The sequence below is a fragment of the Paenibacillus sp. RC334 genome, assembly GCF_030034735.1.
Lineage (GTDB): Bacteria > Bacillota > Bacilli > Paenibacillales > Paenibacillaceae > Paenibacillus > Paenibacillus terrae_A.
Window position 1 is genome coordinate 5,420,758 of record NZ_CP125370.1, and the last position, 230,686, is coordinate 5,651,443.

195 protein-coding genes, 5 pseudogenes and 2 riboswitches (2 of these 202 running past the window's edge) are annotated in these 230,686 nt (G+C 47.0%); of the genes and pseudogenes, 72 read left to right on the forward strand and 128 right to left on the reverse strand.

Annotation, left to right across the window (positions count from 1 at the left end; genetic code table 11):
• The 4 genes in view from QMK20_RS24885 to QMK20_RS24900 are tightly spaced (at most 52 nt apart) and all read right to left on the reverse strand, a layout consistent with a single transcriptional unit that may run on beyond the window.
• Positions 1–950 carry the beginning of a phage baseplate assembly protein V gene (locus QMK20_RS24885; protein ID WP_283653714.1) on the reverse strand. Its footprint begins 1,915 nt before the window's first position, so only the first 950 of its 2,865 coding nucleotides appear in the window; its start codon is at positions 948–950; its stop codon lies beyond the left edge, outside the window.
• 52 nt (positions 951–1,002) lie between these two features.
• Positions 1,003–1,464: a DUF4280 domain-containing protein gene (locus QMK20_RS24890; protein ID WP_349361885.1), complete on the reverse strand. Its 462-nt coding sequence runs from the start codon at positions 1,462–1,464 to the stop codon at positions 1,003–1,005.
• Positions 1,377–1,895, reverse strand: coding sequence for a hypothetical protein (locus QMK20_RS24895; protein WP_283653716.1), 519 nt, complete (start codon positions 1,893–1,895; stop codon positions 1,377–1,379). Before QMK20_RS24895 ends, QMK20_RS24890 begins: the two co-directional genes overlap by 88 nt.
• Positions 1,879–2,484, reverse strand: coding sequence for a hypothetical protein (locus QMK20_RS24900; protein ID WP_283653717.1), 606 nt, complete (start codon positions 2,482–2,484; stop codon positions 1,879–1,881). Before QMK20_RS24900 ends, QMK20_RS24895 begins: the two co-directional genes overlap by 17 nt.
• 662 nt (positions 2,485–3,146) lie before the next feature.
• Here QMK20_RS24900 and QMK20_RS24905 point away from each other — a divergent pair.
• From QMK20_RS24905 to QMK20_RS24920, 4 genes are all read left to right on the forward strand, one after another.
• Entirely contained in the window at positions 3,147–3,476 is a 330-nt protein-coding gene (locus tag QMK20_RS24905; RefSeq protein WP_283653718.1) for a DUF4181 domain-containing protein, read from the forward strand.
• A 134-nt stretch (positions 3,477–3,610) separates the two neighbouring features.
• On the forward strand, positions 3,611–3,886 hold the full coding sequence (locus QMK20_RS24910) for a hypothetical protein (RefSeq protein ID WP_404580060.1): 276 nt from the start codon (positions 3,611–3,613) through the stop codon (positions 3,884–3,886).
• 214 nt (positions 3,887–4,100) lie between these two features.
• On the forward strand, positions 4,101–4,511 hold the full coding sequence (locus tag QMK20_RS24915) for an IS3 family transposase (RefSeq protein ID WP_404580061.1): 411 nt from the start codon (positions 4,101–4,103) through the stop codon (positions 4,509–4,511).
• A 41-nt stretch (positions 4,512–4,552) separates the two neighbouring features.
• On the forward strand, positions 4,553–4,750 hold the full coding sequence (locus QMK20_RS24920; RefSeq protein ID WP_283653719.1) for an ATP-binding protein: 198 nt from the start codon (positions 4,553–4,555) through the stop codon (positions 4,748–4,750).
• 48 nt (positions 4,751–4,798) lie between these two features.
• Here the strand turns inward: QMK20_RS24920 and QMK20_RS24925 are convergent, their stop codons facing one another.
• On the reverse strand, positions 4,799–5,755 hold the full coding sequence (locus QMK20_RS24925) for a nucleoside hydrolase (RefSeq protein WP_283653720.1): 957 nt from the start codon (positions 5,753–5,755) through the stop codon (positions 4,799–4,801).
• Between the two features lie 208 nt (positions 5,756–5,963).
• On the opposite strand from QMK20_RS24925, the gene QMK20_RS24930 reads away from it, so the two are divergent.
• Positions 5,964–6,140, forward strand: coding sequence for an aspartyl-phosphate phosphatase Spo0E family protein (locus QMK20_RS24930; protein WP_082067086.1), 177 nt, complete (start codon positions 5,964–5,966; stop codon positions 6,138–6,140).
• A 140-nt stretch (positions 6,141–6,280) separates the two neighbouring features.
• Here the strand turns inward: QMK20_RS24930 and QMK20_RS24935 are convergent, their stop codons facing one another.
• From QMK20_RS24935 to QMK20_RS24945, 3 genes are read right to left on the reverse strand one after another with little or no spacing between them, the layout of a single operon-like run.
• The gene (locus QMK20_RS24935; protein WP_283653721.1) at positions 6,281–6,889 is read right to left on the reverse strand and encodes a pentapeptide repeat-containing protein; all 609 of its coding nucleotides are present in this window, start codon (positions 6,887–6,889) and stop codon (positions 6,281–6,283) included.
• A 36-nt stretch (positions 6,890–6,925) separates the two neighbouring features.
• Positions 6,926–7,435 (reverse strand): MarR family winged helix-turn-helix transcriptional regulator, encoded by a 510-nt coding sequence (locus QMK20_RS24940; protein WP_283653722.1) that lies wholly within the window; start codon positions 7,433–7,435, stop codon positions 6,926–6,928.
• The gene (locus QMK20_RS24945; protein WP_283653723.1) at positions 7,425–9,791 is read right to left on the reverse strand and encodes an ATP-dependent DNA helicase; all 2,367 of its coding nucleotides are present in this window, start codon (positions 9,789–9,791) and stop codon (positions 7,425–7,427) included. The genes QMK20_RS24940 and QMK20_RS24945 overlap by 11 nt, the downstream gene beginning before the upstream one ends.
• 167 nt (positions 9,792–9,958) lie before the next feature.
• On the opposite strand from QMK20_RS24945, the gene QMK20_RS24950 reads away from it, so the two are divergent.
• Both QMK20_RS24950 and QMK20_RS24955 read left to right on the forward strand, forming a co-directional pair.
• On the forward strand, positions 9,959–11,035 hold the full coding sequence (locus QMK20_RS24950; RefSeq protein WP_283653724.1) for a diguanylate cyclase: 1,077 nt from the start codon (positions 9,959–9,961) through the stop codon (positions 11,033–11,035).
• Positions 11,036–11,196: 161 nt separating this feature from the next.
• Positions 11,197–11,352 carry an aspartyl-phosphate phosphatase Spo0E family protein gene (locus QMK20_RS24955; RefSeq protein WP_283656341.1) on the forward strand — a complete coding sequence of 52 codons (156 nt, stop codon included), beginning with the start codon at positions 11,197–11,199 and terminating at the stop codon, positions 11,350–11,352.
• A 135-nt stretch (positions 11,353–11,487) separates the two neighbouring features.
• Here the strand turns inward: QMK20_RS24955 and cidR are convergent, their stop codons facing one another.
• Positions 11,488–12,387: a cidABC operon transcriptional activator CidR gene (gene cidR, locus QMK20_RS24960; RefSeq protein ID WP_044644329.1), complete on the reverse strand. Its 900-nt coding sequence runs from the start codon at positions 12,385–12,387 to the stop codon at positions 11,488–11,490.
• A 132-nt stretch (positions 12,388–12,519) separates the two neighbouring features.
• On the opposite strand from cidR, the gene QMK20_RS24965 reads away from it, so the two are divergent.
• A complete protein-coding gene (locus QMK20_RS24965; protein WP_283653725.1) occupies positions 12,520–12,891 on the forward strand; it encodes a CidA/LrgA family protein in 372 nt (123 codons plus the stop codon).
• A complete protein-coding gene (locus QMK20_RS24970; RefSeq protein ID WP_283653726.1) occupies positions 12,888–13,565 on the forward strand; it encodes a CidB/LrgB family autolysis modulator in 678 nt (225 codons plus the stop codon). The genes QMK20_RS24965 and QMK20_RS24970 overlap by 4 nt, the downstream gene beginning before the upstream one ends.
• Before the next feature lie 133 nt (positions 13,566–13,698).
• Here the strand turns inward: QMK20_RS24970 and QMK20_RS24975 are convergent, their stop codons facing one another.
• From QMK20_RS24975 to QMK20_RS24985, 3 genes are all read right to left on the reverse strand, one after another.
• Positions 13,699–15,402 (reverse strand): glycerol-3-phosphate dehydrogenase/oxidase, encoded by a 1,704-nt coding sequence (locus tag QMK20_RS24975; protein ID WP_283653727.1) that lies wholly within the window; start codon positions 15,400–15,402, stop codon positions 13,699–13,701.
• 178 nt (positions 15,403–15,580) lie between these two features.
• Complete coding sequence (locus QMK20_RS24980; protein WP_283653728.1) at positions 15,581–16,138, reverse strand: glycerol-3-phosphate responsive antiterminator; 558 nt, start codon at positions 16,136–16,138, stop codon at positions 15,581–15,583.
• A 204-nt stretch (positions 16,139–16,342) separates the two neighbouring features.
• Entirely contained in the window at positions 16,343–17,296 is a 954-nt protein-coding gene (locus QMK20_RS24985) for an alpha/beta hydrolase (protein WP_283653729.1), read from the reverse strand.
• Between the two features lie 260 nt (positions 17,297–17,556).
• On the opposite strand from QMK20_RS24985, the gene QMK20_RS24990 reads away from it, so the two are divergent.
• Positions 17,557–18,192, forward strand: coding sequence for an NAD(P)-dependent oxidoreductase (locus tag QMK20_RS24990; protein ID WP_283653730.1), 636 nt, complete (start codon positions 17,557–17,559; stop codon positions 18,190–18,192).
• Between the two features lie 144 nt (positions 18,193–18,336).
• On the opposite strand, the gene QMK20_RS24995 is transcribed toward QMK20_RS24990, so the two are convergent.
• From QMK20_RS24995 to kduI, 8 genes are all read right to left on the reverse strand, one after another.
• On the reverse strand, positions 18,337–19,506 hold the full coding sequence (locus tag QMK20_RS24995; protein WP_283653731.1) for a cation:proton antiporter: 1,170 nt from the start codon (positions 19,504–19,506) through the stop codon (positions 18,337–18,339).
• Positions 19,507–19,779: 273 nt separating this feature from the next.
• On the reverse strand, positions 19,780–20,373 hold the full coding sequence (locus QMK20_RS25000; protein ID WP_404519327.1) for a GNAT family N-acetyltransferase: 594 nt from the start codon (positions 20,371–20,373) through the stop codon (positions 19,780–19,782).
• Between the two features lie 43 nt (positions 20,374–20,416).
• On the reverse strand, positions 20,417–21,718 hold the full coding sequence (locus QMK20_RS25005; protein WP_481857806.1) for an MFS transporter: 1,302 nt from the start codon (positions 21,716–21,718) through the stop codon (positions 20,417–20,419).
• A 155-nt stretch (positions 21,719–21,873) separates the two neighbouring features.
• The gene (locus tag QMK20_RS25010) at positions 21,874–23,025 is read right to left on the reverse strand and encodes a winged helix-turn-helix domain-containing protein (protein ID WP_283653734.1); all 1,152 of its coding nucleotides are present in this window, start codon (positions 23,023–23,025) and stop codon (positions 21,874–21,876) included.
• Positions 23,006–24,244, reverse strand: coding sequence for a CynX/NimT family MFS transporter (locus QMK20_RS25015; protein WP_283653735.1), 1,239 nt, complete (start codon positions 24,242–24,244; stop codon positions 23,006–23,008). The genes QMK20_RS25010 and QMK20_RS25015 overlap by 20 nt, the downstream gene beginning before the upstream one ends.
• Before the next feature lie 253 nt (positions 24,245–24,497).
• Positions 24,498–25,274, reverse strand: a complete 777-nt coding sequence (kduD, locus tag QMK20_RS25020) for a 2-dehydro-3-deoxy-D-gluconate 5-dehydrogenase KduD (protein ID WP_283653736.1) — start codon at positions 25,272–25,274, stop codon at positions 24,498–24,500.
• Positions 25,275–25,324: 50 nt separating this feature from the next.
• Entirely contained in the window at positions 25,325–25,969 is a 645-nt protein-coding gene (locus QMK20_RS25025; RefSeq protein ID WP_283653737.1) for a bifunctional 2-keto-4-hydroxyglutarate aldolase/2-keto-3-deoxy-6-phosphogluconate aldolase, read from the reverse strand.
• A gap of 77 nt (positions 25,970–26,046) precedes the next feature.
• Positions 26,047–26,877: a 5-dehydro-4-deoxy-D-glucuronate isomerase gene (kduI, locus tag QMK20_RS25030; protein ID WP_283653738.1), complete on the reverse strand. Its 831-nt coding sequence runs from the start codon at positions 26,875–26,877 to the stop codon at positions 26,047–26,049.
• Between the two features lie 340 nt (positions 26,878–27,217).
• Here kduI and QMK20_RS25035 point away from each other — a divergent pair, with 340 nt between their 5' ends.
• The gene (locus QMK20_RS25035) at positions 27,218–28,174 is read left to right on the forward strand and encodes a sugar kinase (RefSeq protein ID WP_283653739.1); all 957 of its coding nucleotides are present in this window, start codon (positions 27,218–27,220) and stop codon (positions 28,172–28,174) included.
• Positions 28,175–28,362: 188 nt separating this feature from the next.
• On the opposite strand, the gene QMK20_RS25040 is transcribed toward QMK20_RS25035, so the two are convergent.
• Together QMK20_RS25040 and QMK20_RS25045 are read right to left on the reverse strand one after the other, a co-directional pair.
• Positions 28,363–29,376: a LacI family DNA-binding transcriptional regulator gene (locus QMK20_RS25040; protein ID WP_283653740.1), complete on the reverse strand. Its 1,014-nt coding sequence runs from the start codon at positions 29,374–29,376 to the stop codon at positions 28,363–28,365.
• 429 nt (positions 29,377–29,805) lie between these two features.
• A complete protein-coding gene (locus QMK20_RS25045) occupies positions 29,806–31,215 on the reverse strand; it encodes an MATE family efflux transporter (protein ID WP_283653741.1) in 1,410 nt (469 codons plus the stop codon).
• Between the two features lie 303 nt (positions 31,216–31,518).
• Here QMK20_RS25045 and QMK20_RS25050 point away from each other — a divergent pair, with 303 nt between their 5' ends.
• From QMK20_RS25050 to QMK20_RS25060, 3 genes are all read left to right on the forward strand, one after another.
• Positions 31,519–32,526, forward strand: coding sequence for an acrylyl-CoA reductase family protein (locus QMK20_RS25050; RefSeq protein WP_283653742.1), 1,008 nt, complete (start codon positions 31,519–31,521; stop codon positions 32,524–32,526).
• Positions 32,527–32,842: 316 nt separating this feature from the next.
• The gene (locus QMK20_RS25055) at positions 32,843–33,403 is read left to right on the forward strand and encodes an RNA polymerase sigma factor (protein WP_283653743.1); all 561 of its coding nucleotides are present in this window, start codon (positions 32,843–32,845) and stop codon (positions 33,401–33,403) included.
• Positions 33,363–35,057, forward strand: coding sequence for a DUF4179 domain-containing protein (locus QMK20_RS25060; protein ID WP_283653744.1), 1,695 nt, complete (start codon positions 33,363–33,365; stop codon positions 35,055–35,057). Before QMK20_RS25055 ends, QMK20_RS25060 begins: the two co-directional genes overlap by 41 nt.
• Before the next feature lie 108 nt (positions 35,058–35,165).
• On the opposite strand, the gene QMK20_RS25065 is transcribed toward QMK20_RS25060, so the two are convergent.
• The 3 genes from QMK20_RS25065 to QMK20_RS25075 are packed head-to-tail and all read right to left on the reverse strand — an operon-like array spanning position 35,166 to position 38,105.
• On the reverse strand, positions 35,166–35,990 hold the full coding sequence (locus tag QMK20_RS25065) for a carbohydrate ABC transporter permease (protein WP_283653745.1): 825 nt from the start codon (positions 35,988–35,990) through the stop codon (positions 35,166–35,168).
• Positions 35,990–36,856 carry a carbohydrate ABC transporter permease gene (locus QMK20_RS25070; protein WP_283653746.1) on the reverse strand — a complete coding sequence of 289 codons (867 nt, stop codon included), beginning with the start codon at positions 36,854–36,856 and terminating at the stop codon, positions 35,990–35,992. Before QMK20_RS25070 ends, QMK20_RS25065 begins: the two co-directional genes overlap by 1 nt.
• Positions 36,857–36,872: 16 nt before the next feature.
• On the reverse strand, positions 36,873–38,105 hold the full coding sequence (locus QMK20_RS25075) for an ABC transporter substrate-binding protein (RefSeq protein WP_283653747.1): 1,233 nt from the start codon (positions 38,103–38,105) through the stop codon (positions 36,873–36,875).
• Between the two features lie 166 nt (positions 38,106–38,271).
• Between QMK20_RS25075 and QMK20_RS25080 the strand changes: the two genes are divergently transcribed.
• Positions 38,272–39,276 (forward strand): cellulase family glycosylhydrolase, encoded by a 1,005-nt coding sequence (locus tag QMK20_RS25080; protein ID WP_283653748.1) that lies wholly within the window; start codon positions 38,272–38,274, stop codon positions 39,274–39,276.
• A 94-nt stretch (positions 39,277–39,370) separates the two neighbouring features.
• Here QMK20_RS25080 and QMK20_RS25085 read toward each other — a convergent pair whose 3' ends face one another.
• From QMK20_RS25085 to QMK20_RS25130, 10 genes are all read right to left on the reverse strand, one after another.
• On the reverse strand, positions 39,371–40,171 hold the full coding sequence (locus QMK20_RS25085) for an ABC transporter permease (protein ID WP_283653749.1): 801 nt from the start codon (positions 40,169–40,171) through the stop codon (positions 39,371–39,373).
• Positions 40,168–40,896, reverse strand: coding sequence for an ABC transporter ATP-binding protein (locus tag QMK20_RS25090; protein ID WP_283653750.1), 729 nt, complete (start codon positions 40,894–40,896; stop codon positions 40,168–40,170). Before QMK20_RS25090 ends, QMK20_RS25085 begins: the two co-directional genes overlap by 4 nt.
• Positions 40,897–41,157: 261 nt before the next feature.
• Positions 41,158–43,188, reverse strand: coding sequence for a ribosomal protection-like ABC-F family protein (gene abc-f, locus QMK20_RS25095; protein WP_283653751.1), 2,031 nt, complete (start codon positions 43,186–43,188; stop codon positions 41,158–41,160).
• A gap of 106 nt (positions 43,189–43,294) precedes the next feature.
• Positions 43,295–43,438: a hypothetical protein gene (locus QMK20_RS25100; RefSeq protein WP_170970742.1), complete on the reverse strand. Its 144-nt coding sequence runs from the start codon at positions 43,436–43,438 to the stop codon at positions 43,295–43,297.
• An 80-nt stretch (positions 43,439–43,518) separates the two neighbouring features.
• Positions 43,519–44,703 (reverse strand): MFS transporter, encoded by a 1,185-nt coding sequence (locus QMK20_RS25105; RefSeq protein ID WP_283653752.1) that lies wholly within the window; start codon positions 44,701–44,703, stop codon positions 43,519–43,521.
• 68 nt (positions 44,704–44,771) lie between these two features.
• Positions 44,772–44,871, reverse strand: a riboswitch (purine riboswitch).
• A 56-nt stretch (positions 44,872–44,927) separates the two neighbouring features.
• Positions 44,928–45,887 (reverse strand): acetylxylan esterase, encoded by a 960-nt coding sequence (locus tag QMK20_RS25110; RefSeq protein ID WP_283653753.1) that lies wholly within the window; start codon positions 45,885–45,887, stop codon positions 44,928–44,930.
• A gap of 12 nt (positions 45,888–45,899) precedes the next feature.
• The gene (locus QMK20_RS25115; RefSeq protein ID WP_283653754.1) at positions 45,900–46,949 is read right to left on the reverse strand and encodes a glycoside hydrolase family 130 protein; all 1,050 of its coding nucleotides are present in this window, start codon (positions 46,947–46,949) and stop codon (positions 45,900–45,902) included.
• A 59-nt stretch (positions 46,950–47,008) separates the two neighbouring features.
• Positions 47,009–47,842 (reverse strand): carbohydrate ABC transporter permease, encoded by an 834-nt coding sequence (locus QMK20_RS25120; protein WP_283653755.1) that lies wholly within the window; start codon positions 47,840–47,842, stop codon positions 47,009–47,011.
• A gap of 2 nt (positions 47,843–47,844) precedes the next feature.
• Complete coding sequence (locus QMK20_RS25125; protein ID WP_283653756.1) at positions 47,845–48,729, reverse strand: carbohydrate ABC transporter permease; 885 nt, start codon at positions 48,727–48,729, stop codon at positions 47,845–47,847.
• Positions 48,730–48,796: 67 nt separating this feature from the next.
• Positions 48,797–50,119, reverse strand: a complete 1,323-nt coding sequence (locus QMK20_RS25130; RefSeq protein WP_283653757.1) for an ABC transporter substrate-binding protein — start codon at positions 50,117–50,119, stop codon at positions 48,797–48,799.
• A 322-nt stretch (positions 50,120–50,441) separates the two neighbouring features.
• Between QMK20_RS25130 and QMK20_RS25135 the strand changes: the two genes are divergently transcribed.
• The 3 genes from QMK20_RS25135 to QMK20_RS25145 all read left to right on the forward strand — a co-directional run bounded on the left by QMK20_RS25135 (position 50,442) and on the right by QMK20_RS25145 (position 54,024).
• Positions 50,442–51,617 (forward strand): AGE family epimerase/isomerase, encoded by a 1,176-nt coding sequence (locus QMK20_RS25135; protein WP_283653758.1) that lies wholly within the window; start codon positions 50,442–50,444, stop codon positions 51,615–51,617.
• Positions 51,614–52,813 carry a glycoside hydrolase family 130 protein gene (locus QMK20_RS25140; RefSeq protein ID WP_283653759.1) on the forward strand — a complete coding sequence of 400 codons (1,200 nt, stop codon included), beginning with the start codon at positions 51,614–51,616 and terminating at the stop codon, positions 52,811–52,813. Before QMK20_RS25135 ends, QMK20_RS25140 begins: the two co-directional genes overlap by 4 nt.
• A gap of 197 nt (positions 52,814–53,010) precedes the next feature.
• Complete coding sequence (locus tag QMK20_RS25145) at positions 53,011–54,024, forward strand: substrate-binding domain-containing protein (protein ID WP_134912006.1); 1,014 nt, start codon at positions 53,011–53,013, stop codon at positions 54,022–54,024.
• A 127-nt stretch (positions 54,025–54,151) separates the two neighbouring features.
• Here QMK20_RS25145 and QMK20_RS25150 read toward each other — a convergent pair whose 3' ends face one another.
• The 3 genes from QMK20_RS25150 to QMK20_RS25160 form a co-directional block, all read right to left on the reverse strand.
• Positions 54,152–54,364, reverse strand: coding sequence for a cold-shock protein (locus tag QMK20_RS25150; RefSeq protein ID WP_014278674.1), 213 nt, complete (start codon positions 54,362–54,364; stop codon positions 54,152–54,154).
• A gap of 103 nt (positions 54,365–54,467) precedes the next feature.
• Positions 54,468–54,668: a cold-shock protein gene (locus QMK20_RS25155; RefSeq protein ID WP_044644292.1), complete on the reverse strand. Its 201-nt coding sequence runs from the start codon at positions 54,666–54,668 to the stop codon at positions 54,468–54,470.
• A 73-nt stretch (positions 54,669–54,741) separates the two neighbouring features.
• Entirely contained in the window at positions 54,742–55,257 is a 516-nt protein-coding gene (locus tag QMK20_RS25160; RefSeq protein ID WP_025683910.1) for a DUF2179 domain-containing protein, read from the reverse strand.
• A gap of 155 nt (positions 55,258–55,412) precedes the next feature.
• On the opposite strand from QMK20_RS25160, the gene QMK20_RS25165 reads away from it, so the two are divergent.
• A complete protein-coding gene (locus QMK20_RS25165) occupies positions 55,413–55,589 on the forward strand; it encodes a CsbD family protein (protein ID WP_283653760.1) in 177 nt (58 codons plus the stop codon).
• 271 nt (positions 55,590–55,860) lie between these two features.
• Positions 55,861–56,904: a stalk domain-containing protein gene (locus QMK20_RS25170; RefSeq protein WP_283653761.1), complete on the forward strand. Its 1,044-nt coding sequence runs from the start codon at positions 55,861–55,863 to the stop codon at positions 56,902–56,904.
• A gap of 315 nt (positions 56,905–57,219) precedes the next feature.
• Here the strand turns inward: QMK20_RS25170 and QMK20_RS25175 are convergent, their stop codons facing one another.
• The 4 genes from QMK20_RS25175 to QMK20_RS25190 all read right to left on the reverse strand — a co-directional run bounded on the left by QMK20_RS25175 (position 57,220) and on the right by QMK20_RS25190 (position 61,284).
• Positions 57,220–58,023: a copper amine oxidase N-terminal domain-containing protein gene (locus QMK20_RS25175; protein ID WP_283653762.1), complete on the reverse strand. Its 804-nt coding sequence runs from the start codon at positions 58,021–58,023 to the stop codon at positions 57,220–57,222.
• A gap of 195 nt (positions 58,024–58,218) precedes the next feature.
• Positions 58,219–59,400, reverse strand: coding sequence for an NAD(P)/FAD-dependent oxidoreductase (locus tag QMK20_RS25180; protein WP_283653763.1), 1,182 nt, complete (start codon positions 59,398–59,400; stop codon positions 58,219–58,221).
• A 27-nt stretch (positions 59,401–59,427) separates the two neighbouring features.
• Entirely contained in the window at positions 59,428–59,859 is a 432-nt protein-coding gene (locus tag QMK20_RS25185) for a DUF1641 domain-containing protein (protein WP_044644287.1), read from the reverse strand.
• Positions 59,860–60,474: 615 nt separating this feature from the next.
• On the reverse strand, positions 60,475–61,284 hold the full coding sequence (locus QMK20_RS25190) for an HNH endonuclease (RefSeq protein ID WP_283653764.1): 810 nt from the start codon (positions 61,282–61,284) through the stop codon (positions 60,475–60,477).
• Between the two features lie 260 nt (positions 61,285–61,544).
• Here QMK20_RS25190 and QMK20_RS25195 point away from each other — a divergent pair, with 260 nt between their 5' ends.
• Positions 61,545–63,038 carry an alpha-amylase gene (locus QMK20_RS25195; protein ID WP_283656342.1) on the forward strand — a complete coding sequence of 498 codons (1,494 nt, stop codon included), beginning with the start codon at positions 61,545–61,547 and terminating at the stop codon, positions 63,036–63,038.
• Positions 63,039–63,102: 64 nt separating this feature from the next.
• Here the strand turns inward: QMK20_RS25195 and gpmA are convergent, their stop codons facing one another.
• Complete coding sequence (gene gpmA, locus QMK20_RS25200; protein ID WP_283653765.1) at positions 63,103–63,852, reverse strand: 2,3-diphosphoglycerate-dependent phosphoglycerate mutase; 750 nt, start codon at positions 63,850–63,852, stop codon at positions 63,103–63,105.
• Between the two features lie 666 nt (positions 63,853–64,518).
• Between gpmA and QMK20_RS25205 the strand changes: the two genes are divergently transcribed.
• Positions 64,519–64,815, forward strand: coding sequence for a hypothetical protein (locus tag QMK20_RS25205; protein WP_283653766.1), 297 nt, complete (start codon positions 64,519–64,521; stop codon positions 64,813–64,815).
• Positions 64,816–65,630: 815 nt separating this feature from the next.
• Here the strand turns inward: QMK20_RS25205 and QMK20_RS25210 are convergent.
• From QMK20_RS25210 to QMK20_RS25235, 6 genes and pseudogenes are all read right to left on the reverse strand, one after another.
• Positions 65,631–65,882 (reverse strand): aspartyl-phosphate phosphatase Spo0E family protein, encoded by a 252-nt coding sequence (locus QMK20_RS25210; protein WP_283653767.1) that lies wholly within the window; start codon positions 65,880–65,882, stop codon positions 65,631–65,633.
• A gap of 217 nt (positions 65,883–66,099) precedes the next feature.
• Positions 66,100–66,840: pseudogene (locus QMK20_RS25215) on the reverse strand (transcriptional regulator); the annotation flags it as partial.
• 286 nt (positions 66,841–67,126) lie between these two features.
• Positions 67,127–67,867, reverse strand: coding sequence for a Bax inhibitor-1/YccA family protein (locus QMK20_RS25220; RefSeq protein ID WP_283653768.1), 741 nt, complete (start codon positions 67,865–67,867; stop codon positions 67,127–67,129).
• A gap of 146 nt (positions 67,868–68,013) precedes the next feature.
• Complete coding sequence (locus tag QMK20_RS25225; RefSeq protein WP_044644281.1) at positions 68,014–68,301, reverse strand: hypothetical protein; 288 nt, start codon at positions 68,299–68,301, stop codon at positions 68,014–68,016.
• A 236-nt stretch (positions 68,302–68,537) separates the two neighbouring features.
• On the reverse strand, positions 68,538–70,832 hold the full coding sequence (locus QMK20_RS25230) for a glycoside hydrolase family 2 protein (protein WP_283653769.1): 2,295 nt from the start codon (positions 70,830–70,832) through the stop codon (positions 68,538–68,540).
• Between the two features lie 212 nt (positions 70,833–71,044).
• Positions 71,045–72,109, reverse strand: a complete 1,065-nt coding sequence (locus QMK20_RS25235; protein WP_283653770.1) for a LacI family DNA-binding transcriptional regulator — start codon at positions 72,107–72,109, stop codon at positions 71,045–71,047.
• Between the two features lie 177 nt (positions 72,110–72,286).
• On the opposite strand from QMK20_RS25235, the gene pepT reads away from it, so the two are divergent.
• On the forward strand, positions 72,287–73,522 hold the full coding sequence (pepT, locus tag QMK20_RS25240; protein ID WP_283653771.1) for a peptidase T: 1,236 nt from the start codon (positions 72,287–72,289) through the stop codon (positions 73,520–73,522).
• Positions 73,523–73,720: 198 nt separating this feature from the next.
• On the forward strand, positions 73,721–74,557 hold the full coding sequence (locus QMK20_RS25245; protein WP_283653772.1) for a methyl-accepting chemotaxis protein: 837 nt from the start codon (positions 73,721–73,723) through the stop codon (positions 74,555–74,557).
• Positions 74,558–74,776: 219 nt separating this feature from the next.
• On the opposite strand, the gene QMK20_RS25250 is transcribed toward QMK20_RS25245, so the two are convergent.
• On the reverse strand, positions 74,777–75,652 hold the full coding sequence (locus tag QMK20_RS25250; RefSeq protein WP_283653773.1) for a DNA-binding protein: 876 nt from the start codon (positions 75,650–75,652) through the stop codon (positions 74,777–74,779).
• 432 nt (positions 75,653–76,084) lie between these two features.
• Here QMK20_RS25250 and hxlA point away from each other — a divergent pair, with 432 nt between their 5' ends.
• Positions 76,085–76,720, forward strand: coding sequence for a 3-hexulose-6-phosphate synthase (gene hxlA, locus QMK20_RS25255; protein ID WP_044644275.1), 636 nt, complete (start codon positions 76,085–76,087; stop codon positions 76,718–76,720).
• 5 nt (positions 76,721–76,725) lie between these two features.
• On the forward strand, positions 76,726–77,283 hold the full coding sequence (gene hxlB, locus QMK20_RS25260; protein ID WP_283653774.1) for a 6-phospho-3-hexuloisomerase: 558 nt from the start codon (positions 76,726–76,728) through the stop codon (positions 77,281–77,283).
• A 117-nt stretch (positions 77,284–77,400) separates the two neighbouring features.
• On the opposite strand, the gene QMK20_RS25265 is transcribed toward hxlB, so the two are convergent.
• The 6 genes from QMK20_RS25265 to QMK20_RS25290 all read right to left on the reverse strand — a co-directional run bounded on the left by QMK20_RS25265 (position 77,401) and on the right by QMK20_RS25290 (position 87,266).
• Positions 77,401–79,548 carry an endo-1,4-beta-xylanase gene (locus QMK20_RS25265; RefSeq protein WP_283658044.1) on the reverse strand — a complete coding sequence of 716 codons (2,148 nt, stop codon included), beginning with the start codon at positions 79,546–79,548 and terminating at the stop codon, positions 77,401–77,403.
• Between the two features lie 53 nt (positions 79,549–79,601).
• On the reverse strand, positions 79,602–80,525 hold the full coding sequence (locus tag QMK20_RS25270; RefSeq protein WP_283653776.1) for a carbohydrate ABC transporter permease: 924 nt from the start codon (positions 80,523–80,525) through the stop codon (positions 79,602–79,604).
• A gap of 513 nt (positions 80,526–81,038) precedes the next feature.
• Positions 81,039–82,013 carry an ABC transporter permease gene (locus QMK20_RS25275; RefSeq protein ID WP_283653777.1) on the reverse strand — a complete coding sequence of 325 codons (975 nt, stop codon included), beginning with the start codon at positions 82,011–82,013 and terminating at the stop codon, positions 81,039–81,041.
• A 14-nt stretch (positions 82,014–82,027) separates the two neighbouring features.
• A complete protein-coding gene (locus QMK20_RS25280) occupies positions 82,028–83,695 on the reverse strand; it encodes an ABC transporter substrate-binding protein (protein WP_283653778.1) in 1,668 nt (555 codons plus the stop codon).
• A 179-nt stretch (positions 83,696–83,874) separates the two neighbouring features.
• Entirely contained in the window at positions 83,875–85,638 is a 1,764-nt protein-coding gene (locus QMK20_RS25285; RefSeq protein WP_283653779.1) for a sensor histidine kinase, read from the reverse strand.
• Positions 85,635–87,266: a response regulator gene (locus QMK20_RS25290; protein WP_283653780.1), complete on the reverse strand. Its 1,632-nt coding sequence runs from the start codon at positions 87,264–87,266 to the stop codon at positions 85,635–85,637. The genes QMK20_RS25285 and QMK20_RS25290 overlap by 4 nt, the downstream gene beginning before the upstream one ends.
• A gap of 143 nt (positions 87,267–87,409) precedes the next feature.
• Here QMK20_RS25290 and uxuA point away from each other — a divergent pair, with 143 nt between their 5' ends.
• The 4 genes from uxuA (at position 87,410) to QMK20_RS25310 (ending at position 97,846) form a co-directional block, all read left to right on the forward strand.
• Positions 87,410–88,546, forward strand: a complete 1,137-nt coding sequence (gene uxuA, locus QMK20_RS25295) for a mannonate dehydratase (protein ID WP_283653781.1) — start codon at positions 87,410–87,412, stop codon at positions 88,544–88,546.
• Complete coding sequence (locus tag QMK20_RS25300; RefSeq protein ID WP_283653782.1) at positions 88,543–89,397, forward strand: SDR family oxidoreductase; 855 nt, start codon at positions 88,543–88,545, stop codon at positions 89,395–89,397. Before uxuA ends, QMK20_RS25300 begins: the two co-directional genes overlap by 4 nt.
• 303 nt (positions 89,398–89,700) lie before the next feature.
• A complete protein-coding gene (locus QMK20_RS25305) occupies positions 89,701–91,896 on the forward strand; it encodes a S8 family serine peptidase (RefSeq protein ID WP_283653783.1) in 2,196 nt (731 codons plus the stop codon).
• Complete coding sequence (locus QMK20_RS25310) at positions 91,850–97,846, forward strand: leucine-rich repeat protein (protein ID WP_283653784.1); 5,997 nt, start codon at positions 91,850–91,852, stop codon at positions 97,844–97,846. Before QMK20_RS25305 ends, QMK20_RS25310 begins: the two co-directional genes overlap by 47 nt.
• A gap of 133 nt (positions 97,847–97,979) precedes the next feature.
• Here QMK20_RS25310 and QMK20_RS25315 read toward each other — a convergent pair whose 3' ends face one another.
• Complete coding sequence (locus QMK20_RS25315) at positions 97,980–98,753, reverse strand: class I SAM-dependent methyltransferase (protein ID WP_283653785.1); 774 nt, start codon at positions 98,751–98,753, stop codon at positions 97,980–97,982.
• Between the two features lie 117 nt (positions 98,754–98,870).
• A complete protein-coding gene (locus tag QMK20_RS25320) occupies positions 98,871–99,212 on the reverse strand; it encodes a cupin domain-containing protein (RefSeq protein ID WP_283653786.1) in 342 nt (113 codons plus the stop codon).
• A gap of 255 nt (positions 99,213–99,467) precedes the next feature.
• On the opposite strand from QMK20_RS25320, the gene QMK20_RS25325 reads away from it, so the two are divergent.
• From QMK20_RS25325 to QMK20_RS25340, 4 genes are all read left to right on the forward strand, one after another.
• Positions 99,468–100,703 (forward strand): FprA family A-type flavoprotein, encoded by a 1,236-nt coding sequence (locus QMK20_RS25325; protein ID WP_283653787.1) that lies wholly within the window; start codon positions 99,468–99,470, stop codon positions 100,701–100,703.
• A 37-nt stretch (positions 100,704–100,740) separates the two neighbouring features.
• Positions 100,741–101,934, forward strand: coding sequence for an NAD(P)/FAD-dependent oxidoreductase (locus tag QMK20_RS25330; protein WP_283653788.1), 1,194 nt, complete (start codon positions 100,741–100,743; stop codon positions 101,932–101,934).
• A gap of 2 nt (positions 101,935–101,936) precedes the next feature.
• On the forward strand, positions 101,937–102,107 hold the full coding sequence (rd, locus tag QMK20_RS25335) for a rubredoxin (protein WP_283653789.1): 171 nt from the start codon (positions 101,937–101,939) through the stop codon (positions 102,105–102,107).
• Between the two features lie 61 nt (positions 102,108–102,168).
• A complete protein-coding gene (locus tag QMK20_RS25340) occupies positions 102,169–102,873 on the forward strand; it encodes a Crp/Fnr family transcriptional regulator (protein ID WP_044644423.1) in 705 nt (234 codons plus the stop codon).
• 134 nt (positions 102,874–103,007) lie between these two features.
• Here the strand turns inward: QMK20_RS25340 and QMK20_RS25345 are convergent, their stop codons facing one another.
• The 5 genes from QMK20_RS25345 to QMK20_RS25365 all read right to left on the reverse strand — a co-directional run bounded on the left by QMK20_RS25345 (position 103,008) and on the right by QMK20_RS25365 (position 108,799).
• A complete protein-coding gene (locus QMK20_RS25345; protein WP_283656343.1) occupies positions 103,008–104,732 on the reverse strand; it encodes a glycosyltransferase 87 family protein in 1,725 nt (574 codons plus the stop codon).
• A 274-nt stretch (positions 104,733–105,006) separates the two neighbouring features.
• Positions 105,007–105,720 (reverse strand): MBL fold metallo-hydrolase, encoded by a 714-nt coding sequence (locus tag QMK20_RS25350; protein WP_283653790.1) that lies wholly within the window; start codon positions 105,718–105,720, stop codon positions 105,007–105,009.
• A gap of 167 nt (positions 105,721–105,887) precedes the next feature.
• Positions 105,888–106,532, reverse strand: a complete 645-nt coding sequence (locus tag QMK20_RS25355; RefSeq protein WP_283653791.1) for an SDR family oxidoreductase — start codon at positions 106,530–106,532, stop codon at positions 105,888–105,890.
• Positions 106,533–106,641: 109 nt separating this feature from the next.
• Entirely contained in the window at positions 106,642–108,048 is a 1,407-nt protein-coding gene (locus tag QMK20_RS25360; RefSeq protein WP_283653792.1) for an alanine/glycine:cation symporter family protein, read from the reverse strand.
• Positions 108,049–108,226: 178 nt separating this feature from the next.
• The gene (locus tag QMK20_RS25365) at positions 108,227–108,799 is read right to left on the reverse strand and encodes a TetR/AcrR family transcriptional regulator (protein WP_283653793.1); all 573 of its coding nucleotides are present in this window, start codon (positions 108,797–108,799) and stop codon (positions 108,227–108,229) included.
• A gap of 282 nt (positions 108,800–109,081) precedes the next feature.
• Here QMK20_RS25365 and QMK20_RS25370 point away from each other — a divergent pair, with 282 nt between their 5' ends.
• The 5 genes from QMK20_RS25370 to QMK20_RS25390 all read left to right on the forward strand — a co-directional run bounded on the left by QMK20_RS25370 (position 109,082) and on the right by QMK20_RS25390 (position 113,711).
• Positions 109,082–109,822, forward strand: coding sequence for an ABC transporter ATP-binding protein (locus tag QMK20_RS25370; protein WP_283653794.1), 741 nt, complete (start codon positions 109,082–109,084; stop codon positions 109,820–109,822).
• A complete protein-coding gene (locus QMK20_RS25375) occupies positions 109,819–110,580 on the forward strand; it encodes an ABC transporter permease (protein WP_283653795.1) in 762 nt (253 codons plus the stop codon). Before QMK20_RS25370 ends, QMK20_RS25375 begins: the two co-directional genes overlap by 4 nt.
• Before the next feature lie 331 nt (positions 110,581–110,911).
• Positions 110,912–112,273 (forward strand): amidohydrolase family protein, encoded by a 1,362-nt coding sequence (locus QMK20_RS25380; protein WP_283653796.1) that lies wholly within the window; start codon positions 110,912–110,914, stop codon positions 112,271–112,273.
• Positions 112,274–112,422: 149 nt separating this feature from the next.
• On the forward strand, positions 112,423–112,719 hold the full coding sequence (locus tag QMK20_RS25385) for a hypothetical protein (RefSeq protein ID WP_283653797.1): 297 nt from the start codon (positions 112,423–112,425) through the stop codon (positions 112,717–112,719).
• An 89-nt stretch (positions 112,720–112,808) separates the two neighbouring features.
• Positions 112,809–113,711, forward strand: a complete 903-nt coding sequence (locus QMK20_RS25390; protein ID WP_283653798.1) for an AraC family transcriptional regulator — start codon at positions 112,809–112,811, stop codon at positions 113,709–113,711.
• Between the two features lie 187 nt (positions 113,712–113,898).
• On the opposite strand, the gene QMK20_RS25395 is transcribed toward QMK20_RS25390, so the two are convergent.
• Both QMK20_RS25395 and QMK20_RS25400 read right to left on the reverse strand, forming a co-directional pair.
• Entirely contained in the window at positions 113,899–114,405 is a 507-nt protein-coding gene (locus tag QMK20_RS25395; RefSeq protein ID WP_283653799.1) for a hypothetical protein, read from the reverse strand.
• A gap of 109 nt (positions 114,406–114,514) precedes the next feature.
• Positions 114,515–115,378, reverse strand: coding sequence for a hypothetical protein (locus tag QMK20_RS25400; protein WP_283653800.1), 864 nt, complete (start codon positions 115,376–115,378; stop codon positions 114,515–114,517).
• A 1,308-nt stretch (positions 115,379–116,686) separates the two neighbouring features.
• On the opposite strand from QMK20_RS25400, the gene QMK20_RS25405 reads away from it, so the two are divergent.
• A complete protein-coding gene (locus QMK20_RS25405) occupies positions 116,687–117,868 on the forward strand; it encodes a serine hydrolase domain-containing protein (RefSeq protein ID WP_283653801.1) in 1,182 nt (393 codons plus the stop codon).
• Here the strand turns inward: QMK20_RS25405 and QMK20_RS25410 are convergent.
• The 3 genes from QMK20_RS25410 to QMK20_RS25420 form a co-directional block, all read right to left on the reverse strand.
• Positions 117,854–118,297: an Lrp/AsnC family transcriptional regulator gene (locus tag QMK20_RS25410; protein ID WP_283653802.1), complete on the reverse strand. Its 444-nt coding sequence runs from the start codon at positions 118,295–118,297 to the stop codon at positions 117,854–117,856. The two genes, QMK20_RS25405 and QMK20_RS25410, sit on opposite strands and share 15 nt — an antisense overlap.
• Before the next feature lie 254 nt (positions 118,298–118,551).
• Positions 118,552–119,259: an SDR family oxidoreductase gene (locus QMK20_RS25415; RefSeq protein WP_283653803.1), complete on the reverse strand. Its 708-nt coding sequence runs from the start codon at positions 119,257–119,259 to the stop codon at positions 118,552–118,554.
• A 59-nt stretch (positions 119,260–119,318) separates the two neighbouring features.
• A complete protein-coding gene (locus tag QMK20_RS25420; protein ID WP_283653804.1) occupies positions 119,319–120,260 on the reverse strand; it encodes a helix-turn-helix domain-containing protein in 942 nt (313 codons plus the stop codon).
• A 217-nt stretch (positions 120,261–120,477) separates the two neighbouring features.
• Here QMK20_RS25420 and QMK20_RS25425 point away from each other — a divergent pair, with 217 nt between their 5' ends.
• The 3 genes from QMK20_RS25425 (at position 120,478) to QMK20_RS25435 (ending at position 128,671) form a co-directional block, all read left to right on the forward strand.
• Positions 120,478–122,673, forward strand: a complete 2,196-nt coding sequence (locus QMK20_RS25425) for a glycoside hydrolase family 52 protein (RefSeq protein ID WP_283653805.1) — start codon at positions 120,478–120,480, stop codon at positions 122,671–122,673.
• Between the two features lie 36 nt (positions 122,674–122,709).
• Positions 122,710–124,911 carry an alpha-glucuronidase family glycosyl hydrolase gene (locus QMK20_RS25430; protein WP_283653806.1) on the forward strand — a complete coding sequence of 734 codons (2,202 nt, stop codon included), beginning with the start codon at positions 122,710–122,712 and terminating at the stop codon, positions 124,909–124,911.
• 334 nt (positions 124,912–125,245) lie between these two features.
• A complete protein-coding gene (locus QMK20_RS25435; RefSeq protein WP_283653807.1) occupies positions 125,246–128,671 on the forward strand; it encodes a family 14 glycosylhydrolase in 3,426 nt (1,141 codons plus the stop codon).
• A 181-nt stretch (positions 128,672–128,852) separates the two neighbouring features.
• On the opposite strand, the gene QMK20_RS25440 is transcribed toward QMK20_RS25435, so the two are convergent.
• From QMK20_RS25440 to QMK20_RS25455, 4 genes and pseudogenes are all read right to left on the reverse strand, one after another.
• The gene (locus QMK20_RS25440; protein WP_283653808.1) at positions 128,853–128,966 is read right to left on the reverse strand and encodes a putative holin-like toxin; all 114 of its coding nucleotides are present in this window, start codon (positions 128,964–128,966) and stop codon (positions 128,853–128,855) included.
• Between the two features lie 536 nt (positions 128,967–129,502).
• On the reverse strand, positions 129,503–130,807 hold the full coding sequence (locus tag QMK20_RS25445; RefSeq protein ID WP_283653809.1) for an ABC transporter substrate-binding protein: 1,305 nt from the start codon (positions 130,805–130,807) through the stop codon (positions 129,503–129,505).
• 106 nt (positions 130,808–130,913) lie between these two features.
• Positions 130,914–132,574 (reverse strand): annotated as a pseudogene (locus QMK20_RS25450) (response regulator).
• A pseudogene (locus tag QMK20_RS25455) lies at positions 132,567–134,361 on the reverse strand (cache domain-containing sensor histidine kinase). The pseudogenes QMK20_RS25450 and QMK20_RS25455 overlap by 8 nt, the downstream one beginning before the upstream one ends.
• Positions 134,362–134,551: 190 nt before the next feature.
• On the opposite strand from QMK20_RS25455, the gene QMK20_RS25460 reads away from it, so the two are divergent.
• Together QMK20_RS25460 and QMK20_RS25465 are read left to right on the forward strand one after the other, a co-directional pair.
• The gene (locus tag QMK20_RS25460; RefSeq protein WP_082067081.1) at positions 134,552–135,448 is read left to right on the forward strand and encodes a carbohydrate ABC transporter permease; all 897 of its coding nucleotides are present in this window, start codon (positions 134,552–134,554) and stop codon (positions 135,446–135,448) included.
• Positions 135,448–136,278: a carbohydrate ABC transporter permease gene (locus QMK20_RS25465; protein ID WP_192511029.1), complete on the forward strand. Its 831-nt coding sequence runs from the start codon at positions 135,448–135,450 to the stop codon at positions 136,276–136,278. Before QMK20_RS25460 ends, QMK20_RS25465 begins: the two co-directional genes overlap by 1 nt.
• Positions 136,279–136,413: 135 nt before the next feature.
• On the opposite strand, the gene QMK20_RS25470 is transcribed toward QMK20_RS25465, so the two are convergent.
• The gene (locus QMK20_RS25470; RefSeq protein WP_283653810.1) at positions 136,414–138,252 is read right to left on the reverse strand and encodes a methyl-accepting chemotaxis protein; all 1,839 of its coding nucleotides are present in this window, start codon (positions 138,250–138,252) and stop codon (positions 136,414–136,416) included.
• A gap of 361 nt (positions 138,253–138,613) precedes the next feature.
• Here QMK20_RS25470 and QMK20_RS25475 point away from each other — a divergent pair, with 361 nt between their 5' ends.
• Positions 138,614–139,816: a GTP-binding protein gene (locus QMK20_RS25475; protein WP_283656344.1), complete on the forward strand. Its 1,203-nt coding sequence runs from the start codon at positions 138,614–138,616 to the stop codon at positions 139,814–139,816.
• A 61-nt stretch (positions 139,817–139,877) separates the two neighbouring features.
• Here the strand turns inward: QMK20_RS25475 and lepB are convergent, their stop codons facing one another.
• Positions 139,878–140,501: a signal peptidase I gene (gene lepB / locus QMK20_RS25480; protein ID WP_283653811.1), complete on the reverse strand. Its 624-nt coding sequence runs from the start codon at positions 140,499–140,501 to the stop codon at positions 139,878–139,880.
• Positions 140,502–140,829: 328 nt separating this feature from the next.
• On the opposite strand from lepB, the gene QMK20_RS25485 reads away from it, so the two are divergent.
• The 3 genes from QMK20_RS25485 to QMK20_RS25495 all read left to right on the forward strand — a co-directional run bounded on the left by QMK20_RS25485 (position 140,830) and on the right by QMK20_RS25495 (position 145,001).
• Positions 140,830–142,179, forward strand: coding sequence for a right-handed parallel beta-helix repeat-containing protein (locus QMK20_RS25485; protein WP_283653812.1), 1,350 nt, complete (start codon positions 140,830–140,832; stop codon positions 142,177–142,179).
• Between the two features lie 111 nt (positions 142,180–142,290).
• Positions 142,291–143,823, forward strand: coding sequence for an MFS transporter (locus QMK20_RS25490; RefSeq protein ID WP_283653813.1), 1,533 nt, complete (start codon positions 142,291–142,293; stop codon positions 143,821–143,823).
• 50 nt (positions 143,824–143,873) lie between these two features.
• Positions 143,874–145,001 carry a glycoside hydrolase family 88/105 protein gene (locus QMK20_RS25495; protein WP_283653814.1) on the forward strand — a complete coding sequence of 376 codons (1,128 nt, stop codon included), beginning with the start codon at positions 143,874–143,876 and terminating at the stop codon, positions 144,999–145,001.
• A 99-nt stretch (positions 145,002–145,100) separates the two neighbouring features.
• On the opposite strand, the gene QMK20_RS25500 is transcribed toward QMK20_RS25495, so the two are convergent.
• The 6 genes and pseudogenes from QMK20_RS25500 to QMK20_RS25525 all read right to left on the reverse strand — a co-directional run bounded on the left by QMK20_RS25500 (position 145,101) and on the right by QMK20_RS25525 (position 153,505).
• The gene (locus tag QMK20_RS25500) at positions 145,101–145,397 is read right to left on the reverse strand and encodes a type II toxin-antitoxin system RelE/ParE family toxin (protein WP_044644232.1); all 297 of its coding nucleotides are present in this window, start codon (positions 145,395–145,397) and stop codon (positions 145,101–145,103) included.
• Positions 145,398–145,781: an AbrB/MazE/SpoVT family DNA-binding domain-containing protein gene (locus QMK20_RS25505; RefSeq protein WP_044644231.1), complete on the reverse strand. Its 384-nt coding sequence runs from the start codon at positions 145,779–145,781 to the stop codon at positions 145,398–145,400.
• Positions 145,782–145,896: 115 nt separating this feature from the next.
• Complete coding sequence (locus QMK20_RS25510) at positions 145,897–146,853, reverse strand: polysaccharide deacetylase family protein (protein WP_283653815.1); 957 nt, start codon at positions 146,851–146,853, stop codon at positions 145,897–145,899.
• Positions 146,854–147,212: 359 nt separating this feature from the next.
• Positions 147,213–149,167 (reverse strand): annotated as a pseudogene (locus QMK20_RS25515) (acyltransferase family protein).
• Positions 149,168–149,440: 273 nt separating this feature from the next.
• Positions 149,441–150,790 (reverse strand): sodium-dependent transporter, encoded by a 1,350-nt coding sequence (locus tag QMK20_RS25520; RefSeq protein WP_283653816.1) that lies wholly within the window; start codon positions 150,788–150,790, stop codon positions 149,441–149,443.
• A gap of 162 nt (positions 150,791–150,952) precedes the next feature.
• Complete coding sequence (locus QMK20_RS25525) at positions 150,953–153,505, reverse strand: DUF2339 domain-containing protein (protein WP_283653817.1); 2,553 nt, start codon at positions 153,503–153,505, stop codon at positions 150,953–150,955.
• Between the two features lie 284 nt (positions 153,506–153,789).
• Here QMK20_RS25525 and QMK20_RS25530 point away from each other — a divergent pair, with 284 nt between their 5' ends.
• The gene (locus QMK20_RS25530; protein WP_283653818.1) at positions 153,790–154,248 is read left to right on the forward strand and encodes a DUF5301 domain-containing protein; all 459 of its coding nucleotides are present in this window, start codon (positions 153,790–153,792) and stop codon (positions 154,246–154,248) included.
• 68 nt (positions 154,249–154,316) lie between these two features.
• Here the strand turns inward: QMK20_RS25530 and QMK20_RS25535 are convergent, their stop codons facing one another.
• Together QMK20_RS25535 and QMK20_RS25540 are read right to left on the reverse strand one after the other, a co-directional pair.
• Positions 154,317–154,760, reverse strand: a complete 444-nt coding sequence (locus tag QMK20_RS25535; RefSeq protein ID WP_137060791.1) for a hypothetical protein — start codon at positions 154,758–154,760, stop codon at positions 154,317–154,319.
• Positions 154,761–155,317: 557 nt separating this feature from the next.
• The gene (locus tag QMK20_RS25540; protein WP_283653819.1) at positions 155,318–155,836 is read right to left on the reverse strand and encodes a hypothetical protein; all 519 of its coding nucleotides are present in this window, start codon (positions 155,834–155,836) and stop codon (positions 155,318–155,320) included.
• Positions 155,837–156,602: 766 nt separating this feature from the next.
• On the opposite strand from QMK20_RS25540, the gene QMK20_RS25545 reads away from it, so the two are divergent.
• Positions 156,603–156,824: a hypothetical protein gene (locus tag QMK20_RS25545; RefSeq protein ID WP_283653820.1), complete on the forward strand. Its 222-nt coding sequence runs from the start codon at positions 156,603–156,605 to the stop codon at positions 156,822–156,824.
• Positions 156,825–156,854: 30 nt separating this feature from the next.
• Here the strand turns inward: QMK20_RS25545 and QMK20_RS25550 are convergent, their stop codons facing one another.
• The 3 genes from QMK20_RS25550 to QMK20_RS25560 form a co-directional block, all read right to left on the reverse strand.
• Positions 156,855–157,586: a hypothetical protein gene (locus tag QMK20_RS25550; protein WP_283653821.1), complete on the reverse strand. Its 732-nt coding sequence runs from the start codon at positions 157,584–157,586 to the stop codon at positions 156,855–156,857.
• Between the two features lie 611 nt (positions 157,587–158,197).
• Entirely contained in the window at positions 158,198–158,377 is a 180-nt protein-coding gene (locus QMK20_RS25555) for an aspartyl-phosphate phosphatase Spo0E family protein (protein WP_044644219.1), read from the reverse strand.
• Between the two features lie 228 nt (positions 158,378–158,605).
• Positions 158,606–159,988, reverse strand: a complete 1,383-nt coding sequence (locus QMK20_RS25560) for a helix-turn-helix domain-containing protein (protein WP_283653822.1) — start codon at positions 159,986–159,988, stop codon at positions 158,606–158,608.
• Positions 159,989–160,167: 179 nt separating this feature from the next.
• Here QMK20_RS25560 and QMK20_RS25565 point away from each other — a divergent pair, with 179 nt between their 5' ends.
• The 3 genes from QMK20_RS25565 (at position 160,168) to serS (ending at position 162,681) form a co-directional block, all read left to right on the forward strand.
• Positions 160,168–160,599: an AbrB/MazE/SpoVT family DNA-binding domain-containing protein gene (locus tag QMK20_RS25565; RefSeq protein ID WP_283653823.1), complete on the forward strand. Its 432-nt coding sequence runs from the start codon at positions 160,168–160,170 to the stop codon at positions 160,597–160,599.
• A 35-nt stretch (positions 160,600–160,634) separates the two neighbouring features.
• Positions 160,635–161,081, forward strand: a complete 447-nt coding sequence (locus QMK20_RS25570; protein ID WP_283653824.1) for an AbrB/MazE/SpoVT family DNA-binding domain-containing protein — start codon at positions 160,635–160,637, stop codon at positions 161,079–161,081.
• Positions 161,082–161,379: 298 nt separating this feature from the next.
• A complete protein-coding gene (gene serS / locus QMK20_RS25575) occupies positions 161,380–162,681 on the forward strand; it encodes a serine--tRNA ligase (RefSeq protein WP_283653825.1) in 1,302 nt (433 codons plus the stop codon).
• A 101-nt stretch (positions 162,682–162,782) separates the two neighbouring features.
• Here the strand turns inward: serS and hmpA are convergent, their stop codons facing one another.
• Positions 162,783–164,012, reverse strand: coding sequence for an NO-inducible flavohemoprotein (gene hmpA, locus QMK20_RS25580; protein WP_283653826.1), 1,230 nt, complete (start codon positions 164,010–164,012; stop codon positions 162,783–162,785).
• A gap of 358 nt (positions 164,013–164,370) precedes the next feature.
• Here hmpA and QMK20_RS25585 point away from each other — a divergent pair, with 358 nt between their 5' ends.
• Positions 164,371–165,906 (forward strand): family 43 glycosylhydrolase, encoded by a 1,536-nt coding sequence (locus QMK20_RS25585; protein WP_283653827.1) that lies wholly within the window; start codon positions 164,371–164,373, stop codon positions 165,904–165,906.
• A 172-nt stretch (positions 165,907–166,078) separates the two neighbouring features.
• Here the strand turns inward: QMK20_RS25585 and QMK20_RS25590 are convergent, their stop codons facing one another.
• Positions 166,079–168,028: an oxidoreductase gene (locus QMK20_RS25590; protein WP_283653828.1), complete on the reverse strand. Its 1,950-nt coding sequence runs from the start codon at positions 168,026–168,028 to the stop codon at positions 166,079–166,081.
• Between the two features lie 55 nt (positions 168,029–168,083).
• Positions 168,084–169,340, reverse strand: coding sequence for an L-lactate MFS transporter (locus tag QMK20_RS25595; protein WP_283653829.1), 1,257 nt, complete (start codon positions 169,338–169,340; stop codon positions 168,084–168,086).
• A 216-nt stretch (positions 169,341–169,556) separates the two neighbouring features.
• Between QMK20_RS25595 and QMK20_RS25600 the strand changes: the two genes are divergently transcribed.
• The gene (locus QMK20_RS25600) at positions 169,557–170,093 is read left to right on the forward strand and encodes a PadR family transcriptional regulator (protein ID WP_044644212.1); all 537 of its coding nucleotides are present in this window, start codon (positions 169,557–169,559) and stop codon (positions 170,091–170,093) included.
• A 98-nt stretch (positions 170,094–170,191) separates the two neighbouring features.
• On the opposite strand, the gene QMK20_RS25605 is transcribed toward QMK20_RS25600, so the two are convergent.
• The 5 genes from QMK20_RS25605 to QMK20_RS25625 all read right to left on the reverse strand — a co-directional run bounded on the left by QMK20_RS25605 (position 170,192) and on the right by QMK20_RS25625 (position 174,644).
• Positions 170,192–170,902 carry a GntR family transcriptional regulator gene (locus tag QMK20_RS25605; RefSeq protein WP_283653830.1) on the reverse strand — a complete coding sequence of 237 codons (711 nt, stop codon included), beginning with the start codon at positions 170,900–170,902 and terminating at the stop codon, positions 170,192–170,194.
• Between the two features lie 202 nt (positions 170,903–171,104).
• On the reverse strand, positions 171,105–172,514 hold the full coding sequence (locus QMK20_RS25610) for a glycoside hydrolase family 1 protein (protein ID WP_283656345.1): 1,410 nt from the start codon (positions 172,512–172,514) through the stop codon (positions 171,105–171,107).
• Between the two features lie 73 nt (positions 172,515–172,587).
• On the reverse strand, positions 172,588–173,916 hold the full coding sequence (gene celB, locus QMK20_RS25615) for a PTS cellobiose transporter subunit IIC (protein ID WP_283653831.1): 1,329 nt from the start codon (positions 173,914–173,916) through the stop codon (positions 172,588–172,590).
• A gap of 85 nt (positions 173,917–174,001) precedes the next feature.
• Complete coding sequence (locus QMK20_RS25620; protein ID WP_283653832.1) at positions 174,002–174,334, reverse strand: PTS sugar transporter subunit IIA; 333 nt, start codon at positions 174,332–174,334, stop codon at positions 174,002–174,004.
• Positions 174,327–174,644, reverse strand: a complete 318-nt coding sequence (locus tag QMK20_RS25625; protein ID WP_044644206.1) for a PTS sugar transporter subunit IIB — start codon at positions 174,642–174,644, stop codon at positions 174,327–174,329. Before QMK20_RS25625 ends, QMK20_RS25620 begins: the two co-directional genes overlap by 8 nt.
• Before the next feature lie 343 nt (positions 174,645–174,987).
• Between QMK20_RS25625 and QMK20_RS25630 the strand changes: the two genes are divergently transcribed.
• Together QMK20_RS25630 and QMK20_RS25635 are read left to right on the forward strand one after the other, a co-directional pair.
• Positions 174,988–175,671: a hypothetical protein gene (locus QMK20_RS25630; RefSeq protein ID WP_283653833.1), complete on the forward strand. Its 684-nt coding sequence runs from the start codon at positions 174,988–174,990 to the stop codon at positions 175,669–175,671.
• A gap of 79 nt (positions 175,672–175,750) precedes the next feature.
• Positions 175,751–175,936 (forward strand): hypothetical protein, encoded by a 186-nt coding sequence (locus QMK20_RS25635; RefSeq protein ID WP_283653834.1) that lies wholly within the window; start codon positions 175,751–175,753, stop codon positions 175,934–175,936.
• 54 nt (positions 175,937–175,990) lie between these two features.
• Here the strand turns inward: QMK20_RS25635 and gtfA are convergent, their stop codons facing one another.
• From gtfA to QMK20_RS25655, 4 genes are all read right to left on the reverse strand, one after another.
• Positions 175,991–177,445 carry a sucrose phosphorylase gene (gene gtfA, locus QMK20_RS25640; protein ID WP_283653835.1) on the reverse strand — a complete coding sequence of 485 codons (1,455 nt, stop codon included), beginning with the start codon at positions 177,443–177,445 and terminating at the stop codon, positions 175,991–175,993.
• A gap of 38 nt (positions 177,446–177,483) precedes the next feature.
• Positions 177,484–178,266 (reverse strand): alpha/beta hydrolase family protein, encoded by a 783-nt coding sequence (locus QMK20_RS25645; protein WP_283653836.1) that lies wholly within the window; start codon positions 178,264–178,266, stop codon positions 177,484–177,486.
• 45 nt (positions 178,267–178,311) lie between these two features.
• On the reverse strand, positions 178,312–179,655 hold the full coding sequence (locus tag QMK20_RS25650; protein WP_283653837.1) for an MFS transporter: 1,344 nt from the start codon (positions 179,653–179,655) through the stop codon (positions 178,312–178,314).
• A 174-nt stretch (positions 179,656–179,829) separates the two neighbouring features.
• Positions 179,830–180,813, reverse strand: a complete 984-nt coding sequence (locus tag QMK20_RS25655) for a LacI family DNA-binding transcriptional regulator (RefSeq protein WP_283653838.1) — start codon at positions 180,811–180,813, stop codon at positions 179,830–179,832.
• A 317-nt stretch (positions 180,814–181,130) separates the two neighbouring features.
• Between QMK20_RS25655 and QMK20_RS25660 the strand changes: the two are divergent.
• Together QMK20_RS25660 and QMK20_RS25665 are read left to right on the forward strand one after the other, a co-directional pair.
• Positions 181,131–181,238: pseudogene (locus QMK20_RS25660) on the forward strand (sugar ABC transporter permease); the annotation flags it as partial.
• Between the two features lie 55 nt (positions 181,239–181,293).
• Complete coding sequence (locus QMK20_RS25665; RefSeq protein ID WP_283653839.1) at positions 181,294–182,376, forward strand: hypothetical protein; 1,083 nt, start codon at positions 181,294–181,296, stop codon at positions 182,374–182,376.
• A 91-nt stretch (positions 182,377–182,467) separates the two neighbouring features.
• Here QMK20_RS25665 and QMK20_RS25670 read toward each other — a convergent pair whose 3' ends face one another.
• Both QMK20_RS25670 and QMK20_RS25675 read right to left on the reverse strand, forming a co-directional pair.
• The gene (locus QMK20_RS25670; protein WP_283653840.1) at positions 182,468–183,010 is read right to left on the reverse strand and encodes a PilZ domain-containing protein; all 543 of its coding nucleotides are present in this window, start codon (positions 183,008–183,010) and stop codon (positions 182,468–182,470) included.
• A gap of 20 nt (positions 183,011–183,030) precedes the next feature.
• Positions 183,031–183,603 carry an HD-GYP domain-containing protein gene (locus tag QMK20_RS25675; protein ID WP_283653841.1) on the reverse strand — a complete coding sequence of 191 codons (573 nt, stop codon included), beginning with the start codon at positions 183,601–183,603 and terminating at the stop codon, positions 183,031–183,033.
• Between the two features lie 101 nt (positions 183,604–183,704).
• On the opposite strand from QMK20_RS25675, the gene QMK20_RS25680 reads away from it, so the two are divergent.
• The 3 genes from QMK20_RS25680 (at position 183,705) to QMK20_RS25690 (ending at position 187,824) form a co-directional block, all read left to right on the forward strand.
• Positions 183,705–184,667, forward strand: coding sequence for a tyrosine-type recombinase/integrase (locus QMK20_RS25680; protein ID WP_283653842.1), 963 nt, complete (start codon positions 183,705–183,707; stop codon positions 184,665–184,667).
• Positions 184,668–185,160: 493 nt separating this feature from the next.
• A complete protein-coding gene (locus tag QMK20_RS25685) occupies positions 185,161–186,141 on the forward strand; it encodes an alpha/beta hydrolase (protein WP_283653843.1) in 981 nt (326 codons plus the stop codon).
• Positions 186,142–186,441: 300 nt separating this feature from the next.
• Entirely contained in the window at positions 186,442–187,824 is a 1,383-nt protein-coding gene (locus QMK20_RS25690; RefSeq protein ID WP_283653844.1) for a transcriptional regulator, read from the forward strand.
• A 314-nt stretch (positions 187,825–188,138) separates the two neighbouring features.
• Here QMK20_RS25690 and QMK20_RS25695 read toward each other — a convergent pair whose 3' ends face one another.
• The 5 genes from QMK20_RS25695 to QMK20_RS25715 all read right to left on the reverse strand — a co-directional run bounded on the left by QMK20_RS25695 (position 188,139) and on the right by QMK20_RS25715 (position 191,303).
• Entirely contained in the window at positions 188,139–188,816 is a 678-nt protein-coding gene (locus QMK20_RS25695; RefSeq protein ID WP_283653845.1) for a cell surface protein, read from the reverse strand.
• Positions 188,817–189,104: 288 nt separating this feature from the next.
• A complete protein-coding gene (locus QMK20_RS25700; RefSeq protein ID WP_283653846.1) occupies positions 189,105–189,479 on the reverse strand; it encodes a hypothetical protein in 375 nt (124 codons plus the stop codon).
• Positions 189,436–189,984, reverse strand: coding sequence for a copper amine oxidase N-terminal domain-containing protein (locus QMK20_RS25705; protein WP_283653847.1), 549 nt, complete (start codon positions 189,982–189,984; stop codon positions 189,436–189,438). The genes QMK20_RS25700 and QMK20_RS25705 overlap by 44 nt, the downstream gene beginning before the upstream one ends.
• A gap of 219 nt (positions 189,985–190,203) precedes the next feature.
• The gene (locus QMK20_RS25710) at positions 190,204–190,881 is read right to left on the reverse strand and encodes a cell surface protein (protein ID WP_283653848.1); all 678 of its coding nucleotides are present in this window, start codon (positions 190,879–190,881) and stop codon (positions 190,204–190,206) included.
• A gap of 17 nt (positions 190,882–190,898) precedes the next feature.
• Positions 190,899–191,303, reverse strand: coding sequence for a matrixin family metalloprotease (locus QMK20_RS25715; RefSeq protein WP_283653849.1), 405 nt, complete (start codon positions 191,301–191,303; stop codon positions 190,899–190,901).
• Between the two features lie 905 nt (positions 191,304–192,208).
• On the opposite strand from QMK20_RS25715, the gene QMK20_RS25720 reads away from it, so the two are divergent.
• Positions 192,209–192,388 carry an aspartyl-phosphate phosphatase Spo0E family protein gene (locus QMK20_RS25720; protein ID WP_283656346.1) on the forward strand — a complete coding sequence of 60 codons (180 nt, stop codon included), beginning with the start codon at positions 192,209–192,211 and terminating at the stop codon, positions 192,386–192,388.
• Positions 192,389–192,941: 553 nt separating this feature from the next.
• On the opposite strand, the gene QMK20_RS25725 is transcribed toward QMK20_RS25720, so the two are convergent.
• Positions 192,942–193,535, reverse strand: coding sequence for a DUF4183 domain-containing protein (locus QMK20_RS25725; protein ID WP_283653850.1), 594 nt, complete (start codon positions 193,533–193,535; stop codon positions 192,942–192,944).
• A 485-nt stretch (positions 193,536–194,020) separates the two neighbouring features.
• Here QMK20_RS25725 and QMK20_RS25730 point away from each other — a divergent pair, with 485 nt between their 5' ends.
• From QMK20_RS25730 to QMK20_RS25740, 3 genes are all read left to right on the forward strand, one after another.
• Positions 194,021–194,434, forward strand: a complete 414-nt coding sequence (locus QMK20_RS25730; protein ID WP_283653851.1) for a DUF4183 domain-containing protein — start codon at positions 194,021–194,023, stop codon at positions 194,432–194,434.
• A gap of 122 nt (positions 194,435–194,556) precedes the next feature.
• Positions 194,557–194,841, forward strand: a complete 285-nt coding sequence (locus tag QMK20_RS25735; RefSeq protein ID WP_283653852.1) for a DUF4183 domain-containing protein — start codon at positions 194,557–194,559, stop codon at positions 194,839–194,841.
• Positions 194,842–194,874: 33 nt separating this feature from the next.
• The gene (locus QMK20_RS25740; RefSeq protein ID WP_283653853.1) at positions 194,875–196,083 is read left to right on the forward strand and encodes a hypothetical protein; all 1,209 of its coding nucleotides are present in this window, start codon (positions 194,875–194,877) and stop codon (positions 196,081–196,083) included.
• Positions 196,084–196,277: 194 nt separating this feature from the next.
• On the opposite strand, the gene QMK20_RS25745 is transcribed toward QMK20_RS25740, so the two are convergent.
• Entirely contained in the window at positions 196,278–196,844 is a 567-nt protein-coding gene (locus QMK20_RS25745) for a hypothetical protein (protein ID WP_283653854.1), read from the reverse strand.
• A gap of 13 nt (positions 196,845–196,857) precedes the next feature.
• Complete coding sequence (locus tag QMK20_RS25750; RefSeq protein ID WP_283653855.1) at positions 196,858–198,444, reverse strand: DUF4153 domain-containing protein; 1,587 nt, start codon at positions 198,442–198,444, stop codon at positions 196,858–196,860.
• Between the two features lie 146 nt (positions 198,445–198,590).
• Between QMK20_RS25750 and QMK20_RS25755 the strand changes: the two genes are divergently transcribed.
• Positions 198,591–200,330 carry an ABC transporter substrate-binding protein gene (locus QMK20_RS25755; RefSeq protein ID WP_283653856.1) on the forward strand — a complete coding sequence of 580 codons (1,740 nt, stop codon included), beginning with the start codon at positions 198,591–198,593 and terminating at the stop codon, positions 200,328–200,330.
• Between the two features lie 206 nt (positions 200,331–200,536).
• On the opposite strand, the gene QMK20_RS25760 is transcribed toward QMK20_RS25755, so the two are convergent.
• On the reverse strand, positions 200,537–201,937 hold the full coding sequence (locus QMK20_RS25760) for a transcriptional regulator (RefSeq protein ID WP_349362248.1): 1,401 nt from the start codon (positions 201,935–201,937) through the stop codon (positions 200,537–200,539).
• 534 nt (positions 201,938–202,471) lie between these two features.
• Between QMK20_RS25760 and QMK20_RS25765 the strand changes: the two genes are divergently transcribed.
• Positions 202,472–202,717, forward strand: coding sequence for a DUF6953 family protein (locus tag QMK20_RS25765; protein WP_283656347.1), 246 nt, complete (start codon positions 202,472–202,474; stop codon positions 202,715–202,717).
• Between the two features lie 42 nt (positions 202,718–202,759).
• On the opposite strand, the gene QMK20_RS25770 is transcribed toward QMK20_RS25765, so the two are convergent.
• Entirely contained in the window at positions 202,760–203,725 is a 966-nt protein-coding gene (locus tag QMK20_RS25770; RefSeq protein ID WP_283653858.1) for a helix-turn-helix transcriptional regulator, read from the reverse strand.
• A gap of 112 nt (positions 203,726–203,837) precedes the next feature.
• Between QMK20_RS25770 and QMK20_RS25775 the strand changes: the two genes are divergently transcribed.
• Positions 203,838–204,785, forward strand: a complete 948-nt coding sequence (locus QMK20_RS25775; RefSeq protein WP_283656348.1) for a Gfo/Idh/MocA family protein — start codon at positions 203,838–203,840, stop codon at positions 204,783–204,785.
• Between the two features lie 61 nt (positions 204,786–204,846).
• Here the strand turns inward: QMK20_RS25775 and QMK20_RS25780 are convergent, their stop codons facing one another.
• The 4 genes from QMK20_RS25780 to QMK20_RS25795 all read right to left on the reverse strand — a co-directional run bounded on the left by QMK20_RS25780 (position 204,847) and on the right by QMK20_RS25795 (position 213,587).
• Entirely contained in the window at positions 204,847–205,869 is a 1,023-nt protein-coding gene (locus QMK20_RS25780) for an asparaginase (protein ID WP_283653859.1), read from the reverse strand.
• A gap of 286 nt (positions 205,870–206,155) precedes the next feature.
• Positions 206,156–208,771, reverse strand: a complete 2,616-nt coding sequence (locus tag QMK20_RS25785; RefSeq protein WP_283653860.1) for an S-layer homology domain-containing protein — start codon at positions 208,769–208,771, stop codon at positions 206,156–206,158.
• A gap of 543 nt (positions 208,772–209,314) precedes the next feature.
• Positions 209,315–210,427 (reverse strand): response regulator, encoded by a 1,113-nt coding sequence (locus tag QMK20_RS25790; RefSeq protein WP_283653861.1) that lies wholly within the window; start codon positions 210,425–210,427, stop codon positions 209,315–209,317.
• Positions 210,420–213,587 carry an ATP-binding protein gene (locus QMK20_RS25795; protein WP_481857784.1) on the reverse strand — a complete coding sequence of 1,056 codons (3,168 nt, stop codon included), beginning with the start codon at positions 213,585–213,587 and terminating at the stop codon, positions 210,420–210,422. The genes QMK20_RS25790 and QMK20_RS25795 overlap by 8 nt, the downstream gene beginning before the upstream one ends.
• Before the next feature lie 53 nt (positions 213,588–213,640).
• Here QMK20_RS25795 and QMK20_RS25800 point away from each other — a divergent pair, with 53 nt between their 5' ends.
• Together QMK20_RS25800 and QMK20_RS25805 are read left to right on the forward strand one after the other, a co-directional pair.
• Complete coding sequence (locus tag QMK20_RS25800; RefSeq protein WP_283653862.1) at positions 213,641–213,952, forward strand: hypothetical protein; 312 nt, start codon at positions 213,641–213,643, stop codon at positions 213,950–213,952.
• Between the two features lie 206 nt (positions 213,953–214,158).
• Positions 214,159–214,542, forward strand: a complete 384-nt coding sequence (locus tag QMK20_RS25805) for a hypothetical protein (RefSeq protein WP_283653863.1) — start codon at positions 214,159–214,161, stop codon at positions 214,540–214,542.
• A 124-nt stretch (positions 214,543–214,666) separates the two neighbouring features.
• Here QMK20_RS25805 and QMK20_RS25810 read toward each other — a convergent pair whose 3' ends face one another.
• From QMK20_RS25810 to QMK20_RS25880, 15 genes are all read right to left on the reverse strand, one after another.
• Positions 214,667–215,503: an Rpn family recombination-promoting nuclease/putative transposase gene (locus QMK20_RS25810; protein WP_481857682.1), complete on the reverse strand. Its 837-nt coding sequence runs from the start codon at positions 215,501–215,503 to the stop codon at positions 214,667–214,669.
• 432 nt (positions 215,504–215,935) lie between these two features.
• On the reverse strand, positions 215,936–216,703 hold the full coding sequence (locus QMK20_RS25815; protein ID WP_283653865.1) for an amino acid ABC transporter ATP-binding protein: 768 nt from the start codon (positions 216,701–216,703) through the stop codon (positions 215,936–215,938).
• An 87-nt stretch (positions 216,704–216,790) separates the two neighbouring features.
• Complete coding sequence (locus QMK20_RS25820; protein ID WP_283653866.1) at positions 216,791–217,423, reverse strand: amino acid ABC transporter permease; 633 nt, start codon at positions 217,421–217,423, stop codon at positions 216,791–216,793.
• Between the two features lie 30 nt (positions 217,424–217,453).
• Positions 217,454–218,263 (reverse strand): transporter substrate-binding domain-containing protein, encoded by an 810-nt coding sequence (locus QMK20_RS25825; protein ID WP_283653867.1) that lies wholly within the window; start codon positions 218,261–218,263, stop codon positions 217,454–217,456.
• Positions 218,264–218,403: 140 nt separating this feature from the next.
• Positions 218,404–219,213, reverse strand: a complete 810-nt coding sequence (gene nikE, locus QMK20_RS25830; RefSeq protein ID WP_283653868.1) for a nickel import ATP-binding protein NikE — start codon at positions 219,211–219,213, stop codon at positions 218,404–218,406.
• Positions 219,214–219,250: 37 nt separating this feature from the next.
• Positions 219,251–220,081 (reverse strand): nickel import ATP-binding protein NikD, encoded by an 831-nt coding sequence (gene nikD, locus QMK20_RS25835; RefSeq protein ID WP_283653869.1) that lies wholly within the window; start codon positions 220,079–220,081, stop codon positions 219,251–219,253.
• Between the two features lie 19 nt (positions 220,082–220,100).
• Positions 220,101–220,931 (reverse strand): nickel ABC transporter permease subunit NikC, encoded by an 831-nt coding sequence (gene nikC, locus QMK20_RS25840; protein ID WP_283656350.1) that lies wholly within the window; start codon positions 220,929–220,931, stop codon positions 220,101–220,103.
• Positions 220,931–221,875 (reverse strand): nickel ABC transporter permease subunit NikB, encoded by a 945-nt coding sequence (nikB, locus tag QMK20_RS25845; RefSeq protein WP_283653870.1) that lies wholly within the window; start codon positions 221,873–221,875, stop codon positions 220,931–220,933. The genes nikC (QMK20_RS25840) and nikB (QMK20_RS25845) overlap by 1 nt, the downstream gene beginning before the upstream one ends.
• A gap of 46 nt (positions 221,876–221,921) precedes the next feature.
• On the reverse strand, positions 221,922–223,547 hold the full coding sequence (gene nikA, locus QMK20_RS25850) for a nickel ABC transporter substrate-binding protein (protein WP_283653871.1): 1,626 nt from the start codon (positions 223,545–223,547) through the stop codon (positions 221,922–221,924).
• A gap of 141 nt (positions 223,548–223,688) precedes the next feature.
• Positions 223,689–224,468: an ABC transporter ATP-binding protein gene (locus tag QMK20_RS25855; RefSeq protein ID WP_283653872.1), complete on the reverse strand. Its 780-nt coding sequence runs from the start codon at positions 224,466–224,468 to the stop codon at positions 223,689–223,691.
• On the reverse strand, positions 224,465–225,427 hold the full coding sequence (locus QMK20_RS25860; RefSeq protein ID WP_283653873.1) for an ATP-binding cassette domain-containing protein: 963 nt from the start codon (positions 225,425–225,427) through the stop codon (positions 224,465–224,467). Before QMK20_RS25860 ends, QMK20_RS25855 begins: the two co-directional genes overlap by 4 nt.
• A complete protein-coding gene (nikC, locus tag QMK20_RS25865) occupies positions 225,424–226,239 on the reverse strand; it encodes a nickel transporter permease (RefSeq protein WP_283653874.1) in 816 nt (271 codons plus the stop codon). Before nikC (QMK20_RS25865) ends, QMK20_RS25860 begins: the two co-directional genes overlap by 4 nt.
• A gap of 15 nt (positions 226,240–226,254) precedes the next feature.
• Positions 226,255–227,184, reverse strand: coding sequence for a nickel ABC transporter permease (gene nikB, locus QMK20_RS25870; protein WP_283653875.1), 930 nt, complete (start codon positions 227,182–227,184; stop codon positions 226,255–226,257).
• A 15-nt stretch (positions 227,185–227,199) separates the two neighbouring features.
• Positions 227,200–228,783, reverse strand: a complete 1,584-nt coding sequence (locus QMK20_RS25875; protein ID WP_283653876.1) for an ABC transporter substrate-binding protein — start codon at positions 228,781–228,783, stop codon at positions 227,200–227,202.
• A 207-nt stretch (positions 228,784–228,990) separates the two neighbouring features.
• Positions 228,991–229,188: riboswitch (cobalamin riboswitch) on the reverse strand.
• Between the two features lie 706 nt (positions 229,189–229,894).
• A protein-coding gene (locus tag QMK20_RS25880) for a nucleobase:cation symporter-2 family protein (RefSeq protein ID WP_283653877.1) crosses the window boundary here: on the reverse strand, positions 229,895–230,686 show its 3' portion. It continues 516 nt past the right edge of the window; only the last 792 of its 1,308 coding nucleotides appear in the window; its start codon lies off the right edge, out of view; the stop codon is at positions 229,895–229,897.

Below are 230,686 nucleotides of genomic sequence, written 5' to 3' on the forward strand. Positions count from 1 at the left end.
AAGGTGGGGTAAGAAAACCAGCAACCCCCAGCTTTGGACTGCAAAGAATCCACGGACAAGTGAAGTTTAACCGACTCTCCTTCACCATCTAAATCAATGACTTTCCCTTCAATGGAGGTACCTTGTATGTGTTGATTATATATAACCTCCCTCGGAATGCCTGTTCCCGGAACGAGAAAGTAGTCATATGTCATAAGACCTTGCTTCATCTCTGCATGAATCTGATCGATAACCCAATGCTTTCGTTGAAACACGACGACATCTCCAAGTTCAAAACGTTTCGTATCCTCCACTTCAGCATATGTATACTGGGGACATGACTTTGTTTTTTGGAGGGAAAAGTTAATGCTTCGCAGTTCACCTTTCACCTGATCTTTCGATGTGCCCAACCATAGTCTCGGGAACACGGATGTAATCTCGGCAATCAGTCCAGTTTGCAGATGAGAGGCCATTCTTTTTAAAAACTCCCAATCACTCTCCCCATACTGAATCGAAAAGCCGTCCAGCTTTTTATCGCTGTCAGTCAGGTCAATAAAATCCCCGTGTGGATAAGCATCTATGAGTTCGCGGAACAATTGGTAATACGTCAAGCTACTGTTTTGAAACGAACGGTTTTTCCGTTGTTGATCCATCAAATATGTAAAAGAGGCAGCCTCTATGTACATGTGATATACGCCTTTTTTGAATCCAATGCTAATATTGGTGACTATTCCTTTAAAAATACTAACCATCCCTCGATCTTCATCCGTCTCATATACCTCCAGCACATCCTTATCATGTGCTAAACCGTCATACTTAGCATGATCCTCATCCGGTATGAGAGCAGTGATGTACACCTTGCCGTGCTCATTCACCTTCTGTGTCAATTCAAAGTCCAGCAGCCGGACAATATCATACGGTGCATTTACCCTAATATTTCCATACGTCAGCACAGTTCCTGCCAGTCCCATCTTACTCCCCCCATTTGTCTTAACATGTGATGTCACTTCTTACAATCAGTAGCTATTCCTGCCCGTCTGTCGTGAATGAAATTTTTCCACACCACATGCATAAGTTCGTGGAGCAGCTCATAAGAGCCGGAGATTGATCTACGTATACATCCTTCTTTCCATTCAACCAAGGCATAGATACGCTCGGTTTGCAGGGCTGCGGAATGATTTTTCCGCAATTACCTTTGTTTGCAGAAGAAACTGCAGGATTATGCATACTGCGGCACATTCCGAATGAAGGGATATGAGTCTGTGGGTGAAAATCTTGAATATTCCCCTGTAATTTATCACCAATGCTAATCCCCCTGTTAGCTGAAACACTAAACCTTCCTGTATGACTTCCATAGTTACACTGTATCTGTGCCCCATCCACTACATAGCTCTCACTCATTCTTGGACTCTCCTTTGTATAGATGGCCCCTCTGTATCGACCTTTTGTAATTTCAAGCCTGCCAAATTGAACTTTAAAATACATTCAGCCACATCAAGATCCACAATGATATGATGATTGGCATTCTGAATCCTGAATATCTTATGATTCTCCACTGCATATTCATCTAAAATGATTTTCCTCAGTGTACCGTCCCTATGATATTCACTAAGTGGTGATAAACACATAAGGCTAGGCGGATTAGCCAGCCAATACCTCGTTTGCTGCATTCGCTGCATATCGGCAAAAACAACCAGCTTCCAGCTTAATCCGGCTTGATATACATCAAATATTTCCTTTAGCTGCTCTGAAACTATGGATACCGGATGCTCAATAAAATCGATATAGTCTGCATCACCCGAAACATAAAATTGTAAAATGGAATCCTCCGCGCTGGCTGCCCACTCCAAGAGCTGCCTACGATTCATCTCTTCGGAATGCATATACTCTGTAATACGGTTATCCTGATGAATCATGTAATATTCCATATGCTGCTGAATACACCGCCTCACTGATTCCTTTATACTCCCCTATTCTTACTTCCAAATCATCTTCGCACCTCAAAGCCCTGAATTCCGGTAGTTGTATAGCCTGTGGAATAGCATCCTTAGCTAATTGCAAAATGTATTTATGATATTCCACTGCAGCCTGAAGTGCAAAGCGCTCAACATCAGGCTGAATAACCTTATTCATATAGGGTTTTCGGAGCTGATTCAATTCATCCTCCAGTTCTCCCAGATAGCTAAATGCCCATCCTGCATCATAGGTTCCATGACAAGGTTGAGGATCAAAGAACCAATTTTTATCATAGGCTTCGATGACATAGTTATAGTTTCGATCCATCAGATACGTGCGCCTCATTGAATAGGTAATGTATCCAATCCTTGTCTTGGCCACTTCTGTAGAATTGGCTTGCAGGCAGATCAATTGAAAGGATTGAATAAAAGATAAGATGAGCTCGTCTTTTCTTTGCTCATACAAAGACATTACTTGGTGTAATTTCTGATTCAGCACATCTTCTGCATAGGTCTTTTGAAAGTGTTCTAGTGCTTCCAGTCTATTCATAATCCCACCTCTGAACCTATTATATAGAATATTTACATGATATTACTGGTCCTATTATCCTATTTAATTACACTTTTTTCATATGATAAGATTGCAAACGAATGTATAAAAAACCAAAAAAATCATTTAATAATTTCATAAATATGTATTCGTATACCCTATACCTCTCAAAAAACCTCCTCACTAGACCTACGAAATGAAGGTTTGCGCAAGCGAATAGGTAAATGGAAGTAGAAAGCCCGGTCTACAATGAAATAATCATGTATAGGGGCAGTACCAGCGAACGTGACACCACCCGCAAAGTATTTACCATCAATTTCCACATGTTTGCACTTCATGACAGCTACGTGGTTCAAATTGCGCCTTGGAAACCACGTTGAACCAGAATAACGAGTGCAAAGCAGAACTATGGTTCCGATACCAACAAAAACCGGAACTTTTCACTGGTTTACTTTACGGGCTGTGACAGCTTCGCTGGTACTACCCCATAAATGCTAATTTTTTGTATCGTTTGATAAAGATTCGTTCAAGCTGCGACGTGACCTTGAGATACAAAAAAGAAAGCCTTGAACCGGAAAATATTGGATCATATGTTTATTGATGCATGAAAAATTTGGATTGGTGTAGTATAGTTGAACAAATGGAAAAAGAAGGTGATACCAATGAGTTTTGCTCTTGTATTATTTATTGCAGCTGTGATTCAATTTGTTCTGGATAAAATTATCAGCAAAACAAATGAGAAGATATCAGACACGGATGGTTTTATCCCATACAGGTGGTTCATTGTGATTGGGGGTATTGTGGTAATTTTGTCAGTTCTTTTTGTTAAAGAACCTTATAAATATGTTTGGATTGGCGTATTACTTATTCTAGTGTTCGGTGTTCGATCTATCTTCCAATGGAAATATATTCGAAGTTCACAAAAACATATTATTTCACTATTGATGATGGCCATATCTGTAGTTGGTACAATTGTTTACGTTTTAATTTAACAAAAAAACCGCACAATTAGTGGTAATATCCCCTTTAAGTAGACACTCATAAAAAAACCTTGTGTTAACATGAGGAAACGAGTGAACTTGGAGGGGATTTTTTTGGCAAAAAGGGACAGGTATTTCAAGCATATCTGGCTGGAGCGGAGAGTTATAAAGTAGCCGCAGAGAGGTTGGGGATTAAGCACTGCACCCAGCTCAAAGTATGGGTAAGAAAGTATCGAAATGGAGAGCCACTCGATACACGCAAGGGCTCCTCAAGCCCTATGAAAGGACGTCCCCCCCGTAAGGCGTTTGCCAGTATCAAAGAAGAACGGGATTACTTGAAAGCTCAGGTGGACTACTTAAAAAAGCGATATCCAAATCTGGTAACGGAGCGAAGCTTAGACTACAAGATCACTACGAAGTGATTGAAGAACTGCGTGACCTCCATGGCATTACGCGCCTACTAGAACATTGCAGGGCTATCCAGGGCCAATTACTACAAGTGGCGAAATACACACGCGCAACGAGCTGAAGCCCATACGCGGGACCATGAAATCAAGGAGCATATGGTAGCCATCCACTTAGCACACCGATATTACTTATATCTCGGATGGCACCCATTTTTATTACCTGTCCGCGATCCAGGATCTCTTTAACAATGAGATTGTCGCTTGGCAAATCTCCGACCGTAACGATGTGAAACTGGTCCTGGATACGGTGGAGCAGTGGACACGAAAAAGAGACGTCTTGGAAGCCGTACTCCATTCGGACCAAGGCTTCCAATATACGTCTCAGGCGTACAACACACGATTAGAGGCATTCAGCGTCAAAGGCAGCCACTCTCGCAAAGCAACCTGCCTGGATAACGCATGCATCGAATCCTTTTTTTCGCATCTCAAGACAGAGAAGTTGTACCTTCACCAGTGTAAATCAGAAGCAGAGATCCATCAAGCCGTAGAGGAATATATCTACTTTTATAACTACCAACGGTTTCAAGCTAAACTCAAACAGCGCGCACCGATTGAATATCGGCACGCGCTGGCTGCATAGCTTTTTTCATCTGTCTACTTGACAGGGGTATGACCAGGCGAATGCTGATCAATTTGGTAGACAACGCGGTGAAGTTTACAAACGCGGGGGAAGTCACTCTGTCTGCTGCTACCCAATTGTATGATCATTCCGGCATTTGCTTAAAGCAGAGGCTGAATTCTACTCATACATGGCCTAAAAGGGCACAAAAACCCGTGACGGATATCGTCACGGGTTTTCATGTCATGGATGTTTGCTAATAGGTAGTAATTGTCTCTCTAAACTTACGTATATGTGCAGGGCTGGGCCTAATAACGCTTGGGAGCAGCCAGCTTGGCCAAATCCGCCATGTACGTAAAAAAGGCTTCCGGATCCGTGTCATATACCAGATTAACAGGGCGGCCTTCCGCCTGTTCCACGGTTCTGCCCTGACTTGGACCATCTGCGATGACGCTGCAATGTACCGTTTTTTTCTTTACAATATCCGGACGTCCCACCGATGCGGTGGTCAGCACATCCCACAGATAGTAGGTTGAGTTCGTCTCGCTATAGACGAGCGGCGGACACCCTGCGTAGCAGTTGCCCAGGAAATCCACGCCTTCATAGCGGCGCTCGGCAGCCCAACGATTGCGTACGGCTGGCGTTAATGGCACTTTGCTTGTGCTTTCCAGTGCCACCAGATCAATGGTAATGCCGCTTTGCCATACCCGATATGCTGCTTCCGGATCCCAGAACACATTCCATTCTGCTGTGCCGTCATGCTCAGGCTCCTCTACATTACCTTTTTCAAAGGTACCGCCCATCCATACCAGCTTGTCAATTTTCGCTTCAATATCCGGTGCCTCATCCAGCGCGCGTGCCAGATCGGTCAGCGGTCCAGTGAACAGGAGCAGTGTTTTGCCTTCGGCTCCACGTACCTTTTCGATCAGATGCTGATGAGCCGGCAGAGCTGAAAGCGGCGCTTCCATTTGTCCCGATTCATTCAGCACTGGCAATGCATCTACATAAAAGGAATGTAAACGCCAAGCGGCAGGAAATGGATTTTTACCGCGTGAATTAGATTTAGCGACTTCCACAGGCCCTTTATTTCGGCCAAAACGATCAATAATTTTACGGCTGGCATCCGTCGCAGGCTCCAGGTAACCATCTGCTGGAATAACCGATACTCCGGTCAAATGAACTTGCTCCATCTGAAGCAGCATAAACAGGGATACCAGATCATCCACTCCACCATCATGATTAAAATAAACGTTTGTCTGACTCATCTGTCTCTTCCTTCCTTATATCCCCGCGTAACAGGCATGTTCTCATCGGCAATCATCTTTAATTATGCCTGATCACTTCGCTAGAGTAAATGTGCTATACTACTTTACATCAATAAAAAAATGACCTATATTTACCATTAATGTATAATTCAAATTTTATGCAATTACTTTTATAATCTAATGAGCAGCAGGGAAGAAGGTGCAGCCTATGGTATCCAATCTGAATGCAGCCGGGGATGGTTTGCTTGCCATCATTGAAGAATTGCGCAGCGAGCTTATTACAAAGGCACAGCATGAAGCCTTTACCGACCCTTCCATTGTAGAGCTAAGTCAACGTCTGGATCATTATGTAGTCCTTGCCCAACAAAGAAAAAAGAAAAGCTAATGCCTCTTTGGTCCCCACCATACAATCCTCCCCCTCTCGGGTCAGTTCAACATATAAAGCACCCATTTCCCTGTCCAGTCCCGGCCCTGATCCTCAGGTTCTGCCGCTGGAGCAGGAATTTTTTTGTTTACTCCGTGCTTTTACCCTTCCACCTTCGCTCCATAGGATCGGGCCACGGCTACCGCCTGCTGGATATCGAGCTTCGCTCCGGTGATATCCAAATCTTTAAAATTCACGCCATCCATCTTCGCACCCCGCAGATCCGTTCCTTGAAGCTGCGCCCGGTGCAGCCTTACTCGGGTAAGATCCGCTTCCCGCAAATCTGCCTTTTCCAGATTACATTCGGTTAAGTCAGCTTCCTTGAATCGTATTTTTCGCAAATCCTGTTTTCTTAAATCTGCATGACGCAAGTTCGTGTATGACCAATCTCCGCCTGTAATCGTGATACCATCCATATTCGCCCCCGCGAAATCTGAGCCTACCAGCTTGCAGTTATCAAACCGGGCCACAAACAGATTGGCACTGGTAAATAGACAATTCGTAAAGGCAGACTCCTTGTAATGAGAGGCATTCAGGATGGCTCCGGTAAAATCACAGTCCACAAAAGTACAGTCTTCAACAAGAGATTCATTCATCTCCACCCCCCGAAAGCGACAGCGGATAAACTCACAATTTCTCCACTCGCCTTCCCGGGCATCCATCGAACCAAAATCACGCGCTTCATAGACCTCATCTGTATAAAAAAACATGTTCTCCCCCTATTCCTTATCCCTCATATCAGGAACTCAGCATTTCGGCAAAGACCGTTCAAAACCCCTTTTCATTTTACCGAGCAAGCCCTTCATCATCTCATGATCCTCTGTCGTAAACTCGGACATACATGCACGGATCAGCTTCATATAGTAAGGCACGACCGTTACCAGTAGCTCCCGTCCTGCCTCCTTTAGTCCGACCGTGACCATTCGTCCATCGCTCTCGTGAGCCACCCGTTCAATCATTCCATCCCGCTCCAGACCGTCGATTAGCCCCGTCATGGTTCCCCGCGTCACATCTGCCTTTTCTGACAGCTCTGATGGTGTCATCCGGTGCAGCGTATGGCAATGCAACAGGCTAAGGACGATGATTCGGCCCTGAGAGACTCCCAGCTTGGTAAGATCGGTATCTATTTCTCTGAAAATACCGTTAGCCAAGCGCGCAAAAGTCACAAAAGTCTCCATATTGTCCACTTCTGCTTCCTCTTGTCCAAAACTACGTAGTACCCCGCGTATAGAGTCATTATGAAAATTAAAATTCATGGCCTGTCCATTCCTTCCCTGATCCCGCTTGTTCCGTCAAACGATAGCTTCTCCATTCCTCCGGCAGCAAAGAAGCATACGGCTCCTTGGCAAACCGGTCATCTATCAGCACCAGCAAGCCTTCGTCATGCTCTGTGCGGATAAGCCTGCCCCCTGCCTGAAGAACCTTGTTCATCCCCGGATACACATACGCATAGTTGAATCCATTCCGTCCCTGTTCCGAAAAATAATCTCGCAGCACATCCCGCTCTGCGCCAATTTGCGGCAACCCGACACCAACAACTACGACTCCGTTCAAACGATCACCCGGCAAATCAACGCCTTCCGCAAACACGCCTCCCAGTACGGCAAAGCCAAGCAGGGTACGCTCTTGCCCCGGCTGAAAAGCCTCCAGAAAGTGATCCCGCTCCGGTTCGGTCATCCCTGGACTTTGTACCAGCGTTTCCACGGACACGCCCCGGGTCATAAATTCCTCATATACCTCTCGCAGATACGGATAGGAAGGGAAAAACACGAGCATATTCCCTTTACGTTCCTCAGCCAATCCCGCCAGCATATCTGCAATGGCCCCTTTCGAGCGCTCACGATCCCGATAGCGGATAGAGAGTGGTAACAGGCGTACATCCCATTGCTCCTGATGAAAAGGAGAAGGAACCTGCAACGTGTAATCTTCTTCCCTTGCTCCCAGCATGTCCCGGTAATACGCAAGCGGCGTCAACGTCGCAGAAAAATAAATCGCAGAGCGATAGCCCTTCACAGCCTGTCCCAGCAAATGCGAAGGATCCAGGCAGAACAGCTTGACCCGCACTTCACTGCGTCCCGCCTCAATATAAGTGACGTAGCGTTCATCGTACAAAGCTGCAATCCGCAGCATGTTTTGAGCGGCAAAATACGTATCCAACAGCAATGTATAGGCCGCTCCCGAGCTGCTCGTACTACCGACGCCCGTTAACAGTTCATGTTCGGCTGCCTCTACAAAAGGTGCCAATAGATCCAGCACCTCATGCGGTGCCACCGTATTTACTGCTTTTCCTGTATCCGCGTATAGCTTGCGCAATGCAATCATGTGCGCGTTAACTGCACTAGCCGACCCCGCAATCTCCGGGCTTAGCAGCTTGAATTCTTTTTTCAATTCCAAAAAAGACGATTTCAAAATTTCCGCCGAAAACATATCCCGGCCGCGTTCCACCAGATTATGCGCCTCATCCACCAGCACAACACCTTTTCGCTTGTGCTCCTCCAGCAGTCTTTTCAAGGAAATACGCGGATCAAAAACATAATTATAGTCACTGATTATACCCTCCGAGGCATATGCCACGTCCAGCGAAAATTCAAACGGACATACCCTATGCTTGCGCGCATAATACTCAATCACCGCCCGGGTCATCAACGTCTCGTTCGCCAAAATATCGGACACCGCACCGTTGATCCGGTCGTAATATCCCTCGCACATGCTGCATGCTCCGGCATCGCAATCATTTTCATCCTTGAAGCAGATTTTATCCTTCGCCGTCAAGGTTACTACATGCATATGCAGCCCTTGGGCCTGCATTTTGGCATACGCTTCTTCCGCTGCTGCGCGGGTTGTGGTACGGGCCGTCACATAATATACCCGGCTCACCAGCCCTTCACCGATGGCCTTGATTGCAGGAAACAGGGTAGATACCGTTTTACCGATACCCGTAGGCGCTTTAGCAAACAGATTGACCCCTTCTGCAATCGTCTTGTACACCGAACCCGCCAGAGGCCGCTGGCCTGAACGATACGTGTCAAAGGGAAAGGCCAGTGTTGCAATACTGGCATCCCGCTTCTCTGCATGTGCTCTCAGCAGGAATGCATACGGCGCATAACCCTCGACCATCCTCAGCGCAAAGGTCTCCAGCTCTGCAAAGGATAACTCCCGTCTGAAGCGCCGAATTTCTCCGCTGTATGCCTGTACATAAGTAAGCTGGGCCTGCATGGAATTGCGCTGCTCTTCGCGGGCAATCATATAGGCGTACAGAAACGCTTGCGCCCAATGCACAGGTTGACCGTCCCCCGGAATATCTTCGAGAGGAATGGAAACCGACTTGATTTCATCAACTGTCCATATGCCGTCCAGCTCAATCAGTCCATCACAGCGGCCCTCAACGATAAATAGAGCACCCTCATATAGAATTTCTGTACGCAAATGTACCTCTTTGCGGTCATGCTCCTTATAACTTTTTTGGATAAGCTGGTGTACGCGTGTTCCTTCCAGCATGCTGCTGTTCGAGCGGAAACCACCGTGAATGCTGCCGCTCCGATGCACATATTCCACAAGGGGTCGCACCGATATGTTAATTGGTTCCTTCATACGATCACCCGTTCCGATCATAGTCCTTTCACTTTATCACGAAGATAAAGGAAACGTAAGGGTCATAAGCATCGTTTATGGTCGATTGGTATTCACTCACACTTATTTTTTACCGAAATATAGAAGTGAGGCTTATTACTTTATTCTCAGCATTGTCAAACTCACATTACAGCATAAAGGATAGGGTTATGTTAAAAGAATTAATTAACAACTTCGGATTATTAACGAGCTTCTTATTCTTTGGAAATTTGCTTTCACGAAAATACGAACGTTACCTGGAAAAACATGTATTCCTTTATCGGGTAATGAACGGTTTAATGCTGGGACTGTTTGGTATTCTTTTAATGATGACTGGTTTATGGATCCGCGGGCATTTTGTGGTCGATCTGCGCCAATTGGCTATTATCATATCTGTTTATATGGGAGGACCAATATCCGGTCTGTTGACCACCCTGATCATAAGCCTGTACCGTATTTATATCACCGGTGGTTGGACAGATGTTTCTCTGACTGCTACTGTCAATTGCTTCATGACACTGGGCATTTCACTTACCTTCATTCGAGAAAAAAGCCTAACGCTCCGCAAATGGATGTCAGCCGTGCTTGGAGCTGCTGTTGTGTCGCTGTTATCTACTTTCTATGTGGTTAATCCTCCTGATAATGAAACTATTATAATAGTCACAACCGTTAAGTTGCTTGGCGGCCTGTTCACTTATTTTATGGTGTCCCATATCAAAAAAACAGAACGGGCCATTCATCTACTCGAAGACGCTGCGAATCGGGACCATTTAACCGGATTATACAGTCCGCGTGCTTTCGATGCGCTATTTGAAGAGGTCTTTCATACTTCCAAGGCTACTAAACAACCCTTTGGACTCCTGATGCTGGATATTGACCACTTTAAAAATATTAATGATACGTATGGCCATTTGAACGGTGACACCGTCTTAAACCAATTGGGAATTTTGTTAAACCGGGAGTCTACAAGGAAGACATACCCCTCCCGTAAAGGCGGAGAAGAATTTGCCATTCTGATTGGAGATTGCGACAGCCGGAAAGCAGCAAGCTTTGCCGAAAAGATTCGAAAGGCTGTGGAAAACGGTCCCTTTCAACTAAATGACGGAACGATCGTTTCTCTGACGGTATCTATCGGAGCAGGCAGCTTCCCTACCATTGCAGCGGATAAATTATTGGAGAAGGTGGACGACGCTCTATATGAAGCCAAACGCTCAGGACGCAATCGGGTAGAAATAGCAAAACGATAATTATAAGTCGCTAAATGTCTGGAAAGCTGGATTATTGTTAATAAAAAGTGGTAAAATGGAAATAAGATTTGTATTAGAAAATCTTCTGCCGTTAGAGGAGACATGCCTTACAATCGACATGGGGGGTGGGCTTTTTGGACCTCGAACAATTGGAAAAACTTATGGAAAAAGAACGCTGCGAACTAAATCGTATGGCAACCTTACATGGATTAAGGGATGAACGTGTATTGGTCAAATCCTCTCGACTTGACCGAATTATGGACAAGTATCTCCACACCAAGCGAGCGATAAATGGCGACAATCAGGCACATCCATAGAAGAAAGCTACACCGCTGCCCTTACGGGCAGCTTTTTTTGTACATAGCCTCGTGTTCCGCTGCCGTACCTGTACGTGTTAACTTTCCGGTAGGATACCCTCATCTTACTTATTTCTTCCCTTACTTCCTCGCTTACTACTTTCTTCGGTACTCCGTCCGCAGTAGTTCCTGCGTAAACGTAATCCATTCTCTCGCGGCAAAGGACAGATACCGATCCTTTCGCCAGATCATCCCTAGATGCCAGGGAATGACGGGATCAACGAGTGGAATAACACGCAATCGTTCAGAATCAAGTTCACGGCAAATCGCTTCCGGCAGTAGCGCTATCCCCAAGTTCGCAGCAACCATTTCGCTGATCAGGTCCCACTGTGAGCTTTCATAGACGACGCGCGGCTGGAAGCCAGCCCGGACACACTCTGCAATAATACGGTCATGCAGTGTAAAATCCTCGCGGAACAGTACAAACGATTCCTCCGCCAGCGCTGCCAGCGGTACCTCTGTACGCTCTGCCAGTACATGCGTAGGGTGAACCAGCAAGTTCAGCTTTTCCTCCACGAACAGAAACGTCTCGAATATATCCCCACTTGCTGGCAGCACAATTACACCAATATCCAGTGCGCCCGCGCCTACGTCCTGTTCTACTTTTTTTGCCCCATCCTCAAATAGCTGAATGGTCACATCGGGATATGCCTTGTGAAATTCCCCAATGACGCGTGGAAAAAAGCTCGATCCGACCATGGGAGGCAGACCGATACGGATGTGCCCTTTTTTCAGGTTCATCAAATCACTCAGCTCGGACGACAAGCTCTGGAAGGACTTCACAATCGCTTGCGCCTGAAGCTCAATCACCTTGCCCGCGTCCGTCAGCTCGATTCTTTTGCCGATCCGGTCAAACAAAGCGACACCCAATTCATCCTCCAGGCTTTTAATCGTCTTGCTGATCGTCGGCTGTGTAATAAACATGCTCTGGGCCGCCTTCGTAAAGCTGCGCAAGCGCGCGACCTCCAAAAAATACTGCAAATGTCGGATATCCATCCCATCACCTTCTTCCATAGACAAACGGAATACATCGTATTCTTTATATGCATTTTACTCATGAAAGCTTGTGATGTAAAATTTCATTACAGTTTGAAAAATAACGGAACTCATAGATAGGAGCCATTATATATGAAAAGCTTCATACGCGGTGTCCTCCAGATCGCCGTCCTGATGGCCTTTTCGCTCATCCTGAACGCGGTGGTCTCCTGGCTTCACCTGCCTGTACCCGGTAGCATTATCGGCATGCTGATTCTCTTTATTCTGCTGCAAACAGGCGTGATCCGCCTAAGCTGGATTGAGATCGGCGCAAACTGGCTGCTGGCCGAACTGCTATTATTCTTTATTCCCTCCGCTGTCGGCGTTATGAATTATTGGCCGATGCTGGAGCACGATGGTATGAGCATTATACTGGTCGTACTGCTTGGTACCTTTCTCGTGATGGCCTGCACGGGCATGATCGCCAGTCTGCTCGGCAAACGAAAGGAGCACAAATCATCATGATCGGTCTTCTATGTATTGTATTGACGCTCGCTATTTACTGGATGGCCAAACGCATGTACCGCACGCTCCCCAAGGTGTATATGTCTCCACTACTCATTACACCGATCATTATTATTTTAATTTTGACGCTTTCGGGTATAAATTACCGTTCCTATAACTCGGGTGCCCATTTGCTCTCCATGCTGCTCCAACCAGCCACGATTGCATTTGCCGTCCCTTTGTACCGATATTTCCCTGTGCTGAAAAAACATGCGACCCAAATCGTGCTTAGCGTGCTGTCCGGTTCAGTCGTAGCCGTAGTATCCTCCATGGTACTCGCCAAATGGATGCATCTGGATTCCTCGCTGATGAGCAGCCTGATTCCTCGCTCCATTACGACACCGATTGCCATGAATGTTTCACAAACGATTGGCGGTAATCCGACAGTCACGGCTGTGTTCGTTATTTTAACCGGATTGAGCGGTCTCATTATCGGTCCGATGATCGTGAAGCTGTTCCATATCGAAAATGAAGTTTCGCGCGGTGTACTGCTCGGTACCGGGGCTCATGGTACAGGTACCTCCAAAGCGTTCGAGTTCAGTTCGCTGACGGGCACTATTTCCAGCATCTCTATGGTGCTCGCCGCCCTCTTTACCTTGGCGGCTGCTCCGTTCCTGTTCCACTTGATGCTGTAAGCTCAGTAACACACGAGATATTGAATGGATACTGCCCCTGATATACAAAACGAAGAAGCTCCGTTCCACTAGCTGTAGTGGGACGGAGCTTCTTCGTCTATTCGGAAGTAAGAGTCACTTATCTCCCGTACCATCAGATCGCTTTAACAGCGCCGGGTTTCTTCTCAGCCTCAACAGGCGTCACGGCTTCGTGCAAATAAGTATCCAGCTCTGCCGCATGTTGTCGCTCTTGCGCGGCGCTCCAGCCTGCATGCTCAGACATCAGCGCAATGACGGGCTGCTTCCAGCGCTTCACCCCGTCAATCTCAAAAAACAACGCTCCGGTGCGGCGTATGAAAAAATCAGACGGTGTCACCGTCATTTCCTGCTCCATGGCATACAGGAGCGGGACACGCACTTCCACAGGCAGCGCCGCTTCCGTCTCGCTGGCCTCCTTCATGCTGCGTGCCGCTATGGCAAACAACCGCTCCGCATTGGAGCCATATCGAGTGGCCCATGCTCTGGCGGTTTCTGGCGGCAATCCGAGCGCAGCACCTGCTGCCGCTTGCCCGCTCACGAAGGCATCCCAACCGGCGGAGCCGCCTACGTTACCGCCCGAGATCGGGATGTGCCTGGTACGACATGCCCGGAAGGTCTGCCCGTGTAAGCGCCCCAGCTCCCGTACCACACGGTCTACAACCAGTTCGGACATTTTCCGGTAGCCTGTCAGCTTGCCACCCGCAATCGTGATCAGGCCCGAGCGGGATTCCCAAATTTCATCCTTGCGCGAAATTTCCGAAGGGCTTTTGCCATCCTCGTAAATGAGCGGCCGTACACCTGCCCAGCTCGATTCCACATCCTTGACGGTCAGCTTCACCTCAGGAAACATGCCGTTGATCGCTTGAAGCACATATGTCCGGTCTTTGGCGGTCATTCGGGGATGAGCTGTATCCCCTTCATATACCGTGTCGGTCGTACCTGCGTACGTTTTCCCGTCACGGGGAATAGCGAATACCATCCGTCCATCCGGTGTATCAAAATAAACGGCCTGTCTGAGCGGGAATCGCTTGGCATCGAACACCAGATGGACACCTTTGGTCAAGCGAAGTACCTTGCCTTCTTTGGACCGATCCATCTCCCGCAGCGTATCCACCCACGGTCCGGCGGCGTTAACAACCAGCGAAGCCCGGATTTCATGAGACTGCCCCGTTACCCGATCCGTTACGCTCGCGCCGCTGATTTGTCCGTCATCATACAGCAGCTTGTCGGCCTTGGCGTAGTTTACAGCCAAAGCTCCTCGTGCCACAGCCTCCTTCATGACCTCAATCGTCAGACGAGCATCGTCCGTACGGTACTCCACATAGCTGCCGCTCCCCTTGAGTCCTTCCCGCTTCAACAAAGGCTCCCGCTCCAGCGTAGCCCGAATATCCAGCATTCGGCGGCGTTCACTATGCTTAACCCCGGCGAGAAAATCATATACCAGCAGTCCGACAGAAGTGGTAAATGCGTTAAACGTGCCTCCCTTGTGAAACGGAAGCAGCATACGCTCCGGCGTGGTCACATGCGGGCCATTTTCGAATACAATTGCCCGCTCCTTCCCGACCTCGGCTACCATTTTAACCTCAAACTGCTTCAAATATCGAAGGCCGCCATGCACCAGCTTTGTGGATCGACTGGACGTACCTGCCGCAAAATCCTGCATCTCGACCAGCGCTGTCTTCAAGCCGCGGTCAGCGGCATCCAGCGCAATCCCTGCCCCTGTAATCCCGCCGCCAATAATTAAAATATCAAAATGCTCACGCCCCATACGCTCCAAAACAGCCGTTCTCTCCTGCGCAGCAAATGCAAGCTCTCCCATTTTCTATCCCTCCATCTCTATAATCATCCACCGACCCAGTCATCAAAAGATACAAAAAAAGACCACGAACATCGCTGCGGCGTATGCCGAGCGGTTCATGGTCTCTCCAAATCTCCTGACGAGTATTAACTTATCTATATCCTAGCACACACCGTACTCTGTGAAAAGGGGTTATTAGCTATTGCCTATAATGCTCAAAAAGCTGTTTATTGGATGTTGTAACTGCTGTAGCTCCAGCAGCGAGCGCTGCTTCCACATCCTCAGGGGTACGAATCAGTCCTCCCGCCAAGATGGGAATACCCGTGCGTTCACTGACCTCTGTAATCATGGGCGGAACAACGCCGGGCAGTACCTCGATGTAATCGGGTCGCGTTTTTTCCACCAGTGCGTAGCTTTTTTCCAGCGCAATCGTATCTAGCATGAATACCCGTTGTACAGCGAGAATACCTTTCTTTTTGGCGGTCGCAATCACACCGGATCGGGTCGAAATAATACCGAACGGCTTAATCTCCTGACACAAATATTCAGTGGCATATTCATCATTCTTTAGGCCCTGCACCAGATCGGCATGAAGAAGCATCCGCTTGTTGTGGCTCCGCGCCAACTGGTACAGGCTGCGTAGCTGTGCTACGTGCGTATCCAGAAAAACCGCATACTCATAGGAGCTGTCCAAAATATCCTCCAGCTGTTTAATATGCTTAGCCGCAGGCAAAATGCGTTGTCCCTGAAATGGCATGGATATCCTCCTTATGCTGATTGTCGGTCAACTCTTTCAAATTTTATATTATCACTCTGTTCAACGAACGTGAAGCGGTTTCAGCTTAGGTATGTATAAAGGCTGCCCTCCCGGCCATAATTACCTCCCCCGGGAAGACAGCCCTCATTCTTGGCAAGCTGATAACACAACAGCCTGTTGGATTCTTGTATATTGCGCTAAACTTTAACCCTCAAAGCCTTGGCGCAGCCACGAGGTAGCCAGAGCAATCGCCCCGCGCTTGGCTGCGGTTTCCGATAACGGGTTCAGCATTACGAAGTCGTGAATGATGCCCTGAAAGCGGGCAGCGATCACATCCACCCCGGCCTCACGCAGCTTGTTCGCATAAGCTTCCCCTTCATCCCGCAGCACGTCAGCCTCGCCTGTGATGACCAATGCTGGCGGCAGCCCCTTGAGCTGTTCGGTCGTTGCCCGCAGCGGAGACGCCGTAATCTGTGCCCGTTCATTGGGGTCTGTCGTGTATTGATCCCAGAACCATTGCATCCCTTCACGGCTCAGGAAATACCCTGTGGCGAATTCATGATACGATTCCGTGTCAAAAGAAGCGTCTGTCACCGGGTAGAACAACAACTGCTGTCGGATAGCAGGAGCGCTTCGTTCCTTGGCAAGCAATGTTACGGCTGCGGTCATGTTACCGCCGACACTGTCTCCAGCTACCGTCAGCGTATCAGGCTTCAGCCCATGCTCGCGTCCATGCTGAGCCACCCACTGAACGACCGCGTAGATTTCCTCAATTGCCGTTGGATATTTTGCTTCAGGTGACAAGCTGTATTCCGGGAATACAACCGCTGCCTGCGCACCCACAGCCAGCTCACGGATCAGACGATCATGCGTGTGGGCATTACCGAATACCCATCCTGCCCCGTGGATGTATACAATAACCGGGAGGTCGCCTGTCACCTGTTGTGGACGAACAATCCGGACCTTGACCTCCCCGCTTGGCCCACCGGGAATGGACAGGTCTTCCAGGTCTGCGGCAGGCTTGTTTGCCGGACCCGCTTGGACCTCATTGACCGTTTCACGTCCCTTTGCAGGGCCCAAATCGTACAGAAACGGAGGCTTGGCGTTATCGTCTGCGAACTTCTGCGCTGCGGGTTCAAGCTGTATCTTTTTACTCATATCGGTTCACTCTTCCTTTCCTGTCTGTTGTTTTTATCTATCCAAAGTTGCTTATCCAGGCTCATTCAGCTTCACCTTATATACTTAAACGGTATCATTTCTTTTTAATCGGATGGCTTTAGGATGCCCAACAGAAGGACTTGACTTTCATTCCGAATTGTAACTATAATAGTTACATATCCAAGTTCGTGAATGAACAGGATGAACTTACGATCAAACTAATGAATCATACAGATCATATTTATAGGAGGCTATTTATTATGAAAATTGCAGTTATTGGTGCAGGCGGTAAAGCAGGAGGCAACATTGTTAAAGAGGCATTGGACAGAGGGCATGAAGTAACAGCGATCGTTCGCGACTCTGCCAAAGTCACAGACAGCCGTGCGACTGTGGTACAAAAAGACGTTTTCGATCTGAAAACAGACGACCTGAAAGACTTTGACGTTGTCGTTAACGCTTTTGCTGCTCCACGTGGTCAGGAGCATCTGCATGTAGATGCAGGTAACATTCTAATTGAAGCACTGCGTAATGTGTCCGGTACTCGCCTGATTGTTGTGGGCGGCGCAGGCAGCCTGTTCACAGATGAGTCCCAAACCTTGTTGGTAAAAGACACTCCTGATTTCCCGGATTTCGTATACCCAACGGCTAATAATCAAGGAAAGAATCTGGAAATTTTGCGTGGAACCAACGATCTGAACTGGACTTTCATTAGTCCTTCCGCTGAATTTGCTCTCGGCAAACGCACAGGTTCTTATCAAGTTGGCAAAGATGTGCTGCAAGTCAATTCCAAAGGCGCAAGCTATGTCAGCTATGAAGATTATGCGGTGGCTGTAATTGACGAAATCGAGAAACCACAGCATCTGAACCAACGTTTCACCGTGGTATCCGAGTCCTAATTCCTGCACCTAATCCGAACATATATGTATGAAAAAGACCCTTCGGTCATGTCCCATATGTCATGAAAGGTTCGGTTTTGTTACAAACCGAACCTTCCATGCACACCGTGGGAATATGAACCCGGAGGGTCTTTTAGGTATGACTTAGCTATGCTTCTTCTGCTCATGGCCGGGAGATTTCTTATCGCTAAAGCACAGCTTGAGAATCGGAGGTGCAGCCAAAGTCGTCAGAATGACAGCAATAATGACGGATGTAAAATATTGCTGTGCCAGCAGGCCCGTTTGCAGCCCAGTAGCTGCGATAATGAGCGCGACTTCACCGCGAGATATCATACCGGAGCCAATCGCGAGCGAAGAACGGTTATTAAAGCCTGTCAGACGTGCCCCGATTCCGCCACCGATCAGCTTCGTCACCATAGCAACCAGTGTCAATGCAACGACAAACCCGATCTGCTGCCCTACTCCCTCGAAGGAAACATTTAATCCAATGCTGACAAAAAACACAGGGACAAAGATGGAATAAGCGATGGGCTCCACTTTTTCTTCCACGACATGCTTAAAGCTCGTTTGCGAAATGGCAATCCCGGCAGCAAAGGCTCCGATAATGCCCGCCATACCCAACATATCTGCAAAATACGCAAACCCGAAGCAGATGATCAAAGCAGCGGTAATGGTGGCCTCTGTCACCTTGAGCGGAGCCAGTATTTTCATGATCCAGGGAACCACAAACCATCCTCCGAATATAGCGACGACAAAGAAAAGAAGCTTTTTGCCGACGAGAAGCCCCAGAGATGTTCCCCCTCCTACCCCGAATACACTCATCATCACTGCAAGCAACACCACGACAAGTACATCATCCAGCACCGCTGCACCCAAAATCGTCGAGCCTTCCCGGGTGTTAAGCTTGTTCATATCCTTTAGCACCTGCACCGTAATGCTGACGGAAGTGGCGCTCAGGACAACACCGAGAAACCATCCTTCATGCACCGAAAATCCGAAGGCTTCCCCAACTCCAAAACCGCAGATCAACGGAAGAATAATCCCCCCAACTGCTACGGCTACCGCTGGTTTCCAGTTACGCCGAAGCTGATCCAGATCCGTCTCCAGCCCGGCAATGAACATCAGCAGCAGCACTCCGATTTCAGACATATCATGAATAAGTGTGTTGTTCTGAACCCACCCCAATACCGCTGGACCGAGTACAATACCAGCAATCAGCTTCCCTAGCACTGAAGGCTGACCGAGCCTTACCGACAGATCACCAGCCACTTTAGTAAACAGCAGAATCAGCAAAAGATACAATATAAATTGCATGGCTCATATACCTCCTTTAATCATCAAATGGTAGACATCTAGTATTGATAAAATGCTAAAAATTTGCGCAAAATATGTGCTGACGTGCCCTGAACACAACAAAAAAGGAACCTGTAATTACAGATCCCCTTAAAAAAAGACAAAGAGGAGCCTTGGTGACAGGCTCCTCCGGTAATTCATTGTCATTTTATGTTGTCGTTCAGTAACCTACATAAGTTCGCGCATATATGCCTCTATTATACCTTTTCATTAAACAGCTGTAAACGTTTTGAATCAGTTCTCTGCTTTTTCTACATAGCGGACACGGTATTCAGAGGACAGCATACTCATCAGAATGGAGTCATGGTATTGATGATTATAAAATAAAGCATCCCGTTGCACGCCTTCACGTTGGAAGCCTATTTTTTCATAGCAACGGATGGCCCGTTCATTAAAATCATATACGTTCAGCTCAATTCGATGCAGATTACAGATACCAAATCCGTAATCCAGCATTAGCACAAGCGCCTCAGTGCCGTAGCCTTTCCCCTGATTCCCCTGTTCGTTAATGGCAATGCGGATGTTGGCACTGCGGTTCAGGCTGTCCATATCCTGAAGAGCAATGTCACCGATGATACGATCATCTTCCTGAAGGGCAATGAGTAGCAGCAGGCTGGAGGTATCCTGCCCTTTGGATTCAATATAACGCCCAATTTGATCCTTGGTAAAGCTACGCTGCGTACCCGTCATCCTCCTCACGTCCTGATCAAACAACGTATTATAGTACAGTTCGGTGTCCTCCACGTGAATCGGACGCAGATACACCCGCGATCCCTCCAGTAACCGTGCCACTGGTGTTGTGTGCAAAGATTTTTGAGTCATAATCATCCTCCTATTCTAAAAATGTTCAGTTACGAAATTTGGAAACCAACTACTGTGCAGGGTCTGCATTTTTGACAGCAGAATTGTTAAAATCAGCAGGTGACTCACGCCAAATGACGGATTGAAGCATGAGTCCGACTAAACCCAAAGCCCCAATCGTCACTCCAATCCAGACAAAGGTAGTGCCTGGTCCGGCCATACGAATCATTACACCCCCGATAAGCGGTGAGACGATCATGATCGCTCCGGTCACGGTACTTTGGATACCGAAGACGCGCCCCACCATATCGGCCGGTGTTCGGGCTTGCAATATGTAATTCTGGGTGATGATGTACAGGCCGTTTCCCACGCCTAGCATGGCCCCAATCATAAGCAGTACGGGTAATCCTGTCCCCGGTTGCGCCCAGCCTAAAGCAGCAATAGCTCCACCAACCAGCACATAACCTCCACCGAGGCCCCAGCCCGCGCTTATCCGGTTCAAACGGTTCAGCACTAGCATACAAGCGACGGCACCAGCGCCTATGGCTGAAACCAGCCAGCCAAGCAGCGATTCGTTACCCGGGGCGAGCACTCGCAGCAGTGTCGGAAACTGGTAGTCAATCATGAGAATGGCGATCATGCCGAAAAGTCCGAACACAAGCGTATGCAAAAGCATTCGGCTGCGCCATAGGAACGCCCAGCCCTCGCGCCATTGGCTGAAAAAACGGGATGCGCCGACGCGTTCCTTCCGATGCTCGGCTTCATCAGCCTCAGCCTCGCTTGGCGAATCCAGCTTTCCTTGTTTCACAGCAGTAGTCGCATGCTGCTCTACGCTGTCGAGGGCGGGGCCGATTCCGCGCAGCGGCCACAGCACCAAACCGGAGCACAGGCGCAGCAGCGCATTAAGGATAATGCACGCTTGAGGCGACATCACAACCAAGGTCATGGCTCCCAATAATGGCCCCGCCACTTTGGAAGCCTGATTGACCAGCCCATTCAGCGAGGTCGCCCGAAACAGGTCGTTGCTGGCGACTACAGTGCGGGTCAAGCCTTGCTGTGATGGCATTTGGAATACGCCAGCCGCCGCACGCAGACCCAGCAGAGGCAACAGCCACGCCGGCCCCGGAACAGCGAGAATCGCCAGCGTCAACAAGGCAATAACTGCATCGCAGACGATCATCAGCCGGGCCTTATGCACCCGGTCGGCTAACGTGCCTGAGATAGAGCCCAGCAGCAGACCCGGCAGCGCCATCACTACCGGAATCAGCGCAATCAGCATGGGGTTGGCTTCCCAGCGGTAAGCGACGAGCACCTGAATGGCGATGGCATCAAACCAATCGCCAAAGGAAGCAGCCGTGTGCGCCGCAAACATCCGCCGAAAACGGCCGTTGCGCCAAATGCTGGGCGTGGATTCTGATTCTTTTTTTCCTTCATTTCTATTCACCCTGCTCTCATTTTCTGCATTATTAGCAATAAGAACATTCTAGCGGGCCTATATCAGAGGAAAATCAGACAGCGAGAAACATGTCAGACCGCAGAAAGTGTTTGCTCCAACCAACGCCTTAGTGCCAAACGATGTATCGTTAAGCCATTGTCCCGATCAAGTCGTTCATATTGAGTAGCATATTTCTCTTCCAACGCAGGAAAGCCACCATAACGCTTCAAAAAGCCGCGGATTTGACAGACTGCCTTGATTTTAAGCAGCTCCTGTTTAGCCATATCAAGCGTGTTCAGCCCCTCATCCAATAGCCGCTCGGCCTCGTCCACTCCCCCGGTAAGCAGGAGCATGAATCCCTGCATCATCCGATAACGCCCCAGCTCCCGCAAATACGGAGCCTCAGATAGCATCCCTTCCAATCGAACGGATAGTACCTTAGCCTCCTCCATACGGTTGGCGGTCAGATGCATGTACATCTCCATCAGCGCAACAGGCATCACAAATTTGTCCAGCTCATCCCGCTCCATCACTGCAAAAGCCAGCGGAAGTCTCTCCAGTGCGCGTTCAGATTGTCCATTCTCCACATAAGCCTCCAGGATGTTGAGAATACGCAATTCCCGCTCCTGCTCGGCGGATAGTAATCCACTGGAAAGCGCCCGCTCACATAGAGCAAGCTTCTGATCCGTTACCCCTGCTGTACCTATATATAGCAGTAACATCCAGTACAGTCGATCTTTAGGAGCAAAGTCCTCCCGTTCCAAAAACCACAATATATCGGCCTGCACAAACCGGGTATACATCTGATAAAAAGGAGACAGTTCGAACCCCATCTGCTCCTGCTGAGCAGCCAGCGCCACGATGGAATTCCCCTGTCCCAGCAATTGGTATTTCCGTAACAGTCCGTGGACAGCGTCTTGTACCTCCTGATCGCGCAGGGACGGATGATTCTGTCGTTGCACGCCAGTAAGGGTCAAGCTGTAGCCATACCCCCGGACCGTATGAATACGAAGAGCATTCCATGGCTTGAGCTTTTTACGCAATCTGTAGATATGATCATCCACCGTGCGCTCCACCGGATATTCCAGCGGCCACACACGATCCAGCAGTTGTTCCCGGGTGAACACCTGATTCCGGTTATCGTATAGAAAGCGCAGTAGCGCAAACTCTTTAGCCAACAACATAACACGATCTGCACTACAGATTACACTATAACCGTCTGTATCAAATTGTAGCCTGATCATCCACCTCGCCTCCGACATATCGTTTCTTGGCTGCACCCAGCCCTGTAAACATGAGCAAAACGCTCAGACACAAGAGTAGAAGCAGCGGAATTGTCCAGCCTTGTGTTGCATCATGTAAATAACCGAACAGCGTCGGCCCTGTCGCTGCTAGCAAATAACCAAAGGATTGCGCCATACCAGACAGCTCTGCTGCCTGCTGCGGTGTCCGCGTCCGCAAATTAAAGAACATCATCACCAACGGGAAAGCAAAACCACCCGCTATACCGATACAAATGACCCAAATCACACTCCACTGTGTAGCCCCAAGCAGAAATCCACCCAGACCGATAAAATACAGCGCAGCCATAATCAGAACCAATACCCGCTGATCCTTTACCCGAGCTGCCCAAATAGGCACAATAAAAGTAAACGGCATTTGCGAAAACTGCAGCATGGACAGCATCCATCCCGCAGTCTCTGAATCCATTCCCTGTCCAACCATCATCTCGGGAAACCATGCGGCAGGGACGTAGAATAGGGCAGATTGCAGCCCCATAAACAGCGTCACCTTCCAAGCCAAAGACGATGTATACACATTCACGGTTCGGGCAGACACTGCCGCTTTATTGGCCGTTTTGCGCGCCTTAAGAAGCTGGGGCACCCAGAGTAAAATACCTACGACACCCACAATCCCCCATATTCCCAAAGCACCGCGCCAGCCCAAACCTCCGTTCAGAGCCAGCGGTATACTCAGACCGGATGCTGTTGCAGCGACTACATTCATGGATACTGAATATACGCCAGTCATCAGTCCGCTGTTGCGAGGAAACTCCTCTTTGATCAAACTGGGCAGCAAAACATTACACACGGCAATAGCCAGTCCCAGCATGGCTGTCCCAGCAAATAATGCGGTCACCCCCAGCGTTGAGCGCACCACAATACCTGCGGTCAACAACAGCAAGGCTGCAAAAATAATAAGAGGCGACCCGAAGCGGCGCGACAGTTTGGCTACAAAAGGCGACAACAGGGCAAAAGCCAGCAGCGGCAATGTCGTTAATAGGCCACTCAGTGTATTCGAAATATGCAAAGAATCCTTAATCAAACCGATAAGAGGTCCTACCGAGGTAATCGAGGCGCGCAGATTGGCACCTACCAAAATGATCCCTGCGGCAAGCACCCAAGGACCGGCATGCCACAAGGATTTGTATACCAAAGCTCGTTGGTGTTGCTGTGAACTCATCTCTCCATTCTCCAATCTATCTGTGTTATGCTCAAAGGCTCCAACCGAGTGTACGGCTGGAGCCTGAGCAATTTCTATCTCATTAAATTATAATGGCATTTATGCCATATGCATAGGACGGATAAGCGTAGCACTCCAAATCTTCAATTCAGCGTACAACCACAGCTACAGCCAAACAAACAAAAGCTGCCCGAAAGGATGCTTTCCTTTTGAGGCAGCTTTCGGTCTATGACTTAGATGCATCCAGTGCTGCTTAACGTACCAGCCAGCCGCCATCCACCGCCAAAATATGACCGTTCATGTAGTCGGAGCCCTGACTTGCGAGGAAAACAACAACTCCCATCAAATCGGACGGATCTCCCCAGCGCCCCGCAGGAATACGCGACAAAATTTCCTGATTGCGGCTCTCATCGGCACGGATTGGAGCTGTGTTCGCTGTAGCAATATAACCAGGGGCAATCGCATTAATCTGAACGTTATGAACCGCCAGCTCGTTGGCAAACGCCTTGGTCAAGCCAGCCACTGCGTGCTTACTTGCTGTATACGGCGGAACGAACTTTCCACCCTGAAAAGCAAGCATGGAAGCGACGTTGATAATTTTCCCGCTTTTTTGCTCAACCATCACCTTTGCTACTTCCTGACTCAGGTGATAGACAGCATTCAGGTTGATTTCCATCACCGCGTCCCAATCCTCATCTTTGTACTCCAGCAAAGGAGCACGACGAATCGTACCTGCGTTATTTACGAGAATATCGATTTTACCGAATGCCTTGACGGCTTCTTCTACAATCTTTGTAATAGATTCTCTTTGCGTCAGATCCGCCTCATGAAAGACAACCTTCACGCCGGTAGGTTCGAGCAGACGTCTTGTTTCTTCATAATCATCATTGTTGGCTACAATGAACAGATCCGCGCCCGCTTTAGCCAAAGCTACTGAATATCCCTGACCCAAGCCGCTGTTGCCACCCGTTACAATCGCTGTTTTGCCTTTCAGGCTGAAAAAATCCAATGAAAAAGTATCCAGACCCATACTTACGCCTCCATCATATTTTAGTTTAAAATATATACCTCTAATGAATCCTACAGCGCTGCACGAACTTCCTTATATTTAGCCACATAACGCGCAGCGTTCTCTGTGATCAGATCGTAGCGGCCATCCTTGGCCGGAGCCGTCAGGTTTCCCCCGATGCCAACCGCTACACTTCCGTTGCGCAGCCATGTTTCCATGTTATCCAGATCGACGCCGCCCGTTGGCATAATTTGCACATGAGGCATTGGCCCTTTGACTGCCTTGACAAAATCCGCACCCATAGCACTACCAGGGAACAGCTTCACGACATCACTGCCCAGCTTCATCGCTTCCTTAATTTCATTCAGCGTCATGCAACCGGGCATATAGGGAATCGCGTATAAATTGCACAGCTTCGCCGTTTCTTCTTCAAAAGAAGGACTCACTACGAACTCTGCTCCAGCCAAAATAGCAATTCTCGCTGTCAGCGGCTCTAGTACAGTTCCCGCACCAATCACTGCCCGGTCCTTAAATTCATCTCTCAATCTGCGAATCACCTGATCCGCATCCGGCGTGGTAAACGTAAGCTCAATATTGTCCAAACCGCCTTCAATACAGGCTTTGGACATTTGGTACGCTTCCTCCGCTGTGTTTCCCCGAATGACCGCGACAACCCCAACCGAAGTGATATGCTCCAAAACTTTCTTTTTTGTCATGTTCCTGATCCTTTCCACGAATGGGATGACTATGTTCCATTAGCCGCTTGCAAGTACCCCGCTCCAATATGCCGGATTTAACGCAACTCGCTCATGGCTACCTGATCCATGTCTTTGTACGTTTTATTTTCGCCAGCCATGCCCCAAATGAAGGTATAGCTGCCAGTAGCCGCACCACAGTGAATAGACCAAGGTGGCGAAATAACCGCTTCATCATTCTTCATCACCAGATGGCGCGTCTCGTTCGGCTCACCCATCAGGTGGAACATTCTGGCGTTCTCATCCAGCTCAAAATAGAAATAGACTTCCATACGACGGTCATGAACATGTGTTGGCATGGAGTTCCATACGCTTCCGTTTTCCAGTGTCGTCATCCCCATAACCAGCTGACAGCTCTGAATGCCTTCATCATGGATAAAGCGGCGCAAGGTGCGGTTGTTGGCTGTTTCCTGCGCGCCCAGACTTTCAGACGGCACATCGGCAAATGACTGCTTCGCTGTCGGATACGTGGTATGAGCCAGCGCCGACACAATGTAAAATTTTGCAGGTTTCGAGCTGGAATCGCTTTCAAAGATCAACTCCTTGCCCCCTCTGCCTACGTAGAGACAGTCTTTCGTGTTCAACTCGTAGGTTTCACCGTCTACCTTTACAGTACCGCTGCCGCCAACATTAAAAATGCCCAGTTCCCGGCGCTCCAAAAAGGTTTCCGCCTTGATTTGATCGCTGCCTTCCAGCGCAACGGATTTATTCACGGGATGAATGCCCCCGATAATGACACGATCTTCATGCGTATAAACCAGCTTAACTTCCTCAGGCACAAACAGTTCCTGTATCAAATAGTGCTGACGCAGTTCTTCAGTCGTAAAATGCTTGGCATGTTCGGGATGAGTTGAATAACGCATTTCCATAAAAACATTCCTCCTGTTTAGATAAAATTTTTTATCAATGGAATTGTTATAAAAGCGGTTTCTAACTCTACTTCTTAGCTAGAATTGTAATAATTATCTATGGGGGTGTCAACCCAATTCTTCACTATTCCTTGAAAAATCCTTAATATTCACGAACTTTTACACTCTTTTTACCGTTTGATAAACAAATTCATATTTTTTTATCTACATTATCCAAAAAGTTTTTAACAAATATATCAACTTCCTCATTGTGAAAAACCGATTTATGTGATAATTTCAATTTATTCAATTGGTGCATACGCTTACAGATTTAGTTTACTAAACAAAGGAGGAATTTAGAATGACCGCAACATTGGATGCTGTTACCTTCGGAGAACCGATGGCCATGTTTTATGCCAATGAAGCAGGCTCTCTGGATGAGGTGCGTTCGTTCACCAAAGCGCTGGCCGGAGCAGAGACGAATGTTTCGTCCGGTTTGGCACGTTTGGGACTACGAGCAGGGCTCGTGACCAAACTAGGCGAGGATGCATTCGGCAGGTTCATTGCCGGGGCGCTGCGTCAGGAGGGGATCGACACCCAGAACGTCATGTTTACCAAAGACCACTCTACCGGGATGCTGATTAAATCCAAAGTCACAAGCGGGGATCCGGAGGTCGAATATTTTCGCAGACACTCTGCCGCTTCCACATTAAGCATCGCCGATTTTAACGAGGCATACTTTGCCGGGGCACGCCACCTGCACTTTACAGGTATTTCTGTCGCCCTTTCTCCCGAATGTCGTGACTTCGCCCGACATGCGCGGCAGTTTATGAAAAAGGCAGGAAAAACCGTATCCTTCGATCCGAACCTCAGACCCAAGTTATGGCCTGATACGCAAACGATGGTGGAGGCTATTAACGAGGCATCTGAGGGTTGCGACTGGCTTCTGCCAGGCATTCATGAAGGTAAAATATTGACAGGCTACACCTCACCTGAGGATATCGCTTCCTTCTACCTTGACCGTGGTACTTCGCTGGTCATCATCAAGCTGGGGACAGAAGGAGCGTATTATAAATCCGCCGATGCAGAAGGATATGTGAAACGCTTCCGAGTGGAGCATGTCGTCGATACCGTTGGGGCGGGCGACGGCTTTGCCGCTGGCGTCATCAGCGCACTGCTGGAGGGCTTGCCCCTGGCCGAAGCGGTCAAACGCGGCAACGCCCTCGGCGCACTGGCTGTCATGTCAGCCGGAGACATGGACGGCTATCCTACGCGATCTGAGCTGGAGTCCTTTTTGCTCAGCGCCAGCACGAATTAGGCAGGTTTCTTACCCCTGCCTTTTCCTTCATCGCTGGTTCCACAAGCTCAACAAGGGTGAGTTAGGAAGCTTCGGAGATAACTCAAATAACCCGTATTCACTTATGCGCGGCCTGAGCAAGTATATGCAGGCTTATAACGCAGACAGGAATACGGGTTATTTCTTATGATGTGATATTAGAGGTTCACCTACAACGTTTTGACGGATTCACCCCGGTTTAAATCAGGCACAAAGCGGTAAATGATCGGAACCGATTCGCCGCCCTCCTCGATGCTGGACAACAGCGTCTTTGCAGCCTGCTTTCCCATATCCGCAATCGGCTGCGTAATGGTCGTAATCGGTGGATTGTAAATATGGGCAAACTCTGCATCGTCAATTCCGATAATGGACAGCTCGGCCGGAATGCGTTTACGTCGGGCATTCACATATTTCAGCACCTCTGCCAGCACGATATCGTTCCCGGCCAACAGCGCAGTCGGCGGCTCTGGCAACTGAAATAGCTCCTCCAGCGTCTGCTGGATATCCTCCTTCGGCACACTGCGCATGTACTCTTCCCGAAAGGGCAAGCCACGCTCTTCCAGCGCCTTTTTGTACCCGCTCAACCGCTCTACCCTTGGAGTAATCCGGTTCAGTCCCAGCGGCAGGGTAATCAGCGCGATCCGTTCATGCTTATGGGCCACCAGCTCCTGAATCGCCAGCTTGACCGCCATTTCGTTATCCAGCAACAGGCTGCGCGTGTTCACACCGTCTACCAGACGATCCAAAAACACCAACGGGTACTTTTCACGAATGAGCTGGTTGTAAATATCCGCATGCTTGCCTGTCGGGAAAATAATCAATCCGTCCACCTGACGAGCCTTGAGCATCTCAATATATTGGCTCTCCTTGTCCGGGTTTTCGTCGGCGTTACAGATGATAACCTGAATGCCAAAACGCTGCAATTCCTCCTCAATAGCCCGAATGGACTGGATCGACAGCGTGTAATCAATGTTGGCTACAATGACACCCACCATAAACGTCCGGTTCTGTTTTAAACTGCGGGCCAGCCCGTTGGGCTGATAATTTAATTCCCGAATGACCTCGGCAATCCGGTCTCTGGTCTGGTCGCTCATGTATTTATATCGTTTGTTCAGAAATTGCGAGACGGTGCTTTTAGACACTCCCGCCTTCTGGGCAACATCTTCAATCGTCGGTTTCTTCATGGATACGCTCCTTGTCCCTCATGTACTGCATGCACTGCATTAGTGCAACAAAAGTATATCTTTTTTTTAGTAAATTTACCATACTTCTATTTATGAATACCATGATTATATAATCTGAACTTAAAAGTTACCTATCGTGCCACTGCGCAGACGGATGGTGCTTCCCATCGCCACCGCCCCCGGATTTCTGGAATTAATCCTATGATCAGAGTAGAAATCCGGGGATGTAACGCTTCCGAAGCGAGCTTTCCTACGAAAGCTTTTAAAGCGACCGCTTCGCTTGTACAGCACCATTCCGCCTACTCCGTTTTCCATGTACCTTTTTTAAATCAGCTTATAAAACTACTATTTACTCTCCATGCAGCAAAAAAGAGGCAGTTCAAGATGCTCTCTTGAACTGCCTCTACATAATCATAAATGATCCTCGAATCAGTGTACCGGAATTGGGGTTGCTGGCTGATCTGGTGTATCGTGCTCCACCAGCGCATGCTTTTCCCACAAACGGCTTCTCCAGCGGGCATACATAATGAAGGCACGAGTCCATTCATCTGCGGCAATCGCCAACCACACACCAGCGAGTCCCATATCCAGCTTGAACACAAGCAGATAACCGAGTGGCAAGCTCATGCAGACCATGGAGATCAGTCCTATAAAGACCGGGAACTTGGCATCTCCAGCAGCACGCAACGAGTTAATAATAACAATATTCGTCGTCCGACCGGTTTCCAACAGAATGCTAAGTAAAATCACCTGCGCTCCCAAGCGAATAATCTCAGGGTTTTCGGTGAACAAGCTGAGCAATGGCACGCGGAAAAAGATAATAATCACATCAATAACAACGGTCACGAGGAGCGCCCATTTTACACTACTCATTACACGTTTGTAGGCTGTATCCTTCTGTCTGGCTCCGACCAGTCTTCCGACCACGATGGCCGTACCCATACCGACCGCCATACTGAACAAGTAGATATAGCTCGAAATGTTATTGGCATATTGACGGGTCGCCATCGCTTCTGCGCCCAGATAGGTCACGTACAGAGTGAAAATGAGCTGACACGACTGATACATGATGGACTCCAGCGCGGAGGGTACACCAATGCGCAAAATTTTAGCGATAAACTTTTTGGACAACTGAACGTAATATCTCCACTCGACACGCACCTCGGTTACGCGGTACATCAGCCAGAAGAAAATCAGGAGACACACAAAACGGCTTCCCACCGTAGAAATAGCTGCCCCCTCTACGCCGAGCGCAGGCATTCCCCAATGTCCGAAAATCAAAACATAGTTACCGACCACGTGGATCACGTTCATCAGCATGGATACATACATCGTTTCCTTGGTAAAACCATGTGTACGAATCGTCGCCGCCAGCGCGTTGATCAATGCCTGAAGGAAAATGGCACCCCCGACGATACTCATATAGGATTCTGCATAAACCAGAATATCTCCCTGGACGTTAAGCCATTGCAGCATATGAGTACCAAATACAAGAAAAATCACGCTAAGCAAAAGACCTACCATCAAATTCAAGGTAATGGCCGTACCCGTAACCTGGGCCGCTTCGACAAGCTTCTTAGAACCGATATATTGAGCTACGACGATAGCAGCGCCGTTGCCGATAACCTCCAGTACAAGGATGGCAATTGAAATAATTTGGTTGGACGCGCCTACACCCGACACGGCATTATCAGATACAGAACTGATCATGAACGTATCGACGCTGCCCATCAGCATAAACAGGAACAATTCGAGGAAAATGGGCCATGTCAAATGGAACAAATTCAGTTCCTTGGCTTCGGACAATACCGACCCTTTTTTTAGTGCTCTGGTTGTCATTCATTCACCTTTCTTCATAGAATTATTTAACGAACAAAGGGTATGTTAGCACAGTCTTTCTGAAAATACATCCCGTTTGTGTAAAATGATTTGCAAAACGCGTAAGAATTCATTTATCACCTTCTTCACAACTGATTATCGAACTTTATTGAAACGCAGAAGGGTAAAATAGAATATGGGCCTGTGAGCATTGCCGCTGACAGGCTGCGCGGATGGTTGTATACTGCTTATGCACGATTTGTGAAGTATACTAAAATGTTCCGCCATCAAAGGCTTATATTGCAATAAAGGAGGCTTTTACAAATGACTCAATCATTTCAAGCCCTTGTCGTTGATCAGACGCAGGACGGTGAAGTTCAAGCAGAGGTACGCTCTCTGGAAACTGGCAGTTTACCTGCTGGAGAAGTATTGATTCGTGTCGCTTATTCCAGCATCAATTATAAAGACGGGCTTGCCGCCCGCAAGGATGGCAATATTGTCAAAGCCTATCCGTTCGTGCCCGGCATAGATTGCTCGGGAACCGTCGTCTCTTCGGAGGATAGCCGTTTCAGCGAAGGACAAGCCGTTCTCGTTACCGGATACGGATTCGGTGTGTCTCAATTCGGGGGATTCAGCGAATATGCGCGTGTGCCTGCGGACTGGGTGGTTCCTCTTCCAGATGGACTTACGCCAAGAGAAGCCATGATTTATGGGACAGCCGGCTTTACCGCGGCCCTATCGTTGCATCGGCTGGAGCAAAACGGCGTTACGCCGGATCAGGGCAAGGTGCTCGTCACCGGAGCAACGGGGGGCGTAGGCGGAGCCGCGATTGCCCTGCTGGGCAATAGGGGCTACCATGTTGTAGCCAGTAGCGGCAAAGCCGAGGCGCACGACTACCTCAAGGCGCTCGGAGCGGCTGAGCTGATCTCCCGCGATGAGGTCTACGACGGCGCGGAGAGCATCCGCCCGCTGGGCAAGCAGCTCTGGCAAGCGGCTATTGATCCCGTAGGCGGAAAGCCGCTCGCTTCGCTGCTCAGCCAGATCGCCTACAACGGCTCCGTTGCCGTGAGCGGTCTGACGGCAGGCACCAAGCTGCCTACCACGGTGCTGCCGTTTATCTTGCGCGGTGTCAGCCTGCTGGGCATAGACTCCGTCTTCTGCCCTTATGAAACACGCGTAGCGATCTGGAAGCGGCTCGGCAGCGACTGGAAGCCGAAACAACTGGAGCAGCTTGTCGAGCGCGAAATCGGGCTGGCTGACCTTCCAAACGCGCTGGAGGACATCCTGGCGGCCCGCTCACAGGGCAGAACGCTCGTGCGGCTGGCTGACTAAGCGGAAGTATATCCGCACGCTGCCCGTCAATGTACTTCCGCGTAAAGGACTGTTCATTCCTTCGTGTCTAAAACTTCGGAAAATATAAGAAGCCTGTAAATCTGCAGTTTTTGAGATTCACAGGCTTCTTTTGCGTTTTACCATTACATCATTAATGGATGAGCAAGCAACCTGAAAATAATGGCACAAAAAAAACATGGTACATTTGAAGAAAAGCGAAATACATCGACGCAGACGTTTAATTTTCACAACAAATGAACCTTTTTGGAGCGGCAGTTGTTATACAGGTAACCTGCACAGGAAAGGAGGGCACATATTGGAGAGCAATCGAGATTTGTTTGATCTGTATCAACGGGATGTATACCGGACCTGCTACTATATGGTACATAATGCATCGGATGCAGAAGATTTAACTCAGGAAGTGTTTATCACTTTGTTTCGCAGCAATCGCGAACATATCGAACACCTAAAGGCCTGGATTATGAAAATTACAGTAAACCATTGTCTGAATTACCTTAAACGCCGAAACAGCTTGCATATGAAGGTGTCGGCTAATCCCTATTTATTCACCGGGACCGAAAGCAAGCCCGTAGACAGGCTGGTGGAGGACCGCGAATCCGCAGAGGAATGGGCTGTTTATATGAATCGTCTTCCGGCCAAAATCCGCGCTGTGCTAACACTCCGATATATGCATGATTTCACGCTGGCGGAAATATCCGAGTTGCTGACAATCCCGCTGGGAACCGTCAAATCAAGGACACACAAAGGGCTTCGGCTAATGGAGCGAATACTGAGGGATACAGGCGCACAGATTCCCGAGCTGGAAGGAGAGAACTATGAAAAAAGTAGAACAGGCATTGAAGCGCAAATTAAATGATGATTCGGGAGTTGCCTATCCTGACTTCGAGAAGATGTGGGATCGGATGGAACAGGCAGGACAGACTGCCTCCACTTTAACAAATGCTTACGATTCAGTCGAATCAGTTACTCCACGCCGAAACATAAATTGCCGCAAAATAGCTATCGCTGCTTCTCTGAGCGCACTTCTCATTGCTGTTCCCGTCTATGCCGCCATCCATTATAATTGGGACAATTTGCTACACGGAAGAAGCGGCATTCAGACGGCACTAAATCAAGACCTTGGGCAGCCACTAGAGCAGTCCATCACCAGAGATGGAGTGAAACTGACGCTGCATACGGCTATTGTGGATGAGAACCGGACCGTGATCCTGTACAGCTTGAATGTGGCAAAAAGTAAAGACAACGAGTTTTGGAATGTCAAAGGCATAACGCTTAAAAACGCCACGGGGAAAAACAGTGAAGGGGAGTATAACTTTCAACAATGGGACCCGAAAAATCAACGGTACAACGGGTACTTTGAAAGTGACTGGACACCGCAGCAGGACACAGAGAACATGCGGCTGACCGTAGAACATGTAGAGCTTGACAGCATACAGGAGTTGGATTTACCGCTTGATATCCAATCTCCCAAAATACAAACTTTCACACTGGATCGTGACGGTTTACAAGATATGAAGGTGCAGGTATTTGAACAAGGGAAGGATAAACTGTTGCTGTCCTCGGCGATTACCTTCGATTCGTCGATACCCAAGAGATGGGATAATCCGCAAATCATTGCCTACAAAGGCGGAGAGCCTGTGATGTCGCAGCCTGGAGGGGCTTTTGGCAAACCCGGAGATAACGGGGAGTATACAGCACAGCAATATTTTATCCGAGAACATGTACCGGAAGGGCAAATTACTTACAAGCTGCAATATGCCAAAACCGAGAAAAGTATAGATGAACCGATAAATTTTGATCTCCATCTTAGCAAAAAACAAATGGAGAGCGGAACCATTAAAACCGTCCTGAATATTCCTTTGGAGAAAGGAAATCCGAATTTCACAATGGAAGAGATGGTTGTCACACCTACGCAAATCCGTCTCACGATCAGAGGCAAGAAGAAATTCGCCGATATACCTTATCAAAAATACTTCCTTTCCGTAAACGGTAAAACGTTGGAGGGTAACAAATGGTCATCACCCAGTAGCACTCCTGATCTGACCACCCTCCGTTTTGAACGACCCTCCGATCTTGTGATTGCCAAGGATACACCGATTACGTTTACAGGGAAATATAAGGTTACGATCCATTCGGATGACAAAACGCCACAGCGTTTAAAGGATATTTCTGAACAAAAACAGACGCTAACTACACAAATCGGCGGTTATCCTGTGAAGTGGACCTACTACAAGCAAGGGGCGGACTTGTTCGTAGAAACTGAAAGCAAGGACGCTCGTTTTGGCGGGATCAACCAGACTCATATTGGCCTGGGTAAAGAACGGATTTTGGGTAAACCGATCTCGGCTAATTTTACAGGGGACGGCAATAACAAAGCGGTTGATGTCTATAAGAATTTCAAGGGAACCGAGGCTTCTATCTATATGTTCTTCTATACAACAGACGAACCAGAAGCAGAGATTACTGTACCCTTACAGCCTCTGACGACTCAAAGCGAAGCATCTAAATAGCAATACTATAAAAAAGGGTGTCCCATATACCTGTGTGAGCTGCGGTATATGGGACACCTTTATTTTTCCCAGTAAGCTGCGATGTGGTTGGAGTTATTCTATTCTCACTTACTTCACGGAGCCTTGCGTAACGCCGTTGATGATCCATTTTTGTGCAATAAAATAGACGATAATCATTGGCAGCAAGGCCATCAGGTACGAGGCAAAGGCCAGATTGAAGTCTGTATTAAACTGCCCCTGGAACACATACTGAACGAGCGGCAACGTATACTGCTCCGGATCGCTGATAATAATGAGCGGTAGCAGAAAGTCGTTATAGGTGGACAGGCAGGTGAGTATCCCAACGGTAGCACTAATTGGTGCCATCAACGGAAAAATAATTCGCCAGAACGTGCCCCATGTCGTCGCCCCGTCTACTGTAGCCGCCTCTTCCAGCGCCACCGGAATGGAACGGATATAGCCGACATAGACGAACACATTAAACGCCAGCCCGTACACCGTATGCAGCATAATCAGACCAAACAGATTGGTCATATGAAGTCCCGAGGCCAATTTAACAATCGGCAGCATGATGATCGGGAACGGAATGAACATGGCGCTCACAAAGTAAAAATATAATCCTTTAAAAAAGCGCCGCTGCATATTACGCGAAATTGCATAAGCGACCATGGAATTGGTCAACAGCGTCAGCACTACCGTTGATGTCGTGACCATCACACTATTTTGAAAAGCGCTGAAAAAGTTGGTCATTTCCACCGCACGACTAAAATTTTCCCAATGCAGCTCGGTCGGAAAAGCAAAGGCAGAATGCGCCATCTGCTCAGGATTTTTAAGCGCAATCGTCACCGTCATATAGAGGGGAAACAGGATAAATATCGTTCCCAACGTCACCAGAAGCAGTGCAGGCCAGTTGGTATGTCTGCTCATTTTCATCAGTTATCCATCTCCCTTCTCTGGAGGAATCGTAGCTGCAAGATGGAAATCATCGCAATCACAATAAAATAAATGACAGAGTTAGCCGACTGATAAGCAAACTCCCCGCCTCTAAAGCCCCCTGTATAGATCAAGTGTGATATCGACTGTGTCGCCCGCCCCGGTCCACCGTTCGTCAAGGCCACGATTTGGTCGAACACCATGAGGGAATTTTTCATCGCCAATACCATATTGATCGTAAAAAACGGGGCAATCAGCGGAAACGTAATACTCCAGAATTCACGCCATTTGCCTGCACCGTCCAGATCGGATGCCTCGTACAGACTTGTCGGGATGGTTTGCAGCCCGGCCAGATAGAGAATCGTATTGAAGGCAATGCCCTGCCATGCGGCTACGATCACAACCCCCACCCAAGCCAACTGTTCGCTGCCCAAAATGTTGGTCGATAAAAAGGTAATGCCTAAATTTTGCCCCCAAATCGTAAACACGTTCGAAAACAAGTAATTGAATATGTACCCGACAATCAGCACGCTCAAAATATTAGGCAAAAAATAAATACCCCGGAAAAAGTTACGGAACCGTATTTTAGCATTCAGCCCCAGCGCAATTAGCAAACTAAGGACGTTAATCGCAATCGTGACCACAATGGCAAACTTGAAGGTAAACCAGTATGCGTTCCCCACATTATCGTCCTGAAACAGGTTGACATAGTTTTTGAACCCGACAAAGTGATATTGATGACCAAAGCCGTTCCAGTTCGTGAGCGAATAATAAAAGCCCTGCAAAGCAGGCAATGTCAAAAATATAAAAAACAACAGGACAGCCGGCATGGTCATCCAATAGAAAGCCGTTAGTCGCTTATTCATGTCTTATCCTCCTCCCCTATCGGCGGTTAGCTACCTTATTCCATTCACTGTCCAGCTTCGCCAAATAAGCGTCGATGTCTCCGTTTTGCAGGAAGGCCTGCACAATGGAGTTTAACTGTACGGCTTTCGGAATATAATGATCGGCAAAATCAATGACACGCCCGGATTTAAAATACGGCAGCAGCTCCGCTACACTCGGATCATCCTGCGTGACTCCCTTCACCGCTGAAAACAGCGTCTGCTCTGTAATGTACTGCTTGCTGTTCTCCGGCTTCAGCAGGAAGGCAATGAACTCCTCGGCCTCTTTTTTATGCGGAGTGCTCTCCGAAACGGCTAACAGTGTATCTATACCAGACACCAGCTTGACCGCCTGTTCATCGTTCCCTGTTGGTAACGGGAAGAACCCAAGCTCCACCTTCGGGTTCGCCTTGCGGATTTCAGATATCGCCCATGAGCCCTGGATGTACATAAACCCCTGTCCATTAGCAAAGGCACGGTTCCCGTCCGCATAGTTTTTGCCAAAATTATCGCCATGTCCATATTTCAGCAGCTCCAGCTGCTTTTCCGCAACCTTGCGGTACTTGTCCTGAAAGGTGACCTGATTTGCACGTCGTTGCAGGAAAAAATCAATGCCCACCAGATTCGGACCAAGTGCATTGAAGGGAAGGTTCGTCTGCCAATCATCTTTATATGTAAAATAGAACGGGATTTTGCCAGCAGCCTTGATCTTTTGTACCGTTAGGATCAGCTCATCCCACGTTTTGGGCACCTGTAATCCCATTTCCTTAAAAAGTGTTTTGTTGTACATCACACCATTCGCATTGGCAGCGTAAGGAATTCCGTACACCGGATCGGCCCCGGTCACATCCTTGAGCATTTTGAGGTAGATGGGGTCCACGGTATGCGGCAGATCCGTATTCGCCAATTCCGTAAAAATACCGCTCTGCGCCAAAATGGAATAGGTGTCGGTAGCCCCGAGCCCTACAATGTCAGGTACATCATTTTTAACCACTCGGGTCAATAACACCGTCTCTGCCTCTGGCGGATTCACCTGTGTCACTTCAATACCAGGATGCTCCTGATTGAATCGGGAGATCAGTTTATCGAAGGAACCCTTGGCCTCCGGCTTGTTCTGGAAAAATTCAATCTTCACTTTACCTGACGCATCATCCTTATTGCATGCGCTTACAATAATCGCCATTAGAAGTACCGAAGCTAGTATTGACAGCCTCTTGCCCCATTTCCACATACTCATACCTCCTTTTCCCCTATGTCAATCTATTGCGCGACCAGACAATTAATACCCGAACTCTATGTAAAAGAAACGATATGCCATTCCAACATCACAATTGGTGTAATATGTATCCATTTTCAACATAGGATTAACTTGACTATAGAGGAGGAGGCGTTGGTTTGTGAGAGATTGGCGGTTATATGGAAAAAAGGTACTGGTATTCGCTGTAGTGTTTCTGCTTTTTTCCGGCATGGGTTTGTTGAATGGAGGTACATCGTTTGCAGCCTCGGGGTTTTATGTAAGCGGAACCAGTCTGAAGGATGCGAACGGAAATACCTTTGTCATGCGTGGAGTGAATAACCCTCATATTTGGTTCGATACACAGGCCTATCAGGCATTGGATACCATTGCGGCGACGAAGTCCAACACCGTTCGCATTGTGTGGCAAACGAATGGATCAGCACAAAGACTGGAGGAAATTATCAACCGCGCCAAACAGCTCAAGCTGATCTCTGTCGTTGAACTGCACGATGTTACGGGCAGCAATGATGCCAATCGTTTGAACGATATGGCCCGTTATTTCGCTGATCCAGCGGTGAAAAAAGTACTGGCCGATAACCAAAAGTATGTCCTCGTGAATATCGCGAATGAATGGGGCGACCATAACCTGTCCGATGCCGCATGGCGGGACGCTTACAAAACGGCGATCACCACACTGCGCAACGCAGGCTTGCCGAATACGATTGTGATCGACGGCTCCGGTTGGGGACAATATGCTTCCCCGATTAAAGCCCATGGCATTGAGCTATTACAGCATGATCCCAACCATAATTTGCTGTTCTCCGTCCATATGTACGCCAACTACAATGATTCCAGCAAGATCGGCTCCGAGCTGCAAGCTATGAAAGATAAGGGGCTGGCTGTCATCGTGGGCGAATTTGGCTACAACTACAACAATGGCAACAACAATCTGGGTACCACCGTGAACCCTTATGAGGTCATGAAGCAATCCCAAGCCAAAGGCATCGGCTATCTGGCCTGGTCCTGGACGGGCAACAACAGCGAGAACGCATGGCTTGACCTTGTGAACAGCAGCGACTGGAAAACGCCGACGGCATGGGGCAATATCATATTGAACGATGCCAACGGTATCAAGAACACTTCGAAGACAGCTTCGGTGTACTGAGGTAGAGTCTCGGGAGGAATTAGTGTTAAATAAGATCCAACTGACCCTCAAGCGGTCGATTGGATCTTTTCCACTTTTATATGGAGAAATCCCCCTAATACAGATAATCATCGGTCACAAAACGGCGATATGCGCCCCAAGTAAAAAAAATAAGATATAGACTAACAACGGTGACAATTGCTCCATTCACGGACAAATTCCCCATTAAAGATCTATCTAATCCTATATGCTGCATATACGGAATAATCATAAACGTGATTACGTTGTATAAGTATGGGATATGAGAAACAAAAGAGGCCCATTTTAAGTACAACGAATCAAACAACAGAGAGCCCAGATTATATACCATACAAACACCGATGGCATACGTTACACTCTTGCTGTACATAGCGACGAAGCAGTAGAAGGAGCTTATTGCTACTAATGAGGCAAGCGCCCAACCATAGTATTCAAGCATCTGCAGTCCTTGAGATCCGGACAGCCCCGCATCACTTACATCATATGAAAGAGTCCATACTTCAACGATCACCTGCGAGGATACTGCAAATGCAATGAGAAGAAGCAAGATAGAAGCATTCAAAACCAGCAGCTTACTCCAGAAAATCTGACCGCGGGTAAATCGGCGCATAAATAACAAACGCAGTTGCCCGCTTCGAAATTCCTCAGTGTATACAGCAGCAGCTAAAGCAGCCACAGCTATATTGCATGCTAAAAACAAATTCTCACGCAGACCAGTAACGACAAAGTTTAAGGATAATACCTCTACAGGAACCTTCATCGTGCGCAAAAAATATACTCCTGTCGAACAGGCTAGCATCGGTGTACATAAAACCATGAGCCAGAACCACTTTCGTCTCCATAATCGCTCGAACTCGCTGTATATTAATAGCTTCATAGTCCCATTAATCCCATAAAAGCATCCTCCAGACGTTGGCCGTCCTCAACCAGTTGATCAGCGGGCCCCTTCCAAACTAGTGTCCCTTCTTTAATTACAATCAGTTCGTCACACATTTGCTGCAACTCATCCAGCAAGTGACTTGAAATAAAAAAGGCATAATTCGCTGAATCACGCAGACGAAGCACAATATCTCTCAGCTCTCGCATCCCCATAGGGTCAAGGCCGTTTGACGGTTCATCTAGCAATAGAAGCTCTGGAGCCCCCAGCATAGACTGCGCAATCCCGAGCCTTTGCTTCATACCCAGCGAATAGGTTTTCACCTTGTCATCCCCCCGTGTTTCCAGTCTTACCTTTGTAAGCAACTCTTCAATATGTATCTCCCGATCTGAGGGTGCAATCTCAGAGTGCAACCGTGACAAATTTCGTAAAACCTGCCTGCCTGTCATATAATCAAAAAAGACCGGAGATTCAATAATAGCACCCACCTTGGACAGCGCCTTTTCCCGATCCGTCTGTACATCATATGAAGCTATCTTTACAGAGCCGCTGGTTGGCTGCATCAGTCCGGTCATGATTCGCATCATTGTGGTTTTACCAGCTCCATTAGGTCCGATGAATCCATATATCTTTCCTTCCTGAAGCTTAAATGAAACACGATCTAACAAATTCCTTTTTCCCATTTTTTTCGTTACCTGACTGACCTCCAGTAAGGAGTCCGACATACTATTCCCTCCATTCACAAGCAAATCACAAAATAGTTCCGACGTGTACATTTGATATGTAAGATCTTTATTGACAACATAACTTCACTTAACAGTGACTCATATTAAGGTACAGATTGAAAAATATCACATGTTGCGTAATGTAAACAACTTTCTTTATGTAAAATAAAATGATGAGGGTAGCCCTTCAGTAAACGTTCTACCTCAGGGCTACCCTCTATATAAAATAAACCGTTTTCTATTTAGTAACTAGCCTGTCAACTACTCCAGTTCAATCCACTCGCCGAGCAGCGTGTCCAGCTCCGCTTGCAGTCGTTCACGCGCGTCCCACAGCTCCGCCATGCGCATCGTGTCGCTGCTTGTGCCAAGCTGCTCCAGCTCGGCATCCGCCGCCGCCAATTCCGCTTCCTTGGCGGCAATCGCCCGCTCCAGCCGCTCGCTGGATGCGGCGGGCGTGTCTAAACGACCTGCCGCACCCGGACGCGTGCGGCTCGCATCGTCTTCGGCAGGCGCTCCTGTCCGCGCAGCCGAAGACGTTCTGTTGCTGGCTGCACTGACAGATGCAGCCCCGCCCAAGCCAGAGCCGCCACCTGCAGCGGCTCTGCTTCCGGATGCCGTGCGTGCCCCGGCATCTCCTGTGCTCAGGAGGCGGGCGTGTTCCAGTTCCCGCTTCTTCGCCCGGTATTCATCGAAGCCGCCCAGATAAGAGGCCAGCTTTCCGTCCTCCAGCTCCCAGACGCGCCCAGCCAGCTTATTCACAAAATAACGGTCGTGCGAAATCGCCAGCACGGTTCCCGTGTAACTGTCCAGCGCTTCCTCCAGCGCCTCGCGTGAGTCGATGTCCAAATGGTTGGTCGGCTCATCCAGCACCAGCAAGTTCGGCTTTTTCATGGCCAGCAACGCCAGCCGCAAGCGGGACCATTCTCCACCGGACAGCATGCTAACAGGCTTAAACACATCTGCTCCGTAGAACAAATACTTCGCCAGCAGCCCTCGTGCCTCGCCTTCCTCCACACCCGCTTCTTCCTTGAAGTACACAAGCACGGTCGCACGACTGTCCCGCTCTCTTTCCTGCTGCGCCAAATATCCATACTCCACGCGTGCGCCCCATTGCACCATGCCTGCATCCGCACTCTCCTGACCGAGCAGCAGCTTGAGCAGCGTCGTTTTTCCCGAACCGTTATCTCCCAGCAGCGCCACCTTTTCACCAAACTCCAGACTGCCTGTAGCCCCTTTTAATATCTGGCGCTCCCCGTAGGCTTTGGCCATTTCTTCGAAATGCAGCACGCGTCGGCCCGAACGGTCCTCCAGTCTCAAATTAAACTCAGCCCCTTGCGGGTCCAGTACAGGCCGCTTCACCAGCTCCATGCGCTCTAATGCTTTACGGATCGAGTTCGCTTTTTTAAAAAACTTTTCGTTATCCCCATTGCGTCCCCACTCTTCAAAACGCCGAATGGCCTCTTTCATCTTCTTGATCCGCTTTTGCTGTTCCTTGTAGTCCTCGAATTGCAGCAGCAGCCGTTCTTCCTTCTCCTTGACGTAGCCACTGTAGTTTGCATAATACGTAAACGCCTCGCCATCCTCCAGCTCAATCATCTTGACGGCAACGCGATCCAGAAAATAACGATCATGTGATACAACAACACACGCGCCCGTATAGGCTTGTAAAAATTGCTCCAGCCATTCCAGACCTTTTAAATCCAAGTGGTTGGTCGGCTCATCCAGCAGCAACAGATCCGGTCGTCCAATCAACTGGGACGCGAGTGCAATTTTCGTTTTCTCCCCGCCGGACAACGAACCAAAGCTGCGCGTATACATGGCTTTGGGGATACGCAGCCCGTCGGCTACCTGATCGATATTCGCATCCATTTCATAGCCGCCGCTTCGCTCAAACCGTTCCTGCAAGGCGGCATACGATTGCAGCAGCTTCTCCAAACGATCTGCATCCGCAGCTACTACCGGATCGGACATTTCACGCTCCAGCTCGCTCATCTGATTGCGGCAATCCTTCAGCTCACGATAGGCGTAAGCCAGCGTTTCATACACGCTCAAGTGTTCAAACTCCGCCGGGATTTGCGGCAAATAGCCGATTTTCGTATCCTTGGCGATGACGAGCTGCCCTTCATCCGGGCGGGACAAACGTGCGATTAGGCGTAATAGGGTGGTTTTACCGCTTCCGTTGCGGCCGATGAGTCCCACCTTTTCCCCCGTATGAATATCAAACGATGCACCGTCCAGAATCAGATTGGCACCTTGGTATTTTTTCAACTGTTGACCGTTCACGATATACATGTTCAGGCTCTCCTTTATTTAGGAAGACCCTTACCCGCGCAACACAAAAAGAGCCGCAGGAGCTAGTAGCCCGCGACTCTTTGGATGATACAGCAATCCGTTCGAGTTAAGGTAGGCGTCTTCTCGCGATGTTTACAACCGTATGATTAAAATTGGACAGACTTCTCCCGTTGTACGGAAAAGTATGCATAATGCCAGCCATAGCAATCGGCAGCTGGCTAATACGGTTGTTCAGCATCTCGTGATTCACCTACCTCACCTCCTTCTTCATAATTGCGTGTAGTATAACATAGTTTCTCTCCTTATAAAAGAGGAGAATGCCGTATCGAGCTATAAAATGGATTGGTGCCCGTGCCCTCTGACGGCTTGCGATGCTCCGGTTCTCGTAATCGAAAATACGCCACATACAAAAGCAACAATCACAAAAGCCCCGCCTACCCATGCATTCGTGGCAACCGATTCACTATTCTCAATTACCGCACCGCCCAAGGCTGAACCGAGAGCAATCCCGATCTGGAGAGCAGAGAAATTGAAGCTTTGCTGAATACTTCCTGATTCGGGGGCATTTTCGATGAGATAGCTCTGCATCGGCGGGGACAAGGCCCAGCTCAATATTCCCCAGATGATCAGCAACGGCGCAAATACATACATCGAGTGAACCGAGAATGGCAGCAAGAACATCACGGCGATAAATACGCCCACAATGATCAAAATACTCTTCGCTGTGCCAAAACGATCCGCCAAAGAGCCGCCAATAAAACCGCCCCCAACAGCCGAAAGTCCAAATACAAAATAGGCGACACTAATCCACGATGCGTTCAAGCCCATCATATTCTCCATAAATGGAGTGAAATACGCATACAGTGTGTAATGACCCGCCAACGTTAGCGTAGTCACCAGATGCGCACTAATCACCTTCACATTTTTCAAGGATTTCAGTTGCTCGCGCATCGGCACGACATGTTCCGTCGGAATCCGCTCCATAAACAAGTTCATGACAAGCATAGCAACTACCGTCAATACAGCGATAATCAGGAACAGCACCCGCCAGCCAAACGCATTTCCAATCAGCACCCCGGCTGGAATACCTAGCACGATGGACGAGCTAACCCCCATGGAGATCACACCAAGAACCCGCGCCTGATAAGCCTTGGACACCACTTTGACGGCAATCGTCAGCGATAACGTCACAATCAGCGATCCACTTGCGGCGGTAACGATACGGGATATAAATAAGACTGCATAATTCGGACTCCAGAAGGCCAACAGGCTTCCCAGAATAAAAATAAACATCGACCATAAATACAGCCGTTTTCGTTCAATTCTGGCGGTCAGCGCCAATAATGTCGGCCCGGCGATAGCATAGACAAGTGCATAGATCATAATAAGCTGTCCAGCCGTGCTTACGGAGACATTCAAATCCTGCGCAATTTGGGGCAGGACGCCGCCGATAATTAACTCCACCAGTCCCACCGTAAAGGTCGCAATCGTTAAGATAACTACTTTAAAGTTCATTACATAAGCTCCTTTGCTGTCATGTAAATCCCTCGATATACGCAAAAAAATCCTGACCACAAGAAATGTACAAGACGTACACTTTTTGTAATCAGGATTTATCGGTTCCTGGTAGAGACCCTCAAACCATATTATTGAGGTTATACAAATGGGACATTCATTGATCACGCATCACGAAGGTTATAGACATTACTATAAAGGAGCCTAACCCGAAGTTCAACCCCCTAAAGCTGTAAAAATTCGCTCATGGCGTGATCCGACAGATATGGTAAGTATTCATGGCCGTATTCGTGATACAGGAGCATTTCCTTGTCCGACGCGATTTTATTGTACACCGCATATTGTGTGGAAGGTGGGCAGATCGTATCCGACAGCCCCGTCACAAATAGCACCCGACCACGAATACGATCTGCCAAATGTTGAATGTCGATGTAGCCTAATCGGTGAAATAACTCTTCCTCGCGCACATGATTCGGATCGAACCAGCGAAAATAATACACCAGCTCCTCATATGCAGACGTGGTGGCATCCAGCGCCCAAGCTCTTTTATAGTCCGACAGGAAAGGATATACCGGAACCGCTACACGTACACGTGGCTCCAATGCTGCGCAGGCAACCGTCAATGCTCCCCCTTGGGAGCAGCCGAATGCGCCGATTCGATTAGGGTCTACCTGCTCCATTGACATCAGAATGCGCACCGTCTGCACGGTATCCAAAAATACATTGCGGTAATAGAGCCGATCCGGGCTCGGGTCGTCGATCCCCCGGATGATATGTCCGCGAATCGTCGTTCCCTGAACCTGCAAGTTGTCCTCGGACAGCCCGCCTTGCCCCCGGCAATCCATGGCCAGCACGGTGAACCCGTGTGCGGCATAGCTCACTTTATCGAACCAATCGCCGCTGTCACAAGAATATCCGTGAAACATCGCTAAAGCAGGACCTCTTTCCGTACTATGCTTGGGTCGGACGAGCTTTCCATGAACCTTCGCTCCGCCTACCCCTATAAAATACAGATGAAAGCACTCCACCAGCGGAGAGACAAAATCGGCTGGCTCCAGCATATAATCCAGCGGCTGCCGCTCCAGCTCCTGTAGCGCCCGTTCCCAGTACGCATCAAAATCCGGCGGCTTCGGGCTACTGCCCATATACGACTGCAATTGCTGTAAAGACATGTCCTCCGGCATTCAGGTCCCCTCCTACATCCGGCCCAACTCATGGTCGTCTGCAACCACTTCATCCGTTGCGATGACATACTTCATCATGTCGGATACTGTCGTGTATGCGACACCTACATACGTGTCAGCGGCTCCATAATAGATCGCGATCCGTCCGGTGTCGGCATCATGCAGCGTAGCACACGGGAACACTACGTTTGGCACAAAGCCACGTTCCTCGTACCATTCCTCCGGGGTCAGCACGAAATTGGAGGAACGATATTTAACCTTAGATGGGTCATCCAGGTCAAGAACGGCTACCCCCATGCTGTATACCAGTCCATTGCACGTGCCCGTCACTCCGTGGTAGAACATGAGCCAGCCCTCGGTCGTCTCGATCGGAGCCGGTCCGCCGCCAATCTTCACTGATTGCCACCAGCCCTGTCCGCCCTTGCTCATCACATGACGGTGCTTGCCCCAATACACCAGATCTGGGCTTTCACTGAGAAAAATATCGCCGAACGGCGTATGACCGCTGTCGCTCGGACGGGATAGCAGCACATAGTTTCCGTTTAGCTTACGAGGTAACAGCACACCGTTTCGATTAAACGGCAGGAACGGATTTTCCAATCGTACAAAGTTTTTAAAATCCTTCGTTTGCGCTATCCCCAACGCCGCACCGTAAAAATCTGTACACCAGATGATATAATATGTGTCCTCCACTCGGACCAGACGCGGATCGTAAGCATAATTAGGCTGGTAATCGTCCCCTTCCTCATCGACCAAATGCAAGCGTTCCGTTTCGATGTCCCAAGCCAACCCGTCGTCACTCCAGCCCAGATGCAAATGCGGGCGTCCATTAATCGTTTCCGCCCGAAACACCCCCACAAACCGCCCCTCATACGGAGCTACTGCACTGTTGAAAATACGGGCAATGCCCGGCACCGGATTGCGTCCAATGACCGGATTCTCAGTATGTCTCCATACCGGAGCCTCACTGCCTTCAGGCTTATCCTGCCACGGCATTTCCGGCAGACTGTCTCCCACAATTCGTACGTTACCTACATCCAAATCCACATTCAATTTACTCATACATATGCTCTCCTCTCACCGAGACACTTGATTTTTTGATTTTCTATTAAACCGTTGTTCTATTTCACTGAGCCCTGCGCGAATCCGTTATAGATATATTTTTGTAATGACAAAAATGCAATAAGTGTCGGAATAATAGCAATGATTATACCCGCGCTGATCACTTCCCATTGCGAGCCATACGGCCCTTTAAACTTGAACAACGCCGTCGAAATGACCTGAAGGCTTGTTTTGGGCATATACAGAAACGGGGTGTAAAAATCGTTGTAAATATTAACCCCTTTGATAATAATGACCGTCACAATGGCGGGCTTGAGCAGGGGCAAAATAATGCGCCAGTAGATGGTCAGATAGGAGGCACCATCCAACATGGCCGATTCGTCCAGTGCCACCGCAATGGAATCCAGAAATTGCAGAAAAATATACACCGCAATAATATCGGTTCCCAAATACAGCAAAATAGCTGCCCAAGGCGTGTTAAACAGTTCCAGCTTGTTGATAATCTGGAATGTCGATACCTGTGTCGTTACCCCCGGAATGAGGGTTGCGAGCAAAAACGCACCCAGCATGAGACTTTTGCCTTTAAATTTAAAACGATTCAAAATATACGCGATCATAGAGCCAGTCAACGTCGCGCCGATGATCGAAATGATCAGAATAAAGGCCGTGTTCACAAATCCGGTCAGCATGTTGCCGTTCACAAAGGCTTTGGCGTAGTTCGCCCAATTCAGCCAGTTCACCGGGGGAGTCAGAGGACTGGTTGCCGAATATTCAGCCTTCGTCTTCAAGGAAGCAAATAAAATCACGACAATCGGCAGCAGTGCGACGAACGCACCCAGCAAAAGCGCGGCATACTTGATGCTGTTCGCCAGCGTTCTTTTCAGCATATACACGGTTAATCCTCCTCCCCCCGAATCAGCAAACGTTGCAGCAGCGTAACTACAATCACGATCAGCAGCAAAATAACCGCCATCGCCGAGGCCAGACCGACCTTGCTGTATTTGAACGCCACGTCAATCGTCTGAATGACGAACGTTTTACTGCCATTGGAGCCGCCAGTCATAATATACGGAATATCGAATGCACTGATCGCACCGCTAATCGCCAAGATGAGATTCAGCTGCAAAATCCGCTTGATACTCGGCAAAATAATGTACCGAAACTGATGCCAGCGGTTGGCCCCGTCCATATCAGACGCTTCATACAGATCACTTGATATGGAGGAAATCGCACCGAGAAACACAATAAAGTTAAAGCCCATGTATCTCCAGATCGACGTGCCAGCCAGTGAAATATTGATAATCTCCGGGTTGCCCAGCCACAGCTTGATATACGAACCCAGCCCCAGTGCCTGAAGTAGTGTATCCAGCGTGCCGTCCGGCTTGAAGAAGAACAGAAAAATAAAACCAATGGCCACCCCGTTCATCAGGGAAGGGAAAAATAAAATGCCCTTAAACACATTTTTAAACCAGGTTTGAAAGCTGAGAATGGTTGCAAAATAAAGGGCCAGCCCCATCTGTACAAACGTAGCGACAAAGTAATACAGACTGACCTTAAACACCGAAAAATACTCGGGGTCGGTAAAGATTTTGGTATAGTTTTCAAAGCCCACATATTCAAGACGCTTACTATAGCCGTTCCAGTCCGAAAAGCTGTATTTGAACATGTTGATCACTGGCAAGTACGCAAAAGTGACCAGCAGCGCCAGCGGAATAAATGAAAAGGCTGCAATAATCGCCATTCTTTGTTTGGAGTAGCTGAGATTCGAAAATTTAAACATGCTGCACCTCCTGGCTATCCGTCCATCGACTGCTACGTCGATCCTTTCTAATCGTCAGTTCAGATGACTATTTGGCTTCCTTCGCAGCCACTTCAGCACGCGCCTTCACCCATGCGTCGTTCAGATCCTTCATAATGGTGTCATACGATTCCGGGCGGTTACCGACCGCTGCCTCAATAATGCGTTTCTTGAAGTCCGGCTGCCACAAACCGATTTCTCCCTTTGTGTCGATTTTATTGACAATCCCTTCCTGTCCTTTTGGCGAAGGAGTGAGCGTTTCAAAGACAACTCCTTGATCTTCGTATTGCTTCAGAATGTTAGGCAATTCCGCACCCTTCAGCGGACTGATGCTGCCCGCCTGCTCTACAGCATAGTTGGACTTGTCAGTAAACCAGTCCACCCAGGCACGGGCCGCTGCTTTATTTTCACTGTTTACGTTAATGCCGAGGTTGTAATCACCTGCCAGCGGAACAAGCACCTTGGAGGCATTTGTCGGAAACGGCATAAAGCCGATATCATCCTTGTTGGTGGCTGTGCTTTTGATCTGGTCAATGGCCCAGGAGCCAAGTACCATCGTACCGATTTTGCCTTGAGCCAAATCCGCCTTGGAGGTCTCCCAATCCGTCGTGGTCGGGTCTTTTTCAATCAGACCATTTTTAGCGGCATCGTACATGATCTTATACAGCTCATAGTGAGGCTGACCCTTCGTGAAATTGTCGTCTGTACTCGGCTGTGTGACATTCACATATTCCTTCGTACCCGCCACTGTAGCCAAATCAGCTTCCCACTGGGTCAGTGCCCACCCGGAGGCATAGTTCGTAAACAGCGGCACTGCCTTGGTTTTGTCCTTAATCTGCTGTAGCGCTTTCAAAAATTGATCCGGGGTTTTAGGAAGTTGCGTGATCCCCGCATCCTTGAACACATTTTTGTTATAAATCACACCGGAATACGTCATTGCTACCGGAATACCGTAGACATTATTGTCCACCATACGTTCTTCAATGCCGGTATACTTGCTTTTCATCTCCTCATAAGTGCCCAGTGGTTCGAAAAATTCGGGTAGTTCTGCAATGGGAATGCTGGTAGGAATAAGCAAAACATCTCCGTAATCCCTGGTGCCCATCCGAATTTTAATTTGGCTCTCATAATCGGCTAATGCCTGAAAATTGACCTTCACCTTCGGATAAAGCTTGTTAAATTCCTTGGCGTAGTCCTGAAACACCGTATCCACAATGTCTGTCCGTTGTGTAATGACCGTGATTTCACCCTCCACATCCTTCGGATCAGAGCTGGCTGCTGGCGTATCTGATCCTTTTGGGGCACACCCTGCAAACAACCCCGCTAACAATAGCACCGATAGTAACGGCACCAAAACCTTGGACAACTTCATAAAACGACCCCTCCTGCTTTTTAAAATAAGGTTATCGTTAAACTAACAAAATCATTTTATTATGATAACGCTTACTATGTCAATTTTATTATTTTGTGAATATATAAGCAGAGCTATAAAAGTTTCATAATTTCAATACAATCCGGACAGTTCTTCCCACCCAGAGTAATAACGATAGCAGCACAGCTGCCCTGCAACATAACCATTAGCCTTGGGGTAACAGTTATGTTTCAGAAGAGTTGACAGCTTTGAAATACGTGATTATGATTTTGAATAAAGTTAACGATAACCTAATATAATTTACTAAGGAGGGTTTTGCCTCTTGGACACGTTGCTACATGAGATCAGACAGGAATGGAAGGATCATATACTCCCGTTCTGGCTAAGGTTGAAGGATGAAGCGCACGGTGGATTTTATGGTGAGGTGGATGTCGATCTGCACATCCATACGGAGGCGAACAAGGGTGGGATTGCTACTGCACGGTTACTCTGGTCATTCTCCGCGGCAGCCCGTGTGACCGGGGAACGCATCTATAAGGATGCCGCACGACACGCTTTCCTGTTTCTGCAAGAACACCTGATAGACCCGGTATATGGAGGAATGTACTGGATGGCAGATCATACGGGCCGTCCTGCCGACACAGGCAAGCACGTCTATGCACAGGCATTCGCCATTTATGCCTTGTCCGAATATGCGCGGGCAACGGGCGACCCCGATGCACTGCCACTAGCTAAGGAGCTGTTTCACCTGCTGGAGCAAAAAGGATATGATCGCACCCGCCAGGCATACAGTGAACAATTTGACCGTATGTGGAACACACAGCCTAATGAGCTGCTCAGCGAAAACGGGGTTACTGCGCATATCACCATGAATACACATATTCATGTTCTGGAAGCGTATACCCAATTACTGCGCGTATGGCCGGATAAAAGCGTGCGAGATGCACTGGCGAATGTACTGGACATTTTATACAGTCGTGTTTACGATGCTTCCGCCCGGCGGTTGGGGGTATTTTTCGACAGTGACTGGCGCTCTCTGCTCGACCTGACCTCGTACGGTCACGACATTGAAGCTAGTTGGCTGATTGAGGAAGCTATGAACGTACTGGGGCACCATCCCCCGGAATATGTAGACATGATGGTGGATATCGCCCATGCGGTAGCCGAACGTGCTATTCAGCCAGATGGTTCACTGATCAACGAACGGGAAGGCGATCAGGTAGACACCTCGCGCATATGGTGGGTACAGGCAGAAGGAATCGTCGGCTTTTACAATGCGTATCAACGAACACAGGACGAACGTTTCTTACAGATTGTACGGGATTTGTGGGCCTACACTCGGCAGTATATCGTAGATCCACGACCTGGAGGTGAATGGTTCTGGTCCGTTCAAGCGGATGGCAAGCCTGATCCAAAAGAAGTTGCTGGGCCTTGGAAATGCCCTTATCACAACAGCCGATTTTGCATCGAAATGCTGGAAAGGATGGGAACGAAATGATTCATACCCAATACAATAAGCTGCTTGCGCAACAAGAGGAACTGATTACACGCCCGAATGAGGTCAACACCACCTTTTACAATGGCATCTACGAACGCTACCGTTACCCTGTACTCACACGTCATCACGTCCCGCTGCACTGGCGGTTTGATTTGAACGAGCAGACGAACCCGTTTTTCATGGAGCGTCTGGGTGTGAATGCAGCGCTAAACCCTGGCGCGATCTATCATGAGGGCAAATATATTCTGGTTTCCCGCACCGAGGGGCTGGATCGGAAATCGTTTTTTGCCCTGGCCGAGAGCGATAACGGTATTGACCAGTTCCGGTTCATCGATGCTCCATTAATATGGGACGATATCGACCCGGACGAAACGAACATGTACGATATGCGTCTGGTGAAGCATGAGGATGGCTGGATCTACGGCATTTATTGCTCGGAGAAAAAGGACCCTGACGCACCAGCACACGACACCTCCAGCGCTGTCGCCCAGGCCGGACTGGTCCGCACCCGCGACCTTCGCACATGGACCCGTCTACCGAATATCTCCACCCGATCACCGCAACAGCGTAACGTTGTCCTGCACCCCGAATTCGTGAACGGCCAATACGCCTTTTACACGCGTCCGCAGGACGGTTTTATTTCCACCGGCTCGGGCGGCGGCATTGCCTTCGGTCTGTGCGAGGATATTACACAGCCTGTGATTGAGAGCGAAGCAGTGATTGACGAGCGCTGCTATCATACAGTGTACGAAGCCAAGAACGGACAAGGGCCCGCTCCGATCAAGACCAGCCGCGGCTGGATTCATATCGCTCATGGCGTACGCAATACCGCCGCTGGTTTGCGATATGTGCTGTACACCTTTGCCACCAGCCTGGAGGACCCTTCGCGCGTCATCGCCAAGCCCGGCGGGCATTTTATAGCCCCCTATGATGAAGAGCGTGTCGGGGATGTCTCGAACGTTATTTTTTGCAATGGAGCAGTGGTTAACGAGCAAAATGAAGTCTTTATTTACTACGCCTCCAGTGATACCCGTATCCACGTGGCAACAACGACCGTCGCCCGCTTGGAGGACTACACGTTCAACACACCGCCTGACCCACTGCGTTCACTCGGCAGCGCCGCTGTCCGACGTGAGCTGATTCAGCGGAATGAAGCGCTATTGCAGGCACGCCCTCATTCTTCGCAGCGGTCATAAGCCGCAAGCTTTATCCTGCCTGCGGAACCATGTATACTATCCAGAGAACAACTGTTATCCGCAGGCTAATGATTGTTCTCTGGGCAGCTACGCTGCTGCTCTTTATGTTTACAGGACAGCTATGCTGCTGATTTTTCTCGACAGGGCGGCTATGCTGCTGATGTTGATCTTTTTTAAATTGGAAGGCGGAACAGGAAATGAAGAGCAACGTAACGATGCGGGACATTGCAGAAAAGCTGGGGGTTAGCAGCGTGACCGTGTCGAAGGCGCTCAATGACAAGGATGGAGTTAGCGATGAGCTAAAGGAGCGCATCAAGACGCTTGCGGGCGAAATGGGCTACCGTTTCAATACCGCTGCCAAGTCCATGAAGGAGGGCCTCACCTATAACATTGGTGTTGTCATTCCCGAGCGTTTTACCGGCCCCGGCCAATCGTTTTATCTGCACATCTATCAGCAAATTTCGCGGGAACTCGAGCAATACGGCTACTACGGCATTCTTCACATCCTCCATCGCGAGGACGAAGAACAGCTTAATCTGCCACGTATCTATTACGATCGCAAGGTGGATGGCTTCATTCTTCTGGGACAAGTGAGTAAGCCATATATTGAGCTAGTGCAGTCCATGGACCTGCCCAAAATGTTTCTTGATTTTTATGATGAGCATGCCGATATTGACTCCGTAGTAACCGATAATTTTTACGGAGCCTACGAGCTGACCAACTATTTGATCGCCCAGGGACACCGGGACATCGCATATGTGGGTAATCTCTACTCCACCAGTAGCATTCAGGACCGTTTCCTCGGCTACTATAAATCCTTGCTGGAGCACAGGCTGCCCCTGCGTAACGAGTGGGTGCTCAGCGACCGGGACGACGAGGGCGTATACGTTGATATGGAGCTGCCTCAGCCACTGCCGACCGCCTTCGTATGCAACTGTGACCAGGTCGCGTACAACCTGGTGCAAAAGCTCATTGCTCTGGGATACCGTGTGCCTGAAGATTGCTCTGTGGTTGGCTTCGACAACGATGTATATGCCACCCTTATTGTTCCGCAGCTGACTACCGTTGGAGTGGACATTGAACAGATGGCACGTACTGCCATTGAATCGATGATGAAAAAAATAAGCCATCCCGGCAGTCGTTTTGGCCGGGTCCTTGTACAAGGTCACATCGTGTATCGCGATTCCGTGCAGCGCATGGAGAGGCCGTGATCGATGTATGCCTTGGACAATTGGCCCTATTCTCAAAGCTTCACAACCAAAAGCCGCTCAGCATGTCGCTGGAGCGGCTTTTGATGTTCATAGATTCTACACACGTGGTCAACATACTCGCCTTTACTCAGGAGCGTTGGGCCACAAAAGAGTTGCCCGTTCGATTGAGAATCGGGAGCATCCGCGTTTCCTGTCCCATGGAGGCTTGGCAGAACGGACAAACCGGTTCGCTCAAAAAGGTGAAATCCGTCCGCATCCAGCCGTTGCAACCCTCGTTGGTACACGACCAAATCGCCGTATCTTCCTCTGGGATAATCTCCGGAGCCTGGCGTCTGTACATCTACATTCCCCCCTCGGTTTTATGGGGTAATCCCCATTAGAAGGGAGCCCCGCCCAACGAAGCGGCAAAGAGGCTCCTCTGATCCAGCTCGTCCTGACCGTTTTTAGCTGGTCTTGGTGACATGCTCCGCCTGCGGCCCGCGCTGGCTTTCCACCACGTTAAATTCCACATGCTGGCCTTCGTCCAGCGTCTTGAAGCCTTCGCCGTCGATAGCGCTGTAGTGGACAAAAATATCCTGGCCCTCTGTCTCGATAAAGCCGAAGCCTTTATCTGCATTAAACCATTTGACTGTTCCTGTTGGCATATTGTTAAATCCCTCCTGTGCGGGTATTAATATGCTCCATCCTCTGAAAAATATGCGTATTTTTCCAAAATGTTTACTTACGGATCGCCTTGGTCCAGAAACCGCCATGAAACTGCTTCGGCTCCACTGTAATGACAAAGGCCTTGGGATCAATATCCAGAATGGATTGGTACAGCTTGTTCTGATTTTTTCGCTTAGCCAAAATTTCCATCACCAGTCGATCTCCATCCCGCCCGCTGCCCAGCCAGGCTGTAACACCGTACCCTTTGTCACGCAGCGCATTGGCGATACCTCCGTTGACCTCATTGCTGATCACCTTGACGGTTACGTAGCCGAGCGCTATTTTTTCCTCAATCCATGCTCCAATGAGAATACCAAGCGCATAGCCGATGGCGTAAACCGCGAGACTTGCCACCTGATCCAAATACTTAAGCACCATGTTCAGGCCCAGCACATAGATCGTAACTTCTACAGTACTTATGAGCGCAGCAACGTACTTCTGTCCTTTCAGCGTCAAAATCATACGCAGTGTATACGCAGACACGTAAATAATTTGAATAACAAAAATAAATAACAAAATTTTAAGCATACGCCCACTCCTCATTTCACGTTCTGATTTGGCCTGTATCCATCATTATACCCTTGTATGTCGCACAGCTTTCCGTTTCGCATCACCCTCGTTCGGGTAAAGACTAACTACAGCATGCTGAATGAATGTTCGATCATTATAAGGAGGGCTACAACATGAAGGATAACGGAATCAGCGATAAAATCAAAGGTAATGTTAACAAAGCCAAAGGTGAAATCAAGGATCAAATCGGGAATGCCACGGATAATAAATCCCTTCAAGCCGAAGGTAAGCTGGATAAGGCCAAAGGCCGTCTTCAGGAAACAGCAGGCAAGCTGAAGGACGGCAAATAATTCGTGCTTTGGATATAAGCTTTGACGCAATATTTTCCCATCAAGCCTCGCTGTCTTGTGCAGCGGGCTTATTTTGTTTGACTTGTTTTGTTTGACAACTTTTCAAAAAAACTTTTACGAAAACAGGGCAACTTTTACTGTTGCTGTTGCGTCTAACCAATATAAGCACATCTGCTAATATCCCTCCAAACGTGTTGGATTTTGTAGGCATTAATGTTACTCTAGTCTATGAACTAGGCTATAATTCTTAAATAAAGGGGTAGACCAACGAATGAAATCATTGAAATCTATGAAAAAGCCTGTCATCATCACTGCCGTATCCGCCTTGGCCATATCGGGGGCTCTTTTCAGCCAATCCACATATGCCGCGCAAGTGACTAAGCCGATCCAAGCAGTTTATAACAATATCAAAATCATCTACAACGGAACTGAGGTTCCTTATGATGCAAAAACAGAACCATTTATGCTGGATGGCGTGACTTATCTCCCGCTTCGTCTGGCAGGTACAGCTTTGGATAAAAAAGTAGATTGGGACGGTACCAACAAACGCGTAGTCATTGCTGACAAAGGCGTTCCGATTGATCAATCTACAGTTACAGCATTGAACAACCAGATTACGACGCTGACTCAGGAACTGAACACAGCGAAAGCAGCGAACACAACTAAAGACGCTACCATCGCTCAATTGCAAAAAGACAATCAGACGCTAAAAGATGACGCAAACAAAAGCAGCTCTAGCTCCTTGAAGGATCTTCAAAAGGAACTGAACGATGATCACAGTGATGCCTATAGCACTAATTCTGATATCTCGCTCAGTGGCGACAAAAACGATATTACGGTGACCATCGAAATGACAAAGACCAGATGGACAGACCTATCCGACAGCAGAAAAGAGAGCTACCTTGAAGACATCGTGGAAGATATTTTGAAAGAGTATAAAAATGCTGATATTGAGGGTACGGTTAGAAACTCCAGTAATAACGATAAATTGGCGAGCTTTACAACCAACAGCAAAGGCGATGTTACGATTAAAAAAATAGGTACATCTTTCGACGCAAGCACGATCCAACGTTCTTTGTTTGATAGATACAGCAACTACGCCGGGTACGGCTTTGATTTCAGCGTAAGAGGCGACAGCAGTAAAGCTACGGTGGATGTGTATGTAAATTCGGATGATTGGAATAAACTTTCGAACAATCAAAGAAGTACCCTGACAGATGGCATTATTGATCAGCTAAAAGATAGAGAATCCATTGACAGAGTGGAAGGGTACATCCGTAATAAAGGGAACAGTAGCCAAATCGCTACCTTCTAAGGATTGCTTGTTTGTTTACAGCATACGGGGAAAGATCTTTTATAATTAGCTAATTTCCCTGTACGTTATTTACGAGCGCGAGCAAAAAGAGACCGGATCCTTAAAGATCCGGTCTCTTTTTGCTTATATTCCCAGAGGTGACCCGCACAAATCACCATTCACTCTATTCAACAAGCCGTCCCACTGAAATAATACACTGCACTTTCTCACTCGATTTACCAAAGTCACGTTTTAACATCAGTTGTTCATTCGAACGAAAAAGCTATTTTCCCTGTCTCTTTTTTTCATAACTGCAACCTTCGATAGTCTGAACAATTATTGAATCAATCTGCCTACGGAAGTAATATATTTTATATAATCTTTATCCGCATCGGTTGTATCAATATTTTGGGTATAAATCAAATTACCATGGCTGGTGATTTTAACTTTATAATTCATATTGAATTTAGAATAAGGATTTACACTATAGGTCCCTTTGCTATAAACAATCATAGGATTAAAGTCGATTTGCCTGGAAGCAGGTGATAAGCCGCCCTCGTACATAGCATAAATATCCAGTATGCCTTTCTTGCGATCCCAATCAAAGGAAGTAAGATCAAATGCATTCGCGTCAATGACCTGAGCCAAGTCTTGTCCCTTAAAATTCATAAGAACTGGACTTTCCGTAAAGCTATCATGCCTTAGTTTCAATAAGCCCCGCTTGGAATCCCACTCCATCTTCGCATCTGTATCTTTCAACAGGACGGATACCGGCAAAAACATCGCATTGCTTTTCATGATGGGGACTGTGTCCATTGTCATGGGTTCGCCGTTAACCGATATTTCGGGTGATCCGATCGTTGCCGTTACATTACGGCCCAACAGATCAACAGAAGCGGTTTTGCTCGCTGCATTGTAAGTTACTTTACCACCCAATATATCCTTAGCCGCTTGGAGCGGTATAAGCAGTCTGCCCTTCTTATCCACAAAGGGTGATGCAGGGTAGGTGTATAAAACGTAATGATCATTGACCTTCAAGTGTATGTGCGTTTGTCCTTGAGCTTGCGCTGATGTCAAATTCGTGTTAGTAGCACCCAAACTCAATAAAATTATAAAGCAGATTAATAATCTAATTTCCATAATGCCCTCCTAGTTATTTTTTCGTAAGTAGTCTACTCCTACAAACATAGAATTTCAACCAAAATTTATAATATTTACCTCAATAAAGAATATTTATTTTTACACATAATGATGTATAGAAGGTTCAATTACATAACAAAAAGAGAGCGCCGTTCAGCGCTCTCTTCGAATAAAGCATATAAAATGTAAGGAATATTAATAGGCCAATGCAAAAAGTCCTTTGATGTGGGACAGGTAACGGATGTTACTGCCTTCCTTCATCAAAGTGGCTACAGCGCCTTTCAGTTGGGTGCCATTCGCACCAACCGTACCGATCGCGTCTGTTCTGCCCAAGCTGCCCAGCGTACCGGAGAACACTGGTGTGAAGCGTTCCATTTTCGCTCCGTTGAAGTAAGCAAAAATGTTGTAACCAACCGTTTCGCCCATTTGCCAAGCCAACTGTGCAGTTGGAGGGTATGGACGCTCGCCTTCATCTGGGAACACCACTGCGCTGTCGCCAGCGAGGAAGATGTCTTCATGGGAAGTGGATTGCAGTGCACCGTTCACGGTTGCGCGGCCACGGTTCACTTCGATACCGGATGCGCCAACCAGTGCGTTGCCTTGTACGCCGCCTGTCCAGATCAGGGTGTTCGTTTGGATCGAACGTCCGTCTTTGAGCAGAACTTCGTCGGCTTTCATTTCTGTAATTGGAACACCGGCTACGATTTGAACGCCACGTTTTTCAAGGCTTGTTACTGCACGATCAACCAGTGCTTGAGGGAAGCCTGCCAAAATAGATGGTCCAGCTTCTACGCAATACAGGTTAATATCTTCGTAGTTAATGCCTTTTTCACGACAAACCGCAGGCAGCTTGTCAGCATATTCGCCCACCAGCTCGACACCAGTCAGACCGCCACCACCGATAACGATTGTAGCGTCCGCTTTGTTGCCGGATTGCTTGTAAGCATCCAGACGAGCTTCTACGTGTGCGCGAATGCGATTCGCTTCTGCCACTGATTTCAGCGTGAAGCTGTGTTCTTGCAGCCCCGGAATACCGAAGTAAGCCGTTTCGCTGCCCAGGGAAATGACGAGAGCATCATAGCTCAACGTAGCGCCACTGGCCAGAGTTACTTTTTTATCATCCGGTTTGATTTCCGAAACCGTATCCACTTTCAGGATAATTTCTTTGTTACGCAGCAGTTTCTCCAAAGGAAGCGCAACAGCTTTCTCGGCAATTGTACCTGCCGCCAAACGGTGCAGCTCCGTAATAATTTGGTGAGACGCAAAGCGGTTTACCACTGTAATGGTTGCTTGGCTAGCGTCCAGATGCTGGCGTGCTGTCAGAGCGGCCAGCAAGCCGCCGTATCCGCCGCCCAAGATCAAAATTTGCTTCGACATGTCCATCCTCCGTTCTTGATCAGGTAATTATTTGCTCTCGCGTTGGCGCTCATTCAGAATATCCAGGAAAGCCTGGCTGAAACGCAGCGTTTTTTGTACATTTGGATCTTTAAGCATTTTGAGCAGGCCAAACAGACCTACACTGCCGTCTGTAGTTTGTACGCGGTCTCCTGCTTCAATGGCAGCAGAAGCCAAGCCTTTAGCCGACTCTGTAACAGGCTTCACAAACTCTCCCATGGAACTTTTCATATCGCCGATAAATACAGGGTCGGTTGCCAAACTACGGGCTACATCATAAGCGTCGGTCATCAAAGTAACCATCTCAGTCAACTTGGGCAGATTCTCAACCAGTACGGTCAGCGATTGCTGAACCTCCGGTTTCATCAATTGGTCCAATACATCCCGAGACTCTTTAGTAGCTTCTTGTGTTACAGCCACCTCTTGTTGGTTTTCAGACATGCGTGAACGTCCTCCTTTACTGTGAAAATAGAAGTCCATTCCTTTCTCGTAACCTGTATCCATAAACTCTAGCAATAAAACGTTCATTGAATTCACGCCCTTAAACATGCAAGAAGCACAGCTAAAACCGGCCTATACCCAATGGGGCAAGACTGATTCATCGCAAACGCCAATTGTATATGTTCAGACGGTATTCTGTTGTTACTGCTGCGGAATATCCCACGAAGCGCTCCTTCGTGACTACAACAGGCCGAAACGGAACCCTATACCTCTATATTACACTGTTTACAACACAATCGTCGAAGAAATTTTAAATTTGCACAAATTTCTACAAAATTTTTATTGTTATTTTAGATAAAAATTAGAATAAACTTAGATTTTGTCCAATTTTCCGCAAAAAAAGGGGTCATATCATAGCATGCAAGGGTAATAGAAAGAGTGAATCTCATATCGCGATCACATGAAAATCACCACAAAATATGTATACGGAGGTTTGATACGATGGCTAAAACATTTTCAGATAAGGCGGAACAACCGCATGGAAGGAATCCGGCTTTGAGGTCGAGCTGTACTCAAGACCGAGAAACCGACACCCTCAGAAGCGCCGCCCGGCTTTCATAGGGAGTCCTCAGGGGCATCGGAATCATCAGGAGATGGCAACGGCACACCAGATTCGATGAATTCATCGACATCACGGGCCGCCTTGAATTGATTGCATTCGTTGCAAGCACATACACAATTGACGGGCGTAGTGTGTCCCCCTTTGGCACGGGGCAGCAAATGATCAATGGTAGCACCATAACCCCCGCAGAAAAAGCAGGTATAGCGATCACGCTTGAGCACATATTGACGGAATTCCTTATTGCTGTAGAGTCTGCGGATGGTGTACGGATTAACAACCACTGCCATGCGCTCTCTGACCAGTGTAACCGCCAGATCAAATTCAATCTCCTGATGCCAACGTCTCCCCTGATCAGTTTTGCCCCTTAGCCGAATCATACCGTTACGGTTGAGCCGCAGAACCTTGGTATCCGCAGGCTTCAGCCTGCTGAGCAAATGTCGAACGCGCTGCCGATGACGCTCACGGGCTTTATCCGTGACTGGCTTCCTGCGTGGCGGCTGAGGCTGCACGTCAGGCTGTGCGGACGCCTCCATGCTTTGCACGACTGCCTCATCCCCAGCGCCATGCGATGCCAGGGAAGCCGTGAGGGGCTTTCTTCCCTCGCCGGAAGGAGCGGACGCAGACGCACGTTCTTGCGCCGCTAACCCCCGGCAGGAACGACAAGGACCACGCCGGGAATAAGGACCGGCCCGGCGACCGGTTCTGCGCTGAAATTCCGTTAAAGGCTTCAGCTCCTGACAATACGTACATTTTTTCATCAGCGGTTTACCCGCTTCGTTACTGATTGACTGCGATTCCGTCATGTCCGCCCCTCCTTTCCCCGTTGCTCACGTTTACCGAATACCTGAAACCCGAACCTTTGTTAAGTTAAATTCATTCTACCGTTTTCACGTTCCCTTTTCTAGCTATCGAATATATATACTCTCAAGGTATAACAAATTTTAATCATTTGGCATACGTTATACAGCGATCCCTGTTCTTCGTTCGGCAGCTTATTAACCGCCTGACGTTTAGCCCCCCTTGCTTGGTGGGTAACTTGTTATATATGAAGGAGGGACGCATGATGAAAAGGAACCATACGATGATGCAGTTTTTCGAGTGGAACGTCGAGGCTGACGGCTCCCACTGGAAGAAACTTGCCCGCCTGGCACCGGAATTGAAGGCCAAAGGAATTGACGCGATATGGATTCCACCTGTCACCAAGGGCCAATCCCCCGAGGATACGGGATACGGCGTCTATGACCTTTACGATCTGGGTGAGTTTGATCAAAAAGGTGCGGTGCGCACCAAATACGGTACAAGGGAAAATCTGCTGGAGGCTATTGCTGCCTGCGTTTGCCACGGTGTAGCCGTCTATGTCGATCTGGTCATGAACCATAAAGCTGGCGCGGATGAAACCGAAGTATTCAAGGTCGTCGAGGTCAACCCGGATAACCGCAATGAGGTCATTTCCGAGCCGTTCGATATCGAAGGCTGGACTAAATTTACGTTCCCCGGTCGTCAGGGTCAGTATTCCACATTTCAATGGAATTTTGAGCATTTTAACGGAACAGATTACGATGCAAGTCAGGACCGAACGGGAATTTATCGTATTTTAGGCAAAAACAAAAGCTGGAGCGAGCATGTAGATGATGAATTCGGTAATTATGATTATTTGATGTTCGCCAATATTGACTATAATCATCAGGAAGTGCGCAAGGAAATGATCCGCTGGGGCAAATGGCTGGTGGATACCCTGCAATGCAACGGGTTTCGGCTGGACGCAATCAAGCATATCAATCATGAATTTGTACGGGAGTTCGCGACGGAAATGATCAAAAAGCGCGGACAGGACTTTTATATGGTCGGCGAGTTTTGGAAACCCGATCTGGAATCATGTCAAAAATTTCTGGACACCATTGATTATAAAATCGACCTGTTTGACGTATCCCTCCACTACAAACTACATAGCGCTTCCTTGGGTGGAAAGGATTTCGATTTAAGCACCATTTTCGAGGATACGCTAGTCCAGACTCATCCCCTGAACTCCGTTACTTTTGTCGATAATCATGATTCCCAGCCCCATGAAGCTCTGGAATCGTGGGTAGAGGACTGGTTTAAGCCCAGCGCCTACGCGCTCATCTTGCTGCGCAAGGACGGTTACCCCTGCGTATTCTACGGCGATTACTATGGCATTCAAGGGCAAACGCCCGTGAAAGGCAAACAGGCCGAGCTGGATCCGCTCCTGTACGCCCGATATCATAAAGCCTATGGTGAGCAAAAGGATTATTTGGATGATCCCAATACGATTGGATGGGTTCGTCAGGGCGTGCCTGAACTGAAGGGCTCCGGCTGTGCCGTGGTAGTCACCAACGCCGACAACGGAGAGAAGCGTATGTTTGTGGGAAAACACCGCGCAGGAGAGCATTGGACCGATCTGACGGGCCGTCACGACCATATCGTACAGATTGAACAGGATGGCTACGGCGTATTCCCGGTTCGTGCTGGCAGTGTATCGGTGTGGGCGCTTCCCGCCGAGGATGACAGCCCGGAAGCAGACGACGACGTGGACGCTTAACTTATACCCAACCCAAAGAGGACAGGATGCGAGGATGCGCCCTGTCCTCTTTTTTTATCGAAAATCACTCCGTCACCTTGCTTTGGTTAGCCACAACCTGTTTTTTCGCCTCCACATGACTCGGATCACCAAGATAGAAGCGCCGAATGGGATCTATATGCTCGTCCAGCTCATATACCAGCGGAATGCCAGTCGGAATATTCAAATCCAGCAGTGCGGTTTCGTCCAAATTCTCCATGTACTTGATCAATGCCCGCAGGGTGTTGCCATGCGCGGAAATAATGACCCGTTCCTTTTTTTGCACCAAGGGCACAATCCGCTGCTTCCAAAACTCACCGACCCGATGCACGGTATCCTCCAAACTTTCCCCAAGCGGCAGCTCTTCCGGCTTAATGTTACGGTATCGTTCCTCCCTGTGAGGACTGCGTTCATCCTGTTCATCCAGCATGGGAGGCCGTACCGTCAGGCTGCGCCGCCAGATATGAACCTGCTCCTCGCCGTATTGGACGGCAGAATCCAGCTTGCTGAGTCCCTGAAGAGCACCATAATGGCGTTCGTTCAGTTTCCACGACTTCTGCACGGGTATCCACAAATGATCCAGCTCGTCCAAAATGTGATACAGCGTACGAATGGATCGTTTTAGCACCGAAGCGAACGCCAGATCAAACGTATACCCGGCCTCCTTGAGAATACGGCCCGCCTCTATAGCTTCATGGGTTCCCTGCTCGGTCAGGTCGACATCCGTCCAGCCTGTAAACAGATTTTGGCGGTTATATACGCTTTCTCCATGCCTCACCAGCACCACTTGATACATAGGCCCCACTCCTTTACTTACTGTCGTTATGTTTTACCTAACTTCTATGTATTTAACGTAAAATGCAGTTTTTAAACAGGTTCTTTTACTACTCGCAAAAATAGGAGGTTTCTCCATAGCCTGATCACACAAATTTGTGTGCTTTTTTTGGATAGTTTTTGTGGACAGGATTTTGCAAAATTCGATTCCAGTCGCTCCGAAGTGCAATATATAGACGAACTAGACCATCTCGATCTATATATTGTTCATTGGAAGTCGCTTATTTGATTTTTGCAAACTCCTCGGGAATGAAATACTTAAAAAATGGAACAGCAACTCAGAGTTAAAAACAAAAACAAACAACTTTGACCGATGACGAGAGCAGCTCGCAGCAGAACTTCTTTAAATCAGCTTCATCCAGAACCATTTCCCAGAGATCATCCGAGGCTTTACGGCACGTGCAGGCAGGCAAGGTACCAGTTAACCAGCGGAAACATGAACAGCCTGGTCAGAACCCTTGCGCGGTTCAATTCCGTAGCGTGCCTCATTAAGATATTGGAAGTTGATTAATCAAGGCTTTTCTATCCTTATCTTGGAAAGAGGGGATCACTTTTATTAACTCAATAAGGAAATTTATGACTGGTTTAGAGTAAAAACAAAATTTGAAAAAGAGAGTAGGTTTTGTATATGAAGAACATTAAAAAGGCTTCTTTGCTTTCGGTCTTGTCTTTAGCTGTTGCAATTCCATTAACTGCTTCTGCAGCAGCTACGACTGATGTGAATGCGCCAAAAGTGGGGGATCACGTCATTACTCCTCAGGCCACTAATAAGGTACTAGCTAAGTCTCTTGGGAATACTGACATGTCAGAGCGTTTCTACATTGATCCGGGATATGGATATGCTAGAGTGTTTGTGTCAAATGACGGGAGTGCCCCAATTAATATAACAGTAACTCAGGATCAGCTAGTGGTCCAGTTAAGATGAGTGGAAAAGTACAGCCGGGTAAAACATTTGATGAAATTAACGGAAGCGCTTGGTCTACTGGTAATTTCTATCTTAACCTTACTTCACCCGGAGGTATTATGAAGGGCGGATGTTTCATTGGGCATCCGATTCTGTACTGAATGTTTCCAGGCCATGAAAAACGGTGAGAACATGGGCAAGCGTACCGCTTGGGACAATTAGCATTGAGAAAGTGAGCAAACGCCAGCTTCTTGTGGTTTAATCGTTCATTTTCCGGTTTCTACCGATTTTTGCTCTTTGACGGTCATTTTCAGTAATCAGTAAAATGATCTTGTCATTCCTCTCTAGTAACTAAGTACAAATGCTTTTATGCAACAGCACAGCGTTTTGCATCCCGCTTACGGGAATAGGTCTTATTGCTGTTTCTTTTTCGGGTTTTAAATAAGCGCCTGTGTTCATTTGGTGCACATAAAGTATATAAAGCTTAATATAAAAGTCAGATATCGGTATTCTCATGCTGATAACCGTAATACATAGACAGATAAGTCGCTCAATGATGAGTGGCTTTTTTTATTGCCTTTTGAAAGGTTGAATAGGTTTTGAAGAAAGCAGCTCATACGCAGCCATGAGGTCATTCACTTCCTCCAAGGTCAATTTATTATTCTGTCCACTCTCTCCTAAATGATATATCCACCGACAACCATAGCCTTTTCTGAGTCTGTTCCATCAGATATCACACTTTGCAGTTAATAAAAAACAAATTTTATATTTTATTACATAGGAATGTATTTTTATTTTTTTCTCAAATAATTCATTTTATAGAATAATTATGAGCGTTATGTGGGATTGGGAAGAGGAATATTTTTGCATACAAAGGATGTGGCTTCTAAGGTTTCTGACTGAACATAGTGGTGATGTAACTTCTTAGTCTGATACATACGATTGTACTGATTAATTAGTTCGTCCAAAATCATAGCCTGCTCAAGTACGCAAGCATGTCCAAAACCATACTGTTCATAAAGATCATGCAATCGTTGACGTGCGCTTTCCAACTGTTGATTTATCGTTAAAGTTTCATCTATGTTCATGCCTTCAACCTCCTAATGAATTTCATTTTAGAGGATAATGAACAAATACAGCATGATCATTTTTTAGCCAAAAAGCTACAAAAAAAAGACCAGCCAAAGGCTGGCCTATGGTAATAAATCGATACTTGCTTAAAATGTCCCAATGTGTCCTTGAACTTGGATTGTGCTTGAGCTTGGGATTCCGATTGGAACTGGTAGTGCGAATACCAGTAAAAAGCTAATCGCTACAAATAGCAAAGCCGTCTTTTCGATCATTTCTTTCCCACATGTTGTACCGAACTAGTATTCCAGGTTCAGCATTTGCTCTGAAACGCTCAAACAAACCAACACAATTAGCAATAAGAAGTGCATGTTTAAGAGTAATGGCTTTTTCAAAAGCATCTATTAAACATTTGAAACCATATGAGTATCTGCCTCTATTCAGGTTGTACTTGGCTAACTTATACCAGAATCGTACATTTTCTTCGAGTATAACTTGCCGCTCTGCTAATGTACTCGTATAAGCTTGGTTTCGATAAGCTGCAATTTGGGGTTCAAAGTGCTGAAGAATATGATCAATGTCGATGTCGTATCGATTAGCTACTTCTATGACGTTTAAAAGTTCAGCAAAAATATGTTTTTCGCCTAATATGTGCTCAACGTAATCCGGTAGAACGCTAATATCTCCAGACATAAGCCTGTTTACGTAAGTATTAATTTTAGCCCATTGCTGAAATTGGTTTTTCCAATAAAGTGATTCATCGTCATTCTCTTTTACCCAACTTAGATCAGCATAACCTTGAATATGTTCTATTGCCTGTTTATGGTTTCCTTTCGCATCACAAGCATGTGCGCACATCAGTTCAGCGTAGGCTATGTATGCAAACAGTGGTCCAGAACGCAGTTTAGTTTTCGGCCTAGTTTCTTTTTTAGAGTTATGAGCCAAATTGTACTGAATCTGTCCTAATTTATACATTTGGCATGTTTGCAACAACGGAACAGCTGACAAAGTATCACAATATCTTACAGGGAGTGCATTCACATGAGAAAAACATTAGTAGTTACATTTATGCGGATGACATTTTTTAGTATTTTGAATCCGGTTTCTTTTCCTTCTTCAAATTCAACCATTGTTCCTTTCAATCACGGTGTTAACAGGTAACTGCAAAGGCCACTTGCATCAGCAGGTGGCCCTCAGCCGTCCTCTTCTCCTTATCCTGCACCTATCTGCACATGAAGTGAAACTATTCATGAATCGCAGACACTTAGTCTCTCTTACTGAATTTGGACAACAGCTCCAAAATCCGCACATACAGCCACACTAAAGTCACCAGCAATGCAAACGCGCCATACCACTCCATATATTTCGGTGCGCCTTGATCCGCTTGCTCCTCGATGAAATTAAAATCCAGCAGCAGATTCAAAGCCGCTATCACAACGATAAACAGACTGATACCGATACCAAGCCAGCCTGTCTCATGAATATACGGAACATTCATCCCGAAAAAGTTCAAAATAAAGTCGACCAGCGTCACCAGGAAAATCGCCAACGTACACAAGACAACGAAGGAGATAAAGCCCCGGGTAACCTTAATGATCCGCTGTGTATACATAAAGAGCATCAAAAACAAAATGCCCACCGTCAGCAAAATCGCATTCGCCACGATGCCGGGATAGTCATATTCCATAAAAGCTGAAATTCCGCCTAAAGCAAAACCGCTCAGAATCGCGTAAACAGGCGATAGAAACGGGGCCGATTTGGGAAAAAAGGATATAGCCAGCGCTACTCCGACCATGCCAAGTGAGCCTGCGGTGATCAAGGATAATACCTCTACTGTACCTTGGTAGGTCATATACCAGGTGATACTGCCCGCGATAATCAGCAGAACCAGCAGGAGCAGCGTTTTGTTAATCGTGCCCCCGATGGTCATGCGTTGTTCGCTAGCTTCTCTTTCATCTTCACGCACGAAGATGTCATCACGTAAAACCGGATTGCTAAAGCTCATAAAGGGGATGCTCCTTTTCGATGTGTATTTACTATGCCATATGTATATATCGGCACAACCTAAAAAAAGTTTCAGAAAATTTTCAAAGCAAAAAGCTCTAGCTCACCTTACGGCAAACTAGAGCTAGAGGAACAGATCGTTACAGCTTAAAAATCAGCTGTCGCAATCTGGATCGTACCCGTAGCTGCTCCAGCTGCGGTAGTCTGAAGAGCGGCTACCAGTAGTAAAGCAACAGCCAACGTGAGACTGTTAGTTGGAGGGATAACATAAGTGATCACGGGTGCGTTGACACGAGTAACGACAAGATTGATCGGAGCCGGACCGTTATTATTAACGGTAATTGTAGCATTCGCGCCACCGTTCAGGTTTTCAAAGTATGATTTACCAATATTAGCAGCGAGAGAATAGAATTGCTGAGGTAATAGAATCGCCATAGGATTCACCTCCCTTGCGCTTGATAGTGTATTCTATGCTTCCAATCTATGAACGCAACGTCAACTGACTCAGCAATAATACACAAATTAACAGACTCATAGATTAGAGTCCCTATACACAGGCCAAAAAAGGGTTGCCTTCTCAGATCCTTTGCAGAACCTGATCGACAACCCCTTCTTAAATAAACGAAGAAATAACCCACATCATATATCGTTAAATGTTCTTCATTTTAACTCTACTGCACATGAATACTCACTTCCTGCGGACTAAAACGAGATGGCGCGGAAACCTTCACGCGGATATTGCCAGCCTCACCCTTCGTACGAATCCAGAACGCAATACGCCCACCAATTAGCGATAGGCTGGACGGACCGATTAATTCACCCGCTCCCTCGACCTCCACGGAAACCGGATCAGCATAGAACGGCAAGACGTTGCCGTATTCATCCAGAGCATCCACTACAACTCGCGTGACATCCCAATCTCCCGCTTCCAGCACTGTATCGTCGGCAGCTACACGCAGCTCCGTGGGTACGGGATTACGGGAATAGCGTCTGCGAACGACCTCTTGACCGTCCACGTACCCGATGAACACGGCATCTTCCCACTTCATGCCCCAGTGGCCTGTCAGCTCGTCGATGACGACGGGAGGATGCGGAAGCGCCGGATACTTTTCCTGGTTTGGACGATAGACGCCCTTGCGCTCGTCACCATAAATGAATTCCACCTCATCACAATTGGTGAACACAACCAGCGGCACAACGCCCCCGATGTTCCGTTCGCCACGTGACCAGTAAGTGACTGGCTCCAAAATGACTTCCTGCTCGACCCGCTTCTGACTGCGATACACGTTCGCTGCGAATTTGGGCAGGCGGAACATATCCATGACACCGTGGTAGCAGATTTTATCGCCAGAACCAAAATCCGCGTGGGTATTGTAGTCAAAAGCGCACCAGCCAATCGCACCAGCAATACCTTCATCGGCATAGGAGGCGTTCTGGACCCGCGTATGGCGCAGCGCGTGCTCCATTACCCGTTCCTCCTGATCAAAACGTTTGGTCGGATACATATGCCCGTTATATTCCGTCACCAGATAAGGGACTGGGTGATCCAGCTTCGTGACGAGGGAAGGCTGACGCAAGCCTGTCGTTTCGCCATCTACGCCTTCTGTATCGTCGTACGTATCGAAATTGCGAATTTCCTTCGCCAAATATTTTTTATGCCCACCGTCATGAACAAAATCGTTCATCGTATACACATCTTCCAGCAGCTCGCTGCCTACAATATAGCGCACGCCGCCAGTCGCACGAGTCGGATCAAGCTTGCGTGCAAGCTCATTAGTACGTGCGTACAGCTCATGATCATCCTGCGATTCATTAATCCGCACGCCCCAGATCACAATAGACGGATGATTACGATCACAGATAATCATGTCCTCTACATCCTTTACCGCCTGTTCCTTCCACGCTTCGCCGCCGATATGCTGCCAGCCCGGAATTTCCTCAAAAACGAGCAACCCGATCTCATCGCAACGGTCCAGAAAATGACGGGACTGCGGGTAATGCGATGTCCGCACCATATTCAGGCCCAATTCCTCTTTGAGTACATCGGCATCACGGCGCTGCGCTCTTTTCGGCATGGCATAGCCGACATACGGGTAAGACTGATGGCGGTTCAAGCCGAGCAGCTTGATCTTTCGCCCGTTCAGGTAAAATCCATCCGGCTGGAATTCGGCTTCGCGGAAGCCAAAGCGCACATTCAGCCGATCCAGCTCTTCCCCGTCTCTTAGCAGCGTCAGCTCTGCTTCATACAGCTTGGGATCATCTATATCCCAAAGCTGCAGGCCGCCCAGCTCGTTCAGTTCCAGCGTCACCTCCGCTGCCGCCACTGCTGTCGGCCCGGTCTCCGCCTTCACGTTCGCTCCGTCCAGCAGTCGCAGGGCAACCGTCAAATCGTTCTCCTGATCACCAATCCCCTCCAGCTCCAAGACCACGCGTACCGCCTTGCTTGCCGCAAGCGGCTCCGGTGTTTGGAGGAATACCGTGCCGAGATGCACAGGCTCGACAACTCGCAGCTGCACCTCGCGGTAAATACCACCGTAGGTCAGATAGTCAATAACTGCCCCAAAAGGAGGGATGTCATCCCGTTCCGTGGAATCGACAATGACCGTTAGCACGTTGGAGCCGCCATATTCCGCAAGTCCGGTCAATTCAATACTGAACGGCGTGTAGCCACCTTTATGCTCCCCCGCTTTTACCCCATTCAGATATATCTCCGCATAAGTCATGACCCCTTCAAAATCGACGTACGCCCGTTTCCCCTTGGCATCCGTCGGAATGTCCAACTCCCTTTTATACGTGGAAACAAACTGAAACGCCTTGTCGTCAAAATAGTTATACGGCAGCTCTACATTGGTGTGTGGCAGCAGAATGGGCTCATACCGACTCGCATCAATTCCTGCGCTTATTTCGCTCTCAACATATTCAGGACGGTAAAACCACTGGTCATTCAACGGCAAAATGGTACGCATGGGCAGTCACCTCAACCTTTTATTTTCCAATCTGATACCATAGTAAAATATTCAAGTAAAAATAACGAGTAAAACTTAGTAAAATAAATATATTTTTAATGTAAGCATTTACAAAGTATTTGTCAATTCCGTTTTTTTCATCTGTCCATACAAAAAAACAGCCCCGGCATCCGGAGCTGTGAAGATCATGAAATACACAATGGAGCACATTTCTATATCGAAGCCGTAAACGGCGACGCACTGCTGTTACGAATCATCAGCTCGGTCGGAATGGTGACCTTGCGACCGACCTCATTTGGACCGTTGCGCACCGTATGCAGCAAGAGCTGAACGCCCGTTTCTCCCATCAATTCGGTATACGTCTTGACCGTCGTCAGCGACGGTGTCAAATATTCCGCTGTCGGAATATCATTGAAGCCGACGATTGAAATACGTTCAGGGACAGCAATTTGGTGCTGCTCCAGCGCCTTTAATACGCCAATCGCCACCGAATCGCTCGCAACAAAGAAGGCTGTAGGCAGGTTCCCTGGCCCCGCCAGAATGGCCGCTTCCATCGCACGAAAGCCGTCTGCCGCCGTTCCGCCGCACACATGAACGTCGTTCGACGAGCATAGCCCATGCTGCTCTTTATACCGCAAAAAGGTCTCATAGCGGGCATCCATCTCCGCCTGATCGGAATCATGGGCCTGCTCATCCTTACCCATGCCCACATAACCGATGTGGCGATGGCCCGCGTCCATCAAATAATCCAGCGCGTCCGCTGCAGCACGAGCGAGGTCAATGATGACATAGTCCGCCCCCGTACGCTCTACCGGGTGATCCAGAAAAACACAAGGAACAGGAAGCTCCAGCATACGCTCCACTTCCTTGCTGCTAAAGTGCCCGAGAACGATCAGCCCGTGCAGCTCTTCGGACAGTGTCTTTAGTGCGGACAGGTCTTCCCGCCGAAAAATGCGCTCCAATTGCGCTCCGCTCTGGCGGCATTCCTTTTCCACGCCGAATCGGATGGACAGATAATATGGGTCCTCCAGTTCCTGATACGCGCTAAACCAATGAACCATACCGAGCCGGATCGGCCCCTCGGCCTTTTTACGAGGCTGACGCCCGATACCGCCATTTTTACGTTTAACAGTCGTATATTTCATCCGTTCGGCAACTTCAAAAATTTTACGCCGCGTTTCCTCTGACACTGACAATGTTTCATCATAATTCAATACCCGAGAGACTGTTGATATGGAAACTTCCGCCTCCTGAGCAATATCTTTTAACGTAGGCATTGCATACTCCTTTGATGGTTTTACTCCATTTTTACGTTCTTTTACTGTTATCTTACTCGTCGTCTCTGTACAACACAAGCTGTCGTTTTAGAAGGTTAAGCCAAATTTTTCATATAACAAGTCCAATCATGATAAAATATGGTTCATATCAGAAATGACACCAAGGAGGATATACGTATGAAACAGGAACTGATTGAACGCCTGACCACTTATGTTCAGGTAGATACCCAAGCCGATGAAAGCAGCAATACTTGCCCAACCACGCCCGGACAGCTCACACTGGGCAACCTGCTGGTCAACGAACTGAAAGCCATTGGTATGGCGGACATAACTATGGACGAAAACGGTTATGTCATGGCAACCCTTCCTTCCAATACGGATAAAGAAGTTCCGGTTATCGGCTTTTTGGCCCATCTCGATACCGCTACCGAAATGACTGGCGCAGGGGTAAAGCCTCAATTGATTGAAAACTATGATGGGGGCGACATTACGCTGAATACGTCGCTGGGTGTGACACTCTCTCCGCGCGAGTTTCCCGAGCTGCCTCAATATAAAGGTCACACCCTGATCACAACGGACGGTACCACATTGCTTGGTGCAGATAACAAAGCCGGGATCGCAGAAATTATGACAGCCATACATTATCTGCTGGATCACCCGGAGATCCAGCACGGCAAGATTCGCGTCGCATTTACACCGGACGAGGAGATTGGAAGAGGACCGGAACGGTTTGATGTAGCTGCTTTTGGTGCTGAATATGCGTATACAGTCGATGGCGGGCCGCTCGGAGAACTGGAATATGAAAGCTTCAACGCCGCAGCCGCCCATATTACTATTCATGGCGTTAATGTCCATCCTGGTACAGCCAAAAACAAAATGATTAACGCCGTCAAAATTGCCATGGAGCTGAACGGACGATTGCCGGCGAATGAAGCTCCGGAATACACGGACGGATACGATGGCTTTTATCATTTGCTGGAATTTGAGGGTACGGTAGAACAAGCCAAACTGTACTATATCATCCGTGATTTTGATCGTGAAAGCTTTGAAAACCGGAAGGCTTACTTAACGAACGTGGTGAAAGAGCTGCAAGCCGCATATGGAGAAAACCGTATCGTTCTGGAGCTGAGAGATCAGTATTACAACATGAAGGAGAAAATCGAGCCCGTCAAGCACATCGTGGATGTTGCCCATGAAGCGATGACAAAGCTGGGCATTGATCCGATCATCAAGCCGATTCGCGGCGGTACAGATGGTTCACAGCTGTCCTATATGGGACTGCCTACACCGAATATTTTTACAGGTGGGGAGAACTACCACGGCAAATTCGAGTATGTCTCTGTGGACAACATGGTGCTTGCAACCAAGGTCATTGTCGAAATCGTACAATTATTCGAACAGCGCGGCGAGTGAACCGATTACAAGAAGCTTTTGCATCATCATAAAACGAAAGGGCACATCATTTCCTTGCTGGAAACGGTGTGCCTTTTTTCTGAAACTCTCATACTCGTTAAAATTTTCAGTACTTTTATTACTTTTATCATTCTAAAGACCGATAATAAATATATAACTATAAAAAATATATTTAGTAAAGAAAGGTAGGTAATCTATTTGAATACAGTAGATGCATTAATTGCATCCATTTCCTACATACAACAGATTATGCGTGAGAAGGTAACCCTTTGCCTCTTTGACCGTACTCATGTACTGGCTTATAGCGAGTCGGAGGGGATGGAGCTCGGCTTTGAAGTCGGCTCAGAGCTGCTCAAGGGCTACCAAAATTTTTCCATGCTTAAAAATGGGCGTGAGCCCAGCCTGACCCACGTTCCTGCTGAACTGCTGGGGTATCCTCTTGATATGGTCAGTATTCCTGTGTTTGACGAAAATGGCGAGGTCGTTGCAGCATTTGCTGCTTCCTATAATTTGACTAACAAGAATCAGTTGGATCAAATCGTCACTGAGAACCTTTCCATCACCGAGCATCTCATTGACATGGTGCAGCATGTAGCAGCGCATTCCGAGGAGCTACAGGCTACCAGTGAGCAGATTTTGAAGAATACCCAAATTGCCGTACAAAACTCGGGTAAAATCAATCAGGTCGCTGTATTCATCAAAGAAATCTCCGACCAAACCAACCTGCTTGGATTAAATGCTGCCATTGAAGCGGCACGTGTCGGAGAAGCAGGAGCAGGCTTTGGTATCGTCGCTCAAGAAGTGCGTAAGCTCTCGGTAGAATCCAAAAAAGCGACAGTTGACATTGAAGCGGCTCTCAAGGATGTACAAAACTCCGTTCGTCAGATGGAAGAGGAAATTGAGCAAATTGTTGCTTCTTCGCAGGAGCAAGCGACGCTCGTAAACTCTTTTACCGAAATAATGGAGCGTATGCAACAAGCGAGTGAAACGATGCAGCATCTGGCGAAGAACTTGACTTCCTATATCGTAAAATAACATAGTTTACACATGAGGAGTTTGCAAAATCCTGACATGAAAAAGGGAGCCACTTATCGCATCATTTCACATGCGTTAAAGTACGCTCCCTTTATTTACAAAATCCCTGCCGGGACTTATCAATCCAATCAAGTTTAAACAGTAACAGAGAACACCCCATGATTGGCAGGATTCACGGGGTCTAGCTCACCCAGTACAGTTCCCGCCGGAATCACAATACTAAGAAACACCAAGACCATAGTTACCGAGATTAAAGCCTTTTTCATTATGAAGCCCCCTTAATAAAATGGTTTGATATTGCTCTTGCTGTGACGATGTTGCCAAATCTCGATAAGCCTCAAACAGAGCGACCAGTGTCCTGAAATCGGCATCTGCTTCTACACTAACAGAGAATTGCAGAGAAGCAAGGACATAATTTAACGCAACCGTGTACTGCTCCTGTTTGAAATAATAAATGGCTAATTGGTTAACCAGCTTTAAATAATATACGCGGTTTCCTCTATCTTCATAACCTTCAAATATCTCAATATCATGGGCAAAGTCATTCAGCAGATCGTCAATATTCCAATTATTCAAATTAGCTGCTTCGGCAATACCGACCAATCCTGGAAGCAGTTCCTCATCATTGGCGTGAAGAAATTGAACATATTCGGGCAGAAGCTCCCGTTTTCCCGAAAGCAATTCAATCGTGTACAGGTTGGCCTTGGCGAGAAAACGAAATCTTTCCACTTCTTCATGGCCGCTCTCATCCAGCCCCATAAACCAACCCATTTCGCCGTACTTCATAATATATTCTCTGGCTTCTTGATACTTACCCTTATTCTGAAAATAAATAGATTTAGCCAAATAACTGTATGCATAATAAAATACCAATGGATGTTTGGTATTCAATATCTCGTGCTTGCCGTCCGCAGCATTTCTCAGTTGGATGTGATACAGGCTTTCAGCCAAAGCATGCAGATAGTCTGCAACCTTGTTCGCTTCATCCCAATCGTTATGTGTGTAGCTGATTCTAAACAACTCACAAGCCTTGTCGAGTTCGTGGCTGTCCGACAACAAATAAATAGCTTCCCTTTGATTCAGGACCTCTTCCACTAAAACCCGCCTCCCTATCCTGAAAATGACGTTTACCCATGTATTCTCATCAGGAGCATCCGCGTTGTCATTCCTCTAGCATACCAGTATATTACAAATATAGACAAAAGCTAACTTGAAGTCAATTCAATCATAGATATGCAGTTTCTTTTGCAACCTAACATAGTCATGTATGGTTTATAGCCGATGAATAAATGAATCCTGCTATAGAAATAATCCATAACAAAGATGTGAATCAGGCCCTCCAAAGGAGGTCAAAAAGAAGTCATAGTATCGTCAGGGTAACTACGTTACGAAATAGTGCGTACTTTTCAATCGGATACCGGGGGCTTACAATCAAACCTGTGCATGAAACCAAAGTATTCACAGCACTCAACAGAGCATGTACCTGTTCATCCAATACAAATTCACTAAAGGAGTGAAGTTAATAACATGGAACTTCAATTGGCTTTAGACTTAGTAGATATCCCGCAAGGCATTGCATTGGTAAAAGAAGTAGAATCGTATATTGATATCGTAGAAATCGGTACGCCGATTGTCATTAATGAAGGACTTCATGCGGTAAAAGCAATGAAAGAAGCATTCCCGAATCTGAAAGTGCTGGCTGACCTGAAAGTTATGGATGCAGGCGGTTACGAAGTGATGAAAGCTTCCGAAGCTGGCGCAGATATCGTTACGATTCTGGCTGTAGCTGAAGATGCAACGATCAAAGGTGCGGTAGAAGAAGCGAAAAAACAAGGCGGCAAAAAAATCCTGGTGGACATGATCGGTGTTAAAAACCTGGAGCAACGCGCGAAAGAAATCGACGCTCTCGGCGTAGACTACATCTGCGTGCATACAGGCTACGATCTGCAAGCTGAAGGACAAAGCCCGTTCGAAGCACTGCAAACGGTTAAAAAAGTCGTGAAAAACTCCAAAACAGCGGTTGCTGGCGGCATTAAGCTGAGCACACTGGCTGAGGTAGTTAAGGCTCAACCGGATCTGGTTATTGTGGGCGGCGGGATCACTGGCGAGGACGACAAAAAAGCCGTTGCTTCCCAAATGCAGCAGCTCATTAAACAAGGTTAATTCCAATGGAAACCTCTCAATATTTATCCGAGGTGCTCAAGGAGCTGCAATGGGTTCCACAGCTAGTCAGTGATGAGGAATCAGAGCAACTGATCCAGTCCATTGCCTCAGCGAATAAGGTGTTTGTCGCAGGCGCAGGCCGTTCCGGGTTCATGATCCGTTCGCTGGCGATGCGGCTGATGCATATGGGTGTTCAGGCTTATGTGGTCGGGGAAACGGTAACTCCCGGCTTGGGCGAAGGCGACTTGCTGATTATCGGTTCAGGCTCTGGTGAAACCAAAAGTCTGACCTCGATGGCAGAAAAGGCGAAAAAGCTGGGGGCTTCTCTGGCACTTCTGACCACTTCCCCTGGATCGACCATTGGCAAGCTGGCTGATATTATCGTCAAGCTTCCAGGCGCACCCAAGGACCCATCCAACAAGGATTACCAAACCATTCAGCCCATGGGTTCACTATTTGAGCAAACCTTGCTGCTGTATGGCGATGCATTGGTGCTCAAAACGATGGAGCTACGCAAGCTGACTTCTGAATCTATGTTTGGTCAACACGCCAATCTGGAGTAGAGTCGCTATACTTTTACGATAACCAGGCAGGCCGTCTTTTACATGTCACATGAACATACGAAGACGGCCTGTTTTTCTGCGCTATAAAGTCGGAAGGTCCATCGCTTTACTATGCTGCTATTCGTTTCTCCCCGCAGGCAAGGGTGGTACTTTGGACGGGTCAACAAGCGCCCAATAGGCATATTTGGCCTTTAACCGTTCGTCGAACAGCAGCGGCTTATCCAGCCGGGCAATCGGGAACATACTGAGCCACGTATTTCCATCATCCGTACCCCAAATCGTCACATTACTGATATGCTCCTGCTGCCTTGAAAACATATCGAACAACGCCCGATAGCGGTAAGCCTGCCGGATCAGCATGGCTTCAGGTATCGTTTCGTAGCGATCTGTATCATTAGAATACAGGCCCATATCCAGCTCCGTAATCTGATTATCCAGGCCGAGCGAAGCAAACTTTTCAATGGACTGCTCAATCTCGCCAACAGCAGGAAACTCCAGTCGGATATGTGATTGGTGACCTACGCCATCGATCGGTACACCTTTAGCGAGCAAATCACGCACTAAATTGTATAGAAAATCCCGTTTCTTCGGTTCATGCGTGTTGTAATCGTTAATGAACAGTCGGGCGTTCGGACCTGCCGCTTCCCTCGTGACACGGAATGCTTTGTCAATATAATCCGTGCCGGTAATCTGATACCACTTGCTGCGGCGCATACCGTCCGGCTGGTCGGGATCAATGACTTCATTCACCACATCCCAGTCGGTGATTGCATTTTTATAACGGGCTGCAACAGCACGAATATGCGTCTCCAGCCGATCCAGCAAAAGCTTTTTATTTTCCGCGGTCGGTGTCATCGGCTGTCCATTCTTATCCTTAAACATCCAGTCCCCGGTCTGGTTATGCCACACCAGTGTATGGAAACGGATAGCAATCCCATGCTGCTGTGCAAATTGCACAATCCGGTCTGCTTCTTCCCAATGGAACTGTCCTTCGGACGGCTGCAAGGAGATCGGCTTCATCGCATTTCCGGCGGCGACGCTGTTAAAATGCTTCTGCACCAGTTCCCCGTAAGCCCCTTCTGTCTGGAAAGCTTCAATAGCCGTACCGAGGCTGAACTGTCCCTGATACAATCCATGCAAAGAGGGAATGTCCTTCTCAATAGCCAGCGGCGGCACAAGCGACAGCTCGAAATCATCCATGTAAAAGGAAGCCTTACCTTCTGCCGTTTCAAAATACATAGAGACGGTATCTGCCTCATGCGCGAGAGTATACGTTCCGGACAAATGCGTCCATCCCCCAGTTGTGATAGCCGTGTTGCCTACCACAGTTTCATACGTACTTTCACCTTGATGATCGCGCTGCACGCTGAGCCGCACCTTGGCAGGCTGCTGCTCGCTCGGTGCCAGCTTTACCCAAGCGCTGACCATGTAACGGCTGCCTTTTTGCACCGTAGCAGTCACGTCCAGCTTTGGCCCGGCATATGTTTGTTGTCTGCCTGTCGTCAACAGACTGTACGATCCGGTTCGTGCATCGACATTCGACACCTGCACCGTCTCGGTACCCATACGGGATACCCAGCCTTGAGCCGTACCATCTTCGAAACCGGATACGATACCACTTGTCGGCTCCGTTGGCGTTTCTGATACCTGCCTGATTTCCACCTCATCCAGATAATAGGCCTGCGCGGGATTCGAGCTTTCCACATACAGCTTCAATGCATCCATCCCCCCGGTGAACGTATATGTTCCTTGAAGTTTGACCCACGATGTATCCATCGTCTCCTTCTGCGCAATCGTTTTCCATGTCGTAGCCCCGCCTGTCGGCTGCTGCTCCATCGTAAACTTAATCAAGCTCGGCGTCGTAGAATTGCCGTCCAGCTTCACATAGCCGCTAATCTCATATTCCACACCCGGCTGCAACAGCGACTTCACAGCCAACTCCGCACCGTTCCAAACCTCCGTGCGAGCGGTTACCTTCAGGCTGTGTACGCTGCCATATGCAGCTTCTGAGACGGATGCGATTTGGGTATAAGTCCCTCGAGGCTTCCAGCCCTCACCGTTGCCTTGCTCAAATCCATACGTCCCGATGGTCTTATTCACACTTCCAGTCGGCAGAACCGTATCCGCAACTGGCGGGGAATGTTCCACAGTTGGGGTCGCCTCCGCTACAGACGGGCCCCACCACCCCACTGGCAATAACAGCACCCCGACCAGCACCAGACCAAAAGATTTGTACAAAAATGACCTCAACACAATCCCTCCCATGCCCATATTTTCAAAATATAAGAAAGTGAGTTTCACACATTTCCGGTCCTTGCTTATCCCTTGACACCACCCAAAGTCATACCCTTCACAAAATATTTTTGCAAAAAAGGGTAAACTAAAATAATAGGCACAGACGCCACAATCGTCATCGTGGCACGAATGGAAGTAGGAGTGACCGACTTCGCCAGATTTTCCGAGCCTGCGAATTGGCTGGCATAATCCTGAGCGTTCACGGACGTGTTGGAATTTTGCAATATTTTCATCAGCTCATACTGGAGGGTGCTCCACTGCTCATACGACGAATTGTACAAAAATACATCGAACCAGGAGTTCCATTGCGCCACCGCCGTGAACAGCGACACCGTTGCCAGCACCGGGACACACAGCGGCAAAACGATACGCATAAAAGTCGCAAATTCGCCCGCCCCATCTATACGCGCCGACTCCAAAATCCCTTCCGGTAAGCCTTCAATAAAGGAGCGAATCACAATCACATTGAACACCCCGATCAGCCCAGGCACGATATACACCCAGAAGCTTCCAAGCATCCCCAGCTCACGAATCAGGAGAAAGTTTGGAATCAATCCACCGTTAAAATACATCGTCAAAATAAAAGCAATCGAGACAAATTTGCGCAGCACATACTCCGGCCGACTGATCGTATACGCCACCATCGCACAACAAAACACCGAGGTCACCGTACCCGTCACCGTACGCAGCACAGAAATTAACGTGGCATGAAAAATCGTCGCTTCCTTGAATATAAATTCGTAATTACTCCACGTAAATTCACGCGGCCACAAATAAATACCACCCCGAATCGAATCATTCGCTTCATTCAGCGAAACCGCCAGCGTATTCAAAAATGGATACAGCGTGAACACCATCAGACATAGCATAAATACAATATTGCACGCATCAAACATCCGATCCGATGGCGCCCGAAACCGCCCATGCAACGCTTTTCCTTTGCCCATAACTCCCTCTCCTTTCTAAAAAATAGCTTAAGCACTCTAGTTCGATTAATTGTTATTGGAGCTGTTGGTACTGTTATTTGGAACGGTTATATGAGTAGTTAGATGTGTGGCAATTTGAGTGGATTATTGCGGATTATTATCTCTATTAGAAGTTGTAATTCAGTTCGTCCATAAGGCCTTGGTAAGGTCCGCGAAGCGGCCTGTTAAAAATCCACTGACCTGCACCTGTAATATGCATGAACACGCACCTTCTGTTATCACCACCACTAGCTCAGTCCTAAAAACAAGCGATAGCGAAGCTGAGCCATCCATCATGACGCAGTTACCCAAGGGAGCGCGAGCACGCGCCTTCCCTCAAGTTCTCCCCCTGCCACCACTCTCAGTTCTTAAAAAAAGTGACTTTATGGCGGGTAGCAGCGGAGCGGGCAGAATTGTTCTGAAGAAGCGGCAGTGGTCGGAAGAACAATCTGCACGCGAAGCGACGATACACCCTCCCCATAACTCACTCTTTTCTCAGAACAACCTCTCCTCCCCTAACCGCTTCGCAATATGATTGGCGCTAAATAGTAAAATAAAGCTGACTACTGTTTTAAACATCCCGGCAGCAATCGAAAGCGAGAAGTTACCCATCTGAATACCATATTTCAGTACAAAAATATCCAGATTTTCCGAGTAATCCACGTTCATGCCGTTACCCAATAAATATTGCGGCTCAAAGCCCGATTCCAGCAGGTTGCCGATGTTCATAATGAGCAGGATGATGAACACAGGCTTTAATCCTGGCAAGGTCACATGCCAAATCCGCTGAAAACGCCCGGCTCCGTCCATCTCAGCCGCCTCATACTGTGACGGATCAATCATCGTCATCGCGGCCAAATAAATGATGGTGTTCCAGCCGACATTTTTCCATACTTCCGATGCACCGAGAATGCCCCAGAAATAGCTTCCCTCGCCCAGCCACAGGATAGGCTCCTTGATCAGCCCCAGCCACATCAGCACCTCATTGACAATGCCGCCATCCGCAGACAGCGCCGTACTGATAATGCTCGCCGCGACGACCCACGAAATAAAATGCGGCAAGTAGCTGACCGTCTGCACCACTCGCTTGAATACGATCTGACGAAGCTCATTCAGCAAAATTGCCAATATTATAGCAGTTACAAAGCCCAGCACCAGATTAATGAAGCTCATCGCCAGCGTATTGCGCATCACCCGCAGAAAGTGTTCATCCTGAAACAGAAAACGGAAATGCTTCAACCCAACCCACTGCTGATCGAGCAGCTTACGGGCAGGCTTAAAATCCTGAAAAGCAATCGTCCAGCCCCAGATAGGCAAATATTTGAAAATAAACAACCAGATTAAAAAAGGGATGGACATCCATACCAGTGCCCGCTGCTGGTTCAGCTTGTGCATAAATCCGCTAAAGCCAGTTCGCCGTGAGGGCGGCAAATGGCTCTGTGAGGTCGTGACAGGTGCCGTGTTGCCCATAGCTGCTTCCTCCTTTATTTTTTACCAGCAGTTTCGATTTTTTTGGCAACCTCCTTCGTAATCAGCTCCTCATACTCCTTCACATCCAGCTTGTTGAATTCAGTAGTGTACTCATTCCAAATCGCCTCAAACTGCCCCGGTGCAGACAGCACTAAACGTGGGAAATATTTGCGTTGCAGGTCGCCCTTCTTTTGCTGGAAGAGCTGCGCAGGTGAGCCTTGGGCAATCGGGATACTCCAAGCCGGATACCATGGGCGCTTGTCTGGGGCAGAAAACATTTGCGAGAAGGACTCTACACCATAGGCTTTTAGCAGCTTTTTATCTCCCTCCGTGTAGGACATACGCGCAACCTCAGGCTGCCGCCCCGGGCCAACCGAGTTACCATCAGGCAGGGAAGAACCGTTGCCATATCGCGGCCAATTGTATTCAAAATATTTGAACCCGAATGTCTCGCGGAACGCATCCTTACCAGTCTCAGTAATCTGCTTCTCAGTACGATAAAAGCGTCCCTTTTCATCTACCTCATAGGTCTCGCCCTTGATTCCCCAGTTGGATAACACCTGATTTTCATCTGTCAGCAGGTTGTCAAAAAATTGGATCATACGCACCGGGTCCTTGGCGCTAACCGTAATTCCAATGCCCCGGTTATTAATGAATGATGGAGGATCAAGATACTGATCCTTAATATTTTGATCGTACACAACGGGCAAAGCCACATATTCCAGATCGTCATTACCTGATTGCTTGGAAGCTTCCTGAAGATTACTCAACGCCTGCCCCGCCTGCCAGCGATAATCGAAGAAGCCAAGCACCTTGCCCGAAGTCAGCTTCGCCAAATATTGATCGTAATTGTCCACAAAGGACGATTTATCGAACAGGCTCTCTGTGTTGAGCTGATTCAGCTCTTTCAGATACCGTTTAGTGATGTCCTCATCTCCGTAATCCGTGGCCTGGTGCGATTGCATATCAATAATCGTGCCGCCATCGTTTGGATAGCCTGCCAGATGCATCGGCGCGTTCGTAAAAGCAAAAAATTTATCCTGCGTTGTTAACGCCAAGTATCCGGTCAATCCTTCGCCTGCATGCTTTTTCGCATAGTTGCGAATCAGAACCACATATTCGTCGAACGTTTTAATTTTTGGATATCCCGCTTCTTTCAACACCCTGCGTTGCACCCAAAAAGCTCCCTGCTCAATATTGGGCGCGGGCAAATAATCGCCTATCACCGCACTGAGCGGCAAAAAATAAATGTTCCCGTCCTCCGCCTTCATCAGGTTGTAATAAGGTCCGTATACGCGCTTGATATTCGGTCCATATCTGTCAATCAGGTCATTGAGGGGAATGAAAGCTCCGGCATCCAGCAGCTTATCAATCGTGCCCTCAGGTACAAGTGCGTCCGGGTAATCATTACTGGCAATGAACGTACCGATCTTCGTGTTGGCATCCCCCACCAAATGCTCCAGCTTCCAGTTTACCCCCGTCTGATCCTCCAATATTTTGCCGATCCGCGTCTCATTCGTGTTCATGTCCTTGCCCGAGTTAGCGTTAAAATACGTAAAGGTCACCTTTTCCTTGCTATCTCCCGGCGCAGGCTCCTTGCCCGAGCTTCCTGAGCAGGCAGCGATCATAGATGCCATCATGACCATAACTAGACTGATGATCCCGAACCTTTTGCTTGTCATGTCAGACTTCCCCTTTCAGCCTCTTTTGTCGGTTGTGTGTGAACATTGTACGGACATACCTCAAGCACTGGAAATTCCGCACACTCTAAATTGTAAGCACTTTCATTTTATAAAATGCCGTGAATTTCGTTCACCCACCAATCTAAAGGTGTTACTTAGGAAACTAAAGGAAGCAGGCCTCATTTCACATCTGCCGGAATCAAAATACGAATCTCTGTCCCCTCGCCGGGTGCGCTGCAAATATCAAGCTCAAAGCGGCTTCCGTAGTAAAGCTTCAGACGATAGATGACATTCTGCAGACCGATACGCTCGCCCATTTCCTCCTGTCTGTGCATGTAACCGTACAGCCGTTGTACCTGTTCCACAGACATGCCAACTCCATCATCTCGTACCGTTAGCATCAGCCGCTCCTCCCTGTGCTCAAAATGAATCTCGATGCGCCCCCCATGCTTCAGCGGCTCAATGCCATGAATGCTTGCATTTTCAACCAGCGTAAGCACAACCATTTTGGGAAGCAGATAGTCCAGGTCCTCGGGGCTCGCCTGCACTTCGTACTGTATCCGATCCCCAAATCGATATTGCTGGATTTCCAAAAAACAACGAATGAGTTCCAGTTCCTCCCGCAGCGTGACCCTGTCCTTGTTCCACACCAACGAATTGCGGAAAATTCGTGCCATGTTATGGATAATGCGGGCTGTCTCGTCTTCATGCTTCATCAGGCTTCGCATACGTATCGTCTCCAGCGCATTGAACAGAAAATGAGGGTTAATCTGGCTGTGAAGTGCATTCAACTGGGCATGCCTGCGTAGAATCTCCAAATTTTTTCGCTGAATATCCGCCACATAGACATCGTTAATCAGTCGCTTTATTTTCAGTGTCATCCGATTAAATTCACCTGTTAACTGCCCGATTTCATCTCGCGATTCTGTACCGGGGATCAGTTCAAAATGCTGATTTTTCACCTTTTTCATATGCTTCAGAATACGATGAATGCGCACGTTCAGCGAACGTGTAATCCAGATGATGATCAAGGTAGGCAGCAGCATATTCATGCAGGTTAACAGCAGCACAAAATTGCGGGATTTCTCCATTTCATACAGCACTTCATCGCCCGACACCGCAGTCACAATGCTCCAGCCATTGAGATTACTCGTCAGCACATAATTTGTCTTGAACTCTATAGTGTCCTTGGACTGCTGGAGGGTGCTATAGGCCACGACCTTATGATTGATATCAATCCTGGAATCGGTCGTATATTCGATTTCCCCCCGTTCGTTGAGCAGAAAGAGACTGCCCCGCAAATTCAGATTATGGAAAATCTCTTGAATGGACGACATTCGCAGCTCTATTTTCAGTATTTTCTCGCGGCCATTTTGGGAATAAAAATAGTTCATCCGCCGAATCAGGCTAAAGGGGTGCAGTTGTTCGCCCGTACCGTCGTCAGTACGTACAAATATAGGCTTGGACTGCCGTCCGGGCGGGATTTTGGCATACCAGGACAAGCTTTTAACCCGCTCATCTATAAAGCTGATTCCCCCGGAATCCAGTAGAGTCGGATTATCTGTGTAGATCGTCATTCCACCCACAGAATGGTATACAGGACTGTAAGTATTGTTTAACATACGACGTAAATAAGAATCATAGGCGGCAATATATTCAGCAGGATGGGGGTATGTTTGCTCCAATAGTTCGTTTAGCTGATGATCGGTATAAAAGATAGACGAGATCTCCATCGCATCTTCAAACTCACGGTAAAACTCAATTTTGATCTGCTCCAGCGCACGGGAAATATCCTGCATACGCTGTTCCTTCACATTTTGCGAGGTGACGTGGTAAAAAATCAGATTGGTCAGCACCACTGGCGCAAATACACAGAAAAAATACAGCAGCAGCATTTTATCCCGCAGGCGGACATGGTCAAGGGTTGAGCGCAGCATACTCATTCGCTGCCCCTTTGCGGCTCCACACGGGTATTCAGGCTACTGCGGTATTCGCTTGGCTTGGCCTGCACCAATTTCTCAAATTGGGTGACAAAATAATCCGGGCTACCAAAGCCCACACGCTCGGCAATTTCATAAATGCGCAAATCGGTCTGACGAAGCAACCGTTTAGCCTCCTGAACCCGCAATTGCAGCAGGAATTCGTTAAAGTACACCCCGTACGTTTTTCTGAACAATTGGCCCAGGTAGACCGGATTCATGTAAAAGCGGGCTGCTATACTTTTCAGGTTAATATTCTCTGCCGCATGCTGCTCAATGTAGGTGCGGATGTGCTGAATTCCTCCCTGTTGACGCTCCTTGCGCAACACCCCAATCATTCGGCTGCTTTCCTCGGCAAAAGCTGTAAATAGCCGCTGTAATTCACCCAGCGACAGGTTCATATCCTGCCAGCCCATCATAGGCTCTAATGTCTGAAGCGAGCGTTCATCACCCTGCATATTTTGAATGACCCGCACGATGCTGATTACGCATTGATGCAAGTTCATTTTCACACCCTCCGGGGCGTAATGTTGCTCACGAAAGCTGCAAAACAGATGATCTACGGTCGAATATAGCTCCTCCAACCGAATCTCCTCTATCTGCTCCGTCAAGCAATCCAGTACATCCTGATGGATCGTCCTATAGTGGAGCGTTGGCATTCCCTCCTCCTGATACAGGACAATGCCGCTGCGGTCATGAATGTATTTATGGAGCGCCGCTTCCTTGGCACGTTCATAGGACCGATGGATATCTTGCAATCGTTGAACAGGGCTTCCCACGTATATAAAGACTCGGTTCCCCATCTGATTTTTCAGTAACTCCAGCTCCTCCAGTTCTCGTTGTAGCGCTTTCATAAAAGCGTCTGCCCTGGATTCAAAGTACTTCAAAAAGAAGTCCGGCACTATGATGCCAATCCGATTACGGTGCTCATGGACATAGAGAGGATACTTACCGTCAATCAAACGATAAAGTGCCTGCTCTACAAGCTCTCTGAATTGGAAAAGCGACAGCGGAACAGCGTTGCCATCGGGACGCCACGGATGTTGATCATTCAGCTCGACGAGCACATAGTACATATATGCAGCTTCTCCAAGACGTAGCTGCTGTTCCCAAGCCGTCACCACGACGTCATCTTCCCCATTCATCATCAGTGTCTCCAACAGCTCACCTGTACGGCGACTCTGATAGAGCTGTGCATTCTGCTGCTCATGATGCAGCCTTTTACTCAGCCTGCGCAGTGTAGCCGAAAAGTCCTTCTCATCAATCGGCTTGAGCATAAAATCGTGAACCCCGTAGCGAAGTGCCTGCTGTGCATAAGCAAAATCGCTGTAGCCGCTCAAGATAATAAACGCAGGATGATCCGCCCCCCGTCCGAGTACACAACGGATCAGCTCCAATCCGTCCAGCACAGGCATACGAATATCGGTGATGACCAGATCAGGATGGACGCTGCCGATCAGTTCAAGTGCATCCTCACCGTTATCCGCCTCCCCAACGACCTCAAAGCCGCAGGCTTCCCAATCCATGAGTTGAAGCAGTCCTTTGCGAGTGAATATTTCATCATCCACTACAATGGCTCGATGCAGTTGCATAACCTACTTCCTCCTTTTGGTTTGTGCATCACTTTATTTTGGTTAACTATTCCAATTGTCTCTAGCAATATGGTAATGTGGAAACATCGGGAAATGGAAATTGCTGTTACACCTATCATATGACAAATGGGGCGGTGCAAAGCATGCGCATGGTATTTCGTTGGTTCGGTGAAGGAAACGATACGGTAACGCTGGAGCAAATCCGACAAATTCCGGGGGTAGAAGGGATCGTGTGGGCGCTACACGATATTCCAGCCGGAGAAGAATGGCCTTTGGAGCGTATTGTGGCATTTCGAGAGCAGGTTGTACAGGCGGGATTTCACAATGAGGTCGTTGAAAGTGTGAATGTGCATGAGGATATCAAGCTCGGACGATCGACGCGCGATCAGTATATCCGTAACTACATACGTACATTGGAAAAGCTCGGCCACAACGGCGTGAAGGTCGTCTGCTATAATTTTATGCCCATTTTTGACTGGCTGCGCACCGATTTGCAGAAGGAACTGGAGGACGGCTCGACGGCTCTCTTCTTCGAGAAGTCACGAATTGAAGGTCTTGATCCGTTCGAACTGGTACGCCGAATTAACGAAAATAGCTCGTTAACCATGCCCGGTTGGGAACCGGAGCGACTGGAGCATCTGACGGCTTTGTTTGAAGCGTACACCCACGTCACGGAGGAAGACCTGTGGCGGAATCTGGCTTACTTTCTGGAGGCCGTTATTCCCGCTGCCGAACGCAGCGGCATTCGGATGGCTATTCACCCCGATGATCCGCCATGGTCTGTATTCGGACTGCCACGCATCATCACAAGCCAGGCTCATTTGCGCAGGCTGCTGGCGCTGTACGACAGTCCCGCGAACGGGATTACCCTATGCTCTGGCTCGCTGGGAGCCAACCCCAAAAATGAAATCGTTTCTATGATTTATGAGTTCAAGGATCGTATTCCGTTTGCCCATATCCGCAATGTGCGTGTTTCCGCTAACGGAGATTTTATCGAAACATCTCACCGAACTCAGGATGGAACCGTCGATATTGCGGGCATTGTCCAGGCGTATCACGATGTTGGCTTTACGGGCTACGCCAGACCGGACCATGGTCGCCATTTGTGGGGAGAGCAATGCAGACCCGGATATGGACTGTATGACCGCGCACTTGGGATTATGTATTTATGGGGGCTGTGGGATGCATTGACATGTAACCAGGTCCGACACAATTCTCCTGTTTCCAGGACGGAAACCACGCTGACCGGATCAGTCCATACGAAGGAGTCGACCCTATGAGCACACTTTCTCTACACCCTTCACTGGCAGGCAAAACAGCAGTAGTTACAGGCGGTGCCGGAGTGCTATGCAGCGCGATGGCCCGCGAGCTGGCAAGGCAAGGCGTGAAGGTCGCTATTCTGAACCGAACGGAAGAAAAGGGCCTGCATGTAGTCCATGATATTCAGGCCGCAGGCGGAGAAGCGATGGCTGTGGCCTGTGACGTCACCGAAGCTGACAGCGTTCGGCGGGCCGAACAGGCGGTACGCAAGCAATTCGGCGCTTGTGATATTCTGGTCAACGGAGCCGGAGGGAATCATGCGAGCGCCAATACCACCCGCGAAACATTCCGGTTGGAGGACTTGACGCAGCCCGATATCACCACCTTTTTCGAGCTGAGCATACCCGGCTTTCGCCAGGTGCTGGACGTCAATTTTATCGGAACGCTCATTCCGACACAAATATTCGCACAGGGCATGACAGGACGTTCAGGAGCAGTCGTGCTGAACATTTCCTCTATGAGCGCTCCCAGCCCGATGACCAAAGTTCCGGCTTACAGCGCAGCCAAGGCTGCCATTAACAACTTCACACAATGGCTGGCTGTCCATCTGGCTGAAGCGGGTATTCGCGTCAACGCTATAGCACCGGGCTTTTTTCTCACAGAGCAAAACCGCAGTCTGCTAACCCGCGAGGACGGCTCCCTCACTGAACGTGCGGATAAAATCATCGCCCACACCCCCATGCGCCGCTTCGGCGTACCGGACGATCTGCTTGGCACCCTGCTGTGGCTCGTGGATGAACAGACATCCGGCTTTGTTACGGGCACAGTGATTCCGGTAGACGGCGGGTTTATGTCGTATTCCGGGGTATGAGCAGCACCCCAAAAGCCGCTTGAGCGCTTGAGCCAGGCGGCTATCGACACAGCTTTCCTTTCCTATCTTTTTCCCGATTACATAGACTCCGAGAATCGCTTGAAAACAACCTGCATCACACCTCCACAACACGATCGAATCCTTCAATACTCTAAATTTAAAAAATTCGATATTGACTATTTCTATCATTATTAAGTATATTGATAATGATAATCATTATCATTTTAGACGAATGATGATGCACATCAATGGATCCTAATGGATTTTTTTACTATACCAATATATTTTCAGGAGGGAACAAGATTGCTGAAGGTTTGGAAGAAAAAATGGATTGCAGGCTTTCTCATCGCCTTACTCGTAAGCAACACCCTGTTTGCCGCAGGATTAGGCTTCGCGGCGGCAGCTACAGATGAGAATAACGTTGTACCTACACTGGCTAGTACAGATCAGACAACCAGTGCAGTAGCAAACGCAGACCCTAGTGAACCTAGCTTTAAAGAAAAGCTAGAAAACGGGACCCTAAACAACAGCGGAATAGGCAAGAAATCCGTTGCAGAAGCAACCTATGAAGCATCAGAAGAAACCAACGTTACACAAGCCACTTACGAACCCTCAGGGAAAGTAACCGTGATTGTGGAATTACAAGGAGCTCCGCTCATTTCCAGTGCTTCCCCCAAAGCTTTCGGCAATCAGCTGAATGCTCTAAGAAGCAGCGAGCGTACCCTCACAACCCAGCATGAATCGGTAAAAAACCAGATTCGTGCACTCTCCATCAAAGACTCCTCTTCGTTAGGCGCTTTAGGCTTAAGTAAAGTCTTGGCCCCCAAACTAGAAGTCATTTACGATTATTACATGGTTATGAATGCGATTTCGGTAAAGGTAGACTACCAAGAGCTGAAAGAAATTCGAAAATTGCCTGGCGTGAAAAACGCATGGGTAGCCAACAAATATGAAAAAATCGTTCCTAAACAGTCTATGGAGACTTATATGGCCAATAGCTCCGCGATGATCGGTTCTCCTGAGGCTATTGCAGCAGGATATACAGGAAAAGGTACGACTGTAGCTGTCATCGACACCGGTCTGGATTGGAAGCATGAAGCATTTTCCACGCATATGCCTCCCGCATTGACCCTGAAACACACCCGCCAAAAGGTTAGCGACATTCTGAGCAGTGCCGATATGTCTGCAGGCAAAGTAAGCATAGATGATGTCTACATGGATGATAAAGTTCCTTTCGCCTATGACTACGCAGATAAAGACACCAATGTCATTCCTTCTGCCAGTTCTGATAACGCCCACGGTACCCATGTGGCAGGCACCATCGCCGCTAACGGCGATAAATTAAAAGGGATTGCTCCTGACGCCCAATTAATGATCATGAAGGTGTTCGATGATCTCAATGGATTCACCACGGATGCTGACATTATTGCCGCCTTGGATGATTCCGTTAAAATGGGCGCAGATGTCATCAATATGAGTCTTGGTTCCAATGCAGGCTTTTCCACAGCCGGGGAAGCAAGTAAGGATGACATGTACAGCAGGATTGCGAACGCTGGAATCAATCTTGTGGTAGCTGCTGGAAACAGTTACAGCGCCGCTTATCAAAATCAGTCCGGTTCCAACCTTCCCTATGCGAACGAGCCTGACAATTCAATTGTTTCTGCTCCTTCCACATACGATGCTGCTCTATCCGTAGCAAGTATGATTAATACCGCTACATCAGATGCCCCTTATATTCTGGCAGGGGATCGAAAGATTATATTCAACGACACCTCCACTGCCGCTGACCCCAAAATACAGGCACTAAACCGTACATATGATTATGTAGATGCCGGTTTTGGAACTGCGGAAGACATTAAAAAGGCGGGGGATTTAAAAGGTAAAATAGCCTTGATGTCCCGTGGCAACCAAATAGGCTTCCAGCAAAAGGTCGACGCTGCGTATTCTGCTGGTGCCGTTGCTACCGTTATTTATGATAATGAATCAGGCAGAGCCAACATGGATATCAGCTCCTACTACATTCCAGCCGTATCCATTACCAAGGATGACGGACTGTATCTGTTGGAATTGGCAAATAAACAACTGACGCTGGATGAAAAATTCAAGACAGACGCACCCAATGCGGATGCATATAAAATGTCGGAATTTTCTTCATGGGGCGTTTCGCCGGACTTAAAACTGAAACCGGAAATCACTGCACCCGGTGAAAATATCTACTCTACCGTTCCCGGCAATAAATATGAAAATATGAGCGGTACGTCTATGGCATCTCCTCATATCGCCGGAGCCGAAGTCTTGGTGAAAGAGTATGTTACCAGCAAACTGAATATTTCAGACCCTATTGAACGAGAAAAGCTGGTACATACCCTGCTGATGAGCACTGCCCATCCAGCCAAGGACGAGGATCAGCAATATTATTCTCCCCGTAAGCAAGGCGCGGGCTTGGGCCAATGTGAACGGAGCAGTCACTACCGGAGCCTATTTGACTGTACAGGGTAATGACAGACCCAAAGCTGAATTGGGCTACAACAAGGCAGGTGTCTACTCCTTTACCTTCGATATTCACAGCATCTCCGATCAGGCGTTGACCTATGACCTGAATACGGCCACTTTATCGGAGAAAATAGTGACGAAGGATGGCAAGAACCTCTTTTCACAGCACTCCACAGATTATGCTGGCAAAGGCATCCAAGTGCAATACAGCGGTGTAACGGACGGAAAAGTAACCGTACCTGCACGCGGCACAGCAACGGTTACCGTGAAAATTACGTTGTCGGATGCACTCAAAGCACAGTTCGATCAGGCTACTAAAAACGGAACCTTTATTGACGGGTTCGTTATGCTGAATGCGGAAAAAGGCGTGAACCTCTCCATGCCGTTCGTCGGCTTCTATGGAGATTGGGGACAACCTCGCATTTTCGATGGTACGGAATATGGCAAAGATGGATACTCTATTAAAGGCAGTTCCCCTTATAATTTGTACCCCGGTCAAGGGTATCTTCTGGGCCAAAACCAAGTAGCCATTGCGCTTGGTCAGGAGTGGGGTGTCATGCCGGAGAAATTCGCTATTTCGCCTATAAGTCTGGGCAATTCATACAGAATATTGGGAGTGGCAACAGGTCTTTTGCGTAATGCGGAAAGCCTGAAATATACCATTACAGACCGAGACGGGAATATTGTCAAGGAATTCGATTATTCGCAAGTGCCTAAATCGCTTTATTATGTAAGCTCCGGTGTCGTTAGCTGGGCGGAGGCTCTTCTGAACGATAAGCCTTCCTTTGACGGACTGGATCAAAATAATAACGAGGTACCGGAAGGAATATATGCCTTTAAGGTTACCGGGGTAGTCGCAGGTACAAACGGGCAGGGAACCGATTCCTGGACCTTTGATTTTGCCTATGACAAAACAGGCCCTACCTTAGCCGATTACAGCATTTATAAGGAAAACGGTAAGACGTTCTTAAAAATGATTATCAAGGATAACCACTATACCAGCGGATTACAATTAGCCACAGAAAATGGTGGTGCCCTGTCCAATCTGGTGGCTATCAAGGATGCCGATGAAAAGCTGGCGGACGGAACATCCGTCAATACGGTGACCATGGATATCACCGATCTGAAGGATAAGCTGACGAATAATGGCCTTCCTACCGACAAGATCCAAGTAGACATGTTTGACTATGCATTCAACAGCAGTAGCGCAAGTATTGTTCTTGAACCGATTGGAACGGAGGGCATCACGCTGGATAAGGAAGCCCTATCCTTAGTCGTCGGTACAACCGAGGATCTGACAGCGAATATTACGCCAGTTAACGCTACGTACAAAACGGTTACCTGGGCAAGCTCTGATCCGGCCATAACCACTGTAGATACAGAGGGAGCCGTTACAGGCGTAAGTGCGGGAACGGCCAGGATTACCGCCACAACTAATGGAAAGTCCGCTTCCAGCCAGGTTACGGTCACACCGATCGGAGGCCAGGGAATTGTGCTGAACCGGGCTGCGTTGAAGCTGACCGTTGGCTCGAACAAGCCCTTGAAAGCCACAACCAATCCCGAAGTGGTTTCTGGTCCGATCACCTGGACCAGCTCCAATGAGTCCGTTGCCAGTGTGGATCAGAATGGAATGGTGAAGGCAAAAGCGGCCGGAACGGCAACCATTACAGCAACAGCCTCGGGGAAATCCGCCACCAGCCGAATCATGGTAGAGGGAGCCTCCAGCTCCGAATTCACTATCGTGAGTGGAGTTTTGACGAGCTATAACGGCTCTGGCGGCCACATTGTCATTCCAGATCATGTGACGGAAATCGGCGAAGAAGCCTTTGCCTACCGTGAAGATATTTTGTCCGTGAAGATTCCGGACTCGGTGAAAAAAATCGGCAGGGCGGCATTTGCCTATAACAAGGAGCTTAAAGTTGTCACCTTATCGGAGGGACTGGAAGTGATCGGGGAAAGCAGCTTTTCCGATCTCGCCAAACTTGAACAAATTACGCTGCCAAGCACGTTGAAGGAAATCGGCGATAATGCCTTTGCCCGTGACACAGCTCTGAAAGCGATGCATCTGCCGGATGGTTTAACCCGAATTAATCAGGGCGCCTTCCGGGAAACCAGTAATCTCGTTTCCATTAATATTCCGGACAATGTAACGGAAATTGGCGACCATGCATTTTTCCTTACGACAAGCTTGAAAGAAATTAAGCTACCAAGCCATCTGACCTCGATTGGCCGTGCAGCCTTCTCTTCCTCGGCGATCAGATCCGTCGAAATACCGGACTCCGTCACTTCCATCGGGGACGAAGCCTTCTGGGGAAGTCGTATCGCTTCCGTCAAATTGGGCAGCGGGCTACTCACCATTGGGCAAAGGGGCTTTGCGGAAACGCTGATCTCTTCTGTTGTCATTCCGGACAGTGTAACCACCTTGGGCTACGCCGCATTTGCCGAAAATGCGAAGCTGGCCAATGTTTCCATCGGGAAGGGCGTAACCCAAATGGGACAGCAGGCATTTGACAGTACAGAAAGCTCAAGCCTGAAAAATATCGAAGTGTCTGTGGGCAATACAGCCTTCTCAAGTCAGGACGGGGTGCTTTTCAACAAGGACAAAACGACCTTGGTCCGCTATCCCGCTGGAGACGGCCGAGATGCCTATACGATTCCTGACACCGTGACCAAAATTGAAGACTTTGCCTTCCATGTTGCAGCCAATTTGAGCTCCATCACGCTTACGGATGGCCTGCAAAGCATTGGAAATCAGGCCTTTGATTCCAGCGTCAGCTTGCTTTCCCTGACGATTCCCAACAGCGTCAAAACGATCGGGAAAGCGGCATTTACCCACTCCGACAAGCTGGAAAAAGTGAATTTGGGAGATGGGGTAGAAGAGCTGGGTGCGTATGCATTCGCTTATAACTTCAAGCTGACCAGTATCGATCTTGGCAAGGGAGTCAAAAAAATTGGCGACTATGCCTTCCAATATAACAGCAGTCTGGTGGAAATCACCTTCCCGGATCAAGTGCAGTCTCTGGGCAGCAATGTACTGGGCAACTCCGAGCGGCTGTCCATTGTGAATATTGGAAAAGGCGTGACCTCCATCGGCGGTAATCCTTTTGCCAGCTCACTGATGATCAAGAGTGTCAATGTTGCGCAAGATAATGATTTTTATGCCAGTGAAGATGGTGTGCTGCTGGATAAAGCCAAAACCAATTTGATTTTATACCCTGCGGCTAAGCCGGATGCTTCTTATCAAATTCCGGCGACCGTAAAGGAAATCAGTAATTATGCTTTCCAAAGGGCACAGTTCCTTACAGACATCCAATTTCCTGAGGGATTGCTGACCATTGGTACTTCTGCCTTTAGCAGAACCAGCAATCTGAAATCTGTTAAACTGCCTGACAGCTTGACGGAAATCGGAAGCTTTGCTTTTTCCGATACAGGCATCGAATCACTTGTGTTGGGAAGCAACCTAACGAAAATTAACGACTGGGCTTTCGCTTTCTCCAATCATTTGAAGTCAGTCGCCATTTTGGACAGTAATACTACACTCGGAGGCTTTGCCTTTGTCGGCTCCCCCAACCTCAGAGTGGTGATTTTGGGCGAAGGCGTGTCCAACATCGGCTGGGGAGCGTTTAATGATACGACAGATCTTACCCTTTACGGTTGGCAGGGTTCTGCGGCAGAAGAGTACGCCGGAAGCAACTCCATTCCATTTAAGGTGTATACGCCATTATCCGTACATTTAAAAGCCAATCATGAAGCTTCAGAAGGCACCATTGCTTTGAGTGCTGAGGCTACTGGGGGGATCGGGAACAAATCGTACTCCTTCCGGGCGTGGAATGAAAGTACACAGCAGACTGTAACGCTCGACACTTATTCTGCAGGCAATGCCTACCAGTGGCCGACTCCACAGGCCGGCAAGTATATCGTTTATGCAGATGCGAAGGATGAAACCGGAGTAAGCAAAACCGGTACCCGGCAAATAGAGGTGCTGGCGTCGGGTGAAGTGATTATTTCGGCCATTCCGGCCACGATCAGTCCAACAACCCACAACTTTGACCTTGACCATCCAATGGATGTGACCACGGAAATTACCTGGAACGAAGCCCATAGCGTCACACAAGCGGTCTATGGAGTGAACCAAGGTCCTAGCCGAAGTGTCACAGAAGCTGTTTATGACAGGGACGCTCTGATCCAAGGTCATGATTATACCGTTAACGGAAATACTCTGACGCTGAAAAAAGGCTTCCTTTCCGGCTTAAATCTGAAAGAAGGCGACACCGTCAGTGTTGAGTTGCTCTTTGACTTTGGAGACAAAGCGGTATTGACCATTCGGGCCATCCAAAATCCTGTGGAGGTAGATGCAAGCATTAGCCCGAAAACAGCCAGCTTTGACAAAAAAGCGAGCAATCAGGCAGATGTAGAAACGACCATCACCTGGAACAGTGCATCGTCTATTACAGATATCAAGCTGGAAGGGGCATCCATTGGAGAAGCGGCTTACACCGTAAACCAGGATGTGCTCACGATTAAGAAAGAGTATCTGGCAACACAGCCGAAGGGCAACCTTCCGTTGGAAGTACAATTCGATAAGGGCAACGATGCTATATTGATGATTAACATTTCTGACACAAGCAGCAACAAAGATGACGACGACAGCACGGATACGGATTCTAGCCCTGATACTAGCACAGGCAGTGGTACTGCTATTAGCGGTGCTGGTAGCAGTTCCAGCGGCAGCTCCACAACCGGGACACCGAGCACAGCCTCGTCTGTCCGCGTGTTGGATGCCAAGGGTAATGCCATTGAATCATTTAGTACCAAGCTGAACACCAGCACAGGTGTAGCTACGATAACGATGGATTCTGACTTCCTGAACAATGCCTTCGCCACATCCCAAGCGGATGGCAAAGGAATGAAAACTGTAGAGGTCACCGTGGAATCCAATCAAGCGAAATCCTATGAGCTGACACTGCCAGCAAGCTTTGTAACCGCAGCGGATGCTTCCCGTGCCATTAAAATCAAAACGGGTATCGCGGTTGTAACCCTGCCAGGTAACATGCTTGGAACGGCTGGAGCAGCAGGTGCACAAAACATCACGCTCGAATTAAGCTCCGGCAGCAAAAACAAGCTGGATGCACAAGCGAAGTCCGACATGGGTACTCGCCCTGTCGTTGAACTGAACCTGAAAGCAAACGGCAAGCTATTGCCTTGGAGTAACAACAATGCAGCTGTAACTGTAGCTATTCCTTATACACCTACAGCAGCCGAGCTGAAAAATCCAGAGCATATAGTCATCCAATATGTAGATGCAGCAGGTCATGCAACTCCGGTGACTTCAGGAAAATATGATGCGGTAACTGGACAAGTCAGCTTCACCACTCATCATTTTAGCCAATTCGCTGTAGCCTATGTCGAAAAATCCTTCCAGGATTTGAGTCAATATGCTTGGGCCAAGAAACAAATTGAGGTGCTGTCTTCCAAAGGAGTCATCAATGGCACAACGGATACTAAATTCTCCCCTGCGGACAAGATCACACGGGCGGAATATCTGACACTATTGGTGAAAACACTGGGACTGACCACAAGCTTCGATAGCAACTTCGCCGATGTTAAGCAAGGAAGCTATTACTACGAAGCAGCAGGCATAGCCAAAAAACTGGGTATCGCAGGCGGCTCCGGTGACAACAAATTTAATCCCAATGCACCTATATCCAGACAGGATATGATGGTCTTGACGGACAAAGCCCTGCAAAAAGCAAATAAACTGGCGATTACATCTTCGACGGCTGCACTCGAATCCTTCAGTGATCGCGCAGACATCGCCAATTATGCTGCTGCAAGCTTGGCTGCGCTGGTGCAGGAAGGTCTCATTACAGGATCAGACGGCAAAATAGCTCCGAAAGCACCAACTACTCGTGCCGAGGCTGCCGTATTCCTGTACAGAATCTATAACCAAAATTAAAATCTTCAAAAATAAATTTAGTCTGACATAGCAGCACATTCACAAAAGGAGACGAATCCCTGATTGGGGTTTCGTCTCCTTTATTCCTATTTGCCCAAAAAAGCTTCATTATTCTCCTATTCGGGACTTCAGACTATCGCTCAGCGATTATACTGACCGCTTGCAGATGGTCGGCGTGCTTTACAAATTGTTTGCGCATACCCATAACTCTAGCTCGGGCAGCGCGGTTTCGCATAAGGTTAAAGGCAATTTTGCCAAATCTCAACCAGCCCTCATCCTGAATGATACGTGGCAGATGCAGTAAGTGCATGGGAACCGTATAGATTTTAACAACCTTAAAGCCTTCCTCTTTCAGCAGCTGTTCCCATTCCAGTACCGTCAACGGTGTCGCATTAACTCTCATGGCTACAGCTAAATCCTTGTAAATCTGCTTTCTGAGCTCAGGCTCAATATCATTTGAAGCTAAGCACATCTCATGAATAGCATACTTCCCGCCCGGTTTCAGAAGTCGTTTGGCTTCCGAAATAATCTGTGCTTTCTTGACCCTTGTCTGCATAGTCAGCATAGCTTCCCCATATACCACCGTCGCAGAGGCATCCGGCAACGGAACCTGTTCAGCATCGGCAATAATCACTTCCCGGTTTGCTCCACTTACATACGTTTTCACGATAGAAGCCGCCTTCTCATTCTGTTCAATCGCAATATAACGGCGGGGATTCAGTTGCAGTGTCATTTGGGCAGTTATGCCCAATCCGGGAGCAAACTCAATAACCTCATCTTTCCCGGTTACGTCAAGCCCTTCTATCATCCAGCGTGTCGTTTTCAACCCTCCGGGCCTGAGCACGCGCTTACCGAGACTTGCCAATATCCAGTGCCCTGGCACCTGTGTGTAATCTACTGTCTGCATCGGCCACAAACACCTCTTTTCAATAATTTGATAATGATATTCATTATCAATATATGCGTAAAAAAATTTAACACTTTTTATTTTTATAATTTATATAGCTACGGTGATGTACCCTCTTTATATATTTTGCGCATAGCTTTCACTTGGCGTTTTGATCAACACCACATGCAGGCTGGAATTCGCCTCCGCACCACCGCGATAGGAAAAGCGCTCATCTCCTGTAACATGGATCATATCCCCTTGGACAACTTCCGTTTCTTCACCATTCACAGTTACAGTACCGGTACCTTCAAGAACAAGCAAATAAACATTCGCTCCTGGATGATTATGTGTTGGCAGCTCAGCATTAGGAGTAAAGTTGAGAATAAAAATTACATTGTCGGCTTCCTTATGCACAATTCGTTTTGTAAACGCAGCTTCTTTATATTCCTGAAACTGAATGAGGTTTGATTTCTTCATGTAGGTTCACTCTCCTGTTTGAAATTGATTTGCCTATGATGGATTGGATACCTGGCATGTTCTCAGGTTTCAATCTATATGGTCTTATTGTATTTGATTATTACGCTCGCCTTGTGATTGCAATCACAAATATAAATTTAAGTAAAAAATACTTTTAAATATTCAAAAATTTGATTTCAATCCTCTTTTCCATCGACACATCCAACTAGAATCGAATGGTGTTAGACAAACAAAAACAAGCAGGAGGTTGTTCCTATGAAGCCCGGATTTCAACTGGCAAAGGATATTTATTGGGTAGGAAAAATTGATAATCGCGAGGTTCCCTTTCATCGTCTTCTACTATCTAAGGGTACAACCTATAATGCATATCTATTGAAAACTGGAAAACCAACCATTGTGGATACCGTGGATATGGCGTTTGGCAGGGAATTTGCCGAAGCTGTAACCGAATTGATTGATCCGCTGGACATTCAATATATTATCGTCAATCACACGGAACCAGATCATTCGGGCGGATTGGCAGCACTTGCTTCCAAAGCAACGAACGCTACGATTGTCTGCACTGAGATTGCTGTTCCGGAAATTCAACAAATGTACAAGCTTCAGCATCGCAACTTCCTGGTGATCAAGGACGGGGATCAACTGGATATTGGAGGCAAGACGCTGCTGTTCAAGGAAACACCTTACCTCCATACGGAAGAAACCATGATTACGTACTGCATAGAAGATAAAATCTTGTTCCCTTGTGATATTTTCAGTACACACGTGGCTGTAGAGCATCTATTTGCCGATGAGGCGGGTTTTGATATTACCGAGGACTTTATCGGATACTATCAGGCTATTATTCATCCGCATCGCAGATATGTGCGTACATTAATCGAAGCTGTTTCTGACCTGGATATTGAGATGATTGCTCCTTCCCACGGCTTCGCGATCCGACATGACATTGCCAAGTTTATTGATTTGTACGCCTCTATGAGTACCGAAACTAAGGATGATAAAAAAGTAGCGATTGTCTATGCCACTTTAAAAAATAATACTAAAAAAATGGCAAACATCCTGAAAGACTGCTTTTTGGAAAACCAAATCAGGGTGGAGCTATGGGATGTAGATAAGGCGGATGAAACGGAGATATTGAATAGTATTGCCTCAGCGGATGCTGTTTTCGTCGGTAGCTCTACCAAATATGCGGACATGACGGGCAAGCTGGAAGACCTGCTGCAAAAAATGCAAAAGATGAATCTGGAAGGTAAGCTTGCCGCTGCCTTTGGTTCCTACGGCTGGAGCGGGGAAGCCATTGAAGTCGTACAGGATTACTTAATCGGTACCAATATGAAGGTCCAAAGCACTTCTGATGTCATCAAGTCGACTGGTATGACGCATGTGGAATTCCCGGTACGCATTCGCTTCTCTCCTACAGAAGATGAAAAAGTAAAGAAAATTAAAAATGCCGCTGAATTTGTCTCAGATTTACTGCTTAGCGTCATTTGAACAAAGGCAGCGTATAGCGAAATAGGAGAGATGCTGAATGGGTAACCAACATTACGTTATTATCGGAGGCAGCGTTGCCGCCGTCAACGCGGCGAAAGCGATTAGAGATCATGATGAGCTAGCCGAAATTTCTATTTACGGGGAAGAAACATCCCTTCCGTATAACAGAGTCAAGCTTTCCAAGGGATTATTCACTGACTTGCACAGCGACAAAATCCTGATCAAAAAGGAAAAATGGTTTGCCAATCAACGAATTAATGTTTATTCCGGCATAAAGGTCACCGCGATACATGCAGAGGACTGCACCATTGAAACAGCAAACGGGCAAATCGTTGCTTATGACAAGTTACTGCTGTGTACAGGAGCCCACAACCGTAAGCTTTTACTGGACGGAGCTTCACTAAGGAATGTTCACAATATCCGTTTTCGACAAGATGCAGACAGACTTAAAACGGAATTGCAGAAAGGAGACCGGATATGTATCATCGGCGGTGGTATTCAGGGCATAGAAACCGCCTGGTCCTTCCAGCAAGCCGGGTATGCTGTAACCATTTTGGAAGCTTCGCACCGGCTTATGCCACGCCAGCTAGATGAGAAGGCCTCTTCTATTTTGACCCATCGGATTACTGAACGGGGCACGAAGGTAAGCCTTGGACAAGGCGTAAAGCGTATTACAGGCACAGATCATGTAGAAGGTGTAGAACTTCAGGACGGCTCTGTTATTCCCTGCGGGCATGTCGTGTATTCTATCGGAATTGTACCTAATACTGAACTCGCTCGCCAAATCGGTCTTGATATTGGACACGGCATTCTGGTGAATGCACAGATGGAAACCAGCTTCGCCAATATATATGCGGCAGGTGATGTAGCCGAGTTTCACAATAGAGTGGATGGATTATGGGAAAGTGCTATAGAGCAAGGAAAAGTAGCAGGAGCTAATATGACGGGTGCATCCGTCAGCTATCAGCGTCCCATCCCTGTAACTCTATCGAACAGCTATGAATCCCCTCTCTTTTCCATTGGCCTAGTAAATGAACAGGAATGCGACACCAGCCTGACCAGTGAAAATCAAGCTTCTTATACACGAATGTTCATACAAAACGACTCTATCTGCGGCGTGATCGGTTTTGGGGATGCCCTCACTTCACTTCCATACAAAACAGCCATCATTCAGGGACTCAAACCGGACGCGCCAGAGCTTACAAAAATTTTTGGTGACAAGGAGAGCTAAAGATGAAAAAATATGTATGTCAACCCTGTGGATACATTTATGATCCTGCTTTGGGGGACCCCGATGAAGACATTATGCCCGGTACAGCGTTTGAGGACCTTCCGGAAGACTGGGTTTGTCCAGTCTGCGGTGAGGATCAAAGCCATTTTTCCCCAATAGATGATACAGAATAACAAGAACGCACTATACTTTTTAGTTTCCGGTTTATGAATGGAGTGAATGAATGTGAATGAGATGTCCTGCCCCTGCCAGTGCGAAAAGGAGCCCTGTGCCCGCAAAGTGCCTATCTTTTCCTCTTTGTCCTGCGAAGATTTGTGTAAGGTCAGCTCCATGATCCGACACCGGAAATATCAGAAAGGCGAGGCCTTGATTATCGAGGAACAAGCATCCGATACGCTGTACATTATTAAAAGCGGGCATGTCAAGCTTCTGAAAATGACACCTCAGGGCAAAGAACAAATTCTGCACATTCTGACAACTGGCGATTTTTTTGGCGAGTTGAACATATTTAACAGCGATGAGCTGAGTAACTTTAGTGCGTATGCCTTAAAAGATACTGATATTTGTATGCTCACCAAGGATGATATGGAGCAGTTGATTCACAACAATCCCGATATCTCTTTGAAGCTTCTCAAAACCATTACTAAACGCTTGGCACATACCGAAAAGCTGGCTCAAAGCCTGGCTACCAAAGACCCGGAAATCCGTATCGCTTATATGATTCTTGAGCTTGGGCATAAATACGGAAAACCGGACGGCTCCTACATTAAAATAAATCTCCCCCTTTCACGCGAAGAAATGGCTAATTATGTGGGTGTCACACGCGAAACCATCAGTCGCAAATTCGCAAAATTTGAACAGCTGGGGATTATTCATATTAAGGGTACACGAGAGATTACCATTTGCGATGTACAGAAACTGAACGAATATATGGATTGAGGTACATCCAATGTTGTTCTGGCATGAAGAGCAACAAAAAAGCCGCTTCTTTGGCTTAATGGTTTATGGCTGGTATACCTGCCACTTCCATTTCGCCAAAGGGCGGTTTCCTTTTTTTCACCCTATATAATGGGCTATCTTTCAATCGTTGTGTTCACACCTTGGGGAGACGCTCCCCATACGTGCTTCCCAGAAGGAAGCTCCGGTGCAGCCGTGTCCTCGGCGGACTTGGCCTGAATCGTGGCGGACTTGGAGCAATCCCATACCACTTTGACCAGATATCCAAACAGCAGCACGTTCAACAACGAGGTCACACATAGAATAACTCCATAGCTGTCCTGAGAGTTCGAGCTATAGAAAATATCGAAGGTGTTCAGGAAAATCGTGAGACTGAATCCACCCGCAAGCCATAAAAATCTCCGGTCCCGCAAATACAGATACGCCAGCACTGCCAACGCCGCGGCCGGGAACAGATACCGTTCATGCATGCTGGAAGCGAAGGTGAACACACCCGCAATCTGCACCAGTGCAGCCGCGGCCACAAACTCTGGTTTGCCACTGCATGCATACATCCACCACGTAAACAAAGTCACCAACACAATGCCGATCATGCCCCATGTGTGGTAGCTGAACAGGAACAACGTCGTTGTGTCCTGCGTGTAGTTGCCACCAATCAGTGCGAAGAAATTATATGCGTTCACAGAAGCATACGGATACTCACCAACCGTTCCTTTGTATAAATCAAGCAGCCATAATGGCTCCTGCCCCCATGAAAATGGCAGCACGACCAGAATTGTCGTCACAACCGCTGCACCTACAGCCAGCAACCAAGGTTGTACTTTGCGTTGTCTCAGCAGCTCGAAGAACAGAATCGGGCCATAAATAATCCCCTGTGGCTTCATCAACACCGCTATCGTAAACAATACGGTGGACCATCCTACTCTGTTTTCCACCAACAACACAACCATACCCACAATCAGCAATGTAAAGAATGAATCTACTTGTCCCCAGAAGGTCGAATTGATAAATACCGCCGGGTTAAATACATAGAACAATGCCAGCCCGATGCTGATTCCAAAGCCGACTCGTTTGCTCGCCAACCGATACAGCATGTACGCTGTCGCGATATCGGCTAATATATTCGGAAGCCGTAGCAGCACGGACATATAGGGACTGAAAGCGTCCGTAGAGCCGATTTTACCGATCACATATAAAATATAAATATAGAACGGCGGATAATCACTTGATCCGTTCGTGTAAAATCCCGTTAAGCTGTCCGCTGCCGTTGTAGCCCAGTTACGGAATAGCATTAAATCCATGTGCCCCGAAATCCACGGCGCTATCGCCATTCTTAAAAAGAATCCCACGCCAAGCACGGTCCATAACATCAGCCCCCGGTTACGTTCCCCGATCTTCCATACACTGGCCCGAAAACGGTACACAATGAATACAAACGCACCGAAGAACAAAGCGGCAAAGATCGCCAGCGGAGTCGCATAAGCAGATGAAGACTGTCCGCCTCTTCCACCACTCATACCACCGCCGGGTCCGCCCATGCTCATACCAGGGCCGCCGTTACCGGACATACCGCCCGGACCTCGCTGTTGCCCGTCTCTGACAGCACCGTTGCCTCCGGAGGTAGATGTGTCATTCCCGGCCGTTGTACCTTTATCACCCGATGTCGATGTACCTTGGGTGGATGAATCGGCAGATTGGCCTGTCGTACCTTGACTCTTACCGTCAGAGCTGTCCATGGTATCCGTCGATGTCGAATTGGAGCGGGTATCCTGCCCTACATTTCCTGCTCCACGATTTCCAGCGCTCTGTCCGTTCGAGGGGCGTTGCCCCGGCGCTCCCATGCCTCTACCGGGTCCGCCGCCTCCTCCAAATCCGCCGGACGGGCCCTGTCTAATAGCAGCAGACTGGGATGCCGAGCTGCCAGAATAACTCCATAACGAAACCACACTAACCACAGCACACAATATGAGACTGAACAGAAGTATATATTTCAGGCGGTTCTCTTTCCGCACGTTCAAATCCGATGCACCTCTCTCTGTATCTATTTTCCTCATATTGTATCTGTCATAGCTGAGGGCATCGTGAGTTCTGGCTGAAAGTTGGCTGAATACAGAATCATTTCTTCACAAATTGCCGCTCCATCTCCTGAATGGCCCGTTCGATTGAGTCCTGTGGATGTTCAAGCAGGTTGCCATGTCCGACAGCCAGTAGAGATGGCTTGAATCGCGCCAGCTTTTTGGCGCTTTCCAGTGAAATTTCCCTGTTCCAGGTGGCCAGTGCGGGAAATGGAAACAGCGGCTTAAGCCTCCCTGACACCGCAACGCCGCCTCGGACCTGGAGGGCATCGCCTGCAATCAATGCACGGGTACGAGTGTCCAAAAATGCCATCGAGCCTGGCGTATGTCCCGGTGCGCTGATCGCCAGCAACGAACCCACATGATCCCCTTCTTGCAGCAGAACGTCAGGCTGTGTACGGATGTTTTTGGGCACACTGCCCCGAATCGGAGTATTCGGTTCACCCGTATCCAGCGATACATCGCCCTTTAACAGCCGCGCATCCCGTCTGGAAATGAATACTTGCACATCCGGATGCCGTGCCTTCAACCTATCCAGTGCACCCACATGATCCTCATGGGCATGAGTAAGTACAATTCGTAGGATTGGCTGCCCCATCCGCGCAACAGCCTTCTCGATACCATCTGCACTATAAGGAAGTCCGGCATCTATCAATGTTAGCCCCTCCTTTTCCTGCACCAAATAGCAGTTCACCGGGAACAGTCTCGGCAGAAACGTCAATTGAACTACATGCTGCACCTGAACAACACGCATCCATCTCATCTCCTCATCTCGTTTAAAACTAATTATATTAGTATTATAAATAATATCATTAGTTTTAAACAAATCTTTTCGCAGATATTCCGCAGCAAAAAGGCAGACCCGGAATAACATCCCTGGTCTGCCTCTCTCCAACTATGATGTGAATGCTCCTAAATCCATCAACCCTGCTGGACAGCCTCAGCAATGGGCGTGCTGCCTGACGCCAGATTAATCGCACGGTGATACGTCTGCCGTTCATCCAGTGCCGCTACCACTACTGCCGCTACATCCTCACGGGAAATGGTGCTAACGGAAGAATCATCTCCCGTAGCGACCTTTCCGATACCGGGATCATCTGTCAATCCACCCGGACGAAGGATCGTGTAATCCAGATTACTCGCTTCCAGCAAGCGATCTGCATAATGCTTTGCCACGTAATACGGCTTAATCGACTCAGGCCATTGCTCCCGATTCTCCGCATGCCTTGCGCTGACCATAATGAAGCGGTGAATGCCTGCCTGCTTGGCAGCTTCCATAGCCTTGACTGCTCCATCGAGGTCGATAAGCAGGGTTTTGTCCGCGCCTGTTTTGCCACCGGAACCTGCCGTGAATACGATAGCATCGCTACCCTTTACGGCTGCGGCAATGTCGTCAACCGTTCCTTCGAGATCAGCGATCACCGTTTCCGCACCCAAACGTTCAAGCGCTTCAGCCTGATCCTGATTGCGAATCAACGCCTTTACGCGATGCGAGTCATTTTCACCCAGCAGACGAACAAGATGTCTGCCTACTTTTCCATTTGCGCCAATCACCAGTACGTTCACAATATCCCTCCTGTATTCGCAGTCTCTCATCTACATTATACAGAAGTATTTTACCCGTATGGTTCAAGTCGCAATCAGATGGGTATGTCGAGTTTGTGATCAGGTTGTCTTACAGCTTGGCTTCCCGCTCCCAGCACTCCACTTGCTCCAGCCCCGGAATGCTATCTTTGTAGAACACAGGGTCGTGACCCGCCTTTTTCTGCCGTGAATAATCCTTTAAGGCTGCAAAAGCGACTCGGGATAAAAGGGCAATGGCAATCAGATTGACGACAACCATCATGCCCATAAATAAATCAGCCAAATCCCACACCAGTTGCACCTTGGCCACCGCTCCGAAAATCACCATGCCAATTACAGCAGCGCGATACAGCCATACCCAGATTTTCTTGGATTTCATAAACTCGATGTTCGTTTCACCGTAATAGTAGTTACCGATCAATGTGCTGAAAGCGAACAGGAATACCATGATGGCAAGAAAACCGGACGCCCACGGGCCGATGTGCACACTAAGAGCCGCCTGGGTCAGCTCAATACCACTAAGTCCCGGCTTCGTATACGCACCGGATAACAAAATAATCATTGCCGTGCTCGTACATATAATAAGCGTATCCGTCAGCACCCCGAATGCCTGGATCAAGCCTTGCTTGACCGGATGGCTGGTGTCTGCCGTAGCTGCCGCATTCGGTGCGCTCCCCATTCCTGCTTCATTGGAAAATAAACCACGCTTGATGCCGTGCATCAGAGCTGCCCCGATGGAGCCTCCCGCAACCTGCTCGAAACCGAACGCACTGCGTACAATCAGGGACAATATCTGCGGCAATTGCTGAATATTAATGATTACAATAAACAGCGCAATTCCGATATACAGCACTGCCAGTACAATGACGATATATTCGGACATTTTGGCAATCCGCTTGATCCCCCCAAAAATAATGACCGCAAACACAGCCGCCATCAGCAGACCTACAACCAGCCGACTCGTGCCGAAGGCATTTTCGAAAGCTAGCGTAATCGTGTTGGACTGCACCGCGTTAAAGACCAGACCAAAGCTCAGTGTAATCAGTATCGCAAAAACAATACCCATCCACCGCTTCTTCAATCCGATCTCCATGTAATACGCGGGGCCACCGCGGAATCCATCTTTGTCCTTCACTTTATATACTTGGGCTAATGTGCTTTCAACGAAGCTGGAGGCTGATCCGATAATCGCAATGATCCACATCCAGAACACCGCACCCGGCCCACCCAGCGCAATGGCAAGAGCAATCCCTGTAATGTTACCCGTACCTACACGCGCCGCCATGCTGATACAAAATGCCTGAAAAGGCGAAATGCTGTCCCTGGAGCCGCGCTTCGACTCTTTCAGAACGCGGAACATATCTCCGATCATTCGTACTTGCAGACCCTTAGTGCGGAACGTAAAAAATAGTCCCAATGCGATCAGCATGACAATTAACAACTTGGACCAGAAAAAGTCGTTAATTACACCGATCACATCCTGTAAAAGCTGTTGCATCCACAATCCCCCAATATCCCTTGATTCATTCCCGCTGTAGAACCGGTTCCATATTCGGCCGTTTAACAGTATTTTTTGAGTATAACAATTTTTAGCCACACAGAACAGATAATTATACATTTTATTTTATAGAAGCCATTAACAGGAAACCTCACAGAGTTTGAACCTCATGTTATACTCATTTCTGCTGCACACGCAAACCTGCCAAAAAAGTGTTCATCATGACTTCAATACTCCGATCCACTTCTACGGGCAAACCAAAGCCGCCCTTCTGTTCGAGCGAGGCAAAACCATGAAGCAGACTGCGGAACCCCCTCGCCGCATGAACACAATCCTCTTCCTTAAATCCGTAACCGCTGGACAGAACAGAAATAACAAGCTCCGCCACACGATCCGCAGCCTGCCTCACTTCGGGATTATTTCGATCAGTTGCATACAGCATCGCTTCATACAAACCAGGTCGTTCGCGGGCATATCGCATATAGGCTTTCCCCATAGCGGTCAATGCATCGTCACCCGCTCTGCCAACCGCCGCGCTCATCAAAGCTTCCTCCAACTGTCCCAGGCTGTGCAGAGCCAGCACTTGGCGCAGTCCGTTCAACCCGTCCACGTGGTTATACAAAGACGGGGGGCGAATGTGCAGCTTCTGCGCCAGCGTGGTGAGCGTGACATCGCCCATCCCCCGTTCATTGGCAATGTCCTCGGCAGCCTGTAGAATATCGTGCAGCTTCACTCCGTTTCTGGGTGACATCAGCATTTCTCCTTTAATCGAATTTCTAATTTCTATGTAAGGCATTGACGTGAGCATTTTGCATAAAGCGTCGGGAATCGAATGATGCAAAATGCTGACGTATAAAAATACAAAATGAGCCTGATTTCTATTTTAGCTAATCCTATTAGTTTACCTATTAGTTTATACAAAAAAGCTATGGTTTGAAAGCATATCAGCTTTTACTGATATAATGAACGAAGCAAGATCATAGAGCGGGTCTGACCACTTTTTCGATCCCATGTAAAGGAGATAGCTATATCTATGGATCCCAAGCCACTTCCAGCCATTGAATTTAAGCACATCACCAAATACTTCATCGGGTCTGAACAGCAACGTGCTGTCCTGAATGGAATTACGGCAAAAGTTTCTCCCGGCAAAATCACCACGCTGGTTGGCCCGTCCGGGTCTGGTAAAAGCACGCTGCTTTCACTGTGTAATCTTCTACTGACGCCGGATGAAGGGGAAATCAGCGTATTCGGCAAGCCCCTTTCCGAATGGGAAATCCCTGAACTGAGACGAAAGGTCGCACTGGTTTTTCAGGATGCCCCCATGCTGCAAGGAACCGTTCTGTATAATCTTCAGACCGTAGAACGGTTGCATGGCACGGTGCTGCATGATCCAGGCGACTTGTTAGAGCGTGTAGGGCTTACCCGCGATCTACTGGAGCAAAAGGCGCAGGAGCTATCCGGAGGTCAAAGACAGCGCTTGGCCTTGGCGCGAACGCTTGCGAACCGCCCGGATATTTTACTGCTGGATGAGATTACTTCCGCACTGGACCCGGCCTCGGTCAAAGAGGTAGAGGAACTGTTGCTTCAAATGAACAAAGAAGAGGGAACGACGATGATCTGGATTACGCATCATATGGAACAAGCCCGCAGAGTAGGCCATGAAACATGGCTGATGATCGACGGAAAGCTCGTGGAGCAAGCGGATACCGAGGCTTTTTTCGATGCACCACAGCACAATGAAACCCGCAGGTTCATAGCAGGAGAATGGGTATGACAATTGTTGCCCTGATTCTTTCTCTCGGTTTTGTGTTCATCGCCATCGTCATGTCCAAATCCTTCAAGCTTGGTCTGGATCGGGATATCATTATCGCCACGATCAGAGCATCGGTTCAGTTGCTGGCCATCGGCTATGTGCTGCATTTGATTTTCGGGATGCAGAGCTACGGATTTATCACATTGTTCATTCTGCTCATGATCACCGTAGCCTCCCAAAATGTGGCACGCAAAGGACGATTCATTCCCGGCCTTATGTGGAAATCATTCCTGACGCTGCTATGTGTAGAAATCGTTACACAGGCATTCCTGATTAGCCTGCATATCATTCCGGCGACAGCCCGGTATATGATTCCGATTAGCGGCATGATCATTGGCAGCTCCATGATTTTGTCCAGTCTGCTGGTGTCCCGGCTCAAGTCGGAGGTGCTGCTGCGCAAGCCTGAAATCATGCTCATCCTGGCACTAGGTGGCACACCGAGACAAGCCATTTTCCCTATACTCAAGGATTGCATACGCTCCAGTATGATTCCAACCATTGAGGGACAGAAAACGCTGGGGCTTGTCCAACTTCCCGGCATGATGACCGGGCAGATTATCGCAGGAGCCAATCCCATTGCCGCTGTCCGTTTGCAGTTGCTGATCGTATTTACCACCATGACCTCTGCTATTCTGACCAGCGTGCTGCTCAGCCTGTTCATTTATCCGGCATTATTTACCCGCCAGCAGCAGCTGCGTACAGAAGCATGGGAGCGCTAATCCCTATCCAACACAGCTTTATTTTGCAAAAGTCTATCTGCCAGATGATCGGTAGGTAGGCTTTTTGGTGTATATTCTTGTCCCTGCACGAAAAGATATACTGTGATTTTATATCATCAGGCTTACAATATACATATATAGGTTAAGCATTTTGCATAAATCCCAAGAGCGATTTCAAATCAGCAATATATAGATCGAAACGGTTTAGTTCGTCTATATATTGTACTTTCGAGCGTTGGGAATCGAATGATGCATCATGCTGAGGTTAAATGTCGATCTAAGAGAGGGCATAGAAATAAGTCATCTAACAACACACAAAGGAGATAAAAAGATGAACAATCGTTTATTAATCAAAAACGGCTGTGTACTCACGCTCGATAAGACAATGGGTGATTTTAAAAAAGCGGATATTCTTATCGAGGGAAAAAAAATTATCGCTGTTCAACCGGAGCTAGAAGCAGCCGATTGTGAAGTTGTTGACGCTACAAACATGATTGTTATGCCGGGATTCGTGGATACACATCGCCACACCTGGGAATCTGTCGTTCGTAATGTAGGTGCCGATTGGTCTCTCGAAAAGTACTTGGGGCGTATGTACTATGGGAATATTGGAGCTAAATTACGTCCGCAGGATGGATATGTAGCGAATCTGCTTGGCGCACTGGAAGCATTGGATGCAGGGGTTACCACACTACTGGATTGGTCGATGATTAATTCACCCGATCATACAGACGAGCTGATCCGGGGCTTGCAAGAATCGGAAACAAGAGCGGTCTTTGCCCACGGAGTTTCTGGTGATGGAGAATATTGGTCCAGAGAAAGCCGAATTCGACAATCCGATGACAGCAGACGGGTGAAAAAGCAGTATTTCTCATCAGATGACCAGTTGCTTACCATGGGGTTAGCCATAAGAGGACCAGAATTTAGCGCATGGGAAACAACAGTTGATGAGATTCGATTCGCTCGGGAGCTTGGTGTGCTGTGTACAATGCATTTAGGGTTCGGGACATGGGGTTCGGTGGATCGATCGATTGAAAAATTGCATAAGGCTGGACTGCTCGGATCGGATCTTAACTTTGCCCATGCCAATACACTCAGCTATGAGGAGTATAAGCTAATCGCAGATTCGGGCGCCTCCATTTCCGTTACTCCAGAAATCGAAATGATGATGGGACATGGCTATCCGGCTACAGGGCTATTTATGGAGAACGGAGGAAGACCCTCACTAGGAGTCGATGTTGTAGTATCAACCGGTGGAGACATGTTTGCACAAATGAAGTTCGCCTTGCAAGCAGAACGTTCCAGAATCAATGGAAAGATTTTATCCACAGGAGAAATGCCGGTGGAACTCACCATTTCAGCACGGGACATTATAGAATTCGCGACGATTGACGGTGCCCGAGCATTGGGACTGGATCATAAGATCGGTACGTTAACTCCGGGAAAAGAAGCCGATCTGATTATGATTCGAACCAACGATCTGAATATGTTTCCGGTAAATCATCCAATCGGTGCTGTTGTGCAATGTGCAAACACGAGCAACGTCGATTCAGTGTTTGTGGCTGGGAAAGCTGTCAAACGGAACGGAAAAATGCTGCATGTAGACATTCAACGTTTGCGCAAGTTAGCCAATGAGTCTAGAGATTATATTTTCTCACAATACGGGGTGCCTGAGGAAGCATGGCCAATCTGATTACTGTACTCTTTAACAAACTGACTATCCAGCCTATCTGTCGTTGTACAGGCGGGTAGGCTTTTTGTTCTAATGAAAGAATTGATTAGTCCCGATTCTTTTCTCAAGTCATCCTATTCATTGTATGGCATTATGGGAGGTTTGTACGAATGTTGATTACTAAGAATAAAACGGCGGCAGCTATTTTAAGGGTTATATTTTTTTCAATGATTTTCGGCTGGATTTATTATTATTCAGGATATCACCCGGCTGAAATCGCTAAATTAGTTAAAATCACAGACGATTGCTTGGTCATACAGAGGGATGCTTCTAACGGAGGTGAATATAAAGAATTATATATTTCCTCAAAGTCTGTGATCCCTCCTCTGGTTGTAGGCAAACAATATTTTTTCGTGTCTGATCAAAGATACTTCCAACATCCATATATCCGCTATGTAGAGGAGTAGTACAGAACAAGACAAAAGTGTGCATGCAACTCAAGTCAAATATTCCTGCATTCCGCCTGTTAAGATGGAATCGAAAGGAGGGAACCATCGTGTACGAATGGAACGAAATGGTCCAACTCATGATTGATTGGATTGATAATAATCTTACTTCAGCACCATCGTTGTTGAGAATGTCCAATCAGTTAGGCTACTCTCCTTATTACTGTACAAAACAGTTCCATTCTCTTACAGGAATGACGTTAAGGGATTATGTGTGGATGCGCCGGATTAGCCGTGCAGCCCTTGAACTCCGGGATGGCAATGTTCGCATCCTTGATGTTGCCATAAAGTATGGGTTTTCTTCACAAGAAGCTTTTACACGAGCATTTGTAAAAGCCTTTGAGGTAACTCCGGCTGTATACCAAAGAGAGCCTAGACCTATTCCGTTAGCGATTCGTGTTGAAGTGTTCTCTCCTTATCATTATCATTTGAAGGAGCGGGATCAGATGGTTAAGGAACATTTGCAAGAAGCCGAAATCAAAATTGAGCGTATACCAGCACACAAATTTATTGGAATCTGGGATACCTCTTCTCGAAACTACGGTGATTTCTGGAGAAACGGTCATAATTGTGATGAAATTTGTGGAACACTGGAAAGCATGTCTCATCTCAAGCTACCCGAACAATTGGGTCAAACCGCAGGCTGGTTCTATCAGGATGGTCAGAAGGGCTATCTCTATGGAATACCGGTTGCCGCTGATTACGCTGGAGAGATTCCAGCAGGAATGGAGTGCCGGAGCATTCCCGAATCAGATTATCTGGTGTTTTTTCACCCGCCCTTCAATTATTTAAAAAACAATGGAGAGGTTATGAGAATTGTGGAGGAGAAGGCTTGGAGCTTTGACCCTGCCAGCATGGGATATGAATGGGATGAGGAAACGAAGCAGGATTATCAGCGGCATTTCCCGGAAGGATACGGTTACGCAGTGTTACGTCCAGTGAAAAAAGTGTAGAGAAAAAGAATCCCAAGAAGCAGCTACGATGATGTAAATATAGCTTCTCCTGTTCATAAATTATCACTCACTTCCTCGCCTGTAGATATGAGTTCAACGCTTCTTTCCTTTTATATATTCGTTTTATAAATAAGGATAATAATAGGCGAAGGATAACTCCCTTCGCCTATTTTCTTCTATAAGATCCTTAACCATTAAAATTATCTTCTAAATTATCGTCCACCTTATCAGGCTCGTACTCGACTGTTTTATAGTCAGGTGATGAGGGAATCATATTGACCACGACATTCCTCATTTTCAACTTGTACGTTCCTTCCTCAAAGGCAATAATATACTTAATGGGAGGTAATTCCATGTCCTCATACTTCGTTATCGATGAAACGACAATCTTAGAAGGGTCTGCGTCATTTACAGAAATGATACGATAGTCTATCGGTGTTCCTTGAGCTTTTAGAAAATTAAGTCGTGCCCGGTCTGTTTTAAAACGATAATCATCAGACAGTGAAAGCATCTTATCATAATCACGACTCATCGAAGCGTCCATATATTCTGAAAATGTCGAAACAGCAGCCTCTTTGGGCTTATCGGGAAGTTTATGAGGCTCCTTATCCCCTCCAAAACCTGTAGCAATTACAGTCAAAATCCCTCCTAAGACAACCAAGCAAGCCAACTTCTTACGTAGTACAATCTTCAATTGAAAAAAACCTCCTTTATTGTAAATTTTACCACAAATGCTTCTTCAAATAAATAAGGTAGAGTTCAAATTTTGTGAACTCTACCTTATTTATTATTCCAGAATGGTCTTATTCATTTTCTAACACATTTCCTTCTAAATGAATAAGACCATTTCCCCTACTCTCGCGGGTGTCAGCAAATGCTAATCTACCACTGCCCGAAGGTACTTGAACATATTTATTGTAAGACCCCTCACCATTAACAGATGAACTGACTCCCAATTTAACAAGTGCGCCATCTTTATATGTGCCTACACCATAAATTACTCTTATAGCTTGTACATCCGAGTCTACGATTGACTGACTCCCATTAAATGTAACCTGATTTCTGTAGTTTCCAAAGAAATTTCCGATCTGACTTAAATTCATTCCATGATTCTCCGAATAATAAGTCAGATTTCTCACAGCTAGTTGAACATCACCTTGTAAAGCCTTAGAAGGCTCCACAAATACTCCCGTTTCTACTTTTCCATATGTTGAACTAGTAGGTGCAATATCATATACCAAGCCTTTAGGTTGTTTGACTATATAATTACCTCCCTCCTTTTCAATGTTATAGGGTGCTGCTGGTAATTCACCTATATCCCCATAAGTTAACTTAACGGAAACATTGATATTGTCTGGGTCAGAATTATCAGCCGATACAATTTTGTAATCAACTAGAGACTCATTTACTCCCAGACTGTTAATCTGTGGTTTTTTAAAATCGTTAAAATATTCATTCACAGCCTTTAATGCTTCTGGACTAAGTGAATCCTTATCAAAGCTATCTTGATTTGCCTCGATCTTAGAACCAACCTGTACATTATTATTTTCACTTACTGATAAAGGATTATTAGTAGGTATGTTATTTTCTAACGTTGGGGCAGCCGAGGCCGCGCTCCCAAAGCAAAAGGCCAATGACATAGTTATAATAGCAATTTTCTTCTTCATATTAATTCCCTCCGAAATAGATTTTATTTTACTCAATCCCTATTAAAATAAAACAATACATACTGCCTAGGTATAGAAATATATAGTGCCCCTACAGTTCTAACCCCTAAAAATACAGCCTATAAGGTAAATTGAATTAAAGAAAAAGAAATACCCAATAACATACATAAAATAGCGGAATTTTAAACTGTTTTCACCTCTATCTTCCCTTTCAAAAGATATTTTTTGTGTTAATAACAACTGATTTGATTGTCCCTCTCTAACCATCCCCTCTGTAAAGCTATTCTAATACTCATGCAGAATTATCCAAGAAGATATAATAAATGTATCACTTTTCAATGTTTTAGTAAAATTTGTCAATTTTATCACCTTTCTTTAGAAATCCTATATCCGCCAATGCTCATATCCATGCTCATTTCGTTTTGTTAGACTAGCCACAAAGTTGAAAGTAAAAGAACAATACTATAGAATTTTATAAAATAGGAAAAATAAGGTGGTTGGACTAGGATGCTTTATCAAATTAGGGGGAGAACAGTTCAAACCGATGTTAAAATTGAGGAATCTGTAGAAGCTCCCAATCCACAGATGCGCTGCGAGTAGTTTTACGAAAATACGGTAGATTGAGAAAGGGTTATGATATTTACACAGTGTCTGCCTTGGATGATTCCAGCAGTTGCCCTGAAATAGAGTCAATATCTGTATCTGCACTGGATCCCATATTGAGTGATGAGGGAGTCTTTCGGATTTCTGAGACTATTCGGAAGGGAACAGCTACAACTTCAGAGTACCAAAATTTCGCAATCTAATTCCGACTGCGGAAAATTACGACCAATTATTAAACAAAATATTCAAAGTCGGCTGAAAATCTAACCTATTTCAGAGATTCATTTCTATGCATAGAATGTATCCATAAATTAAAGGGGAATATAGATTGTTGCTCCATTCCGACTCCTTCTATTAAAAAAGATATGCCTATCTACAAAAGAACGAACCAGTCAGCAGAAAAATTACTCGGACGCCTTAGAGAACTCATTTAGGAACATCCCGATGCCAGACAATATGACTATGCCAAATGGCTTGGTGTGTCACAAGGACGTGTATCTCAACTTAAAAAGTTACTGTAAAATGCAGCATAACTTCTTGAAAACCCCATTCATTTAAATCCAAGGCCATCCTTTTAAAATAATTTTATTTTAACGTGAATACTCACTGAATACCTTTGTTACCTTATGTAAGGTCGTCTTCCTATCCTGTAAACTAAGTTCCATCAAGCGATAACCGCTGGATCATAGAGAGGATGAGATATTCATGAGTGTAGAAAATAGAGTTTTAGCGATACAAGATGGTCTGGACGGACGTGTGAATGCAGTCATAGATCAAACCCTTGCCGAGAAGCGCCTGGTTGGCGCAGTCGTCATGATATATATGGATGGTTCACCCGTGTATGTGCGAGCGGCCGGGCTGGCTGATCGAGAAGAAAATATTCCCATGCGCGAGGATGCTTTATTTCGGCTCTCTTCTGTATCCAAGCCGATTGTATCTACAGCGGCCTTGGTTTTGGCAGCCCAAGGACAGATTGGACTCGATGAATCCATTGAACGCTGGTTGCCGGACTTTCGCCCCCGCTTGATCAGCGGCGAGCAGCCATCCATTACGGTACGGCAATTGCTCACACATACTGCCGGGCTGACCTATGGCTTTTTAGAGGAAGAAGGCGGAGGCCCCTATCAACGTGCAGGCGTATCGGATGGCATGGATTTCTCAAATCTTACGCTTGAAGAGAACTTGCAACGTTTGGCTTCTGTGCCTCTGTTGTATACACCGGGTAAAGCATGGGGTTATTCCATTGCCACCGATGTACTCGGTGCAATCATTAGTCGCGTATGCGGCACAACCCTTGAGCAGGCTGTTAAAAAGCTCGTTACAGAACCTCTCGATATGCATGATACCCGTTTCTCGGTCGCTGATGCCGGACGACTTGCGGCTCCTTATGTTAACGATACAGCCGAACCCCGGCGGATGCGTGAGCTTGAGGTTGCGCAGGTGTTTGAAGGCACGGCGGGACTTCGTTTTCAGCCTGCACGCGCCTTTGATCCCACGGCTTTCCACTCTGGCGGCTCGGGTATGATTGGCAGCGCAAAAGACTTTATGCGACTGCTGGAAACACTGCGAAACGGCGGCAATCCGTTACTTCCAGAGGAATGGGTCCGTGAAATGGGCACCATCCAAACCGGGAACCTCCCCTTGGCAGGCTGGCCGGGACGGGGCTTCGGACTGGGATTCACCGTACTCCAAAATCCCGACGAAGGCGAAACAGCAGAATCCCCCGGAACGTGGCGTCTCGGAGGAGCTTACGGTCATTCATGGTTCGTTGATCCCACGCAAAGACTCAGCGTTGTTGCCTTTACCAATACAGCATTTGAAGGTATGTCGGGTCCGTTTACAACCGAGCTTTGCCAAGCCATTTACGGCAGCTCAAATAGGGTCTAATAAAGCGGGAGTTACATGTTTAAGCTCTACAGGCGAGGATAAGACGATTAACGTGGTAGAGTGACCGTGCTTTCCGCACTCATCCCCGAATTGCTCCAGCTTAAGCATGGATTCGACCATAACCTTAAGTAAATAATTTTGCTCACCGCTAATTCGATGACACTCAATGACTTCAGGCGCAGATTGGCAAAACTCAACAAATGAGTTGCATTGATTCGTGTGCACGAGCACATGAGCCATGATCGGCTTTCCGACTTTCTCATGTGAAACCATGGCACGATATCCAGTGATAATGCCTTTATCCTCCATGCGCCTTACTCTTTCCGTGACAGCGGGCTGGGAAAGTCCAACCTCCTTGCCCAGCTCGGTCATGGAGATGCGTGCCTGGTTTTGTAGACATAACAAAATTTTATGATCCACTTGGTCCATAGGTAATCTACTCCTTAAATACAAGGTTATATTGCATATATACTTTATTTTTTATCATCTATTCAGACAATGGCTTTGAATTATATCCAACAATCGAATATTACCATGTAAAACTATGACGGTAAAGAGAACTGCTATAGAGAAGGACTTGATACCCTATAGCCAAAGAAAACCGGCTAACACGATGCATACGTGTTAGTCCGGTTTTTGTTTAGAAAATAGGTTTCCTACCTGTTGATTGCGTGTGGCTTGGATTAGATCAGCGTGTAGCCGCCATCCGGGAACAGCACGCTTCCGGTGGTGAACTTGTTCGTCATCAGATACAGCACGGTATGCGCGATTTCCTCGTTATAACCCACCCGATGGAGCAAGGTTACTTCCTTATATTCCTCAAAAGCTTGCGCCCGCTGTTCGCCCTCGGGACCGTCTCTCCAGATAGTGCCGGGAGATACAACATTGACCCGTACCGGAGCCAATTCTACCGCCAAAGCTTTACCCAAGCTTTCGATTGCGCCGTTTGCCGCCCCGTATGTAGCGCCAAAGCCCATCGGCCGCTGGCTGAATGCTCCAGACATGAGGACGATGGAGCCTTCCCTGGAAATATGCGGAACCGCATGCTTGGCAGCGAAATATTGCGGCCAGAATTTCCCCTCAAACGGCGTCTTCGCCTTTTCCGTATCAATCGTGATCGGACCACGTGTGTAGCTCGCGCCTGGTGTAAACAGATGGTCGAATGCGCCGACCTTTTCAAAAAATGCCTGCACTTCCTCCTCCTTCTGATTATTCAGTTGGAAGGTTTCCACCAATTCGGCAGGGATAACTTTCTTCGCCTGCTCCAGTTTCTCCGCAGAACGTCCAGCGATCACGATACTCGCTCCCTGCTTTGCTGCTTCTATCGCTGTTGCCAGCCCTATACCTGCACTGCCGCCAATGACGACGACACGTTTATGATGTAAATTCATACAATTCTCAGCTCCTTTGTACGGATTATATCATAACTATTTTATTAGCATACATAATTTTATTCGGATGGGCTTTCCTGCACCGTGCTTTTGCGGTAGGATGTCGGCGACTGACCGGACCAGCGCTTGAATTGCCTGCTAAAATGCGCAATGTTCCCGTAGCCGAGCATATCGGTAATTTGCTGCACCGTCCATTGGGGATCTGCTAATAGTAACTTGGCCTCGTGCAGGACAAGGCCAGACAGATACACACGGGGAGATACACCGAAGACACTACGAAATACACGATTACAATGGGAAACGCTAATCCCTAATTCCGATGAAATGCCTTCAATCCCATCATGCTTTTCTACAGAGTCGATTTGTCCAAAATGCTGATTCACTCTGCCCTGAAGTCGGCTGGCAATCTGATAGGCAAGCTCAGCCTGCACGTATCCGCGCCCCGGCAGATGTGCCGCTTCACTGGACACCGCCTCCCACAACGTAGCGAACAGCTCAAATACGGCAGATTGTATCCGCATACGCTTCGCCACCGAATCTCCTGCTTTTTCGGCATCGGGCGTGGAGAGGTCGAGCAGCTTATCCAGCGCTGGTCCCATCTGCCTCGCTACCGCACCTTCGGCTGGAAACAGCACTTGCTCCAGACGACTCAGCAACGAAAGAAACAACTTGTCATCAATGTCGAAATGCATGCAAAAATACGTAAAGCCCTCCCCGCTGCTGTGGCTGGAGTGAAAGATTCCCGGTCGCAGCAGCACCAGATCCCCCTGCCGCTGTGTATAGCTGCGACCATTCACCACCATCACCTGCTCTCCTGCAAGCACGATATTAATTTCATATTGAGGATGCTCGTGTGGTGGGTAGTTCCAGTCCCTTCCGACACTTCGCGTATGAATGGCAAACAGATTGACCGTCGTTCGCACATCGGGAAAAAAGAATTCCTCTCCAGTAGCTGTAGGATCTGGATGGTCTGGGCGATTCGGTACACGTGGTGACGACATGCTTCCCCTCCTTGCGTACATAGGATTTTACTCCAGTATATCGTTTTCGGCGCGATTTGGATAAATTAATGCGCGATTTGACAATGGCTCCCCGGAGCGTAGCATGCTAGGCTCTATATGAGATCAAGTGAGTATAGCATATGGCGAATATATGAACATGCTGCAAAATACTTTTGTATATGAAAGTCACTCTTTATGTTGAAAGGGGTTTCATTATATGACGAAAAATATATTTTATAACACGCAACACTCACCTATCGGAGCCTTCTCCAGCTTTACGCTCGGGTTCAAAGGTAATCGGGGTGGACTCGGCCTGGAGCTGGGCAAGCCAGCAGATGAAAATGTATATATCGGGCTGCAATCCAGAGACGGTGAGGTATATGAGGCGCTTCCCTTTTTTACAGTCGCACAGGACGAAAGCGCCCGATACGATGTGGAGAAAAAGGATAAACGAACGGAGCCGCAGCTCGGTGCCTTTGCCGATCAAGACATTACCCGTGAGCTGAAAGCGGGCACGGATACATGGAGTGCTGGAGATTTAACGTTCCGGCTGTATTCTCCTGTCCGTCCGGTGCCGGAGCCGGGAAAAGCGGATGCGGATGAGCTGCGGGCAGCGCTGGTTCCGGCGGTATTTGCCGAGCTTACGGTCGATAATACGCAGGGAACGGCTGCGCGGAGAGCTTTTTTCGGCTATCAGGGCAGTGATCCGTACAGTGGCATACGCATTGTAGGAGAAGACCCACGCAGGGACGCTGTGGATTCTCCCCACTCGCAAAGACTCACGGGCGTTGGCCAAGGGCGCAGCACAGCTATTGTGACTAATAGCAGCGAAGCGATACCTGCAAGTGGATTTGCAATGGAGAACCTTCTCGGGGAAAGCATGGACGAGAATTTATCCTTTGGCCTGGGCGTGACGGGTGCGCTCCTCATGGACGTTCCCGCAGGCGAAAAGCGCACGTATTCCTTCGCCATATGCTTCTATCGCGGCGGTATCGTGACGACAGGCATCGAGGCGACGTATTACTATACTCGTCTATTCAAGGATATTGAAGACGTGGCGAGCTATGCTTTGGAGCATTTTACAGACCTGACCGCAGCCTGTATTCAGACTAATCGCTGGATGGAGTCGGTAAGCTTGAGCCCGGATCAGGAATTTATGCTCGCGCAGGCGATTCACAGCTATTACGGCAGCACCCAGTTGCTTAGTCAGCAAGCGGATGGAGAACCGATCTGGATTGTGAACGAAGGCGAGTATCGGATGATGAATACGCTCGATCTGACGGCGGATCAGCTCTACTATGAATTGATTTTGAACCCGTGGACGGTACGCAACGAGCTGGAGTGGTTCGTCAAACGGTACAGCTACCGGGATGAGGTACGGTTTCCGGCAGACGAACAAACCTATCCGGGCGGCATCACGTTTACGCATGATATGGGCGTGGCAAATGTGTTCTCCCGTCCGGGGTACTCCTGTTATGAGCTGGCAGGGATTGACGGTTGCTTCTCTTATATGAGCCACGAAGAGCTGGTGAACTGGCTATGCTGCGCCACAGTGTATATCGAACAGACACAGGACCAGGCGTTTACGACGCGTATGCTGCCTATCTTGCGTGAATGCTTTGATAGTATGCTACAGCGGGATCATCCAGACCCGGCACAACGAAACGGCTTAATGGGCTTGGATAGCTCCAGAACCCTTGGAGGCACAGAAATTACAACCTACGATAGTCTGGACGTATCGCTGGGCCAGTCCCGCAACAATATTTATTTGGGCAGCAAATGCTGGGCGGTATATGTTGCGCTGGAAAAGCTATTTGCCTCAGAAGGGCTTGCTTCCCTTTCACGGGAAGCAGGCTTACAGGCAGACAAATGCGCAGCAGCGATCACGGCGCAGATGACAGACAAGGGCTATATTCCTGCCGTCATTCAGGAGGGCAATGATTCACAGATTGTCCCTGCGATTGAGGGGCTGATCTTCCCTTACTTCACAGGCTGCGAAGAGGCACTTCAACTCAATGGGCGATTTGGCGGATATATCCAAGCGCTGCGACGCCATTTGGAAACGGTGCTGGCACCGGGAGTTTGCCTGTTCAAAGATGGAGGCTGGAAGCTGTCATCAACCAGTAACAACTCCTGGCTGAGTAAAATCTATCTGTCGCAGTTTATTGCCCGTGAGCTGCTGGAGCTGCCTTGGGAGGAAGCAGGGCAGGCCGCAGATGCTGCCCATGTCTCATGGCTCCTGCACCCTGAGGAATCCTATTGGTGCTGGAGCGACCAAATGCTCTCCGGTATTGCCCACGGCAGCAAATATTATCCGCGCGGAGTTACCGCTATTTTGTGGCTGTATGAAGGCAAGGGCAACCGTCTGGTTCTTCCCCGGCACATGAGTCTGGATCAGGAGCAGCATGCCTGACACTAACCTTCACCTGCCCAAAAGGAGGCCCCAAATATGAGCAAGCGCAGGGATATGCAAAAAGAGAGCGGCTATGACGCTTGGCTGCATTATCACCGCAATCGCAAGGTGGAGGATTTGCCCGCTTGGTGCAGAGTCATCGTGGTTCAAGAGGCAGATGAAGTGCTTCACACGGCTGCGAGTGAGCTTCAGCACGGATTGACCTCCATGTTCGGACAGCAGCCGAAGATTAGTACCGTTCCTGTGAATGCGCCATTCATTGTGCTAGGTACGTTCGGAGGGCACCCGTTGGCGGCAGAACGATTTAGCGCAGAAGAACAGGCAGATGTGAGCGCAGAAGGCTACCGAATTCGTGGGATAGGGATTCCGCACCCGGCACATTCAGCTTCGTATGACTACGATGATGATGACATAAAGAGAGCGTACGTCACGATCGCCGGGCAGACCACCAAAGGCGTATTATACGGGGTTTTTCATCTGCTGCGCTACCTGCAAGGAGGACTGGATGGTGAGCTGAAGCCCGTCACCGAATCCTTGCACGCCCCCCTTCTGGATGTGTTATCCAATCCGGCTAATCCCATCCGCATGATCAACCACTGGGATAACATGGACGGTAGTGTGGAACGCGGATATGCGGGAACATCCATTTTTTTCGAAAATAATGCCTTTACTACAAATATGGACCGCCTTCGAGACTATGCCCGTCTACTTGCCTCTGTTGGCATTCAGGCGCTGTCCATTAACAATGTGAATGTCCATCACGTAGAAACAGAGCTGATTACAGACACATTTCTACCAGATGTGGCCAAAGTGGCTGCGGTGTTTCGCGCCTATGGCATCCAAATCTATTTGAGCATTAATTATGCCAGCCCTATTCAGCTCGGCGGGTTAACCACCGCGGATCCTCTGGACCCTGGCGTAGCTGAATGGTGGCAGGCCAAAGCCCGGGAAGTTTACGCCGCCGTTCCTGATCTGGGCGGCTTCGTGGTAAAAGCCGATTCCGAGAATCGGCCCGGGCCGTTCAGCTACGGGCGTCATCACGCCAATGGAGCCAATATGCTGGCAGATGCGTTGCGGCCCTGCGGCGGACGGGTGATTTGGCGTTGCTTTGTCTATGACTGCAAGCAGGACTGGCGTGACCGCAAGACGGATCGGGCTCGCGCGGCCTTTGACCATTTTAAACCACTGGATGGGCTGTTTCGGGAAAATGTCATTTTACAGATTAAAAATGGTCCCATGGATTTTCAGGTGCGGGAGCCTGTCTCCCCCCTGTTTGGCGCGCTGGAAGCTACCCAGGTATTGCTGGAATTCCAGATTGCACAAGAATACACGGGACAGCAGCGGCATCTGTGTTACCTTGTTCCGCAATGGAAGGAGGTACTGGATTTTGACACCTACGCACAGGGAAAAGGCTCCACCATCAAGCGCATCGTGAACGGCGCTCTGCATAGCAAGAGCGATTCTGCTTCTCCTTCCTCCACCAAACACACCAACTATGGGATCGCAGCTGTATCCAATATTGGAGCGGACACCAATTGGACCGGACATCTGCTCGCCCAGTCCAATCTTTATGGCTACGGTCGGTTGGCATGGGACCCGGAGCTATCCGCAGACGAAATCACTGATGAGTGGGTTCGGCTGACGTTTGGCGGACAAGGAAAGAGTGACAGCGGTACAGATTTCATTCCTGCTATTAAGCAAATGCTGCTCGATTCATGGAATATCTACGAGTCCTACACCGCCCCGCTTGGGGTCGGCTGGATGGTCAGCCCCGGTCACCACTATGGGCCAGATGTAGACGGCTACGAATATTCGATGTGGGGCACCTATCATTTTGCTGATTGCCGTGGCATCGGGGTGGATCGCACGACCGCAACTGGAACGGGGTATGCAGGACAATATTTTTCTCCCCATGCCAATATCTACGAATCTACTGAAACCTGCCCGGATGAGCTGCTATTATTCTTTCATCATGTTCCTTATACGCACGCGCTCCACTCTGGTCAAACCGTCATTCAACACATTTATGATACACATTTTGATGGTGCAGAACGTGCGGTCGGCCTCAGAGACACATGGATTAGTCTGCGGGATCATCTGGATGAAGCGATCTATGAACAGGTACTGGAGCGGCTGGAGCATCAGGCTGAGCACGCCAGGGAATGGCGGGATCGGATCAATACGTATTTTTACCGAAAAAGCGGCATTGCTGACCAGAAGAATCGCCCTATTTATTAAGCCTGGATTTTGAAAAATCCTCAAGCAGTAATAACCCTTGCAATACTTTCATACAGGCTGGAACAAAGCTTCTATACGTCTAGGTTCTCTTTCCCCTATGCTGGCATTGGCTATCCGCACATTACTAAAAGGCATGCGTCTTACTCAGACCTATGCCTTATTTTTTTGCCTGAACTCATATTAAGGACACGGTTGCTAACTCAAAATGTCATATTTCTCCACCCCGAGTGTGCAATAAATTCTTCTTTTTGTGCAACCGCTTGCTTTATAATCATTTTGTAAACGTTTACAGAATGTTATCGAAATAGACTATGCTTTGGGGAGGATGATCGGTTTGACCTTGTATCGAAGTCTATGGAACAAAGGGTGCCTGATTCTGCTAAGCCTTGTGCTATCTCTGACCGCCTTCATTGGCTCACCCTCCAATACGGCAAGCGCTGCGGTTGCTGACGATTTTCAGGCTTCCGTCATGGGGCCGCTGGCGAAAATCAATGACTGGGGCGCATTCAAAAAGCAACTGCAAACGCTGAAAAGCAATGGCGTGTATGCCCTCACCACCGACGTCTGGTGGGGTTATGTGGAGAGTGCAGGAGATAACCAGTTCGATTGGAGCTACTACAAGACCTATGCAGATGCGGTTAAAGAAGTGGGCCTGAAGTGGGTTCCCATCATCTCTACGCATAAGTGCGGTGGAAATGTAGGTGACGACTGCAGCATCCCGCTGCCAAGCTGGCTGTCTAGCAAGGGCAGTGCAGATGAAATGCAGTTCAAGAACGAAAACAGCTATGTCAATAATGAAGCCCTTTCGCCGCTATGGAGCGGGGTCGGCAAGCAATATGATGAGTTGTATGCCTCGTTTGCTGAAAATTTTGCCGGGTACAAAAGCATCATTCCCAAAATTTATTTAAGCGGTGGCCCTTCCGGTGAATTGCGATACCCGTCCTACTATCCGGCGGCAGGATGGAGCTACCCGGCACGTGGCAAGTTCCAGGCCTATACCGAAACAGCCAAAAATGCATTCCGCACGGCCATGAATGAAAAGTATGGATCATTGGACAAGATTAATGCGGCTTGGGGTACCAAGCTAAGCAGCCTTAGCCAAATCAATCCGCCGACTGACGGGGACGGATTTTACACGAACGGCGGGTATACTTCCACCTATGGGAAGGATTTCTTGTCGTGGTACCAAAGCGTGCTTGAAAATCATCTGGGGTTCATCGGAGCAGCTGCCCACAAAAACTTCGATTCTGTGTTCGGTGTCCGTATCGGAGCCAAGATTTCCGGCCTGCACTGGCAGATGAACAACCCTGCCATGCCTCACAGCACGGAGCATGCAGGTGGATATTATGATTACAATCGTATTATTCAAAAGTTCAAGGATGCCGATCTGGATCTAACCTTTACTGCACTGGAGATGAACGACAGTGGCACAGCACCTAATTATTCCTTGCCGTCCACACTGGTAGATACCGTCTCCTCGATCGCGAATGCCAAGGGCGTTCGCCTGAATGGTGAAAATGCGCTCCCAACGGGTGGCAGCAGATTCCAGAAAATTGAAGAGAAAATCACAAAGTTTGGTTATCACGGCTTTACGCTATTGCGCATCAACAATCTCGTCAACAACGACGGCTCACCAACCGGTGAACTGGATGGATTCAAACAGTATATTATCAGCAAGGCCAAGCCAGGCGATAACGGCGGCGGTACAGGCAACCAAGTAACTGTATACTACAAAAAAGGCTTCAACTCGCCTTACATTCACTACCGCCCGGCTGGCGGAAGCTGGACGGCTGCACCTGGCGTGAAAATGCAGGATGCCGAAATTAGCGGCTATGCTAAAATCACTGTCGATATCGGCTCTGCCTCCCAATTAGAGGTTGCCTTTAATGATGGCAATAACAACTGGGACAGCAACAACACCAAAAACTACCTTTTCAGCACGGGGACTTCTACCTACACTCCAGGCGACAGCGGCAAAGCAGGAGCCGTCACATCAGGTGCTCCATCCGGTACCAATCCCGGAGAAGGCGGCGGTACAACCAACAAGGTAACTATATACTACAAAAAAGGCTTCAATTCGCCTTACATTCACTACCGCCCGGCAGGCGGGAATTGGACTGCCGTGCCTGGTGTGAAAATGCAGGATGCCGAGATTAGCGGCTATGCTAAAATTACTGTCGATATCGGTTCTGCCTCCCAATTGGAAGCCGCTTTTAATGACGGTAATAACAACTGGGATAGCAACAACACCAAAAACTACTTCTTCACCACAGGTACTTCTACCTACACGCCCGGCTCTAACGGAGCCGCAGGATCTATCCAAACGGGGTCGCCTTCGGGCGGCTCCACTCCCACCGAACCGAGTAATCCCCCCAATCCATCTCCCCTTGGTACAGACTGGAGCAAGCAGAGCATTTACTTTATCATGACAGACCGATTCAGCAACGGGGATACATCGAACGATAATTACGGTGGCTTCAATTCCAACAACAGCGACCAGCGCAAATGGCATGGCGGCGATTTTCAAGGCATTATCAACCAGCTCGACTACATTCAAAATATGGGCTTTACCGCCATCTGGATTACTCCGGTAACGATGCAAAAGAGCGAATTCGCTTACCACGGCTATCATACGTATGATTTTTATGCGGTAGATGGACATCTTGGAACAATGGACAAATTCAAAGAGCTGGTCCGTAAAGCACACGACAAAAATATGGCTGTTATGCTGGACGTAGTCCCCAATCACACGGGCGATTTTCAACCAGGGAACGGCTTCGCCAAGGCTCCTTTTGACAAAGCAGACTGGTATCATCACAACGGCGACATCACAGGGGCAGACTACAGCTCCAACAACCAATCGAAAATCGAAAACGGTGACGTGGCCGGATTGGATGACCTGAATCAGGACAACCCCGCAACAGCGAACGAGCTTAAAAACTGGATCAAATGGTTGTTGAACGAGTCAGGAGTCGACGGACTGCGGGTGGACACTGCCAAGCATGTACCCAAAGGCTTCTTAAAGGATTTTGACGAAGCAGCCAATACCTTCACCATCGGTGAGATTTTTAGTGGCGATCCCGCTTATGTGGGGGATTACACCCGATATCTCGATGCCGCACTGGATTTTCCAATGTATTATACGATCAAGGATGTGTTTGGACGCGATCAATCCATGACCAAAATCAAGGAACGCTACTCGGATGATCGTCACTATCGCGATACCCAGACCAACGGCGTATTTATCGACAATCATGATGTGAAACGTTTCCTCAACGAGGCCTCCGGCAAGCCTGGTGCCAGCTCTGACAAATGGCCGCAGCTCAAGGCCGCCTTGGGTTTTACTTTGACATCGCGCGGGATTCCAATTATCTATCAAGGCACCGAGCAAGGATTTAATGGCGGAGATGATCCTGCCAACCGGGAAAACGCCGTTTTTAACGCCAATCATGAGCTGTACCAGTACATTGCCAAGCTGAACCGTGTGCGCAACAGCCACCCTGCCCTGCAAAACGGCAATCAAAAGGAAAAATGGGCAGATGACTCCTTTTACAGCTTCCAGCGCTCTAAAAACGGCGACGAGGCCATCGTACTCATCAACAACTCGTGGAACAGCCAAACCCGCACGATCGGCAACTTTGACAACCTGTCCAACGGCACCCGTCTGACCAACCAATTAAGCAACGACTCCATTCAGATCAACAACGGTTCGATCACCGTGACTCTCGCTCCGAAGGAGATTAAAATTTTCACCAAATAACCGCCGCATTTGGTTACATCGATTATTCAAATGTGCTAAAATAAATGATAGAAGGATATACTAAAAAAGAGCAAGGATGCTGGTAACATCCCTACTCTTGGCAACAGCCGCTTTGAAGAGCGGTCGGCTGAACAGGGCTAGCTCTATTAGAAATAGACCGTTTTTCCTTGTCCAGGGCGGTCTATTCCTTTTTGTTTTGGTTCAACGCAATAACAATCGTAACGATTAATCCGATCAACGCTACTAATAGCGTGCCGAACATCATCATTAATGTCAGAGCATCTTTAACCTCCACAGGCATCACCTCCCTTCCGGGAGACTTAGCCGACCGCCACCTAAGCCATTCTGTTGTTAATAGAATTATAGCACGTAAAAACGTCCTTCGGCGACTGTATTTTACAGTTGACTCTACTAACCTCAGACGATCATTCATCATCTTCCTTCTCATACATACTCTACTTCTTCTCTAATGGATAACCTATAAAACAAAACAGGGCACCTGCAACGAAGCGTACACTTCGTTGCAGGTGCCCTGTTTATATATAAACAACGTGGGATTACTTAGGCCTCAGTAGCCACGTTGATATTGTTCAGGAACAGAAGAACGGAAAGAGATTCCCCAGCCGAGGTATCTCCGTATTTTGCGTTATGTAGCCATGATATATGTTGTATGTCGCAGATATATTGTACACAATCTATTATCCACAACTTAATAACTTTTTGCAAGTATATATTTAAATAATATTAGATATTTTTTTGTTCAGATAAGTTAAACTCAAAAACTATACAAAAAAAAGACGCCCTTACGGACGCCTTAGCGCGAAACCAGTTTTATTGTGCCGAGCCTAATTGCACCCATGCTTTTTCAATCTCAGCAACTGCCTGATCCTTGTTCATGTTGCCGCTGATATAAGCCTGCATCAGCTCACCAAATTTTTGATGGAACGTGTCCAGCGAGTAGTTGACAGACAGATCACCAGACTTCGACGTTTTCAAAATGCTTTCCATTTCCTTAGGCATTTCCAGATCAGGAAGCGGCGCATCCTTGATTGGAGGAATGACCTTGGCTACCTGAGAGAACCAGTTCTTACCGTATTCCGAAGTGTACAGCCAGTTGAAAAATTCAATCGTCTCCTTGGCTACTTCCGAATCCTTGTTAATACGCAGCGCTTGGTCAGCACCGGTAATAATGACCGATTGATCAGCCTTGTCACTTACCGGATAGCCCATAATGCCAATCTTGAGGTCAGGATTAATCTTCTTGATCGCTTCCTCATCCCATGCGCCTTTCCCCGTCATAAACGCAGCTTTACCGGATGCAAAATCACTCACTTCCGCATTACTGTCCCGTTCCAGCGGCTTATCCGTGCCATGCTTCACCGTCAAATCAATAAAGCTAAAGAAGTTGTTGTACAGCACCGGATAGTCCTTGATTTTCGCTTTGCCTGCAATAAAATCATTGACGAGCTGCTTCGGCTCTACACCTGCATCCTGCGCGGCGGCATCTACATAGTGCTGGAAGATGTGCTTCCATACCCACCACTCTTTATATGCATTTGCAAATGGTGTAATGCCCTTCGCCTCAAGCTTGGTGACTGCGTCCTGCATTTCTGCAATCGTCTTCGGCGGGGAGGTTACCCCAGCCTTGGTAAGCAAATCCTTGTTGTAAATCAGCGTAAACAGGTTCCCCTTCACCGGGAAGCCCAGCACTTTGCCGTCACTGGAGCTCATATTCGCTCGAACGGCATCCGTCATGGCTGCCGCCAGCGGCTCATTCGTCAGATCGGCGCTATAATCAGCATACGTGTCGATATCGCCTCCTGCCGTGGTCTGGAATACATCTGGTGTACTGCCTGAGGCAATTTTGGATTTGAGAATGGTGTTATAGTCCGCCTGCATAATTTCCAGATTGATCTTCACATTTGGCTTGACCTTCTTATACTCTTCGATATACGCGTTAAAAGCATCGGTATACTCCGGTGAGGCTGTGAACATATTTATTGTAACCGTTTTCAATTCTTCTTTGCCACCAGCATTCCCTTTCGCCGCATCTGAGTCGCCGCTGCTTCCGCATCCGCTCAACAAACCGACCGTCAAAAGCAAACTGCCGGATAACGCCATCATCTTCTTTAACATGGATACTCCCCCATTTATTCGTGATCAACGTCCATGCGCTCATTCTAAAAAATATAGTCCGATTTAAAAAGGCAGATTAGTGAAGCATTAAGGGTAAAAAAGTGGTTTATTGCAAGCTCACACGATACTCCGACGGTGACACCTGATAATAATTACGAAAAGCCTTGCTAAAATAATTCTTGTCCTTGTAGCCAAGCATATCGGAAATCTCTTGAATTTTCAGGCTGGAATCGCCTAGCAGCTCCTTCGCCTTGTCCATTCTGACCTTCTGCACATATTCGTGAATGCCGTAACCAAACTGCTGCTTGAACAGCTTCATCAAGTATTCCCGACTTAAAAAATACGTTTCGGCAAAAAATGAAATTTTGATATCTTCAAAGTAATATCGGTCAATATGCCGTTTGATCTCCGTAATATCAAAGGGCTGACTCCCCCTTGAGCATGCTGAACCCCGGCAATGTAAAGCTCCAGCATCCGATGCAGCCGCTGTCCATACTGGCCAAAGTCCGTAAAGTCCGCAGCAATATCGCCCTCAGCCACGCTTTTTCTCTGTTCCCCCGAAGCCCCCTCCGGCTCAGACACAGATGCAGATACATATATGAATGCACCCGGCTCCGTAGCCGCTTCTCTCAGTAAAAAATGAAACTCGCCCATCATCCGATCTGCATCCTGCAAACGAAAAGCAGAGCCAGATGCCAACTGCTTCAGCAGGTCGTTTAGCAGTACCTTCGCCCGATTCGCCTGGCCTGTCTGGGCATCCTTCTGGATCAACAGCAGCCGATCCGTCCACGACACTTCCTCTGGCATCATTTCCTGCCGGCGCACGGTATGGATGACCGATGTCCCTGTCAGCTTCAATACGTCCGTGCTGTGGATATGCGCCTTGGCATCCGTATAAGCAGCTGCCAGATCCAGTATGTCCGTACAAGGCTTACCCACCCCCGCAGCTACCACCATGCCAAACAATCCATGCAGATTCGTCACCGCCTTCTGTGTCACTTGTGCCAGCAGAAGAGGCATATGTTCTTCCTGCCCCGGAGACAATGTGCAAATCGAAACGACCTCGCGCTCCCGTCTCGGATGAGGAAAGCTAAAGCAGCTCAGTCGCTCATCCGAAGTCTGAGCCATGACGTTCGTCACGGCAAAATCCATCAGATCGGTCTCCCCATGAAAACGTGTCATGCGGACCTCGTCCCTGTTCAGCAACCGCAGCACAATCACCCCAAAGTGGTTCCCCGGCTGATCTGCACCGATCAAGGGGAGTAACGCCGCATTTGCCTGTCTCTTAAAGCTACCGTCCAGAATGGACAAATATAGTTTCTCCTTGAGCTTCGGCAGCGACATATTCAGCGTAATGTTCTGGCTAATGAATTTGCTTTCGCTTTGCTTGCGGCTTTCCAATATATCTACCGCTGTGCGCAGCGCCTGATTCAATTCCTGCCGATTGATCGGCTTGAGCAAATAATCTACCACTCGGGATTGAATGGCTTGCCGTGTAAATTCAAAATCGTCATAGCCGCTAATGACAATCGTCAGCAGATTAGGATACACCTTCTCGATGGCACGAAGAAATTCGATACCGTTCAGCTCCGGCATTTTCATATCCACCATGACCACATCTATTGGGTGCCGTTCCAGCAGCTCCAGTCCAAGTCTGCCATTCGTCGCCTCAAACACCTGCCCGATGCCGAGGTTGTTCCAGTCTCCGACAATGCGAATAGCTTCGCGCAGCGGCTCCTCATCGTCAATGATCAATACGTTATACATGACTACTTCCTCCCTGGGGGATGCGCATTTGGATTTCTGTTCCCGTTTCATCCGTATGTATGGATAGTCCCGCCTGATCTCCATACAACAGCTTCAATCGTGTATTCAGATTTTTTAAGCCGATATGCTCACTCTCCCGTTCCTCCCATTTCTCTTCGAACGAATCCAGCACCTGTCTAAGCTTATCCTCCGAGATCCCCGGGCCGTTGTCCCGGACTGTAATCGTGGCATCTGTAGAGCTGGATTCGGCTGAAATGACAATCAGAATATCGCTTGATACCTTTTCCAGCGCATGCTTGATCGAATTTTCTACCAACGTTTGTACGGACAACCTCGGGATTCGCAGCTCCATCAGCGTGTCCTCCCACTCCAGCTCGATTCGCAGTCTTGTCCCGAACCTTGCCTTTTGCAATCCCATATACCGTTCAATATGCTGGAGTTCTTCGCGGGCAACCACGATATCCTTGCCGTTGATGGAATACCGCAGGGTTTGGGCCAACGCATCGACCATATCCGCCATATCGAACATCTCACGCTTTAATGCCTGTGTGGATATGGCTTGTAGCGCATTGTACAGAAAATGGGGATTAATTTCAGCCTCCAGCGCCTTGAGTATAGCGTTTTTCTCGACCAGCTTCATTCGGTAGCGCTCATTAATTAATTCTTCGGTTCTTTGGACCATTTCGTTAAAATGCAGCGACAAATACGCAATCTCGTCATGGCCCTTCACAAGGGCAGTTGCCCCGAAGTCCCCGGTACTAAACCGCTTCATCTGGGTGGACAGCTTGTGTAAGGGACTAGTAATGGCATTCGAGGTCAGCGTTACCAAAATAATAGACACCCCTAAAAACAAAATCCCGATCACGTAGCTCCAATTTCGTGTCGTCGTAGCCGCTTCGTAAATTTGACGGTATGGGATCGGCTTGACGAGCCGCCAGCCTTCTTTTTTCCCGGCATCATACACGACCAGATACTCCTGGCTGCCGCTACTGTCCGACCATGTTACTCGTCCGCTCCCTCCCTGTCCAATCTGTGCCAGCACCCCCCGAGTCCCGCATTCGCTCGTATAACGGAAGGCTGTCCACGTAAAAGGGAATACGTTCAGGACTTAGCAGCATGAGATGGTCCCCTTTGCCGAGTGGAATGTTCTTCATGATATCGTCCACAGCGCTCGTATTGTAATAAAAGGACAACACCGCCTGCGGGTGACGAGATGCAATCGACCTCAGCACCCGATGGTACGCCATAAAGCTGGCCTGTGGTGCTACATACCCCATATCCGAGCGGGAACCCACAAAGGATTGAAACGATTCGTTGGCCGTGCTCGCCATCGCCTCCTTATACCAGGGCAGCTTGGGAATATCCGTGTTCATCCCTTGGCGCACCGTAATATTGTACGTCTCCCGGGTCACCACATAATATTGATGGCGATCTGCCACGTACAGATAAATAGCTTCCAGATCACTGCGGGAATAAAACATGCTGCGCAAGTAATTTTCAATGACCATTCGGGAAGCATAGTCCCGATTTTCATTCGCAATCGCGTTCATAATATCGTTATAACGAAGCTGCGGCAGGGCCAACTGCTGCATCCCCTCCAGATAATCCTCCAGGTTCTGATTAACCAGCAGCAGATTATTCGTTGTGCTGGCAATGCTATGATTCACCGATTCTCTTTCAATCATCTGATAGGAGATAATCGTCAGCGAGCCTACCACCAGAATGATCACCGAGGTAAAAAGCAAAATAAGCTTGTTCACCAATTTTTGCGTTATTCGTCTCCACATGGATCTGAGAACTGCACCTGCTCGTTCTGGTATCACGATAAAATCGCCCCTTTTGAAAGCGTACACATTTTTACCCTCAACTGTTTTCTTAAATCCATTGGTCCGGCCCCAGGGGCTATCCTATACTTTCATTATATCTCAAACGGCTTGGAACGAAAGATCGGAAAATGTTGAGAAAAAGAGGTGCGTTATGCTGAAAAAAAGGGGAAGCCGGGGCGATAAGGGCAGTAAATTGGAGTTTGGCTTGTTCACACTGCCCGTAATCCTGTGCATTACGATTGCATTTTATATTCCGTTTTTGATGACGATACGCTATTCCCTGACCAAGTGGAATGGAATATCCAAGCATCCGAAATTTGTAGGCCTGGATAATTTCAAACAAATCCTGCTCGGAGACGCCAACTTCGCCCATGCGGCCTGGTTTACGGTCAAATATGCGATTTTGTACATTGTGCTGGTTAACGTGCTGGCTATCTTGCTGGCACTCGTCCTCGACATGAAGCTGAAAAGCTCGGCTTGGCTGCGGGCGGCCTTTTTTATCCCTTATATCCTCAGTCTCGTGATTGTCGGATTTATCTGGAAGTTTATCTTTATGCAGGGCTTTGAGTCACTGGGAAACAGCACAGGCTGGGGCATCTTCCAGCTCAGTTGGCTGGGGCAAGAAGGGCTCGCGTTTATTTCCATTTTGGCGGTATCTATCTGGCAATCCATTGGCTTTTATATGGTCATTTACATTGCAGGCTTGCAGTCCGTACCGGAGGATCTGAAGGAAGCCGCTATTGTGGACGGAGCGGGGCCGATTCGGAGATTTTTCAGTATTACGCTGCCACTGCTGGCCCCTTCCATCACGATCTCGGTTTTCATGGCTCTGACCAACTCGATCAAGGTGTTCGACGTCATTCTATCCCTGACTGGCGGCGGGCCGGGAGGTACAACATACAGTATTGCGTATGATATTTATCGGGACACGTTCCAGAACAATCTGTACGGCTATGGAACAGCCAAAGCGTTATTATTATTCGTCGCAGTGCTGATCATTACGATCATCCAATTGTCTATTTTCAAACGCAGGGAGGTTGAAGCCTGATGCAACGCAGACGTATGGGACGTATTTTGCTGGAAGCGGGCATGATTGTATTATCGCTGTTATTTTTGTATCCGCTGTTTCTTGCCATTAACAATTCGTTCAAAAGCTTCGCTGAGGTCATGACCGACGTCATTGCGCTGCCCAAGCAGCTTTCGCTGGATAACTACGTATATGTATGGAAATTCATTAACTATCCACGCTTATTTCTGAATAACACGATCATTACCGTAGTCGGGCTAGCAGGTATCGTACTGGTATCCTCTATTGCCGCCTATAAGCTGGCACGGACCAAAAGCAAATGGAGTTCCGCAATCTACATGCTGTGCATTATGCCAATGTTAATCCCGTTTCAGTCCATTATGCTGACTGTCTTGCGACTCGCGAAAGACCTGCATCTGGCGGACAGTACCTGGGGACTTGGCCTGCTGTATTGGGGCTTCGGCGCACCGCTGGCGGTGTTTATCTACCACGGGTTTGTCAAAGGGATTCCCAACGAGATTGACGAAAGCGCCAAGATCGACGGAGCCTCAGGCTTCCGGCTTTTCTTTTCGGTGATTTTCCCCTTGCTAAAATCCGTCACCGCCACCATTGTGATCATCGACGTGATGTGGATTTGGAACGACTTTCTGCTGCCCCTGCTCATGGTTAACGGCTCACCCAGCACCAAAACGCTTACGCTGGCGGCCTATACCTTCGTCGGACAGTATACGTCAGACTGGCAGTATGCCATGACAGCAATGGTGATGGCTGTGCTGCCTTCCATCGTCGTATTTATTTTCCTGCAAAAATACATCGTCAAAGGTGTTGTCGCGGGAGCGGTCAAAGGCTGAGTACAAAGTGGCGATACCTGGCGAATTTAAAAAGCCGACGTATACGAGTATATGAAGCCAGATAGCCAAAAAGAGGACTTGCGTGTTGTTTGCGCAAGTCCTCTTGGTTTCAGTCTGGATGCCCGGAAGACTCTGTTATCTAACACTTCCCGCTAAGGAAGCGGGATGAATCGGTGTATCCGAAATTGAAATTCTATCCATAGATGTACGTCTGGTGGACGTGCCGCGCCCGCCATTCGTATCCTTTGGATGAGTCGAAGCCGAGGCCCTGTTCTCGTCTGCATCGTTTGTAATGCGGAAATGCTGTATTTCCGACATTAGCTGGGCAGCCATATGACGCAGCGAATCGGCAGAATCTGCGATGACCTTCATAGAAGCGAGCTGCTCCTCGCACACAGCCGCAGCCGACTCCGATTCCTCTGCAATCTCACTGGACAAGCCTACCAGCTTTTGCTCCGAGTCCAGCAGTTGCCCGGTAATGGCAGACAATTCTTCGGTCGCAGCCGACACCTCCTGCGTATGCTCAGCGACCGTTTGTACTGCTTCATGTACTTTGCTAAACGTCTGCCCGGTGCGATGAATCAGATCTGTTCCAGCCTCAACCTCGCTGGAGCCTTTCTGGATCGAGTCCACGGCCTGGTTCACTGTATCCGCCATGGCGTCCATAAAGACAGCAATCTGCTGGGATGCTTGACCTGTCTGTTCCGCCAGCTTCTTCACTTCACCCGCCACGACAGCAAAGCCCTTACCCGATTCCCCGGCTCTGGCCGCTTCAATGGAGGCGTTCAATGACAGCAAATTGGTTTGCTTGGCGATATCGCGAATGAACTGCGTTACACTTTGGATTCTCTTCGATTGCTCGCCCAAGTCCTGAATGACCTTGACCGAGTCCTTCATCGTATCCTGAATATGGCGCATCTGCATAACCGTTTCCTCCAGGTCTGCATTGCCGCGCTCTGTCTCGTGAATCGCCCGCTCGGACAGCTCTGCGGTAATGGATGCGGATTGGGCAATCTTTTGAACGCCTTCTGCGCTTTCCTTGACCGCCTGCTGGTTTTCACGATTTCGCTCAACCTGATTGCCCGCCGAATCATGGATTCCCTGTACCGTCTCCGCCATCTGCCGTGTACCTTCCGCCACCTGTCCGGAGCCATTGGACAGCTCACCCGAAGCCAGCGTAACTCCCTGTGCGTTTTGATAGATCACTTGCAGCAGCGAACGAAGCTGGCGTTTCATATCGTTAAAGCTCTGCGCCATTTCACCAATTTCATCTTTCTGCCGAATTTGAATATCCTCCTGTGTCAGATCCCCTTCTGCAATACGCCGCGCAGCTTGAGCCACCTGAACCACCGGACGGGCAATCATACGGGTGATTACATACGCCAATACGATCCCGATTACCAGTGCAAGCGCCATCGCAATGATAATCATCGTCTGTACATATTGAAGCTTCTCACCCTGCTCGACTTGGGATTGATTCAGTAGGTCCATCTGGTATTGCTCCATGACCTGTGACTGCTGCTCCAGTGCAAGTGCCATCGGCTTACATTTTTCCTCCACTAATCTCGTGTAGGTCGAGACATCCCCCTGCTGCTTATATGAGGTAATTTCCTTTACGATATCTGCATATTCAGCCTCCATCTGCTGGAGCTTTGCTGCCATTTGCTTGGGCTTGTCCAGTGCTGGCGTTGATTGCAGCTTCTTCATGGTCGTTGCAAAGGTTTCGCGTGCTTTCAGATAACTGTTCATTTCATCCTGATCGCCAGTCACCAGATACCCGCGAAAATACTTAGTCTGGCTCGCAGCATCATACTGCAATTCTTTAATAATCAAAATTTTATCGACTCTGTCATCAATCATGCTTTGATAAGATGTATGTAAAGACGAAGTAGCATACTCACCAATAACGCCCACAACCAATGTAAGCAATAATACGGCTGCAAAACTAATGGATAGTTTTTTACCAATCTTCATTCTAAAATATCTCCTTTGTATGGGACAATTTTCTTAGGTCTAATGAGTTATTATACGCCTATTTGTCATTTGAAGCAGTTAAATATAATTCGTAAGTTTCAATTATTGAAATACAACTTTTCAGGTATGATACGGCACCCAATAACATATAGATCACTTCCTTTTGTTCATTTTTTCTCCCCTTTCCTTACAGCCTCCCTTGACATTTCCCTTCATTAATGATTTACTGATTTTATTATTCGTAATTATTACGATTAAAAGAAACCGACAAGGATAGCATTGTAGCTTCCCTATCTGACATTGTAGCCACTACAACACAATCAGCATTTCATGAACACTTTCGAAGGGATGAGTGATTATGTTGGCAAACACTATGGAATTGGAAAAGAAAATACCGGTGACGGTACTTAGCGGGTACCTCGGTTCAGGCAAAACTACGCTGCTCAATCATGTGCTGAATAATCGGGATGGCTTGCGGGTAGCTGTCATTGTCAATGACATGAGCGAGGTGAACATTGATGCCGATCTCGTTCGGGACGGCGGAGGATTATCCCGCGTTAATGAGAAGCTGGTGGAAATGTCCAACGGCTGCATCTGCTGCACCCTGCGAGAAGACCTCTTAAAAGAGGTAGAGCGGCTGGCGCTGGATAAAAAGTTCGACTATATCCTTATTGAGTCCACAGGCATCGGCGAACCCATCCCGGTAGCCCAAACGTTCAGTTATGTAGATGAAGAAAACGACATCGACCTGACCAAGCTGACCCGGCTGGATACGATGGTTACTGTTGTGAATGCGCCGGAATTTTGGAAGGACTTCTACTCCAGAGATTCCCTCAAGGATCGCGGGCAGGAGGTTGCGGACGAAGATGCGCGCGGCATTGTTGATCTGCTGGTAGAGCAGGTGGAATTTTGTGATGTGCTGATTATTAACAAATGCGATCTGGTATCCCCCGAGGAGCTGGAGCGACTGGAAAAAGCGCTGCGCGGTATTCAACCGAACGCCAAAATCATTCGTTCCGAGTACGGTAAAGTGGACCCGAAGGAGATTTTGAACACGCATCGCTTCGACTTTGAAACAGCCAGCCAATCGGCAGGCTGGATCCAGGAGATGAACAAGGAAGAACACGTACCGGAGACAGAGGAATACGGTATTGCTTCGTTTGTGTACAAGCGCAAAATCCCGCTTCACCCGGAACGTTTGTTAAAATGGCTGGCCAAATGGCCTGCCGAGGTTGTCCGTTCCAAGGGATTGGTGTGGTTCGCTACGCAGAACCGTACCGCTTTTACATTCAGTCAGGCGGGCAGCTCCAAGCAATTTGCACGCGCAGGACTATGGGTATCTGTTTTGACCGAGGAAGAACGGCAATACTATCTCGGAGAAGATTTTGAGAAAACGCCAGACTGGGATGAAAAATACGGGGACCGGGTGACCAAGCTCGTATTTATCGGCATAGACATGAATCGGGAAGAAATCGAGCGTACGCTGGATGAGACGCTGCTGACTCCTGAAGAGATGGAGCAGGACTGGCGCAAGCTGCCTGACCCTTTTACCCAAAAAATATAACAGCTTCAGAGACACGCAAAGCGCCTAAAACGGGGAACAGCATTCCGTCTTAGGCGCTCTTCTATTCATCATGCTTTACCCACTGCGCGCTGCCCAGCGGCCAGAAAACCACATCCGCACGTCCAACAATATCTTTAATCGAAACAAAGCCAATCGCACGACTGTCTCTACTATTATTACGATGATCGCCCATGACAAAAATAGTACCTTCGGGAACCTTGGACTCGGTTATCGTTGCATTCGGAAAGTCCACATTGTTGTACAGCTCGCCCTTGGCATGTGCTTCTTGGACAGCTCCCTGAATGTATGACTCTTCCACCTTCTTACCATTCACGTAAAGATTGTCGCCTTGATATTTAATCGTGTCTCCTGCAACCCCAATAACACGCTTAATGAAGTCCCTTCCTTCCTTTCTCACATGGAATACAACGACCTCACTGGGCTTGGGATCACGAAAATCGTAAATCAGTTTATTCAAGACAACCCGTTCATTTGTTTTGAAATTCGGCTCCATGGATGCTCCCTCAACGACAGATGGCGCAAACAGCAACCCGTGCATAATGAACACGAGAACAACACCCACCGTAATCGCTTTAAGCCAATCCACGATCTCATTTTCAACTTGCGGCTGCTTGTCCGAAACTTTCCGTGTAGCTGGACTCGTCAAATGATTCCCGTTATCCATGCGTCAGACCCGCCTTTTCTCATAGATTCTATTCCTAATATGTGTATATTGTATAAGTGTAATCAATTTTTCCCAGCTTGGCAAAACCGTTTTTTAGTTGAAACAAAAGTGTGAACTTTTTTTCACAATCTTAAAATATCATCAAAAAACAGTTGATGCAAACGTTAACATATATTAAACTGAGCTTATACTTCTTAGAGCGTTTTAGACATATGCCAGTTAATCCGTCACCCAGGGAGGTGCCCTCGTTTCACATGAAAGACAGCATAAGTCGCTTTTATAGTGCTATCTTCTTTTAAAATAAAAGATGAAATAAGGAGGAATTTACATGTTTAAACGCAATGAACGTCCAAAAAACGGGTTTAACGCTCTGAGGCTCGGTGTTTCTTTTGTTTTCGCTTCTTCTTTTCTTATTGGAACCGCTTACGCAGATACGTCATCCAATGCTCCTTCTTCTTCCCTTTCAGAAGAGGCTGCCAGTGCAACGGATTCATCTGCTATCTCCACCACACTGGCGGCAGGCGACTTGTATGTAGCGCCAAATGGTAACGTGTCCAATCCAGGCACCATATCCAGTCCTACTACTCTTGAAGCGGCACTTGCACAAATTGCTCCTGGTAAAACCATTTACCTGCGCGGAGGCAACTACGCCTATTCCTCAACGATTACCGTTCAGCATGGAAATAATGGCAGCAATGGCTCCCTCAAAGGGTTGGTTGCTTACGGCAGTGAAAAGCCTGTACTTGATTTTTCGGGTCAAGCCTTTGGCTCCGCTAACCGTGGACTCCAGCTTTTCGGAGACTATTGGCTGGTAAAAGGCCTTGAAGTAAAGGGTGCCGGGGATAACGGTATCTATATCGGCGGCAGCAACAACCGGATTGAAAACGTGGAAACTCACCATAACCGGGACACCGGTCTTCAACTCGGACGCTATTCCACTACAGCCGCTAACAGTGAATGGCCTTCGAACAACCTAATCTTGAACTCCTACTCTCATGATAATGCTGATCCTGACAACGGTGAGGATGCCGACGGATTTGCCGCCAAGCTGACCGTAGGACCAGGGAATGTGTTCGATAACTGCCTGGCTGCTTACAACGTAGACGATGGCTGGGATTTGTACACCAAAACGGAAACGGGTCCTATCGGAGCGGTAACGATCTTGAACAGTGTCGCCCACCACAACGGACAGACTTCTGACGGAACGTCTACCGCTAACAGTGACGGCAATGGTTTTAAGCTGGGCGGGGACAAAATCAAGGTCAACCATATCGTGAAAAACAGCATTGCCTTTCAGAACAAAAAGCATGGCTTTACCTACAATAGCAACCCCGGCTCCATTACCCTGACTAATAATACCTCATGGAGCAATGGCGAAAGCAATTTTGCTTTTGACAAAGGGGAACACGTGTTCGTTAACAATCTTTCCTTTGAAGGAACAGCCAGTGACAAGACCAGTGGAACCGATCAGGACAATTCTAATGTCTGGTGGAAAAGCAAAAAAAGCACCAATGCCAAAGGTCTTCTCGCCAGCGCCGCTGACTTTGTCAGTCTCGTTCCTTCCGTTACTAGAAGTGCAGACGGTTCCATCCAGCTAGGTAACTTCCTCAAGCTGGCTTCAGGAAGCGATCTGATCGGCTCGGGCACTCCGAGCGGCAACAATATAGGGGCACGTTAAAAGCCCCACCCAATCAGGACGCCCTGGCCCATCTACCAACATAGACATACTGCATAATATAGCGACCGGTGATAGTCCTCATAACCAGACAAAATATGAGGTGAACAGATCATGGAACGAAAAATCACAATGAAACATACACTCGCCTATGGAAGCGGCAACATGCTGGGAAGCGGTGCACTTGCTATTAGTGGCGCATGGTTAATGTACTTTTATACAACCTTTTGCGGACTGTCTCCCGTTCAGGCCGCAGCCATTTTCTCCGTTGCCAGCATCATCGATGCAGTCAGCAATCCGATCATGGGCTTTATTAGCGACAACTTTCATCGAACCCGCCTGGGCCGTAAATTCGGCAGACGCCGTTTTTTCATTATGATGGGTATTCCACTGATGCTCGTGTATCCGTTGCTTTGGGTAGATGGGTTGGGTTTCTGGTATTACCTAAGTACGTACGTGCTGTTTGAACTGGTGTATACCTCTGTTATGGTGCCCTATGAAGCACTCGCCTCAGAGATGACCCGGGACTTCGGCGCGCGCTCCAGATTGACTGGATGGAAGGCCATGTTCGGTAAAATTGCCAATTTTGCCGCCGCTTTTATCCCTGGTCGCTTTATCGCTGAGTATGGCAAAGACTCTCCATTGCCCTTCTTTTATACCGGACTCGTGTTTGCAGGTATCTTGCTCATTGCGATGGCATTTTTGTACAAAAATTCTTGGGAACGGCCTACGGAGGAACTGCAAAAGGAACTGGAAGGTGAGGCTCCGCTTTCCTTTATAGATTCCATGAAAAAGCTGTTTATTGACATTTCCTCTACCTTCCGGGTGAAGACGTTCCGTCATCATCTGGGCATGTATCTGGGCGGCTTTTCAGCCGAGTGGCTGTTCACTTCTGCCTTTACGTACTTTATTGTGTTTTCCCTGTTCCAAAGCTCGGAGATGGTATCTAATCTGAATAGCTTTAACTCTGTCATTCAATTAATTTCCACCTATTTCTTCATCCAGTTCTGTGTGCGCAAAGGGTTCCGTATGCCTTTTATCGCCGCACTCGTCGTCGTTTGCTTTAGCGTAGCGGGTTATGGCCTGCTCTATATAACGGGAGCCTCCAATACGATGGTATGGCTATATGTCATCACACTGTTTATGGGTCTTGGTACAGGCGGGGTCTACTATATTCCCTGGAATCAATATACGTTCCTTGCTGATGTAGATGAGGCACTGACTGGTCGTCGCCGGGAAGGAATTTATGCAGGTATGATGACTTTCGCAGGTAAAATGGTTCGAGCCGTCGTCGTCTTCATACTTGGCTGGGTGTTACAGCATTTCGGATTCGTATCCGGGGCTGATAGTCAGCCGGTCGCAGCTCAGCATGCTATATTTTACGTGCTCGTCGTTGGAACCATCGTTTTGGCGATCATCGGTATGATCGCGTCTGTCGTGATGAAGCTGGATATCGACAGCCACAAGAAGCTGATTACCGAAATTGATCGTCTCAAAAACGGCGGCTCCATGAAGTCAGCCAAACCGGAAGCTCGAAAGGTATTCGAGGATCTGACAGGTTTTAATTACGATCGGTGCTGGGGCAACAATAATGTAGGTTTCAAGAACAAACCTGCTGACCCTAAATCACATACGCCTTCCATGTAAGCACAAACAACGATTACCAATCAAATATTTACCAAAGAGGTGACTGTATCATGGCAAATCCAACATCACAACCAACATCTCCATCCAAAAAAACAGAGCCTTGGTCTGTACGAATGAGCGACTCTGTACTTAAACGAAGTCCGGAATTTTATGAAAAATGGGAATATGACCACGGCGTCATTTACAAAGGCTTGGAAGCGGTCGGTGAACTGACAGGCGATCCCAAGTATATGGAATATGTGAAAAAACAAATGGATCATTTTGTTGACGAAAAAGGGGTTATTCAGCGCTATAAAGTGGATGAATACAATATTGACCACGTGAACAATGGCAAGCTGTTATTCCCGCTGTATCATGCCACAGGAGATGAACGTTATAAAAAGGCGGCTGCCCATCTGCGCAGTCAGTTGGAGAAGCACCCTCGTACGCATGAAGGCGCATTCTGGCATAAGCAAATTTATCCATATCAAATTTGGCTGGACGGCTTGTATATGGGTGCCCCGTTTTATGCGGAATTCATCCGCGAATTCGGAGATTCGTCTGAATTCAGCGATGTGACCCTGCAGTTCAAGCTCTGCTACAAGCATACACGTGATCCTGAAACGGGCTTGCTCTACCACGCTTGGGATGAAAAACGTGAACAGCCTTGGTGCAATCCGCAGTCAGGCTGTTCCAAGAACTTCTGGGGACGCTCCATCGGCTGGTTCGTCATGGCGCTCGTTGATGTGCTGGACTATATACCGGAAGATCACGCCGACCGTTCCGAACTGCTAAGTATGCTGACGGAAACACTGGAAGCCCTGCTGGAAGTACGCGATGAGGAAAGCGGAGTCTTTTATCAGGTGCTCAATCTGGGCCATCTGAAGGGGAACTATCTGGAAGCCTCCGCTTCCTGCATGATTCTCTATGCGATCGCCAAAGGCGTACGCAAAGGTTATCTGCCAGAGCATTATCGTCAAGAGGCAGAAATCATCCGTAAAGGTATTATTGATGAATTTATCACGATTACCGAAGAAGGACTCGTGAATCTGAATAAAACGGTGCAAGTAAGCGGTTTGGGCGGTAAAGATCGTCGGGACGGCACCTTCGCTTACTATATCAGCGAGCCGATTGTGACGAACGATCCCAAAGGTATCGGAGCCTTCATTCAGGCGATGGCTGAAGCGGAACGGCTCTAAAGCGGACGAAATGTAATCTTCTACAATAGAAAAGGACGGGGCCAATGGCCCTCGTCCTTTTCTTGTTATCTATCATTTTTTCTTTGAAATCTAAAGTTTTCAGCTTTTCAAGTAACGCTTGAGTTCTTCATAGAAATTTTCCCTGGAACCGGCCAATATGACTACAATGAGTTCGCCTTCCTCATTTTCTTCTAGCCGATACGCAATTTCATAATTGGTACCTTTATAAAATACATTGTAGCCAAGAGTTCCGCTTAGATCACCTGTTTTGTGCTCTCCAATGGAGGGATCAAGTCGTATGGCTGTAATAGCATCCAGGTAGGCTGACTTTAACGGTCTTTCAGAAAGCTTTTTAAAATATCGTTTTGCAGGACCTAAGTATGTGACTGGAAGCATTTAATCCTCCACCACATCGCCAAATAGTTCATCCGTATCATCATCGCCAGATTTAAAATTACGGGCAGCCTCTCCGGATTCAGCAATTAATGACTTTACAGCCCCGTGAAGCTCAGCCTGTCTTTCACGGAATTTTTGAAGCAGTTCCTGATCCTTGTACCCTTCCTTAATGAGATCAGCTAAGATAAGATCAGAAAAATTGTCATTCGCAGTATTTTCACGTACAGGACGAATAATGATGTTATTTCCTTTGATCCCGAATTCCACTTCATCCTTAATTCCAGCCTGTTCATACAGTTTTTGAGGTATTGTGACTTGGCGTTTTTGCGAGACACGCGCACGTTTCCATTCCACTCGTTCCACCGCCTCATTAGCTATTACCATAGTATACTCCCCCTTTTCCACCCATTCTATTCCGAGAAACAATTTTTCTTTGTTTCTTTACTTCTCTAATTATAGTATAAGTAGTTTTCGAAAAGGAAGCAGTCTAAACATATATTCACTTCATAATCTTAAATTCATATCCCTGTTTTTTCAAATATTCTATGATGACTGGTAAAGCCTTTGCAGTTTCTTCCTTGCCATAGGTATCATGCATTAAGATCACGGCTTTTTCTCGACCCTTTACAGACTTCATGAATTGGTTTATGAGTCCGGCCGCTTTTTTGTGTCGTCCCTCTGCATCTTTAGTTAATACATTCCAATCCACTTGGTGGTAATCCTTCTTAAGTAAAGCTGCATCTAATGCGGCCATACCTTTTGGATCTTTTTTCTTCCACGTCATGTGGCCTCCCGGGAATCGAATCATTCTTGTCGAGAAGTCCGGTCCCAGAATGCTTTTTAATACCTGATTGTTCTTTTCAATATCCTTCATAACGTTGTCCGTACTTACAGCCTTGTGGGGATATAGATACTTATAGTTATGTGAATACGTATGGTTTCCTATAGCGTGACCTTCTGCAACAATTCTTTTGATGATATTCTTCGTATGTTCATTATCATCGGCTTCCTTTCCTACGACAAAAAAGGTCGCCTTAACCTTCTGTTTTTTCAGAATATCTAATATTTCAGGTGTTACCGTCACGGATGGCCCATCATCAAAAGATAAATAAGCTACTTTTTTACCGTCGGCTCCATCAGGCTTCTGCCCCAGCATTTGTTGGTTTAAATATTTCTCAACAAAGGCACCATCTTCAATTCCGGCATCGTCTTTTTGTGAAGCAACTTTACCATTCGATTCGGCATTTGCTTTACCTTTTGATTTGTCATTGGATACGGCATCTGTTTTTTTTACTTGCTCCAGTGTTTGGGCTGGTGGTTTGCTATCTGAAACCTTTAGCACAATGAGCGTAATACAGCCGATCACGAATAATAAAATAGCAATGAATATGATTCTTCTTTTGTTCCTCTTCAAGCGATGCTCTCTTGTCCTGCTATGTGTGTAACTCTTTTCCATTAGCTTATGTACCCCCACCACAATTAATATTTCCCGAAATCAGGCATGTTCGTCTAGGTAACCTTACCATAAATAAGTAGAATGAAAATTGAAAAATTGTAGCCAAATAGCAAAGAGTTGTTACCCTTCAGGCTTCAAAAATCACAAGTGGAATTCCCTGAAAATTGTCATATTCCGTCGATCCTTGTCACACCAACGAAAACCCGCTTCACTACCCGATTTCTAAAATTAGAATAGTTATGACGAAAATATAAATAACAATTCATATTTAAGATAGAGGAAACCAACTGAAATAGCTCAATAAAACAAAAAGGAGCCGTGATATTTGCGCATCACAGCTACTTGACAACGATTGCTATTTAAGATTGCTTTGTCAAAACCTGAGCCAACAAAGATGCATAGGCTTTGGCGCCTTTGGGCTTCAAATGAACTCCGTCGGGTTCAAAATACGAGTTTTTGCCAGAGCTGGCTCCGTACCAGTCGATCATCGTAATCCGTTCATCCTGGGCTGCCGCTTCGGCAAGATGCCTGTTCACGATGCTCTCCCACGGACGTGGGACACGAGTATTCACGAGGATAATACGCTTCGCATCCTTCAGACTGCCGAGCAAATCGGTCAATTGGCCCTTGGTAAAGGCACCGTTTGTGCCCAGCTCAATAATGACTGTCTTCCCTAGCTGTCCGTTCTGCCTCAACTGCTCCAGCACGGCAGGCGCTTCCGCCATCTGCCGACCGATCCGTCCGTCTACAACCGCGTCTGGAAAAGCTTGCTGAATGTATGCCTGCACATCCAGCATGACAGAATCGCCAATTGCGGTCACACCTGCGCCAACATCTGCACTAGGCGTTGCCTGTTGCTGTTGGGTCGAAGTATCCGACTGAACCTTAGCCCCATCCGTAGTGCCAGCCTTAGTCTCCGCATTCTTTGGCGCTTGGGTTTGAGCTTGGACCTTAACTGCGTCCTGCACCTTGCTGCCCCCGGATACTTGTGGTTTGGCTTTCGGCTCCTTCGAAGCCACGGATACAGTTCCGTGAAGCGGCGGCACTGTCTTCCCGCTTAGAATCCCATCGTTCGCCGCTGCCTGCGTGATTACGCCAGTAGGCGTCACGTAGAGGTGAATGGTGCCCACAAAAACTCCTATAAAAAGCACAGATGCTGCGGTTGCAGGCATCCATCTCCAGCGTGCCTGTCTGCGAACCGCTGTACGGATGCCCGCGATCCAGTGGCGAAACCCTCCGTGCCGGATCGGCTCCTCGATATATTTATATGAGAGAGACGCAAGTAATATGGTTGCTAACAGTTGTAAAATGATTCGCAGCACATGCACACCCTCGGTATCCACCTGCGGTGTCGTCAGGGTGATAACCGGAACATGCCACAGATATAGCCCGTAGGAACGTGCGCCGATCCAGCGCAGCGGCTTGAGTCCAAGCAGCTTTCCGAGATGGCTCACCGGATGTGCTAACGCTGCGACCACAATAGCAGTGACCAAAGCTATGCCCAGCAAGCCCCCCGATACAAAGACGGGTCATATTCATTCGAGGCCCATGCCCAGTGACACAGCAGCAGCAAGCTTACAGCCCCAATACCATCCAGGAACAAGCGCGCCTTGGCAGACGCTTGCCCTTTCAGCTTGCCGCTCGGCCATACCAAAGCCAGCGCCGCACCGATCAGCAGGGCGAATCCGCGTGTATCCGTGCCATAATACACCCGGCTGGGATCAGTTCCGGGCACGTAAATTACTGCCATCAGCAGCGCGGAGATCAACGCCAGGCAAGTTACCCAGCCTGCGAGCACAATACGCTTGGGCATATATTTCAGCCCAAGCGCCAGCATTAACGGCCACAGGATATAGAATTGTTCCTCCACCGCCAGCGACCACAGATGTCCGAGCGGCGAAGGTGGTCCAAAGCTTTCAAAATACGATACCTGATGAAAAATAAACCACCAGTTACTCATATATACCAATGCAGCAGGTACATCTCCGCGCAAGGCCGTGAGCCGTGACGGATCGAAAAGCAACGAGCACAGGACAATGACGGCTACAACCGTCAGCATGGCAGGCAGCAGCCTTCTGGCCCGACGCAACCAGAAATCTTTCATTTTAAAACTATGATATGTATCCCACTGACTTACCAGAATATCCGTGATTAAATACCCCGATAACGTAAAAAAAACGCCTACACCCAACAAGCCTCCCGGCAACCAATCCGGATTCAGATGATACACAATGACTGCGATGACCGCCAGCGCTCTTAACCCGTCCAGTCCCGGCATATAACGACGTTGTGATGGCAACGGATTAGACTTCATTTCAGCCGCCATCCTTCATGCAAATTCAAGCTCCCTGTCTGTTTCAATGCTCTTCTGCCCTTTCCCTCTCCTGCACATCGTTTTGGTTCGATGCCCTGTAGCCTTTTCGTTCATTATATAAAACTTCATATTCGTAATGATTTCAATGAAGTTAAAATTAATGACAATGTTTTTATTATATCACTCCTTTCCACAGTTAGGTAACCACTGATAGATATACAAAAAAAGGCATCTCTTCCCTTGGGAAGAAAATGCCTTTTTGATGATTTTAGCTTAAAATTTGATGATGCCTGAGGTATGCAGGAATACCAGCAACATCAGGATCGGTGCAACATACCGAAGGGCAAACAGCCAGATTCGGAACCATGCAGGCTTGAGGTTCGCTTGCTCTGCTGCATTTTTCCAATAGTACCCTGCAAAGATAACGACCATCAGGCCACCGAGTGGCAAGAAGATGTTGGATGCCGTGAAATCTACAAAGTCAAAGAATGACTTGCCTCCGACCTTCAGTTCCGGCACCAGCCCCATAGACAATGCGGATGGAACACCCATCAACAGACACAGGATGGAAATAATGATAACTGAGCGGACACGACTCCAACGGAAACGTTCCATCACATAGGCGACAGGCACCTCCAACAGAGATACCATCGAGCCGATGGCTGCAACCGCCAGCAGTACAAAGAACAAACCGCCGAAAAACGAACCGAAAGGCATAGCGGAAAACGCTGCTGGCAATGCGATAAAGACCAAAGACGGTCCTTGAGCCGGGTTAATACCGAAAGAAAAGGTAGTTGGGAAAATGATCATACCTGCGATAAACGCATAGATCAAGTCGCCTCCTCCAATGGCCAACGCAGCCGTACCCAGCGATTGGCGGCGATCCACATACGCACCATACGTTACCATGATTCCCATCCCCAGAGATAGTGAGAAGAAGGCATGTCCCAAAGCAACCAATGCTGATTCTATAGTGAGCTTAGAAAAATCAGGGTTCAAAAAGAAAGCTACACCTGCGCCAGAACCTGGCAGCAACAGAGCATTCACCATCAAGACGAGCAATAGAATGACTTTGGCAGGAATGAGGATTTTATTGAATTTTTCAATCCCGTTGGATACACCCAAAATAACGACAACTGCACAAATGGCAAAAACAATCAACAGCCATGCCAGTGGTGCGTAGCCCGAAGAGAATGCGGCGAATTGTCCGGCAAAATCGTTATTGGAGAACAATTTTCCGGTGAATGCCTGTATAGCATAATGGAGCGTCCAGCCCCCTACGATACTGTAGAACGACAAAATGACAAACGGGATAATAACATACATGATGCTTAATTTACCCCAAATCGGATGACCGCCTACTTTGACCATAGCAGAAGCAGCACTACCCCGGCCAGCTCGACCAAGCGCCAGCTCAGCCAGCAATACAGGTAAACCTACAAGCAACAGACAGACGATAAACAGCATGAAAAATGCCGCCCCACCATACTGTCCAGTAATATATGGAAATTTCCAAATGTTGCCGAGTCCTGCCGCACTCCCGATCGCTGCCAATATGAATCCGGCCGACGAGAAGCGTTCATTTTTATCGTTCAGGCTGTTCTGCCCCTTGCTCAAACTCATTGTATCCCCCTCATTCTCTCTACTTCCGCATAAACATAAGCATGCGTACATAAATAATTTTTACTCATTATAGCGTAAGTAGGATGTAAGGACATACAATATTTTTCACTATTATCGAATTTATTTTCATATTGTCGGATATCTATATAATCCTACAAAAAACTACATTTTTCCTTCAACATCCTTCTTTATAATGGTCTCTCCCATGCGATTCGATACTTTTTGATAAATATACGAAATCGCCAATAATACCACACCAAAAGAGAAGTAAGCTACGATGGTGCTTCCTGTCGTTAACAGATGCAGGTCATACAGCAGCAGCTTGCCTGTCGATAACAAAGTCAATCCCAGACCAAATCTGCGAATGTAGACAACCCGTTTGCGGAAACCGTAGACAATATACAAAATGGCCAGCAACAGATACACCAAGCTGAATACAAGCCCGGCATCTCCCAGACGGAACTGAACCCCGAGGAATGCGGTAATCACACCCAGCAAATATACGCCCATGATAACGGGATACAGCTCCGTGCTTCGATAATGTCGGGTCATCAGTGCGTTCAGGAAATCCTTGCTGCTGAAAAATACCAGGACATTGAAGACAGCCAGCACCACCAGCGCCACATAATCGGCAGCCGTATTTTGCGCATAATTGTCATGCAAGGTTGGAATGGCCACGGTAACCAGCAGCCCCAACGCATAGCCGATGCCATACAACGCCAAGCTGTAGTATTTAATCACCTGATCATACAGCAGCTTCACTTTAGGTAAGGAGTAAGCCAAAACCAGCGATACACAGGTGTACAGCAGCGCTTTGTAAAAGGAATAGTGTGTGAATCCTTCGGGTACGATGATGTTATACCAATGCCCGGCTTCATACAGCAAATAACCATATACATTCACCAGCGTCACATATTTAAAACCCTGCATGATACGCATCTCGTACAGACGAATGTTTTTGAATGCATCTGGACGACCGAACTGAATCGCATAAAAGACGGTAACGATCAGCATCCCCAGCGTAATAAGCGTGTATTTGAGGCCAAAATAATCCTTCTCAAATCCCGACAGCAGATATATAGGGAAATCGACGAAAAAGAACGCCCCCAGACATAGTAATAGAATGCCCCAGCCAGCTCGCTCCAATTCCTTCAACCGATAACGGTTGCCATACAACGTCAGGAGAACGGCCTCGATTAGCCAGCCCATCGACAGCCATTTGACTCCAAACTGGAACGGAATCATTAGAATGGCGAAGGTCAAGGAGGTGGCATAAAACAATACCTTTGTCTGTTTCTCTTCCGGAATAAATCTGCTGACCCATTGCGCCAAGCCCCCATACACCAGGCAAAAGACGAGTGCCAGCAAGCCTTTGTAATCATCCAGGCCTGCATCGTCGAACAGAGAGTACAGAACGGTACAGCTTACGACTGTGTTCAGAGCCAGCAGGGAGAAATCCAGCCAGGATAGCTTTTCTTTTAATCGGAACGGCACCCAGAGCGTCATCCCGAGGTACATTGCAAATGTAATAACTGCATACAACATGCTTGCAGTCGTGCTATCCGACAACCATACCAGTACAATCATCAGGGGTGTATTCAGCAGAAAACTGATATATTGCACGACGACCCAGCGTTTGCGGAAGGATACAAGCAGAATCAGCAGGTTCAGCAGGAACAGGTAGCCCATGGCGATGTAAACCGAGTTCCCTTCCAGCCCGTTCGCCGCCATGTAGGAAAACAACGGGAGATATCCCCCTACCAATCCAAAAGAACAAATCGTTCGGGATTCATACCTTAACGACAACAGCACAGCGGTCACCGTCACCAGCACGGATAGGCCAATGCCTGTATACATTCCTATAATTTCGAGTAAAAAGTAGCTGTAAAAAATCGACCCGTACAGCACCGAAATACCGCCGCCCAATATCCCGAGCGCAAAGGTCTGCTTCTGTTTGCGGTACAACCACTCGCCGCCACCCAGCATCAGCGCTCCTAACAGAAAGAAGGCCACGCCCTTCATATTTCCTGTAAACCAGTTGGAATATGAATATTTAAAGGCAGCTCCTACACCTAAAATAATGAGCAAAATCCCCAGCTTGTTGATCCAGTTCAAGCCCAGCTTCATTTCGAACTGATTCTGCTTCATACGCTTCTGCATCGTTTCTTCGCTGATTTCTTCTTCTTGAAGCTGGTCCAGCCCGTTCGCCGTATGATGAAGCAGATTTTGCTCAGCCTCTTGGAAACGTCGGCGTTGCTCCATGATCCGCTCACGGATCTCCTCCGAGAACTTCCGCAATCTAGCCACGATCTCCTCCTGATCCTCTTTAAGCTCATGAGTGCTTTGCTGAATAAGCTGGTCTACACGATTTTTAGCCCCGTACTCAAAGGCAGTCAATCGGTTCGTCCCTTCTGCTGTTCTGGAAGCAAAATAGGTTTCCAGCTTTTCGTGCGAGATGCGGATCATATTTGCCTTCTCGCTCAGCATTTGCTCCGTCAGCGCCGTGCGCAGCTTTCCATTTTCCTGCTCGATCTGTTGTACCCGCTCTTCCAGGCGAAGGCAGCGGGCCTGAACATCCTCAAATTTCTTCCGTAGCACCTCATTCTCCAGAATGACATCCGAGGCTTCGTAGTCCGCAATTAACGTCTGGTATTCCTTAAGCAGCTTGCTCTGCTCTTGGCGGATCATATGTAAACGATCTTTCAAATCCTTCATGTTTCCCTCCATCGCTGCCCATTTTGGTAATCATTACATTTTACATGAAATTAAAAAAGCATTATAGAGACTATAGCCCATTTTGAGCTTGGCTAAGGCCTATCCCCCCCTTCGCAAAAACGAAACCCGGGTTATATGTTTGTCGGGGAAGACTACACGAAAAAAACGGCAACGGGCTTGAAGGAGTTGGAGACGAATCCAGTATGGAAGGGCCTAAAGGCTGTTATGGTAATTTTTTTATATTTATGGTATATTATGTACATATGATTCATAAGGAGGACTTTATGAAAATACAAAAAAAATACATTCTAAGTTCCATAATACTTCTAGTAGTAATAGTCGTTGCAGGAGCCATTTTTACATCTAAAACGACTATATCTTTTAAAGAAGCAGCTTTGGGACAAGTAAATTTAGGGGACATTGACACAATTGAAATTATTAAATCAGATGATAATTCTGCAAATGAAAAAAAAATAACCGTGTCAGACCCTAAATCAATTAATCAAATCATAAATGTATTTTCGCAATTACAGCTAAAAAAATCCAATTCAAGTACACCCTTGTCCGACTTGTACTGGATCACTATTAGATCAAAACAAGAAAGGAAACTTGGATTAACCATATTGGGAGGAAAAAATTTAGTAGTCTATCAATACAATTCGGCCGTTCCTAAAAATAGCGTTGTTTCATATGAGATTATTAGCGGGTATAATGGAAAATTAATGCAAAAATTTTTCGAATAAATTTTGGTTGGAGGAAAAGATAACCGCTTGTCTTAGATAAAGACAAGCGATTATCTTTTCTATGACTATTAAAGAAGCATCCATCCACCGCTGGTGGAATGCACTCGCGTCACTACACCTTTACCGGTAATGAATCTGATTCCCTGTGTTTCGTATTCAATAAATGGGAATTTAACTTCAATCAAATCATATCTCCCTTGATTGTCCTCCAAAAAGTCTTGGAGATACCCCATTTCCCAGTAACCATTAATAACCATACTTTTGAGAGCTTCTTTTTCACTAGGAATCATACCCACCAGGAGAGAAGCTATGCCTGCTGCCAAACTAGGTGCAGTGTATTTAAAAAACATAGCTCCAATAACAGACAGCGAAGTACTTAACGCAATGGCCAAAGCATTAGTATTTTGCTCTACAAGACCCTTATCATAAACATTTCGTTGTGCTCTTTGCATTTGTCTGACCTGATCCAAATTCAAAACGATACTAGCAGTGTATTCTTTTGTAAATGCCATAATAATTATCTCCTTTTAATTAAAGTTTTTTTGTCTAATCAGACTGGCTAGAGAAAGCTGCGCGCTTTTATTTGCTTCTCGTTATATAGGGAAAAAAAGAAGCATTTTTACAATTCATTCATACTTTTTTATTTAAAAGTTTCTATTCCAGTTGGTTTAACTGAATGTACTCTAAAAATTCAACGATAATCTGGGAAATGGCATCTTCTTGTGGCAAGTAAATAAATTTACTTACATGCAAAATATCGTTTTTTAAGAGATATCAATGAGCTGTAGCATAGCTTGGCTGTCCTTTTTCTGAACTATTTGTATTAATCTTAAAAGTCCACTGTCTGAGATAGTTCCTGGAGCATTTTTCTTCCATTTGCTCACCGCCTGTTGACTAATGTGTAATTGCTGAGCTACTTAAGATTCAGTTAAATCTTCAATATAAAGCTTATACATTGGTTGATACATCTTCCTAAGCCTGTTTTCTCAAACTACAACGTGAACCCTAAGAAAAAACGCAAAGAAGCTCCAGACCTGAGGCCCAGAGCTTTCTTTGTTTAGGTCAGTTATTATTTTGCGTCCGAAGGCAATGAACCGGCTACGCCCCAAATTTCCACATTAACTTTGTTTGTACCGCCCCGGAACTGAATTGTATATCGTCCAGAACGCAAACCGTCCGAAAATCCCGCATCAGTACTTCTCCAAACTGTTTCACTGTTTTTGCTGATTGTCTTGCCGTCAACATACACTTTACCAGAATCGTTGTGCTGTACAGTAAAATCAACCGGGGCATTAGCATAATTTCTAATGCGCAATTTAACATGCCCAAACCCCTTAGGAACCTCGAAGCTACCTGGTGCAGTTGCACTTCCCCCTACAGTAAAGTTAAAAGAATTCCCCACGCTCTGAGGAGTTATGACATGGTCACCAGTAGTTGTTGTACCAGTATCTCGGGTCACCTTAGTGGATGTATTCGCCGAAATCTTATCAGGATGAGGTACTGCTACATCATTTTGTGCTGCGTAAATGTTAGGTGTACCTACAACAAAAAGCAGTAAAGCAGCAATAATAATCGCTATTTTTTTCATGATATTCCCTTCTGGTCATATATTTACATTATAATGATAACATTCACATCTGTTTTACAGGCGTTTTATCACACTTCATAAAGGAGAGAGATACATGTATTCCCTAAGCGGTACCATTGCTTTAATATCAAGCATGTCTATGTTTTGACTTTTTATACTATTTAAGAGTCACCCATTCCGCAGGATTTAATGATGCTTTTTACTTATTTCCACTGATCTTAATTGTTCTTTGTATTTATTCTTATTGGAAGGATCATGATGAAAAAAGTAGGTCGTCCAGAGAAATAGAACAACGGGTATAGCTCAGATCTGAGCGGTTAGATTTTCACAGAAGAAGGGAAGAGTCGTCACAGATTTTAGGCTTTCTGCATGTCACTTAAAATTAGCTTTCTTATTTTTTGAAATGAGTGTAAATTTTAATGATTAGATTTTGTAGGTGAGCATGGTTTCACTAAAAGTTTGCAACACGGCTTCTTTTTTACCAGCTTTGGTCTCCCGTAATAGCAAGGTTCCATCTTTTTTCTTGCAGATGATCCTCTCTTGCGTTTCCTCATCTGTTGACTGACCATAAACTACTTCATTTTGACTGAAGTTTTTTTACAAACAATCCATCCTTCGTTTTGATTCTGTCAGGATGACTGGGAGGGGTAAGAGAAGTGATGAATATTGACAATCTCCAAAAGTTGATGTGCGCAACCTTTTGGATTATAATAATCATGTTTATATTTTTTGGATTTATTACATAAAATTATAAAGGGTGATGACAATGAATAGGGCCGCGACAGGAACTATATTTTGTTTTATATCTGCTATGTTGTATTCTTCTTATTATCTTTGTGCATCAATTATAGGAGCCGGAACGTTAAATCCTAATTATAATGTAACGTTTGATTCTCTAAAAGTTTTTGCCGTAATAGCTTTGATTATTGGAGTAGCTTACTTAGCTGTAAGTGAATATGAATATTTTAAAAAAAAGAAGAAGGACTAGTCCTTCTTCTTTTACATTATCAATTAATTACTATAGCTTTGTTTCTACTACAGTGATTACACCTTGTACTTTACCACCCGCAAGTTTAACAGGGGTTTTGATGGTAACATTACGGATGCGCTCTAATACCGTATCCACATAATTATAACCAACTAGGTCTCCTGTAACTACTTTATAAAAAGGGGTAAATTGTAGTTTCGCTTGATATCCAGGCTTAACAGTTAGAGAACTAGTATAAGTATAGGAGTCAGTAGTTGACCAGCCACCTCCTAGAACTGAAGTTACTGCGTCATTCCATTTAGTGGAAACGGTCATATTCGCACTCCACGTATAACTTTTTGACCAACCTACCGTTTGGGTTACTGTGGTAGTTTTGCTTTTATTTTTAATATAGTCAGTTACATCGCTTTTCATAGCTACTTGTAATTGACTAGGATAGTATAAGGACTGGATTAATTTACGCTTAGAAACAAAGTCAAGGCCAGTATCAGCCATTGGACTAATCCTATTTTCGCCATCATAAACTTGAGCTGTGACTGTCTGTGGCTGTTCTTGAGAAAGAAGTTTTTGATACTCATTTAACGAAATTTCTTCCAAACCACTATCTGTAGTTATGTAGGCTTTAACTACTTTGGGCTGTGAAGTAGCTGACTCACTAACAGCAATATTAGAATTAGTTACCTCAGCATTTGCAACAGATACAACAGGAACAGAAAATAGAGCTACTGATAGAGCAATCAACGCAAAACTTTTCTTTTTCAAAGAAATCCCTCCAAATAATATTATTTTATAGAAACTTCTTTTGCATAGAAACTCACAAAAAAAGCGACTAACAACGCTAATAAACATGTAAGTATGTAATCTTATGTAATCGAGCAAAAGTAAAGTGAAGAAAATTGCATATGAAATCACACCATAAAATATTTCAATATTATTATATTTTTTAATCAATGGTAATAATTACAATAATTATTGTATCACAAAACTTCTATTTTCCTACCACAAAATTCAAGAATTCCCTATAAATGAATCCCCCCTCCTAGATAGCTAACCTTACAAAGCTCTTAACAAGCTTGCATTGCCATTTCCTTTAGGCCAAAGGATAGGTTTTATGGGTCATTGGTTGGTTTTTGAAATTAATATGTGCATCGATTCTTACCCATACCTCAAGAAATTAATTACATTTTATGACATGGTAATGTATTTTTCTTTTAAAAAAGCCATTATATAGAATGATTATATTAGTTAGATGAGAGGAGGGATAGTTTTGCATAAACAGTATCTGTTTTATTTACTTGAACGAAACCAGGCGTCATGCTAAGGCAAGAAAAACAATGTAGGTGATGTGGCTTTGAAAGCATGAGGATGTTTGGTTATATCAGTTGGGTCAGCTTCTTGGTCTGAAACATACGGTTGTACTGATTAATCAGTTCATCCAAAAACATAGACTGTTCAAGCACACAGGCATGTCCGAAACCATACTGTTTGTACAGATCATGCAATCGTTGCCGGGCATCTTCCAACTGTTGATTTAACGTTTCATCTGTATTCATAGCGCATTCCCTCCTAATGAATCTCATTTTAGGTTGGAATGTGGAAATATGGATTGCTATTTTAGCAATCAAAAATCAACAAAATATAGCAAAAAAAGACCAGCAGCTAGGCTGGTCAATGGTAATGAAATAGTGCTCGGATCAAGCTCCACCAATGTGTTCTTAGGTTTAAATGTGCCCAGGATAGGATCTTTAGCCTGAACTGGTAGTACGAGTACCAGTACAAAGCTAATTGCTGTCAAGAACAAAACCATCTTTTTGATCATTTTCTTTCCACATTTTTTGAAGTTTTTTTCCTGCTTCAAAGACAGCATTCACACTAAAACGATCAAATAATCGTGCACAATTTGAGATAATCAGTTGATTATTAATTGTAAGAGCTTTTTCCCAAGCGACTAAAAGGCACTCGAAACCATATGAATATCTTCCTTTATTAAGGCTATACTTGGCCATCTTGTACCAAAACCGTGCATACTGCTGTGGCAAAAATTGTTGCTTAATATCAGCAGGGGATGGCTCCTGATACGCGGCAATTTGGGGTTCAAAGCGCTTGAGGATATGATCAACATTAATATTGTACTGATTAGCTGCTTCAATGACGTTTAAGAGTTCGTTGAAAATATATTTTTCGCCTGCCATATACTCTACGTAATCCGGCAAGACACTCACATCTCCCGACATCAGCTTGTTCACGTAAGTATTAATTTTCGCCCATTGCTGATATTGCCCCTTCCAATAAAGCGAATCGGGGTCCTGCTCCTTTACCCAACTTAGATCGGTATAGCCCTGAAGATGTTCTAGTGCATGTTTATGATCTCCTTTCGCATCGCAAGCATTAGCACACATTAGTTCGGAATAGGCTATGTAGGTAAAAAGCGGCTTACTTGGTTTTTTCTGCGACTCTTTTCCTTTACGCTTGGAGTTGTGAACCAAATCATATTGAACCTGTCCTAATTGTCCCATTTGCTTTGCATACTTATATACCTTGTCCCACTGACTCAATGCTCTGTACACATTCGCTAAATCTTTCAGCGCATCCAGTTGGTCGGCTTCATGCAAACGATGGACAAACGATTCGAATTTGGCGGCGGCGTCCATATTGCGATTTTGATCCTTTCCGATCGCAATGGTGAACAAGCGATAGTGGCAGATCGCAAGTCGTTCCGAATGCTGCTGTTTTTCGCCCTCGGCGATGTTCTCGTATAGGTAAGCCGCTGCTTCCCGATAATCTTGTTCATAACAATCCTCTGCTAATGCAAAGAGATAAGGAAGATAGCCCAGATCATCCAGCAGCACACTTACTACTTTTTGCAAACAGTCTACGCGCTGAAACTGCACACAGCGGTACAAGAACGGGCTAATTCTTCTCCAGTTCAGCGGTGCATCTATCACACTTTCTTCAATATATCTTTCATAGAAATGGTCTGTTGGTAAATTCATTCCTAACGTAATGCGATCCAATTGGTGCACCGAAATGGTACGATTGCCCGTTATAATACCGCTTACTGTGCCCGGATTCATGCCAGCAATGTGTCCAAACTCGGTCATGCTCAAGCCTGCTTGTTTTAGGTATCTTTCTAATTCTGCTCTAATCTTGGGTGTGATTTCCATAAATAAACCACCCTTTCAGCGTGAACTTTAATATGATACACATTTTTTTAAAAAATATATTTTGGAAACTTATAATATGATGAAAGTTTCGACTACTCCTGATAATACCACATTTTGGAATAAGAATAAATGCTTCTATTTTATTGCTTTTTATCTTGGTAATAGGAGGTCTTTTGGCAATGCCTCATGTAAAAATGACAAAAAACTTAGACCCTACAGGGCGCTTAGTCATTCCCAAGGAAATCCTGTATACATGCGATATTTTTCACGGTCATTCTATTGAATTTTTTGCAGATGAAAAGACGGGTACGCTATTACTACAAAGATACTACGGGCAGTCTTGTCATTTTTGTCTCTCTACTGAAGAATTAAGTGGTTTCAAAGGCTCTCTCATATGTAAAAATTGCAACTATATGCTCAAGACCGTATCTATGCGTGTACAAGTCTTTCAGCCCAAAGAGATCATGGCCCAACTTCTTTTAGATCTATATGAAAGCCATCCACATGCTACACAACAGCAATATGCTGGCATGTTGGGTATCTCAGAAGCTCGCATAAGCCAGCTCATACAACAAGTGTTCGATCAGGCAAGTGCCCAACTGGAGGAATGAGCTTTGCCAAGACAGATGAAGAAGGAGGATATCATATGAAGAATACAGGTATGACTCGCTCTTTAGATCAGTTAGGCCGAATCGTTATTCCTAAAGAAATGCGGATGTCTATGGGTATCGATGTTGGCGATCCTTTAGAATTTTATATGGATATTGAAACCGGTTTTTTGAGTATGCGAAAGTATATCGGGGTCGCCTGTAACCTATGTAATGCTGTCGAAGATCTGACCTATTTTAGAAATTCACTTTTATGTAAAACCTGTATACAAGAGCTAAAAGGCAATATAGGCGTTAGTCGCACTCCTGTTCCGATGGTTAAGAAACCTGCGTACAAAGGAAAGAGAGTCAACCAATCATCACAACGATTAGTCGAGCGTCTAAGAAAAATGGTACATGAACATCCCCATGCCAAGCAGGGCGAATATGCACAATGGCTTGGCGTGTCACAAGGCCGTATATCGCAGCTTAAAAAGCTGTTGTAGCTTGATTAACCTGCCAAAAATCCGTATACTAACAAAAAAGCAAACGACATTACGCCCGTGAAGAGCATCCAACTCGGAGGCGTTTACGCCAAGGAACATACATGAGTGTACAAGATGAACATGTATTCCTAAGTAAACCGGACACCCGCCCGTTATAGCGGAGCAAAGTGGATTGGAGAGTCATGACATCTGTCATGCTGTTCGGTCAATTTGGGTGGCACCGCGAGATCAGAGCGCTCCTCGTCCCATGTGGATGAGGGCGCTTTTTGTATTTTTATCCGAAAAGGAGTGCGGTGTCATGTTGGATATCAAGTGGATCAGAGAACATCAGGAACAGGTTCAGGCAGCAGCAAATGGAAAAGGAATACAGGTCTCGGTTGCAGAGCTGCTCACCCTGGATAACCGGAGAAAGCAGTTGCTTCAGGAAGTGGAGCAACTCCGTCAAACGCGGAATCAATGTAGTCAGGATATTGGTGCATTGATTCATGCCGGGAAGAGCGATCAGGCGGAAGAAACCAAGCGGCGGGTCAAAGAAATTAACGGACAGTTAGACCGTCTGGAAGCTCCACAGCGGGAAGTGGAGGAGCAGTTTCAACAGCTCATGCTTCTGGTTCCTAATATCGTTTCGCCAGATACACCACGGGGCAGATCGGATGAGGATAATGTAGAACTGGAGCGGATCGGTACGGTTCCCGATTTGGGATTCGAGCCACGCGATCATATGGCGCTCGGTCAGCTTCACAGCCTGATCGACGTTACTCGTGGCGTCAAAACAGCCGGAACCCGGAACTACTACCTGACAGGAGCCGGAGTCACGTTGCACCGGGCAGTACAGCAACTTGCAGTGGACCTGCTGACCGAACGGGGCTTCCAGCTGCTGGACGTTCCGCTGATGGTACGCGCCGAGGCGATGCACAGCACTGGCTTCTTCCCGCTCGGGGTGGATCAGACGTACCGTATCGCAGGAGAGGATCAATGGCTCGTCGGTACCTCGGAGGTCCCGCTTGTCTCGTATTACAGCGGTGAAATCGTGGACGTTACGGACCCCATCCGGTTGGCAGCCGTGTCGATATGCTTTCGTAATGAGGTCGGCTCGGCCGGAAGAGATGTACACGGACTGTATCGTGTTCACCAGTTCGCCAAGGTCGAGCAGGTGGTGATCTGCGAAGCCAGTCTGGATGCTTCGGAGCAGATGTTTCAGGAGATTACGCGCAATGCGGAAGACCTGCTTCAACAACTGGAGCTGCCTTATCGCAAAATGGCCGTCTGTACAGGCGATATGGCGCAAAAAACTTACAAGCAGGTGGATATTGAGACATGGATGCCCAGCCGACAGGCTTACGGCGAGACGCATTCGTCGTCCCAATTGCTTGATTTTCAGGCGCGGCGTTCCAACATCCGCTACCGGGATGCGAACGGCAAGCTGCAATATGCCTACACGCTCAACAATACGGCAGTTGCTTCACCCCGTATTTTGATTCCACTGCTGGAGAATCACCAGCAAGAGGACGGCTCGATCCGTATTCCGGAGGCTTTACGCCAGTATATGCCGCAGCAAGCAGCGTTTCTGCGACCTCCCGGTCAGGACGAAACAGTCTGAGGATTAACAGCATTTAAGTAACACGAACAGCATTAATATAAACTCCAAACGTGATGATCAACAAAAGACGAAGGAAGCTATCCTTCGTCTTTTTAAACGTCTTACTTCGCTTCTGCTTCCCACGCACTGGCAGGGCCAAAAAATTCATAGTGGATATCCGAAGCAGGAATATTCCATTCCTTCAACAGACCATACACCGATTGCATGAACGCTTCAGGACCGCAAAAGTAATACTGTGCGTTACGTTCCGGTAGCACAGATTGCAACCAGGCCAGATCTAAACGGCCTTCCTTGTGAAAAGCCTGCGCCAGCCGATCCTGCTCCGTTGGTCTGCTGTAACACCACCGGACTGCGGCCTGTGCATGTGTGGCGACCAGCTTTTCCACCTCATTACGCAGAGCATGGTTATCCCCATTGACTGCTGCATGGACAAAGGTGACGGGGCGATCCGGGGCAGACTTCACCAAGGAAGCCAGCATACTGACCATCGGGGTTAGCCCGACCCCACCGCTGATCAGCACGACAGGTCTGCGATCTGTCCGATCCAGCGTAAAATCGCCAGCTGGTGCAGATACCTGTAGTACATCGCCCGCCTGCACCTGCTCATGCAGATACACGGATACTTTACCTGCCGGACGGAACTCTACGGCATCCTCGCGCTTTACGGATATCCGGTAGTGAGGTTGTCCCGGTGCATCCGAAAGACTGTATTGACGAATGTGGGTATTATGTTCACCCGGAATATTCACCTGTAGGCTGATATATTGCCCAGGCTCGAATGCAGGCAGCTCCTGTCCATCCTGCGCCACCAGATAAAAGGACGTAATTTGATCGCTTTCCTTGACCTTATTCTGCACAACAAAGCTCTTAAAGTCTGGCCAGCCTCCCTGCTGCTGTTCCGCCTCCTTGTACATTTCAGCTTCCACGTCTATAAATACATTAGCGATCACACCATAGGCCTCGGCCCATGCGGCGATGATCTCGTCTGTAGCCGCTTCACCCAGCACATCCTTGATCGCGGCAAGCAGATATTTTCCGACGATGGGATAATGCTCTGGTTGAATTCCCAAACTGCGATGCTTGTGTGCAATCTGACGCACCACCGGAAGGATTTCCTCCAGACGGTCAATGTGCTGTGCAGCCGCATATACCGCATTGGCAAGCGCCCCCTGTTGACGTCCTTGCTTCTGATTCGCGTGATTGAATATATTGAGAAGCTCAGGATGAGCCTCAAACATCATCTGGTAAAAGCGTTTGGTGATTGTAGTTCCGTGTACTTCTAAAACAGGTACGGTCGATTTGATCGTTGCAATGGTTTGCTCGCTCAGCATCCTAGCATCCCTCTTCTCTTTAAAATAAGGTGAACAAAAGGCAAAAGGCGCTTCCGTAACATGCCACCCTTTGTACACCACCTAAGTACAGCCAAGTATACCGACGAGAAATCGTTGCCTGTGTGATTGCAGTCACTTTAAATTTGAAATAATTTGTGAACATGTCAATGACAAAACGCACAATCGTAAACGTTTCAGAATATAAGCAATGACCTTTCCCCTTTACGGCAGTTTCACCATTCTAAAAACTTCAATTTATTCCACTTGTAAACGCTTCCAATTAAGATAAAATCGAAGATGAGGTGCCGGACAAGCTGTTCTGGTCATCCTATCCGCATTAAGGGAGGCAGATGATATCGTGAAGTTAATCAATAGCAAATGGCTGGGCGCATGGATATGCATCATACTTGCAGTGGTCGGTACAGGGCTTCAACCGAATGCAGTGCATGCCGATACGACAGGTGTGACCCATGCAACCTATGGAGTCGAAGCGCTGAATGGTTTGGATACCATTCATGCTGATGCAGCACTATCGCTGAACGCAGCAGCAAGCACAGCTATTACAAACGGAACGGATTGGAAGGATACCGCAGGTAATCCGATTCAGGCCAACAGCGGCAATATTCTAAAGGTAGGCTCCACTTATTATTGGTACGGCGAGCATGCCGAGAACTGGAAATTTGAAAAAGTGAACGTATATACCTCAACCGACCTGAAAAATTGGTCCTTCCGCAGCACTATTCTCAGCAAGGATTCCGCCCCTGAGCTGAATTCCAGCAAAATCGAGCGTCCCAAGGTCATTTATAACCAAGCAACCGGAAAATACGTGCTATGGGCGCATTATGAAAATGGCACCGATTATTCGCTGGGCCGCGTAGCTGTCGCTACCAGCGATACACCAGACGGGACTTTTGCCTACCAAGGCAGCTTCCGCCCACTGAATTATGAATCCCGCGATATGACCGTATTCACGGATACCGACGGTAGCGGCTACCTCGTTACCGCTTCCCGCAAAAATGGCGGCGCCAACGATACGATGGCGATCTTCAAGCTGACCGACGATTATACGGGCGTGCAATCGTTTGTGGGTTGGATTTTCGAGAATGGCTACCGTGAAGCCCCTGCTGTTGTGAAAAAGAACAACACCTACTACCTGTTTACCTCGCAGGCATCCGGCTGGTATCCGAATCAGGGTGCTTATGCAACCGCCAGCTCCATGACGGGAAGCTGGTCTGCGCTTTCACCCTTCGGTGACCCCGCAGCCTACGGCTCGCAGATTCACTCCATCGCCACCATTACAGGCAACGCAGGAACAAGCTACATCTATATGGGCGACCGTTGGAATCCACTCAATCTGAGCGACCACAAGTTTATATGGCTACCGCTGACCCTGAATGACTCCAGCAAAACGGCAACGCTGAACTGGTACAGCAGTTGGGATCTGGATGCCGCGGCAGGCAACGTGATTCTGCCTTCGCTTGTGAATCACGCGCAAGGCAAAACGGCGACTGCTAACTCAGCCGCATCCGGCTCTCCGGCTTCGCTGGCGAATGACGGTAATGCCCAAACCTCATGGAAGGCTGCATCTGCATCCTGGCCCGCTTGGTGGCAGGTTGATCTTGGCAGCACGAAGACGATCAGCGAAGTGGATATTTCCTGGTTTATGTACAAAGGATCTGAAGCGTATTACAAATATAAAATTGAATACAGCGCGGATGGAGTTAACTATTCCACCATTGACCGCACTGGTAATACTGCGTATGGATTTACCAGTGACAAGGTTAACTTCCAGGCACGCTATGTACGAATTAATCTCGTCAATGCGGTGTTATTTAATAACCCGAACAACTGGTACACCCCGACGGTGCATGAAGTAAGGTTGCTTGGTAATTAACCGTTCGCATCTGGAATATTGCTTAAACCTAAAAAAATATCGCACAACTCTTGCGCAATGTTGTACTCATTTGCAGGAGTTGTGCGATTGTTGTTGAACCGCTATGTTCGAATGCCTCTCTTAAACTTCCAGAAGCGTCCCAGGCCAGGTGGTGATAGTGAGTCGCAGATCATTAGATATCAAGCGCTGCATGATATCCTTGATATATTGCAGTCGTGATCGTAGATGCCTTCACACAATCTCCGATTTGTGAAACATAAGGTGCACAATCTATTAACTCATCTACTACGTTTCTTCTAGCTCGTTGTCCAAGCGCACAAATGACTGAAGTGCCTGGAACAAGATGTTCTTCACCATTGGGATCAGCGCAAACAACACCTTCTTGTGTAACACATAGCCCTTTAAATCCTAAATGAACTTGAATGTTATTTTTTTCGATTTCTTTTAGCATAATGGGACGATGTCTAATATTAGCATCCGGAGCCAGCTCTGCTCTCATCTCTACCAGATGAACAGTCTTACCTTCCTGGGCAAAGTGAATGGCTGCTTCACAGCCTGCCAGACCTCCTCCCAATACGACTACGCTATCGCTGACCCTGTCCTTCTCCAGGTAGTAGTCATTCACAATGACTACGTTATCACCATTCAATCCAGGAATCGGAGGAACAAGCGGTGCGGAACCAACCGCTATAATTAACGCATCCACATTTTCTTTCTCCGCATAATCTTTAGTAACAGGTGTATTCAAACGAATCTCAACGCCAGCGTCTTTCGCCAGTTTTCCGAGAGTAACACCTAACTCATACATCTCATATTTAAAAGGAATCGCCTGTTCTCCCCTCAAAATACCCCCTACCTCGTCAGACTTCTCACATAGAATGACTTTATGTCCCCGTTTAGCTGCAGTAAGAGCTGCATAAAGTCCGCCTGGGCCTCCGCCGGCTACTAGAACCTTACGTGGATTAGGGGAAGGATATATTTCTGTTCCATCCATTTCACGACCAATTAATGGGTTAACCGTACAGCGTCTTGTGGATGTTTCTGCACGTTCAGCCATACAGGTGAAGCATCTCAGACATTTAATAATGTCCTCGTCGCGGTTACTCATCACCTTTTTTGGAAGCTCTGGATCAGCCAGTAATGCGCGAGCCATTTCAACAACATCCGCCTGACCGCTGGCAATGATTTCTTCCATTTGAGCCGGGTCATTTAATCCGCCGACCGTTGCAACCGGAACACTTACATGCTTCTTAATCTCTGCTGCAAGATAAACATTACTTCCATGAGGCAAGAACATCGAAGGATGTGTGATACCAAAGCCTGTCTGATAAGTTCCAGCAGATACATGGAGCAAATCGATTCTTGATTCGATTAATTTAGCAATTTCTATACCTTCTGTCAGGTCATAGCCGCCTTCAAACAACTCCGAGCCACTCATTCTAAACTCGATTGGGAAGCCAGAGCCCACCGCTTCACGGACACTGTCCAGAACCTCCTGTGCAAAACGCACCCTGTTTTCCAAAGATCCGCCATACTTGTCTGTTCTGCGGTTGAAATAAGGAGAAAAAAACTGATTAATCAACCATCCATGTCCGCCATGGACCATAATCATTTCATAACCTGCTCTCTTGGCAAGTCCAGCACATCTACCATAAGCTGCTACGATATCATCAATTAGTTCTTGCGAAAGTTCCTTTACTTCTCTGCCGTCCGGGCGTACTCCGGGGCTGGGTCCCCACTGAGCAAGTCCTTGTTTCTTATTTTTGTCAGTCAGATAAGTTCCTGCATACTGTCCAGAATGAGATAATTCCACACTGGCAATTGCCCCGTGACGGCGAATAGCGTCTGCAGTATAGGTAAAACTAGCAAGGGAATCTACTGTCCCCAGATCCAGATGGTACATATGGGAAGCTTCCGTTTCGGGATGAACCACAACTTCACTGACCGTGACTGACGCAGCACCGCCTTTGGCTCTTAATTCATAAAAAGCTGTAGATTTCGGTCCAATAGTGCAGTCAGCTGTAATATCTGTACCTCCCATAGGAGAGCCAAACATTCTATTTCTGAAGGTCACATTTCCAATCGTGATTGGTTTACATAGGTTTGGATATTTTCTTTGCATGATTTCATTCTCCTTATCTGTATTTATTACTTTATTACATTTAATGGATATATCCCTAATTCTTACCTACAGACATCTTCTGATTTTTTCGGGCAGCCAACTTATATACAAATGTTAGAACAAGTCCGGTTATGCCAAGTACGGCCGCAATGACAAAAGCTCTCTGATAGCTACTGTCTGTGCTGTAAACATGACTCATAATGGATGGGCCAAAGTATCCTGCTGTTGCAAATCCAATAAACATAATTCCATAATTCACACTATTATTTCTCACACCAAACTGATCGGCAGTAAATCCAGGAAATACCCCCATCAGTGCACCAAAGCATAAACCAATAACTGAAATACCAATATAGAATGTCAACACACTACCTTCGCCTGAAAAATAAAGCAATGTGAGTCCTATGACCGAAAAGACAGAAGAAAAAGCCAGGGTATTGATTCGACCGATTTTGTCCGAAATATAGCCTGCAACGATTCGTCCGCCCGTGTTAAACAATGCCAATACGGAAACAACTGTCGTAGCGGCTGCCGCAGACATACCAATCATTTTCTGAGCTATAGGAGAAGCTTGTGATGTACACATGAGTCCGGCAAAAGCACCACACATTAATAACAAGATCATGATATAAAACAGAGGGCTTGAGAGCATGCCTTTCCAGTCTTTGTCGTTCTGAATAGAACGGCCAACATTTACAGTCTTGGGTGTCCATCCTGCAGGGACAAAATCAGATGGACATTTCTCAATGAAGAAAGAAGCAGCACATACAATAATAAGAAATGCTATACCGATGATAATGAATGCTGATGTCACACCAGACCTACTGATTAAACTATTGGCAATAGGAGGTATAATAACTGAGCTTATTCCATAAGCAGCCGTTGTTATACCGCCAACTAATCCTCTTTTGTCAGGGAAAAACTTAATAGAGTTGCTAATTGTGCATCCGTAAACCATTCCCGTTCCTAGGCCGAGTATGATACCGTAAGCCAATACCAGGTAACCTACAGATGTTGCAAATCCTGATAAAATCATACCGCCTCCAAACAGCAAGCCCCCTACAAAGATCACTTTCTTGGGCCCGAACCGATCATTAATCCAGCCACCTGAAATCATCGTGATAGGACCTACCGAATTTGTAATCGTAAATGCTATAGCCAAATTCCCCGGTGTTAAACTAAGTCCTGTGACGCTGCTCAAATATTCTGCCATTGGGGCAGAAAATACACTCCACGCGTAAATTGATCCAATACACAGATTAATAAAGCAGCTTGCAATCAGAATAATCCATCTCTTTTTTGTAAGTTCCACTAAGATCTTCTTCTCCCTCGTCGTTGTATTGTGAAATCATTCACATATTTCGAATTAATATTAACATGCACTTTCGAATATATCAACAGAAACATGTATGTGTTTATATGATTTGTCGAACGTGTTTTTGAATATATGTATCAATTTTATTGTGGACTCGCTAAATATGTTATACTTAACCAATAAACGACGAATATGTATAAGGAAGAGAGCCTTATGAGAACTTTAAAATATGCCATCCTAGGCTTGTTAAATAAAGAACCTATGACTGGTTATGATATCGGTAAAGAATTCAGTAGAGATTTAGGCGAATTTTGGACTGCAAAGCACAGTCAGATCTATCCAGAATTAAAAAAACTGCTTAATGAGGGACTTATCGTCTACGAAATCCAAATTAGCGGAGAGATTTTAGAAAAAAAATTGTATTCGATTACGGAGGAAGGCAAAGAAGATTTTTTACAATGGTTAAAAAAAGCAGAGCCTATTGAACCGACTCCCAAAGATGTGTTTAGGCTGAGAATGTATTTTTCTAATCATCTGGATGTAACAACCCGATTAGATCTGTTGGAACATCAGCTGCTTCAACATCAAGATAGGCTGGAACATTTACGCAAAAATAAAGAACGCTATGAAACTATTCCTCCTCTTGATAGTGATAACTTTGGCGATTATCTTGTATTAGATGGTGCTATTTTACGCGAGACTGGAATCATACAATGGTTAGAAAATTTTATTTCTTATTGTAAAAAATAGAACGTCTCCTTTTCCCCTAAATGGTTAACCAAAAGAAAGCATAAGGATCCGAGATCTGTAGCTCGAATCCTTATGCTTATTCTTTTATTCTTTACTTATCAACGCATCCGGTTCACTGTGGTAAACACAAATTTGTCGTACCGATGTCGTGAGAAAGAGTATTCAAACGGAATACCCGTATCCAGATATCCCACCTGCTCAATTTCCAAGATTGGATCATCCGCTGCACAGTCCAAATGCTCCCGATCCAGTTCTGTCGACTTGGACGCGCGAATTGTACGATGTGAACCGACAATATTAAGGCCCAGCTCCTCCTTAATATGTTTGTACACCGAGCCATACAGCACCTGCTCGGTAATACCGCTAATCAGCTTCGTGGGCATGTACGTGCGCTCGATAACATAGGGCTCACCCTCTACAACACGCAGACGGATGAGGTGATACACAGGAGAATTGGCATCAATAAATAGATGAGCCGCTACTTCCTCGGATGGAAATTGAACGTCAAAGGCTACGATTTTATTTTTGATTTCTTTCCCGCGCAGCAGATTGGTTAACCCCAGCATTTCATTCACGACGACATTAACAGGACCGTTGTGAACCGATTTGACGATAAAGGTTCCGTGTCCTCGTTTACGATTCAGCAGCCCTTCCATCACCAACGTATCCAATGCCCTCTTAATCGTCATCCGACTCACCTGAAACTCACTTGCCAGCGAAATTTCATCGGGAATCGGATCATCACCGCTATAAGTCTTATCCATAATCCGCTGTTTGACCTCTTGTGCAATCCGCTCGTATTTATTCATCAGTCTACCACCTGTACTAAAAATTGTTTTATGTCAGCATTTTACCAAAACATCGGTATCGCTGGTTCATTTTGTTCTGCAGGCGGGACGTTAAGGTGTTACGGTATAAGTAAGTATACCGAACATTACACTTTCTCACCAGCGGCATACGGCATAGTCCATTTTCGGTGATGAAGAAAAAAAGGCGGTCCAGAGGACCACCTTAAAATCCGTTATTTTCGATCACCTGCTTGAACCAGTGCCCACTTTGTTTAACGGATCGTTTGCCTCCGTCCTGCAGGTCGACAGATACAAAGCCATAGCGGTTTTTATAGGCGTTCGACCAGGACCAGTTGTCCATAAACGTCCACAGGTGATAGCCTTTCACATTTGAGCCCTCCGAGATCGCCCGTTGAACCCATTTTAGATGCTCACGGATAAAATCAATGCGATAGTCATCGCGGATCATACCCTGTTCATCCCTGAATTTCTCTTCGCCCTGAACACCCATCCCGTTTTCCGAGATAAAGCATTCAATATTTCCGTAATTCTGTCTGACATTGGTCAGGATATCGTAAATGCCCTTCTCATAGATCTCCCAGCCCCGCATCTCATTCATCTTGCGACCTGGCATCACATAATAATCAAAGTAACGTTCCGGCACAAAAGGCGCGTCCGGGTTCGGCAGACTTTCGCGGGCCTTGACTCTGCGCGGCTGATAATAGTTAATGCCTAGCAGGTCCACAGTGCCCTGACGTATAATCTCCCGATCCCCTTCTTCCGTGATGGGTAAAAATTCCTCTTGGCGCAGCAGCTCCACGAGCAAAGGATTAAATTCTCCCGTCACAGATGGGTCTAAAAAGGAACGGTTAAAGAACGCATCGCATATCTCAGCGGCCTGCACGTCTGCCGGATGCTGACTACGCGGATAGGTTGGCGTCAGGTTCAAAATAATGCCGATTTTGCCCTTGTAGCCTCCCTTTCTGTATGCCTGAATGGCACTTGCGCTCGATAACAGGGTATGATACCCCACCTGTACAGCTTTACGGAAATCCACTTCATTCGGATAGTGGAAATCGTACAGATAGCCGCCTTCCACCGGGACAATTGGCTCGTTATGCGTAAACCATTTGGCTACACGATCCCCGAACAGCTCGAAGCAGATATTGGCATAATCCACATATGCTTCGACCGTATCCCGGTTCACCCAGCCTCCCTTTTCCTGTAAAGCCATCGGCAAATCAAAATGATACAGATTCACGAACGGCTCAATATCGGCCTGACGCAATTCTTCAATGACGGCATTATAGAATTGAACCGCCTGCTGGTTTATGGCACCTCTTCCCGCCGGAAACAGACGAGACCAGGAAATGGAGAACCGGAAAGAGTTGTGACCAAGCTCTTTCATGAGTGCAATATCTTCTTTGTAACGGGTATAGAAACGGGACGTATCCGCAGGACCGACCCCGTCATAGAAACGGTTCGGCTCCTGCTCAAACCAATAATCCCATATGTTCGGTCCTTTGCCGTCTCCCTCCACGGTTCCTTCTGTCTGGGTAGCCGAAGCTGAGGAACCCCACCAGAAGTCGGATGGAAAACGGTATGAAACGGTTTGCTTCTCTGTATCTTTCATTTCGGTATGATTCACAGCTCTACTCCTCTCTCTTTTCCAATGAACAAGCTGCTAATCCAGCAGCTCATTCACGTTACATTCCAACAGTTTGATCCTTGCCTGCACTGGCTGCTTGGCCAAGCTCCTCTTCCTGTTCTTTACGAACATTTACCCGGTCGATAATTTTCAGGAACGGGAACCAGATGATAAAGACGACAGCCATATTAAACAGTTGCAGCACGCCACCCATCAGAGAGCCCGTACCCATCATTCCACTAAAGAACAACGGCATCGTCCAAGGAACCTGTATCCCGTTTGGCGGCGGTACAATCCCGGTGGACATGGCAAAGTAAGTAATCAGTGTAACGATCATTGGAGAAATGACCCATGGGACAAAAATCAGCGGATTCATCACAATCGGCAGACCGAATATGACGGGTTCGTTGACATTAAACAGACCCGGTCCAAGGGCCAGCTTACTGACCTGCTTCATTTGCTTGCTCTTGAGGAAGAATAGAATCGAGAGCACCACGGCCAGGGTCATACCTGTACCACCGATACCTACTGTATAAATATCCACAAACTGCTTAGTGATAATATGCGGCAGCTCCAAACCTTTGGAGTACGCTTCATAGTTTTCAAGTGCCAGCGTGTTCCAGATCGGGTCCATGACCGAGTTGATAATAATCTGACCATGAAGTCCAAAGAACCATAAGAGCTGGACAAAGAAAACAGCAATCAAGGTAGGGATAATGCCACTGCCCAAATGCACCAGCGGTGCCTGAACGGCATGATAAATCAAATCATGCAGGTTATTATGAAGCGTCAGAGTAACCACTACGTTGATGATTAAAAATATGCCCAGCGTAATACACGCAGGAAGCAACGCGGCAAAAGACTTGGCAACCGCTGGCGGAACCCCTGGTGGCATTTTAATAACAATCTTCTTCTGCGTCACCTTTCGGTAAATCTCAGCCGCGATAAAAGCGACGATCATCCCGAGGAACATGCCCTTGGCCCCGATCCGGTCGACCGGAATGACCCCAGCAATCGTGGCACCGCTTTCTTGTGTCAGCACGAACGGAGTCAGCATCAGGAAGCTGGCCAAAGCGATCATGCCGCCAAATATCGGTTCGACCTTATAACTTCGGGATAGATAATATCCGATCCCCACGACCACGAACATAGTCATGATATTCAGTGTTGCATTGGGCGCAATATTCAGCAGATTCTGAAAAGTCGTCAGATTGCCCTCGCCCATCCACCCTTTCAGAAACGGCAGATTAATAATAACGACGATAATGGAGCCGAAAACCGTTAATGGAAATGACAACATAAATGCATCACGCAGTACAGTAAGATAGCGGTTGTTGTTCAGTTTACCGGCAATAGGTATTAAAATTTGGCTTAATTTTTCAAACAAAGCCTATTCCTCCCCGCGAAGTAACTTGCATCAGGTTTGTTGTGAAATTTTCATGCCCCTAATTTCACAAACTCTTGTGTACAGATTATAAATTTCTGGATTTAAAAAGCTCCAGTAGCTCTTGAACCAGATCCTTCATAGTGACCGTGGACATGAGATGATCTTCCGCATGCATCAGAAGGAGCGACAAAGGAGTTGGGTTTCCTCCGGCTTCATTCTTCACCATTTGAAAATGGATATCATGCGCAGCCCGCAAATCCTGCTTCGCCTGCTTAATGAGATCGTCTGCACCTTCCGTGTTCTCATTCCGGTATTCGCTCAGTGCTTGAATCACTTTACTGCGAGCGCTTCCACTATGAAGAATGAGTTGGAAACTAATTTGCTCTTCCGTCAGATCGGCTATGTTGACTTTATCCATTTTTACGCTCCACCAGCTTCAAAGCCTGTTCATAGACTTTCTTGCCGTCCACCAGTCCGTACGCCATCATGTCGATCACTTCTACATGGATACCGTATTGAGCAGCTTCCTTTTGCAGCTGTCCTTTAAGAAAACTCATTTGCGGGCCAATCAATACCGCGTCAGCATTAGCCATGTCTTCTGTCGCCTGATCTTGACCTACTGCCCAAATTTCAGCCTCGTCTCCAATAGATTTGGCATAATCCTGCATTTTGGTAACCAGCAAACTTGTAGACATACCTGAGCTACACGCCAGTAAAATTTTCTTCATGATTGTTCCTTCCCTTCAAGGTCTGATTGGATGCTAACTACTAGAAAACGTTTACAGCGTAATTATAAATCCGCTTTTTAAATTTGTCTATACATTTAATTTATATGTATAGACTTTTTTTAAAATGACACATTTTATTTTTTTCCTCAACATTAACGCTTTCATCTCTTCTCTTTCATCTCTCAATAACATTTGAGGCTCAGAATATTAGAATAGTGCATAATTCGTCCCTCGAAGTGCGAACCGGGGGTCATATAGACGAGGAATACAAGCAGTTGTATGATTAGCAGAAATAACAGGTATTCATAGCTTCACTACATTACACGAAACGGAGGTTCCGCCCATGAATGTAACCGATAATGACAACAATACCGCTCTTTGGCTGCGATATGCGCCTTACCTGATGTTTGATCACAAGGAGCCATTTTACCCGGATTTTGTTGGTGTGACGGTGCTGGATCAACCGGGTCCTTCCCCCTCCTTTCGTCGCACATTGGAATTTTCGGACGAACGGGTGAAGCATATTGTGGAGTATGCCATCTGGTGGGACTACGAAATCGGTCACCTCTATGAGCTGGAGCATGTGTGGGTCTATGTCGGGCATGATGGTGAGGTCGTAGACTGCGAAGCCAGCTTCCACGGCAGAGTGTTCAAAGGGCTACTCAAGGACCGCGGTAATCTACTAGACGGTACGCATGTACGTCTGTACTCTCAACCGGGAAAGCACGCTTTCTCGCCGATCACGGACATTTTCGAATTGTTGCCTGACCTGTACACCAATGCGAACGAACGCGCCGGGGTGGACGGGCTGCTGACGAACGAGCTGTTCCACGGCCTGATTGCCACGAATGATGAAATTGATGGGCTTGTACGGCGCCATCTCCAATCGTTGTCCTTCGTACCAGCCATGGAATTTGAGGAATATTACTTCACGCCGGAGCTGTTCATGCCGTGGTCTTCACTATTTCACATCATACCGGAACGAATTGAAGCCTGTGTACAGGAGCTAAAGCGTCAATATTTGTAGATGTTAGTAGGACATGCAGAAAGGGGTACGGCAGAGCGAAGGTGAGAACAGCGGGCAGGCGTAAAGCGGCGGCGGATGAATGGGTCGAGAAAAAAGGTTCGCGGATACACTGGAATCAATAGTGGAGGAAATCGAAGTATCCGTGCTGCGTGAGCTGGCGGTGAACCGTTCCCTGAAAAAGCTGGAAGGCATCACGCCCGGTGGTTACCGTAAAATGAAAATCCGCCCGCAACAGGGAATAGACTGTGGGCGGGCGGCTGAATAACCGTGCAGGACATTATATTCTGTTATGCTCTTGGAATCCGATGCGTCCTATCAGTTAAACGCCTGTCAGACGTACAAGGGACCCTTTTTCCAGATCTACATAATCAACTGTAAATGCGTGGGTCCGCACGTTGGCTTTCAGAAGGGCACGATAGGTCCCTTTTTCCCATTGGATTTCCAACTGATCGGAATTTCCAGCTTCTACGATTTTGATTTCACCATCAAAAGCAGGATAGGAATTGCGGAATTTCATCAACTGAAACAATCGCTTCAAAACTGGTCTTTCCAGGTTTTCAATGACTTCCTCTTGGGAATAGTAATGCCGATTAATGTTACGGCCTACCTTCGTTTCTTCCAATAGCGCGATGTCATTTTCACCTGCCAGCAGCCCTACATAATAGACTTGGGGGATGCCCGGTGCAAAAAACTGAATGGCTCTTGCCAGTACATAGGCATCATCGTTGTTGCCGAGTGCTGAATAGTACGTACAGTTGAGTTGATAGATATCCAGGTTATTATAGGCGGCCGTATTGTATACCCTTTTAATGTTAGCTCCCTTGGAGAACAAATTATTTTTGGTCTCTTCGATCTCTTCATCCGTCATTAAGCCCTTGGCATCCACTACTCCAATTCCATCATGAGTATCCAGCGTAGTAAACTGCTTTCTCGGACAGATGTTCAGCCAGTGAGTGAGACGCTCACTATTACCGCTATACAGTGTGTGCAGCACCAGCATAGGCAGGGCAAAATCGTAAACCCAATGATCCTTCTCAGCAAGCTTCAACTGAATGGAGTAATGTTCATGAATCTCCGGCAGAACATCGACGCCGTATGGCTTCAATATCTCCTGTGCTTCACCAAGCATGTCCCAAATTTCAGGCTCCACGAAAAAACAATTGGTTCCTCTTTTTTTGGTAGCATATGCAAAAGCATCAAGTCGGATGATCGAAGCACCCTTTTCAGCCAGACGAATCAGGTTTTCTCTGACAAATTGCTGGGTCACGTCCGAGTGCAGATTAAGATCCACCTGTTCCCCATCAAAGGTACACCATACCTTTTCCGTCGTACCATCCTTAAACTCGACATCAACATAAGGCGCACGTGGCTTTCTTTTATAAATCAAATCCACTTCTTCCTGAGTGGGCTCTCCATTCGGCCAAAAATCCTTGTACCGGATAAACAAGTCGGCGTACGGCGAAGCGTCTTTATGTTGGACAAAGTCCTGAAAATACGCCGAGCTGCGAGAGATATGATTAATCATAAAATCAAACATGAGGTAAAAATCCTGAGACAGCCGTTTAATATCTTCCCAGTCACCAAAGGGTGCGTCAACGCTCTCATAGGTCATCGGAGCAAAGCCACGGTCTGCCGAAGACGGATAAAAAGGAAGCAAATGGACGCCACCGATAACCTGTTTAAAATGGCCGTTTAGCAGTTCCCCCAGCTCTTTCAAATTCTTCCCCATGCTGTCTGCATAAGTGATAAGCATAATTTCATTTTTAATGGACACGATGGTTTCTCCCCTGTTCTCCCGCTGTGGGATATCTATTATTTAGCGTTCTTTTCAAAAAAATCTAACGTATTTCTGAACAGCTGTTCCCGATGAGGTACATTTCCCCATGAATGGTCGGCACCTTCAATGATCTGAATGCCAATGGGCTGTGAATAGGCTTGTTCATATTGATAGGCATATTGAATAGGTGCTATAAAGTCCTGATCTCCATGTATAATGGTGACATTTCCTTTAAAACTTGAGGCTCTGGTGTAAATATCCAAGCTGGCTACATCCTCAATGAATCCCGGTCCAAGACGCAAACTGTTGAAATCAAAATACCCCTGTTGATCCATGGACGAAATCGATTGTCCCTGAATCGTTTTGTTGTTATTGATTTCGTCGGTTACGGTTGCCGCAGGGGACCACATACATAAAGAGTGAATGTCTTCAGACAAATCACCAGCTACTATACTGGCAACCACGCTCCCTAGGCTCATACCCATTAGACTGACTCGGGACGGGTCTACGAATTCCAGCTGCCGGACAAAGTTAACGATGGCCTTTCCCTCTTCCACCTCTCCGGAAATGGTCACGTCGTAAAAATCACCCTCGCTTTCGCCATGCCCTCCAAAATCAAACCGCACAGCTGCAATCCCTTGCTTTTCAAGCAGGCGTGAAATTTGAACAAATGAGTAAAAATATTCGATCCGGTTAGCCCCAAATCCATGAAACATAATGACAGTAGGATATTTACTGCCCTTGAGGGTCTCAGGAATATGAGCTGTTCCTCTTAGCGTCAACCCATGAACAGAAGTTTCAATATATTGTAATGACATGACAGCCACCTCAATCTCAAATTTTTTGAATATGAATATGTTAAGTTACTGAGCCGCTCTTCTTTCAATCAGCTCTGCACGCATTTGGCTTTGGACAAAGTCAATCCGGTACATATAAATGAAGAGCATACATATCGCAAATGCAATCGCAGGAATCCAGACAAAATTAGTTGTAATGGCCTGCAATGCAGACTCTGTCTGCGCCATGTTAGCTACAAACCCTCCCTTAGCCAGAATTTTGGATGTTAAAGCTCCTGCAATCCCTGCGCCAAACTGAATTCCGATCGTTCCGGCTGCCGTTAACAGACCTTGAGCTCTGACACCAAACTTCCATTCTCCAAAATCGACGGTATCGGCAAACATAACAAAAACCGTACTTTGCGCAGCCCCCAAACCAAACGATCCCAGAGCAACACCAAACAGTGTAAGAGCAACAGAAGGCTCCATCGAACCCATCCACATCACAATCTGTCCCAGAATACTGACCAGTAACCCAATCAAAACCAGATTTCGGTTCTTCATTTTCTTTACAATAAATGGAACTAGCAACATACCGATGATCATGGCACCTGCATTAATCCCATTGGCAAGCGAACTCATTCCCTCGTTTCCCATATTATATTTAAAGAAGAATATCATGGTAGACCCTTTGGCCACTACGCCGATAAAGATCACAAAATTAGTCAGTGCAAGCATCCACCATGGAAAATTGGGCAAGAGCGCCTTAATGCTGTCTCGGAAAGGAACCGGTTTGCCCTGATCATATTGAACACGCTCTCTCGTATTCCTAAACGTTAATAGAAACATAATTACGGATAACACGGAGAATATCCCCATGGTGAATATAAATCCCTTTTGGTTCGTCCCCCCTCCAAAAAAAATGACCAATGGAAGAGCAACCACACCTGATACCAACACACCAATCTGTCCGCCGATATTACGAAACATATTGGCCGAGCTTCTTTCCAGTGGATTCGTAGTGAGACTCGGTAGCATCGCCGAAATAGGTACATTGATACCTGCAAAGATAATGTTCAGTAAAATGTAGGTAATATAGGCATACGCCAGTTTATAAGAATCATCGAAATAGCCTACAGCAAAAGACAGCACCGTGATAATCCCGAATGGAATTGCCAACCATAGAAACCAGGGCCGTGCTTTACCATACTTGGAATTGGTTCTATCAATGAGAATCCCGAAGATCGGACTGGCGAAGGCATCGAGTACACGGACAATTAAAAATAACAGACCGACAGATTCGAGGCTTAGTCCTGCAACATCGGTGTAGTAAAACATGAGATATGTTGAAACAACAGTGAATACCAAATTGTAAGCGGTATCACTCAGGCCATAGCTTAACTTCTCTTTGAGGCTTAACTTATTGCTCATCTTCTTCGTCCCCTTATGTGAGATTCACGTTGCAAGTAAAGCGTTTTCAGAAAACATTCTATAATAATTTATATTATATACTAAAGGATTGACATGTCAAACGATTGACATAAAATTTTTCAAAAAAATAAATAGCCGTTACCCAACAAAAGAAATAGGGGAACGGCCATCATTCTAGGTTGTCTGCCCAGGGATCAAATGGACCGGGAGCAGCGGATTTAAGTCCCCCGTGTAGTCCTGTCCATTAATTCGTTTGTTCAAAATTCCTACGGCTTGCCGGGCCATTTGCTGAATGGGCTGACGAATGGTGGTTAACTGTGGCATAAAGGCTTGGGCCGTCTCTGTCCCATCATATCCAACAACTTTCAACGTTTCCGGCACACGTCTACCTGTCTTCAAGGCTTCAAAATATACGTTTGCCGCCAAGATATCATCACTCGCAAAAATACCATCCACATCTGGATGCTCACTAAAAATCTGATGAATGATTTGTTTATATAATTCTTGATCAAAAGACCTTGGGACTTCGTAAAAAATGGACTCCAACCCGTGATTCTCCATCGTTTTTTGGTAGGCCTCCAAACGCAAATGTGTCTCGGTTTGCAGCATGTACGGCCCATTGATATGAATGATTTTTTGACAGCCTTTATGAATTAAATGTTCCGTTGCTAGCTTCCCACCCAAATAATTATCCGAAGAAACGACAACCGCCTCTTCAGAAATATACTGGTCAATTGAGACAATCGGGAATGAAGAGTTTACTCGCTCAAATACACCCCTGTTATGACTGCCGACAATAATTCCATCCACTTGGTTCCGCAGCAGCATGCTCAAATAATTGGCTTCCTTCTCTGCACTTTTCAAACTGTTGCACAAAAAAACCTTATACCCCAGCTCCTCGCAAGCGAGTTCAATATGAAAAATCAGTTCCGCATAAAAGGGATTACTCACGGTTGGAAAAATCAACCCTATAATGTTGCTTTGTTTGGATAACAGCGATCTGGCCATTTCGTTCGGTACATAATTCAGCTCTTCCATAGCGTTGTATACTAACGAACGTGTCTTTTCACTGATATATCCCCTGTTATTCATGACTCTGGAAACCGTCGTTGGAGAAACACCTGCACGCTTTGCTACATCTTCTATTTTTGGTTTCAATGGACTAGCCTCCGTAAGCATAAGAAAATCCTAGGGTTATTTTTTTGTTCTCAAATATTCACATGCCATAATTCTAACGAAAGTTTGAAAATGTCTCCACTTAATTATTTTTATATCCCGAGGTCCACAGCCGGGGTATAACCGAATTGTGAAACGCATCTTATTACCTACGATCCATACGGGAGGGATTCATCAAAGGCCGCTGTATGAATACGAACGCGGAAACTGTGCGTACAGGCAGGTATTCTTCGAAGAAAGAGAGAACTGTATATCGTCAGGTTTGGAAATAAATGAAAATAGACTGGCAGCTATATGCGCTGCTGGCGGTGATGCTCCATGAGCTGACCTCTTCCCGCATTCAGAAGATATCGCAAACCATTTTATATCTTCCACATTTTATTTCCTGGGTTATTATTGGCGGCATCGCCAATCTGCTCCACTGGAATTAAAAATCTCACGAAACGAAGGAGTGTGTTTATCATGTGGAAAAAAGGAAACAAAGCATTAGCAGCGGTTATCATTCTGGGGGCGACCCTGATCGCACCCGCTGTGGCTCCATCCAAGGCAGCAGCAGCGGGTCTGAGCGCATCCGAGCAGTCCAGACTTGTGGAATACTGGTCGCCTGTGCTGTATCAGGATGTAGGTAACAACCCCGAAGGGGATATTCCGATTCCCGTAAACTTTGACGGCGACTGGTCAGGGCTAAACAACTGGGATAATATCGGCAAGTATGCCAAAGGCAGCAGCTTACCCTTGAAGCCAAGCGTATACTGGTCGGTCGTGGAATCAGATACCCACTATTTCATCGGTTACGATCTGTTCTACGCTACACATGATCCACGAGGGACGTTGGGAGATCATGAAAATGATATGGAAGGCATGATGTTCACGATCCGCAAGCCAGGCACAGCCAAAAAAGACGGCACCAGGGTGACCAATCCGAACGGCGAGCTGGAATTGGCTTTGATGCCGAGACACGCCAAGCTGGGCATGTATGGCCCTGCCAACAAGGCGGTTCAATATGATCCAGGAATGAGCTCAGTTTACTATGACAGCAACTTCACCACTGAAACGAACGCCTCCGGCACCCATCCCTTGGTATACAGTGCGCAAAATGACGAGTCCTTCCTCGAATCGGACGGTGATTTCGGACACGCGCTCAAGCCTTACAACGGTAAAGGCGCCAAAGGCAAATCCGGCTACATCTTTCAGGCCGGAACTCCGGTGAATCTCAACGCCTCCGGTGGACAGCTATGGGACTCCAAAATCGGTAATTTTGACGATAGCAAGCGTATGGGGTACGAGCTGATCCCGCTGGAAACCTCGCTGTGGCCGCTGCGGAACGATTTTACGCTGGACCTGTGGAGCAGCTACGGCACGTTCAAGGGCGACAACGGCCGTGCCAATGCCGCTAATGCGCCATGGGGCTGGAGCTTCGAGAACTATCGCGATCTGGGATCAGGTCGGATGCTGTATGACCCTGCCTACCTGGTGGACAAGCTCTTTGACGGATTGGGTGAATTTTCGTTGACCTACAGCACCAATCCGTACAGCGCACAATAGATAATAGCCACGAGCCGTCTTGTGATCCTTTCCCCGACGGCTCAGGTCATTCCATAACGGGAACAGATACACAAAAGCGATCGTGGCTTTTTTATACCACAGGTGTAGTGGGAGCTGCGGTTTTTAAAACGCGCTGATTAATGCAGTACATCAGCCTTTCCTGATCGCTGGAACTCATTTCATCAAACACAAGCCCATAGGTTATAAAAGGCTGGCTAATATGCGCCTCTTTTCGGATTAAATGTGCCTGCAAGACAAAAGGCTCTTTATTTAGCTCAAATTCAACCTGAATGAGAACCGGTTTTTTCAAAGGCAGATCATAATCGCAAATCAGCTTTAGCCCCTTCACGCTAATGTCTTGTATTTTACCGATCCCTTTTCTATGAGTAAGCCTTGCCAGAGCCTCATCTCCAAAATGTAAAAACTCAAACGCACAGCCCTCATCCGGAATACCCAAGCGAAAGGCTTCCCGCCGATTCAACTTGCTGTTGGCCTCCTCCAGTAACTTCTTAATTTCCTTTTTCTCCAGCTCTTTAATACCCAATTGTTTTTTTAAATCTATGAAATGAATAATTCCATTGACCAAGCATACAACGATCATCAAAATGATAAGACCTGCGATGGTGAATACCATGGAACATGCCTCCCTCTGAATTATTGTCCAAGGGCACTCGACAGGTCCTCAGGCAGATGCAAAAACCGTTCAACATATAGCAAATCAAATTGTGTTCCAATGTGACGCCAAAGCTCCTCTTTGGCCTCCTGTATGGACATGCCCTGGCGATACGGTCGATCGGAAATCATACTATCAAATGCATCCATGATGGAACACATTCGAGCCATAGGCGGAATTTTGTCACCACTTATGCCAAACGGATAGCCCTGTCCATCCCAGCGTTCATGGTGAAATCGAACGATATCTACAATATCCTGCTCCAGCATGCCCTCTCTTAAAATAAGCTGGGTACCCAACAGGGGGTGAAGCCTCATGATTTTCCATTCTTCTTCATTTAAAGGAGCTGATTTATTCAAAATGTCATCCGGCAGCAGCATTTTTCCAACATCGTGAATGCAACAGCCTATGACGAATTTCCGTGTCTGCTGGTCATCAAAATCCAGGTAAGGAGCTATTCGCTTAGCCATATTGCCAACCCGCAGGCAGTGTTCATACAATTGTTTATCTTTAGATAGCAGACGAGTTAGACAGCTCACTAAAACATTTTCCATAAATATTCCTCCAGTTTGACGCGCGGTCAGCGATTTGCCTTAATATTGAGAATAGATATCGCACAATATTCATTGTGCGAACGAACAGGAGGAATTTTTTTATGTATACGTCTAAAATGACATCTTCTCAGCTACATGCCCCTTCCATGCATAACCCGGAGACGTACACGGATGACGAAATTACAGGATTATTTTTAAGTACTTGCACTAACTCCCCGTATACCCTGCGCAACTACAAGAGGGCCATTCAGCAGTTTCGAAATTTCACATCTGGTAAACCGTTACGGAAAGTAACATGGCAGGATATAGAGGTCTATAAAATCGGCTTATTAGAGGGTGCTTGCAGTCCTACCAAGCAAACACCTGCACCAGCGACCATTGCCAGCTTCTTGGCCCCATTAAAATCGCTATACAAGTGGGGGAGTGATCCGAGCATTCATATTTTTCAGCACAATCCCACCACAAGTGTGCGAACCCCCAGGATTCCAGTGAACAGTAAAAATCATTTCTTAACCAAAAATGAGCTGCGTCAGCTTTTAGCCTATTTAAAAACACAGGGGGAACGGAATTATCTGATCGCGCTCACGCTGGTTTTATTGGGGCTTCGGGTGTCTGAGATGGTGTCTATACAGTGGGATCACTTCCATACCGATCCGACGGAAATGTTCATGTGGCTGACCGTGTTTAACGGAAAAGGAGGCAAACAGCGCGAGGTCAAAGTACCCGCAAGACTTTGGGAGATGTACAAGCAGTACAGAGACGCTTTCCAGCAAGAGGAACCATTAAATATGCGGGAGAGGTTGTTTCCGTTGTCAGTAAGGCAAGTGGAGACGATTATTAAGCTGGCCAGGGAAAAAGCTGGGATCACGAAAAAGATAACCCCCCACTGGTTTCGCCACACGAATGCTACATTAGCCTTGATTCATGGTGCATCGTTACAGCAGGTGCAGGAAAATCTCGGACACTCCCACATCAATACGACGCAACGATACCTTCATACGGTTAGCCAAATGCAAAAAGCAGCCCCCGACTATGTGGAAGACTGCTTAAAAGATATATTATAGGTATTTAGTTACAAAAAGGAGTTGAAAAAATAGTCTTAAATAACTAAAATGAAATAAGAAAGATTCTTTTTTTAGTTCGTTTTACATATCGCACAATGAATATTGTACGCTATTCACTTCTAATATTTACCAATCAAAATAGTGTCTAGATAGTTCTTGAGATATAGGATTTCTCTTTACAATTATGCCCTTTGAGCAGAACATTAGTCGATACCATAATCATACTGATTTGTCGGTACTCATATATCCGTGATAACAATACAATGATTACTTGTAAAATCTATAAGAGGGAAGCTGTGGATAGCAGCTTCCCTCTTTCATTTACTCTGTCCGCCCATTCGCTGCTGAGCATCCGAAAGATGTAGAGAGACTACGGCTGCTGACGAAACAAAATAATAATTAAGTTAAAATTAAGCTGCTGTTTTCTTTTGGATAAGATTGAGCATTTATAATGACGGGAATACAAGGAGAATAGCTGTTGAGATAAAGGGGGATGCGAGAAGTGAAAAAATGGCTTAAAAGATTATGGAAGACGGTTATGTTCGGGTTGCTGGCCATTTTGGTTCTTCTGGCATCAGGTGTGATATATGAACAGGTAAGCACCCGGCAGGATCTGAAATCTTATACCCCCAGCGGAAAGCTATACAATGTGAATGGGCATAATATGCATTTATATACCGGAGGACAAGGGAAAGTAACGGTTGTATTCGCTTCCGGGTGGGGCACGGCCAATCCGTATGTTGATTTTTCCCCACTGTATGAGAAGATTGCACCACATGTTAAATTCGCAGTTTATGACCGGTTCGGCTATGGGTATAGTGATACGACGGACAAGAAGCGTGACATTGATACAATAACGAATGAAATACACGAATTGCTGCAGGTGTCTGGTCAAAAGCCACCTTACCTGCTTGTAGCACATTCGCTAGGATCCCTCGAAACGCTCCGGTTTGCACAGAAATACCCGGACGAGGTACAAGGCATCGTGATGTTGGATAGCGGAAGCCCAGAATATTACTATGCTGATGCTGAGGAGCCAGTACGCGGCGGCTTTATCAATCAGTTGCTCATGAAAACAGGCGTGATTCGGATGCTTTTTCACTCTGACAGTTTTATCGAAGCCTCACGTGCAGCTCGCAACGGCTTGAAGTTCGTGCCGGATGAACTGAAGAAGATTGATCTGACAGCCTCATTGCTTAAGCTTGAAAATGCCAATATAGAGGACGAGCTGCGTCAATCGCGGACGAATGCAAAGGTCGTATTGGATGACAAACAGCCCTTCCTTTTCCCACTTACCGTGCTGACATCCGATTACTTAGGGGTTCCCAATGATGTCTGGAACAAGTACGAAAAGGAATTTACTTCCTGGTCCGTGCAATCGAAGCAATTGGTGGTTAAGGATACCGAGCATTATATTCATCAATATCGCCCTGATCTCGTTGCAGATGAAATATTGGCCTTGGCCAAGCGGTAGGCTGAAACTTGCCGTTCAGGCAGTGAGGTGAGCCTGTCCACATAGAACGACCCTGCGTGTCTTGGTTTTCTCAAGATATACAGGGTTGTTTGTGCTTTGAACTTCAATATCTCTCCAGCTTTACACATCCATAATTCACAAAAAGTAATTACTTGAAAAGTATATATAATACATCCATAAGATGGTATAATATCTCCCAGAATAGCTTTATATTTTAGCATCGGATTGTCCCAAGAAATATCCTTATAGATCAGTATCTAACGGACTACATAAAACGTTACGTTAAAGGGGTTGTTACATTTGGAACCTACAACCACGATACGCACAGAACTGGAAAATTTCATGAAACAGAATGGGTTAAATATTACCCAATTCGGTCTGGTGGCAGACATCAATCCAGGCACAATAAGCGGGATCGTCACAGGCAACCGTGCACTCTCCATTCATCAGTTAGATCGCATTACAGCTACATTAGGCCACTCCAAAGGGCATTTTTACAAGAATTATATTGAGGAATTTTTGAGTTCAACAACCCCTAACATCCGTAGAGTCAGACCCCTTTTGTACAATTGCGCGGAGTTGGACATGCTGGATTGTATTGAGCAGGTCGTCAGCTTGCTCATGGAAAAGCTGACATACGCCGATGCTCTGTTTACCATAGCTGAGGACTTTTTCCTACAAGGGAAGTTTGCAGCGTCCATCATCCTGTATGAGAGTATAGCCGTCGGTGAGAAAAAGCAGCACTCTGAGCGACTAGCCCTTTGTCAGTACCGCATTTTTATGGCGAAGCAAGGGGACGACCAGGAAATAAATTACCAGGCTGCGATCCATTTCGAGGATTACGTTGAACGACTTGATGATGCTGACCAGCTCGACGCGTTAAAGGATTTAGTGAATACATATCGCTCATTACGGAAATGGGGAAAGGTAAACATATTCGCTAAGATCATGGGAGACAAGGCTGCCATTCAGTGCGAGATCAATCAACAGATTAAGTTAAAAAGACGGAAAAAGAAGAAAACTTCAGTCAATCCCCCATTTGTGTATTGGGCCTACTCCTATTTACTTCATGCAGGTGTCTGTGAAGCGCAAAAAGACTACAATCAAGCATTGGAGTATACGTACACTTACGCTGATTTAAGTTGGGTGAAGGAAACGGATGAACAGACCTTGCTATGGAAGGGGCGGTTTACAGAATGGGCGCAGGCTAACACTTACGTGAATAAGCTGTTGGCTGGAGATATAAGTGTCCTTCCAGACTATTTAACTTACGTTACTTCCAAGAAAAACGAGGTTCTCACCGCACTGGTTAACATAATTGAAGCGGCTAACCAATATGATTTTAATGTAGATGATGTACTCAAGCGGTTTGAAACAGAGATCCAGTCTCTAGTTAAACAACAAAAAAGTGTAGGCGTGTACACCCAACAATTCATGTCAGAGCGCATCGCTCATTTTTTACAGGAATTAGCTAATTACAACTTACGTAGAGGTGAATATCAAGAGGGATTTAAATATTTAATTAACAGCTTGGAATTATCCTCTACAATTAAATCGAGTAGCAAAGCATCCATCATCAAGTGTGTTGAACTATTTGAACGTTTTAAAAAATATGCATCATCGCGAACAATAGATACCTACCAAAATTTGATTAATAAAGTATACGAAATTGAAAAAAGTTAGGGTTACTTTTATCGGTGACTAGCCTTCTGAAAGTGGCAATAGTCACCCTTTCAATACAATCCAAAAAAAGGGTCTATTTACAAACCATTTGAACAACATGGTGGGGTTTGATGATTTTTTGCTAAAGAATTTTATACCGTGGAGCCAGTTCTTCGAGCTGGTTTTTTCTTTTGAGGATTTGCAAAGTAAGAGAATATACATCTTTAGATTAAAAGCAGTCTAAACCCCTTATAGAAGAGGTTTAGACTGCTTTACAAAAAAATTAAATCTATATCAGGAATTGGTATTTAGAGTTTCACAGCAGAATGCTCATATTAAGGAGCTTCATACTTGGAAGTAAATCTTTCTCGATCTTTAATGATCTCGTTTTTATAGGCATCTTGATATGTTTTATACTCCTCTGTTTTGGTTAGTTCATTAGCAATGCTCTCTTCACTAAGTTTCTGGATACTGTTTTTCGAAAAAACATCTGTTTTTACCTCTATGTTAGAATTAGGTCCTGATACGAGTAAAGAACCATCCTGCTCTGCGGTCGCAGTGAACACATATACCTTTCCTTTTTGTGGTAGGGAATCATCTTCAAATAAGAAATATGTGCTCTTATCATCATTCAGTCCCCCAAATTTTTGAATAGGAATGGAAACATCCTTCTTTAAATTACCTTTTATATTACTAAGCACTTTAACGGAGTAATTTGTATAGGGACTTGTCAATACTTTGGGTCCATCCTCCGTTTCTTTCGTGACAGGAAATTTATACTCCGTTCCCGTCATTTCTTCTACGAGGCCTACAAATGCATAGTCAGTATAACCTACAACCTCTTTGGGGTTATTTATATCTATAACAAATGATGCTTGTATATAGCTAGTTGGAATTTCGCCAGACTTCGTTATATTCTTGTCTACCTTAGGATTTGAACAACCAGAAGCCAGTATTGCAACCGTAGTTAAAATGGACAAGAACATAAATGCTTTCTTCATGCTAGTTCTCATTGGTCGTACCTCCTTAATTAATATCTTTTATAAGCAAGATCGTATGAAGCTTTATCATTAGCGCTGAGCGTTGTTATCGACGTAACATACGCAAAATTAAAAAAAGTCGAATGCCTTCAAGCAATCGACTGGGCGAAAACAAAAAAATGCTGTAGCTTCAAAAAATTAATCTATCAGCTTAACTTTAAAACTTGCATTAGGACTTGCTGTATAAGGATTATCATCAAGCAAGGGCGAAAATGGATTAATCAGCATGAACAAGGCGTGAAGGACTATTTTTTATCTTTTTCACTTAATCTCATCTTTTGTTTTTATCGTTCTACCAGCAACTAATACATATTGAAGAGGATCTTTTATAGTGAGAAATGAAATGCTTCGAGAAACCGAGCTTCCCTTTTCAATCTTTGGACGCTTTCTATCGGGAATATCTACGGAAGCCTGATCAGCATCCATGTTAAGCGTTTGATTAAAGACAAGTATTTCGTGTAAATCCTCCTTGCCTTCCTTAATCGCAGAACCTGAACGGTTCAAGGCACTTACAGTTAAATTACCCTCTAGTTCTCCTGAGGAATTTGTCTTGGCTATTATTTTAAAATCACGAACGTCTAAAATAGAATTGTTATCTAATATATTGTTTCTCCCCCCAATCCAATTCAGTGACATGTTGAAGAACCTTACTTTGGTTAAAAGATTCATTTTGCAAAACAACCTTATTATTTTTATATTCAAATGGAATATCCATAGCTCTTAGTAATACACCAAGTGGAATGATAAAAGAATTCTGCTTCAGTTCAGGATAGGTATCCATTTGTACAGTCTCACCGTTCAATTCATACATATCCTTACCTTTGTAAAACACAATCTTGTCTTTTTTCCAGTTGATAATAGCTTCCTGTGACTTCAAATTGTATTCAACTTTAGCACCAAGAAGTTCAGACACAGAACGAAGGGGAGCCATTAAACGATTTTCTTTATTTGTATATGGGCCCACGGGAGCGCTGTACAGGACATCATAATCGTTTACTTTAAGTAAAGATGTTCCGCTAAAGTTCAAAGAATAATCGGTTTGAGCTGCATTAACTACAGGAGATGTACTGAACAGAGTAAATGCAAGTAAAGTGAAGGATAACTGAGTTGTCCTAAATATACACATAAATAGAGGGTCCAAGTTTAACCTCCTTCTTTTAATCGCTTAATCGCTGCCACCAATTGCCTAAAGATACAATATAAAAATCAAATGGGTTCTTCCTTTAATAAGTTACCGTATAATTCATTCTTGAACTTTAGATTAAAAGCAGTCTAAATCCCTTATAGTAGAGGTTTAGACTGCTTCACAAAAATTTATATCAGAAATTGGTATTTAGAGTTTCGCAGCAGAATGCTCATATTAAGGAGCTTCATACTTGGAAATAAATCTTTCTCGATCTTTAACAATCTCATTTTTATAGGCATCTTGATACGTTTTATACTCCTCTGTCTTGGTTAGTTCATTAGCAATGCTCTCTTCACTAAGCGCCTGGATACTGTTTTTCGAAAAAACATCTGTTTTTACCTCTATGTTAGAATTAGGGCCTGATACTAACATAGAACCATCGGGCCGTGCGTTAGCAGTGAATACATAAATTTTTCCTTCCTGTGGAAGAAGATCGTCTTCATTTAAGAAATATTCGCTCTTATCATCACTCAGACCTCCGAATTTTTGAATTGGAATGGAAACATCCTTCTTTAAATTACCTTTTATATTATCAAGCACTTTAACGGAATAATTCGTATAGGGCATCGTCAATACTTTGGGGCCATCCTCCGTTTCTTTCGTGACAGGAAATTTATACTCCGTTCCCGTCATTTCTTCTACGAGGCCTACAAATGCATAGTCAGCATAACCTACAACCTCTTTGGGGTTATTTATATCTATAACAAATGATGCTTGTATATAGCTAGTTGGAATTTCGCCAGATTTCGTTATATTCTTGTCTATCTTAGGATTTGAACAGCCAGAAGCCAGTATTGCAACCGTAGTGAAAATGGACAAGATCATAAATGCTTTCTTCATGCTAGTTTTCATTGGTTGTACCTCCTTAATTAGTATCTTTTATAAGCAAGATCGTATGAAGCTTTATCATTAGCGCTGAGCCTTGTTATAGACGTAACATACGCATACATTAAATCATTACTTGTATTATGTTCCAACCCAAGAGCATGACCAAGCTCATGAGTGGCAACATTTTGTTTCTCAGCAGAACTCAACTGGTTCATTCGATATTGATTGAATGTCATCCTACCTGATGGATAGGTTAGAGCAGCATAGTTATCTATATCGTAATAATCGGACAAAGTAACATCTTCAATAGTTGATGCATAGTCCGGTCTAATAATGCCAAATTTATAATTTTCCCAGGTATTTACCCCGGCATTAAATGAAGTTTGATAAGCTGTACTTCCTCCCCATTCTAGGTGCTTAGTAGAATCAACTAAATCCCACGACAATAAGGATGTGGTAGCAGCAGAGGCTTGCAAAGAAAAAAACAATGAACTGTGTAATGATAAAATAGTAAGTGCAGCAATTGTAACGATTTTTTTTAGTCATAACTTTATGGATATTCCCCTTCTTCATTCTATATCCTCCCTAAATTTTAATATAATTTTAAAACAAATTGATAAAATTCCATTCCTCTAATTTTCTATAAAAGGACACCTCCTTTTATGATGTGCTCCCCATTAAGATGCATGAGGTTTGCACACAGCCCTTTGAGTCCCTCTATTCATTAGACACTCACTGTTGCAGTTCTAAGGTGAAAGGAGAGAACTAAATCGCCCCATGCCCCAAACTATAGCAACAAACCCTCTTTATGTCATTGACTATAAAACTATGAAAATTCCAAAATTTATAATATGTTTATGTATCCTTTTTTATGCTCTATCGTCCATATGAACGAATCCAGGTAGTTCCATCCAAGCTTGATGCAACAAGTTTTTTATAATAATTTGACCTTAAAAGAGTACTCGTACTTTGGGTTATAGTCAGTAATCTTTAAAAATATTAATTCAGAAAAATCTGAGTGTTCTTTCAGTGATTTGTGGATTTGGTAAGTCCAAATCGTCGGTTCACCAGATATTTTTCATAACTAAACTCTCGTATATTCAACTCATCAAGTTATAAGAAACCGATTTTTTCAGAAAATACCTCCATCCTGTTAACTTCGTATCCGAAATACCTAAGTTTTTTCACTCATCACAGGTGACCCTAGTAGGGGATAAAATGATTGTTTGAAAAGGATATGTTTTAATCTATACAAACACCAAGATTAGAATAGATATCCTCATGCACTTTCATATTTCCCAAAAATACACATGGCACCCTAAAATAAGTACCATCTAAGGAGGGATGTATGATGGAAAGTGAGGAAACTTTGCAACAGCGATTGGAGAACAATCGACAACGACTCTATGATTTGCAAGCAAAATATGGACTAAGCCATATTGATGTACTCAGGCAATCTATGGTTTTGGACGAGCTGATCAATCAATATAATCGGATATACTATGCACAATTAAAAAAGCCGATTGCTTGAAAGCAATCGACTGGGCGAGAAACTTGTGGTGGGTCACTCGCCCTTTTATTGTAACATACATGCCAAATCATCTGATTGCCAGCTTTATCGTTTATTTTTCAGTTCATTCATACAGAAGATACAGATCCAAGCACTTTTAAAATATGTAAGATGTTGAAGCTCGCCACATAAAATACAGGCCTCCCCCACGCATCGTCGCATAATCAAGCCACTCTCCGTCATCCAAAATTCCATGGCTGTATGCTTGCCAATCCCAAGACGCCTCCTTATATCTACGGGGATGACAATCCGACCTAAGCTATCCAAGTCCCTGACCATTCCTACGCGATCCAAGAAAAAACCTCCTTATTCAAAAGACTCAATACACCCAAAATAGGCATACATGCTTTGGATAAGGAAATATTTATCATCACATGGCGTGAATTGGAAAAGAAACGGTACCTGCTGAAGAAGTTACATCGGCAGTAGTATGGGCTTCGTAATAATCAGATAATGTAACCTCTTCAACAGGAGATACACGGTTTGGTCTAATAATACCAATTTATAATTTCGCTCAGTTCGCCATTCTTAATGTAAATTGAAAAACCTCGAAAATAAACGGCGTACCCGCAATTACAAGAGCTTCTTCCAATTCAACAGTCAATGTGGTACTACTTATCTGGTACAACCTGCTTTCCTGCAGTACCCCATTAATATACAAATCCGTGTAGCTGTTCGCACCCAATTCTGGAAGCTGACTTGCCAACTGTCCATCATCATTCGTAAACTGGGAAATAGGGATTTCAACCGTACCCGTCAGATCTGAATCGGCAAAATAGAAATATCGCTGTACCTCAGGCACAACCGTGATCCCATCCAAATTAAGCGGTGGTCCCTGCTCTCCCTGTGGCCCAGCCTCTCCTTGCAAGCCTTGAATCCCTGGAACCCCCTGAAGACCCTGTTCACCTTGGGGGCCTATGGCGCCCGCCTGGCCCTGGGGTCCGGCACTACCCGGAATGCCCTGTGGCCCAGCCGGACCTTGTATGCCTTGATGCCCAGCATTACCATCGGTCCCCCTTAATCCATGCACCCCTTGAACTGCTCCTCCTGAATTGCCTTGAGGCTCCTGTTCGCCGCCTCGCAGTCTTCGTTGACCTTTGAATTTCATAAAACAGATTTTTTTATTTGATAAACCTGAGGGCACCCGCTCAGCGTGCAAATGATGTCTATAAGCGCATATTCTCTCTCTTCTTCTACCCTGTCTATAAATACGTTTATTTCCCTTTTTGTTACGAATGCAGCTCGTTCCTGTACGATAAATGGGCATAAAACGGAACGCTCCCATCTTTTGATCTCTTTCCTTCTTTTTTTTCCTTGCCACCTGGGTCAAGCGATATCTTTTACGCAACAATAAATTTCCCAATACTGACACCTCCATAATTAAGTACAGTTTCATTATCTTATGGAATCTAAACGAACCTGATTGGACAGATGACCTCCTTAAATTTTTTTCCAAAAAAATAAATTTTTAATGCTCACTTCCATTTCGCCGTTACATTATTTTTTCTTTCTGAATTTACTGAAAGTGGGACTGAATCCCCTGTAATTTTTCAAAAAAATAAATTCCCCCAATTTTAGAATGGAGGTACCAACATGCCCGTTATTAAACCTGTTTATACCGCCGTTGCAACTGCACCGGTCGCAAGCGGAGGCGTAGTCACCACTACTGTAAGCCCAGCTATTACAAATTTTTTCTCAGCTGTAACTGCTGGTGATATTGCCGGAGGTGTTACAACACTTCTCGCCGCAAGCTTTGTTGATGATGCTGATGCTCCAGTCGTCGCTTTACCTGTCCTTAGCGCAGACGATTATTACAATGTATTTGTGAATGGTGTTTTGCAGCAGGCTACTTTATCCACTTTGACACCCGCCAGTCTAGTTTTGGCGACCACTGATATTGCCGTAGGTGTTCCTGTCACCCTTGCTGTAGCCAGCTTTGGGAATACGGTCTCATCCATTACGACTCAGCCAGCCATTTCGGCACCAACGGTTACGATCAGCACTTAATCAATTTTTTAAATAAAATGGATTCAGAACCATTTTCTCACATGATATACGTTAGCCTGGAGATTCTCAGTCTCGTAAACTGTGAATCTCCAGGTTTCAATAACTGGAGGTGAGATATACTTATGCCAATTATTCCTCCGTTTCAGGGATCAAAAAAATTTGTCTCCAACATTTTAGAAGGCACAGGAACAGGAGCCTCCTTTTCAATTGCGGCTATAAACTTTATTGATGATGCAGGATTGACAATAACTTCATTTCCAACAACGTTCAACTACTATCTTCTCTATATTAACGGTGTACTCCAATTAGATAATTCATCCTCCGTTTCAGCAACTGCGATTAACCTTCCGGATGGAGATACACTTGATCCGTCTGTACCGATCATGATTGAATTCATTATCAGGTAAATTTCGATGTTCATAGAAGGGAGTGGTACATCCATGAGTCCAACAATTCAACCGATATACAACTTATCAGGCGTTTCACCAACACTGAACTCAATGACTGACAAGTTACAAACGGCTGAAGCAAGTCCTCAGTTCAACTACGCTTCCAATTATGGTATTTCTCAGTTGAGGGATATTGTCACCACAAACGGCGGAGGAAATGTGCAAAATTCAGCAGAAACGTATCAACTGAGTACATCAGCAGCTTCCAATGATCGTGCAGAGCTCCAAACAGCGGAACGCGGACAATTTCTTAACGGGGCGGCATTTGAATCCGGTATTAATGTACAAGTTCCCAGCCCCCCCACAGGAACTCAGCGGGCTGAATGGGGATATAGCGACAATACAAATGGGGCTTATTTTGGACAAGATAGCAGCGGCGTATATGTGGCTCTGTTACAAAATGGAGTAGAGACGTTGAAGGTTTATCAATCCTCATGGAATATTGATACGATGGATGGAACCGGTTCTAGTCGGGTGACCCTGGACACAACTGACGGCTATCTTTACCAGGTTCGCTACAACTATACCTACGGACAAGTAGAATTCCGTATCGTTGCAATCAATCCTCAGCTGTTTCAGCAAGCCGTTACAGTGCATCGCTTCACTCCGTCAAGCGCTGCACTACTGAAGGACGCTAACCAGAATATCAGGGCAACCGTTCTCAACGGCACATCCGGGGGAGCCTTCAGCATCAATGTAGGCGGAAGGTATTTTACCAACCTGGGTTCCATCTTTAAGACCTCCCGAATCACATCAGAAACCCGGATCAATGCCACGATATCAAGTACTGCCTTCACTCCTACAGTGAGCTTCCGAAGAAAACTCTTTTTTCCAGACAACAGCACCCAGGTAAACTCTATAAATTTGGGGGCTGCCAGCTTTGATATATTGGCTTCGGCCGATCTCCAATGGGAAGTCCGGGTTAATTCAGTCCTCACTGGCGCATCCTTCGGAGCAGTGAGCGGGACTCCCTCTTCCGAGAGCTCCTTGCAGTCGGATATCTTGGCAACGGCTATGAATACGTCTCAAGGAGTTCGGGTTTTGGGGGGCCTGTCACTTGCAGGAACGATAGAGGGTGTCACCAATGTACAAGTTCCTTTTACACTTCCCGGAAACGGTAATTTAACTCTGGCCTTGCGAACATTGAACAATGTCAGCGGTAATGCGAGCGTGACCCTACGCTTGGAAGAGTTTTGGTAATCAGACGGATCTGTTGATAACTACAATTTGCATCATGTATAGGAGGATGGCCCATATAAGAGGTGTTATATTGCACTTTTACGGACTTGACTGGCAAATACACTTCGACATCTGTGTCAAAGCGTACTTGTCGGTCAATTCCGGCTTCAAAAAAGTCAGATATACGATTCTTTTTAGTGATCTGTACGTACCTCTCATTCTTCACTCCGCCCGTTCAGCCACTTGAACCAGTGGAGCAAATGACTGAATCGGTATTCATGCTGCGAAGCGTAGGTCCACACCTCTGGCTCTTCACCGGGCTCCTTCCAGACCAGCATGGAAAAGTGGCCTTCCTCCTCATTGGCGACTGACAGCAGCGAAAGACGATCATCCCCAAATCGGTATGGGGCCGATTCCACCCAATAATTCCGCATGTCGCTGATCCAGCTGCGAAACCGCTCTGTGCTTGAGATCCGTAGCACGTCATCCGGCAAGAGCATATGCTCTCCCATGTCCTGCCAGTACCCGGCATAACGGTAGCGTGCTTCCAGCATCGGACTGAGCGGCCGGGCTTTGCCGGGAGCCAGCGTGGGCATACACGTGACGGGAACGACCGGACCGATGCTCTGGATAGCATAAGAGCGGGCCTCCCCCTCACTCAAGCCGAGATACATAGCCTCCGCGAGAAAAGCGTTCCGTCTTACATCAAACTGATGCTGATACTGTGACATTTCATTTTGTAGCTCCAAAACCATACCCTGTACTGCATCTGTTCCGATCATTCCCAAGCACCTCTCATTCCAAAATATAGTCGTGCAGCTTGCGCTGTGCCCGATATTCAGCCCAATTGAACGCTGGCCATGCCGTTTCTTCCCTCGTCATGCTCATCAGACGACCTTGTAGAAACTCATCCATCGCTCCGTGTTCCTTACGGCTAAATTCAATCAGCAGCGGAATAGCATCCGCCGATAGCCCACTCAAATATTCCTTATCGATCACCGAGGTAGTGCGATACCGTTCGAGATTATTTTCAGCAATCCGTACATCAATGCCCACATAATTCACGACGAGATACGCCACCAAAGCGAGTACAACATAATATTTTGCCAGCGGAAGCTGACGGACATGAATGCGCACTGCTGCGATGAGTAGCAGCAAGCCCAGAAAAATCATAAACGCGTGTACCAGATAACGGGTGTACGTATATCCGTAGGCCTCTTCGTACATGACCAGCCGGGTATAGCCTGAATACAGCATCACACCCGAGCAGCCCACGAGTACATACAGCAGGCCGTTGTTCATTTTTTGCAATATATTTGAGCCGAATTCGGTCCACTTTAGCACACTGATCATCAGGACAAAGTTGATGCCTGTCACCATAACCAGCTCCCCGAAGCCCCTTCTCGCATATTCTGCATACGAGGTTCCTTCCGGCAAGGCACCTTCCCATGCACCAAACAGATATCCGAACTGCAATACGACGAATACAACATACACCAGATTCATAACAATCAGCACCGTAGCGGTAATCACAGGATCAAACTTGATCGCGACCGACTCGTGGTAAGGCACTGCTGATTTGTTAATCATCACTGAAGAGTGACCATCATACTCGGTGGTTTGACCATTCTTGCGCTCGTCTAACCCATGCCATGACTGAACCTCTCTCTCCGTATTACGCGGAGCAGGCTGTACAAATCCCCACAAATAGCAGAAGAAACAGAAGGTAAAAAAACAGGTCCAGATTAGCCGCAGCATTCCGCTACCAAATGACAGCGTGCCGATCCATGAAGGTATACCCGATAACAGTTCCTCGAACAGCCCATCCGCTGATGCCAGCAGAGATATAATGATGAACAGCAGTGGCAGGGCGATCAGCAAACCAACCATCACTTTCCCCAATACACGCTTGCGCTCATCCTTTACATTCCGAAAGGCTGCTGTCTTGAACATCCGAAACGGAGTCACGACATGCCGAAGATTTTGATAAAACAAATGGCTTAACGCCTGACCAATGATACCGGGTTCCGACCAGCTATGCCTCTTCTCCCCGAGCAGCATCACCATATGTACACTAATCAGAGCAGGTATAGCCAATGCATTTAACACATATAGGACCGGATTATCGAACAGCGCATATGTCAGCGACAGCAGCACAATCACGGCAAACAGCAATTTCCCCATCCATAAGTCAAGCCGGATACGATCCCGGTTATAGACATACATATAGGTGTAGAACAGAATGACAAAAATCGGCAGAGACACGCCCAGCGCATGCCCGTAAAACAGATATTGATGAACCAGCGCCAACACAATCGCAGCAGCAAAGGCGGACAGGAACGACGGTTTCGGCAAAGACGTTCCACTCAACTTGTCATGCATGGTAAATACCTCCACAAATATGCTTTATAACCCTTATTGTAGATGATAAAATAAGAAGATAAAGAGAAATTAATCGACGTAAAATTTCCTATTTTATATAAACGACTGCACTTTAATCATCCATAGGGGAAACGGAGCAACCATTTATGAAACTTCATGCCCAATTTTTACGGCTTCACTCGCACACCGCTGACGACAGGGATGAGAACCATACAATAGAGACTACGCTGGATGAGCTGGCGGTTATTTTTGACTGCACCCACCGCAATGCCTTGATGATCATTCAGAAAATGGAAAAGCATGACTGGATACAGTGGACTCCCCGCCGAGGCAGGGGCCGCCGCTCCAGCCTGCACTTCCTGATTCAGCCGGAGGACATTGCGGTGCAGTCCATGATGCAGGCCATCGACCGCCACGACATCAAACGCGCATTGGATGAAATCCGGACCCATTCGCGTTCATCCACGATGCAGGAGCATTTGCAAGGCTGGCTGCTGAACTACTTCGGGCATCACGCAGAGGTTCGCAGCGATCAGCAGCAGATTGATACGTTGCGTCTGCCCATTCGCCAGCAGCTATACACGCTGGACCCGCTATATATGAACTGGCTCGCGGAGTCCTTCGTATCCAGCCACGTCTTTGACGGGCTGGCCCGCCGGGCGAACGAGAGCGGTGAGATATTACCGGGACTGGCGCACGCTTGGGAGGTGGACGCTACCCGTACGCAATGGACCTTTTTCTTGCGTAAGGAAGTACTGTTCCATAACGGCAAAATACTGACCGCCGAGGATGTGGTTTATACCTTTGAGCGGCTGAGCCGTGCGCCGGGACGGAGGCTGTACCATTTTATCGTTCGGCAAATCGAGCACGTACAGGCGCTAAGTCCGACGATGGTACGCTTCGAGCTGAAGGAGCCGAATGAGCTGTTTCTGTCCTTCCTGTGTACCAGTCGTGCCGCCATCGTGCCTCGTGAGCTGAATCAGGCGGGTGAAGCGGCCTTTGGCATCCGCCCTGTGGGCACAGGGGCTTTCAAGGTCACGGAGATGAACGAGAGCTTATGCATACTGGAGGCATTCGCTCCTTATTTTCAAGGCCGCGCCCATCTCGACCGGGTGGAAATTGTTCAGCTCCCGTGGGCGGCCAAGCCGGAATCGGCGGCGGATACCGCAGATACAGCTTCGCCCTTTCATATCATCCACAATCCCGTATTGGCCGGGAACACGGATACTGCATGGAGTCAGATTCACTCGGCAGCTTCGGTGCGTAAATTTATTACATGCAATACACACAAGGACGGGCCGTTACGTAACCCAGAAGTACGTGCCCGTATCGTGGCGTGTCTGGATCATCGCAGCCTCCCTCCGATGGTGGATGCATCCGACGACTCGTATGAACCCCCGGCAACGTTGCAAATTGCGACCATTCCCGAGTATAGAGCCGATGCGGACCGGGTCGCGGCCCAGTTGGAATCGTGCGGATATACTTGTAATATCGTGGCTGCATCCATGAATGAATTCAAAAGCTCCTCCATCCGTATGGAATCAGACCTGATCATCTTTTCTCTGTTTCGTGACCGTGATGAGCAATTGCGCCTGTTCGATCTGTATCTCAATGTATCCGGGCATGTCGAGCCGCATAGCCGCGTTGATATCGAAAGACTGCTGCGCGATATTACACGGGAAGCGGATCATACGATCAGGGCGCGTCAATTCGAGCATATCGAAGCCCGGCTTATTCATGAGCACCAGCTCCATATTTTATATGAAAAGCCCGTCCAGACAGCATATCTCCCTTCTGTGCGCGGCGTTTCCTTCAACAGCCAGGGGTGGGTGGATCTGCGTCATGTCTGGTTCCCGCCTGCTCAACCGCAAATATCCAAGCCTTAATGGAAAAGACTTCATTCGCGAGTGTTCCGCCACAATAAAAAAGGTATCCTCTTTTACAAGAGAATACCTTTCATGTGCTACCCAGCCTAATTTAAGCAGAAGTATCCCGGGATGAAAATGACCAGCCACCCATCCCATGACTGTGAGCTCCGCTAGGATCCTCTACAGGGGGAGCAATGGGTGAAGAATTCAGTATGATAAAAAAATTAAACGCGAGCAGAAAAAAAATGATCTTTTTTATCATTAAAGTGATCTACCTCTCTAAGTAAATTTTTATATTCCTCCGTCTCCTCAGGCGAGGCAGTATGCCGGAATTTCTCAAATAAACCTACACATTTAATCGTTACAGGATTACCATTCAGCACCACGGAATAGGACAGGCTTTCCAACAGAAATTTCATACCTTTCGCATAACGCTTATTATCGAGATCGTAGCAAGCCAGCTCTGCCAGGAATCGTGCATAGAGATCCGCTGACACTTGCTCCGTATAGGTGCCTACCTTGGTATGGTGATCCGCAAATGCAGCAATCTGTTTCTCGAAACGTTGCAATACGTCGTCCACATTAAATTCATAACGGTTTGCGGCCAGCATGATTTTGAACAATCCCATCAGAATCTCGCCTTCGTTTCTTTCCAGATAGGCCACATACTGTGGAATGACGTCCAGTTTACCGGACATAAGCTGATACAGATATCCGTTAGCCTCAGCCCAGTTGCTACACTGTTCCTTCAAGCGGCGTGCTTCTTCCGTATCCTCCTGCACCCAGCTTAGATCAGCGTACAGGGAGACATATTCCAAAGCCTTTTCGTAATCCCCTCGTTCGTCACAAATACCTGCACGCAGCACGTAAGAGTATACAATATACATAAACAAAGGACCCTTTGTTTGCTTGTCACGCTCTGTTTTTCTTGTTTTTCCATATTTTTGATCATACTGTACTTTAGCCCTGCGACACATTTTATCAGCTAACGCGTCTACTTTATCCCACCGACGCAGCGAAACATAAGTATTGGCCAAATCTTTTAATGCATCCAGTTGATCCACTTCACCCAATCGATCTACAAAGCTTTCAAAGTGTGTGGCGGCCCACAAATTTTCATCCTGATCATCACCGACAGCGATTGTAAATAACCGATACTGGCAGAGAGCCAGACGCTCGGAATGCTGATACTTCTCACTTTCCGAGACATTTTTATAGATGATAGCCGCTGCCGCAAACTTGCCTTTTCTGAACAATTCTTCTGCCGTCTCAAACAAGGCCGGAGCGTAAATCAGATAGTCCATCATAAATTCCACGACTTGTTCAATACAGTCCAGCTTATTCAGCTCTGCACAACGATACAAAAATGGGCGAACCCGTCGCCAATTTGGTGCTGAATTCCGTATAAATTCTTCAATGTACAGCTCATAGAGACTTCCCTCTTCAAGCCCCATGCCTGCCGCAATCCGATCCAATAGCAACATCGCAATCGGCCGATTACCGTTGATAATGGCACTGATCGTGCCCGCATTAATACCCGTGTTCTCCCCAAACTTACTAATCGTGATTCCTTCACGTCTGATATACTGCTCCAGCTCTGCACGAATCGTGGTTGTTTCCTTCAAATCAGGCACCCCCAGGGATTACTTGTATGTTTTCAATTCAAAAAAAGAAAATTCCCGTGAATATTCCCTTTATTATACAAAACAAAACCCACTTCGCCAACTGCATAAATTCGTTTACTTAAAATTTATTTGGACAGAGTCAACCGTTTCTTGAAATCACATGAATCACAAGCTTAGCGATGTGGATTGCTCACGTAGTTCTTAGAGTAAGGTCCCCTGCTCCCTCTTACGCGCCCCTTACAACAGTTAATTGCAATAAAGCACAACAATGATTACTATTCTAAAATATAAAAAACTAAAAACATATAGTTCATAGTATTTATTTCATAGATGTATAAATATGAATAATAAGTTGCGTATTTACAAACTATTCAAAACCAATCCCCAAATTGGGGCTACTACCGACAGATTTGGTAATTTCCTAGTTTGCGTATACTATATGGAGAGTGAATTGAAAAACACTTATCTTACCATAGGTCAATATAGCTATAATCCGGTGTATTATGGAACGAAGGAAAGGATATGACAAATCAAATGGACAATACCCTTACAACAGAACAGCAAATTGCAGCATGGATGGTCGAGCAAATTCGGGAAGTGGGAACCTTGAAACAAGAAGACGCGATTGCATATGTACGCTCTGAGTATGGAGAGCAGTATGTGTTTATAAGTGAGCACGGTCATGTATCTCTCGAAAAGGAAATCAAAAAAGCGTTTCGCAAGCTTCATGGCGGTAAAATCGCCTGGGATCGTGACGGATTCCTCTGGGCCTGGACGTAACAAGCAAAAGCATCTGCCATAGGCAGGTGTTTTTTTGATAATTTATATATATTTTTTCTGGAGTTGGCTGATTTGCCCCTTCACAAAATGCCGAAGGGTTGCAGGCTCTACGATTTCAACCCGGCCAATCCAATCCATTGCATCACGACAGGCCGCTTCATAACTGTACATGTTTACGGTCAGAAGCAAATGGCTTCCTTCCTGTGCGGACTGGAGAATTTCCAGTTTTTTCGCTACGATTCCAGCTTGCGCCTCATTCGTCCGGATCACAACCGGGTAGTATTCTTTCTCTCTGCACAACTCCTTAAATGTTGTTTCTTGCTTCGTCCAGTGATTTTCCAGCGAAAAATCCACAGGAACCTCAAAGAACTCCGCAGACGGCTTAACCTTAACCGCCATGATTCGCCCGCACTTAAAGGTCCGAATCTCCTGCCCAGCTTCACAAAAGGCAATGAGATACCAATCTCCCTTTTTCACCACAAGTCCATAGGGATGTACATGCCGTGAAGAACAGACTCCGTCCGCTCTACGGTACTGAATGGTTATTTTATAAGACCCCCATACCGCAGCTCTCACGACCTCAAGGCAGGGAATCGCTACGCGCTCCGTCCACCAGGGCGTATCATCAAAATAAAACCGCGCTTTGGCCTTCCGAATATCTGACTGATAAGAGTCCGGCATTGTCTGTTCCAGTTTGAGCAGTGCATTTTTTAGCTTCAAGCCCGATTCCGTTGGCCCGCCTGTATAAATGCCCATACCCGTTAAGTACAACTGAATGACATCACCGCCATTTAACTGTTTAAGGTTCGCCGTATAGCCCTCCATCAAGTAAATTCCGCCCTTTGGGCCCGTTGCAGTAACAATCGGAACCCCGGCTTCAGCCAAAAGGTCGATATCCCTGTAGATTGAGCGTACAGAGGTTTCCAGTGCGGATGCCAATTCCTTGGCCTTCATTCTTCCTCTGGATTCGATACATAATAAAATCGCAATCAAACGATGCAGTCTCACAATCATACCTCCACCATAGATGGTTAATCCGAATTGAACAGATAGTACATAGATTGTTGACACCCCGTTGGCAAAAATAGGAGCGTATCATAGAAGTAAAGGGGTGTAATAGATAATGAATATTGGAATATTGGGGACGGGATTCGGTTCGTATCATGCGTCACTTTTAAACAACCATGCCCAGGTGAACAGAATCGTCGTATACGGAAGAAATGAAACCAAACTGCACAAGCTGAAAAAGGAGCTGAACGTAGAGGTTACACAAAATATAGAGGATATTCTGCTTGATCCATTCGTAGACATCGTCGATATATGCCTGCCCTCTCATACACACAGGTCACATGCCGTTGATGCGTTGAAGCACGGAAAGCATGTATTTTGTGAAACACCGGTTTGCCTTAATCTCGAAGACGCTCTCCTTATACAACAGGCTGAGCAGCAATATGGTAAAAAGGTTCTCGTCAACCAGTTCATTAAGTTTGATCCTGCCTATACCTTTCTTTATGAGGCTCACCGTCAACAAAAATACGGGAAGCTCATTTCCTTGTCCTTGAAAAGAGAAACGCCTCCCCTATGGGGGAACCTTGGGCTAAGCTCCATCCCTACTCAGTTCATGATTCATGAGCTGGATTTACTCACATGGCTGTTGGGACCCAGTGACCCGTGTACAGTCTGGGGTACAGAGGTGGTCAATCCTGAGCAGGCGCAGGTTCGGGCCTATTTTCAGCATCAGGATACGTTCACAGAAGTCATCGCTTCTTCCCATATGCCAGGAGGTTACCCGTTCACGGTGGCCTATGAAGCTTATTTTGAAAAGGCCAAGCTGGTATTTCATGAAAGCGACGAAAACGATCTTATACCCACCGCATTATATGAGTATACCGCATCAGGGCAGCAAAAAATCAACCTCGAATCTGTCAATCCATACGAAAAAAGTTTAGAACATGCACTTGAATGCTTTGGTGGGCATTCAGAATGCCAGATTCCACTGGAGTCAGCAGTACAATCGTTGGAACTGGCTATTCAGATTCAAAATAGACTGGGGCAGGCTCAGCGTTAGCCGGTTGCCCCTGTCACCTGTCCTGATTCCTGTTCCTGCTACGGAGATCAGCCTCCCTTCCTTACAGGGAGGCTGTGGCTGTATCCGTAGGCAAGGAAACCTCGTCCGCATAGTTCGTGGCCATAATTTTTGCTACTCCCGCAGGGTCAGTGGTCTGACCCAACGCCCACATCATTTTAGTCACAAGTGCCTCCGTCGTCATGTCATAACCCGGAATAACACCCTTTTCCAGCACCTTCTGCCCCACCTCGTAAATCGTCAGATCGCCGCCCTCATAAGGACATTGAGTGGTCACGACGATACTCATGCCATCCTTCATTAATTCCTCAATTTTGCTGATCAGGCTTCTTTCCTTGAAGGGCACGCCACCCATGCCAAAGCCCTCAATCACGATCCCTTTATAGCCCAAACCCTGAATGGCATCGAAAATCGCCGGATTCGTACCCGGAATCAGTCTGAGCAGAAATACCTCCGAAGCATACACGTCATTGTACGGATGGAGAACTGTACCGCGATTCGCAAATACGCCCTCTGTATAGACCACCTTCCCGTCTTCCACGAGGCCGATATACGGATAGTTAATACTCTCAAAAGCGTTATAGCTGCGCGTTCTGATTTTGGAGCTGCGGCTGCCGTTGATGATTTTGCCGTTAAATACGACAAATACTCCCGCTACCTCGCCACATGCGGTCAGGAACGAGTCGATTACATTTTTTTTGGAATCACTGTGCTCAGCCAGAATGGACACCTGCGACCCCGTCACCACGACTGGCTTGTCTACGGTTCCCAACATGAAGCTCAAAGCCGAAGCCGTATAAGCCATCGTATCCGTGCCATGGGCAATGACGATGCCGTCGTACTGATCGAGGGAACGATGTACCATTCGGGCGATGGAGGCCCAATCCTCCGGTTGTGTGTTCGTGCTATCAATGCTCATCAGATTATGGGCATCAATTTCACAGATTTCCTTCAACTCTGGAATTTCCGCCAAAATATTTTCAGCCGATTGGGTCGGCGTCAGGCCGTTTTCCTGATAGGAGGAAGAAATCGTCCCTCCTGTATTAATGAATAGAACCTTTTTCATGTACCCTTGTTCCTTCCCGATTACATCTTCACTTTATTGTTCTTAGAATTTATCATGAATAAGTGTGAGAAGCTACTTTGCTAAGGAAAAGAATGAATGAAGAATGGTGCGTTCATAAATCTGGAGCTGCAATTCTACATGTCTAGTTTCCAATCATGATCGAACTAACTTTGATCCGAAAAGGGGAAATAGATTATAGGGCAATATTTTGACTAATCTTTTTCGATAAAAAACAAAAGAGCCAAGTGCAAAATACACTTGTCCCTTTTATTCGGAGAAACGGTATTTAGTTAAGTGAATCCACCAGCGTCTTCAATTGCGGATTGAGCTTCAGCGCATTCAGGATGATTTGCAGAGCTTCTGCACGTGTGGAGTTGCTCTTGGGATCAAACTTTCCATCTGCTCTACCGCTGATGATACCTGCTTGTGCTTCAGCTTTGATCTCGTTTGCTGCATAAGAACCCTTCAAGTCATCGAAATTGCCTTTGGTGGTGTCCTTCGATACGTTGTTAAGGTTTAAGATGCGGGATAAAAGAACAACCATTTCCTCCCGGGTGATCGTGTTATCTGGCTTGAACGTACCGTCCTCATATCCGCTGATGACCCCAGCCTCTACAAGTTTCTTGATTGCGTCTTTTGCCCAGTGGCTGCCAACGTCCTTCAATGCGACACTCGTATTGTTGCCACCTTTGATATCGAACACGCTACTCAGAATCACTGCAAATTCAGCGCGTGTAATCTTACCATCCGGCTTGAACTTACCATCGTTGTAACCTTCAATCACATGCAGCTTTACGAAAGTATCGATAGTCTTTTCAGCCCAGTGCCCTTTAGTGTCCGAAAGAGTTAATGTAACCGGAGTTTTTTTAGCTTCCTGAATCCGAGTCTCAATGTTCTTAATAACATTGACGTCACCCTTCACTACATCTGACTTGAACACATCCTTTGCAGGATCAGGTGTCGGAGCCGGTACAGGTGCAGGAGCCGGTACAGGTGCAGGAGTCAGATTAGTGTCAGTTGTAGTAGAACTACCACCACGGCTAGAAGAACGTTTGTCGATCGTAATGACCTTCGTTCCCACAACACCTGATCCATCACGAGCAACTGCCTGAATTGTAATAGTACCAGCTTGAGTGGCAACAAGTACACCATCAGCATTGATCGTTGCTTCCCCTGTACCAGGAATTACCGACCAGCTAAAGGTTTTATCCGTTGCATTGTCAGGAGTTACATTTGCCTTAAATTGAAGAGAGTCTCCAACGGACATTGTTCCACTAGCGCCGGACACTGTGATAGCAGTAACCAACCGGGGAGCCCGTGTGACATTGACCGTATAGCTTTTCGTCGTTCCATCCTGTGCAGTCACTACAAAGCTAATGATATTTGACCCCACACTTAGACTAATCGGATTGTTAACCGGAGTCCCATTGAGCTGTAAAGCAGCCGTCGCGTGGCTATCAGTAGTTGTATACGTAGCTGTCGTGACCGAAACATCGTTAGGCACAGTTGCAGTATAGGCGTACACACTTTCACTTACCGTTTGATCGAGCGTAATGCCGCTTAAATTCAGCGAGCTTAAGGCAGCATGATTTGAACCAGCTCGTGTAACAGTTACCTCATAGCTTTTCGTCGTTCCATCCTGTGCAGTCACTACAATGCTAATGACATTAGATCCCACACTTAGATTAATCGGATTGTTAACTGGAGCCCCATTAAGCTGTAAAGCCGCTGTCGCGTGGCTATCAGTAGTTGTATACGTAGCTGTCGTGACCGAAACATCGTTAGGCACAGTTGCAGTATAGGCGTACACACTTCCAGTTACCGTTTGATCGAGCGTAATGCCGCTTAAATTCAGCGAGCTTAGTGTGGCATCCGAATAAACAGGAGGGTTCTGGCTACCAGCCATAGCCGTAGAAACCATGAAGGTACCGACCATAAAGGGACCATTGCTTAAAGCTATAGTCTGAATTACCTTATTATCGGATGTTCTGATTACGCTCATGTTGCTGCTGCTATAATTGACCGTAAAGGCTTTACTGCCATCAGCCGAAATACCGACCACATAGGGATTAGAACCAACCGCTACGGTGCTTTCCACTGTATTACTAGCGGTATTGATTACTGAAACAGTTCCAGAGCCACTATTAGCCACGTAAACCCTGCTCCCGTCGGGAGACACCTCAGTAGCCGATGGGTTGCTGCCCACAGGGACAGTTGCTTCCACCGTGTTGTCCACAACGTTGATGACAGAAACTGTATTGTTCCCTTGATTAGCTACATAAATCTTGGTACCCGCAGGATTAACCGAAAGACCATACGGGCGGGCTCCCGCCGTAATTTGACTGGTAATCGTATCGTTGGTAAAATCCACGACTGCTACTTTGTTAGCGCCAGACTGAGTCAGATAAAGCTTTTGGCCTGCCACTACCATGGCTACAGGACTTGATAATACACTTATTGTACCCGTAACTGTAAGCGTTGCTGTATTGATTACTGACAGTGTGTTGCTGCTCATATTAGCTACATAAGCTTTGCTGCCATCCGAGTTAAAGGCTACTCCGTGAGGTTGTGAGCCCACTGTTATTGTGCCGACCACCGTATCAGTAGCCGGATTAATCACCGAAACAGTTCCACTCGTTCTGTTGGTCACAAGAACCTGCGTACCGTTCGGGTTGAACGCTGCGCTATTGGGCTGACTCCCAACCGTAATTTTGCCCAATTCCACCGTACCGCTTTCCAAATCCACCACATCAACCTTGCCAGTATTGTAGCTTGTAATATAGGCTTTCTTTAATATGTCAGTAGTAGCCGCAGAAGCGGCATTAAAATTACCTAACAAAGTTGAAATCATACATAGAATAGCTATCACTGCCACAAACTTCATTTTTTCTTTTCTAAACATTTTGTTCCCCCCTGATCGTTTCGCAGAATGAATTTTAAAGCGTTGAATCTAAACAAGTCTAAAAAAAGCAAAAAGAGAACCCATAAGAGACCGACTATTTTCCCCTATGCCTAACGTCCCCTTCTGGTCTTTCCGTTGCAGGATCTCTGCTTGCTAACATCTGATTCATGTATCGGCTGAACAATAGCGTCTTCATTGCGGAATGGGGATGCCCCCGCTTTCCACATTTGATAGTTTCCATAATCTTATATATATTTCTAGTGCTATCTACTGTCGCAACTTACGTGTTTCTGCTCGTCCTGATTATATATCGTGATTGAAACGCTCGATTTGCCAGAACTCCCAACAGTATCGCTTGATTCACTCGCCCCATATTGCCTCCCCCCATTGCAACATTCTATCAAACTGTTCTCACAAAATTCTCACAAAACCACGAATAATGTCGAAAAAAAAGAGACTATTCCCTAATAGACTCTTCAACTGGGAATAATCACTTTCTTATTAATCCAGTATTCAGTTTTCGGTAAAAACGGTCGGACAAGATTACTCCAAATACGACGCCTTCTGGCTTCTCAGCTCCTGCGGCGGCTCCAGCCCCAGTTCCTTGCGATAAGAAGCCTCGAACTGCGCGTAATGCCTGACGATTTTCTCCTTGTCCCCACTGCTTGCATAGATGCTCAACAAAGTCTGATTCATCTCCTCATGCAGGGGATACATGGTCAAATACGAATCAATCTTCTGCTCCGCCTTTTTCCAATCCTCCCTGGCGAGATCCTGCTGGATCAAGCTGCGTACAAGCGATGTGTACTGTTTGCAGAATACTTCCTCCAGCGGAGATTTCCAGAAGTAATCTTTTCTATCCAGTAGCGGACCTTTGTAGAGCGAGCATACATGTTCCGCTTGCGCCGCATCCTGAAATCCTCCCACAAGAGAAAAGTCATACCGCTCATATTCCAGCACATCGTACGTTCGATCCGATGGTTCCAGCATGTATCCTTCGTTCGTTTTCTGAATCTCCATGCCGATCTCTTGCTCTTTCAACAGTTTCTTTAAACGATACATCGTGTTGTGCAAATTATGCGACGCGCGGTCCTCGCTCATATCCGGCCACAGCAATTCCGCCAATCGCCACTTGTTGAGATTCTGACCCGGATGGCAGAGGAAATAAGCGAATAACTCCTCCGTCTTGCGTGTCGGAAAGCGGATTAGCGATCCTTCCCGACTTCGGACCTCGAATCCTCCAAAGCACCGAATCGAGGCAAGCCCCACCTGCTGTTCAGCATTGCCGACAGGTCGATGCAGCTTGACCAGCCGGTTTGCGACCCGCTCGATCGCCGCGGGTGTCACAGGCTTCAAAATATAGTCGAAGGCATAAACCTTGAATGCATCCAGCGCATAATGCTTGTAAGCCGTCGTGAAGATGATTTTCGTCTGCTCCGACGCTTCGTTGATATTTTCCGCGAGTTCCAGCCCGTTCATCTTTGGCATTTCCACATCGAGGAAAGCGACATCCGGCCGAAGCTCAGACAGGCTGGCCAGCGCCTCAAGCGAGCTTGTAAAAGCACCTATGATCGTAAAGTACGGGTTTTGCCCGATGACATATTTCATTAAATTCAAAATCGGTATTTCGTCCTCCACAATGACCGCATTAAACAACCTCGCTCCTCCTCCGTTTACCCGAACCGATCTTTTCGTTATTCCTTACAGGCAAATACATCGTTATTTTAGTTCCTCTTCCCCTATCGGAGCTGATGTTTAGCGTTGCCCCTGGGAGAGAGTCCAGACGCTTGCGGATATTATGGATGCCGATGCCGCAATCCTGCAGGTCTCCTTTGGACATACGGTCCAACAGATCATCCGGTATGCCGACGCCGTCGTCTTCGACTACCACCCGGATATAACCGTCTCCCTCGTTGATCGCAAGCGTCACCTTGCCGTGTCCTTCCTTCTCGAACAAACCGTGCCGAATCGCATTCTCGACAAAAGGCTGGATGCATAAAGAAGGAATTTCCAAATGCTCTATACGGTTATCGTAGTGAAAGTCGTAGTCGAACCTCTCTCCGAAACGGGCTTTCTCAATCTCAACATACGCCTGGATTAACTCCATTTCCCGGTAGAGAGGGACGAACAGCGTGGAAGAATCCATGTCCAGGATGTAGCGCAAGTACTGACTGAGCATCGATAACAAGTACGCAGCTTTTTCCCCGTCCGTATAGCAAAATGAAATAACGCTGCTCAAGGCGTTGTAGAGAAAATGCGGTTTGATCTGCGCTTGATGGAACGCCAGCTCATTGCGAATCGCTTCTTGGAGCGATGTTTTCACAGCGATCAGGGTCTGGATTCTGGCAATGAGCGTTTCCGCCTCAAACGGCTTGGTCAAATAATCGTTCGCCCCGGCCCTGAAGCCGAGCGCGATGTCTTGCGGCGTATCCTTAACCGTTGCGAACAAAATGGGCAGATCGAGAATGGAGTAGCTGCTTCGCAGTCTCTGACACAGCTCAATGCCCGAGATCCCCGGCATCATCACATCGAGAATGACAAGATCGACTTGCGGGTACTCTTCTATTTTCTCCAATGCTTCTTTTGCTGAGAAAGCGGTGACGACATTGTAGCGATGCCGTTTCAAAATATTCAACAAGGTGTGGATATTGGAGGCTTCATCGTCAACAATCATTACGGTATGCTCGTGTCCATCCCAAATATTCAGCTCCTGATCCTTATCGGTATATCGCTGCTGCTCTTGCAACGCATATGCCGTTTCACGATTAGCCGGTACTTGGACTGCGCTTGGCAATGTAAACGTCATGCGTGTGCCTTGACCGACCTCCGACCAATCCACCCAAATTTCTCCACCCATGCGTTCGACCAACTTGCGGCTAATATACAAACCAACGCCCATTCCTGTATATCCATCCTTAGGCAGCGGCCCGTCAAGCTGCTCAAAATATTCGAAAATTACAGCATGTTTATCCTTAGGAATCCCTGTTCCAGTATCCTCGACAGAAATCGTAACAATTCCCTTGGCAACGCTCGACACCACCTTGATCGACCCTTTGTCTGTATGCTTAACGGCATTGCTGACCAGATTGTACATGATTTGACGCAGCCGATTCTCGTCCGCTTGCACCCAGACATCGGGATCGACTTGATTATCCAGTTGCACAGCTTTGCCCAAAAGCTCAAATTGCAGTACATCGAATACAATCTGTGTTACCATTCTGGCATCCACAGCGGTCGGATGCAGACTCAGTTCCCCGTGCCTCAAACGGGTAACATCGACTAAATCGTGAATGAGCATGGACAGCTTGATAGATGTATCCTTGATCAGCGAAAGATTCCGTTTTTGCTTCGGCGACAGATTTTTTTCCTCATCATCCAGTAAATAAGACGTCATATTCAGGATGCCATGCAGTGGAGTCTTGAGCTCGTGGGATGTGTTCATCAAAAACTCGTCCTTGAGCTGGTTGGAAACCGTCAATTGATAGGAAAGTAGCTCCGTCTTCTCATAAGCATTCGAGAATCGAACCACGAGCAGGATATTCATGATGATGATGAAACAAACTACTCCGAGTTTTCCCACCAGATCGGTCGAAACCATATTCTCCGAATAGAGGCTTCCGTCCACCAAAAAGATCATCATCGAAACGCTTCCGCCAATAAAAAGCATTAATTCCTTCCGATCGGATGAGCCGCCTTGGCTTTGAATGTACAGATACGCCATTCTGCCAATAATGTATAGGAAAACGATGATTAAGTAAAAAAAGAAAACGTATTTTCCCTGGATATGCACACGATAAGGCAACACGACAACCGCCGTAATATATAGGCCTAACGGAGTCAGTATCAGCTTCATCATCCGAGACGACATGAGGCGGGCTTCAACTGAACTGAAAAACAGGATGAGCACCACAGCGCCGACAAATTCGCTTAAATCCAGCAGCTTGTAAACAATATCAAAAGGGAGGCCAGGCAGTACCCTCTGTAAAATCTTTTCGCCAAAAAGTGCTTTTTCCAATAAAAGCAGCAGCAAATACAGCCCGCTGAGCCAATATGTTTTCTCTCTTCGCCCTAGCAGACAGAAGCTGAGATGATACACGCCAAACATGCCAAGAATCAAAATAATTCCGATATCGGTGCCGATCTGTATACTGTTTAGCTTCGTCACATCTTCAGCCAATCCGAATGGGATCGAGCCAGCAATACCACCGGTGACAAATACGTAGTTAGACACTTGAATTACAATGTCGATTTCTTTGGCATCCGTGTGAAAAAACGCGCTGTAGGGCGTATTTCCAGGCTGATGCTCCTTGATATCGACTGCTGGGCGCCCACTTTCGCCTTCTAACTTGCCGTTAATGAACAATCGATGGGAAAGGCGAATACTCCTTATTTTTAAACCTAAAACTTCATCCGTATCTTTAATAAGCACTTTCAACCGGTACGTACCATACCCTGTTCGGTTCATACCGCCATTCGCTGATTTTCCTTTCCACGTGCCAGGTACGGATAAATACGAGACCTCTGTACGCGTCCCTTCGCGAAAATCGGCAGGCTCCAGTAATTCATCTTCATAAAATTCCCACTCTCCATCCAGGTTGACCCATCCCTGCTTGTGGAAATCCCAATTCGACAAATCCAACACTCCCCGCTTCACAGGCGGCATGTCCTGATCCGGTATCGTTTGGGAATAAATAGCGACGAACAACACAATGGAGAGCGAAAAGATCAAGCCAATTCCGATGGCCTCACGAAATTGCCCCCTTTTGATACATAGCTCCCCCTCGGAATTCATTTCAACACTTTTCATTCTATACATTACGTACTTCACAAAAAATCACAAGACTGATTTAAGTGAAATTGGAAATAAGCGTGGGTGAGTACACAATTTATTTTACAGACTCTATGTGTACAAGCACGGATGGCTCAGTCATCTTTGAGGCTCAGCATGTAAAAGAAAAAGCAACCATCACAGAGGAAAGTCTGCGACAACTGCTTTCTGGCATTCAGGACCACATCTCCAGCCGAAACCTTTCTGAGATCAAGAAGTTCATCGACAGCTATGTAGAAAAGCTGATTGTCTACCAAGAGCATGTAGAAGTCATCTTTAAGCTACAAGTTGTGGATTTGTACGATAGAGGCGAGGGGGAGTGGATACCCCTGTCCGAAGATAACGACACATAAGCTTCTACGGATGTAATGACAGTTTTGATGTCACCCTACATAATATATCGCTAAAAATGTCGATATCACAGAGGAACTACCAGGTCCTTAAAAGATGTTTTGAAACAGTTGACAAAGCAACTACTGAATCATGGTCATATTGGAATGCAGGAGGATCTATAGTCTCTAACATCAATGGTAAGTACACAAAGATGAGCAGAGTTATTATGGGCATTGCAGAACAACCAAGTCAATTTGTTCTTGTCGCTAATCGTGATCCACTAGATTTACGAAAAGAGAATCTAGCTGTAGGAACAAAAGAAGTTATTAGTAAGGAGTCTTTTAAAGCACGACTTCAAGAGCTTGCTGCCCTACTCCCCGCACTCCCTAGAAAAGATGCAATAAAAATGCTATCTAATGACAAAAAAGATCAGGAGGCTTCAGCTGCTAATCTAAACCCTCCTGATACGGTGTACATTGAGAAAAATATTCTCACTGGGCATATTTCATTTACTGTTAAAGAAAAGAAGCGAGTACTTCTAAGTCTTAACGAACAAGATGCAACAGCCCTAATTGATATTTTTAAAGACCTCAATGTGAATATAGGCTAAACCATCTTAAACATAGCTGTCAATCAAAAGAGAATTAAAAAGAAGTGCCTCGGTTTCGAGTCTCTTCTTTTTAATTCCTTGACATTACATTCAGTATGTCTTTAAATTCGATATAGAAATACCCTTAACTATTCTTGCTCAAGCCTTTGATTTCCTGTTCCGTTAATCCAGTGGCCTTCACAATGGTCGTTATATCCAGATTCATTTCGAGCATATTCTTGGCCACTTTCTTAACACCTTCCATTTCTGCACTTTCCAGCATAGATGCCTCATCATGCAGATACTTCTGTCTGGCCTCATACAATCGTCTGGCATCCGAATTCTGACTCAAATATTGCAGGGTGTCCATCGCCTTCTCCAAACCTGGCTCATTCATCTTCAGCACCTCCCAATATGAAGTATCGGCACTTTTTAGAAACAACAGCCAATTGATCAATCCGCCTTCAGACGGAACGCTATGCTCATCCAGCTTAGGCAATTCCAAGAAATGAACCTCAATGTCATCAATCAAGGATATCCCTGTCCGGTCTTCCCGCAAATGAAATATGTTATGATATTGCTCATTCTTCAAGAACGAATAGTTTAAAATGTTGATCGTCACGCATTTCTTCAGTTCTCGGTACTTATCGCCCTCGCTGAGTTGACTCGCATATCGTTTGGACCAATAAAACAGCGTTCGTTTCTCAATATCATACTTATTAAAAAGCTGCATTTCTATATCAATTAGTTTACCTTCAGAGGTCTTGGCGTAAACATCAAAGATGGACTGTTTGTCGAGCGGATCATCTTTATCCGTATAGGGATTCATCAGGATGATCTCAGTCAGCGGCGGCTCGCCAGCTTCGGTGAAAATACGGTTAAGAAACGCCAGTAGCACATCCTTATTGTTCTCGCTGCCAAATATCCGTTTGAATACAAAATCTACACGTGGGTCAAGTAAATCCATCGTTATCAGCTCCATTCGTTATTATTATATCATTTTTCAAGGGTTTTGAGCCTTACAAAGGTGAGTAAAACCGCTCAGCTTGAATCAGCTTGCCGTGTTGGAACATATTAGGCATAAGTGAGCAGTTTAGTAAAAGAAAACTAAAAAGCTTTGGAGGTTTTAGAGAAGTAGTTTTAACGAATCGAAGTACGGATGAGGAGATATGGAAGGCGGCTATATTTAACACTGGTTACGTGACGGCCAAACTTGCCCCCCATCTTCGCATAGCATCAGTGAAACTCACTGTATTCATTAACCGCAAGCCCCAGAAATCGTGTTATAGCAAGCTTTCTAGCCGCCATGTATATAGCCCAAAACAGCCACTGAAATGAAAAAAGACACCATTTAAGGTGTCTTCACTGGTACTGCATATGGAGGTGAACCTTGTTGTACCCCGTTCCACGTATTTTACGAAGATATCGGTTGCTCCTGTGGCGCTCTCTGTACCAACGCTTTGCCCAGGAATTGTCGTGTCCGTTCTTCCTTCGGATTGGTGAAAAACTGCTCCACCAGGCCCTGCTCCACGATCACACCATGCTCCATCAGCACGACCCGATCCGCGACATCCCTCGCAAAGCCAAGCTCATGCGTGACGATAATCATCGTATTGCCTTCACTCGCTACCTTTTGAATCACCGACAGCACCTCATCCACCAGCTCAGGGTCGAGTGAGGACGTCGGTTCGTCGAACAGCAACACCTGCGGATTCAGCGCCAAGGCGCGGGCAATTGCCACACGCTGCTGCTGTCCACCCGAAAGCTGGGCAGGGTAGTAGGTCATGCGATCCTTCAACCCGACCTTTTCCAGAATGCCTTCACTGATCTCCCTCGCCTGCTTGCGGTCCAGCTTTTTGACACTGGTCAGGCCGATCATGACATTGTGGAGGGCATTCAGGTTTTTGAACAGTTGATATTGCTGAAATACCATCGCCGTTGCCGTGCGCAGTCCGAGAATGTCCTTTTTCCCCGCCTTGGCTGCATCCACCTTCACACCGTCGATCTCAATGACACCGCTGGTCGGCTGCTCCAAGAAATTAATGCTGCGCAGCAATGTGGACTTGCCCGATCCGCTTGGCCCCAGAATAACCACGACTTCTCCCTTGCCTACGGTCAGGTCTATTCCCTTCAACACATGATGCTGTCCAAAATGCTTATGAATTTGATGAAGTTGAATCATGCTCTTACTCACTTCTTTCGTAAATTCGAATACGCTTCTCCAGCACAACAAGCCCGCGCTCAATAATGATGCACACCAGCCAGTAGATCAGAGACACCGCAACGTATACTTCAAAAAGGCCAGCGCCCGCGCGCCCATAATTTTGGCCTGTCCCATCATATCAACGACACCAATCATAAAGATAAAAGACGTATCCTTTACCGTACTAATCAGCGTGTTCCCCAAATTGGGCAAAGCCACCGTTAGCGCCTGTGGCAGCACAATTTTAAGCATAATCTGTGTTTGGCTCATCCCGATGGAATTGGCAGCCTCAAATTGCCCACGATCCACCGAATTAATCGCCGCTCGGAACGTCTCCGACAGATAACCCCCGAGATTCAACGAAAATGACAACAGTGCGAAAATCTCGGGTGGAATCACGTAGATATTTAATTGCTGCAAGAAACCGTATTCGCTCTGAAAATAATATAAAAACTTGGGTATTCCATAATATACGAGAAATAACTGCACGATGAGCGGCGTTCCCCGAATGTACGAGACATACAACGTAGACAATTGCGCCAATACAGGCACCTTGTATATCCGAATTAAGGCCGTCCCCAACCCGATGATCGAACCCAGCAGCATGGACAAAAATGCAATCCATAGCGTAACGGGGAGATACTCCACGATCCGGGGAAGGCTTTTCAGCATATAATCAAGGTCAAACAGCTTTTCCATAGGAACCTCACTTTACCCATTACATTGTTGTTACTGCGGGATATATTCCCCGCCTGTCCATTGTTCAGACAGCTTTTTCAGCGTTCCGTCCGTTTTAAGCTCTTTAATAATCGGGTCGATTTTAGCTTTCAGCTCTTCGCTCTGCTTATCCTTTTTGAACACCAGATTGATATCATCCGTTTGCACAGGATCACCTATCGCTTCGACCTGCAAACCTTCCTTCTTGATCGTAGCAGCCGTCATGACTGGATCATTCACATAAGCGTCCACCCGGCCATTTTGCACGTCTTGAAGGTTATCGGACGAAGTGCCTGTATCATTGTATTTCAAAATAATTTTATTCCCATTCTTCGCATTATATTGTTCCAGCAATTGTGTGTAGGAATCGCCTACTGATGCAGCTACCTTCTTGCCTTCCAAATCCTTGAGAGAGTGTATATCCGTTCTGCCTTTTTTCACAACAATGACGGATTGTGCCTGAAAGTAGGATTCATCCGAGAACAAATATTTTTGCTCACGCTCAGGATTTTTGGCGACTTCATCTGCTACGACCTGAATCTTGTTCGATTCCAGCGCCAGGAAAATTCCGTCCCAGCCGGAAGGTACAAACTCAAACTTGTAGCCGTCCAGCTTCTTGTCGATCTCCTTGACCACTTCTACATCGTATCCGGTCAGCTCATTTTTATCATTCGTAAAAGCGAACGGCGGGTAGTCATTTTGTGTGCCCACATAAATAACCTTATCCCCCGATGCTGCTTCCTTCGAGGAACACCCACTCAAGGCTCCCGTCAATAGCACGAGAGATAGGCCAATCGCTGCAACAAAAGCAGATTTCTTCATATGTGATACCCCTTCTTAATCCAAGTGATTTACTATGATTTTATATTATAACGAGTTATTCAAATAATACAACAGGTAAATTTGATTTCGATTACTTATCCATATGTTGCACAAAAAAAAGGACCCTTGCGGGTCAACTCTCATTCATGGAGTGAAAGACGGTCTGCTGGATGTTCCGGCAATATGGACGAGATCAACCGTTGCACAGCCGGATGAGCGGATTCAAAAATCTGGTCCTTCTCGTCACAGCGCTCGATCAATCTCCCCTTCTCCATCACAGCAAAGCCATCACAGACGGCGTAAGCCGCCCGAATATCATGTGTGATGAATAGATACGACAATCCAAACGAGGATTTCAGCTCTCCCAGCAGGGATAAAATGTGCATCTGGTGAACCATATCCAGGCTACTGACGGACTCATCCAGCACAATTAGCTTTGGTTTGAGTGCAATCGCCCGGGCGATGTTGATTCGCTGCAATTGTCCGCCGCTGAATTGATGCGGAAGTTTATTCCTATCCTCCGGCTTGAGACCAACTCGTTCCAGCAGGTGCTCAACCGTTCTCTTTTGCTCCTGCACCGATAACCGCTCGTAATTGTCCAGAGGCTCCCCGATAATCTGTCCGGCGGTCATCCGGGGATTTACAGCCGAATAACAGTCCTGAAATACGACCTGCATATCCCGTCGCAGCCCCCTGCGGGCTTGTGTGCTTCCATTATAAATGTCCTGACCCTGAAACAGTACCCGGCCCTCCTGTGGCTTCTCCAGCCCCAGAATGACCTTGCCCAGCGTGCTTTTACCCGCTCCGCTGGTTCCAAGCAATCCCAGGCAAAATCCGCTCTCTATGGTAAGCGAAACGTCCGCCAGCACAGGGGGGCGTGGTTCGGAGCGGCCCGACCATTTGCGCCTTCCATAGCTATGAGTTACTTCCTTCACTTGTAGCACGCGCATTCGCTCCCCTTTTGAAAGTATAACCGTCCACAGGCGACTACTCGCCTACCTGATTCACGCCCCGTAGGGACAACTTGGGCCTGGCATGCAGCAGCATTTTCGTATAATCATGCTGTGGCTGATCGAACAACTGATGAACCTCCGCCTGCTCAACGATACGTCCCCGCTGCATAACAGCCACTTCATCCGCCATTTGGGATATGACGCCCAGATCATGCGAGATCAGCAAAATGGAAGTGTCGTATTCCGTACGCAAGCGATTCAGCTCTCTTAGCACCTGTAGCTGATTAACGACATCGAGCGCCGTCGTTGGTTCATCTGCAATAACTACCGCTGGCCGCAGGCACATAGAAATGGCAATCATGACCCGTTGCAGCATCCCCCCGCTCAACTGAAACGAATAACGTTTCATCAGCTTGGTCGGGTCGGGCAGGTTCATGTTTTCCAAAGCTGATATGGCAAGGTCGCGGGCCTGTCGTGTGGTCAACCCGGTGTGCGTGCGGATCGTTTCCATAAACTGAGACCCAATCGTATACACCGGCGTAAAGGCGCTCATTGGATTTTGCATAATAAACGCGATGTCTTTGCCCCGAATACGCCGTATCTCCTCTGAAGCCATTCCATTCAGCTCGCGCCCGTTCAGACGGACACTGCCTTCCACGTCCATCGTCTGGCGATCCAGCAACTGGAGCAGCGCGTTACAGGTTACCGTTTTGCCGCTGCCACTCTCGCCGACAAGACCAAGAACCTGTCCCTTTTTCAGCTCAAAATGGATCGGCTCCAGCAGAGACACCGCCCCTGCATCGGTTTTGAGCTTCACCTGCAAGCCGCTGACCTCCAGCACCTTCGACTTCGCCCCGTCATCCATTGTTGTTCTCACTCCTGTTTTACTGACGTTTGGCAATTCCGTATCGGTCGGACAGCGCCTCCCCCAATATATTGAAGGCCATTACCACCACCAGAATCATGACGCCCGGATAGATCATTAATTCCGGATGACTGCGGATGTATCCCGTTCCTTCATGGATCATCGCTCCCCATTCGGGGGTCGGCGGCTGGATGCCCAGACCGAGGAAAGACAACGCCGAAATATCCATGATCGCCCAGCCCATTTCCAGCGTACCCATGACCACAATCGGCCGCAGTACATTCGGAATGATATGCCGCCGGATAATTGCTCCTGAGGAGGACCCGCTAATCCTTGCGGCAGCTATGAAATTCCGCTCTTTCAGACTGACGACCATATTGCGGCACATTCTGGCATAATACACCCACTGCACCATCATCAAGGCGAGCAGTACCTGCATGAGACCCGGCCCAAAAATACCGACAATACCCAGCACCAGCACCAGATTCGGAAACGCCATAATGCCTTCGCAAAACCGCATCAGTACACTATCGACCCAGCCGCCCAAATAACCTGCAACCGATCCGATCACGACACCGATACTAAGCGAGGACAAGAAAATTAATGTCGCAAAACCGAGCGAAATCCGCGCTCCATACAGCAGCCGGGACAGATTGTCCCGACCCAAATGATCGGTTCCCAGCCAATATTCTTTCGAAGGGCCTTCCAGCTTATGCAGTAAATTGACTTTAACCGGATCATGGGGAGCCAGCCACGGGGCCAGCGCCATAATCATAAAAAGAATCAAAAGCACTACAGAGCAGACCACGATCACCTTTTGACCCTTGAGCATTGTACGCAACCTTATCATCACTGCTCTGTTCGTCCCTTCGATGAAATTCGGGGATCCATATACAAATGCACCAGATCAACGAGCAAATTGCATACGATGAACAGGCATGCCGCCAAAAACACATAGCATTGTATGACGGGAATATCCCGGTTAAAAATCGCTTCCACAAAATAACGGCCAAACCCGGGCCATGAAAACACCTGCTCGACAATAATCGTTCCGGTCAGCAGCTTGCCCAGATTCATGCCCATACCCGTAATCAGCGGGGCAATGGCAATTTTGAGCACATGCTTGAGCATGATCACCCGTTCACGAATCCCTCTGGTTCTGGCATACTGCACATACGTTTCCTGAAGCTGCTCCAATACACTGGAGCGCAGCAGGCGCGTATATAGAGCAATCAGAACCAGCGACAGAGTCAACGTAGGCAACACCAGATGCTGCCATGTCCCCCGCCCCTCTACAGGCAGCCAATCCAGCCTCACGGAGAAAAAGAAGATCAGCAGATATCCCAGCCAGAATTGAGGAATAGACGCTCCAAAATAAGAAATTCCCCGACTAAGCATGTCGATCCAGCCATTTTTACGCATCGCCGCCAGTACGCCCAGCGGGATACTCACCACGATAGATAGCACCATACTGCTCAGCGCCAGCTCGACGGTGGCAGGCAGCCGAACCTTCACCTCATCCCACACCGGCTTGTTCGTCAGATATGAAGTACCAAAGTCCAGCCGACTGATTCTTTGCAGCGTCTGTATATACTGCGTCAGCAAAGGCTGATCCAGCCCAAACTCATGTCTTTTCTGCTCCAAAATTTCCGGAGTTGGATAGATATGAGCTGCCGTCAAATAGGCTTCGGCCGGATCAACTGGTGAAATATGAATGAGTGCAAAGGTAACGAGGGTGGCAAAGAGAACAATAGGAATGACCGCTACCATTCGCTTCCCGATATAGCTGATCATGAGTTGTCCTCCTATCCTGTAAACTATCGTTACCCTTCGGTTTCAACTACTTCCCGATTTCAATTCCCTCAAACGGATTTTCATCCCGATTGGCCGGGAATACAAAATTCGTAATCTTTTTCTGATATACTGCGGTTTTCTTAATATATGAAATAGGCACAATGGCAGATTGCTCCTGAAGAGTCTTCAGAATCGAAGCATACAGCTCCTGACGCTTGGTTTCGTCTGTCGATGAGAGGGCTTCGTGTACTTGCTGATCCAGATCCTTCTTCATCGGAAGAGCGCTCAGTACCTCGGAAATCCCAAAGCTCTTCTTGGCAATGACATTAATAAAGGAATGCGGATCATAAGGCGCACCATAGTTGTACCAGAAGTACAGATCAAACTGATTGGATCTAAGGCGTTTGATTTGAACCGTCAGCTCCAGTCCGGTCAGGTTCACTTTAACACCCAGTTCTCCCCATTCCGCCTGAATGGTTTCGGCCATCGCCTTTTGGATCGGATCGGTCTTATCAAAAATCAGCTCAAAATCCAGCTGTTGTCCGTCCTTCTCCCGTACCGTGCCGCCTGCGGGCAGCTTCCAGCCAGCCTCATCCAGCAACGCTTTGGATTTTTCCACATCATAGTCAACGGGCTGTAAGTCCACATTTGTATACGGATAGTTTTTGGATAAAACAGTATCCGCTTTTTCCTCCAGCCCCGAGGTCACGCCTTCCACCATCGCCTGCTTGTTAAAGCCATGCTGGAGCGCCAGACGTACCCGAAGGTCTGCCAGCTTGGGATTGGATGAGTTGAGCAACAGGCTTCTTGTACCGACAGGCTCGGACAGCTTGGTCACATAATTATTCGTGTCGCGAAGCTGCTTGAAAGCATCCAGACTGATGACGCCCTCTCCGTAAATCAGGTCCAGATCGCCTTTCTCAAAAGCCATTACACGTGTTTCGCCATCGGGAATGATCTTTACGATAATTTTATCCACCTTCGGTGCGGTTCCCCAATAATTCGGGTTACGCTTGAAGGTCGCATATTCGTCTTGTTTGTATTCATCCAGCATCCAAGGTCCGGTACCTACCGGTTTCTTGATGCCTTTGGACGTATCTCCATCATCCGGGAACCCGGCTTCACCCAGAAAACGGAACGGACGAACGACGGACAAGTCCTGAAGCACCGGATAGTACGGCTCTTTGAGCGTCATGCGGAAGGTGCTGTCATCTACAGCTTCAGTTTTGTCGAGAACGCTTACTATACCAAGCCAGCTGTGCGTTTTCTCATTTTTCATGATAGCGTCAAAGTTCTTTTTGACAATAGCCGCATTAAATAGCGTTCCATCTGAAAATTTCACGCCTTTGCGCAGCTTGAACGTATATGTTTTGCCGTCCTTTGAAATGGTCCAGGCTTCAGCCAAAGCAGGCTCCAGCTTGCCACCTTGCTTGTAGCTGACTAACGGCTCATAAATCATGGATTGTGCAAAAAGTTGGGAAGGATTGTATACGTGAGGATTCATCGTACCAATGTCACGCGGCCACGATAGTGTGATCGACTTTTCATTGGCAGCTCCGTCAGTTGAGGTAGATGCAGGTGTATTCTCCTGCTTCGCGCAACCCAAAATAACGGATAATAAGAGGATTGCCACCAGCATAATGGTGGCAGTCTTGCGGTGTCGAACGGACATCAATGTATTTCCCCTTTTCTATATATGTGATAATGATTATCATAATCATATTTAGAATAGGTATCACATCCTATTTTGTCAACATATTCGACAAAGAAAGCTCATATTTATTTTAAATTTGTAGAATATGAGAGGTATGGCTCATTCCGTCAACGTTTGAAACAGAGTACGCGTGTATTCATGCTGTAACAGGTCTTTATCCCACTCCTGAAATATCTCCACAATCTCCCCCTGATACATGACGGCAATCCGATCACAAAACGGACGGGTGGATTGAAGATCATGGGTGATAAAAAGATAGGATAGCTGGCGCTCCTCCTGTGCTTTCTTGAGCATGTCCAGTACGGAAGCCTGCGTTTCCGTATCGAGATTGGCGACGGACTCGTCGAACAAGATGATTTCCGGCTCCACCGCCAGCGCACGGGCGATGCATACCCGCTGCTTTTGTCCGCCGCTTAGCTGCGATGGGTATTTCTCCAGACATTCCGCGTCCAGCCCCACCGATTCCAGTAAAGACAGGCAGATCTCCAGCGCTTGCGCTTTTCGTTCGGGAAAATAGTTACGGATCGGCTCCTCCAAAATATCTCGTATGATCATGCGAGGATGGAGCGAGGAAGACGAATCCTGTGCGACCAGCTGGATTCGTTTGTACAGATGGATATCCTTCATCCTTCCAGTGTGAATGGGCTGATGATCCAGCCAAAGCTCCCCCGAGGTCAACGATTCCAGCCTTAGGATACATTGTACCAGCGTACTTTTGCCGCTTCCGCTTTCGCCAACCAGTCCAAGGCATTCTCCCCGTTGCAGCTCCAGACTCACCTGCTTCACGGCGGCCTGCCCGCTTTCTTGCTTGTTGAACCAGCCTTTTCTCCGTCTGCGGACAGGATAGGCTTTGGTCACTTGCTTTAGTTCCAGTATCATTCGAGCATCCTTCCTTCCGGGCTCATCTCCAGTACACGATCCGCCACACGACTCACACCCTGACGATCATGAGAAATCAGCAAAATGGTGAGATCCAAGTCCTCTCTCAACTGTTGGAATAACGCCAGAACCTTGTCCCGGTTGATAACATCCAGCGCCGTGGTAGGCTCATCGGCAATAAAAAGGCGCGGACCGGAGCTTAGCATCGCAGCCAGCAGTACCCTTTGACACATCCCTCCGCTTAATTCAAAAGGGTACGAGGACAAAATATGCTCAGGGTCTGCAAACCCGACCTTGCTCAATAAAGAGCACAGATAATCCTCCTGCGCTTGAGTAGCGCAGCCTCCAGCCAGCTGTGCAATCCGTCTCAGCATCTGCCACATCCGGGGCAGCACGCCCTGTGGGGGGGCTTGATGCTGTACAGGGCGGGGTAGGTTGCCCAGCCCCCTCTGGTCGGGCGGCATCCAGCGCCGCCCGTGCAGTCTAAGCGTGTCCGTCAGCTGTGCGCGGACGGTACGGATCGGATTCAACCCGCTCAGCGATTGTTGAATGAGCAGGGCAATGTCCTCGCGGCGCAGCCTTTGCCAGCGCCGTTCATCGAACGGGACGATGTCCTCCCCGTTGTAGTACATATGCCCCTGCGTAACGCCGATCCCCGGCTCCAGCATGCCCGAGATTGCGTGCGCGGTCAGACTCTTGCCACATCCGCTCGGCCCGGTTAGAGCCACAATTTCCCCCGGATACACGGAAAAGCTGACATCCCGGAGCAGCGGTTGGTTGACGCTGTTCCGTATTGTTTTCCCATTCGCACCCGGCTTCCCACCTGCGTACGCACCTGCTGCTGCGCCAATACGTGTACCCGCTCCTGTGCCTATGGGGCATATCTCCAGATGTTCCACGTGCAACATTGGCTTGCGCCCTACCATATTTCCTTTCATCTGTCCTGTCCCATCCTTCATTCTGCCGCCCCCTTTTCGGAGAATCGGTCTCCCAGAAGCTGGCACGCAAGCACAAACAGCATAATCGCCAAGCCCGGAAAAATCATGACATGCGGCGCCACCTGAAAATACGACGTCGCATCATGCAGCATCACGCCCCATTCCGGCTTAGGCGGCTGTACGCCCAGCCCCAGAAAGGAAAGTCCGGCAACCATAAGCACCACTCGCCCGATGTCCCAAACCGCATACACAAGCAGCTGTGGCAGCACTTGTGGCAATACATAACGTCTCAGTACGCGCACATGTGAATTACCGGATAAACGGGCGTATCTCACATAGTCCTCCTGACAGGCTTTTTGAACAAGGGTGCGAATATACCGAACATACCCGGCCCACCGTACCGCAATAATGGCTAAGGTCATGTTTACAAAGCCCGGACCCAAGATACCCACAATCGCCACCGTCAAAATAATATCGGGAAAAGCAAGCACTCCGTCAATCACCCGCATGACTAGCTGATCCACACGCCCGCGCACATAGCCAATGAGCAAGCCTATCGGCAAACTGATGCAGAGCGTGGCTGCTGTAATCGCACAGGCAATCAGTACGCTTGTCCGAATGCCGTAAATCAGCCGTGACAGTACATCCCGACCCAGATGATCCGTACCAAATGGATATTTCCGACTAGGTGGTGCCAAACGGTTCAGAAGGTCCACATCAAGAGGATCGTGAGGAGCAACCCATGGAGCCAGTACCCCGAGCAGCACGATCAGGCCCAGCAGCACTCCTCCTGTCAGTAAGCTCCCTTTGAAGGACAGCCGCATGTTTTTCATTTTCAACTTCCTCCCCTAACGCAAACGCAACCTTGGATCTACAGCCGCCTGGACCACATCTACCAAACACTGAACACCTACGATTAAAAATGCAGCAAAAATAACATACCCCTGAATCACTGGATAATCCCGCTGCGTAATCGCATCTATAAAATACTTGCCTAAACCCGGCCATGAAAAAATCGTCTCTACGATGACATTGCCCGCCAGCATAAATGACAGATTCGTGCCTAACAGCGTGATGATCGGCAAAATCGCATGCTTGAATATCTCAAAAAACAGAATATGCGTGCGGGAAAAGCCTCTGGCCTTCGCCGCCTTCACAAAATTCCGGTCACCCAGCTCCAGCATTTGGGCACGCAGCACACGGGCTTGCACAGCCCCCAAACCTGCCCCAAGGGTCAGCGCTGGCAGTACCAAATGAGTCCAATCTTCCCGACCCATGGACGGGAGCCAGCCCAAACGGACGGAGAACAGGTAAATCAGCAGAAAGCCAAGCCAAAAAGAGGGGATGGACGATCCGAGCAGTGCAAACAGCCTTCCCAGACGATCCAGCCAACCGCTGGATTTTACCGAGGCAGCCAGCCCCATCCCAAGAGTCAGCAACGTCATGACGGCAAAGCCCGCCGAGGCCAGCTCCACGGTAGCAGGCAGTCTGTTCCACAGCTCGGTTAGCACCGACTCCTTGGATACATAGGAGGTGCCCCAGTGCCCTGTGAACACATCCCGCAGCCAGTTTACATACTGAATATGAAGCGACTCGCTCAAGCCCAGCTCCTTCCGCAGCGCCGTCAACGCCTCCTCAGAGGCAGGCACATTATGCGCGGTGAGCAGAATGGTAGCAGGGTCGCCGGGAGCCAGCCTCATCAGCACAAACGTCAGCGTGGATACAACGAACACAATGATGACCAGTTGCGCCATACGTTCCAGAATAAAACGAATCATAGGGTATGCAGTCCGTTATTCCGCAATATCGGATTGCGCCGTAATGTAGTAATACTCAATCGGATGCGGTGTAAAGCCCTCAACCCCTTTTTTCACCCCAAATACATTATCAGGGTGAACAATAAACGACTGCGGCAAATCGGTATTAATGATATCCAGCGCTTGCAATGTCACGGCATTACGCTGTGCTGTATCCTTCGCCAGCTTCAAGCTGCCAAGAAGGTTCTCCAGCGGTTTGGAACCATAACGGCTTACATTGGCCTCGCTTTTAGAGGAATAAAACATGTCCATAAAATATTGCGGCTCCCCCGTATGGGCAGTCAGCATACTGTACATGGCAAAATCCCAATCGTTTTTGGTTAGCGCCTCGTCGATATTTTCCACCTTGCGGATCTTCACCTGGATGCCCTCTTTCAGCAGTTGGCTCTGAATCACCTCAGCCATGACTGAAAGCTCTGGACGCTGAGGGAAGGTCAGCAACGTAACCTCGAACGGCTTGCCTTGCTTGGTCCATGTACCTTGGGCATCCTTTTGCCAACCATCCTTCGTCAACAACTGCTCCGCCGTTCCGTCCAGCGCTTTACGTTCCACCTTGCCGAAGAAGAGAATGCTCGGGAATGGGCTGCTTGCCTCCGTACCATAGCCTCTCATGATCGCACTCACAATGGATGCACGTGGTATCAGGCTGTCCACTACTTTGCGGTTCGCGGCATCCTTGAACACAGGCGACTCCATGTTATACACGATCATATGAGTGCGCAAAGAGGGAGCCGACAGCACTTGCAGCTTATCGTTCTTTTTTAATACCTCCGCGTTATCCACCGGAATATCAGTCGCTACATCTACTTCGCCAGATTGCAGCGCCAACAGGCGTGAATTGCCGTCCGTAATGAACTTCATCGTTGCTTCAGCCAGCCGTGCCTTCTCGCCCCAATATTCGTCATAACGCTCTACGACCAATGACTGATCCTTGTTGAACGCTTTAATTTTAAAAGCACCTGTCATCGCAGGGTAGCTCTGCTCATCCTTCATAGACGCTACATCCAGCACAATCGTCGATGGATCAGCCAGATTGGACACCAGCGCTGAATTGGGCTGGTTTGTCGTGATTTTCAACGACAGCCGCCCAGTTACATCAATCGACTTTACGTCTAGCAAATCCTTTGCCAAATGGCTTTTCTCGATGGAGCGCAGCAGGGAAGCCTTCACACTTTCCGCGTCCATACTCTTTCCGTCATGAAAAGTGACCTTATCCTGCAAGCTGAACGTCCAAACTGTGGGACTGTCCTGCTTCCATTCCTTGGCCAGCCAAGCCACTGGTTCCAGCTTTTCATTCAAACGGACAAGTGTCTCACCTGCGCCGGACCGCATGACATCCCAGCTATTGTCTCCGTGCGGGTCAACGCCCGACGGTTTCCACGTATACGCCATCACCAGTTTCTTATCTGCTGTAGCCTGTTGTGTGGATGTGTTCTCGCCCTTGCTGGGGCTATCCGCCGTCTTATTAGTTGTCGAGCATCCCGAAAGAGCCATAACTGCCAGCAGTAGCATCACCCCTGTACATATAAACCATGAACGCTTTTTACGATTGCTTATCATTCTATTGACTCCCCTCATCTTGTAATCTCATACATACCTAACGCGAAAAAAGCATCCCCGACCGCTTAATCAGCAGTCAGAAATGCTTTCATTATAAAATGCCTAAGCTCACCCTCTTCACCCTCTAAAAACAAGGGGGATCGGATCGGTTTCAGACATTCCCGTATGCAGCACGCCTAACCACCTCCCCAGCATCCCGTGAGTCTGACAGTGATGTTAAAACAGGCAGGTCTCCTGACTTCAGGCTTATCTCTCAGGCCTTCCCGGTTCTTCACAGTTCCAGTGGCTGTTCCGAAAGCTACAGCAATTCCCTGCTGATGCCTGTATACAGTGGCGGGTCCGTGTCGGAATCTACCGAACTTCCCTTTTAAGTGAACACGCACAACAGCCATCTACATGATTTCAGCGAAACCCTGTAGGTGGAAAGTCCGGTTCACACCTGTTTTCTTCCTTTATTCCTCTATATTACGAATTAGGACTATCTTATTTTGTTGTTACAGGCCTGTCAACAAATGTCGCATAATAATTTAAATTTTAATGATACAGCGAGAAACAAGGCTGTGGCTTTGCGTTGCGTGTACGCAATGGACGTGATAAAATTAGGTATAGAGATAACCACCGTGTCCGTATACTAAAAAGAGTCTTCGCCGCTACCAACGGCAAAGACTCTTAGGACTTGAAAGGCTGTGGATCACCACGGCGCGCTAAATGCTTAGCTAAACCCACCGTTAGGCGCCTAACCTAATTACGCGGTGGGTTTTCGCTTGTTCCGAAATTTCCGACGTAGCCAGCGATAAAGTTTACGAATACTAAACACCAGGCTTAGTAACGTAACCATCCAACGCAACACATCGTAGCACGACACAAGGTTGACCATCGGCTTCACCCCCTTTCGGGAAGCTGCGCCGTGGTCTGAAAACATCCACCACTATTCAAAATCCATAAGGTAGATTATACCATGACCTCGCCTACCACTCTAGCAAATTCTTCTAATAGAATCTCAAACCCCGATCTTCATACAGGAAGAGGGTTTTATCAATAACTCTATGCCAAAAAGCCGGAAAAAGAGGCTTACGTCCTCTCTCCGGCTGTCCTTACCTATTACTAATCATCAAACCTTCTGCGGAACCTCCGCCACCGTCACACCTTTGACCGCTTCGCCTTGTTTTTTCGTTAAAACGATATTCAAGACAATCGCTGCGATCGAACCGGATACGATACCGTTTTGCAGCAGCATTTTGGCAAAGCTCGGCAGTTGGTCGAACATTTGGGGCAGCACGGCAGAGCCGAGGCCCACCGCAATGCTACATGCCGCGATCAGCAGATTGCTTTCCTTCCTCAAGTCCACTTCTGACAAAATAGACATGCCCGACGCAGCAACCGAACCGAACATGACGATCATCGCCCCTCCCAGCACAGCATTAGGAATCACTGTCGTTAAGGCAGCCAGTTTGGGCAACAGACCAAGAACAACCATAATACCACCCGCAGCAAAAATAACGTTCCGCGACTTGACACGTGTTAATGAGATCAGACCTACATTTTGCGAGAATGCCGTGTAAGGAAACGCATTGAAAATACCCCCGAGCATAATCGCAAGTCCCTCAGAGCGCAGCCCATTGACGATTTGCTTCTGCTCTACCTTCTGGTCAATCGCCTTGCCCACTGCCAAATAAACGCCCGTAGACTCGACCATGCTGACAATATTAACGATAATCATTGTACATACTGCCATAATGCTAAACTCAGGCTTACCAAAATAAAACGGCTGTGCAACACTCACCCAAGACGCTTGCGCCACTGGAGCAAAATGTACCATCCCCATCGCATAAGCGACCACGGTACCCGCAAATAGACCGATGAGCACAGAAATCGAGCGCAAAAAGCCCTTGGCCAACCGATT

Coding starts and splice junctions, on each gene's coding strand:
- QMK20_RS24890 (WP_349361885.1), bottom strand. CDS start 1,464: ATGTATTTTAAAGTTCAATTTGGCAGGCTTGAAATTACAAAAGGTCGA.
- QMK20_RS25385 (WP_283653797.1), top strand. CDS start 112,423: ATGTTGATTACTAAGAATAAAACGGCGGCAGCTATTTTAAGGGTTATA.
- QMK20_RS25500 (WP_044644232.1), bottom strand. CDS start 145,397: ATGCTTCCAGTCACATACTTAGGTCCTGCAAAACGATATTTTAAAAAG.
- QMK20_RS25025 (WP_283653737.1), bottom strand. CDS start 25,969: ATGACAAAAAAGAAAGTTTTGGAGCATATCACTTCGGTTGGGGTTGTC.
- QMK20_RS25535 (WP_137060791.1), bottom strand. CDS start 154,760: ATGGCATTTACAAAAGAATACACTGCTAGTATCGTTTTGAATTTGGAT.
- QMK20_RS24995 (WP_283653731.1), bottom strand. CDS start 19,506: ATGCAATTTATATTGTATCTTTTGCTGATTCTGCTGTTTACTAAAGTG.
- QMK20_RS25125 (WP_283653756.1), bottom strand. CDS start 48,729: ATGTTTAAATTTTCGAATCTCAGCTACTCCAAACAAAGAATGGCGATT.
- QMK20_RS25190 (WP_283653764.1), bottom strand. CDS start 61,284: ATGACGGAATCGCAGTCAATCAGTAACGAAGCGGGTAAACCGCTGATG.
- nikC (WP_283656350.1), bottom strand. CDS start 220,931: ATGATAAGGTTGCGTACAATGCTCAAGGGTCAAAAGGTGATCGTGGTC.
- QMK20_RS25090 (WP_283653750.1), bottom strand. CDS start 40,896: ATGTCGGACTCCTTACTGGAGGTCAGTCAGGTAACGAAAAAAATGGGA.
- QMK20_RS25460 (WP_082067081.1), top strand. CDS start 134,552: ATGCTGAAAAAAAGGGGAAGCCGGGGCGATAAGGGCAGTAAATTGGAG.
- QMK20_RS25430 (WP_283653806.1), top strand. CDS start 122,710: ATGAGCAAGCGCAGGGATATGCAAAAAGAGAGCGGCTATGACGCTTGG.
- QMK20_RS25325 (WP_283653787.1), top strand. CDS start 99,468: ATGAAGCCCGGATTTCAACTGGCAAAGGATATTTATTGGGTAGGAAAA.
- QMK20_RS25505 (WP_044644231.1), bottom strand. CDS start 145,781: ATGGTAATAGCTAATGAGGCGGTGGAACGAGTGGAATGGAAACGTGCG.
- QMK20_RS25765 (WP_283656347.1), top strand. CDS start 202,472: ATGGACAATACCCTTACAACAGAACAGCAAATTGCAGCATGGATGGTC.
- QMK20_RS25510 (WP_283653815.1), bottom strand. CDS start 146,853: ATGGAAAAGAGTTACACACATAGCAGGACAAGAGAGCATCGCTTGAAG.
- cidR (WP_044644329.1), bottom strand. CDS start 12,387: ATGGATATCCGACATTTGCAGTATTTTTTGGAGGTCGCGCGCTTGCGC.
- QMK20_RS25635 (WP_283653834.1), top strand. CDS start 175,751: ATGGGTCGAGAAAAAAGGTTCGCGGATACACTGGAATCAATAGTGGAG.
- QMK20_RS25630 (WP_283653833.1), top strand. CDS start 174,988: ATGAATGTAACCGATAATGACAACAATACCGCTCTTTGGCTGCGATAT.
- QMK20_RS25350 (WP_283653790.1), bottom strand. CDS start 105,720: ATGCGTGTTGTTCAGGTGCAGCATGTAGTTCAATTGACGTTTCTGCCG.
- QMK20_RS25645 (WP_283653836.1), bottom strand. CDS start 178,266: ATGTCATTACAATATATTGAAACTTCTGTTCATGGGTTGACGCTAAGA.
- QMK20_RS25795 (WP_481857784.1), bottom strand. CDS start 213,587: ATGTATAGAATGAAAAGTGTTGAAATGAATTCCGAGGGGGAGCTATGT.
- QMK20_RS25405 (WP_283653801.1), top strand. CDS start 116,687: ATGAGTGTAGAAAATAGAGTTTTAGCGATACAAGATGGTCTGGACGGA.
- QMK20_RS25675 (WP_283653841.1), bottom strand. CDS start 183,603: ATGGAAAATGTTTTAGTGAGCTGTCTAACTCGTCTGCTATCTAAAGAT.
- QMK20_RS25700 (WP_283653846.1), bottom strand. CDS start 189,479: ATGTCACTGAATTGGATTGGGGGGAGAAACAATATATTAGATAACAAT.
- QMK20_RS25605 (WP_283653830.1), bottom strand. CDS start 170,902: ATGAATAAATACGAGCGGATTGCACAAGAGGTCAAACAGCGGATTATG.
- gpmA (WP_283653765.1), bottom strand. CDS start 63,852: ATGTATCAAGTGGTGCTGGTGAGGCATGGAGAAAGCGTATATAACCGC.
- QMK20_RS25115 (WP_283653754.1), bottom strand. CDS start 46,949: ATGAGTAAATTGAATGTGGATTTGGATGTAGGTAACGTACGAATTGTG.
- QMK20_RS24970 (WP_283653726.1), top strand. CDS start 12,888: ATGATCGGTCTTCTATGTATTGTATTGACGCTCGCTATTTACTGGATG.
- QMK20_RS25270 (WP_283653776.1), bottom strand. CDS start 80,525: ATGGGCAAAGGAAAAGCGTTGCATGGGCGGTTTCGGGCGCCATCGGAT.
- QMK20_RS25530 (WP_283653818.1), top strand. CDS start 153,790: ATGAAAATACAAAAAAAATACATTCTAAGTTCCATAATACTTCTAGTA.
- QMK20_RS24930 (WP_082067086.1), top strand. CDS start 5,964: ATGGTATCCAATCTGAATGCAGCCGGGGATGGTTTGCTTGCCATCATT.
- QMK20_RS25225 (WP_044644281.1), bottom strand. CDS start 68,301: ATGGCGATTCTATTACCTCAGCAATTCTATTCTCTCGCTGCTAATATT.
- QMK20_RS25320 (WP_283653786.1), bottom strand. CDS start 99,212: ATGAAGAAATCAAACCTCATTCAGTTTCAGGAATATAAAGAAGCTGCG.
- QMK20_RS25265 (WP_283658044.1), bottom strand. CDS start 79,548: ATGGGAGGGATTGTGTTGAGGTCATTTTTGTACAAATCTTTTGGTCTG.
- QMK20_RS25485 (WP_283653812.1), top strand. CDS start 140,830: ATGTTTAAACGCAATGAACGTCCAAAAAACGGGTTTAACGCTCTGAGG.
- QMK20_RS25805 (WP_283653863.1), top strand. CDS start 214,159: ATGGGCATTGCAGAACAACCAAGTCAATTTGTTCTTGTCGCTAATCGT.
- QMK20_RS24975 (WP_283653727.1), bottom strand. CDS start 15,402: ATGGGAGAGCTTGCATTTGCTGCGCAGGAGAGAACGGCTGTTTTGGAG.
- QMK20_RS25780 (WP_283653859.1), bottom strand. CDS start 205,869: ATGAAAAAGGTTCTATTCATTAATACAGGAGGGACGATTTCTTCCTCC.
- QMK20_RS25735 (WP_283653852.1), top strand. CDS start 194,557: ATGCCAATTATTCCTCCGTTTCAGGGATCAAAAAAATTTGTCTCCAAC.
- QMK20_RS25520 (WP_283653816.1), bottom strand. CDS start 150,790: ATGAGTTTGAGCAAGGGGCAGAACAGCCTGAACGATAAAAATGAACGC.
- QMK20_RS25625 (WP_044644206.1), bottom strand. CDS start 174,644: ATGAAGAAAATTTTACTGGCGTGTAGCTCAGGTATGTCTACAAGTTTG.
- QMK20_RS25185 (WP_044644287.1), bottom strand. CDS start 59,859: ATGTCTGAAAACCAACAAGAGGTGGCTGTAACACAAGAAGCTACTAAA.
- QMK20_RS25330 (WP_283653788.1), top strand. CDS start 100,741: ATGGGTAACCAACATTACGTTATTATCGGAGGCAGCGTTGCCGCCGTC.
- kduD (WP_283653736.1), bottom strand. CDS start 25,274: ATGGGTCTGGATACTTTTTCATTGGATTTTTTCAGCCTGAAAGGCAAA.
- QMK20_RS24950 (WP_283653724.1), top strand. CDS start 9,959: ATGTTAAAAGAATTAATTAACAACTTCGGATTATTAACGAGCTTCTTA.
- kduI (WP_283653738.1), bottom strand. CDS start 26,877: ATGGAAATGCGTTATTCAACTCATCCCGAACATGCCAAGCATTTTACG.
- QMK20_RS25005 (WP_481857806.1), bottom strand. CDS start 21,718: ATGTTTGCGGCGCACACGGCTGCTTCCTTTGGCGATTGGTTTGATGCC.
- QMK20_RS25470 (WP_283653810.1), bottom strand. CDS start 138,252: ATGAAGATTGGTAAAAAACTATCCATTAGTTTTGCAGCCGTATTATTG.
- QMK20_RS25180 (WP_283653763.1), bottom strand. CDS start 59,400: ATGTCGAAGCAAATTTTGATCTTGGGCGGCGGATACGGCGGCTTGCTG.
- hmpA (WP_283653826.1), bottom strand. CDS start 164,012: ATGCTGAGCGAGCAAACCATTGCAACGATCAAATCGACCGTACCTGTT.
- QMK20_RS25050 (WP_283653742.1), top strand. CDS start 31,519: ATGACTCAATCATTTCAAGCCCTTGTCGTTGATCAGACGCAGGACGGT.
- QMK20_RS25590 (WP_283653828.1), bottom strand. CDS start 168,028: ATGCAAAGAAAATATCCAAACCTATGTAAACCAATCACGATTGGAAAT.
- nikC (WP_283653874.1), bottom strand. CDS start 226,239: ATGAAAAACATGCGGCTGTCCTTCAAAGGGAGCTTACTGACAGGAGGA.
- QMK20_RS25010 (WP_283653734.1), bottom strand. CDS start 23,025: ATGATCAGGCTACAATTTGATACAGACGGTTATAGTGTAATCTGTAGT.
- QMK20_RS25145 (WP_134912006.1), top strand. CDS start 53,011: ATGAAGAGCAACGTAACGATGCGGGACATTGCAGAAAAGCTGGGGGTT.
- lepB (WP_283653811.1), bottom strand. CDS start 140,501: ATGGATAACGGGAATCATTTGACGAGTCCAGCTACACGGAAAGTTTCG.
- QMK20_RS25085 (WP_283653749.1), bottom strand. CDS start 40,171: ATGAAGCTATTAATATACAGCGAGTTCGAGCGATTATGGAGACGAAAG.
- QMK20_RS24925 (WP_283653720.1), bottom strand. CDS start 5,755: ATGAGTCAGACAAACGTTTATTTTAATCATGATGGTGGAGTGGATGAT.
- nikB (WP_283653875.1), bottom strand. CDS start 227,184: ATGATTCGTTTTATTCTGGAACGTATGGCGCAACTGGTCATCATTGTG.
- QMK20_RS25035 (WP_283653739.1), top strand. CDS start 27,218: ATGACCGCAACATTGGATGCTGTTACCTTCGGAGAACCGATGGCCATG.
- QMK20_RS25370 (WP_283653794.1), top strand. CDS start 109,082: ATGGATCCCAAGCCACTTCCAGCCATTGAATTTAAGCACATCACCAAA.
- QMK20_RS25410 (WP_283653802.1), bottom strand. CDS start 118,297: ATGGACCAAGTGGATCATAAAATTTTGTTATGTCTACAAAACCAGGCA.
- QMK20_RS25110 (WP_283653753.1), bottom strand. CDS start 45,887: ATGCCGGAGGACATGTCTTTACAGCAATTGCAGTCGTATATGGGCAGT.
- QMK20_RS25175 (WP_283653762.1), bottom strand. CDS start 58,023: ATGGAAATTAGATTATTAATCTGCTTTATAATTTTATTGAGTTTGGGT.
- QMK20_RS25720 (WP_283656346.1), top strand. CDS start 192,209: ATGGAAAGTGAGGAAACTTTGCAACAGCGATTGGAGAACAATCGACAA.
- QMK20_RS25525 (WP_283653817.1), bottom strand. CDS start 153,505: ATGAAGGATTTGAAAGATCGTTTACATATGATCCGCCAAGAGCAGAGC.
- QMK20_RS25365 (WP_283653793.1), bottom strand. CDS start 108,799: ATGTCACCCAGAAACGGAGTGAAGCTGCACGATATTCTACAGGCTGCC.
- QMK20_RS24965 (WP_283653725.1), top strand. CDS start 12,520: ATGAAAAGCTTCATACGCGGTGTCCTCCAGATCGCCGTCCTGATGGCC.
- QMK20_RS25540 (WP_283653819.1), bottom strand. CDS start 155,836: ATGAAAAAAATAGCGATTATTATTGCTGCTTTACTGCTTTTTGTTGTA.
- QMK20_RS25070 (WP_283653746.1), bottom strand. CDS start 36,856: ATGAATAAGCGACTAACGGCTTTCTATTGGATGACCATGCCGGCTGTC.
- QMK20_RS25165 (WP_283653760.1), top strand. CDS start 55,413: ATGAAGGATAACGGAATCAGCGATAAAATCAAAGGTAATGTTAACAAA.
- hxlA (WP_044644275.1), top strand. CDS start 76,085: ATGGAACTTCAATTGGCTTTAGACTTAGTAGATATCCCGCAAGGCATT.
- QMK20_RS25490 (WP_283653813.1), top strand. CDS start 142,291: ATGGAACGAAAAATCACAATGAAACATACACTCGCCTATGGAAGCGGC.
- uxuA (WP_283653781.1), top strand. CDS start 87,410: ATGCGCATGGTATTTCGTTGGTTCGGTGAAGGAAACGATACGGTAACG.
- QMK20_RS25210 (WP_283653767.1), bottom strand. CDS start 65,882: ATGAACATAGATGAAACTTTAACGATAAATCAACAGTTGGAAAGCGCA.
- QMK20_RS25600 (WP_044644212.1), top strand. CDS start 169,557: ATGAGAACTTTAAAATATGCCATCCTAGGCTTGTTAAATAAAGAACCT.
- QMK20_RS25745 (WP_283653854.1), bottom strand. CDS start 196,844: ATGATCGGAACAGATGCAGTACAGGGTATGGTTTTGGAGCTACAAAAT.
- pepT (WP_283653771.1), top strand. CDS start 72,287: ATGAAACAGGAACTGATTGAACGCCTGACCACTTATGTTCAGGTAGAT.
- QMK20_RS25400 (WP_283653800.1), bottom strand. CDS start 115,378: ATGAAGAAGAAAATTGCTATTATAACTATGTCATTGGCCTTTTGCTTT.
- QMK20_RS25075 (WP_283653747.1), bottom strand. CDS start 38,105: ATGTGGAAATGGGGCAAGAGGCTGTCAATACTAGCTTCGGTACTTCTA.
- QMK20_RS25230 (WP_283653769.1), bottom strand. CDS start 70,832: ATGCGTACCATTTTGCCGTTGAATGACCAGTGGTTTTACCGTCCTGAA.
- QMK20_RS25495 (WP_283653814.1), top strand. CDS start 143,874: ATGGCAAATCCAACATCACAACCAACATCTCCATCCAAAAAAACAGAG.
- QMK20_RS25855 (WP_283653872.1), bottom strand. CDS start 224,468: ATGATACTGGAACTAAAGCAAGTGACCAAAGCCTATCCTGTCCGCAGA.
- QMK20_RS25150 (WP_014278674.1), bottom strand. CDS start 54,364: ATGTACAGACGCCAGGCTCCGGAGATTATCCCAGAGGAAGATACGGCG.
- QMK20_RS25730 (WP_283653851.1), top strand. CDS start 194,021: ATGCCCGTTATTAAACCTGTTTATACCGCCGTTGCAACTGCACCGGTC.
- QMK20_RS25015 (WP_283653735.1), bottom strand. CDS start 24,244: ATGAGTTCACAGCAACACCAACGAGCTTTGGTATACAAATCCTTGTGG.
- QMK20_RS25695 (WP_283653845.1), bottom strand. CDS start 188,816: ATGAGAACTAGCATGAAGAAAGCATTTATGTTCTTGTCCATTTTAACT.
- nikD (WP_283653869.1), bottom strand. CDS start 220,081: ATGGATGACGGGGCGAAGTCGAAGGTGCTGGAGGTCAGCGGCTTGCAG.
- QMK20_RS25360 (WP_283653792.1), bottom strand. CDS start 108,048: ATGCAACAGCTTTTACAGGATGTGATCGGTGTAATTAACGACTTTTTC.
- QMK20_RS25740 (WP_283653853.1), top strand. CDS start 194,875: ATGAGTCCAACAATTCAACCGATATACAACTTATCAGGCGTTTCACCA.
- QMK20_RS25205 (WP_283653766.1), top strand. CDS start 64,519: ATGAAGAACATTAAAAAGGCTTCTTTGCTTTCGGTCTTGTCTTTAGCT.
- QMK20_RS25445 (WP_283653809.1), bottom strand. CDS start 130,807: ATGTTAAAGAAGATGATGGCGTTATCCGGCAGTTTGCTTTTGACGGTC.
- QMK20_RS25220 (WP_283653768.1), bottom strand. CDS start 67,867: ATGAGCTTTAGCAATCCGGTTTTACGTGATGACATCTTCGTGCGTGAA.
- QMK20_RS25815 (WP_283653865.1), bottom strand. CDS start 216,703: ATGATTCAACTTCATCAAATTCATAAGCATTTTGGACAGCATCATGTG.
- serS (WP_283653825.1), top strand. CDS start 161,380: ATGTTGGATATCAAGTGGATCAGAGAACATCAGGAACAGGTTCAGGCA.
- QMK20_RS25380 (WP_283653796.1), top strand. CDS start 110,912: ATGAACAATCGTTTATTAATCAAAAACGGCTGTGTACTCACGCTCGAT.
- QMK20_RS24900 (WP_283653717.1), bottom strand. CDS start 2,484: ATGAATAGACTGGAAGCACTAGAACACTTTCAAAAGACCTATGCAGAA.
- QMK20_RS25315 (WP_283653785.1), bottom strand. CDS start 98,753: ATGCAGACAGTAGATTACACACAGGTGCCAGGGCACTGGATATTGGCA.
- QMK20_RS25280 (WP_283653778.1), bottom strand. CDS start 83,695: ATGACAAGCAAAAGGTTCGGGATCATCAGTCTAGTTATGGTCATGATG.
- QMK20_RS25750 (WP_283653855.1), bottom strand. CDS start 198,444: ATGCATGACAAGTTGAGTGGAACGTCTTTGCCGAAACCGTCGTTCCTG.
- QMK20_RS25465 (WP_192511029.1), top strand. CDS start 135,448: ATGCAACGCAGACGTATGGGACGTATTTTGCTGGAAGCGGGCATGATT.
- QMK20_RS25195 (WP_283656342.1), top strand. CDS start 61,545: ATGAAAAGGAACCATACGATGATGCAGTTTTTCGAGTGGAACGTCGAG.
- QMK20_RS24920 (WP_283653719.1), top strand. CDS start 4,553: ATGCTGATCAATTTGGTAGACAACGCGGTGAAGTTTACAAACGCGGGG.
- QMK20_RS24980 (WP_283653728.1), bottom strand. CDS start 16,138: ATGCCATTTCAGGGACAACGCATTTTGCCTGCGGCTAAGCATATTAAA.
- nikE (WP_283653868.1), bottom strand. CDS start 219,213: ATGCGCGTGCTACAAGTGAAGGAAGTAACTCATAGCTATGGAAGGCGC.
- QMK20_RS24985 (WP_283653729.1), bottom strand. CDS start 17,296: ATGAGTAAAAAGATACAGCTTGAACCCGCAGCGCAGAAGTTCGCAGAC.
- QMK20_RS25155 (WP_044644292.1), bottom strand. CDS start 54,668: ATGCCAACAGGAACAGTCAAATGGTTTAATGCAGATAAAGGCTTCGGC.
- QMK20_RS25650 (WP_283653837.1), bottom strand. CDS start 179,655: ATGAGCAATAAGTTAAGCCTCAAAGAGAAGTTAAGCTATGGCCTGAGT.
- QMK20_RS25375 (WP_283653795.1), top strand. CDS start 109,819: ATGACAATTGTTGCCCTGATTCTTTCTCTCGGTTTTGTGTTCATCGCC.
- QMK20_RS25860 (WP_283653873.1), bottom strand. CDS start 225,427: ATGAAGGATGGGACAGGACAGATGAAAGGAAATATGGTAGGGCGCAAG.
- rd (WP_283653789.1), top strand. CDS start 101,937: ATGAAAAAATATGTATGTCAACCCTGTGGATACATTTATGATCCTGCT.
- hxlB (WP_283653774.1), top strand. CDS start 76,726: ATGGAAACCTCTCAATATTTATCCGAGGTGCTCAAGGAGCTGCAATGG.
- QMK20_RS25065 (WP_283653745.1), bottom strand. CDS start 35,990: ATGAAAATGAGCAGACATACCAACTGGCCTGCACTGCTTCTGGTGACG.
- QMK20_RS25045 (WP_283653741.1), bottom strand. CDS start 31,215: ATGACAACCAGAGCACTAAAAAAAGGGTCGGTATTGTCCGAAGCCAAG.
- QMK20_RS24935 (WP_283653721.1), bottom strand. CDS start 6,889: ATGTTTTTTTATACAGATGAGGTCTATGAAGCGCGTGATTTTGGTTCG.
- QMK20_RS25545 (WP_283653820.1), top strand. CDS start 156,603: ATGAATAGGGCCGCGACAGGAACTATATTTTGTTTTATATCTGCTATG.
- QMK20_RS25670 (WP_283653840.1), bottom strand. CDS start 183,010: ATGGTATTCACCATCGCAGGTCTTATCATTTTGATGATCGTTGTATGC.
- QMK20_RS24990 (WP_283653730.1), top strand. CDS start 17,557: ATGAAAATTGCAGTTATTGGTGCAGGCGGTAAAGCAGGAGGCAACATT.
- QMK20_RS24940 (WP_283653722.1), bottom strand. CDS start 7,435: ATGAATTTTAATTTTCATAATGACTCTATACGCGGGGTACTACGTAGT.
- QMK20_RS25290 (WP_283653780.1), bottom strand. CDS start 87,266: ATGCAACTGCATCGAGCCATTGTAGTGGATGATGAAATATTCACTCGC.
- QMK20_RS25160 (WP_025683910.1), bottom strand. CDS start 55,257: ATGCTTAAAATTTTGTTATTTATTTTTGTTATTCAAATTATTTACGTG.
- QMK20_RS25565 (WP_283653823.1), top strand. CDS start 160,168: ATGCCTCATGTAAAAATGACAAAAAACTTAGACCCTACAGGGCGCTTA.
- QMK20_RS25060 (WP_283653744.1), top strand. CDS start 33,363: ATGAAAAAAGTAGAACAGGCATTGAAGCGCAAATTAAATGATGATTCG.
- QMK20_RS25000 (WP_404519327.1), bottom strand. CDS start 20,373: ATGATTATGACTCAAAAATCTTTGCACACAACACCAGTGGCACGGTTA.
- QMK20_RS25570 (WP_283653824.1), top strand. CDS start 160,635: ATGAAGAATACAGGTATGACTCGCTCTTTAGATCAGTTAGGCCGAATC.
- QMK20_RS25825 (WP_283653867.1), bottom strand. CDS start 218,263: ATGAAGAAATCTGCTTTTGTTGCAGCGATTGGCCTATCTCTCGTGCTA.
- QMK20_RS25235 (WP_283653770.1), bottom strand. CDS start 72,109: ATGCCTACGTTAAAAGATATTGCTCAGGAGGCGGAAGTTTCCATATCA.
- QMK20_RS25725 (WP_283653850.1), bottom strand. CDS start 193,535: ATGAAATTCAAAGGTCAACGAAGACTGCGAGGCGGCGAACAGGAGCCT.
- QMK20_RS25345 (WP_283656343.1), bottom strand. CDS start 104,732: ATGGGAGCGCCGGGGCAACGCCCCTCGAACGGACAGAGCGCTGGAAAT.
- QMK20_RS25130 (WP_283653757.1), bottom strand. CDS start 50,119: ATGAAGTTGTCCAAGGTTTTGGTGCCGTTACTATCGGTGCTATTGTTA.
- nikB (WP_283653870.1), bottom strand. CDS start 221,875: ATGATCAGCTATATCGGGAAGCGAATGGTAGCGGTCATTCCTATTGTT.
- QMK20_RS25555 (WP_044644219.1), bottom strand. CDS start 158,377: ATGAATACAGATGAAACGTTAAATCAACAGTTGGAAGATGCCCGGCAA.
- QMK20_RS25285 (WP_283653779.1), bottom strand. CDS start 85,638: ATGAGTATGCTGCGCTCAACCCTTGACCATGTCCGCCTGCGGGATAAA.
- QMK20_RS25140 (WP_283653759.1), top strand. CDS start 51,614: ATGATTCATACCCAATACAATAAGCTGCTTGCGCAACAAGAGGAACTG.
- QMK20_RS25040 (WP_283653740.1), bottom strand. CDS start 29,376: ATGAAGAAACCGACGATTGAAGATGTTGCCCAGAAGGCGGGAGTGTCT.
- QMK20_RS24905 (WP_283653718.1), top strand. CDS start 3,147: ATGAGTTTTGCTCTTGTATTATTTATTGCAGCTGTGATTCAATTTGTT.
- QMK20_RS25810 (WP_481857682.1), bottom strand. CDS start 215,503: ATGGAGCTGATAACGATGGATTTACTTGACCCACGTGTAGATTTTGTA.
- QMK20_RS24945 (WP_283653723.1), bottom strand. CDS start 9,791: ATGATCGGAACGGGTGATCGTATGAAGGAACCAATTAACATATCGGTG.
- QMK20_RS25755 (WP_283653856.1), top strand. CDS start 198,591: ATGAAACTTCATGCCCAATTTTTACGGCTTCACTCGCACACCGCTGAC.
- QMK20_RS25560 (WP_283653822.1), bottom strand. CDS start 159,988: ATGGAAATCACACCCAAGATTAGAGCAGAATTAGAAAGATACCTAAAA.
- QMK20_RS25710 (WP_283653848.1), bottom strand. CDS start 190,881: ATGAAAACTAGCATGAAGAAAGCATTTATGATCTTGTCCATTTTCACT.
- QMK20_RS25420 (WP_283653804.1), bottom strand. CDS start 120,260: ATGTCGTCACCACGTGTACCGAATCGCCCAGACCATCCAGATCCTACA.
- QMK20_RS25170 (WP_283653761.1), top strand. CDS start 55,861: ATGAAATCATTGAAATCTATGAAAAAGCCTGTCATCATCACTGCCGTA.
- QMK20_RS25875 (WP_283653876.1), bottom strand. CDS start 228,783: ATGATAAGCAATCGTAAAAAGCGTTCATGGTTTATATGTACAGGGGTG.
- QMK20_RS25415 (WP_283653803.1), bottom strand. CDS start 119,259: ATGAATTTACATCATAAACGTGTCGTCGTCATTGGCGGCAGTGCAGGT.
- QMK20_RS24955 (WP_283656341.1), top strand. CDS start 11,197: ATGGAAAAAGAACGCTGCGAACTAAATCGTATGGCAACCTTACATGGA.
- QMK20_RS25275 (WP_283653777.1), bottom strand. CDS start 82,013: ATGGGCAACACGGCACCTGTCACGACCTCACAGAGCCATTTGCCGCCC.
- QMK20_RS25425 (WP_283653805.1), top strand. CDS start 120,478: ATGACGAAAAATATATTTTATAACACGCAACACTCACCTATCGGAGCC.
- QMK20_RS25665 (WP_283653839.1), top strand. CDS start 181,294: ATGTGGAAAAAAGGAAACAAAGCATTAGCAGCGGTTATCATTCTGGGG.
- QMK20_RS25340 (WP_044644423.1), top strand. CDS start 102,169: ATGTCCTGCCCCTGCCAGTGCGAAAAGGAGCCCTGTGCCCGCAAAGTG.
- QMK20_RS25105 (WP_283653752.1), bottom strand. CDS start 44,703: ATGAACTTTAAAGTAGTTATCTTAACGATTGCGACCTTTACGGTGGGA.
- QMK20_RS25610 (WP_283656345.1), bottom strand. CDS start 172,514: ATGAAAGATACAGAGAAGCAAACCGTTTCATACCGTTTTCCATCCGAC.
- QMK20_RS25300 (WP_283653782.1), top strand. CDS start 88,543: ATGAGCACACTTTCTCTACACCCTTCACTGGCAGGCAAAACAGCAGTA.
- abc-f (WP_283653751.1), bottom strand. CDS start 43,188: ATGTATATCGTGAACGGTCAACAGTTGAAAAAATACCAAGGTGCCAAT.
- nikA (WP_283653871.1), bottom strand. CDS start 223,547: ATGTCCGTTCGACACCGCAAGACTGCCACCATTATGCTGGTGGCAATC.
- QMK20_RS24895 (WP_283653716.1), bottom strand. CDS start 1,895: ATGATTCATCAGGATAACCGTATTACAGAGTATATGCATTCCGAAGAG.
- QMK20_RS25820 (WP_283653866.1), bottom strand. CDS start 217,423: ATGGAAAAGCTGTTTGACCTTGATTATATGCTGAAAAGCCTTCCCCGG.
- QMK20_RS25785 (WP_283653860.1), bottom strand. CDS start 208,771: ATGTTTAGAAAAGAAAAAATGAAGTTTGTGGCAGTGATAGCTATTCTA.
- QMK20_RS25620 (WP_283653832.1), bottom strand. CDS start 174,334: ATGGATAAAGTCAACATAGCCGATCTGACGGAAGAGCAAATTAGTTTC.
- QMK20_RS25680 (WP_283653842.1), top strand. CDS start 183,705: ATGTATACGTCTAAAATGACATCTTCTCAGCTACATGCCCCTTCCATG.
- QMK20_RS25685 (WP_283653843.1), top strand. CDS start 185,161: ATGCGAGAAGTGAAAAAATGGCTTAAAAGATTATGGAAGACGGTTATG.